Genomic DNA, 229,304 nt, shown 5'->3' on the forward strand with positions numbered 1-229,304 from the left:
TCAACCGGACGCCGCCGAAGACCCAGTCGGCGCTGCTGGAGGTCATGGAGGAGCGGCAGGTGTCGGTCGAGGGCGGTCGCCGGCCGCTGCCCGACCCGTTCATCGTTGCCGCCACCCAGAACCCGGTCGAGTACGAGGGCACCTACCCGCTGCCCGAGGCGCAGCTGGACCGGTTCCTGCTCAAGCTCACCGTGCCGCTGCCCAGCCGGGAGGAGGAGCTGGGGGTGCTCCGCGCGCACCACGCCGGCTTCGACCCGCGCGACCTGGCCGCGGCGGGCGTACGGCCGGTGGCCACGGCCGCCGACCTCGCGGCCGCCCGGAGCGCGGTCGGTCGGGTGCACGTGGCCGACCCGCTGCTCGGCTACCTGGTCGACCTCTGCCGGGCCACCCGCACCACCCCGGCCCTGGAACTGGGCGCCTCGCCGCGTGGCGCGACCGCGCTGCTCAACACCGCGAAGGCGTGGGCCTGGCTGGCGGGGCGGGACCACGTCGTCCCGGACGACGTGAAGGCCGTGGCCCGGCCGACGCTGCGCCACCGGTTGCGGCTGCGGCCGGAGGTCGAGCTGGAGGGCGTGGGCGTCGACGCGGTCCTGGACACGGTGCTCGCCACCGTGCCGACCCCGCGATGACCTGGCGGGCGGCGCTGCTGCTGGCGGTCGGGGCGCTGACCCTGCCGCTCTGGCCGTCGCCGTTCGTCGGTGTGCTGGTCATGACCGGCGCGGTGCTGCTCCTGGTGCTGGTGGACCGGGCTTTGGCGGTCCCCGCCGCGGCGCTCACGGCGGAGCGCGAGGGCGACCGCACGGTCCGGCTCGGCGGCACGGCCACCGTCGTGCTGCGGCTCGGCAACACCTCCGGGCGTACGCTCCGCGCGCAGGTCCGGGACGCGTGGGTGCCCTCGGCCGGGGCGCGGCCGGACGTGCCGCCGCGGCGGGTGGTCACCGTGGCGGCCGGCGACGCGGCGGTGCTGCCCACCCGCCTCACCCCGACCCGGCGCGGCGACCGGCCGGCGGTGGCGTTGACCGTACGCTCGTTCGGGCCGCTGCGGCTCGCGTTCCGGCAGCGGTCCGGCCGGCCCGCCACGCCACCGTGGACACTGCGGGTGCTTCCCCGCTTCGACTCCCGCCGGCACCTGCCCGAGAAGTTGGCCCGGCTGCGGGTGATCGACGGCACCCAGGTCAGCCGGGGACGCGGTCAGGGCACCGAGTTCGACACGCTCCGCGAGTACGTGGTGGGCGACGACGTCCGGTCGATCGACTGGCGGGCCAGCGCCCGGCAGGCCGACGTGCTGGTGCGTACCTGGCGGCCGGAACGCGACCGGCGGCTGGTCTGCGTGCTCGACACCGGCCGCACCTCCGCCGTACGGCTCGGTGACGAGCCCCGGCTGGACACGTCGATCGACGCGGCGTTGCTGCTCACCGCGCTCGCCTCGCGGGCCGGCGACCGCGTCGACCTGCTGGCCGCCGACACGGCGGTCCGGGCCACCGTCACCGGCACCGGCCGTCCGGCGCTGCTCCCGCGGCTCGTGCACGCGCTGGCCCCGCTCCAGCCGGCCCTGGTCGAGACGGACTTCGAGCTGATCGCCGGCGAGATCCTGCGCCGGCAGCGCCAGCGCAGCCTCGTGGTGCTCTTCACCGCCCTGGAGGCGGGTGCGCTGGGCGAGGGCCTGCTGCCCGTACTGCCCCGGCTGGCCGCGCGGCACCGCGTGGTGATCGCGGCGACCCACGACCCGGTGCTCTCGGCGATGACCTCCGGCACGCCCGCCCGGCCCGAGGACGCGTACGCGGCGGCGGCCGGCTGGCGGGCGCTGGCCGAGCGGGACCGCGTCCGCGCCGCGCTCACCCGGTACGGCGTGCTGGTGGTGGACGCCCCCGCCGGCGCGCTGGCCACCAGCCTCGCCGACACCTACCTACGCCTGAAGTCCCAAGGCCAGCTCTGACCCCCGCGCCCGTCGCGCCCCCTCCTCGGCGCGGTGATCATGAAGTTATTGCCCTCCGCCACGGCGTGTCGTGACAACAACTTCATGATCACCGGGGTCAAGGGGTGGGGGTGGGGTCCGGTGGGTGGCGCGGCGGCCGAGGACCACCACGTACGCCAGGAAGGCGAGCCAGACGGCGGCGCCGAGGCCGACGCGCAGCGGGACCGGCACCGGGGCCGGGGTGACGAACGCCTCGACGAACGCGGACACCGCGAACACGCCGACGAGGCCGACCGCCACCAGAACGGCCGACCGGCCGGCCCGGGCCACGGACTGGCCCCGGGTCAGGTCCGGGGGTGGCGCGATCCACGCCCAGGCGACCCGCAGGCCGAGCCCGGCGGCCACGAAGACGCCGGTGAGTTCCAGCAGGCCGTGCGGGGTGATGAGGCCGAAGAAGACGTCCGCCCGGCCGTACGAGACCATGACCCCGCCCACCACGCCGATGTTGAGCGCGTTCTGCCACAGCAGGTAGAACACCGGCACGATCAGCACCCCGGACGCCAGGCACTGGGCGGCGAGCCAGGCGTTGTGCGTCCACAGGTGGAAGGCGAACGTCGGCGCGGAGAACTCGGTGTAGTAGCCGGCGAACCCGGAGTCGACCAGGTCGGTCGCCGCGTCCTCGCCGATGAACGCGGCCGCGGTGTCGGGATTGTTGGCCACGAACCAGATCAGGAAGAAGCTGAGCAGGCTGAAGGCGGTCGCCACCCCGCACCACCAGGGCCACGCCCGGTAGACGGCACCCGGGAAGCCGGACACCAGGAAGCGGGTGACCGCCGCCCAGGACGCTCGGGGCCGGCCGGTGAGCCGGGCCCGGGCCCGCAGCACCAGCTGGGACAGCTGACTGACCAGGGCCGGGTCGGGTGACCGGCTGCGCAGCGCGGAGAGCTGGGTGGCCGTCCGCTGGTAGAGGACGACAAGCTCGTCCACCTCGGCGGCGTCGAGCCGGCGGCGCCGGCACAGCTCGTCGAGCCGCCGCCACTGCCCACCGTGCTCCGCGACGTACGCGTCGAGATCCACGCTCACCCCCGTCCGCGGATCATAGTGTTCACTGTCGGGGTGAGCGCGCAACCATCGTCACCGGCCGCCGCCCGCCCGGCCGCCCGGACCGTGTCGTGGAGCGACGCCGGGCTGGTCAGCGGCGAGGCCGTGGAGTTGGACGTCCGGGTCGCCCGGCTCGGCTCCCGGGTGCTGGCCCTGCTGCTGGACGTCGTGGTCCAGGCCGGCATCGCGGTCGCGCTGGCGGTGCTCGCCGCGCTCGCGTTCTCGGCGCTGCCGTTCGGCTTCGTCGACGCGGCGCTCACCGGCGCGACGGGCACCGTGGCGCTCGTCGGGCTGCTCGTTGGCTACCCGGTGCTGTTCGAGCGGTTCAACAACGGCCGGACGCCGGGCAAGGCCGCGGTCGGCCTGCGGGTGGTGAGCGTGGACGGCGCACCGGTCGGGGTACGGCAGTCGCTGACCCGTGCCCTGGTCGGCGTCGCGGTGGAGTGGCCGGGTCTCGTCCTGCCCCTGCTCAGCTGGGTCGCCGGGGTGACGGTGATGCTGACCGACCGCCGTGGACGCCGCCTCGGCGACCTCGTGGCGGGCACGCTCGTGGTGCACACCCGCGCGGCGGCCGTGTGGCGGCCCGTCCCGACCGCCGTGCCGCCGCTGGTCGGCTGGGCGTACACCCTGGATCTGACCCGGCTCGACGACGACCTGGCGCTCGCCGCGCGGCAGTACCTGGCCCGGGTGCACCAGCTCGTGGAACCCGCCCGCAGCCGGCTCGCCCGCGGTCTCTGGGCCGAGGTGGCCGCCGTGACCACCCCGCCACCGCCGCTGCCGGCCCCGGAGACCGTCTACCTGGCGGCCGTCCTCGGCGAGCGGCACCGCCGGGCCGTGCACCGCCTGCACCGCACCCGGGCCGTGACCGCCGCGCTGTGGCCGGAACTGGCGCCCGTCCCCGCGGCGGAACCCATCCGCCCGGCCGCGCCCGAGCCGCCCCGGCCGGGAACCCGGAGCGCACCCGCGGCCCCGCGTCCGGCCGCGCCGGCCGACACTCCGGTCGCCGTGTCACCGGCCCCCGCCGTACGACCCGCCGCGGCGCCGCCGACGCAGGCCACTGTTCCGCTCGTACGCCCGCCGGTGGACACCGCCGACCGGCCCGGCGCCTGACCACACGGCCCGGCGCTGCCGCGTCAGGCGAAGAGCGCCCGCCCCCAGTGGTCGCCGCCGTCGCGGACGCCGGGCGGGCACGCGAAGAGGGCGCTGGAGACGTGCCGCAGGTACTCGTTCATCACGTCGTGCCGCGCCAGCTGCGTCTGGATCGGCACGAACTGCCGGCGCGGGTCGCGCTGGTACGCGATGAAGAACAGGCCGGCGTCCAGGCGACCCAGCCCGTCCGACCCGTCCACGAAGTTGTAGCCCCGCCGCAGCAGGCGCGCCCCGCCGTTGCGCGTCGGGTGCGCGAGCGTGACGTGTGCGTGCGCGGGGATGCGTGGCTGGCCGTCGTCCCCCGTGGCTGCGAAGTCCGGCTCGTCGAACTCGTCGCGCTGCCCCAGCGGGGCGCCGCTGCCCTTGGCCCGTCCGACGATCTCCTCCTGCTCGGCCAGCGAGGTCCGGTCCCAGGTCTCGACCAGCATGCGGATCTTCCGCGTGACCACGTAGGAGCCGCCGGTCATCCAGTCCGGGCCGTCGCCCGGCTGCACCCAGAGCTGGTCGCGGAGCAGGTCGGCGTCCTCGGCCTTGAGGTTCGCCGTGCCGTCCTTGAAGCCGAACAGGTTGCGCGGGGTGGCCTGGTCGCGGGACGTCGACGAGGTACGGCCGAACCCGAGCTGGGACCAGCGGACGCTCACCACCCCCATGCCGAGCCGGGCCAGGTTGCGGATGGCGTGCACCGCCACCTGCGGGTCGTTCGCGCACGCCTGGACGCAGAGGTCGCCGCCGGAGATCTGCGGCTGCAGCGCGTCGCCGGGGAACCGGGGCAGGTCGGCCAGGGCGGCGGGGCGCCGGTCGGCGATGCCGAACCGGTCCCGGCCCTCGGCGTCGCGGAACAGCGTCGGGCCGAAGCCGATGGTGAGCGTGAGCTGCGACGGGGGCAGGCCGAGCGCCTCGCCGGTGTCGTCCGGCGGCGCTTCCGGCATCCCGCCGACCGCGCCGAGCACGCCGGCGTCCTGACCGGCGGTCATCCGCGCGGCCGCGGCCGTCCACTCCTGGAGCAGGTCGACCAGCCGGGCCCGGTCCTTGGTGATCACGTCGAAGGCCACGAAGTGCAGGCGGTCCTGGGCCGGCGTGACGATGCCGGCCTGGTGCTCGCCGTGGAACGGCACGGCGCCGGCCGCGTGGTCGCTGGCGGCGGCCTGGTCCGGCGCGCCGCGCAGCAGCACACCGGCCCCGGTGGCCACCCCGGCGACGCCGGCCGCGCCGGCGCCGGCGAGCGTGATCGCCCGCCGGCGGCTGAGTCCGCTCCCGCTCATCGGCACCCCCTGTGCGTCACCGCGCGACGACCGCGGCGACCTTGCTGATCGGTTCGGCGAGCGCGTTGATGCCGTCGGAGAGCTCCTTGAGCTCGGCCTTGCTCAACGCGGTGTGCAGCTTCCACCCGTCGCCGTCCCGGTGCTCGCCGAGCAGCCCCTCGACGTTGGCGAACTCGGTGTCGAGCTGCTTGACCAGGTCGGGTGAGCGCTGCTCGAGCGCGGGGCGCAGCGCGGCGATCGCGGCCTTCGACCCCTCCAGGTTGGCGCTGAAGTCCCACAGGTCGGTGTGCGAGTAGCGGTCCTCCTCGCCGGTGATCTTGCCGCTGGCCACCTCGTCGAGCAGTTCCTTCGCGCCGTTGGCCAGCTGGAGCGGGGAGAGCTTCTCGGCGTTGGCCTTGGCCACGATCTCCTTGACGTCGGTCAGCAGCCGGTCGGCGATCGGGCCGTCCTTGCTGATGTCACCCGTGGTCCACAGGTCCTTCTCGATCCGGTGGAAGCCGGTGAACTCCATGCCCTCCTCGATGACCTCCTCGCGGCCATCGATCTTGGGGTCGAGGTCGCCGAAGATCTCCGCGACCGGCTCGATGCACTCCCAGTAGGTCCGCGCGACCGGGTAGAGCGCCTTGGCCTTCGCCACGTCGCCGGCCTTGACCGCGGTCACGAACTCCTCGGTCTTCTCCAGCAGGGCCGCGGTCTGGCTCTTCACGTACCGCTGGTAGCTGTCGGTCGCCCCGGCCAGCGCGGCGTCCTCGGTGAGGGGCGCCGCCGAGCCGCTGACCTTCAGCGCTCCGCGGATGCCCTTGCCGCTCATCCCGGGCTTGCAGGCCGTCTCGTACGTCCCGGCCGGCAGCTCGACGTGCAGCTCGCGGCTCAGCCCGGGGGCGATGTTCTCGACCTCGCCCATCACCCGGTCACCGCTCGCGTAGACATAGAACTCGGTCACCTTGGACCCGGAGTTGGTGACCTTGAAGGTGGCCGTACCGGCCGCCAGGTCGGTGTCGCCGACCTCGCAGGCCGTGTCGTTGGCCTTGACCACGATCGGGCCGCCGGCCGTGGCCGGGTCGTCCTTCTGGCCGGAGCACGCGGTCACGCCGGCCGTGGCCAGCAGGCCGGCCGCGGCCAGCATCAGGTACCGGGTGGTGCGCATCTGAGCAGTTCTCCTCGTGGGTCAGGCACGCTGCGGCGCGGACGGCGCCTCGGCGTCGGCCGGGGTCGTGGCGGTTCCGGCCGATGCGGCCTCGCCCGGGACGGCCGGCTCGACGGCGGCCGGCTTCTCCGGGGCGCCGGCCGTGGCCGCGGCGTCGCCCGTGCGGGGCGCGGCGGCCTTGGGGGCGGCGGGACGGAACAGGAAGAGCGCGAGCACCGGCACGGCGTACGCCACCCAGGCGATCGTCTCGAGCACGGTCGGAGCGGGGGTGACGTTGAACATTCCGGCCAGGAGGGCGGCGTACCACGTGCTCGGGTCGAGCACGGACGTGATGTCGAACGCCAGGTCGTTGAGGCCGGGCAGGACGCCGGCCTCCTGGAAGTCGTGCACGCCGTACTTCAGGATGCCGGCGGCGACCAGGATCAGCAGGGCGCCGGTCCAGGTGAAGAAGCGGGTCAGGTTGATCCTCAGCGCGCTGGCGTAGAGCAGCACGCCGATGACCACGGCGGTGACGACGCCGCCGATCAGCGCGAGCAGCGGCCCGCTGTCACCGGCCGCGCCCTGGGCGGCCGAGTAGAAGATGAGGGCGGTCTCCAGGCCCTCCCGGATCACCGCGAGGAAGGCCATCCCCGCCACCGCGAGGGAGCCGACCGCCAGGGCGTCCGTGAGCTTGCCGCGCAGCTCGCCGGCGATGGTCCGGGCCGCCCGGCGCATCCAGAAGATCATCCAGGTGACGAAGACGACGGCCGCGACCGAGGTGACGGCCTCGAACAGCTCCCGGTCCTCGGAGCGGGACAGCAGGGTGGTCGACGTGTACTCGATCAGCCAGCCGAACAGCACCGACAGCGCCACCGCCAGGCCGACGCCCGCCCACACCTGCGGCAACCGGTCCCGGCGCTGCGACTTCACGAGGAAAGCCACCAGGATGCTGACCACGAGGGTCGCCTCCAGGCCTTCGCGCAGACCGATCAGGTACGTGGCGAACATCTGTGCTCCGGTCTTAGGTACGCCTCAGCTTAGTTAGGGCAGCCATACCTTCCTCTTGTTCAGGAGGCCCGTCAAGTTGATCGGGCCAACACCACTCGTCCGGCTCATGAACTCGGCGTACGCGGGACGTACGCCACCGCCACGCTGTGGCAGGATGCGGCTCGTCCCTACCGCAGACAGGACGACCGTGCCCGACATCGTGTTCGCACCAGCCGGCCCGCCCGCCCCGGCCGGCCCGGTGGTGAGCCGGGCCGCGTCGTCGTCAGCCCGGGGACGGCAGCCGTGAGGGGCTTCGGTCCCTGGCTGGCGGTGCTGGCCGTGGTGTTCCTGCTCAGCATGCTGCGCATGCGGGCGCTCGCCACCGCGGTCTCGCTCGCGTGGCTCGCCTGGTGCGTCTGGACCTGGGTACGCCCCCGCCGCCGCGACTGACGTCAGCGACCCGACTGATGTCGGCGACGCGGCCCCGGACACGCGAACCGGGCCGGTCGCGTGCGCGGCCGGCCCGGTTCGTGGTGGACGATCAGTAGCGGTAGTGGTCGGGCTTGAACGGGCCCTCCACGGGCACGCCGAGGTAGGCGGCCTGCTCCTTGGTGAGCGTGCTGAGCTTGGCGCCGAGCGCGTCCAGGTGCAGCCGGGCGACCTTCTCGTCGAGGTGCTTCGGCAGCACGTAGACGCCCACCGGGTACTCGTCGGTCTTGGTGAAGAGCTCGATCTGGGCGATCGTCTGGTTGGAGAACGAGTTCGACATGACGAAGCTCGGGTGGCCGGTCGCGTTGCCCAGGTTCAGCAGGCGCCCCTCGGAGAGGACGATGATGGCGTGGCCGTCGTCGAAGCGCCACAGGTCGACCTGCGGCTTGATGTTCTCGCGCGTCACGTCGGAGCGCTTCGCCAGGCCGGCCATGTCGATCTCGTTGTCGAAGTGGCCGATGTTGCCGACGATGGCCTGGTGCTTCATCCGGGCCATGTGGTCGTGGGTGATGACGCTGAAGCAGCCGGTGGCGGTCACGAAGATGTCCGCCTGCTCGACCACGTCGTCCAGGGTGGCCACCTGGTAGCCGTCCATGGCGGCCTGGAGCGCGCAGATCGGGTCGACCTCGGTCACCACGACCCGGGCGCCCTGGCCGCGCAGCGACTCGGCGCAGCCCTTGCCCACGTCGCCGTAGCCCATGACGACGGCCATCTTGCCGCCGATCAGCACGTCGGTGGCCCGGTTGATGCCGTCGATGAGCGAGTGGCGGCAGCCGTACTTGTTGTCGAACTTGCTCTTCGTCACCGAGTCGTTGACGTTGATGGCCGGGAACAGCAGGCTGCCCTCGCGCTGCATCTCGTAGAGCCGGTGCACACCGGTGGTGGTCTCCTCGGTGACGCCCTTGATGCCGGAGGCGATCCGCGTCCACCGCTGGCCGTCCTCGGCGAGCGTGCGGTGCAGCAGCGAGAGGATGACCGCGTACTCCTCGGAGTCGGCCGACTCGACCGGCGGCACGGCGCCGGCCTTCTCGAACTCGACGCCCTTGTGCACGAGCAGCGTGGCGTCACCGCCGTCGTCGAGGATCATGTTCGGCCCCTGGCCGTCCGGCCAGGTGAGCACCTGCTCGGTGCACCACCAGTACTCCTCCAGCGTCTCGCCCTTCCAGGCGTACACCGGGACGCCGGCCGGGGCGTCGGGGGTGCCGTCCGGGCCGACCACGATGGCGGCGGCCGCGTGGTCCTGCGTGGAGAAGATGTTGCAGGACGCCCAGCGGACCTGCGCGCCGAGCGCGACCAGCGTCTCGATCAGGACGGCGGTCTGGATGGTCATGTGCAGCGAACCGGTGATCCGGGCGCCGGCCAGCGGCTGTGCGTCGGCGAACTCCCGACGGAGCGCCATCAGACCGGGCATCTCGTGCTCGGCGAGCCGGATCTCCTTACGGCCGAACTCGGCGAGCGACAGATCCGCCACCTTGTAGTCGCCCGCGGCGACGCTGCTCGGCCGGGCCTCGGACGGCGTGCCGCTGGCAGCCGGGAGGGTGCTGGTCATGAAAGCTCCTGTCGGACGATTGTGCTGCGCGACCCTCCACCTTACGCGCGCCGCCCGGCGGGCGCCCCGGCTGGCCGCCGCGGGGGTGCTGTGGACAGCGCACGGGGCGGTCGGTCGTGAACGGACTTTCCGTCCACCAGCCGGCCGCCCCGTGCATCCCCCCGGTTTGGTTCCCCGCACGTTCTCGGACCGTCGTCGCGATAACGCTGCGTACCCATAGAGTCACACTCCGCTAGGAGCGCGTCAAGCCATTCCGGGAAAGTCGGACTTGCGCTTTTGCGGAGGCGTCAGCTCAGGCCGCCGGAGGCGACGTACGCCTCCCCGGCACCGCTGATCCGCAGCGGTCCGCCCGCGGCCGTGCCGATGGCGGCCTGGCCGCGCTGCAGCGTGAGCGCCCCGGACCCGTCGTCCACGGCCACCGAGCCGGCCACGCAGAGCACCACGCGGGGACCGACGGGCGCCAGCTCGGCCGACGGCACGGCGTCGCCCACCGTCACCCGGTGGAGCGCGAAATCCTCCACCGGCACCGGCCAGCAGTCCACCCCGGGCCCCACCGACCGCGCCTGCCGCACCGGCTCGTCCAGCACCTCGAAGCGCAGCACCCGCAGCAGCTCGTCGACGTCCACCCGCTTCGGGGTGAGACCGCCGCGCAGCACGTTGTCGCTGGCCGCCATGATCTCCACGCCGGCGCCGCGCAGGTAGGCGTGCAGGTTGCCGGCCGGCATCCAGATCGCCTCACCGGGCGACAGGCGCACGTGGTGCAACAGCAGCGCGACCAGCACACCCGGGTCGGCCGGGTAACCGGCCGCCAACGCCCGGGCCAGCTCCGCGTCCGGCCCGGCGGCCGGCGCGGCCACCACCGCCGCCACGAGCCCGGCCCGTTCCTCCTGCGGCCAGGTCAGCAACGTACGCACCGCCGTGCGCAGGCCGGACACCCCGGACCGCAGCGCCGTGACCACCGGGTCGAGGGCCGGTACGCCGAACGCGGCGAGCGCCTCGGCCGACTCCGCCGGGTCGCGGAACCCGCAGAGCGCCTCGAACGGGGAGAGCGCGACCAGCAGTTCCGGCTTGTGGTACGGGTCGACGTAGTTGCGCTGCTCCGGCGGACGCGCCGCGTCGGCCGCGTGCCCGGCCCGGGCCTGCTTCGCGTCGGGATGGGCCTGGAGGCTCAGCGGCGCGTCCGCGGCGAGCACCTTGAGCAGGAACGGCAGTCGGGTGCCGAAGCGGTTGACACCCTGCTCGCCGAGCCAGCGTTCCGGCTCGGCCGCCAGCACGTCGAGCAGGCTGATGCGCGCGCCGGCCCGCTCGATGGCGGCCGGCGCGCCCGGGTGCGCACCGAGCCACAGCTCGGCCTCCGGGCCGTCACTCGGCACCGGGCGCCCCTGCAGGGCCGCGATGGCGGAGCGGGACCCCCAGGCGTAGTCCCGGATCGGTCCGTACAGCGGTTCCACCATCAGCTCCCGGACCGCCCGGCCGCCTCGTCGTCCGGCCCCGGTACGGCGGTGTGCGACGCGGACCCGCTGCCCGCGCGCTCGGCCGCGGCGCTGTAGATGTCCGGTTCCAGGTAGATGACCCGGGCGATCGGCACGGCGGCCCGGATCCGCGCCTCGACCGCGTTGATGCCGCGGGCCACCTCCTCGGCGGTCTCGCACGCCGGGACGCCGACCTTGGCGGCCACCATCAGCTCCTCGGGCCCCAGGTAGAGCGTCTTCATGTGGATGATCCGCTCCACCTCCGGGCCGTCCGTCACGGCCCGCTCGATGGCGGCGAGGTCGTGCGTCTCCGCGCCCTCACCGAGCAGCAGGCTCTTCGTCTCGATGGCGAGCACGACCGCGATGGTCACCAGCAGGATGCCGATCATCGCGGTGCCGAACGCGTCCCACTCACCGTTGCCGGTGGCCAGCGTCATGCTCACGCCGAAGAGCGCGAACACCAGACCCACGAGCGCGCCGAAGTCCTCCAGCAGCACCACGGGCAGCTCCGGCGCCTTAGCCCGGCGGATGAACCGCAGCCAGGACTGGTTGCCTCGCGTGTGGTTCGACTCCTTGATGGCCGTACGGAAGGAGAACGACTCCATGACGATCGCGACGAGCAGCACGGTGACCGGCACCCACTGGAACTCGTGGATGCCCTCCTTCTCGTGCCACTTGTGGTACGCCTCGTACAGCGCGAACAGGCCACCGACACTGAACAGCACGATCGACACGATGAACGCGTAGATGTAGCGCTCCCGGCCGTACCCGAACGGGTGCTGCGGCGTGGCCTCCCGCTTGGCCCGCTTGCCGCCGAGCAGCAGCAGACCCTGGTTACCCGAGTCGGCCACCGAGTGGATCGCCTCCGCCAGCATCGACGACGAGCCCGTCAGCGCGAACGCGAGGAACTTCGTGACGGCGATGCCGATGTTCGCCAGCAGGGCGGCGATGATCGCCCTGGTCCCGCCCTCGGCGCTCACGCCACCACTCCCCCGGGCCGCGCCACACCGGCCGGCGCCGATGTCCCGCGCCGCCCACTACGTCCGATCACTGGTTCGACAGCTCCTTCATCTCGGTGATGGCCGGTACCGCCATCGGATCCAGGCCGTGGGCCATGGCGAGGTAGATCGAGGCGAAGTCCGGCACCGCGACGAGCGACGCGAGCCGCTCCAGCGCGGAACCGCCCTCGGCGACCACGACGTCGCAGCGCACGCCGCGACGCTCGGCCAGCGTCTGCACCGCCTCGGCGCGGCGCTCCTCGACCGCGAGCGGCTCGTCGGTGTCGTCCTCGGCGTTCAGCCCGCCGTCTCGCAGCAGCACCAGCCGCAGCCGGGTGCCGTCACCGTCGGCCTCCTCCGGGTCGGCGAAGATGTCCCGCTCCCCCTCGGCCAGGCCGCCGAAGACACCATCGAGCAGGCCCACGCGGCCCCGCCCTGCCTCGCCCAGCGCCCCGGTGACCACCGGGTAGCGGGCGTTGGCCGACAGGGTGTCGCCGAAGCGGCGGGCCGCCACGGTGGCGAGCGGGGACGAGCCCCAGACGATCGGGATCGAACCCGCCAGGCCCAGGGCCAGCGACTTCGCCGGGTTGACGAAGGACTCGGCGGTGGGCCGGCTGCGGTCGGCGTCGGCGTCCAGCCGCGCCGCCGTCTCGGCCAGATCCGCCTCGTTGACCTTCACGAGCCCGAGCGTACGGGCGGCGAGCAGTACCGGCACGGTGAGCGCCCACAGACTGGCGCGGGCGGGCGCGCGCCGCGGCACCGGGATGAACGGCGCGCGGGCGCGCTCGGCGACCGACTGGAGCTGGGAGTCCGGCGCGCCGACGGCGACCAGCCGGGCGCCCCGGCGGTGCGCGGCCTCGGCGGCGCCGAGCGCCTCGGGACTGCGGCCGGAGGCGCTCACCGCGATCACCACGTCGGCGGCGCCCACCCAGCCCGGCACACCGGCGCTGCGGTGCGGGATGACCGGCACGGGGCAGCGGGGGCCCGCGACCGTGGCGAGGACGTCACCGGTGCGACCGGCGGTGCCGATGCCGGCGATGACGACGGCGCGCGGCCGGCCCTCGTCGGCGAGCGCGGAGAGGTTCGCCTCGGCCGTCAACGCGGCCGACTCGCGCACCTGGGCGCCCGCGGACGCGGTGTGCCGCAGCATGCCACCCGGGTCCCGCTCGGCGAGCGCGTCGGGGTCGTCCAGCAGGCTCTCGTCGGCTTCCCGGTGGCCGCTGACCCCGGCCGTACCGTCGATCACGACGACTGCCCCGGGCCGCCGCGCGCCTCGTCGAGCAGCAGTACCGGCACGTCGTCGCGGACCTCGAAGACGCGGCCGCACTCGGTGCAGGTCAGGGTCTGGGCCTGCGCGTCGTAGTCGAGCGGTGCGTGGTGCGTGTCCGGGCAGGCGAGTATCTCGAGCAACTGCGGATCCAGGGCCACGGCGCGGCTCCTTCCACGTGTGCGGCTTCACCGCCGGCGGTGCCGAGCGGCGCAGGCGATCTTATCGGCGAACCCGGTCGAGCACCTCGTCGCGGAGGGAGATCATCCGCGCGCGGGTGGGTGCCTCGACGTTCAGCCTCAGCAACGGCTCGGTGTTGGACGCGCGCAGGTTGAACCAGGCGCCGTCGGGGAAGCGCAGGGTCAGACCGTCCATCTCGTCGGCCTCGACATCCGTGTACGCGTCGCGCACCTCGCGCATCGCCGCGGCCTGGTCGACCACCGTGGAGTTGATCTCGCCGGACGCGACGTACCGCTCGTACTCGCCGGCCAGCACCGACAGCGGCAGCGACTGCTCACCGAGCGCGGCCAGGGTGTGCATGGCCGCGAGCATCCCAGTGTCGGCGAACCAGAAGTCCCGGAAGTAGTAGTGCGCGGAGTGCTCACCGCCGAAGATCGCGTTGGTGCGCGCCATCTCCGCCTTGATGAAGGAGTGCCCCACCCGCGCCACCACCGGCTCCCCGCCGTGTTCGCGGATGATCTCCGGAACCGCGCGGGAGGTGATCAGGCCGTGGATCACCGTCGAACCGGGGTGCTTGGCCAGCTCGCGGGCGGCCACCATCGCGGTGATCGCCGACGGGGAGACCGGCTCGCCCCGCTCGTCCACCACGAAACAGCGGTCGGCGTCGCCGTCGAACGCGAGCCCGATCTCCGCGCCGTGCTCGACGACCGCGCGCTGGAGGTCGACCAGGTTGGCCGGGTCCAGCGGGTTGGCCTCGTGGTTGGGGAAGCTGCCGTCCAGGTCGAAGTAGAGCGGCACGATCTCCAGCGGCAGGGCCGGAAGGCTCGCGTCACCGAGCACGCTCGGCACCGTGTGGCCGGCCATGCCGTTGCCCGCGTCCACCACCACGCGCAGCGGGCGGATGCTCGACAGGTCGACGAGCTTGCGCAGGTACGCCGCGTACTCCGGGAGCAGGTCGCGCCGCTCGGCCGGGCGGGTCGGCTCACCGGCGGGGCGGGCCTCGTCCTTGTCCAGCAGTGCCTGCGCCCGGTCGCGGATCTCGGCGAGGCCGGTGTCCTGACCGATGGGCCGGGCGCCGGAGCGGCACATCTTGATGCCGTTGTAGCGCGCCGGGTTGTGACTGGCCGTGAACATGGCCCCGGGCAGGTCGAGTGAGCCGGAGGCGAAGTAGAGCATGTCGGTCGACGCGAGACCGATCTCGATGACCGAGCGCCCCTCGGCCCGGACGCCGGCGGCGAACGCGGACGCCAGGCCGGGCGAGGTGGCCCGCATGTCGTGACCGATGACGACCGCCTCGCCGGGCTCGTCCGTGGCGTTGAGCAGCTGGGTGAAGGCGGCGCCGATGGCCTCGGCGGCCCGCTCGTCCCACTGGTCCGGCACCGTCCCGCGGACGTCGTACGCCTTCACGATCTGGGACAGATCAGACACCGGTTCCACTCCTTGGCCGCAGGTCGTCACGCACCCTGAGCGTATCGGAGGGCGCGGGCCGCGCTTCGGTCAGCCGGGTAGCCGGGGCATGTACACGGTGTGTTCGCCACCCCCGGCGGCCGGTGGCGGGCCGGCCTGCCCGGGAGCCGACGACGGCCCAGGCGTGGACGGGCCGGCCGTGGACGCGCTGGTCGCCGACGACGGCCCGGGCGTGGGTGGGCCGGACGGCGACGGGCTGTGTGCCGACGACGCGCCCGGGGCGGGCGGTGGGGCGGAACCGGGTCCCGCTGGCATCGCGCCGCCCGGGGAGCCCGCTGGCGTCGCGCCGCCCGGCAGGCCCGCCGGCGGGGCGGGCTCGGGACCCGTGGGCGCGGCGCCGCCCGGGTAGCCCGGCAGCGGCCGGGTCGCGTCGGGCCGGGCTCCGTAGATCCCGCCCGAGGGTCGCGGCGACGGCACCCCGTAGACGCCGCCCGTGGCGGGCGGCTGGCCGTACACCGGACCGGGCTGGACCGGCGCGGCCGGGACACCACCGCCGGCGCGGTAGGTGGTGCCGCCCGGGTTGCCGGGCAGCGGCAGGACCGACTCGCCGGCGGACGCCTTGTCCTGACGGGAGCGGCGGACCAGGAAGACGATCAGCAGCGCCCCCACGGCGACCAGGGCCAGACCCACGAACATCACGGGCGAGAGCCCGGAGGAATCCTCGTCGGTGGTGGCCGGCCCACCGGTCGGCGCGGCGAGCGCCGCCGGGGTCGAATCCGCGTCGGCGGGCGCTTCCGTCGGCTCCGGCGTCGGCGTCGGCGACGGCTTCGTCGACGGGGTCGGGGAGACGAGGGCCCGACCGCCGGTCACCCGCGCCGAGTCCGCGTCGCGGCCCAGATCCCGGCCGGACGCGGTGCCGGCCTCACCGACCACGCTCAGCCGCCCGTTCGGCGCCGTCGCCGCGAACGTGACGCGGTAGCGCACGGTGATGCCCTTGCCCTTGCAGAGCGTCGGCTTCGCGGGCGCGGTCTGCGTGGTGCTGAGCGCACCCGAGCCGCCGCCGAGCGGCACCGGGAACCAGCGCCCGCCGTAGCTGACCTGGACCGTCACCTGATTCGCCTGGAGGCCCGCCAGCCGCAGCCCGAGCGCGGTCCGCAGCATCACGCAGCCGTCGGTGCGCTTGCGGACCTCGACGCTCACCCCCTCGGCGGAGCCGCCGGCGGTGAAGCTGTCGGCCGCGCGCACCCGCACCAAGTCGTCGTCGGCCATCGCCGGCGCCGCACCGATCAGCACCAGGCCGCCCAGCAACGCGCCGACCGTCGCGAGCCGCGCCGCGTGTCGCCGTACCGCCATGATCACCTCGCCGTCCTCCCCGGTCGGGGACCGCCGGTCAGGCTACTACCGCTTCATGTGACCCACCCGTCATAGAGCGCCCCGGATGTGCGCCGCATTACCTCCCACCAGGCCGTCGGGTGGCGGTCCGGGGTTCGGCGGCGGTGCCATGTTCGGTGGCGGCGCCGAGGTCGGCGGCGGCGCGATGTTCGGTGGCGGCGCGATGTTCGGCGGCGGCGCGATGTTCGGCCGCGGCGCGATGTTCGGCCGCGGCGCGATGTTCGGCCGCGGCGCGATGTTCGGCGGCGGCGCCGAGTTCGGCGGCGGTGAGGGCGTCGCGGCATAGCCGGTCGGCGGTCCGGGTGGTCTCCGGCAGCCGGTACCGCGGGGTCGACGCGAGCACCCGGGCGACGGCGTTGTCCAGGCTCATCCGGTGGCCGACGCTCACGAAGACCGGTCGCACGCCGTCGCGGGTCCGCAGCACCCGGCCCACCACCTCGCCGCCGTCACGCAACGCCGACCACGCGCCCCGCTGGACGCCCAGCGGCGTCCACTCGCCGACCAACGGCGTCTTGCCCACACCGATCGACGGCAGGCCGGTCACCACCCCGAGATGACACGCGAGCCCGAATCGGCGCGGATGCGCCAGGCCGTGCCCGTCGCAGACCAGCAGGTCGGGGCGGATCCGCAGCCGATCCAACGCGTCGAGCAGCGCGGGCAGCTCCCGGAACGCGAACAGGCCCGGGACGTACCCGAACGCGGGCCTCCCGACGCTCACCGCACGGTCCACCACCGCGAGCGTCCGGGCGTCGAGCACGGTGACGGCCGCCGCGAGCAGGTCACCGCTCGCCGCGTACGCGACGTCCAGCCCGGCCACCGTCGCGGGCTCGGTCGGACCGGGCCCCACCAGGTCGACCCGCGACCGCAACTCCTCCTGTACGGCCACCGCCTCGGCCACACTGCGCGGCGTCGCCGCCGGATCCGGCACGGGTACGGCTGTCATCGGCTGCGGACTCCGTCCTGCGCAGGCTGCTTCGATCGGCCCGAGTGTCCCGAAGGCGCGCCGTCCCCGGGCCACCTTCCCTGATCCTCCAATGGATCACGCGGGATCGTGGCGGACGTCAGGCTGACACGAGACGGCTCCTCGCCGTCGGCGGGCTCAGTTCCCCGGGTACCGCTGTCCGTCGCGGCCTCGATCCCGCCCCCGGACCCGCGCGGCGGGCGCCTGCTGCCGCCCCCGTCCGCGGTTACTGGCCGATCCGGCCGTCGATCAGCTCGCGGAGCAGGTCGGCGTGGCCGTTGTGCCGGGCGTACTCCTCGATCATGTGCACGAGCAGCTCGCGCAGCGAGATGGACGTGCCGTCGCGCTGGCGTCCCTCGGCGCCGAGGTCCGTCCGGTCCACCAGCTGCTCGGCGAACTCGATTTCGGCCCGCCAGTTCCGCCACGCCTCGGCCACCACGTCCGGGTCCGCGATCGCCTCGTTGAAGTCCGCGTCCCGGTCGGCCTCCGTACGGTAGATCGGCGGCGCCTCCTCCCCGGCCATCACCCGGCGGAACCAGCCGCGCTCCACCTCGGCCATGTGCCGGACGAGGCCGAGCAGCGACATCGTCGACGGAGGTACGGCCCGGCGGGCCAACTGCTCGGCGTCCAGGTCGGCGCACTTCAGTTGCAGGGTGAGGCGCTGATCGCGGAGGTACTCGACGAGGATCGTCCGCTCGTCGTCGAAGTTGCCCTCCGAACGCGGATCCTCGTCCGGGTGGACGAACATGTTCGACCAGGCGAAGCCCTGCGCGGGCGTTCCGGCACCGTGGGAGGCGGGAGAGTCGGGCATACCGCGACCCTCTCCGACGATGGACGGCGCGGCAACCCGTTTGCCCACTCATGACCTTGCCGCCCGTCCTGCTTGATCAACACCACTTCGCCGAAGTAGCGGTATCCCCACCCGCCGGACACCGCTACTTCACCGATCTGGTGTCGATCAAGCAGGGCCTACGCAGCGATACTCGGATCAGCGCCCGGCTGACCCGCGCGCTGAAGCTGCTCCTCGAACATCACGAACGTCCTCCGCCGGATCCCGTGAACCAACGCCCGCTCCTCTGCGGTGGGATAACGCCGCTCATGGGCCTGGGCGTCCGTGATGGCCTTCACCGTCTCGTACAGCGCAAAGACCGGACCCTCGCCCCGGAGGTAGTACGCCCGATCGTGTTCCGTCCGCTGAACGAACTCCTCCCGTGTCAGTTCCTCGATCTCGTCGCCGCCAACGAAGAGGAGCGTGTCGATGAGCTCGTTCGCCGGAGTCCAACCGCCGTTGTCCTTCGAGAGACGCCAGGCGGCGATGCCGCCGTCGGCCGTCGGAACGAGCTTGACAGGCGACTCGTAGTAACTGAAGAAAGCTGGAAGGGTCACACCGTTGGCCCGATCCATCACTGCGACGCCTCATCTCCGCCATAACCCGTCGCGCGCCAAAACGCGTCCTGCTCTCGCGCGAGCAGGCCGTTACGCAGCCCCCTTTCAACCAGCGTCAATGGTCGCCCCTCTGCCGCAGCTAGCGCTTCCAGGTCCCGCCGAATCTCGTAGAGCGCATGATCCCAAACCGCAACTTCCTCGACAGCGTCAAGGTGCAGACGCAGCTCGGCGATATGCCCGTTGGACATTCGAAGCCTGAGCAGCACATCCCGATATCCGCTCGGCTGCGGCCGAAGGAAGCGATCCTTCACTTCCACCACGACAACGTCAGGATCTCCACCGAGATCATGAAGCGTGTCGTACAGATCATCCAGCCGCTCGAACTCCAGCTTCGCGGCTGCGAGATCCTTCAGGCGGGACGCGTCATTGTCGTATTCAACGAGCTTGTCGAGCACTCGCCTGTGAGCCTTCGGCTCACGACGCCAACCTGCCTTTGCGCGGTCGCTGGCAAGCCGCGCGACCAGCTCGTTCAGCTCGCGCTGAGCAACTTCCGCCTTGGCAGACAAGTCTCGGAGATAGGCGGCCCGGTAGTCGTCATCATGACGTCGCGAGCCGTCGAAACCCATTTGCACGCTGTCCTGGCGACGGCCGGCCAGATCGCGGCTCACCTCGATCTGATGAGGAGCGAGGGGGGTGGGCAACGGCGAGGCTGGCACTCTCGTGGCCAACGCCTCGGGGCCGCGCTCTGATATCTCGTCCAGCACCTCACCGAGGACGTCGATGGCCTGTGGGTGACCGGTGAGGTGGTACAGCGTCAGCGGTCGGGCGGTCAGCGACCGGAACAGTTCCGGCGTCGCCAGGGCCATGCGCACGACGTCAGGCTGCTGGACGACTTGCCGGAGCAGTTTCTCGGCGAGCCGCGGCTCCGCCCGAGGTGGCTCCCGTCGCGCCCGGTCCAGCATGTCCCGTACCCGCTGGTCCGCGAAGAACGTGGCCAGGTCCCGCGCGGCGGCATCGTCGAGTTGGGGGACGAGCTGCCGCAACGTCGCGGCGTCCAGTGCCGCGGCCAGTTCGGCCGGCGGTACACCGGCCCGGAGAGCACCGTCGAGATCGGACATGCCCGTCATCCGGGCGTCGACCGGCTCCTCGCCGTCGCGGGCCGGCGAATCACGGACCGCGGAGCCGGGGGTCGCGAGGGTGTGCATCCGGTTGAGGTACGGCTCGCCGTACCCCTCGTCCCTGCTGGCCGGCGGGAATTCCGGCAGGTCCGGAAGGACGCTGAACCGTCCTCGCCGCAGGCCGGCCATCGGCATGGGCCGCGCGTCCGGGCCGAGCACGAGGACGTCGAGGTCGACCACGTTGTACGGGTGGGCGACTCCGCTGTGCCGGTAGAGCGGCCGGGTGCCGATCCGCCCGGTCTGCGGGTCGAGGTAGAGGACGGTGCCGTTCTGGTTGAGGGCGACCCAGAGGTGGGAGCCGCCGCCCTCCCACGTGTTGATCACGAAGGCGTAGCTGCCGTGCCCGCCGAGCAGCAGCTGGTCGTGCAGGTTGCGGTAGCCACGGTCGACGGCGTGCCGCCGCTGCCCGGGATCGGTGACGCCCTCCCGGTCGCACAGCCGCTGGAACCGGCCTCCGGTGACGTCCTCCACCCGCCCCGGCCCGTTCTCCTCGCCGTTCAGCGGCCGGTTGACGTCCCCGGCGGCGTACGCGTCGAAGGTGCGCGGCGCGGCCACCCGGGGGCGGCCGTGCATCCAGGTGTCGAAGAGCGACAGCGTGCAGTCCGCGCAGTTGATGCCCCGGGTCGGGTCGGCGGCGGGGCCGCCGTCGTTCACCAGCCGGAACCAGTCGCCTCGCCGGGGATCGGGCGTACGGACGACCCGCCCGTCGGGGTCGCGGGGCACCCGCCGCTCGACGTCGGTCTGATGCAACGCCAGCGGGGGACGCAGCCCGCCGGGCCGGCCGTAGCGGCGGGAGCGGTCGATCGGCGGCGGATGGTCGTCGTCGGTGAGCGCCGAGCTGTCGCCCGTCTCGACCGCCCCGGTCGCCAGGCCCCCGACGTCGTCGTTGATGCGGACGAAGGCCGACTCGTCGACGTCGGCCACCGGCGGGGCGACGTTTCCGGCCAGGACCGCCTCGGCGAGGTCCCGCTGCTGGTGGCACCAGCGTTCCCGGTCCCGGGCCTCGGCGAAGTGCCGCTCGGCGTCCGCGCGCCGGCCGGCGTCGGCCAGCAGGCGTCCCTGGCCGGTCAGCCAGCGAACCTCGTCCTGCGTACGGTCGGCGGCGCGCCGCAGCTCCGCAGCCCGGTCGTGCCGGCGAAGCTCCTCGTGGTTCGTCCGTTGGTGGGCGAAGTGGGCCCGGTAGCGCCGGCGGTCGAAGGCGTCCCGGTCAGCCGCCCAGGTGGCGGCGTACCACTCGGGTGTGCGCGGGCGCGCCCCCTCCACGTCGGCCGGCGGTGACGGTGTGGTCGCCCCGACCGCCGACCGGTGACTCGCCCCCGGCGGCCAGCGATCCGCACCGCCCGGCGGCCAGCGATCCGCACCGTCCGCTGGCCCGTGACCCGCGGCGCCGTCCGGCAGCTGGCGACCGCCCGGCGGCCGATGGTCGGCGCCCCCGATGGACGGCGGCGGCCCCGGAACCGGCACGGGCAGCGGATTTCCGGCGAGACCCGCGCCCGCGCCACCGGCCGTCGGGGCCGGACCGGCGGCGGACCAGGCGGGCGCCGGCGCACCCGCAACCGTCGGGGCCGGACCAGCGCCGGACCAGGCGGACGTCGACGCACCCGCAACCGTCGGGGCCGGACCAGCGCCGGACCAGGCGGACGTCGACGCACCCGCGCCCGTCGTGGTCGGGCCGGTCGCGGTCGCCGACGCGTCGACGCTGCCGCCGCTCGGCGGTACGGCGACCGGCGCCGCCGCGCTCAGCGTGGGGCTCGCGGCGTCGGCGAGCGGGAGCGACACCGGCGGCGACCCGGAGGGCGGGAGAGGCGCCGCAGACACCGATGGCGGGAGAGGCGCCGCAGACACCGATGGCGGGAGAGGTGCCGCGGACGCGGAGGGCGGGAGAGGTGCCGCCGACGACACCGGCGGCGGAGATGCCGTGGCGTCCGACGGCTGTCGCGGTGTCGGCACGGGAGCCTCGCCCGCCACCGGCACCGACTCGGCCGCCCCGGGAACGCCCGGCACCGGCTCCGCTGCCGCCGGGACAGCCGGCACCGACCCGCCAGCGACCGGCGTGGGTGCCGGGTCACCCGCCGTCACCGGTGGACCGGCCGCGTCCGGCGCACGGACCGCCGCGCCGGACGCCGTCGCGGGCCCGGCCGCGGCGGTCGGCACCGCCTCGGGCACCCCGACGGCGACCGGACCCGCGAGCCCGGCCACCGTCGGGACGGTCACGTCACCCGGCGTACCGGGGTCGGAGGCCGCGAGTACGTCGAGCCGGGACCGGATCGCGGCGTCGGCCTGGGCGGTGGCCGAGCCCACGCCGCCGGAGACGGCCGCTCGGGCGGCGTCCTCCACCGACGTGAGGCCCTGCCCGGTGGCCAGGGCCGCGGCGTTCTCGGCGATCACCTCGCCGGCCGCCTCCCGGCCGAGATACTCGGCGGCGCGCGCGCCGGGCGCGCTGGCGTGCCGGCCGAGCCCGGCCAGCGGTGCGGCCGCGCCACCGGCCAGCCCGCCGAGCGCCGACGCGCCCAGGTCGGTGAGGTCCGGCCCGTCGCGCCGGCCCGTGGAGGTCTGGTACGCCTGCGTGGCGAGGGTGACCCCCGCCTCCTCGCCGGCCTCGGTGAGCGCACCCGTGGCTGCCCGGCGCGCCAGGCCCCGTACGCCGCCCTCGGCCACCTGCTTGGCGGCCCGTTCGCCGGCCTCCTTCAACCCCTGCCGCAGCGAGGCGCGGGACAGTTGCGCGGTGAGCCGCCGGAATATCTGCTGGACGATCAGCCGGCTCGCGGTGATCGCCGCCCCGGCGGCCGGTGAGGCCGCGCCCGCCGTGAGGACGGTCGCGACGGCCAGGGACAGCAGCTCGACGACCAGGATGCCCAGCTCGATCCAGACTTCGAGCTTCGCGGCCTCGATGTCGCAGCCGCACTCCTCGACGAGGCGGCCGAGGTCGGTGCTGACCGCGAGCAGGACGGGAACCGGCGCCTCATCGCCCTCGGCCACCCGGCGCCAGGCCGCGTCGAACGCCTCCCCGACCGTCCCGCCGTAGCCGCCGCGCACCTCGGCGGCCGCGGCGACGGCGTCGGCGCGAGGGCCGGCGAGCGCGGCGGCCACGGCGTACCACTGGTCGGCGAGGTCCCAGACCGCGCGTTCGTTCCCCTCTGGCCACTCGACGCCCACGACCCAGTCGAGCGCCTCGTGGACCCAGCCGGGCAGGTCCCACGGCGAGTAGTCGAGCGGGTGCGGCACAGGGCTCGGCAGCAGGCTCATTCCGTGCCCCGTGGTCAGCGCGGACCGGTGATCCGGCCGAGCCGGCCCGCGGCGGCCGCGTCGGTGTCCAGGGTGGCGTCCACCGAGCGCGTCACGTCGGCGCCGAGCTGGGCCAGGGCACGGCCGATGCCATCCCAGGCCACCAGCACGGTCTCCTCGTAGCCCCGGTAGATCCGCTCGAAGGCCGCGCCGGCGTCGTCGCGGCCCCACGGCCGCTGCCCGCTCGCCGCCGCTATCCCGCCGCCGATGTCGGCGCGCCGGGCGGCCACCGTGGCGGCGGCGGCGCGCAGGTCGGCGCCTCCGCGTCGCGCCCGGTCGGGGTCGAGCCAGAGCTGACCGGCCACCGGGCTCACCTCCCGCCGCCCAGGGCCGCGTCGGCCCGGGCCAGCAGCGTGCCGAAGTCTCCGGTACGCAGGAACTCCGCCGGACCCGCCCCGGCGGGCAGGTAGCCGGCGACCAGGTCCTGCGTGGCGGCCACCGCGCCGGCGGTCGCCCGCCGGACCGTCTCGGTGATGGTCCGGCTTAGCGCGGCGGCGTCCCGTGACTGGTAGATGCCCGGGTCCAGCTCCACGGCGATCAGCTCGCCACGGGCGCCGACGGTCGCGGTCACCCGGCCGTCGGCGGACCGCTCGGTCACCCGCAGCTCGTCCAGTGTGGACCGCAACTCGTCCAGACCAGACCGGAGCCGCTGGTACTGCCCGTACACCTCGTCGAACCGTTGCCGCAGCGCGTGATTGGCGTTCCGGTCCACCGCGTCGCCCACCGCCAGCCCTCCCCGTCACCGTCGGTAGGCCGAACCATACCCGGCGCGACGAATCCGTGGGGGTCCGGTAACTTCGATCGGGTGATCGACCGTCGTCAGGCTGAGCAATTGGCCGCCGTGTGGGCCCGCCGTGACTCGCAACGCCTGGGCTACGAGTGCACGCCGACGGTCGACGAGTTCGATCTCGGCTACGTCATCTCGTCCACGGTGTCCACGCAGGCGCGCACGCTCCCGGGCGACCTTCCGACGATGGTCGTCGACAAGGAGACGGGCGAGGTGACCACCTGGCCCCGGGTCCCGCCCGAGGTGGTCGGGGAGATGTACCGGCGGAACCGGCCGCCCGGGCCGACGGCCCCGCGCACGGTCGACCCGGCGAGCCAGGTCCTCCGGGAGATCCGCCGGTTGCCCACCCCGGGCGCCACCGCACACCTGGGCCTCGACGGCCGGCTGTTCCGGGCGCACGGGGCGAAGGGCGATGTCCCGCTCCGGCACCACCCGCTGGTCCGCCGCTACCTGGACGACCTGCCGCCCGGCCGGCTGGCCCGCGGCGGCGACCGGCACGCCGAGCTGATCGTGGTCTCCGACGTCCTGCACGAGTACGACCACCGGCGCGCCGCCGAGGGCATCGCGCCGATGGGGATGGGCGATGCGGAGGCCCTGCTCGGCGCGGCGCGGTTCGAGGTGTTCCGGGTCCGCGAGCCCGGCGACCCGTACGGCGGCCCGGCGGAACGCCCCTGCGACTCGTGCCTCGCCTTCCTCGTGCGCTTCGGCGTGCTGCCCCGCGCCGAGCTGGCGTTCACGGCCGAGTGGCGGCCCGAGCACCGCCCCGCGCACCACCCCGGGCGCTTCCCGGAGGAGGTGGCGGACGCCCTGGTCGACGGGGGCTGGGAGGACAGCGGGTTCAACGCGGCGCTCGCGGCCGGCGCGATCCAGGAGACCTGCGAGGTCGCCGGCCGCCAGCACCGGCACGAGCCGTTCCCGGCGGCCGTACGGGCGCTGACCGCCTTTCCGGCGGTGCTCAGCCGCCGGCGCGGCCCCGGCGAGCAGGTCTGGATCAGCCGGTTCACCACCAACCCGCTGCGCGGTGCGCACAGCGCCGACACGCTCGCGGACTTCGCCGCCGTGCTGGGCACGCGACTGTTCCCGTTCGGCTCGGAGCACGGCGACAGCATCTTCGCCGTCGACGAGCAGGGCCGGGTCTTCGCGTTGGACCAGGCCGGCGAGTGGTTCCTCGGCGCGGACGTGGACGCCGCACTCACCACCCTGCTGCTGGGCCGCGCCCCGGCCCGCGTACGCGACGACGGCACCTGGTAGACCGGCGGGGCACCGACGCGGCGGCGCGGGCAGCGCCGGGCCGACCGGTCGGGGCACGTCGACCCCCGCCGGCGGGACAGGCCGGCGTCTACAGCGGCACGCCGGTGAGGACGAGCACCCGCGGTTCCGTGTAGTCCTCCATGGCGCTGCGCAGGCCCTCGCGGCCGACGCCGCTGCCCTTCGTCCCGCCGTACGGCATCTGGTCGGCCCGGTACGACGGCACGTCGCCCACGATGACGCCGCCCACCTCCAGCACCCGGGCGGCCCGGAACGCCGTGCGGACGTCGTGGGTGAAGACGCCCGCCTGCAACCCGTACGCCGAGTCGTTGACGGCGGCGAACGCGGCGTCGTCGTCCTGGACCCGGGCGACCACCAGCACCGGGCCGAAGACCTCCTCGGCACTGACCTTGGCGTCGGCGGGCACGCCGGAGAGGACGGTCGGCGGGTACGTGGCGCCCTCGCGCCGCCCGCCGACCTCGATGGTCGCGCCGGCGACCACGGCCTCGTCGACCCACGCCTCGACCCGGCGCGCGGCGTCCTCGGAGATCATCGGCCCGACGTCGGTGCGCTCGTCGGCCGGGTCACCGGTCCGCAGTTCCTCGACGGCAGCCACGAGCCGAGGCAGGAAGCCGTCGTAGATCCACTCGTGCACGTAGACGCGCTGCACCGCGATGCACGACTGCCCGGCCTGGTAGTTCGAGAACGTCGCGATCCGCTGCGCGGCGAACGTCAGGTCCTCGTCGGCGGCCCAGTCGGAACAGATGACCGCGGCCGCGTTGCCGCCCAGCTCCAGGGTGACGTGCTTCTCCGGCGCGGCGCGCCGGATGGCCGCGCCGACCGGCCCGGAGCCGGTGAACGACACGACCGGCAGCCGGGGGTCGGCGACCAGGTCGGCGGCGCGGTCGTTGGGCAGCGGGAGCACCGAGAACATCCCGGCGGGCAGGTCGGTCTCGGCGAGCAGGTCGCCCAGGAGCAGCGCGGAGAGCGGGGTGGCCGGCGCCGGCTTGACCACGATCGGCGCGCCGACCGCGATCGCGGGGGCCACCTTGTGCGCCACGAGGTTGAGCGGGAAGTTGAACGGCGTGATCCCGAGGACGGGGCCGCGGGGCACCCGGCGCACCAGGGCGATCCGGCCGGTGGCGGCCGGGTCGGTGTCGAGGCGTTGCAGCTCGCCGGAGAAGCGGCGGGCCTCCTCGGCGGCCCAGCGGAAGGTGGACGTCGCCCGTCCCGCCTCGGCCCGTGCCCACTTCAGGGGCTTGCCGTTCTCCTCGCTGATGAGTCGGGCGACCTCGTCGGCCCGCTCGGCGAGCCGCCGGGCGACGTGGTCCAGCGCGGCCGCGCGGGCGTGCGCGGGCAGGGCCGCCGCCTCCGCGGCCACCCGCGCGGCTGCCGCGACGGCCGCCTCGACCTGGTCCGGCGTGGCCATGGTGGTACGCCCCACCGCCCGGCAGTCGTAGGGGTGGTGGACGGTCAGTTCGCCCTCGCCGTGGGCGGGGCGACCGGCGACGTAGAAGGCTCTCGGCTCCACGACCGCAGCCTAGACGACCCCACATCCGCACGGAAACAGTCGCCGCAGGGCTTGTATGCCGCGAATTCAGTAGCCAAGATGGCAGTCAGATTGCGATTACCTCCGCTGACCTCATCCCCCGGCCACCCTCGGAGACACCTCATGAGTGACCAGCAGCAGTTGCGCAACTTCGTCAACGGCCAGTACGTCGACCCTGTGGACGGCGGGTACGCCGACCTGGTCGACCCGTGCACCGGTGAGGTCTTCGCGCAGGCGCCGGTCTCCGGCGCCGCCGACGTGGACGCCGCCATGAAGGCCGCCGCCGACGCCTTCGAGGGCTGGCGCGACGCCACCCCGGCCGAGCGGCAGAAGGCGTTGCTCAAGCTCGCCGACGCGGTCGAGTCCCGGGCCGCCGAGCTGGTCGACGCGGAGGTGCGCAACACCGGCAAGCCCCGTCAGCTCACCGCGGAGGAGGAACTGCCGCCCTGCGTCGACCAGTTCCGGTTCTTCGCGGGAGCGGCCCGGCTGCTGGAGGGCCGCTCGGCGGGCGAGTACATGGCCGGGCACACCTCGTACGTGCGGCGCGAGCCGATCGGCGTCTGCGCCCAGGTCACGCCCTGGAACTACCCACTGATGATGGCGGTCTGGAAGATCGCGCCGGCGCTGGCCGCCGGCAACACGGTGGTGCTCAAGCCGTCCGACACCACCCCGGTGTCCACCCTGCTGCTCGCCGAGATGGCCGCCGAGTTCCTGCCGCCGGGCGTGTTCAACGTGGTCTGCGGCGACCGCGACACCGGGCGCGCCCTGGTCTCCCACCCCACCCCTCAGTTCGTGTCGATCACCGGCTCCACCCGGGCCGGCATGGAGGTGGCCGCGGCCGCCGCCCCCGACCTGAAGCGCACCCACCTCGAACTGGGCGGCAAGGCGCCGGTGGTGATCTTCGACGACGCGGATGTCGCGGCGGCGGCCGAGGCGATCGCGGTCGGCGGGTACTTCAACGCCGGGCAGGACTGCACGGCGGCGACGCGGGTGCTGGCCGGCCCCGGCATCCACGACGACTTCGTGGCCGCGCTCGCCGAGCAGGCCCGCAACACCCGGACGGGCGCCCCGGACGACGAGGACGTGCTCTACGGCCCGCTGAACAACGCCAACCAGCTCACCCGGGTACGCGGTTTCGTGGACCGGCTCCCCGACCACGCGACGCTGGAGACCGGGGGCTCACAGGTCGGCGAGCGCGGCTTCTTCTACTCCCCCACGGTGGTGTCCGGGGTCCGGCAGGCCGACGAGATCATCCAGCAGGAGGTCTTCGGCCCGGTCATCACCGTGCAGCGGTTCTCCGACGAGGACGAGGCGGTGCGCTGGGCCAACGGCGTCGAGTACGGCCTGTCGGCCTCGGTCTGGACGAAGGACCACGGGCGGGCCATGCGGATGACCCGGCGGCTCGACTTCGGCTGCGTGTGGGTGAACACCCACATCCCGTTCGTGTCGGAGATGCCGCACGGGGGCTTCAAGCACTCCGGGCACGGCAAGGACCTCTCGGTCTACAGCCTGGAGGACTACACCCGGATCAAGCACGTCATGCACAACATCGAGGGCTGAGCGGCCATGACCTCCTCCGACGAACTGCACAAGCGGCGCGGCGCGGCCGTCGCCCGGGGCGTGGGCAGCGTGATCCCGTCCTACGTGGACCGCGCCTCCGGCGGGACGATCGTCGACGTCGACGGGCGGGAGTGGATCGACTTCGCCGCCGGCATCGCGGTCGCCAACGTGGGCAACTCCGCGCCACGGGTCGTGGCCGCCGTACGGGAGCAGGTCGAGCGCTTCACGCACACCTGCTTCATGGTGGCGCCGTACGAGTCGTACGTGGCGGTGTGCGAGCGGCTCAACGCGCTCACGCCGGGCGGGTTCGAGAAGCGGTCGGCGCTGTTCAACTCGGGCGCGGAGGCGGTCGAGAACGCCGTGAAGATCGCCCGGCACGCCACGGGCCGGCCGGCGGTCGTGGTCTTCGACCACGCGTACCACGGCCGGACCAACCTCACCATGGCTCTGACCGCGAAGAACATGCCGTACAAGCACCGGTTCGGGCCGTTCGCCGGCGAGATCTACCGGGTCCCGATGTCGTACCCGCTGCGCGACGGCGGGCTGGACGGCGCGACCGCCGCGGCCCGGGCGATCGAGATGGTCGAGAAGCAGGTCGGCGCGGAGAACGTGGCCGCGCTGCTGATCGAGCCCATCCAGGGCGAGGGCGGTTTCGTCGTACCGGCCGAGGGGTTCCTGCCGGCGCTGCGCGAGTGGGCGACGGCGGCCGGGGTGGTCTTCGTGGCCGACGAGATCCAGACCGGGTTCTGCCGCACCGGGGACTGGTTCGCGTGCGAGCACGAGGGCGTCGAGCCGGACCTGGTGACGCTCGCCAAGGGGATCGCCGGCGGGCTGCCCCTCGCCGCGGTGACGGGCCGGGCCGAGCTGATGGACGCGGTGCACGTCGGCGGCCTCGGCGGCACGTACGGTGGCAATCCCGTCGCCTGCGCCGCCGCGCTCGCGAGCATCGACACCATGCAGGAGCTGGACCTGGCCGCCGCCGCCCGGCGGATCGGGTCGGTGCTGGGGCCCCGGCTGCACGCGATCGCCGACCGGGACCCGCGGGTCGCCGAGGTACGCGGCCGCGGCGCGATGCTCGCCGTCGAACTGGTGCGGCCGGGCACCCTGACGCCGGACCCGGCCGCGACGGCCGCGGTGTCGGCGGCCTGCCACGCCGCCGGCCTGCTCACGCTCACCTGCGGCACGTACGGCAACGTGATCCGCTTCCTGCCGCCGCTGGTCATCTCCGACGCCGAGCTGGCCCGGGGCCTCGACATCCTCGACGCCGCGTTCGCCTGAGGCGTGGGCAGGGGCGCGGTCGGCGCCCCTGCCCACGACAGGCTGTCAGCGCAGGACCTCGACGGTGTTGCGGCGGACGACGTTCTTGCCCGGCTCGCGGATCTGGTCCATGGCCGCGGTGTTCAGCAGTACGCAACTGCCCGACGGGCCGGTCACCGTCACCGTGGTGGCCCGCCCGTTGTCCAGGTTCGTCACCCGCAACCGGGTGCCCGCCGGGAACCGGTCGCTCGTCGCCGTCGGTGCGCCGCCGTCGGCGAAGAACGTCACCGAGCCCGTGCAGGCCGAGCGGGGCGCCGGCCCCGTCGCACCGGGCGAGGCCGCGCCGGGTCGCACCTCGCCGGCGCCCGGCGGGGCCGGGGCGGGCTGCTGTGCGGCGCCGCCGTCGAGCCGTTCCACCACGTTGCGGCGGACGACGTTCCTGCCTGGCTCGCGGATCTGGTCCATGGCCGCGACGTTCAGCAGCACACAACTGCCCGACGGACCGGTCACCGTCACCGTGGTGGCCCGCCCGTTGTCCAGGTTCGTCACCCGCAACCGGGTGCCCACCGGGAACCGGTCGCTCGTCGCCGCGGGGGCGCCACCCTCCGCGGAGAAGGTGACCGACCCGGAGCAGACGGACTGCCCGGTCGGGGCGGTGTCCGCGAACCCGAGCCCGGTACCCACCGCGAGGGCCGCCGTGGCGGCGACCGCCACACCGGCCGCCAGCATGTGCCTGCGTTGCACCCGCACCCTGTTTCTCCCGTCGTCCGGTGGTGTCGTACGACGCCTGGTACGGACGGGAGCGCCGGACCGTTCAGCGGTGCGGCCGGATCACGACGGACCGTAGTGGGTTGACGCCGCTCTGGTCACCGCCCGTTGTCCGTGCCCGGGTTCGCCGGCCGCTCGGCGTGGCGGGCCACGGCGAGCGCGACCAGCCGGTCGACCACCTCCCGGTAGCTGACTCCGGACTCCGCCCACACCTTCGGGTACATGGAGTGCGCGGTGAACCCGGGCATCGTGTTCAGCTCGTTGACGTACAGGTCGCCGGTCACCTCGTCGTAGAGGAAGTCCACACGGGCGAGACCCCAGCCCCCGATCGCCGTGAACGCCCGTACCGACAGCTCCCGGATCCGCTCGGTGACCTCGTCGGGCAGCGGCGCGGGAACGATCATCGGGTCGGCGTCGCCGAAGTACTTCTGCTCGTAGTCGAACCAACCGCCTTCCACCCGTACCTCACCGACGGCCGAAGCCTCCGGACGCCAGCCGCCGAGCACGCCGCACTCCAGCTCGCGGCCGGTCACGCCCTGCTCGATGAGGACCACGTTGTCGTACCGCAGGGCCTCCTCGACGGCCGCTGCCAGGTCGTCCCCCTCGGCGACCCGGGAGATCCCGATGGAGGAACCCATCCGCGCCGGCTTCACGAACAACGGCCGGCGAAGGCCCAGCACCAGCTTCTCCGGGTCCTCCGCGGCGCGGTAGGTCTGCGCGTCGAACCAGACGTGCGGCGTGGTGGGCACCCCCTCGGCGCGCAGCGCCCGCTTCATCGCCACCTTGTCCATGCCCACCGCGGAGGCGAGGATGCCGCAGCCGACGTACGGGACGCCCAGCGACTCCAGCACCCCCTGCACCACCCCGTCCTCGCCGAACGGGCCGTGCAGCACGGGGAAGACCACGTCCAGCTCGGCGTGCACCGCCCCGGACGCGTTCGGCGCGGCGACGACGGCCGTACCCGGCCGGTTACCGGCACGCAACTCCACCACCGGGCCGGTCACGGGCAGCCGGTCGTCGATGGCGCGGCCGGCTCCCCCACCGGCACGCACCTCGGCCAGCACCGCGTCCGGCACGAGCCGGTACGCGCCGGTGCGGGTGACACCGATGGCCACCACGCGGTGACCGGCCGCGGCCAGGGCCCGGGCCACGCCGAGCGCCGAGGCGCACGAGACCTCGTGCTCCGCCGACGGGCCACCGAACAGGATCCCGATCCGGACAGGCGCGCTCATGCCGCCACTCCCTCCACACTCGTCACGCCGGCGAACTGCCGGGTCGCCAACCGGGCGACCAGGTCCGCCTCCACGTTGCCGCCGGTCAGCACCACGCCGACCGTGCGGTACCTCTCCCGCCGCCCGCCGTCCGGGCCGGCACCGGTGCGCCCGGCCGTCTCGTCGCCGAAACCGGCCGCGAGCCGCAGCGCGCCGGCCAGCCCGGCGGCGCCGGACGGCTCGGCGAGCACCTTCAGCTCCATCAGGAGCAGCCGGAACGCCTCGATGATCTGGTCGTCGTCGACCCGCACGACGTCCCGGACCGCGTCGCGCGCGATGGCGAACGGCAGCTCGCCCACACAGGTGGGCCGCAGCCCGTCGGCGATCGTCGGCGCCGGTGAGACCGGGGTCGGACGGCCGGCGGCCAGGCTGCGGGCCAGCGAGTCGCAACCTACCGGCTCGACGCCGTACACCTCGATCGCGGTTCCGGACGCGGCCAGGCAGGCGCCCGCCACGCCCCCGCCGCCGCCGACCGGCACCACCAGCGCGTCCAGCGGCGTGCCGACGCGCTCCGCCTCCTCGATCAGCTCGAGGCTGGCGCTGCCCTGTCCGGCGATGACGTCCGGGTGGTCGTACGCGTCGATCAGCGGGTGGCCCCGGGTCGCGCTGATCTGCCGGGCGGTGGCGACCCGCTCGTCGAGGGCGGTGCCGGCGAAGACGACCTCGGCGCCCGCCGCACGGGCGAGGGCCACCTTGGTCTGCGTCGCGTCGACGGGCAGGACGACCGTCGCCGTCACACCGTGCCGCCGGGCCGCCAGGGCCACCGCCACCGCGTGGTTGCCCGTGCTCTGCGCGACGACTCCGGTGTGCCCGGTCGCGGCGAGCCGCCCCACCGCCAGCATCGCGCCGCGCATCTTGTACGAGCCGCCGGTCTGCAGGTTCTCCGCCTTCAGGAGGATGCGGGCGCCGGCGAGCCGGTCGATCACCGGCGAGTTCAGCACCGGGGTGCGGATCACCCGGCCGGACAGCCACCCGGCGGCCTCCTGGACGCGCGCCCGGTCCGGCAGGCCACGGGCGGGCAACGGAGTCAGTGTCGGAACCGGCGTCGGTGCCGGCGGTCTGGTGCGGGACATCGTCTCTCCTTCAACCACGTGCCAGACGACACGAGGACGGCTGGCGGCCGCAGCCACGTCGGCCCGCACCTCGCGGGCCGGCCGCCGTCCGCGCGGAGAGCCCGTGCAGGTCGTCACGGCTTCTCTCCTCTCGGCTCCGGCGGACCGGGGCGGGTGCTCCGGGCAGGCCGGAGCGGGGACGCCGCGTACACGGATCCCGGGTGCGATCGGTTCGGAGGGGCAGGCCGGAAGCCCGGTCAACGTGGCGCAGGTAACTGCACGCCGGCGCGCGGTCCGCCGCGCCCAACCGGCCGCATTTGGCGATCAGAGGTGAGCTGCGTCACGATGGGCGCGAGGAGGTCGCCCATGGCCGACCCGTGGCTCGCCCTGGAAATCGGCGTCGATCCGGCGGAGCGGATCGCGCGGGTCGGCGCCGCCCACGAAGCCTTCCTCACCGGCGGCCCGGAGGCCGCCCTGCGGACCGACCGCCACCTGCGGGAGGTCGTGGCCAACTCGTGGCGCCGGTCCGCCGGCGCGCTGCTCGACCCGGAGAGCACACCGCCGGTCGAGCTCACCGACGATGCGCTGGAGAGCTACCGCGCCGGGCATCCTCTCGCCCGGGTGCTGCCCCTCTTCCGGGACCTGCTCGGCGGGATCGCCCAGGACGGCGCGCACCTCATGGCGATCTGCGACGCGCACGGGCAGCTGTTGTGGGTGGAGGGGCATCCGGGTGTGCTCCGGCGCGCCGAGCGGATGAACTTCGTCCCGGGCGCCCGGTGGGACGAGGCGCACGCCGGCACCAACGCCCCCGGAACCGCCGTCGCCGTCGACCACAGCGTGCAGATCTTCGCCACCGAGCACTTCAGCCGGCAGGTCCAGCGGTGGACCTGCGCCGCCGCGCCCATCCACGACCCCGTCACCGGCCGCCTGCTCGGCGCCGTGGACATCACCGGCGGCGACCACCTGGCCACCCCGCAGAGCCTCGCGCTGGTGCGGGCCACCGCCCGGGCCGCCGAGGTGCAGCTCGCCGCCGACCGTCCCCCCGACCCGGGGGTCGTCACCGTCTCCGCGCTGGGCCGCGACGAGGCGGAGCTGCGGGTGGACGGGCGCCGCATCCGGCTCGGCCGCCGGCACAGCGAACTGCTCGTGCTGCTGCTCGACCATCCCGAGGGGCGCACCGGGGAACAGCTCGGCCTCGACCTGTACGGCGACGACCGGCTGCACCCCGTCACCCTGCGCGCCGAACTGTCCCGCCTGCGCCGGGTGCTCGGCCCCGAACTGCTCGACTCCCGCCCGTACCGGCTGCGCGGGACCGTGCGCGCCGACTTCCGTACCGTCGGCGCCCTGCTCGACCGGGGCGATCCGGCGGGCGCGCTCGACGCGTACGCCGGGCCGCTGCTGCCCGCCTCCGACGCGCCGGGAGTTGCGCGACTGCGCCGGCTCATCGACGGCCAGCTCCGCGCGGCCGTGCTCGCCACCGCGGACCCGGCGCTGCTCGGCGCCTGGACCGCGACGCCCGCCGGCGCCGACGACCTGGCCGCCTGGCAGGCGCTGGCCCGGGCCCTGCCGCCGGGCGCGCCGCGCCGGCCGCTCGCGGTCGCCCGCATCCATCAGCTCGCCCGGGAGTACGACCTGCCCCGCGCAACGTGGCTGCAACGTTCCGGAAACTAGCGTCGCCGCCGTCACCGCACCTCGACGGCGGAGGTAACCATGGCACGCTACGACGCGCCCACCCACTGGCAGTCCCGCTACGACCACTACATCGGCGGCGAGTACGTGAAGCCGCACGGCGGGCGGTACTTCGAGAACCCGACCCCCGTGACCGGCCAGACCTTCTGCGAGGTGGCCCGCGGCACCGCCGAGGACGTCGAGAAGGCGCTCGACGCCGCCCACGGCGCCGCCGACGCGTGGGGCCGCACGCCGGTCGCCGAACGGTCGCTGATCCTCAACCGGATCGCGGACCGGATGGAGGAGAACCTGGAGGCCCTGGCGGTCGCCGAGACCTGGGAGAACGGCAAGCCGGTACGCGAGACTCTCGCCGCCGACATCCCCCTGGCCATCGACCACTTCCGGTACTTCGCCGGGGCGATCCGGGCGCAGGAGGGTTCGCTCGGCGAACTGGACGACGACACCGTGGCGTACCACTTCCACGAGCCGCTGGGCGTGGTCGGCCAGATCATCCCGTGGAACTTCCCGCTGCTCATGGCCACCTGGAAGCTCGCCCCGGCCCTCGCCGCCGGCAACGCGGTCGTGCTCAAGCCGGCCGAACAGACGCCCGCGTCGATCCACTACTGGCTGTCGCTGGTGGCCGACCTGCTGCCGCCCGGTGTCGTCAACGTGGTCAACGGATTCGGCGTCGAGGCCGGCAAGCCCCTCGCCTCCTCGGCGCGGGTGGCCAAGGTGGCGTTCACCGGCGAGACCACCACCGGGCGGCTGATCATGCAGTACGCCAGTGAGAACATCAAGCCGGTCACGCTGGAGCTGGGCGGCAAGAGCCCGAACATCTTCTTCGACGACGTGAGCGCCTCCCACGACGACTTCTTCGACAAGGCGCTCGAAGGGTTCACCATGTTCGCCCTCAACCAGGGCGAGGTCTGCACCTGCCCGTCCCGGGCGCTCATCCAGCAGGGCCACTACGCGGACTTCCTGGCCGCGGCGGTCGCCCGGACGCAGGCGGTCAAGCAGGGACACCCGCTGGACACGGACACGATGATCGGCGCGCAGGCGTCGAACGACCAGCTCGAAAAGATCCTGTCCTACCTGGACATCGGCCGGCAGGAGGGCGCCCGCGTCCTCACCGGCGGCGCGCGGGCCGACCTCGGCGGCGACCTCTCCGGCGGGTACTACGTCGAGCCGACGATCTTCGAAGGCGACAACTCGATGCGGATCTTCCAGGAGGAGATCTTCGGGCCGGTGGTCTCGGTGACCTCGTTCGCCGACCTGGACGACGCCGTGAAGATCGCCAACGACACCCTGTACGGGCTGGGCGCGGGCGTCTGGACGCGGGACATCAACACCGCGTACCGGGCCGGGCGCGCCATCCAGGCCGGCCGGGTGTGGACCAACTGCTACCACGCGTACCCGGCCCACGCCGCGTTCGGCGGGTACAAGCAGTCCGGCATCGGCCGGGAGAACCACAAGATGATGCTGGAGCACTACCAGCAGACCAAGAACCTGCTGGTCAGCTACTCCCCCAAGAAGCTCGGCTTCTTCTGATGGGCGCCGCCTCGTCGGGCGCCGCGGTACCCGGTCCGCCGGGCGCCGCGGCGCCGCCCGCGCCGGTGCCGTCCCGCGCGCCTTTGTCGCCGTCCGGCCCGCCTTCGTCGCCTTCCGGCCCGCCTTCGTCGCCTTCCGGGGCGGCTTCGTCGCCTTCCGGGGCAGCGCCGGCCGTGTCGCCTTCTGGGGCGGCGGCGCCGGTGCCGCTTCCGCGGGCGGCGTCGCCGGTGTCGCTTCCGCCGACGACCGATCCGGTGTCGGTGACGCCCGCCGCCGCGGACCTGATCCGGTCACTGCGGGAACAACACGGGCCGCTCATGTTCCACCAGTCGGGCGGCTGCTGCGACGGCAGCGCCCCCATGTGCTACCCGGCGGGCGAGTTCCGCACCGGCGGCTCCGACGTGCTGCTCGCGTCGCTCGCCGTGGACGGCGTGCCGGAGCCGGTGGAGTTCTGGATGTCCCGCTCGCAGTGGGAGCTGTGGAAACACACGAGGCTCACGGTCGACGTGGTGCCGGGCCGGGGCAGCGGCTTCTCCCTGGAAGCCCCCGAAGGAGTCCGCTTCCTGATCCGCTCCCACCTGGCCTGACGGGCCCCGCCGCCGCCGACCCCGTCGATCATGCAGTTGTGGTGCCCGGAGCACCCGCCTTCGCACCTTTTGCGGGGCACCATAACTGCATGATCGACGCGACCTCAGCCTGCGAGCAGGAGCGTTTTCACCGTGGTCACTATGTGGGTGGGGCGGTGGTAGAGGTCTCGGTCGGTGAAGTGACGCATCTGCCAGCCGTTGGCGGCCAGCCAGTTCATCCGGGCACGGTCGCGACGCAGGCGATCACGGTCGAGGTGCGTACGGCCGTCGTACTCGATGCCGACCCGCCGCTCCCGGTACCCGAGGTCCAGGCGGTAGAGCGGAATGCCGTTCCGGTCCGGTACCCACACCTGCGGCTGCGGGGCCGGTAGCCCGCCATCGATCAGGAGCAGCCGCAACTGGCTCTCCTGGCGGCACTCCGCGCGAGGATCGGCGATGCGGATCAACGCCCTCGCCTGACACACGCCGCGCAGCCGAGCGTGTCGTGCCACCTCCGCGAGCAGCTCGTCGGGGCCGCACGCGCCGGCACGCAGACACAGGTCGAGCAGGGGCAGCGCGTCCATCCGACGCAGCGCGCGGGCGAGGTCGACGGCACAGCGAGCGGCCGGCGCGCACGGAACCCCACCGAGCAGGACCGGGTCGCGGACCGGAAGCACAGCCTCGTGTACGACCACGCCCCTGACCCGCGGTACGACCACACCCGCCGGCACGATCACGTGTACGGCACTGGACTCGACGGCACCGAAACCGTGCAGCCGGGCACCGGTGTGAAATCCGATCACGGCGCCCTGCGGGAGCCGACGAAGCAGTGCCGCCAGACGACGGTTCGAAGCGCGCTGCTGACCCGGGGCGGGCGCGCCTCCGCGGCTCGCCGGGCCATCGGCCCGCCCGTACACGCCTCTCGACAGCCGGTCCAGCTCTCCCGCCCCGACCAGTCGCCGCAGCTGTTCCCTGCTGAGGCCGGAGTCGAGCAGTTCCGAGTAGAGGTACGGATCCCACGCCACACCTCGACCCTGCCCAAACCACCAACCCAGCAGGAGCCCCGTCCCCGCCCCCTGTGGACAACAAGACCCCCTGTGGAAAACCCCACCACCGGCCCACCGTCTGCTAGGCGCCCCCACGCCGACCCGCCCCCAGGGTCCGCCTACCCTCGCGCCGATCCGCCCTCACGTCCGCCTGCCCTCGTCGATCATGCAGTTGTGGTGGTGGGCAAAGGATGCGATAACACCAGTAAACAGGCACCACAAGTGCATGATCGACGGGGAGCGGGGCGGGGCCGGGGGGGGGGCGGGCAGAGCCGGGCTAATCGCAGGCGTAGCCGTCTCCGTCGCGGTCCAGGTCGTAGATGTCGCTGCCGATCACGCGCACCGGTCCTGACACGTACGCGGGGCCGTTGCCGCTGCCGCCGGCGCAGTCCACGTCGCTGGCGATGGGGACGCAGCCGCTGTAGTTGGGATCGCAGGTGGACTGCGGCTTGGTACCGACCGCCACGACCTGGGTGACCGGCTGCTTCGTGACCACGGACTTGATCAGCTTCTTGCCGGTCTGCACCCCGTCGGTGATGGTGACCTGGTAGGTCAGGGTCCGTACGCCGTTCACGCCCTTCGTCCGCACGACGCGCTTGCCCTCGGCGAGGTTCGGATCCTCGACGGTCCGCTGGCCGTACTTGATGGTCGCCGTCTCGGTGACCGTACGCTTCTCGACCGTCGGGCTCGACGGCGCGGACGACGAGGGCGCCACGGCCGACGGCGCCACGGCCGAGGGCGCGACGGAGGACACGTCGACCGACGGCGGCGTGCCCGCAGGTTGCCCGACAGCCGTCGCGGGCGTACCGGCGACAGCCGGTTCACGCTCCGCCGAGACCGGACTGGTCGACCCGTTCTGTTCCGGCTCGCCGGCCACAAGGCCGATGACGCCCAGGCCGCCGCAGCAGAAGAGCATGAGGGACAACGCCCCGCCGACGATGAGCCCGGTCCGCTGCCCGGGTGTCAGCCGCCGGAACCAACTCGGACGCGCGCCGGGCGATACGGCGTACCCGGGCCCCGGCGGCGGAGGGAATGGTGATGGTGGATGTGTCACGCGCCGAGTCTCGTCGGCAGATCGACTCGGCAAATCCCCTGACCTGCCGCTTCCCCGGACCCTACCGTTGCCGCGGGCAACGACGCGGGTACCGCCCGGCAGCGGAAAGTAGTTGCCCGTTCAACCAGCGGCCACGAGGACCAACCCGACCGGCCATAGAGGACAGATCACTCGGTCCGGCGCTCTCCACCACCCGTCCCCGCGATCTTGCACTTTGTGCCCCTGAAACGCGGCTTATGCCGGAAAAGCCGGGGCCAAAAGTGCAAGATCGCGAGCGAGGAAGAGGGCGCGGGATCAGGACAGGGCTGCGCGGATCGTGGTCACTATTCGGTACGGGTGGTGGTACAGGTCCTGGTCGGTGAAGTAGCGCATGCGCCACCCGTTGGCGTCGAGCCAGTTCACCCGTTCCCGGTCGTACCGGAGGCGCTCACGGTCCAGATGGGACAGCCCGTCGTACTCGATGCCGATCCGGCGTTCGCGGTAGCCCAGGTCGAGGCGGTAGCGGCGCACACCGTACGGGTCATGGACCCAGATCTGCGGCTCGGGCGCGGGCAGCCGGCCGTCGATCAGGATGAGGCGTAACTGGCTCTCCTGACGGCACTCCGCCCGACCGTCCGCCAGCGGGACGAGGTCGCGTGCCTGCCGGACGCCGCGCAGCGCCCGATGGGCGGGCAGTTCCGCCAGCAGGTCGTCACGGGTGACCGCGCCCGAGCGAAGCGCCGCGTCGAGCACCGGCAGGGCGTCGAGCCGTCGTACGCTCCGGGCGAGGTCGACCGCGCACCGGGCCGCCGGTACACACGGGAGGCCGTCGACGAGGACGGGCCGCACGGGTACGACCGAGTGGTGCACGACCAGGCCGGGCAACCGGGGCCGGGGCACGTCGGCCGGTAGCTGGACGTGGACCTGGTCCTCCCGGAGCACACCGAACCCGTGCCGGCGGGCCGCGCTCTGCCGGGTCAGGGTGGCGCCCTCGGGCAGGCACAGCAGCAGCGCCCGGAGTTCGTCGTCGTCCTCGTAGGGCCGGGCGGCGTAGACGCCCCGACGGACCCGGAGCAGTTCCTCCTTGCGGACCTGGGTCCGGAGCCGCTTCACGGTGAGGCGCCGCAGCAGGTCCTCGACACGCCACAACTGGGTAGCCACAGCGGCACTATCCCGAACCGACGAGCCCGCAAGCGGCCCCCGAACTCCGCCCCTGTGGACAACCCCTCCCCTGTGGACAAACCCCCAGGCCCCGCGCCGTCGTGCTAACCACCCCCGCGATCTTGCACTTTCGGCCCCAGATATGCCTCTTATGCACCAAAGGCCGGGGCACAGAGTGCAAGATCGCGGGGGGAGGGGGCGGGAGGAGCAAACGCTAGCGCGAATCCAGCAGGGGTTTTTCGGGGTTCCACGGGTCGCCGCCGGCGGCGTCGCGGCGGCGGCGGGCGATCGCGGACAGGGCCTCCAGCACCACCCGGTTGCCCAGGTACGCCGTGATGTCGGCGTGGTCGTACGGGGGCGCGACCTCGACCACGTCCACGCCGACCACGGGCAGCTCGTAGCAGCAGCGCCGGACGGCGTCGAGCAGCTGCCGGGAGGTCAGCCCGCCCGGTTCCGGGGTGCCGGTGCCCGGGGCCATACCCGGGTCAACGACGTCCACGTCGACGGAGAGGAACACTCCCTCGCACTCGTCCACCGCGATCCGGAACGCCTCGGTCAGGCAGGTGTCCAGGCCGCGGGCGACCAGCTCGGTCATCTCGTACGAGCGCATCCGCTGCGCCGCCATCCAGGACAGGACGTCGGGACCCGGCCAGTAGCCGCGCAGGCCGATCTGGAGGAACCGGTCGCCGCGTACCGCACCGGACTCGATGAGCCGGCGCATCGGTTGGCCGTGCCCGTGCAGGTTGCCGAACTCGACGTCACCGGTGTCGGCGTGCGCGTCGAAGTGCACGAGCGACACCCGGCCGAGCCCGTGGTGGCGGGCCACGCCGGTCGCGTCGGGCAGGGCGATGGAGTGGTCGCCGCCGAGCACGACCGGGATGGCGCCCGCCGAGGCGACGGTGTGCACCGCGACCTCCAGGGCCGACAGGGACCGCTCGATGTCGCCGGAGAACATCTCGACGTCGCCCGCGTCGTACACCCGCAGGTCCCGCAGCCCGTCGACGCGCAGCGCGAGCGACGGACGCGAGCCGTCGTGCGGCAGGTAGCAGGCCTGGCGCATGGCGGACGGGCCGAACCGGGTGCCCGGCCGGTGGGAGGTGCCGCCGTCGAAGGGCGCGCCGACGATCACCACGTCCGCGTCGGCGAAGGACGCCGCGTCGGCCAGGTCGCACGCCGGCACGCCGAGGAAGGTCAGGTCCGGCCCGTACATGGCTCCGTAGCGGCTCACCGCTCCTCCATTCCCCAGGGCGAGCCGTAGTTGGTCAGCAGGTCGAGGAAGGGCTTCGGCGGCATCGCCTCCGGGCCCAGCACCCCGCTGCCGGCCCAGGCGCCCGTGGCGAGCAGTTCCAGCGCCACCACCGGGTTGAGCGCGGTCTGCCAGACCACGGCCTGGTGGCCGTACTCCCGCATCGACCACTCGTTGTCGACCACGTGGTACAGGTAGACGCGCCGCGGCCGGCCGTCGTGCCCGGTGCCGGTCACGTACGTGCCCGCGCAGGTGCGCCCGCGCATCCGGTCGCCCAGGGTGGCCGGGTCGGGCAGGCAGGCGGCCACCACGTCCCGCGGCGACACCGACGCGCCGCCGACCCGCACCGGCGCCGTCGAGTCCAGGCCGAGCTTGTGCAGGGTCTTGAGTACGCCGATGAACTCGTCGCCGAGGCCGTACTTGAACGTGACCCGCTTCGCGTCCACCCAGCGCGGGATGAGCAGCACCTCCTCGTGCTCCACGTTCACGCACTCGACCGGGCCGATCCCCTCGGGGAACTCGAAGACCTCCGGCTCGGAGAACGGCGCCGTCGTGTACCAGCCCCGGCCCGACTCCCACACCACCGGCGGGTTCAGGCACTCCTCGATCGTGGTCCAGATGGAGAACGACGGGGCGAAGTCGTAGCCGTCGACGGTCAGGTTCGCGCCGTCGCGTACGCCGATCTCGTCGATCTCGGCGAACAGCTCGTCGGCGGCGTACCGGGCGAAGACGTCGGAGAGCCCCGGTTCAACGCCGATGCCGCACAGCGCGAGCCGGCCGGCGGCGGCCCACCGGTCGGCGACCGCGAACTGCTCGTCACCGAGCTTCACCCCGGTCTCGGCGTACGGCCGGGCGGGGTGCGGGCGGGACAGCGACATCGCCATGTCGAGGTAGTCGGCGCCGGCCGCGTACGCGCCCTCGAAGATCGGCAGCACGAAGCGGGGGTCGACGGCGTTGAGCACGTGGGTGATCCGGTGCTCCCGGCAGAGCGCCGCGACCGCCTCGGCCGAGGAGGCGTCCACGGACGCGGCCACGAACCGGGGGCCGTGGTCCGCGACAGCGCGGCTCGCCCGGCCGGCGTCGCGGTCGGCGACCACCACGGTCTCGAAGAAGGCACGACGGGCGGCGATGGCGACGGCGGCCGACCCGACGCCGCCCGCGCCCACCAGCAGGATGCGCATCAGGAATCGAACCCCAAACCGAGACGATCGAGCGTACGGAGCCAGAGGTTGCGCCGGCCGTGGTCCGCGTCGGCGCGGGCCAGGGACCAGCGGGTGAGGTTGATGCCGGCCGCCCGGAACGGTTCCGGCGGGAACGGCAGGGGCGTGGTGCGGACCAGGTCGAGCCGGGTCAGCGGGGTGTCGGCGCCGGCCAGCAGGTCGAGCATCACCCGGGCGCCGAAGCGGGTGGCCCCGACGCCGAGGCCGGTGAAGCCGGCCGCGTACGCGAGCCGCCCGGAGTAGGCGGTGCCGAAGAACGGGCAGAACCGGGTGCAGGTGTCGATCACCCCGCCCCAGCGGTGGCTGAAGCGCAGGCCGTCGAGTTGCGGGAACGTCGTGAAGAAGTGGTCGGCGAGCGTGTGGAAGGTGTGCCAGCGCTGTTCCAGGGCCGGTGCCGTGCGGTTGCCGTAGTGGTAGACGGCGTCGTACCCGCCGAAGAGGATCCGGCCGTCGGAGGTGAGCCGGTAGTAGTGGAACTGGTTGCCGGTGTCCGCGAGGCCCTGCCGGTTGGCCCAGCCGACCGAACGCCGCTCGTCGTCCCCCAACGGCTCGGTCATCAACGCGTAGTCGTAGACCGGCACCAGCCAGGCGCGCAGCCGGCGCAGCAGCGGCGGGAACGCGTTGGTGGCGAGCACCACCTGCCGCGCGTGGACGACACCCGGTTCCCCGTCCCGGCCGCCGGCGGTCGCGGCCCGCAGCGCCGCGCCCTGCTCGCGCAGCCCGGTGACCCGGGTGTGCTCGGCGATCCGCACGCCGAGGCTCAGGCAGGCCCGGCGCAGCCCCCAGGCGAGCTTCGCCGGGTCGAGCAGCGCCACCCGGTCGCGGTCCCACAACCCGCCGAGGTACGTGGGCGAGGCCACCTCGGCGCGTACCTCGTCGCCGTCGAGCAGCCGCACGTCGTGGCCGTACCGGCGGGCCAGCTCGGCGTCGGCGGCGAGGCCGTCGAGCTGGTACGGCTCGACGGCGACGGCCAGCTCCCCGGTGCGCTCGAAGTCGCAGTCGATGCCGTACTCGGCCACGGTGGCGGCGATGGCGTCGAGGTTCTCCCGGCCGAGCCGTTCCAGCTCGTCGATCTCGCCGGGGAACCGCTCGACGCCGTTGGCGAGACCGTGGGTGAGCGAGGCGGCGCAGAAGCCGCCGTTGCGCCCGGACGCCGCCCAGCCGCAGGTGCCGGCGTCGACCAGCAGCACGTCCCGGCCGGGGTCGTCCCGTTTCGCCAGCAGCGCGGTCCACAGCCCGCTGTACCCGCCGCCGATGACGAGCAGGTCGGCGGTGTGCGTGCCGTGCAGCGGCGGGAGCGGGTCGGGGCGTTCCGGGCGGTCCAGCCAGTACGGCACGGGCACCGCGTCGGCCAGCGCCCGGCCGAGGCCCGGGCGGGTCATGACCGACGCCGTGCGGCTCCGCCGACCGCCGGGGCGACCGGCAACGCGGCGCGGCGGGCCCGCCGGCCGCGCAGCGTGCTGGCCAGCACCAGCAGCAGCGCGATCGCGAACATCGCGGTGCCGATGACGTTGACCTGCGGCGGGATGCCCCGCTGGGCGGCGCCCCACACGTACATGGGGAACGTGACGGTGGTGCCCGCGTTGAAGTTCGTGATGATGAAGTCGTCGAAGCTCAGCGAGAAGGCGAGCAGCGCGGCGGCCACGATGCCGGGCAGCACGAGCGGCAGGGTGACGCGCCGGAACGTCTGCCACTCGCTCGCGTAGAGGTCCATGGCGGCCTCCTCCAGCCGGGAGTCCATCCCGGCCAGCCGCGCCTTCACGGTCACCACCACGAACGACACGCAGAACATGACGTGCGCGATCACGATGGTCCAGAAGCCCTGCGGCACCCCGGCGGCGACGAAGAGGGCGAGCAGCGAGGTGCCCATCACCAGTTCCGGGGTGGCCATCGGCAGGAAGATCAGCACGTTGATCCCGGCCCGGCCGCGGAACCGGTGCCGGACCAGGGCGAACGCCATCAGCGTACCGAGGACCGTCGACACCGCGGTGGCCAGGAAGCCGATCTGCACGCTGCGCACCACGGCGTCGCACATGTCGGAGGTCGCGCACGGGTTCCGCCAGTTGTCCAGCGTGAACTCGTGGAAGTCGTACGACAGGCGGCTGGACGGGCGGTTGAACGACAGCCCGGCCACCACGACGATCGGCAGCGACAGGTAGCCCAGGACCAGCAGCGCGACGGCCATCACCCACCGGTCGGCGAGCCAGCGCCAGAACCTCGCGCTCACCGGAGCCACCCTTCGTTCGCGACTGCGGGGCTCCGCTTCGCTGCGCTCCTCGCGCTCACAGGACCTCCTCCGTGCCGGCCCGCCGCAGGTACACGAACACCACCGCGAGCATCGCCGCCATGAGCAGGAACGACAGGGCGGCGCCCTGCGGGTAGTCGAGCCGCACCAGGAACGCCGAGTCGATGACGTTGCCGATCATGTACTCGTTCGGGGTGCCCAGCAGCTCGGCGTTGATGTAGTCGCCGCTGGCCGGGATGAAGAAGAGCAGGGTGCCGGCGACCAGACCGGGCATGGACAGCGGCAGGGTCACCCGGCGGAACGCCCGGACGGGGCTCGCGTACAGGTCGCTGGCCGCCTCCAACAGGCGACGGTCCAGCCGCTCCAGGCTCGCGTACAACGGAAGCACGAGGAACGGCAGGAAGTTGTACGTGAGGCCGAGCACCACCGCGAACGGCGTGGCCAGGAGCCGTCCGTCGGGTGCCAGCAGGTGCACGTCGCGCAGCACGCCCACGAACCAGCCGTTGTCGGAGAGGATCGTCTTCCAGGCCAGCGTGCGCACCAGGAAGCTGGTGAACATCGGTGCGACCACGCAGACCAGCAACAGGTTCTTCCACCGGCCGGCCTTCTGGGCGATCGCGTACGCCAACGGGTAGCCCATCAACAGCGCGAGCACCAGCGCCAGCGCGGCGTAGCCGAACGAGCGGACGAACTGCGGCCAGTACGCCGCCAGCGCGTCCGGATAGTTGCCGAACGCGAAGGTGAGCGCGTACCCGGTGGACAGCGAGCCGCTGGGGTCGTAGAGGCTGGCCGCCGCCAGCTGCACGAGCGGCAGCGCGAAGAACAGCAACAGCCAGGCCGCCCCGGGAAGCAGGAGCAGGTACGGCAGGAACCGGTGCCGCCCGCGCCGCGCGGACGGCGGTGGGGCCGCCGCCGACTGCCCGGTGGGTACGTGGGCCAGGGCGCTCACGACGGCGCACCCACCGGTTCGTCGAGCACCGGCGAGGTGCGGTCGTCCTCGCCGGGCTCGCGGGGCAGCAGGAACGCGTGCCGCGGGTCCCAGTGCGCCACCGCCTCGGCGCCGACCGCGAACCGTTGCGTGGTGCCGCTGTTCGCCGCGAAGACCGACAGCTCGCTGCCCCACGAGGTGCGCAGCAGGTACTGCGTGCTCACGCCGACGTAGGAGGCGTCGCTGACCACCCCGGTGAGGTGCTGGTGGCCGGCGGGCACCTGGTCGGCGGAGCCGACCAGGTGCAGCTTCTCCGGGCGTACGCCCAGGTGGGCCGGCCCCCGGTCGACGCGGGCCCGGTCGGCGGGCACCGAGTAGCGGGCGCCGTGGGCGGTCACCGGCACCTCGCCCCCGGCGGTGCCGGCGGCCTCGGCGGCCAGCAGGTTGGACTGGCCGAGGAAGTTCGCCACGAAAGCGGTGGCCGGGAACTCGTAGATGTCGGCGGGCGCGCCGAGCTGTTCGATGCGGCCGGCGTTCATCACGGCGACCGTGTCGGCCATCGTCATGGCCTCCTCCTGGTCGTGCGTGACGTGCACGAACGTGATGCCGACCTCGGTCTGGATCCGCTTCAGCTCGATCTGCATCTGCCGGCGCAGCTTCAGGTCGAGGGCGCCGAGCGGCTCGTCCAGCAGCAGCACCTGTGGGTGGTTGATGAGGGCGCGGGCCAGGGCGACCCGCTGCTGCTGCCCGCCGGAGAGCTGGGCGGGACGCCGGCGACCGTACCCGTCGAGCTGCACCAGCGACAGCATCCGCGCCACCTGGTCGTCGACCTGCCGGATGCCGCGGCGGCGCAGCCCGAAGGCGACGTTCTCGAAGATGTCCAGGTGCGGGAAGAGGGCGTAGCTCTGGAACACGGTGTTCACCGGCCGCTTGTACGGGCGCAGCCGGGCGATGTCCCGGTCGCCGAGCAGCACCTGCCCGCTGGTGGGCTCCTCCAGGCCGGCGATCATCCGCAGCGTCGTGGTCTTGCCGCAGCCGGACGCGCCGAGGAGGGCGAAGAACGAGCCCTGCGGGATCGTGAGGGTGAGGTCGTCGACCGCCGTGAAGATGCCGAACCGCTTGGTGAGGTTGGCCAGCCGCAGGTCGCCGGCCGGTGTCTCGCGTGCCACTGTCGTCCCGCCCATCTCCTCGTCAGGCCCCGATGACCTGCTGGAACTTGCCTTCGTACTCCCGCTCCTGCTTCTCGTCCAGAGCCATGAAGACCTTGGCCTTCGACAGCATCGCGTCGTCCGGGAAGATCAGCGGGTTGGCGGCGAGATCGGGATCGATCTTCTCCATCTCGGCCTGGGCGCCCTGGACGGGGCAGATGTAGTTCACGTACGCGGCGAGCTGGGCGGCCACCGCCGGCTCGTAGTAGTAGTCGATGAGCTGTTCGGCGTTGCCCTTGTGGGTGGCCTTGTTCGGCACCAGCATGTTGTCCGACCAGAGCATGACGCCGGACTCCGGCACCACGAACTTGATCTTTTCGTCCTCGAAGCCGAGCTGGATGACGTCGCCGGACCAGCCGACGCAGGCGGCGATGTCCCCCTTGGCCAGGTCGGGCGCGTAGTCGTTGCCGGTGAACTTGCGGATCTGGCCCGAGTCGACGGCCTTCTTGAGCTTGTTGAGCGCGTCGTCGAACTGCGCGGCCGTGAAGTTCGACGGGTCGTGACCGTTGGACTGGAGCAGCAGGCCCATGGTGTCGCGCATCTCGGACAGCGCCGTCACCTTGCCCTTGAGGTCGGACCGGGTGAGCAGCTCGTCGACGGTGCGCAGCTCCTTGGCCACGGCGCCGTTGTAGGCGATGCCGGCCAGACCGGACTGCCACGGCACGGCGAGCTGGTTGTCCTTGTCGAACGAGCGCCCGCGCAGCGACGGCAGCAGGTTCGACGCGACGTTGGGCATCTTGGCCGGGTCGAGCTTCTGGATCCAGCCGAGCCGGATCATCCGGGCCGCCATCCAGTCGGTGAGCACCATGATGTCCCGGCCGGTGGCCTGACAACCGGCGAGCTGGTTCTGGACCTTGCCGAAGAACTCGTTGTTGTCGTTGACGTCCTCGGTGTACGTGACCTGGATGCCGCTGCGCGCGATGAACGCGTCGAGCGTGGGACGCTTCGACTCGTCCTTCTCGTCCACGTCCATGTACTGCGGCCAGTTGGAGAACGCGAGCTTCTTCTCGGTGCCGGACAGGTCCTCGCTCACGCAACCCGCTTCGGTCTGCTGCGCGCCTTTGGTGCCGCAGCCGGCCAGGGAGCCACCGGCGGCGAGCAGGGCTGCCGATCCGAGGGTGCCGGTGAGGAGGCCTCGCCGGGAGAGGGGTCGGAAGGGAGTGCGCATGTGACGACTCCTTAGGGGTCAACGTCGGCGGCGGGGACGGGGGTGGCGACGCCGGCGGGAGGGTCAAGTGCGATTGACGACTGATCCTGACATGGGGTGACCTTCCCCACAAGGGATTCCGTTGCGGGATTAGCTCTGCACGACGAAATACGCCACACTGCGCGAGGCACTAGGCTCACAGCGCGGGAACGGACATGGGGAGCGGTCGATGACGAACCGGCAACAGGAACACACCAACGGGGGGCGGCGCGTAGCGGTGCGTGAAGGTGCCAGTCACGCTCTGCTCGACGACGTGGCCAAGCAGATCATCGAGCAGCTCCAGGAGGACGGGCGCCGCCCGTACGCGACCATCGGCAAGGCGGTCGGGCTCTCCGAGGCCGCGGTGCGGCAGCGGGTGCAGCGGCTGCTCGACGCCGGGGTCATGCAGATCGTCGCCGTGACCGACCCGCTCCAGCTCGGTTTCCCCCGCCAGGCCATGATCGGCCTGCGCACCGACGGCGACCTCGAGGCGGTGGCCGACCGGCTGGCCGAGCTGGAGGAGGTCGACTACGTGGTGATCACCGCCGGCTCGTTCGACCTGCTCACCGAGGTCGTGTGCCGCAACGACGACCACCTGCTGGAGATCCTGCAACGGCTGCGGGCCGTCGAGGGCGTGCTCTCCACCGAGGCGTTCGTCTACCTCAAGCTCCGCAAGCAGACCTACACCTGGGGTACGGCCTGACCCTTCCCGGGGGTACGGAATCCGTTGCCACCCTAGCGCCACCTAGCAGAATTCGTTGCCATATCGGCTTAGCGCCACCGATCACACTTGCCAGCCGCGGTCCGGCTGTGCGATAACCGTGGGCAGAGCGGCCGGTACGACCCCCCGACCGGCCCGTGACCGATGGGGCTGACATGGCCAACGTCACCGACCACCTCTGGATGCACTTCACCCGGATGGCGAGCTACGCGAACTCCGAGGTGCCGACCATCGTGCGCGGCGAGGGCGCGTACGTCTGGGACTCCCAGGGACGCCGCTACGTGGACGGGCTCGCCGGCCTGTTCGTCGTCAACGCCGGCCACGGCCGCACCGAGCTGGCCGAGGCGGCCGCCAAGCAGGCGGCCGAGCTGGCGTACTTCCCGCTGTGGTCCTACGCCCACCCCAAGGCGGTCGAGCTGGCCGAGAAGATCTCCGCGCTGACGCCGGGCGACCTGAACCGGGTCTTCTTCACCACCGGCGGCTCCGAGGCGGTCGAGGCGGCGTGGAAGCTCGCCCGCGCGTACTTCAAGCGGACCGGCCAGCCGACCAAGCACAAGGTCGTGAGCCGGTACATCGCCTACCACGGCACCTCGATGGGCGCCCTGTCCATCACCGGCCTCCCCGGCATCAAGAGCGACTTCGAGCCGCTGGTGCCCGGCGGCATCAAGGTGCCGAACACCAACTTCTACCGGGCGCCGGAGCACGGCGACTCGCCGGAGGCGTTCGGCCGGTGGGCCGCCGACGAGATCGCCCGGGCGATCGAGCGGGAAGGGCCGGACACGGTCGCGGCGGTCTTCCTGGAGCCGGTGCAGAACTCCGGCGGCTGCTTCCCGCCGCCGCCCGGTTACTTCGAGCGGGTCCGGGAGATCTGCGACGCGTACGACGTGCTGCTCGTCTCCGACGAGGTCATCTGCTCCTGGGGCCGGCTCGGCGAGTACTTCGGCGCCGTCCGCTACGGCTACCAGCCGGACATCATCACCACGGCGAAGGGCATCACCTCCGGGTACGCCCCGCTCGGCGCGATGATCGCCAGCGACCGGCTCATGGAGCCGTTCCTCACCGAGACCGGCATGTTCGCCCACGGCGTGACCTTCGGCGGCCACCCGGTGTCCTGCGCCGTGGCGCTGGCCAACCTGGAGGTCTTCGCGCGGGAGGACCTGGTGGGGCACGTCCGGGCCAACGAAGCCGCGTTCCGCGCCACGCTGGAGAAGCTCCACGACCTGCCCATCGTCGGCGACGTCCGGGGCGACGGCTACTTCTACGGCATCGAGCTGGTCAAGGACAAGGACACCAAGGCGACGTTCGACGACGCCGAGTCGGAACGGCTGCTGCGCGGCTTCCTCTCGACCGCGCTCTTCCAGGCGGGTCTGTACTGCCGCGCGGACGACCGTGGCGACCCGGTGGTGCAGCTCGCGCCGCCGCTGATCGCCGACCAGCGGCAGTTCGACGAGATCGAACAGATCCTGCGCGCCGTGCTCACCGAGGCGTGGCGACGGCTCTGACCGCCGTGCCCTACCGGGAGCTGTCGTACTGGCTGTCCACCGTGGACGAGCCGCTGGCGGCGCGGCCACCGCTGCCCGGCGACACCGACGCGGACGTGGTGATCGTCGGGGCCGGCTACACCGGGCTGTGGACGGCGTACTACCTGGCCAGAGCCGACCCGGCGCTGCGGATCGTGGTGCTCGAACGGGAGATCGCGGGGTACGGGGCGTCCGGCCGCAACGGCGGCTGGTGCTCCGCCCTGTTCCCCACCTCGCTCACCGGCCTGGCCCGTCGGCACGGCCGGGAGGCGGCGACCGCCGTGCAGCGGGCCATGCAGGCGACCGTACGGGAGGTGGGGCGGGCCGTCGCGGCCGAGGGCATCGACTGCGACTGGGCGTCCGGCGGCACCGTGGTGCTCGCCCGCACGGACGCCCAGCTCGGCCGGGCCCGCGCCGCCGTCGAGGAGGCGCGGGCGTTCGGCTTCGGCCCGGAGGACCTCGCGCTCCTCGACGCCGGCGAGGCCGCCGCCCGCTGCGCCGCCGAGGGTGTACGCGGCGGGACGTACACCCCGCACTGCGCCGCCGTGCACCCGGCGAAGCTGGTGCGGGGCCTCGCGCGGGCGGTGGAACGCCTCGGGGTGACCATCCACGAGCGGACCCCCGTCCACGAGATCCGGCCGGGGGCCGCGGTGACCCCCGCCGGCCGGGTACGCGCACCCGTCGTGGTCCGGGCCACCGAGGGCTACACGCCGCAACTGCCCGGGCAGCGGCGGGCCGTGGTGCCCGTCTACTCGCTGATGGTGGCCACCGAGCCGCTGCCGGCGGAGACCTGGGCGCGGATCGGGCTGGCCGAGCGGGAGACGTTCTCCGACCACCGGCACGTCGTCATCTACGGGCAGCGCACCGCGGACGGCCGGCTCGCCTTCGGCGGGCGCGGCGCGCCGTACCACTTCGGGTCCCGGGTCCGGTCCGGCTACGACCGGGAGCCGGCGGTCTTCGCGGCGCTGCGCCGTACGCTGGGCGAGCTCTTTCCCGTGCTCGGGCCGGACGTGGCGGTGACCCACCAATGGGGCGGGCCGCTCGGGGTGGCCCGGGACTGGTCGGCGTCGGTCGGGCTGGACCGGGCGACCGGGCTCGCCTGGGCGGGTGGGTACGTCGGCGACGGGGTCTCGACCACGAACCTCGCCGGCCGTACGCTCGCCGACCTGATCCTCGGCGCGGAGAGCGACCTCACGGCGCTGCCGTGGGTGGGGCACCGGTCACCGCGCTGGGAGCCGGAACCGCTGCGCTGGCTCGCGGTCAACGCCGGCCTGCGGGTGATGTTCTCGGCCGACGCGGCCGAGGCCCGCACCGGCCGCCCGTCGCGGCGCGCGGCGCTGTTCGGCCGCTTCCTCGGCCACTGACGGCCGGGCGGGTGTGCGGGAACCGGCACCGTGCGGGCGTCCGGCTCCCTAGCCTGGCAGGCAGGAGCAGGTCGAGGCTCGTGACGGAGGCCAACGTGAGCATGGAGGCAGCCCGGGACGCGTTCGCCGGCGAGCGCGAGGTCGAGATCACCGTGACCGGCCGCCGGAGCGGACGGCAGATCTCCCACCCGGTGTGGTTCGTGCAGGAGGAGGAGAGCATGTTCCTCGTGCCGGTCACCGGGTCGGACAGCCAGTGGTACAAGAACGTCCGCCGGACGCCGATGATCCAGGTGGCCGCGAACGGTACGGCGGTGAGCGCGAGCGTCACCCCGATCACCGAGGCGGACCGGGTGGAGCACATCGTGGCGATGTTCCGCGACAAGTACGGCGCGGACCAGGTGGAGAGCTACTACCCGCGGCACGACGTGGCGGTGCAGGTGCCGCTCGGCTGACCCTGGGCGGGTCAGCGGTTCGGCGGGATGACCCGGAGGTGGCCGCGACGGCCGGTCGCGTGCGCCTGCGGGTCGTCGTCCTCCGGCGGGCGTGGCGCCGGGCGGGCGGCCTCGCGGACCGCCTCGGCCAGGGCGACCAGGTCGTCGGTGGTGGGTGGCGGGGGCTCGAACTCGCCCTCGTGGCGTACGACGTCCCAGCCCCGAGGGGCCGTGAGTGTGCGGGCGTGGGGCTCGCAGAGGTCGTACGTGTGCGGTTCCGCGAAGGCCGCCAGGGGGCCGACCACGGCGGTCGACTCGTTGTAGACATAGGTCAATGTGGCGACCGCTTGCCGGGGGCAGCCGTTACGGGAGCAGCGCCGTGGTGACCTCACGGCGGCAGGGTATCTCCATTACCGGGTCCGGCGCACCGGTTCGCGTTACGACACGCCCGTCGTGGTGATCACAATTCGCCCGCCCCGACACGCCGTCGGCGCTCCGGCGCGCCCGACCGCCGGCGCTGCCGCAGGCCAGGCCGGCTCGCGGGCTACCCTGTGCCTCATGACGAGCCCGGAACACCGCCGCCCCGGCTCCGGCCGGCGCGCCCACCGCGACCGCCACGGGCGCGGCCTGCGCGGACGGCTGGTACCGGCCACCGTGCCGTTGGCCCGCACCAAGGCCGAGGTCTTCGACGACCTGGTCCTCGACACCGTCGAGACGCTGGAGCGGCGGTTCGCGAAGGAACTGGCCGGGGTCGAGTTCGCGGTGGAGGACGTGCCGCCCGAGCTGAACGTCTACGACTCCGACGTGCTGGAGGACGGCGAGGTGCCGCTGGCCCGCCTGCTGCCGGGACGGCCGGGCCGCCAGGAGATCCCGCCCCGGATCGTGCTCTACCGCCGGCCGCTCGAATTCCGCGCGATGGACCGCGAGGATCTCGCGGACCTGGTGCACGACGTGATCATCGAGCAGGTCGCGAACCTGCTCGGCGTCGACCCGGACGAACTGGCCTGACGGGTCCCGCCCCCACGGGACCCCGACCGCGTCGATCCGCTGTCCGACACCTGAGCCGGGCGGCCCCCACCGCCCGCGCCCGGCGTCGTGTCAGGCGGCCCGCCGCTTCAGCTTCCGCCGCTCCCGCTCGGAGAGGCCGCCCCAGATCCCGAACCGCTCGTCGTGACCGAGAGCGTATTCGAGGCATTCCGTCTTGACCTCGCAACGCGAGCAGATCCGCTTCGCCTCACGGGTCGAGCCGCCCTTCTCGGGAAAGAACGCTTCCGGATCGGTCTGCGAGCACAGCGCCCGCTCCTGCCACTCCGGCGCGTTTCCGAGCAGGTCGGCCACCTCAAGCTGGCCGTCCATCAATTGCCTCCTTGTCGCGCACCGGCGTCATCGCCGCTGCAACCCCCCACGCGAAAGGCGTGCTTGTCCGTCCGGTCCCCTTTTGATGCGTTCCGTGCGAACAACCCCATTCAAATTACACGCGTGTAATGCGTGCGCCGTCAAGCCGAACTTGATAATGGAGTCGCCCTCCCGACACGCCCCGGACGGCCATCCGGCCACCCGGCCCTCGCAACCTGCCCTATCGATTCAGACCCCGACCGAGTAACGCCCTCTCCGGCGAGTTGCCGGAGATTTCTGCCGTGGCGCTCCCCCTCCGGCCGCTCGGGCGTCGACGGAACGCCGTGGCGGCGACCCCCGACAGCAATGCTGATCTTGGTGGGGCACAGGTTAACGCGAGTCGGGCCGGACCGCCTGTCGAGCGGCCGGCCACGACCGCACCCTGCCCACAATGTGGACAGGGCGCGGTGGCCGGAGCCGGTCCGGGTGTCAGCGCGGGCCCGCACGGGCGCTGGTCGGCCAGACGAACTCCGCCACCGCCCCACCGGTCACCCGGATAGACCCGGCCGGCGTCCGCTCGTCCCACCAAACGGTATAGACGGCGGCGGGAAGGTCCGGGTAGACGGCACTGTGGAAGGTGCGGTCGCGGGCCCGGCGCTCACGGACCGCGGCGTGCGTACGCGGCACGCCGCCCCGGCCGGCGGGGCTGATCTCGATCTCGGTGCCGTGCAGATCCGGTCCGGTGTGGATGATCAGCGCTCCCGTGTCGCCGCCCAGTTCCAGCACGACGCTTCCCGTCCCCGTCGGCCCGTACGCGTGCCGGTGCCCGCCCGGCGCCGTCACGCCGCCGCCGGGCTCGTGACACCGTCGTACGGCACACCCAGATACGGGAACCGGTCGAGGAACGGCGCGGTCACGTCGGCGGCGCTCAGACCCGGGGTGACCGTGGCCGCCGCCGCGTCCGGCCGGAACGCCCGGTCCACCAGCGGCACGGTGAGCCCCGCGATCGCCCGCAGCGCCACGGTGACCACGTCGTCGCCGACCCGGCGGCCGTTGGGGAAACCGGCCAGGTCGCCGCCGAGCACACCGAAGCGGTCCGACCGGGAGCTGGGCGGGATCGCGGTGTTCAGCCGCAGCAGGTCGGCCTGGACCTCACCGGTCGCGTTCGTGAAACCGTCGACCAACCCGGACGGCAGACCGGTGAGCAGCAACGCCACCAGGTCCGCCCGGGCCGTCTTCGCTTTCGTGAGCCGGGCCAGGTTGGGGAAGACGCCCGGGTAGAGCGCCGGCAGCAGCGCCGCCAGCTCCGGCTGCTCGACGAAGCGGGCGAACCGCTTGTCCTCCGACGGTGGCAACGAGTTCCACAGGTCCTTTCTGGACATCGGCACGATGACCTCGTTGAACAACGGGTTGCCCAGCCGGGACACCTGCACGTACGGGCCGGTGGCCACGTCGGTGCCCGCGTCGCCGCCCCGCACCCGGACCTGCCGACGCGAGGCGGTCGTCCACACCCCGATCACCGAGGCCGGGTCCCCCACCCCGTACCGGGCCGCCGGGCGGCGCACCCGGTCGAACGGCACCTGGAGCGCGATGCTGTGCACGTTCATCCGGTCGGTGGCGTTGACCGGCTCCCCCTCGACGCGGAACACCTTCCGGCCGGCCACGTGCAGCTGCTGGAAGGGGCGCAGGGTGCCCAGGTCGAACACCGCACCCAGGTCCACGAAGAAGCCGTCGGCCCGCTGGCCGGCGAAGACCCGCTCCCCGGTCGAGAGGCGGAAGGTGGCCTGGCGGGCCAGCTCGGCGTACGCGGGCGTGGAGAGCGGGCCGACGTTGCAGGGCGGGCACGGCAGCCGGTGCGCGAGCCGGTGCTCCCGCCCGTCGGCCACCCGCGTCAGGCTGTAGAACTGCCGCCGGTTCCAGTTGCCGCTGTCCAGCGACTCGATGGGACCCGTGTTGTAGAGAAAGCTGTTCGGATTGGTGACCTCGGTGGTGAATTCGAAGCGGTAGGTGACGTCGGGCCGCGCGTCGCCGTCGTTGTCGACATGGATCTCGTAGCGCACGTCGTCGCCGAACTCGAAGAAGTTCGGGCCGCCCGACGGACGTTGCAGCGGCACGTAATTGGCGATCAACGTCACGGAGTCGGGGCGGTCGGGGCTCACGAACGCGTACAGGTCGGCGGAATCGGCGACCGGATCCTTGGCTATTTCCGGGGCCTCGCGGTGGGAAGACATGACGGACCAACCTTTGCGGGGACGGGTTCGACGGCCGGTCGGGCGCCGGAAGGGCCGCGACGGGCCGGGAACTGCGACGGGCTCGTGGTCAGCGGCGGGCGGCGCGCCGCAGCCGCTCGGCCAGGCCGCGGTCGCGGACCTCGATGCGGGACGTGCCGACGAAGACGTCCATGGTCCCGTTGGCGGCGTCACGCAGGTGCACGATGATGGGCTCCTCGGCCGCGGTCGCGTCGCGCCCGGTGTTCTGCGCGGCCGACAGGCCGGGCACGGTGAGCGCGGCGGCGCCGAGTGTCGCGCTCGCCGCCGCGGTGAGCGTCTGCCGGCGGGTCAGGCGCGGCCAGCGCCGCGTCCGCTCGTCACTGGTCATGGCAACCTTTCCGGCGGCGCGGGAGAGCCCGCGGGGGCGGACGGGGCCCGCCCCGGACGTCGCCGCCGCCGGCCCCACGTGGAGTGCCGGCGGCGGTTCTCGCCACGCCGCCGCCGGCGTGCGGTGGTACGGCCGGCGGCGCGGAAAGGTTCGATCTCAGCGGGTGGCGTGCCCGTACGCGGTCGTCCGCCGTCGCGCCGGCCGCCCGGCCGCCGCCGCGATGCCCCGCAACTGCTCCTCGGTACGGGCCGACCCGTTGGCCGAGCCGGCCATGCGGGAGATGGTCTCCTCCATGAGCGTGCCGCCCAGGTCGTTGCAGCCGCCCTGGAGCATCGCCACCGTGCCGGCGTCGCCGAGCTTCACCCACGAGCACTGGATGTTGTCGATCCGGCCGTGCAACAGCAGCCGGGCCATGGCGTGCACCACCCGGTTCTCCCGCCACGTCGGGCCGGGACGGGCGATGCCGGCCAGGTAGATCGGCGCGTTGGTGTGCACGAACGGCAGCGCCACGAACTCGGTGAACCCGCCGGTGCGGTCCTGCACCCCGGCCAGCACCCGGAAGTGGGCCAACCACTGCCCCGGGTGGTCGACGTGTCCGTACATCATCGTGGAGCTGGACCGGATGCCCAGCTCATGGGCGGTGCTCACCACGTCGACCCAGGCGGCGGCCGGCAGCTTGCCCTTGGTGAGCACCCACCGGACCTCGTCGTCGAGGATCTCGGCGGCGGTGCCCGGGATGGTGTCCAGCCCCGCCTCGCGCAGCTGGGTCAGCCACTCCCGCACCGGCACCCCCGCCTTCGCGGCGGCGGTCACGATCTCCATGGGCGAGAACGCGTGCACGTGCATCTCCGGCACCCGCGCCTTGATCGCGCGGACGATGTCCGCGTACCCGGTCACCGGCATCTTCGGGTCGATGCCGCCCTGGAGGCACACCTCGGTCGCGCCGGCCGCCCACGCCTCCTCCGCCCGGTCGGCGACCTGGTCGACCGAGAGCCGGTACGCGTCCGCGTCCCGCTCGCGCTGCGCGAACGCACAGAACCGGCAGCCCACGTAACAGACATTGGAGAAGTTGATGTTCCGGTTCACCACGTAGGTCACGTCGTCGCCGACGGTCGCCCGGCGCACGTCGTCGGCGAGGCGGCACAGCTCGTCGAGCGCCGGACCATCCGCGCCGAAGAGAGCCAGCGCGGCGTCGGTGTGCCGCGGGTCCAGCAGGGCGGCCGGGTCGTCGGCGGCCAGCCGCAGCCCGGCCCGCAGGTCGTGGTCGCCGGCGGCGGCCGGCGCGGCCGTCACCTTCGTGGCCACCTCCGCCCAGTCGCCGTAGACGCTGTCGAAGTCACCCCGCCGGTCACCCGTCCGGCCGGTGGTGTCGATGGTGACGTGCAGGTCGGTCCGCCCGCCGAAGACCTCCTCCGGCTCCTGCCACGGCCGGCCCTCGGGGCGGGCGTCCTCGAGGGCCAGCCCGGTCTCCGGGTCGGCCAGCGCGCTCACGTGCGCCAGCAGGCGCGGATCGAGCCACGGGTCGCCGGCCCGCACGTACTCCGGGTAGATGGTGAGCCGCTCGCGCAGCGTGAAGCCGGCCTCCGCCGTACGCCGCGCCAGGTCGTCCAGGTGCGGCCAGGGACGCTCGGGGTTCACGTGGTCGGGGGTGAGCGGCGAGACACCGCCCCAGTCGTCGATGCCCGCGCGCAGCAGCAGGTCGTACTCGCCCTCGATGAGGTTCGGCGGGGCCTGGATGCGCGCCCGGGGGCCGAGCAGCACCCGGGCCACCGCGACCGTGGCCGCCAGGTCGTGCAGCTCCGCGTCCGGCATGCCGCGCATCGCCGTGTCCGGCTTGGCGCGGAAGTTCTGCACGATCACCTCCTGGAGGTGGCCGTACTCCCGGTGCGTCCGACGGATCGCGAAGAGGGAGTCCACCCGCTCGGCGTGGGTCTCGCCGATGCCGATGAGGATCCCGGTGGTGAACGGCACGCCGACCCGGCCGGCGTCGTCGAGCACCCGGAGCCGTACCGCCGGCTCCTTGTCCGGCGAACCGAAGTGCGGGCCGCCCGGCTCGGACCAGAGGCGGGTCGCCGTGGTCTCCAGCATCATCCCCATGCTCGGCGCGACCGGCTTGAGCCGTTGCAGCTCCGACCAGGAGAGCACGCCCGGGTTCAGGTGCGGCAGCAGGCCCGTCTCCTCCAGCATCGCCACCGCGCAGGCGCGGACGTAGTCCAGGGTGGAGTCGTAGCCCCGCTCGTCCAGCCAGCGCCGGGCCGCCGGCCAGCGCTCCTCCGGCCGGTCACCGAGGGTGAACAGCGCCTCCTTGCAGCCCTGCGCCGCGCCCTCCCGGGCGATCGCCAGGACCTCGTCCTTCTCCAGGTAGGCGGCCGGCAGCCGGTGCGGCACCGTGGCGAAGGTGCAGTAGTGGCACCGGTCCCGGCACAGCCGGGTCAGCGGGATGAAGACCTTCTTCGAGTACGTGACGACGCCCGGCCGCCCGGCCTCGCGCAGCCCGGCGTCGCGGATGCCGCCGGCGATGCCGAGCAGTTCGTCGAGGGCGTCGCCGCGCGCGCCCAGCAGCGCGGTGGCCTCGTCGACGTCCAGCGCCCGGCCGGTGGCGGCCCGGCGCAGGGCCCTGCGCACGCTCGCCTCGGTGGGGCCGGAGTTGGTGCGATCAACCATCCGCTCAGCCTAGGACGTGAGCGGCGCGGCGCCGCCGCCTCCGCCCGGACCGTGGGCAACCACACCTGTCACGCCCGCACCACCACGGGCCGTCGGGCGCCCGCCGAGGCGCAGCGCACGGCCGGTCGAGGCGCAGCGCACGGCCGGTCGAGGCGCGGCGCACGCCCGGTCGAGGTTCTTTCATGGAAATAGTGGCCTCCCGCCGCGGGGAAGCCACTATTCCCGTGAAACTGCGTACGCCGGCGCGGGCCGCACGGGCGGTGCCGACGAGTGGGTCAGCGCCGTGCGTCGGGGTCCTCGCCCGGGTTGATGTGCTGCGTGCGGTCGCTCTCGCCATCCGTCGGCCGCGGGATGGCCTGGGTGGGCTCGGCCGGCTGGCGCGGGATGGCCTGCGTCGGGTCGGCCGACGGCGGCTGCCCGAACGGCGGCGCCGAGGGCGGGGCCGTGTTGGCCGGCGGGGCGGACTGCGGCGCGGGGTTGAACGGCGGCGCCGACTGCGGGGCGCCGCCGAACGGCGGGGTCGGCTGGCCGTACGCCCCGGGCTGGCCGGCGTGCGGGGTCACCGGGTAGCCGCCGGGCTGGCTCGGCGCCGCCCAGCCGCCGGGCTGGTTGGGGGCCGGGTACCCCTGGGGCTGCCCGGGAGCCGGGTGGGCACCGGGCTGGCCGGCGCCCGGCCAACCGCCCGGCTGCTGCGGCCAGCCGGGCTGCGGGGAGCCGTAGACGCCCGGCTGCGGCTTGGGCTTCGGCACGTAGTACATCGCCCGCCAGATCGTGTAGACGGCGAAGGCGGCGACCGCGAAGATCGCCAGCCAGGCCAGCCGGGTGAGCAGGCCGAGCAGCGCGTCCAGCACCTCACCGTCGGCCAGCCGGCCGACCATCCAGATGAGGAACGTCAACGCGCCGAACAGCACGCCCACGGCGTACTCCGCCAGCGCCACCTGGGTGATCGTCTTCGCCTGCGACAGCACCGGCGTGATGTGCGTGGCCAGCAGCACCGCCAGCAGCGGCAGCACCGTCGGCTCCAGGCCGACGAAATCGAGGTAGGTGCTGCCCGCGCGGTCGGTGAAGTCTCCGAATCCGGCGGGCGTCAGCAGCCGGATCAGAGCGACGAAGAGCAGCACGGCGTTCGCGCCGAGCAGCACGAAGGCGGCCAGTTCGCGTAGCGGCTTGGTCAGCTGGCGGGCCTTTGTCGCGTCTGCGGACGTGGGCTCGGCGGGGCTGGTCACGAGCTCCCCCTTGGGCGAAAGCGGACAGTTGCCGACGTGAGCCTAGTCTCCCCGGCCACCGGCGGACCGCAGGCGTCGCGTGCGCGAGGATGGTCGTCATGCGCATCGTGGTTCTCGCGGGCGGCATCGGAGGCGCCCGGTTCCTGGTCGGCGTACGCGCGTACGCCCGCGAGGTGGGCGCCGAGGTGACCGCCGTAGTCAACGTCGGCGACGACCTCTGGCTGCACGGCCTCAAGGTCTGCCCCGATCTGGACAGCGTGATGTACACCCTCGGCGGCGGCGCCGACCCGGAGCGGGGCTGGGGCCGCGTCGGCGAGAGCTGGACGGTCAAGTCCGAGCTGGCCGCGTACGGTGCGGAGCCGACCTGGTTCGGCCTCGGCGACAAGGACATCGCCACCCACCTGGTGCGCACCACCATGGTCAACGCCGGTTACCCGCTCTCCGCGCTGACCGAGGCGCTGGCGACCCGCTGGCAGCCCGGCGTACGCCTGCTGCCGGCCACGGACGACCGGCTCGAGACGCACGCGGTGGTCGACCTCGACGGCGGCCAGCGGGCGATCCACTTCCAGGAGTGGTGGGTACGGCACCGGGCCGAGATCCCCACCCACCGGTTCGTGTTCGTGGGCGCGGAGACGGCCAAGCCGGCCCCCGGCGTGCTGGACGCCATCGGTTCGGCGGACGTCGTGCTGGTCGCGCCCAGCAACCCGGTGGTGAGCATCGCGCCGGTGCTGGCCGTGCCGGGCCTGCGCGAGGCGGTGACCGACGGCCCCGCCCCGGTGGTCGGCGTCTCGCCGATCATCGGTGGCGCCCCGGTGCGCGGGATGGCCGACCGCTGCCTGGCCGTGCTCGGCGTCGAGTGCAGCGCGGCCGGGGTGGGCGGCCTCTACGGCGGCCGGTCGGCGGGCGGCCTGCTGGACGGCTGGCTGGTGGCCGAGGAGGACGAGGGCACGCTGGTGCCCGAGGTGACGGTCCGCGCGGTACCGCTGCGGATGACAGACGAGGCGGCGACGGCGACGATGGTCCGGGCCGCGGTGGAGTTGCGGTGAAGCTGGAGATCCTGCCGGTGCTGGGCATCGGCCACGTGTCCGAGGGTGACGACCTGGCGGCGCTGATCGCCACCGCGGCGCCCTGGCTGCGCGACGGCGACGTGCTGGTGGTGACCAGCAAGATCGTCTCGAAGGCGGAGGGGCGGCTCGTGGACGTCCCGGCGGACGGCCCCGAGCGGCAGGCCGCGCGGGACGAGGTGCTGGCCGCGGAGACGGCCCGGGTGGTGGCCAGCCGGGGTACGACCCGGATCGTGCAGACCCACCACGGCTTCGTGATGGCCACCGCCGGCATCGACGCCTCGAACGTCGACAAGACCCGCCTCGTGCTGCTGCCGAAGGATCCGGACGCCTCGGCCCGGGCGCTGCGCACCGCGCTGCGCGAGCGTTTCGACCGGGACGTGGCGGTGATCGTCAGCGACACCATGGGCCGGCCGTGGCGCAACGGGCTCACCGACGTGGCGCTCGGAGTGGCCGGCATGGACGCCATCCGCGACCACCGGGGCGAGTTCGACCCGTACGGCAACGAACTCCAGGTGACCCAGATGGCGGTCGTCGACGAGCTTGCCGCCGCCGGGGAACTGATCAAGGGCAAGATCGACCAGGTGCCGGTGGCCGTGGTCCGCGGCTACCTGACCGCCACCTCCGACGGCGGCGCCGGCGCCTCGGCGCTGGTCCGGGACGCCGCGCAGGACCTCTTCTCCCTCGGTACCGCCGAGGCGCGGGCCGCCGGTCTGGCCGCCGCCGCGACCCTGCCCGACGGTCCGGGCCCGACGCCGGCCGACCCGGCGGCGATCCAGCGGGCCATCGACGCGGTGGCCGACGTGGTCGCGCCCGGCACGGTGTTCACGCTCGTCGCCGACGACGTACGCGCCGGCCTGGTCGCCGCGGTGCCCGGCTGGCCGCAGGAGGCGACCGCGCTGGTGCTCGGTTCCCCGCCGACCCCGGTGGACCCGAGCGACCTGGTCCGCTTCGGGGCGGACCTGCACCGGCTGCGCATCGCCCTGGCCGTCGAGGGGATCCCCTCGGTGCTCCTGCCACCGCCCAGCGCCAGCACGGCGAGCGCCGCCCTGGCGCTGTAACCGGGCACCCCGGCCGGCACCGCGCGGCGCCGGCGCGCCCCGGCTCGCCGGCTCACCCCGGTGATCATGAAGTTATTGCCTCCCGGCACGGCGTGTCGGGGCAATAACTTCATGATCACCGCGGAAAGCAGACCTCCGCCGGTCAGGCGTCCAGCATCGCTCGGCCCAGCGGGGTCAGGGTGTGCAGGACCGTGTTGCGGTCGCGCTGGCTGACCAGGAGCCCGGCGTTGCGCAGCACGGCGGTGTGCTGACTGGCCGCCGCGGCCGAGATGTTCAACCGGCGGGCCACCTCTCCGGTCGTACAGCCGTCGTCGCTGACCTCCAGCACGGCCGCCCGCGTCCGCCCCAGCAGCGCGGCGAGCGCTTCCCGACCGGGCGCGGGCCCACCGCCCTCGCCGGGCGACGGAAGCAGCCCACCGAGCCGGTCCACGGGATAGACGAGGACCGGGGGCAGCGCCGGGTTGAGCAGCGCCACCGGCGTACGCGCGCAGAAGAACGACGGCACCAGCAGCAGACCCCGGCCGTCGAGGTGCAACTCACGGCTGTCCGGGTAGTCGCGCACCTCCAGCACGCCCGAGTCCCACCGCATGGCCGGCCGCAGGCTGGCCAGCAGCCCCTCCACACCGCCGTCGAGCAGGGCCCGCGCCCGCCGCGTCCGGTCGGCCTCCACGGCCGCCTGGATCCGCCCCCAGTACGGGTTGATGGCGACCGTCCGGTACTGCTCCATCGAGTCGGTGAGCTGCCGCAGGACGTCCGCCTCGCCCCGGGCGAGCGCCGACGCGGACGAGGGCAACGCGTTCTCCCCGGCGAGCACGGTCAGGTCGTGGTGCAGCAGCGGTGTGGGGGTGCTCCGGACGGCGTCCAGCCCCGCCTCGAAGCCGCCGAGGCTGGCGTACGGGGTGAGGAAGTCCGGGAAGTAGCCGCGGGGCGGGTTGAGCGCGAACAGGAGGCGGAACTGGTCGGAGGCGTTCTCCTGGCGCAGGCCACGGGCCACGCTGCGACGCCAGGTGGTCATCATCGGATCCCGGCTGCGGCCCTGCAGCAGGTGCAGGCTGAGGATCAGCTCCCAGACCGGGTCGGCGGCCGGGGCGACCCGTGTCCGCAGTACGTCCTCACCCGAAAAGTAAATCTTCAACATGTCGCGCTCCCGCTCGCCCGGCATGGGGGTGCCCGGCGACCGTTTGCACTCTACCGGCCGGCACTTATCTCCATCTTTAAGCGTGAGCTGAAAAACCTCGACGTTCACCGGCCCGGTTGGGCATGCTTCCAGTGCCCACCGGTGTCGGCGCGTCGTCCGCGCACGGCATCCGGGCACCGGGGCCGGGGAGGACCGGCGACCGGGCGGCACCACGAGGGTCTGCGGCCCTATGCACCGCAGGGGTGCCGCCCGGCCGTCCCACCGCCCCGAGGAGCCGGGCGGGCGGCGTGGTCAACCCACCCAGAGCGCCACGCGGTGGTCCTCGTCCGTGACGTAGAAGCAGCTCCCGTCCAGCTCCGCGAGCCCCTCCACGTGGTGGAACGGCGCGAGGTCCGCGACCAGCTCGGCGGTGAGCAGGTGAGCCGCGCGCGCGGACACCTCCGGCGTACCGGGGTCCGGCGCGCGGAAACGGATGTGCCGTGACGTGACGTCCCCGCCCATGGGGTGGTCGTCGAGCAGCACCGACCCCTTGCCGAGCGCGTCGATCGACCCGATCACGGCCGCGTACCCGCCGTCGGGCACCGGGGCGACGGCCCGGAAGCCGGTGAGCGCCCCGGGCGGGGTCACACCGGTGATCGCGTACGCCCCGACGGCCCGCGGCCAGGCCGGCTCGGCGTCGAACATGTCCGGCACACCCGCCAGCTCCACCAGGATCGGTTCGCCGTCCGCGGTGACCGGGAAGCGCAGCCCCAGCAGCACCGTCCCGGTCGGGGTGAACGCGGCCGCCTCGACGTTCAGCGGCAGGTCGTCCTGGGTCAGCCGGCTGACCCAGCTCTTCTGCCGGGCGGTGCCCCGGGCCAGCGTCTCCACGATGAAGCGGGCCCGCACCCGCTCGCCGGGAGGCAGCGGGACGAGCGCCGAGCCGGCGAGCGCGTCGTTGACCGCCCGGTGCAGCCGGAACCGGTTGCGGACCACCCGGACCGGCAGCACGCCGGTCGCCGCGTCCTCCTCCCGGAATCGGGCCACGAACGCCCGCCGGGGCCTCAGCGGGCCCGCCTTCGAGCCGAAGTGCGAGCCGAAGACGTACACCCAGCCGTCGTGGTGGGCCAGCGCCTCGCCGTCCTCCGTCCGGCCGTTCTCGGCCCCGGCGTCGGCGGCCACGTGGTGGGCGATCCACGCGCCGTCCTCGCGCTCCAGCAGCAGGGCCAGGCAACGCTCCACCGGCCCCTCGTCGAGCACCGTCCAGAAGCCGCGACGGGCGCCGTGGGCCCGCAGCAGCGCCGAAGACCGGACCGGAAGCAGGTCGCTGGCCTCGTTGCCGCCGACGACGAACTCGACGAGTCGCAAGGTCACCCGGCCAGGGTAGGCGAGGCCGGCTCGTACAGTGTCGGCATGCCCGACGCCCCACCCGCACCGTCCCGCCCCGCGTCGCCCGCCGCCGGGTCGCCGGCGGCCGACCCCGTCGACACGTACGCGGCGCTGCACGCCGACGCGACCGCGTTGCTGGCCGGTTGGGAGCCGACCAGCCCGGCCGCCGCCGAGGCCCGGGAGCGCACACTCGACCTGCTCACGGCGGGGCCGGTGGCGATGAGCCGGGCGCACCGGCCGGGCCACGTCACCGCGAGCGCGCTCGTGCTGGACGCCACCGGCACCCGCGTGCTGCTCTGCCTGCACGGCAAGCTCCACCGCTGGGTGCAGCTCGGCGGGCACTGCGAGGCCGGCGACCGGACGCTGGCCGGCGCCGCGCTGCGCGAGGCGACCGAGGAGTCCGGCATCGCCGGCCTGCGGATCGACCCGGTGCCGATCGACGTGGACATCCACCCCGTCGCCTGCCAGGGCGGCTCACTGCACTACGACGTCCGGTTCGCCGTCCTGGCACCGGCCGGCGCGGTGGAGCGGGTCAGCGACGAGTCCACCGCGCTCGGCTGGTTCCCGCCGGACCGGTTGCCCGAGCCGCTGGCGAACGGGACCGTCCAGCTCGTCGCGCCGGCCCGGGCGGCGCTCAGACGTAGCCCTCTTCGCCCCGCTCCTTGAGTTCGTCGACGAGGGCCTTCACGTCCTGCGCCCGGTCCCGAGGGCACACCAGCACGGCGTCCGGGGTGTCGACCACCACGAGGTCATGCACCCCGAGCGCGGCCACCAGCCGACCCGAGTGCGGCACGACCACCAGGCCCGTGCTGTCCCGCAGCAGGACGCCCGGCTTCGCGGCGCCCAGCACCACGTTGCCCGTGTGGTCCGACGTCAGCACGTCGCCGAGGGTGTGGAAGTCACCGACGTCGTTCCAGCCGAAGTCGCCGGGCACCGTCGCGACCCGCCCGGCCGTCGCCGCGCCCTCCATCACCGCGTAGTCCACGGAGATCTTCGGCAGCGTGGGCCAGACCGCGCCCAGCACCTCGTCCTGCTCCGGGGTGCCCCAGGCGGCCGCGATCGCGGTGACGCCGGCGTGCAGGGCCGGCTGCTGCCGGGCCAGCTCGGCCAGGAACACGTCCACCCGCCAGACGAACATGCTCGCGTTCCACAGGTGCCGGCCGGACCGCACGTACGCCTCGGCCACCTCGGCGGCCGGCTTCTCCTTGAACTCGGCGACCATGCGCAGCGGGCCACCGTCGATCAGGTCCCCACACTCCAGGTAGCCGTAGCCCGTCTCCGGCCGGGTCGGGGTGATCCCGACCGTCATGAGCAGCCCCTGCTCGGCGCCGCGCATCGCCTCCCGCACGGTGTCCGCCCAGCGCCGTGCGTCACCGATGAGGTGGTCGGCGGCGAACGAACCCATCACCGCGTCCGCGTCCCGCAGCGCGATCACCGCGGCGGCCAGCGCGATCGCGGCGCAGGAGTCCCGCGGCGACGGCTCGACCAGGATGTTCTCCTCCGGCAGGCCGGTGAGCTGCCGGGCCACCGCCGTCACGTGCGCGGCGCCGGTGACCACGAGCGTCCGCTCGGGTGTGGTCAACGGCGCCAGCCGCTCCACAGTCGCCTGCAACAGCGAGGCGGGCGTGCCGGTGAGCGGGTGGAGGAACTTCGGGTGGCCGGCGCGGGACAGCGGCCACAACCGTGTGCCGCTGCCACCCGCCGGGATGACGGCGTAGAGCATCAGCACATCATGCCCGAACCGTGCACGCGCGAAGGCGCGGTTCGACGGACGTCAGGACCGGGCCCGGCTCCACGCCGCGATGTGCACCTCGGCGCTGGATTCCCACGTGAACTCCTTGGCCCGATCGAAGCCCGCCTTCGCCAGCGCCAACCGGCGCGGCTCGTCGTCGAGGAGCGCCGCCAGGTCGGTGGCGATCTGGTCCGGGCTCTCGCTGGTGTACGCGACGGCGTCGCCGCCCACCTCGGGCAGGGAGAGCCGGGGCGTGGTGAGCACCGGCGCGGCGCACGCCATCGCCTCCAGGATCGGCAGGCCGAAACCCTCCCCGTAGGACGGGTAGGCGGCCACCAGCGCGCCGCCGAGGAAGCCGGGCAGGTCCGCGTAACGCAGGTAGCCCGGGCGCAGCAGCCGCAGGTGCGACGGCACCTCGGCGACCGCCCGGTCGATGTCGTCGTCGTGCCCCTGACCGCCGGCCACCACGAGCGCCGGCGGGTTGGGCCGGTCGGCGACCGCCCGGGCCCAGCCGCGGATCAGGTTGGGCACGTTCTTGCGCGGCTCCTTCGCCCCGAGGAACGCGATGTAGCTGCTGGTGCCCAGCCCCAGCCGCGCGCGTACCCGGGCCTTCTCCTCCTCGGTCGGCGCGTGGAAGGCGGCGTGGTCGACCCCGTGGTAGGCGACGTCGATCCGGGTCGGGTCGGCGTCCAGCAGCCGGATCAGCTCGTCGCGGGTGGCCTTGCTCGGCACGATCACCCGGTCGGCGCGGCGCAGCGAGGTCTTGATCGCGCTGCGGAAAAACGTGCGGCGGGACTTGTCGTAGTGCTCCGGTTCGGTGAAGAAGGTCGCGTCGTGCACCGTCACCGTGACCGGGCAACCCGCGCGCAGCGGGCACGTGTAGAAGGGAGAGTGCAGCACCTGCGCGCCGACCTGCTGGGCCAGCATCGGCAGGCCGGTCTGCTCCCAGGCGAGCCGGGCCGGCCGGTGCGCCACGGCGGCCGGGGCGGGGATGATCTCCGCGCCGGGCAGCATCCGGGTGTAGCGCTCGAGGTCGGTGCGGAGGCTGACGACGGCCAGCTCCACGCCCGACCCGCACACCTTGCCGAGGGCGCCGAGGAGGCCATCGACGTATCTACCGACGCCGCCACGGTCGGCGGGGACACTCGTGGCGTCGATGAGTACGCGGGGCGGGCGACCGGCGGTCACGGGGCGACTCCTTGAAGCTGGTGATCTGTGGGGAACAACACTCCGGGCAAGCCTACGCCGGAGCCCGGTCCGGACGCTGACTGCGACCCGACCGTACGCCGACTTGTCGTCGCCATCGGGTACGGCCCGCGGGGGCGTATCGTTCGCGCCGATGGCCGAGAACATTGCCCGGGTCCTCGCCGACGCGGTGGCGTCCGACCCGACCCGACCGTTGCTCACCTGGTACGACGACGCCACCGGCGAGCGGACCGAACTCTCCGGCGCCACCCTGGCCAACTGGGTGGCCAAGACCGGCAACCTGCTCGTCGACGGGATCGCCCTCGGGCCCGACGACAGCGCGGGCGTGCTGCTCCCTCCGCACTGGCAGACCGCCGCGGTGCTGCTCGGCTGCTGGTCGGCAGGGCTCACGGTGGCCGAGGCACCCGGCCCCGTCGACGTGCTCTTCGCGGCCGCCGACCGGGTCGGCGAGGCGGACGCCTGGCCGGCCGGCGAGCGGTACGCGCTCGCCCTCGCCCCGTTCGCGCTGCCGCTGCGGGAGGTGCCGCCCGGCTTCGCCGACTACGTGGTCGAGGTACGCGGCCACGGCGACCACTTCACGCCGTACGGCGGTGGCGGCCCGGTCGAGCAGGACTTGCTCGCCGAGGCGCGCGCCCGCGCCACGGCGGCCGGTCTCGCCTCCGGTGACCGGGTCCTGGTCGACGCCGCCCGGCACCCCGATCCGGTGGACTGGCTGCTCGCGCCGCTCGCGGCCGGGGCGAGCATCGTCCTGTGCGGCAACGTGGACGAGTCCCGCCTCCCCGCCCGCCGCGAGGCCGAGAAGGTGACGCGCGACCTCCCCTGACCCCGCCGATCTTGCAGTTTGTGCCCGCGCTTTGCCCGCACAGGCCCCTTATGTCGGGGCAGCAAGTGCAAGATCGGCGGGGATTTCGGGTCAGGCGGTCGGGGTGGGTTCGTCGTGCGCGGCGCGGCGTTGGGCCAGCTGGGCGAAGGCGCTCAGGGACTCCGGGTTGACGAGGGCGCCCGTGGCCGCCGCGCGATCGACCGGGGTGCCGGTGAGGATCTTCTTGACCGGCACCTCGAGCTTCTTGGACGACAGCGTGCGGGGCACCGCGCGCACCTGGTGGATCTCGTCGGGCACGTGCCGGGGCGAGAGCGCCGTACGCAGCTCGCGGCAGATCTTCCCGCGCAGCGCGTCGTCGAGCTCCAGCCCCTCGGCCAGGACCACGAACAGCAGCAGCTCGCCGGCGCCGCCCTCGTCGTCCTCCAGGTGTACGACCACCGAGTCGACGACCTCATCCAGCCCCTCCACCACGGAGTAGAACTCGGCCGTGCCGAGCCGCACTCCGCCCCGGTTGAGCGTGGCGTCGGAGCGCCCGGTGATGACGCAGCCACCCCGGGAGTTGATGGTGATCCAGTCGCCGTGTCGCCAGACGCCGGGGTAGACGTCGAAGTACGCCTCCCGGTAGCGGGACCCGTCCGGGTCGTTCCAGAAGCCGACCGGCATGCTCGGCATCGGCTCGGTGATCACCAGCTCGCCGAGCTGGTCGACGACCGGGGTGCCGTCGGCGGAGCGGGCCTCCACCTTCGCGCCGAGCGCCCGGCAGGTGATCTCGCCGGCGTGCACCGGCAGCAGCGGCACGCCGCCCACGAACCCGGTGCAGACGTCGGTCCCGCCGGAGAGGGACTGGAGCTGGAGGCGGTCGCCGACGGCCTCGTACACCCAGGTGAAGCCCTCGGCGGGCAGCGGCGCGCCGGTCGAGCCGAGGCCGCGCAGCGCGGACAGGTCGGCGATCTCCCGGGGCACGAGCCCGGCCTTGCGGCAGGCCAGCAGGAACGGCGCCGAGGTGCCGAAGTACGTGGTGCCGGTCTCCTCGGCCAGCCGCCACAGGGCGCCCAGGTCCGGGTGGCCGGGGTTGCCGTCGAAGAGCACGATCGCCGCGCCCACGGCCGGCCCGGAGACGAGGAAGTTCCACATCATCCAGCCGGTGGTGGTGAACCAGAAGAACCGGTCGGCCGGGCCGAGGTCGTGGTGCAGGGCGAGCATCTTCAGGTGTTCGAGCAGGATCCCGCCGTGCCCGTGCACGATCGGCTTGGGCAGCCCCGTGGTGCCCGAGGAGTAGAGCACGTAGAGCGGGTGGTCGAAGGCCACGGGAGCGAAGGTCAGCGGCTCGTCGGTGGGCGCGGCCAGCTCTGCCCAGCCGATCGCGTCCTCGGGCGGGGCGCCGGCCGGGTCGAGGTACGCGATGCCGACGGTGTGCGTCAGCGACGGCAGGGCGGCCCGGATGGCGGCCACCTCGGCGCGCCGGTCGACCGCCTTCGGGCCGTACCGGTAGCCGTCCACGGCCACCAGCACCGTCGGCTCGATCTGCTGCCACCGGTCCGTGACGCTACGGGTGCCGAACTCGGGCGCGCAGGAGGAGAAGATCGCCCCGAGGCTGGCCGTGGCGAGCAGCAGCACGTACGTCTCCGGGATGTTCGGCGCGTACGCCGCCACCCGGTCGCCGGCGCCGACGCCCAGCCGGCGCAGCCCCGCGGCCACCCGCCGCACCTGCTCGCGCAGCTCGGCGGCGGTCAGGGTGACCGGCGGGCGGGTCTGGCCGTGGGCGATGACCACGGGGTCGTCGTCGGCCCGGCCGGGCATGCGCAGGACGTTCTCGGCGTAGTTGAGCGTGGCGCCGGGGAACCAGCGGGCCCCCGGCATGCCCCGGTCGCTCAGCGTGGCCGTCGGCGGTGTGTGCGCCACCACGTCGAAGTGGTCCCAGATCGAGCGCCAGAACGCCTCCAGGTCGGTGACCGACCAGCGCCACAGCGCGTCGTAGTCGGCGAAGTCGAGGCCGCGGTGCTCCCGCAGCCACCGCAGGTAGCCCCCGATGCGGGACCGGTCGCGTACGTCCGCCGGCGGCGTCCACAGCACGTCACCCACTGCTCCACCCTCCCCTGGCCCCGACACGACACTGTGAAATGGGCCGTGGCGCCATCTTGCCCTACCTCAGAGCGCCATTCTGCGCACCGGGTGCCACCGACGACGCGTGCCCGGCCCACACCCCCACCAGCCACCCTGTGTGGGAAGCGGCCGGTCAGGCCGCACGGTGCGCCTGGATCGCGCGGCGGCGGGCGAGGCGGTGGGCGCGCCGGATCTCCGCCTCCCGGTAGCGGCGCTCGTCGTCCGGGGTCTCGGGCAGCACCGGCCGCACCTGGCGGGGCGCACCGCCCACGTCGACGCCCACGAACACGAGGTAGGCGGTGGCCACGTCGATGGGCTCGTCCTCGGCCGAGTCCCACCGCTCCGCCACCACCCGGACGCCGACCTCCATCGAGGTCTGCCCGGTCCAGTTCACCTGCGCGTGCGCGTGCACCAGGTCGCCGACCCGGACCGGCTCGGAGAACACGATCTCGTCGATCGCGGCGGTGACCGCCGTGCCGCCGCTGTGCCGGGCGGCGGCGGCGCCGGCGACGTCGTCGACGAACTTCATGAGGACGCCGCCGTGCACGGTGCCGTACAGGTTGACGTCCACGGCGGTCATGATCTTGCTGAGGGTGACGCGGGAGTACGACGTCGGCTTGCCGGCCGGCGTGGTCGAGGGGTGCTCGGTCATGACGAAAACGGTACGGTGCGCGGATGCGACATCTCTGGAGCTTCCTCGCCGGGTTGGTGGTGGCGCCCGTCACCTGGGTGCTGGTCACGCTCGGGCAGGACGGTTCGAGCCGGACGATCGGCCGTTGGGCGGAGATCGGTACGTTCAACACGGCCAACCTGATCGAGCCGGCCGTCTACCTCGGTGTCGGTGGCGTCCTCCTGGGCCTGCTCGGCACGCTGCGCATCTCGCCACTCGGTCCCCTGGTGGCCGGGCTGCTGCTGGTCATCCCGTACATCGGGATGTTCGCGGCGCCGTTCGCGATGCGCGACCGCATCCCCGACGGCTGGAAGGTGTTCGGTGACCCACTGCCGCTGCAACTGCCGGTGGAGAACGGCACCCTCTTCCTGATCGGCCTGCTGCTGCTCATGGCGACGTTCAGCGTGCAGCGCTGGCGCAGCTGGCCGGCACCCACGACCGAGGCGGCCGCCACCACGACGGAGGAGACCCCGAAGCGGGACTTCACCCTGACCGACTGGCCGCCGCTCGATTCGCCGGACCGGGACACCCCCCCGATCACGCTGGCGTACCCCGACTCGACGCCCACCGAGCCGCTGCCACGGCGCACCGGTGGCGAGTCACCGTGGTCGGCGCCACCGCGCGCCACCAACAAGCCGGAGGACACCACCGGCATCCGCTGAGTCCGCGGGCGGGCCGGCGTCGCCGGCCCGCCCCCGACCCGCGACCGTTCAGTCGCGCAGCAGCTGGCGGGCCATCACGATGCGCTGCACCTGGTTGGTGCCCTCGTAGATCTGGGTGATCTTGGCGTCGCGCATCATCCGCTCGACCGGGTAGTCCCGGGTGTAGCCGTAGCCGCCCAGCAGCTGCACCGCGTCCGTGGTGATCTCCATGGCCGCGTCGGACGCGAAGCACTTGGCGGCCGCGCCGAAGTAGGTCAGGTCGGCGTCGCCGCGCTCCGACTTGCCGGCCGCCGCGTACGTCAACTGCCGGGCCGCCTCCAGCTTCATCCCCATGTCGGCGACCATGAACTGGATGCCCTGGAACTCGGCGACCGCCCTGCCGAACTGCTTGCGCTCGCGCACGTAGCCCCTGGCGTAGTCCAGCGCGCCCTGCGCGATGCCGATCGCCTGGGCGGCGATGGTGACCCGCGTGTGGTCGAGGGTGCGCATGGCGGTGGCGAAACCCGTGCCCTCCGCGCCGATCATCCGGTCCGCCGGGATGCGCACGTTGTCGAGGTAGACCTCGCGGGTGGGCGAGCCCTTGATGCCGAGCTTCTTCTCCGGCGCGCCGAAGCTCACCCCGGCGTCGGACTTCTCCACCACGAAGGCGGAGATGCCCCGGGACCGGGCGGACGGGTCGGTGCTGGCGAAGACCGTGTAGAACTCGGACACACCGGCGTTGGTGATCCACCGCTTCACGCCGTTGAGCACCCAGTGATCCCCGTCACGGACGGCGCGGGTGGTCATCGACGCCGCGTCGCTGCCGGCCTCCGGCTCGGAGAGGCAGTAGGAGAACATCGCGTCACCGGCGGCCACCGGGGTCAGGTAGCGGCGCTTGAGCTCCTCGGAGCCGGCCAGCAGCAGCGGCATGGTGCCGAGCTTGTTCACCGCGGGGATGAGCGAGGACGCGGCGCACGCGCGGGCCACCTCCTCGATCACGATGGCCGTCGCGAGGGCGTCCGCGCCGGCGCCGCCGTACTCGACGGGGATGTGCGGGGCGTGGAAGTCCGCGGCCCGCAGCGCGTCGTAGGACGCCTTGGGGAACTCGCCGGTCTCGTCGGCCTCGGCGGCGTTCGGAGCCACCTTCGCCGCACAGACCTCACGGACCGCCTCCCGGATCGCCTCGTGCTCCTCGGGCAGTCGGTAGACGTCGAACGACTCCTCTGCGGCCATGCCGGCCCCTCCCCTTCACCGCTATCATGCGCAGTCTGTACCGTCTCGTGAACGCTGACGCGCAGACTGAAGGATAGCGACCAAGGTTCAGGTACAAGTTACCGCGGCGTACGCTCGTGCTCGATGAGCACCGGCATGGCCCGGCGAGCATGACAAGACGCCGACAGCACGGCACCAGACAGGCGCCGCAGGGCGACCATAGGAAGAACGAGAACATCCCTCCGGTGCCCGGCCAGGCGCCGCAGCAGTACGCGACGCGACGGTGCGCCGCCCAGTGCGAGCGGAGAAGACAGGCGTGACGATCCCGTACCCCAACAGCCAGCCGGTACCCGCCATCGCCGCGGTGACGCCGCCCTCCGGCGCGCCCCGCCCCCGCGTGACCTTCCTGGGCACCGGCTACCTCGGTGCGACGTACGCCATCTGTTACGCCGAACTGGGCTACGACGTCCTCGGTTTCGACGTCGACGCCGACAAGATCGCGATGCTCAACGCCGGGCAGGTGCCGATCCACGAGCCCGGCCTCGACGAGCTGCTCAAGCGCAACCTGGCCGCCGGGCGGCTGCGGTTCAGCACCGACATCGCCGAGACTGCCGAGTTCGGCGACGTGCACTTCATCTGCGTCGGCACCCCGCAGCGCGCCGACGGCATGGGCGCCGACCTGTCGTACGTCGAGGCGTCGGTCACGAGCCTCGCGCAGCACCTGACCCGCAAGGCGCTGATCGTCGGCAAGTCCACGGTGCCGGTCGGCACCGCCGAGTGGGTCGAGCAGCTGGTCGGCAAGCACACCCCGGCCGACCTCGGCGTCGAGGTGGCCTGGAGCCCCGAGTTCCTCCAGGAGGGCTTCGCCGTCGACGACGTGCTGCGGCCCAACCGGATCGTGGTCGGCGTGAAGAGCGAGTGGGCCAACGGCATGCTCTACGCCGCGCACAAGGGCGTGTTCGACCTCGCCGCCACCGAGGACCGCGAGGTGCCCCTGGTGGTCACCGACTTCGCCACCGCCGAGCTGGTGAAGGTCGCCGCCAACGCGTTCCTGGCCACCAAGATCTCCTTCATCAACGCCATGGCCGAGGTCTGCGAGGCCGCCGGCGGCGACGTCACCCAGCTGGCCCGCGCCATCGGCTACGACCCGCGCATCGGCAACCGCTTCCTCCAGGCCGGTCTCGGCTTCGGCGGCGCCTGCCTGCCCAAGGACATCCGCGCCTTCCAGGCCCGGGCCCAGGAGCTCGGCGCGGGCGAGGCCCTGCGCTTCCTGCACGAGGTCGACCTGATCAACCTCCGCCGTCGCACCCGCGTCCTCCAGCTCGCCGCGGACCTGCTCGGCCGCCGGTCCGGCCCGGCCGGGCCCGACCTGTCCGGCACCCGGATCGCCGTGCTCGGCGCCACGTTCAAGCCCAACACCGACGACGTCCGCGACGCCCCGGCGCTCGCCGTCGCCGGCCTGCTGCACAAGGCCGGCGCCGACGTGCACGTCTACGACCCGCAGGGCACCGAGAACGCCCGCCGGGCCATGCCGGAGCTGACGTACGAGGCGACGATGGCCGACGCGGCGACCGGCGCCGACCTGGTCTGCGTCCTCACCGAGTGGGCCGACTTCCGCAACGCCGACCCGGTCGCCCTCGGCGAGCTGGTCGCCGGCCGGAAGGTGGTCGACGCGCGCAACTGCCTCGACCCGGCACTGTGGACGCAGGCCGGCTGGGAGTACCGGGGCATGGGCCGCCCCTGACCGACGACGCACGACGGCCGGCGGTGGAACACGTTTCCCCGCCGGCCGTTTCCTGTCCGCGCCCGGCTCGTTTGTCCTGGACCCGCCGACAACTGTCGAAAAACGCGCCGGCATTGGGCATGCTGCGACAGTGGGAGTCCACAGTGCGGGTGGAGGGGTGTCGTGGCGAGCTTTCAGTGCTCCTCGTGCGGCCGGGAGATCAAGCCGGCCGTCCGCTGCCCGCACTGCGGCGCCGACCAACCACAGTGGGTCGAGCACCTGGCGGAGATCGAGCGCTCCATCGCGGAGATGAAGGCCCGCGACGCCGCCATCGCGCGCGAGCAGCGGCAGATCGCCGCGAAGATGCAGGCCGCGCTCTTCCAGCGGGACATCCTCGCCCACGCCGGTGAGGAACGGCTGAAGCAGGCCACCCGGCCCCGCCGCGTCCTGCGTCGGCGACCCGGCCGTCGGCCACCGACCGCCACCACCGGCGCGCCGCCGCGCGTCCCCCGGCAGGGCACGCCGCCGGGCCCGGAGGAGCCGCCGCCACCGCCGCCCCCCGCCACCTGGCTCGACGCCGACGATCCCGAGCACCCGCCGGAGGCCTCCTCCCGGGAGGTGCAGAACATCCCCCTCGGTCTGGGCGCGCTGCTGCTCGGCGTGGCCGCCGTGGTGTTCGCCGCCGTGGCGACCAGCTCGATGGACGCCCTGGCCCGGCTCGGCATCCTGCTCGTGGCGACCGTCCTGCTGCTCCTCGCCCCGCCGGTGCTCGCCCGGCGCGGGCTCACGTCCACCGCCGAGACGATCGCCGCGGTCGGCCTGCTGCTGGTGCCGCTCGCCGGGTACGCCCTCTGGGCCGTGGACCGCATCGGCAACGGCGGCGCGTCCGGCGCGGTCTTCGCCGGGGTGATCTTCGCGGTCACCGCCGCGGTCTCGGTCGGCTACGCCGGTTGGACGGGGCTGCGCGCTCCCCGGTTCGCCACCGTACTGGCCGCGCAACCGGTGGCGCCCCTGCTGGCGTACGACCGGATCACCGGCCCGGTGGGCTGGGCCATCGCCCTGACCGTGGTGGCCCTGCTCGACCTCTGGCTGGCCCGTTCCGCGGTGGCCGTCGAGCGGCCGGTCCGGCGCGACCTGCCGGAGCCGCCGCCACCGGCACCGGCCTCCCCGGTCGCGCCCCGGCAGCGCGGCGCCGGGGGTCGGCCGGAGGGCGACCCGGAGGAGGGTGGCGAGGTCCTCGCCCCGGCGCCCGCCGCCGTCGAGGACGCCCCGGCCCGTCCCGTGCCCGGGCTGCGCGAGCTGACCTGGCTGCTGCACGGTGTCGCGGTCGCGCTCGCCCTGGCGTACGCGGTCACCGCCCTGCTCCGCGCCACCACCGTGCCCACCGCCACCGGCACCGGCCTGGTGCTGCTGCTCGCCGCCGGCACCGGGCTGGCCGGCACGCTGGCCCTCCGCCGCCCGCCGCTGCCCGACCTCGGCGCCGCCATCGTCACCCTCGCGGTCATCGGCGCGCTGAGCCGGATCGCCTCGGTGGCGCTGCCCGGCCGGGCCCTGCTGCTGATCTCGGCGGTCATCGCGGTCACCGGGCTGGCCGTCCGCGCCGTGCCCGAGGCCGCCCGGCGGGGCCCCCAACTGGCCTCGGCCGTCGCCCTGACGGTCAGCGGGCTGGTGGTGGCCGGGGGCGCGCTGCGCGCCGGCGTCGCCCCGGTACGCGCCGCGCTGCCCGCCTGGGCCGCCGACCTCGACCGGCACGCCGCCGAGCTGGCCGCCGCCGTCGGGCCCACTGCGTGGCAGCTCGCGGCGAGCGCGTTCCTGCTCACCGTCGCCGCCGTGCTGGCCCTGCCCACCGACATCCGCCGCGAGTTCGCGGTGGCCGGGGCGGCGCTGACCGCGCTGGCCGTACCGGCCTCGTTCGGTCTGGGCTGGGCGGCGGCGCCGTGGCCGATGGTGCTGGCGGCGGTCGTCATCGGCGTGGCCGGCCTGTCCGCCGGCACGACCCGGGCGGCGCTGGCCCACGCGATCGGCGCGGCCGGGGTGGGCCTGTTCGGCGCGGGTGCCGGCCTGGCGCGACCGGCGCTCACCGCCGCCGTCCTGCTGGTGCTCTTCGTGGCCGGCGTCCTGGTGGCCGTGGCGCCCCGGATCCGGATCGCCCCCGCGCCGGCCGACATCGTCTCCGCCTGGGCCGCCGGTGGGGCCGCGTTCGCCCTCCCGGGGGCCGTGGCGGCGTTCGTGGCGGCCACCGTGGCGACCGACCCGACGCCCACGCCGGCGAGCCTGCGCGAGGCGACCGTCCCCGTGCTCGCGGCCGCGTTCCTCGCGGTCTGCGTGACCCTCGGGTACGCGGCGATCGTCCAGGTGTCCCAGCGGGACATCCCGGCGCCGCTGGCGGTCGGCACCGGGCTCGGCGCGCTCGTGGTCACCGCCGCCGCCTTCGGCGCTCCCGGTGCGACCGTCGCCGACGCCTGGGTCGGCGCGCTGCTGCTGGTCTCCGCGGTGCTGCTGTTCCTGGCCCCGTCGATCGACGCGGGCCGCCGCTCCGACCTCACGCTCGACGGATCGGACCTGGCGGCCGCCGCGGTGACCGCCACGCTGATCGCCACGCTGGTCCGGATCACGGCCGTCCTGGCACCGGGTGGGCAGCTCGCGGTGGCGGCCGGGCTCGTGCTGGTGGTGGCCGTGGCGGCCCGGGCGATGCCCGAGGAGTGGCGACGCGGCCCGATCCTCGGCATCGCCGTGGGCGGCCTGCTGATCGGCCTCGTGGCCGGCTGGATCGCCCTGCGCGGCGGGGTGGGTGTGCTGGCCACCCCCGGCCCGATCTGGGCCGGTGACCTGTCCGGCTGGCCCGCCGCGCCCACGGGTGGTTCGACGTGGCAGGCGCCGATCGCCCTGGGGCTGCTCGCGGTCGCGGCCGGCATCCTGCTGCCACCACCGTGGAGGTACGACGTCTCCGGCGTGGCCGTGGTGCTCGCCACGATCGGCGCGCCGGCCGCGTTCGCGCTGCCCTGGTGGTCGCCGGTCCTCGTGGGCGGGATGGTGGCCACCGTCTTCGGGATGGCGTCCGTGGCGTCGGTCGACCCGCGGGCCGCGCAGTCCCGGGCCGTCGTGGCCGGGGTGGTGGCCCTGCACGCGGCGGGCGCCGGTCTGGTCCGCCCGTGGACGACCGCACTGGCGTTGGGCAGCATCGCGCTGATCGGCGTGGTGGTGGCCGCGCTGGCCCGGAACGTGGCCGGCACCCTGGTCGACGACGTCGACGCCGAGGGGATGCCGCCGCACCTGGTGCAGATCGGCGGCGCCGCGGCGGCTGCCGCGCTGCTCGCGCTTCCCGGCGCGCTCGCGGCGCTGGCCGCCGAGTTCGGCTACTCGTCGCAGGTGGTGCTCACCGCGGCCCTGGCCGCGTCCAGCCTCGGGCTGGCGGCGATCGCCGCGACCCGCCGACAGGTCCCGCAGTACCTGCCCTGGGCCAGCATGGCGGTGGCCGGCGGCGCGACGATCAGCGCGCTGGCCGCCTTCCCCAACGACCTCGCGGTCGGGGTGTACGCGGCCGCGGCGGCCCTGCTGGGCGTGCTCGCCGAGCTGATCCGCGCCGCCACCGTCCCGCCGGCCGGCTCCGCGCGGCCGGTGCGGCGTTGGCAGGTGCTGCTCGACGGGGCGCTGCGCCGCCTGCCGGACGACCCGGAGCGTCGCCGCTGGCGGGTCAGCCCGGCCGCCGGGGCGCTGGCCGCCGCCGTACTGCCCACCGCCCTGGCGATCGCGTCGATCGCCCAGGCGCTGGAGGTGGCCCTGGTCGAGCCGCACCGGACGCTCACCCGGATCTGGGACGGCCCGCCACCGGAGCTGCTCACTCCGCCACCCGGCGCCGTGGACCCGACGCACGTGCTGACCGCGCTGCTGCTCACCGCGACCGCCACGCTGGCGGCCACCGGCTTCAGCGGCGGGCGGCGGTCCCGCGCGGTGCCCGTGGTGCTGCCGGGCGCGGCCGTCACGCTGCTCATCACCCCGACCGCGCTGGGCAACGGCTGGCCGGCGAGCGTCCTCGCCGCGCTCGCGGTCTTCACCATCTCGATGCTGGGGCTGGCACTGACCCCGCCGCCCCCGCTCGTCGAGCCGGCCCGGTCGCTGCGGCTGGCCCGGGTGCTGGTCTTCGTGATCGGTCTCGCGGCCGGCGGCGCCGGGCTGGCCGGCAGCCTGGCCACCCGCGAGCTGACCCTGTTCACCCTGGGCGGCGCGGTCGGTGTCGGTACGGTGGCGGCGCTGTTCGGCACCACGCAACGCGCCCGGATCCTCGGGTGGCTCTTCGCCTCGCTGATGGCGCAGCTGTTCGTGCTGACCGCCGGCCTCGTGGCCGGGCTGGCCCCGGTCTGGTCCGCGTTCGGGGTGCTCGCCGTCGGCGCTGCCCTCCAGGTGTTCGCCGCCATGCTGCCCCGGCTGCGCCGGCCGGAGGCCCAGCGCGAAGCGGCCACCGTGGAGTGGAGCGGGCACGCCGCCGCGCTGATCGCGCTGGCGCTGGCGTTCGACTCGCCCCGGCACATCGCGGCGCTGCTGGCGGCGTGGGGGGCCGTGCTCGGCGTGTCGGCGAGCCGGCCCAACCGTCGGCCGGTGGAACGCCGGATCCTGTTCTGGGCGGTGGTGTTCTGCGAGATCGCCGCCTGGTGGATCCTCATGCGGGTCGCCGACGTGGCGCTGCCCGAGGCGTACACGTTGCCGTTCGCCGCCCTGGCGCTGCTCGTCGGGGTGCTGGAGCTGCGGCAGCGGCCGGACATGAGCAGCTGGGTCGCGTACGGCCCGGCCCTGGTCGCCGCGTTCGTGCCCAGCCTCGCCATCGTGCTGGCCACCGGGTCCACCACCCTGCGGCAGGTGCTGCTGCTGCTCGGCGCGGTCGCCGTCCTGGTCTTCGGGTCGTCGAGTCGGCAGCAGGCCCCGGTCATCGTCGGGGCGACGGTAACGGCGATCACCGCGATCCACGCGCTGTTCGCGTTCGGGCCGTGGCTGGCGCTCATCCCCGTCGGCATCCTGCTGCTGGTGCTCGGGGCGAGCAACGAACGCCGCCGCCGCGCCCAGGAACGTCTCCAGACCGCCCTGCGCGGCATGAGATGAGATGAGGCCGGAGGGTCACGGCCGGCGCCGTTGAGGGCGGGCAGAGCGTTGCCGGGCTCGTCGCGGCTTCAGGGCGCTGCGCGCGCTGGTCCTGCCAGCGCGCCCACCCTGACGCTCAGTGACAGGCGCTCCGTCGCCTTGCGTAACCGGGATTTCCAGGGGCCGGCACTCTCCATCGGCCCCTTTGCTCTGCACCCCTCGATGCACCACCACGCTGAGCAGGCAGTGTGTGCTGACCGCCGGACGGGCGCGTCAGCCGCGATGGTGACGCTCCGCGACTGGCGCATCCGTGGGTGCAGAGCAAAGGATCCGTGAGGTGATGTCGGGGGTGGCAGCGAAAGACACGAGGGGTAACCACGACAGCCGCCCCATGCCCACGAGGGCAACTCTCTCCGACCCGCCCGACGGGACCGGAGGGCGACGGAGACGGCAGGGGGACGCCGGTCAGGCGAGGCTGGCGCGTAGGGCGGCGTCTTTCTCGGCGACGAGCTGCTCCAGGCTCTCCTGGTAGCTGGTCATCCGGGCGCGCAGATCCGCGTCGCTCGCCCCGAGGATGCGGACGGCGAGCAGGCCGGCGTTGCGGGCGTTCCCGATCGAGACGGTGGCGACCGGGACACCGGCCGGCATCTGCACGATGGAGAGCAGCGAGTCCATGCCGTCGAGGTGCTTGAGGGGCACCGGTACGCCGATCACCGGCAGCGGCGTGACCGAGGCGACCATGCCGGGCAGCGCGGCGGCACCACCGGCCCCCGCGATGATCACCTTGAGGCCGCGATCGGCGGCGGCCCGGCCGTAGTCGATCATCTTCACCGGCGTGCGGTGGGCCGAGACCACCTCGACCTCGTACGGCACCTCGAAGTCGTCGAGCACCTCGGCGGCGGCCTTCATCGTCGGCCAGTCCGAGTCGCTGCCCATGATCAGCCCGACCGTGCTCACTCGTGCCCCTCCCGCAGCCAGCGGGCGGCCCGCGCGGCCCGCGCCCGTACGTCGTCCAGGTCGTCGCCGAGCACCGTGACGTGCCCGATCTTGCGGCCCGGGCGGACCTGCTTGCCGTAGAGGTGCACCTTGGCGCCCGGCTCGGCGGCGAAGAGGTGGTGCAGCCGCTCGTCGATGGAGATCCCGCCCGGCTCGCCGCCGAGCACGTTCGCCATGACCACGACGGGCGCGGCGAGCGAGGTGTCGCCCATCGGGTAGTCGAGGACCGCCCGCAGGTGCTGCTCGAACTGGGAGGTGCGGGCGCCCTCGATGGTCCAGTGCCCGGAGTTGTGCGGCCGCATCGCCAGCTCGTTGACCATGATGCCCGGCCGGCCGGAGGCGTCGGCCACCTCGAACAGCTCCACCGCGAGCAGACCCACGACCCCGAGCGAGGTGGCCAGGTCGATGGCGAGCTGCTGGGCGGCGAGCGCCAGATCCTCGGGCAGGCCCGGTGCCGGGGCCAGCACCTCGACACAGATCCCGTCGACCTGCACGGTCTCGACCACCGGGTACGCGGCCACCTGCCCGAACGGCGAGCGGGCCACCTGCACGGCCAGCTCCCGGCGCAGCGGCACCCGCTCCTCGACGATCAGCTCGGTGCCTCCCGCGAGCAGCGTGCGGGCCAGCTCGGCGGCGTGCGCCGCGTCCGTCACCATCCAGACGCCACGGCCGTCGTAGCCGCCACGGGCCGCCTTGAGCACGACCGGCCAGCCCACCTCGGTGCCGAACGTCACGAGGTCGTCCGGCTCGCGTACCGGCCGCCAGGCCGGGACGGGAGCGCCCAGCTCGGTGAGCCGCTCACGCATCGCCCGCTTGTCCTGCGCGTAGCGCAGGGCGTCGGCGGGCGGGTAGACCGTCGCGCCCTCGGCGGCGAGCGTGCGGACGTGCTCGTTCGGCACGTGCTCGTGGTCGAAGGTGACCACGTCGCAGCTCTTCGCGAAGGTACGCAGCGCGGCGAGGTCGGTGTGGTCGCCGTACTGGACGTCGGCGGCGACCAGCGCGGCACCGTCGTCGGGGGCCAACGCGAGAACGTGCAGAGACTGGCCGAGGGCGATCGCGGCCTGGTGGGTCATCCGGGCCAGCTGGCCGCCGCCCACCATGCCGACAACGGGCAGACCGGTTCGGGAATCCATAGCGCCGCCAGCCTATCCGGGCCGCCGGGCCCGCCCGTTACCGGCCACCGAGCTGGGCGACCAGGTCATCCGCCGCGGTGACCGGGCGCTCGCAGACGAAACCCCGGCAGGCGTACGCGGTGGGCCGCCCGTCGATCATCGGCCGGTCGGCGAGCAGCGGCACGCCCGGCTGGTCGGCCCGCCCGGCCACGATCACCGCTCCGGGCGGCGCGTGCCGGTACGCCGCGGCGAGCAGCGGCTCGCCGGACGGCTGGTCGGTCACCACGGCGATCTCGTACGGACCGGAGAGCAACGCCTCGCCGACGGTCGCCGCGTACCCGGCGAAGCGCGGGTGCCGGCCGACGATCGGCGCGACGGTGGCCAGGGCCGCCTCGGCGGCCTCCCGGTACCGGGTCTCACCGGTCAGCGCCGCGTACGTCACGAGCGCCGCGATGACCGCCGAGCGGCCCGACGGTGTCGCGTTGTCGGTGGGGTCCGCGGGACGGCTGACGAGCCGTTCGGCGTCGTCGGCGGTGTCGTAGAAGCCGCCCCCGGGTGCGGCGAAGCGCTCCAGCGCCACGTCGAGCAGGCGGCCGGCCAGCTCCAGCCAGCGCCCCTCGCCGGTGAGCTGGTGCATGGCGCAGAACGCCTCCGCCACGCTGCCGTAGTCCTCCAGCACGCCGGCCGGCTCCCCCACCACCCGGTCGCGGGAGACCCGGCGCAGCCGCCCGTCGACCAGGTGCACGGTGGCCAGGTGCTCGGCGGCGTCGCGCATGGCGCCGTCGGTCACGATGAGAACGCCGTCCATGAGGTTCGCGTCCTCGTCGTCGGGGCGTACGTGGACGGCGGCGACCTGCTGGAACTCGGCGATCGCGGTGATCGCCAGCCCGTTCCAGGCGGCCACCACCTTGTCGTCCCGGGCCGGCTGGGGGCGGGTGTCCCGGGCGGCCAGCAGCCGGGCGACGACGCCCTGCCAGCGGGCCCGGACCGCCGGGTCGGCGTCGTCCACGTCGCGGGCCAGCCGCAGCACGCTGGTGCCGTGTTCAAAGGTCCCGGTCCCGGTGACCCCGAAGAGGTCGGCCGCCCACCGGCCGTCCTCCTCGCCGAGCACCTCGGCGAGCTGGGCCGGGGTCCAGACGTACGTGAGGCCCTCGACGCCCTGGGTGTCCGCGTCCAGCGCGGAGGCGAACCCCTCGCCGGCCCGGTGCAGCTCGTCGGCGAGGAACCGGGCCGTGTCCCGGGCCACCCGCCGGGCCAGCGGGTCGCCGGTGAGCCGCCAGAGCTGGGTGTACGCGCGCAGCAGCAACGCGTTGTCGTAGAGCATCTTCTCGAAGTGCGGCACCGTCCAGTGCCCGTCGACGGAGTAGCGGGCGAAGCCGCCGGCGAGCTGGTCGTAGATGCCGCCCCGGGCCATCGCCTCGCAGGTGTGCCGCACGATCTCCAGGCTCCGGGCCGAGCCGGTGCGCTGGTGGTGCCGCAGCAGGAAGAGCAGGTTCATGTGCGGCGGGAACTTCGGTGCGCCACCGAAACCACCGTTCGTCTCGTCGTACTCCCGGGCGAGCTGGTCGGCCGCGGCGTCGAGCAGCGTGGCCTCCAACGGCGCGGTGGGGCCGCCCACGGCCTGAGCCCCGCCGACGGCCTCGACCACGGCGGCCCCCTGCCGCAGCACGTCGTCCCGCTGCTCCCGCCAGGCGGTGGTGACCGACTCGAGCAGCCGCACGAAGTTGGGCTTCGGGAAGTAGGTGCCGCAGAAGAACGGGGTGCCGTCCGGGGCCGCGAAGACGGTCATCGGCCAGCCGCCCTGGCCGGTCATCGCCTGGGTGGCCGTCATGTAGACGGCGTCGACGTCCGGACGCTCCTCCCGGTCCACCTTGATCGAGACGAAGTCGCGGTTCATGAGCGCGGCGACCGACTCGTCCTCGAACGACTCGTGCGCCATGACATGGCACCAGTGGCAGGCGGCGTAGCCGACCGAGATGATGACGGGTACGTCCCGCCTGCGCGCTTCGGCGAACGCCTCCTCACACCACGGCCACCAGTCGACCGGGTTGTCGGCGTGCTGGAGCAGGTACGGGCTCGTGGCGTCCGCGAGTCGGTTCACCCGACGACCATAACCACCCCGCGTCCGGCGCTTGGGAGCTGCCGGTCAGGAGGCGCCGTCGGCGCGCAGGGGAAACACGTTGGGGCGGGCCTCGTCGAGCAGGGTGCCGAGGACCGCGCCGATCTTGTCGGCCGGCATGGGCTTGAAGAAGTGGTAACCCTGGGCGGCCGTGCAGCCCAGCTCGGCCAGGGCGCTGCGCTGCTCGGCGGTCTCCACGCCCTCGGCCACGACCCGCAACCCCAGCTCGTGCGCGAGGCCGACGGTGGTCCGGACGATCGCGGCCGCCTCCGGCGAGTCGGCCATCCGAATCACGAACGAGCGGTCCACCTTGAGCTCGTCGACCGCGATCCGGGTGAGGAACGTCAGCGAGGAGAAACCCGTGCCGAAGTCGTCCACGGCGAGCTGCACGCCCATCGACCGGAGCGTGGCCAGCACCTCGTCGATGACCTCCAGCTCGCTCATCACCACCGTCTCGGTGATCTCCAGCACCAGCCGGTGCGCCGGCACCTGGTGGCGGCGCAGCGCCTCGCCGATCTCGGATGGCAGGCGCGGGTCGAGCAGGCTCCGCGCCGAGAGGTTGACCGAGATCGGGATGTCGAGCCCCTCTCGGGCCCAGTCGGCGGCGACCGCGAGCGCCTTGTCGAGCACGTACCGGGTGAACGTGCCGAGCTGCTCGCTGTTCTCCACCGGACGGATGAAGTCGACCGGGCTGAGCCAGCCGCGCCGCGGGTGCCGCCAGCGGATCAGCGCCTCGACGCCGGTCGGGGCGCCGGTGGCCAGGTCGACGGCCGGCTGCAACGCCAGGACGAGCTGGTCCTCCACCTCCAGCGCCTCACGCAGCTCGGCCAGCAGGGCGAGCTGGTCGGTGCTCGCCGCGTCCCGGGTGCTGTCGTACGCGGCGACGCTGCCGCCACCCTCCTTGGCCTGGTACATCGCGATGTCGGCGCGGCGCAGCAGCTCGGTCAGGTCGGCGGTGCCGGCGTCGGCCACCACCACGCCCACGGAGACCTCGACGGACATCCGCACCCCGGCCACCTCCGTCGGCGCGGCCAGCCGCTCGGCGATCTCGCGGGCCTGGCGCAGCGCGTACGCCGTCGGCGCGGCCCGGTCGCCGACCACCGGGACCGACGTCAGCAGCAACGCGAACTCGTCGCCGCCGAGCCGGCCCAGCAGGTCGCCGGGGCGGGCCAGCGCGGACAGCCGGTTGGCGGCCAGCCGGAGCAGCTGGTCGCCGGCCGCGTGCCCGAGGGTGTCGTTGACCTCTTTGAACTGGTCGATGTCGAGCAGGAGCAGCGCCACCGGGTGGTCGTGCGCGAGCTGCCGCAGGGCCTGGTCGCCCTTGCTGAGCATGGCCGCCCGGTTGGCCAGGCCGGTGAGCGCGTCGTGCACCGCCTCGTACGACGACCGCGCGGTCACCAGTCGCAGCTCGCGGTGGGTCGCCGCGTCGTGCAGCGCCGCGGCCACGGCGTCACCGAACGCGGCCACCGCGTCCCGCTCCCGCCCGTTCGGCGGGGCCGAGCGGGGGAAACGCACCCGCAGGCGGCCCACGGAAGCCGCGCCGACGGTGAGCGGGCGGACGAGTTCGTGCTCGTCGGGCTCCCCCGGTCTGGGCTCGGCAATCTCCCGGTCGACGAGCCCGCCCGACGGGTCGCCGCGGTAGCGCCGCCAGCGTCCGTCGCCCCGGGCCACGTCGACGTCCACGAGTTCCGCCTGGAACAGGGCGAGGGCCCCGCTGACGGCGGCGCTGGCCACTCCCCGCTCGTCCAGCTGGTTGAGCGCGGCCGTGGCCTCGGCGAAGACGCGCCACGTGCGGCGCTCCTGGTCGGCACGGAGCCGCTGCCGGTAGGTCTGCTGGAGCAGCCAGAGCGGCGGCGGGAGAAGCAGCAGCCAGCGCGGGTCGATCTCCATGAGCGTCACCACGACCAGGCCCACCGCGACGTTGCCGACGAACATCAGGAGCTTGCCGCGGAGCGCGGCGAGCACCGGCGGCCCGATCGGCACGCCGCTGCGCACGCCCAGGGTGACCCCGCTGAGCCAGGCGGTGGCGAGCAGGTACGTCACGGACCCGGCGACCACCGCGGCGGCCAGCCCGGGCGTGAGGTCGGCCAGCAGCGGCCGGCCGAGCGCGGTCGTGACGGCCACGGCGAGCGCGGACGCCGCGGCGAGGGACGCCGCGATGCGGACGATCTCCAGCAGCGGCCGGCGGTCACCGCACGCCGACAGCGTGGACCAGGCGAGCCCGGCGCCGAGCAGGGTGGCCGAGGGGAGCCAGCCGGCCGGCACCAGATGGAGGCAGATGATCAGCGCGGCCTCGCCCCAGGTGATGCTGACCATGCCGGCGCCCGCACGGAACCGCAGCCGGGCCAGCTGGGCGACGGCCAGCACGCCGACCGCGATGGCGTACCGGGCCGGAGCGGGGATCGCGTCGTCGGCGGGCAGGCCCGTGGGCAGGGACAGCCCGACGACGGACGCGACGAGCGCCGTCACCGTGACCGCGGCGGTGAGCACGAGCACCCGGAGCGGGGTGCCGCGCAATCCCAGCCGGTCGACCTGCCCGCCACCCCTGCCGGAGGTCACCGACCCGCTCCGTGGGCCGGCCGATCGACCGTACGACGGGCAGCCGCTGATGTGACGGTCATCGGCGCCCCCTCCCGCGCACGGCTCGGGGACTTTTGGTCCCCCCGGCGGAAGGCTAAGCCAAACCCGATGACCGCAACAGGGGTCGAAGGTCGGCTTCGGCGTGAATCACGCCGGCTCTACCCGTTCCGGCGCTGCTCGGACGCGGTGGGAACGTCCGGGGATGAATCCTGGCCTCCGGTCCTGTCTGTCGGATCTGCGACCACGGCGTCCGCACGACCGGCCTCGCCCGGACCGGCCTGGGTGGGGAACCGGTCGGGCAGCCGGCGCAGCCGGGCGTTCATGTTGCGGATCAGCAGAACGGTGGCGGCGCTCAGCACCAGGATGAGGAACAGACCCATCGGGCCCGCCAGGCCACCCGTGCGGGTGTCCCCGAAGTTGTTCTCCGCGAGCACCTGGGCAGCGGTCAGCATGGCATTCCTCCGATATGCGGTTGGTGACCAGCGTAGCGCCGGGCCGGATCAGCGGGCACGGACCGTCTCACGCACACCGGCGAAGAGGTCCGACTCCGGCAACGGGCTGTCCACCAACGAACGCGCCAGGTGGAAGTCCTCGGTCGGCCAGGCGCGCTGCTGGACCTCCATGGGCACCCGGAACCAGAAGCCGTCCGGGTCGACCTGGGTGGCGTGGGCGCGCAGCGCGTCGTCGCGGACCGGGAAGTATTGCGCGCACTCGACCCGGGTGGTGACCTCCGGACGCTGCTCGTCGGGGTTCTCCTCCCAGCGCTTCAGCCAGTCGAGGTACGGCGACTCGAGCCCCGCGGCGAGCATGGCCTCGTGCAGGGCCATGATCTTGCCCTTCGAGAAGCCGACGTCGTAGTAGAGCTTGAGCGGCTGCCAGGGCTCGCCGAGGTCGGTGTGCCGCTCCGGGTCGCCGGCCGCGTCGAACGCCGCGACGGTGATCTTGTGGCACATGATGTGGTCGGGGTGGGGGTAGCCGCCCCGCTCGTCGTACGTGGTGACCACGTGCGGACGGAACTCCCGCATGAGCCGCACCAGCGGGCCCGCGGCGACGTCGACGTCCTGCAGCGCGAAGCACCCCCCGGGCAGCGGGGGCAACGGGTCACCCTCGGGGAGCCCGGAGTCGACGAAGCCGAGCCAGGCCTGCTCGATGCCGAGGATCGCGCGGGCGGCGTCCATCTCGGCGCGGCGGATCTCGGCGATGTTGGCCCACACGTCGGGCCGGTCGAGCTTCGGGTTGAGCACACTGCCGCGCTCTCCTCCGGTGCACGTTACGACGAGGACCTCCACGCCCTCGGCGACGTATTTCGCCATGGTGGCGGCGCCCTTGCTGGACTCGTCGTCCGGGTGGGCGTGGACGGCCATGAGGCGTAGCTGTTCTGCCAACGTCGGCACTCCTCGTGTGGGTCGGCCGGGTCGGCCCGGGAGGGCCGCTGACCTGCCGTAATCCTTCCGCCCGATGACCCGCCGGGCGGTCACCTCCGACGGCGACCTGCCAGAATTGGCGTGGAGCCGGGCTGGGAGGATGGACAGAAGCCATTCTTGCCGATGCCGCCGACAACAACGCCAGGAGATACCCGCCGGTGACCGAGACGCACGCCACAATTCCATCCGGAGCGCCGGTCTTCCCGCCCGGACGGTACGGCCACCGCCGGGAGCCGGGCGGGCGCCGCCCGAAGATGATCGCGGCGGCCGCCCTGGTCGTGCTGCTCGCCGCGCTCAGCCTGATCGCGGTGCGGCTCTACCGCCAGTACGGCGATCCGAACTACGACGCCCAGGTCATCACGTACACGGACATCACCGACACCCAGGTACGTGTCGACTTCCGGGTGACCGTGCCGCCCGGCGGGTCGGCCGTCTGCCTGCTGCGTGCCCGCGACCGGGCGGGCACCGAGGTCGCCCGCGAGCAGGTCACGGTGACCGCGGCCCCCGGGGAACGCCACGTCACCACCCAGCACCGGCTGGCCACCACCGGCCGCGCCTTCCTCGGCGAGGTGTTGCGCTGCCGGGCACCGGCCTGACGCGCGACCGGCCCCCGCCGCAGCCCCGCGACCCCGTGCCGGACCCGGCACTCGTGGTGATCGACGCCACCTCGTGTCGTACCGCACTGGTAATTTGGAAGTTCACCTGTCAGCCAGCCACGCACAACTGAGGAGACCGCCTGTGTCCACTGGCAACGAGGCGCCCGCCACCTGGCTGTCGCAGGACGCTCACGACCGACTCCAGGCCGAGCTGGACGAACTGATCGCCAACCGGCCGGTCATCGCCGCCGAGATCAACGCTCGGCGCGAGGAGGGCGACCTGCGGGAGAACGGCGGCTACCACGCCGCCCGCGAGGAGCAGGGCAAGGCCGAGGGGCGCATCCGCTACCTCCAGGAACTCCTGCGCACCGCCCAGGTGGGCGAGGCGCCGTCCGCCGACGCGGTGGCGCCCGGCATGGTGGTGACGATCTACTTCGACGACGACAAGGACGACACCGAGACGTTCCTGCTCGGCTCCCGGGAGATCGCGTCGACCACCGACATGACCGTCTACAGCCCCGAGTCCGCGCTGGGCAAGGCCATCCTGGGTGGCCGGGCCGGGCAGACCTGCACCTACACGGCGCCGAGCGGCGCCGACATCAAGGTGACCGTGGTCAGCTTCGAGCCGTTCTCCGGCTGAGCCGCGGGCCGGGTCGCACCCGGCCCGCGTCCGTCGTTCCCCGCGCGAGGCGTGACACCGGCCGGTGTCACGCCTCGCCGGCGAAAACCACCTGGTATCCGCTGGCCCGCAGGGCGCTGATGAGCGTGTCCGAGTGCTCGACACCGCGGGTCTCCACCGACAGCGCCACCTCGACCTCGCCCAGGTGCAGGTGCGGGTGGGCCCGCTGGTGCTGCACGTCCACGACGTTCGCCCGGTGCTCGGCGATCTCGCCGAGCAGCGAGGCGAGCTGCCCCGGCCGGTCCGAGCAGCGCACCGTGAAGCGCAGGTAGCGGCCCGCGGCGGCGAGGCCGTGCTCGATCACCCGCAGCATGAGCAGCGGGTCGATGTTGCCACCGGAGAGCACGGCCACCACGGGCGCCTCCACCTCCACGACCCCGGCCAGCAACGCCGCGACGCCGACCGCGCCGGCCGGCTCCACCACCTGCTTGCCGCGTTCCAGCAGCATCAGCAGCGCCCGGGAGATGTCCTCCTCGGAGACCGTCACCACCTCGTCGACCAGCTTCCGGACGTGGGTGAAGGTGAGGTCACCGGGGCGGCCCACGGCGATGCCGTCGGCGATGGTGGTGAACGCCGGCAGCCGCACCGGTTCCCCGGCGAGCAGCGAGGGCGGGTACGCGGCCGCGCCAGCCGCCTGGACGCCGATCACCCGGACGTCGGGGCGCAGCGCCTTGGCGGCCACCGCGATCCCGGAGACGAGCCCGCCGCCGCCCACCCCCGTGATGATCGTCTTCACGTCCGGGCACTGCTCCAGGATCTCCAGCGCCACGGTGCCCTGCCCGGCGATCACGTCACGGTGGTCGAAGGGGTGGATGAGCACCGCCCCGGTCCGCTCGGCGTACGTCTGCGCCGCGACCAGCGACTCGTCGACGGTGTTGCCGACCAGTTCGACCTGCGCGCCGTACCCCTTGGTGGCCGCGACCTTCGGCAGCGGCGCGTTCACCGGCATGAAGACCGTGGCGTGGGTGCCCACCAGCCCGGCGGCGAGCGCCACCCCCTGGGCGTGGTTGCCCGCGCTCGCCGCCACCACGCCCCGGGCCCGCTCCTCCTCCGACAGCCGGGAGATCCGCACGTACGCCCCGCGCACCTTGTACGAGCCGGCGCGCTGCAGGTTCTCGCACTTGAGCCAGGTCGGGCCGCCGAGGGCCGCGCTGAGCGGCCGGGAGGGCTCCAGGGGGGTGGTCCGGGTGACGCCGGCGAGCAGCTCCCGCGCGGCCTGTACGTCGGCGAGACCGACCAGTTCCGTCATGCCCCGATCGTGCCACCCGCCGCCGGAGGACCTGCGGTGACGCCACCGCCGCGTCCCGCGCCGGCGATGGACGGTCAGGCGACGGCCGGCGAACCCGTACCGACGCGCGGGTAGCCCGGCGCGTGCCGGGGCCAGGGGGCGGCCATCTCGAACTGGCCGGCCACACCGAGCAGCAGCAGCTCCGAGCCGGGCGGCCCGACCAGCTGCACGGCGACCGGAAGGCCGTCCGGCCGGCGCCCCACCGGGACCACGATCGACGGCAGGCCCGCGATGTTCCACGGGGCCGCGTACGGGGCGTACCGGATGTTGGCCGCCATGTTGGCCCGCCAGGAGCGGACCGACCAGCCGGCGGCCTCCGGCGGCGGCCCGGCCAGCGCCGGGGTGAGCAGCAGGTCGACCGAGTGGTCGGTGAAGAAGCCGACGGAACGCTCCCGCCAGGCGGCCCGGTCGGCCTCCCGCACGTACCCGCGCCGCTGCGCCCACTCGCCGAGCGCCACGTGCCGGCGGCTGCGCCGTTGCAGGCTGCGCCGGTCGATCTCGGCGGCCTGCACGTCGGCGGCCGCCGCGGCGAACCAGGTGGCGATGCCCTGCAGGCCGAGCCGGGTCGGGTAGACCGGGTCGGCCGGCACGGTGTCGTGCCCGGCCGCGGCCAGCAGCCGGCCCGCGGTGGCGACCGCGTCCCGGTTGGGCGCGTCCGGCGAGACACCGCGCACGGGCGAACGCAGCGAGACGCCCACCCGCAGGCGCTGCGGCGGGACCAGCTTGTCCGGGCGCCGCCCCGCCAGCACCGAGAAGCCGACCGCCGCGTCGGCGACGGTGGTGGTCAGCATGCCGTGCTCGGTGAGACCGAACCAGTCGTCGGCGCCGAGCTGGCACGGGACCACGCCTCGGCCGGGCTTAAGCCCGATCAGCCCGCAGCAGGCGGCCGGGATGCGGATCGAGCCGAGACCGTCGTTCCCGTGGGCGATCGGCACCAGCCCGGCGGCCACCGCGGCCGCCGCGCCACCGGACGAGCCGCCCGGGGTGCGGCCGGTGTTCCACGGGTTGCGGGTCACCGCGGTCTCGTCGTCGGTGAGCGCCCAGAGGCCGAGCTCCGGCATCCGGGTCACCCCCATGATCACCGCGCCGGCGCCGCGCAACCGGCGGACCACCTCGTGGTCGGCCTCGGCCACCGGCGTACGCACGGCCGCGGAGCCGTTCCAGGTGGGCAGCCCGGCGACGGGGGTGTTCTCCTTGACCGCCACCGGCACGCCGGCCAGCGGGAGGTTGGCCAGGTCCTCCTGCTCGTCGACCTTCTCCGCCTCGGTGATCGCCTCCCCGCCGCGTACCGTGCGGAACGCGGCGAGGTCGGCGTCGGCGCGGGCGATGTGGTCGAGGTGGTCCGCGACGACCTGGGTGGCGGAGACGTCGCCCCGGCGTACGCCCCGCGCGATCTGCTTGGCGGTCGCCCCGACCCAGGTCGGCATGATGTCCTGCACGGCCACCCTCCCCAGCCAGCGGTCAGCCCAGCGCCTGCTCCAGATCGGCGAGCAGGTCGTCGACCGTCTCGATGCCGACAGACAGTCGCACGAGATCGGCGGGAACTTCAAGCGGCGAGCCGGCAGCGCTTGCGTGTGTCATCCGGCCCGGGTGCTCGATCAGGGATTCCACACCGCCGAGGGACTCGGCGAGCACGAAGAGCTTGGCCCGGTTGCAGATCTCCACGGCGTGCTCCTCGCCGCCCGCCGCCCGGAAGGAGATCATGCCGCCGAACCGGCGCATCTGCTTCGCGGCGACCTCGTGGCCCGGGTGCGAGGGCAGCCCCGGGTAGATCACCTGGGCCACCTTCGCGTGCCCGTCGAGGTACGCGGCCAGGCGCTCGGCGTTGTCGCAGTGCCGGTCCATCCGTACGCCCAGGGTCTTGATGCCGCGCAGGGTGAGCCAGGCGTCGAACGGGCCGTTGATGGCGCCCATCGCGTTCTGGTGGTAGCGCAACTCCTCGCCGAGGCCCGCGTCGGCGGTGACGAGCGCCCCGCCGACCACGTCGGAGTGGCCGCCGATGTATTTCGTGGTGGAGTGCACCACCACGTCCGCGCCGAGCGCGAGCGGCTGCTGCAGGTACGGCGAGGCGAAGGTGTTGTCCACGACCAGCAGGGCACCCGCGTCGTGCGCGACGGCCGCGAGAGCCGCGATGTCGGCGATGCCGAGCAGCGGGTTCGTGGGCGTCTCCACCCAGACGATCTTCGTGCTGCCGGGACGGATCGCGGCCCGGATCGCGTCCGCGTCGGAGACCTTGGCCGGCGTGAACTCCAGGCCCCAGCGCTCCACGACCCGGGCGAAGAGCCGGTAGGTGCCGCCGTAGGCGTCGTCCGGGATGACCACGTGGTCGCCGGGCTTGCAGACGGTACGCAGCAGGGTGTCCTCGGCCGCGAGCCCGCTTGCGAAGGCGAGCCCGACCGGCCCGCCTTCCAGCGCCGCCAGGCACTCCTGGAGCGCGTCGCGGGTCGGGTTGCCCGAGCGGCTGTACTCGTAGCCGAGCCGGGGCGCGCCGACGGCGTCCTGCGCGTACGTGCTGGTCTGGAAAATGGGTGGGATCACCGCGCCGGTGCGGGCCTCGGGGTCCTGGCCGGCGTGGATGGCGAGCGTCTCGAAGCCGTGACTCATTCCCGTGACGTTAGTCCGCCACCCCGCCGGCCGGGCGCAACCCGGGGCGCGTCACGTCGGCGCATGGCTTGATCGACTCCGTTTCGCCGATATGGCGGTGTCCGGACGCGGCGGTTGCCGCCGGATCGGCGATCTGGTGTGGATCACGCCGCACCGGAGGACGGCTCGTGAGCGCCGGGGCGGCCTGGGGTGGCTCCGCGGGCCCGGCATAGCCTGGGCGCGTGGCGGGGTGCGTGTTCTGCGGGATCGTGGCGGGTGAGGTGCCGGCGTTCCGGGTGGTCGACGAGCCCGACGGGGTGGCGTTCCTGGACACGCGGCCGGTGTTCAAGGGCCACGTGCTGGTGGTGCCGCGTGCGCACCTCGTGACGCTCGCCGACCTGCCCCCGGCGTCCCTGCCCGGCTACTTCGGCCTGGTGCAGCGGCTCGCCGTGGCCGTCGAGTCCGGCCTGGGAGCCGGTGGGACGTTCGTGGCCATGAACAACCGGGTGTCGCAGTCCGTCCCGCACCTGCACACCCACGTCGTCCCGCGGACGAAGGGCGACGGCCTGCGCGGCTTCTTCTGGCCCCGCACCCGCTACTCCGATGACGCCGAGGCGCAGGAGTACGCGGCGCGGATCGCCGCGGCGCTCGCGCCCGCCTGAGCCGCCGGGTGAGCCGGGGCGCAGCGGGTAAGGATCGGTGACCCGGCGGTGTTGCACAGGCTGGGAAAGCCACGAGAGGAGTCCCAAACCGTGTTCCTTCGCCGCATGAAGGCCGAGATGATCTCCCCCGACCGGGCCCTGCCGGGCCGCCTGATCGCCATGCCGGTCGCCGACCGGCACGAGGTTCTGGGTACGCCCCTGAAGGGCCCGTTCCCCGAGGGCAGCCAGGTCGCCGTCTTCGGCATGGGGTGTTTCTGGGGCGCCGAGCGGCTGTTCTGGACCCTGCCCGGCGTGATCACCACCTCCGCCGGTTACGCGGGCGGCTACACGCCGAACCCGACGTACGAGGAGGTCTGCTCGGGGATGACCGGGCACGCCGAGGTGGTCCAGGTGGTCTACGACCCGTCGAAGATCAGCTACGAGGACCTGCTGAAGGTGTTCTGGGAGAACCACGACCCGACCCAGGGCATGCGCCAGGGCAACGACGTGGGCACCCAGTACCGGTCGGCGATCTACGCCACCACCGACGAGCAGCTGGCCACCGCGACCGCCTCCCGCGACGCGTTCGCGCCGATCGTGGCCCGCGCCGGCAAGGGTGAGATCACCACCGAGATCGGCCGGCTCGGCACGTATTTCCTTGCTGAGGACTACCACCAGCAGTACTTGGCGCCGACGAAGAACCCCAACGGGTACTGCAACCACGGCCCGAACGGGCTGAGCTGCCCGGTCGGCGTCGCGCGTACCGCCGGCTGACCCCGCCCCGACCGCTCCGCCGCCCGTGGCCCCGCGCCGCGGGCGGCGGCGCATTCCCGGCCACCGTGTGATCGAAATCCGTTGCCGGCCCCCGTGGCGACTGGATAGCGTGGCGGTACACGGGAAAGGAGGTGGTCCAGACTTGTATAGCAATCGGACTCGTGAGGTGGCTGTCCGCTAGCCGCTGTCCTCGACAGTAGATCCGTCCGCCGCGAGGCGGGCTCAGGCACCATCGTCGAGACCGTGTGGCAGCGGTGCGGCGAATCCACGACAGCCACCCGACCCCCGGGGTGCCGGCCATAGTCCAGCCGGCCCGCGCGCGAGCGCGGACACCCCGGGGGTCGCTTCATAGGTGAGCCGGAGGACGCCGTGTCGATGCGCGAGCTGGTGGTGCTCGGGACGGCCAGCCAGGCGCCGACCCGGCAGCGCAACCACAACGGGTACGTGCTGCGCTGGGACGACGAGGTGATCCTCTTCGACCCGGGCGAGGGCAGCCAGCGGCAACTGCTGCACACCACCGTCACCGCCACCGACCTCACCCGCATCTGCGTGACCCACTTCCACGGCGACCACTGCCTCGGCCTGCCCGGCACCATCCAGCGGCTCTCCCTGGACCGGGTGCCGCACCCGGTGGCGGTCCACTTCCCGGCCGGCGGCGCCGAGTACTTCGCCCGGCTGCGGCACGCCACGAGCTTCCACGAGACCGCCGAGCTGCGCGTCGAGCCGATCGAGGCCGACGGGCAGCGGATCGCGCTGCGCTGCGGCACCCTGGAGGCCCGCCGGCTGCGACACCCCATCGAGACGTACGGCTACCGGCTGATCGAGCCGGACGGCTGCCGGATGCTGCCGGAGAAGCTGGCCGCGTACGGCGTCGCCGGCCCGGCCGTCGGGGAGCTGATCCGCGTCGGCCACCTGGACGTGGACGGCCGCCGCGTCACCCGGGACGAGGTGAGCGTCCCCCGCCCGGGGCAGCGGTTCGCCTTCGTGATGGACACCGGGCTCTGCGACGCGGTGTACGCGCTGGCCGAGCACGCCGACCTGCTGGTCATCGAGTCGACCTTCCTGGAGTCGGAGGCCGCGCTCGCCGCCGAGGTCGGCCACCTCACGGCGGGCCAGGCCGCGCGGGTTGCGGCCGAGTCGGGCGTACGCACGCTGGTGCTCACCCACTTCTCCCAGCGGTACGCCGACGCCCGCCGCTTCCTCGACGAGGCCCGGGCGCACTTCGACGGGGACCTGGTGATCGCCGAGGATCTCACCACCGTCCAGGTCCCACCGCGCCGGGTAGCCTCGACCGGGTGACCGTCACGCTCCGCCGGGCCGCCGCCGACGACCTGATGGCGGTCGGCGCGCTGCACCAGCGCTCCCGCGTCGCCACCTACTCGTCGTTCCTGCCGGCCGAGGCGCTGGCCGAGCCGACGCCCGAGGCGATGGGCCGCTACTGGGTCGAGCGGTGGGGCTGGGAACGCGACGACCACCGGATGACCGTCGCCGAGCGGGCCGGCGAGCTGGTCGGCTTCACCTACGTGGGCCCGGACGACGACGGCGACCCCGAGACCGGGCTGTTGCACGCCATCCACCTCGACCCGGCCGAGCGGGGCCGCGGGACCGGCCGGGAACTGATGATCGACGCCCTGGCCGGCATGCAGGAGCGGGGCTGGCGTCGCGCGGCACTGTGGGTGCTCACGCCCAACGCCTCCGCCCGGCGCTTCTACGAGCGGGGCGGCTGGACGCCGACCGGCATCGAGCGCGAGGAGCTGATCGGCTCGGCGGTGACCAGCCAGCTCCGCTACGCCCGCCCGCTCTAGTCCGGGTGGGCTGGAACGCCCGAAGCCGGTGATGCGGCCGGGGGCGGGCTTTCCCCGGCTTGCCCCGGCTTCATCCGGCTTGCCCCGGGCTTCCCCCGCCAAGATCCGCACAACATCAGGGAACTGGTCGCCTCCCGCGCGCCATGAGGCCACTACTTCCGGGAAATTGCGTCGATCTTGTACTGCCCAGGCCGTCGCACTGGCGGGCCGTCGCACTGGCGGGCCGTCGCACTGGCGGGCCGTCGCACTGGCGGAACCGTCGCATTGGTGGGCGTCGCATTGGCTTGCCGTCACATTGCGGGGCGCGGCAAGCGCCGCCCTTGCGGAGCGCCACCCTTGCGGAACGCCGCCCTTGCGGGGCGCGGCACGGGCGGAGCGCCGCCCTTGCGGAACGCCGCCCTTGCGGAACGCGTGCTCCGGCTGGGCTGGCGAGCCACGGCCCGCGCACAGCACTCCCGCCAAGATCCGCACAACATCAGGGAAATAGTTGCCTCCCGCGCCCCACGAGGCCACTACTTCCGCGAAGTTGCGCGATCTTGCACTGGCGGGCCGTCGCACTGGCACGCCGTCACACTGCGGGGGCTGCGCTGACGGAGCGGCGCACGTGCGGAGCGCCGCGCTGCGGCTGGGCCGGCGACCCGCAGCGCCCCGGGGCGCACTGGACTCCCGCCAAGATCCGCACAAAATCAGGGAAGTAGTCGCCTCCCGCACCCCACGAGGCCACTACTTCCGGGAAATTGCGTCGATCTTGCGCCACCGGGCCACCGGGCCACCGGACCGCCGGACCACCGGACCGCCGGGCCGCCGGGCCGCCGGGCCGCCGAGTCACCGGACCACCGGGCCGACCCGGTCACCGGACCACCCGACCGCCGGGCCACCCGGGCCACCCGGCCACCCAGCCCCGCTTGGGCTCGCGGGCTGGGCGCGCGTGCCCGTCGCGCCGTCGGCTGCCGCTGGCCGGGACAGTTCGGCGTTCGCTCTGAGCGGAGCCCCGCGGGGCATGCCCGTCGATCCGGCCGCGTTGCCAGGGTCATGGACACCGAGCACACCGCGCCGGAGCAGGCCGAGGCCGCCGCTCTGGACGCGTACTCCCAGGTGGTCACGACCGTGGCGGCCCGGGTGCTGCCCCGCGTGGCCGCCCTGTCGGTGCGGACCGCGCGCGGGGCCGGCGCCGGCTCCGCGGTCACCGTGGGCACCGACGGCCTCCTGTTGACGAGCGCGCACGTGGTGCAGGGCGCGCGGGACGGCGTCGCGACGTTCGGGGACGGCACCGAGAGCCGGTTCCAGGTGGTCGGCGCCGACCCGCTGTCGGACCTCGCCGTCCTCCGGGTCGACGAGACCACGGTTCCGCCCGTCGAGCTGGGCGACGCCGACGGGCTGCGGATCGGTCAACTGGTGGTCGCCGTGGGCAACCCGATGGGGCTGGCCGGCTCCGTCACCGCGGGCGTCGTCTCCGGCCTGGGCCGGTCGCTGCCGGCCCGCGACGGCCGGGTGACCCGCCTCATCGAGGACGTCATCCAGACCGACGCGGCACTGAACCCGGGCAACTCCGGCGGGGCGCTGGCCGACTCGACCGGCCGGGTGGTCGGGGTGAACACGGCGGTCGCGGGGTACGGCCTCGGGCTGGCCGTGCCGATCAACAGCACGACCCGGCAGATCATCACCGACCTCACGACCGACGGCCGGGTACGCCGGGCCTGGCTCGGCGTGGCCGGCGCGCCGGTGCCGCTGCCGCCCGAGGTGACCGCGCGCACGGGGCAGCGGCGCGGCCTGCGCGTCGTGGAGGTGGTGCCGGGCAGCCCGGCCGGGACGGCGGGGATCTACCTGGGCGACGTGATCGTCTCCGCCGGCGGGCGGCCCATCGGGGATGGCCAGGGCCTGCAACGGCTCATGCTCGGCTCGGCCATCGGCAGTCGGCTGCCCGTGACGGTGCTGCGCAAGGGCGCGTTCGTGGACGTGGTGGCCGTGCCCACCGAGCTGACCCGCTGACGACGCCGGCGGAGGCTCGGGCCTCCGCCGGCGTTCAGGGGTGCGGTGTCGGGACGCTCAGCGGGCGCCGAGGTGGGCCAGCAGGTCCTGGCGGGTCAGCACGCCCTTCGGCTTGCCGTCGACCAGCACGAGGGCGGCGTCGGACTTCTCCAGCAGCCCGACCGCCTCGCTCACCGGCTGCCCGCCGCCGATCATGGGCAGCGGCGCGGCCATGTGCCGCTCGATCGTGTCGTGCAGGTGCGCCTGACCGGTGAAGAGCGCGTCGAGCAGGTCCCGCTCCGCGATCGAGCCGGCCACCTCGCCGGTGACCACCGGCGGCTCGGCCTTGAGCACCGGCAGCTGTGACACGCCGTACTCGCGCATGTAGTCGATCGCGTCACGGACCGTCTCGGTCGGGTGCACGTGCACCAGCTCGGGCAGCCCGCCCGGCTTGCTGGCCAGCGCGTCGGCGACGGTCGGCTCGGTGCCGGAGTTGTCCAGGAAGCCGTACCGGGCCATCCACTGGTCGTTGAAGATCTTCGAGAGGTAGCCCCGACCGCCGTCGGGCAGCAGCACCACGACCACGTCGTCCGGGCCGGCCTTGCGGGCCACCTCCAGGGCGGCCACCACGGCCATACCGCAGGAGCCGCCGACCAGCAGCCCCTCCTCGCGGGCCAGACGCCGGGTCATCTCGAACGACGCCTTGTCGGAGACCTCGACGATCTCGTCGGCGATCCCCCGGTCGTACGTCTCCGGCCAGAAGTCCTCACCGACGCCCTCGACCAGGTACGGCCGGCCGGTGCCGCCCGAGTAGACCGAGCCCTCCGGGTCGGCGCCCACCACGCGCACCCGCCCCTCGGACGCCTCCTTCAGGTAGCGGCCGATGCCGGAGATGGTGCCGCCGGTGCCCACGCCCGCCACGAAGTGCGTGATCCGGCCCTCGGTCTGCTTCCACAGCTCCGGACCGGTGGTCTCGTAGTGCGAGCGCGGGTTGGCCGGGTTGCTGTACTGGTCGGGCTTCCAGGCGCCGGGAATCTCGCTGGCCAGCCGGTTGGAGACGTTGTAGTAGGAGCGCGGGTCCTCCGGCGCGACCGCCGTCGGGCAGACCACCACCTCGGCGCCGTACGCCCGCAGCACGTCCTGCTTGTCCTGGCTGACCTTGTCGGGGCAGACGAAGACGCACCGGTAGCCCTTGAGCTGGGCCACCAGAGCCAGCCCGACGCCCGTGTTGCCGCTGGTCGGCTCGACGATCGTGCCGCCGGGCTTCAGGATCCCGGCGGCCTCGGCGTCCTCGACCATGCGCAGTGCGATCCGGTCCTTCACCGAGCCGCCCGGGTTCAGGTACTCCACCTTCGCGAGCACCGTGGCCTGGATGCCCTCGGCGACGTTGCGCAGCCGCACGAGCGGGGTGTTACCGATCATGTCGACGACGTTGTCGTAGTACTGCACCTGGTTGTGTCCTTCTCGTCGGCGCCGGCGGTGGCGGCCGGGCGGCTGGGCTCATTCCCAGCGCCCAGCGTACGTGCCGTCAGGGCACCACACTCCCCGGGATCACCTGGCTACGCCGTGCTTCCCACTCCAGGAAGCGCTCGGTCTCGGCGAGCACGCTGCCGGCCAGCCAGGTGACCATGACCGCGTCGTCGGCCAGCCCGAAGATCGCCAGCGGGATCTCCGGCAGCAGGTCGATCGGCGAGACGATGTACGCCGTCGCCGCGGTCATGAGGGCCAGCCGGAGCCCGCCGTCGTACACACCCCGGGCCGTCGCCCGGATCATCCGCGGCAGGGCGGCCAGCCGGATGCCGAGCGACGGACCGCCCCGCGACCCCGCGGCCAGCGCCCGGGCCAGAGCCGTGAACGCCGCGCTCCGCTTCAGTGTCTTCGCCATCTCGCGCTCCTCTCCGGGGGCCAGCGTGGCGTCCCTGCGCAAGCCCGCCGGCCGCCCGGGGAAGCCGGGCGGCCGCGCCGGCCGGCCGGGCCACCGCCATTCCAGTACCCCGAACGGCCGTCCGTCAGGCAACCGTCAGCCGCTACGACGACAGCGGCCTGTCGGGCCGGCGCGATACTGTCGCGGTATGGGGGTGGCTGGTTCCGTCGCACCGGTTGGTCCGCGCTGGCAGCGCGCACGGCAGATCGCCCGCCTTACGGCGATCGGCACGGGCGCCACCGCGGCGGCCGTGGTGGCCACCGCGGGAGTCCTGCTCGGCCAGGCGCGCCAGGCCCGCCGCACCATCCCGTTGGCCGAGGCGCCCCCGCCACGCTGTGACGGTGTCTACGGCGCGAAGTTCCCCGGGCCACCGCTCACCATGGTCGTGCTCGGTGACTCGTCCGCCGCGGGCTACGGGGTCCACCGTCGCCGGGAGACGCCGGGGGCCCTGCTCGCCACCGGTCTGTCCCGCCGCACGCAGCGGCCCGTACGCCTGCACCGCTTCGCCGTGGTGGGTGCCATCTCGGCCGGCCTCCGGCACCAGGTCGACGCGGCGCTGGAGTGCCGGCCCGACATCGCGGTGATCTTCATCGGCGGCAACGACGTCACCAACCGCACCCCGCCCGCGCTGGCCGTGCGCTACCTGGTCGAGGCCGTCCGCGCGCTGCGCGCCGCCGGCTGCGAGGTGGTCGTGGGCACCTGCCCGGACCTGGGGGCGATCCGGCCCATCCAGCCGCCGCTGCGGTGGCTGGCCCGGCGCTGGAGCCGTCAGCTCGCCGCCGCCCAGACGGTGGCCGTGGTCGAGGCCGGCGGCTGGACGGTCTCCCTCGGTGACCTGCTCGGCCCGCGTTTCGCCGCCGAGCCGACCCGGATGTTCGCGTGGGACCGGTTCCACCCCTCGGCCGAGGGCTACGCGGTGGCGGCGGCCGCGATGCTGCCCACCGTGCTGTCCGCGCTGGGCGCCGGGCAGGAACGGCGGGCCGCCGTGACCCTCGCCGGAGGCGTACGGTCGCTGCCGGAGGCGGCGCAGGAGGCGGCCCGGCACGCCGGCACGGAGGTCAGCGGCGCGCAGGTGCGGGGCCGCGACCGCGGGCCGGCCGGCCGCTGGGCGCAGTTGCGGCGGCGGGCGTTCTTCGGCGTCGGCGCGGTACCGCAGTCCGGTCCGGCCACCGACTCACCCACTGTGGAGGGACTGGCATGAGCGAGCATGACATCGCCATGAGGCTCGCCGGCCGGCTCGGCCGCGCGGCGGCGCTCACCCTCGTGGCCGGCACGGTGGGCGGTGCCGCCCTCCTCGCCGGGGAGGCGTTCGTCGCCCGGCACCGGCGTTACGCCGAGCCGGAGCTGGGCCTGGCCCTGCGCGCGACGGTCGGGCGGGCCGGCGCGCCACCGGTGCGGCTGGTCCTGCTCGGCGACTCGTCCGCCCTCGGCGTGGGAGTCGACCGACTCGACGACACGATCGGCGGGCAGCTCGCCAACCTGCTCGCCGAGGGCCCCACCGGGCGGCTCGTGCACCTGTCCAGCGTGGGCGTGTCCGGCTCCCGCTCAACCGACCTCGCCACCCAGGTGGCGCGCGCCCTGCTCGGCGAGCGGCCCGACGTGGCGCTGATCCTCATCGGGGCGAACGACGCCACCGGGCTGCGCCGCCCCGCCGACGCGGCCGCCTACCTCGGCGCGGCCGTGCACCGGCTGCGGGAGGCGGGGGTGGAGGTGGTGGTCGGCACCTGCCCCGACCTCGGGGCCGTACGCGCCATCGCGCCCCCGCTGCGGCAGGTCGTGGGCTGGTCCGGGCGGCGGATCGCCCGCGCGCAGACGGCCGCCGTGCTGGACGCCGGCGGCTCGGTGGTCGACCTGGCGACCGAGACCGGGCCCGTGTTCCGGGCCGACGCCGGCACGCTCTGCCACGACGGCTACCACCCGTCGGCCGACGGTTACCGGGTGTGGGCGCACGCGCTGCTGCCCGCGGTCGCCGCCGCGGCGGCCGTCGCCAGCCGACACTGACCGGCGCCCGCTCTCGGCGAGTGACATTTCCCGTCGCGCCCGCGCCTTCCGCGCCAAGTTACCCACCGGTTAACGTGGATCGCATGTCGACCGAGTCGTCCCGCGACGCCGTCATCGTCGCCACCGCCCGCTCCCCCATCGGTCGGGCCCACAAGGGGTCCCTGCGCGAGGTACGCCCGGACGACCTGGCCGCCACCATCGTCCAGGCCGCCCTCGACAAGGTTCCCCAGCTCGACCCGCGTGAGGTCGAGGACCTCTACCTGGGCTGCGGCCTGCCCGGCGGCGAGCAGGGCTTCAACATGGCCCGCGTGGTGGCCACCCTCCTGGGCCTCGACGGGCTGCCCGGCGCGACCCTCACCCGCTACTGCGCCTCCTCGCTCCAGACCACCCGGATGGCGATGCACGCGATCCGGGCCGGCGAGGGCGACGTCTTCATCTCGGCCGGCGTCGAGACCGTCTCCCGGTACGCCCGGGGCAACTCCGACGGCCTGCCGCCGGAGGCGCAGGCGCTGGTCGGCGGCGGCTGGGAGAACCCGCGCTTCGCGGCGGCGCGGGAGCGGTCGAAGGCCCGCGCCCAGGGCGGCGCCGAGGTCTGGACCGACCCGCGCGAGTCCGGCGACCTGCCCGACATCTACCTGGCCATGGGGCAGACCGCGGAGAACCTGGCCCAGGTGTACGACGTGACCCGCGTCGAGATGGACGAGTTCGGCGTCCGCAGCCAGAATCTCGCCGAGAAGGCGATCGCCGACGGCTTCTGGGCCCGGGAGATCACCCCGGTGACCACCCCGGACGGCACCGTGGTCAGCACCGACGACGGGCCCCGGGCGGGGGTCACCCTGGAGGGTGTGGCCGGGCTGAAGCCGGTGTTCCGGCCGGACGGGCGGATCACGGCCGGCAACTGCTGCCCGCTCAACGACGGCGCCGCGGCCGTGGTGGTGATGAGCGCGCAGCGCGCCCGGGACCTCGGCCTCACCCCGCTGGCCCGGATCGTCTCCACCGGCGTGACGGCGCTCTCCCCCGAGATCATGGGCCTCGGCCCGGTGGAGGCGTCCCGGCAGGCCCTGAAGCGGGCCGGCATGACCATCGACGACGTCGACCTCGTCGAGATCAACGAGGCGTTCGCGGCCCAGGTCATCCCGTCGTACCGGCAGCTGGGCATCCCGCTGGAGAAGCTGAACGTCATGGGCGGGGCGATCGCCGTCGGCCACCCGTTCGGCATGACCGGCGCCCGGATCACCGGCACGCTGCTCAACGCCCTGGAGTGGCACGACAAGACCATCGGGCTGGAGACCATGTGCGTCGGCGGCGGCCAGGGCATGGCCATGGTGCTCGAACGGCTCAGCTGAGCCCTGCCGCCGGCGCTCCGGCGCGACCGCGCGCTCTGGGCGCCCGGCGAAGCCGGATCGGTCAGAGCGCGGACCGGGTCGCCGTCACCTCGGCGGCGGCCCGGGTCAGCACGTCGGGCGCCGCGCCGGCCGCCACGAGGTCCGCGGCGACCACGCGGAGCTGGTCGGGCAGGGCCAGGTCGTTCGCCAGCCGCGGCACGGTCCGGCGGGGCTCGCCCTCCGCGTCGGCGGCCAGGTTCGCGATCTCCTGTACGAGCCGGTGCACCACGTCACCGCGGGCCGCGTTGCCGCCGGTGGCGGTGGCCGCCCACCGCGGCTGCTCCCAGTGCCCGACCTGACGGACCAGGAGCTGCACGGCCCGCTCCAGTTCTGCTGCTGCGCTCATCGTCGCCGAGTCTACGGACCGGCGCCCCGCCGGCGACCGCGATCCGGGCGTCGGGGCCGGCGGGCCGGGTGCCGGGCGCTGGGCGGGCCGGGCGCGGGCCGGAACGGGCGCCGGGCCTGGGCGGGCCGAGCGCACGGCACGGCTCAGCGGCGCAGGTAGCTGAGCAGACGCAGTAGCTGCCAGTAGAGGAACACCAGCCCGGTGAGCAGCCCGAACGCGCAGAGCCACGCGTACCGGCGAGGCCGGCCGGCCCGCACCGAACGCTCGATGAGGTCGAAGTCGAGGATGAAGCTGAACGCGCCCGCGATGATGGCCACGACGGCGATCACGTACGCCCACCCGCCGACCTCACCGGTCAGGCTGTAGACCTCCAGCCCCTGCCGCCCGGTGACCAGGTAGACCACCAGGTTCACCACGGTGATCGCCACGAGCCCGAACAGGGTGCCGATGACCAGGCGGGCCATCCGGGGTGTGGCCCGGACGAGCCGGGCCCGGTAAAGCAGCGCCATGCCGAGGAAGACGCCGAACGTCCCGGCCACCGCCTCCGACACGATCCCGGGATAGACCAGCTCGAACGCGCGGCTCGCCACACCCAGCAGCAGTCCCTCGACGACCGCGTACGCCACGATGGGCACCGGGTTCGTGATCCCGCGCAACGAGATGACCAGGGCCAGCACGATCGCGGCCAGCGCGCTGCCGGCCAGCGCGGCGGGCACCCAGACCTCCTGCGGCACGAGGAACCACGACACCAGACCCGTGACGCCGGTGAGCAGCAGCAACCCGACGGTGCGCACCACCACGTCGTCGACGGTCATCTCGTCCGCGACGCCGACGCCGAGCACCCGGCTCTCGACCCGGGTGGTCTCGTCGAGCCGGTTCAGCACCGGGTTGCTGCTGCGCACCGCCACCCCCTCGCGCCGTACCCCTCGCAGTCACTCTGCACCGGCCGGTCGGCCGGCCGCCGGAAAACGCCGGGCCCGGGGCCGGGCACCCACGCGACGGCGCCCGCCCCCGCGGGTGCGGGAACGGGCGCCGGTCGTCGGGCGGGGCGGGACGGGGTCAGTCGTCGCCCTGGAAGTAGCTCAGCAGGCGCAGGAGCTCGAAGAAGAGCCACACCACGCTGACCAGGATGCCGAACGCGGCCACCCAGGAGTAGCGCTGCGGCAGGCCCATCCGGACGCCGTCCTCGATCTCCTTGAAGCTCAGCACGAAGCTCAGGGCGGCGACCACGATGCAGACCAGGCTGAAGCCGATGGCCAGCTTGCTGCCGTCGCGCAGGTGGGTGTTGACGCCGAACAGCGCGAGCACGAGGTTGATCAGCATGACCGCGAAGAGACCGGCGATCACGGCGACCAGGCCCTTGACGAACGCCGGGGTCGCCCGGATGACCCGCGCCTTGTAGAGGATGGTCATCAGGAAGAAGATGCCGAAGCTGGCCACCGCCGCCTGGAGCACGATGCCGTCGTACGCCGTCTCGAAGGCCTTGCTCACCATGCCGACGAGGACGCCCTCGACGATCGCGTAGACGATGATGAGCGCCGGGTTCGCCATCCGCGAGAACGAGATGATCATGCCGAGGGCGAGGGTGACGACGAGAGCGCCGATCCAGGCCGCTCCCACGAGCGAGTCGGGGACGAGCACCCACGCGGCCGCGGCGGAGACACCGAGGATCGCGAGCAGGGCGACGGTCTTGACCACCACGTCGTCGAACGACATGGGTGCCACGGTCGGCGGCGCCGCCGGGTAGCCGGCCTGGGTCGGGTACTGCTGGGGAATGCCGGGCGCGCCGTACGGCCCGGTCGGGGCGTACCCGGCGGAGCGCTCCCGCTCGGCCGCCTGGCCGAGCCCGGCGAGCACCGGGTTCGTGGTCTTCACTGTCTGGCCTCCCTCAGGGGGTCGTCTGCACGTGAAAGTGCACACACAAGAGTAGACGGCAAAGCCCATCCACGGAGATCACCGGGCTGATGAGGGGTGGGAAACGCGGCGGTGCCCGGGGCGGGGGTCGAACCCGCACGCCTTGCGGCAGCCGCTTTTAAGGCGGCCGTGTCTGCCGTTCCACCACCCGGGCGGGCGGCACCGGCGCGCCGACACGCGGCGGTGCAGTGTCACGGTAACCGGTCGCGCGCGACCCGGCGTACCCCGTTACCGTTGCGGGATTGTGAGCAGCGCAGCCCCCATCGCCCCCGACGTCGCCCCCGAGGGGTCCCTCCGCCTCGCCGGCCGGGCCGCCCGCCGGGCGTGGACGGCCCGCGTCCTGGCCGCCCTCCGCCGGCACCGCGTCGACCTCACGGTCGCCGTGCTCTTCGTCGGGCTGGCCGGATGGCTCACCCACGGCTTCTGGCCGGACCCGACCGGCCGGACGCTGGCGCTGAACCCGGCGGACCAGGCCCTCTACGAGTGGTTCCTCGCGGTCGACGCGCGGGCCCTGTTCGGCGACTTCAGCCTGCTCAGCGACCGGCTCAACGCGCCGGACGGTGTGAACCTGATGGCCAACACCACGGTCATCGCGCTCGGCATCGCGTTCGCCCCGGTCACCCTGACGCTGGGCGCGCCGGTCACCTTCGCGCTGCTCGCGGCGCTCAACCTGGCCGGCACGGCGGTCGCCTGGTACCTGCTCTACACCCGGGTCCTGCGCGCCCGCCGGCTCGCCGCCGGGCTGGGCGCCGGCCTGTGCGGCTTCGGGCCCGGCATGGTGTCGCAGACCAACAGCCACCTGCACATGACCGCCCAGTGGCTGGTCCCCGTGATCGTCTGGCTCGTGGTGCGGCTGCTCCGGGCCGCCGACCCGGAACGGGTGGGGCCCACCGACCCGGCCGACCCGGAGGGCTCGGTCGTCGTGCTCGGCCCGGACCGGCGCCGCCTCGTGAGCTCCGCGCTCGGTCTCACCGCGGCGGTCACCGCCCAGGTCTTCATCGGCGAGGAGGTGCTCTTCCTCGCGGCGGTGGCCCTGCTGGTCATGGCGGTCACCTGCCTGGCCGTGGACCGGGACCTCGCCCGGCGTGCGCTGCCCGGGTTCGCCGGCGGCATGGCGATCGCCGCCGGGCTCGCGCTGCTGGTCCTCGCGTACCCGCTCTGGTTCCAGTTCGCCGGGCCGCAGGGGGTCGCCGACGGGGTCTTCAACCCGTACCACTTCTCCGCCGACCTGCGGAGCTGGTGGACGCTCTCCCCGCTGTCGCTGGCGGGTGACGACGACGCGGCCCGGCTCACGACCGGGCCGGCCGAGTACAACAGCTTCCTCGGCTGGCCCCTGCTGCTGGTCACCGCGGGATGCGCCATCTGGCTCCGGCGGCGGGTGCTGGCCGTCGCCTGCGTGGTCGCCGCGCTGGTGATGGGGGCGCTCTCACTCGGCCCGGCCGTGGTGCTCGACGGCACGCGCACCCGGCTGCCCGGCCCGTACGCGCTGCTCCACGGGCTGCCGGTGGTCGACGGCGCGTTGCCCATGCGGTTCGCCCTCGCGGTGCTGCCGCTGGCCGCGACGCTGCTGGTGCTCGCCGTGGACCGGGCGCTGGCCGGCACCGGTCGCGCCCGGCGACTGGTGCCCGCGGCCGTCGGCATGGCCCTGCTGCCGCTGGTCCCCACCCCGCTGCCGACCGCCGACCGCCCGCCGCTGCCGGAGTTCATCACCGGCGGGCACTGGCGGGAGTGCGTCGCGCCGGGCGGTGTGCTGGTGCCGGTGCCGTTGCCCACGCCCCGGGAGCCGTGGCCCATGCGCTGGGCCGCCGCCGCGGACGCCGCCTTCGGCATGCCCGAGGGCTTCTTCATCGGCCCGTACGGCCGCGACGGCACGGCGGCGTTCGGGACGTACCCCCGACCGACGTCCGCCCTGCTCGCGGACGTGGCCCGGCGCGGCGACCGGCCGGTGATCGGCGACGACCAGCGCCGCCAGGCCGAGCGGGACGCCGACTTCTGGGACGCGTCCTGCGTGGCGCTGGCCGACGGCACGCCGCACGGGGAGAGCCTCCGGATCACCCTGGACCAGCTCTACGGCCCGTCCAGCCGGATCGCCGACGCCTGGATCTGGCGGGTCTGACGCCGGAACGCGACGAGGCCCCTCCCGCCGTGGCGGGAGGGGCCTCGTCGTACGCGTCAGCCCTGGCGGGCGCCGACCGGCTGGGACGCCTCGGCGAACTCCTCGCGCGGGTCGTGCAGCTGACCGAGAGCAACCACCTCGCGCTTCAGGAAGAAGGCCAGGCTCCAGTCGACCACGACCCGGACCTTCCGGTTGAAGGAGGGGATCCGGCTCATGTGGTACGTCCGGTGCATGAACCACGCCGGCCAGCCGGTCATCTTGATGCCGTACACCTGGGCCACGCCCTTGTGCAGGCCCAGGCTGGCCACGCTGCCGGCGTGCTTGTGCCGGTACTCGACCGGCTCCCGGCCCCGGATCACCGCGCGGATGTTGTCCGCCATCCGGGCCGCCTGCCGCACCGCGTGCTGGGCGCTCGGCGAGCAGTACGCCCCGGGCGGGCCGGTCAGGTCCGGCACCGCGGCGCAGTCGCCCGCGCTCCACGCGCCCTCGACGACCTTGTCGCCGTCGACCACCTGCAGGGTCGGCAGGCAGGTGACCCGACGCCGCTCGTCGCGCGGGAAGTCCGTCTTGTCCAGCAGTGGCGACGGCTTGACGCCGGCCGTCCAGACGATGGTGTCGGACTTGAAGCTGTCCCCGTCGGAGAGCTTGACCACCCCGTCGACGCAGGACTCGAGCCGGGTGTCCAGCCGGATGTCCATGTTCCGCTTGAGCAGCTGCTGCACCGTGTAGGCGCCCATGTCCCGGTCGACCTCGGGCAGCACCCGCTGGGTGGCCTCGACCAGCACCCAGCGCATCTCGTCCGGCTTGAGCTCGGGGTAGTACCGCAGGGCGTCCCGGGCCATGTCCTCCATCTCGGCGAGCGCCTCGATGCCGGCGTAGCCACCACCCACGAACACGAAGGTCAGGGCGCTGCGGCGCACCTCCGGGTCGGACGTGGCGGCCGCCACGTCGAGCCGGTCCAGGACGTGGTTGCGCAGGTAGATGGCCTCACCGATGGTCTTGAAGCCGATGCCGTGCTCGTGGAGGCCGGGGATCGGCAGCGTGCGGGACACCGAACCCGGCGCGACGACCACGTGGTCGTACTTGATCTCCCGGGGCGGACCGGCGATCGGCTGGACCGTCGCGACCTTGCGAGCGTGCTCGATCCGCGTGACCGCACCGGCCACCACCGTGCACCGGCGCAACTCCCGCCGCAGCGGCACCACGGAGTGCCGGGGGGAGATGTTGCCGGCCGAGGCCTCCGGCAGGAACGGCTGGTAGGTCATGTGCGGCTGGGGGTCCACCACGACGACCTCAGCCTCACGGGAGCTGAGCTTCTTCGACAGGCGCAGGGCGGCGTACAGACCGACGTGCCCGGCACCCACGACAAGGATCCGCTTCGGATTCACGCCATCTATCTTTCCCCGGGGCGCTCGGCTAATCCCGCTCGCGCCCTCCTTCTGTGACGGAGCACAACCGCTGTGACCTGCGCAACGTTGGCTTCGCCCCAGGTTTCACCGCCGTCTCAGCAGCCCACCGAGCAACGCCGCCACGCCCACGGCGACCAGCAGACCGGCCACCGTCACGAGCTGGTGGCCACCGGCCGGACCGAGCCCGGCGACCTCCATGAGCAGCACCCCGAACACCCCGGCCGCGAGCACCACGGCCCCGGCGCGGAGCAGCCAGCGGGTGATCAGCGTCGGGTCCACCACCGCGTCGTACGGCAGCAGCGCGGCCAGCGCGCACAGGGTGTGCGCGAGGTACAGCAACGCGGCCAGGGCGAGCAGCCGCCAGAGCGCGATCGGCCGGCCGTACCCGTCGGCGGCGAGCAGCCAACCGGCCACCGCCACCAGCGCCGCGAAGGTCGGCCAGACCCGGCGCGGCCCGGCCGCCGGCAGCAGCGCCGCCAGCCCGAGCAGCGCGAGGTTCCGCCCGGTGAGCGCCTCCGCCGGGAAGGCCACCAGGAAGGCGAGCGCCACCGTCAGGAACACACCGGCGCGGACCAGCAGCGGCGTGAGGCTGATGCGACCCAGCGCCAGCCGCAGCGCCCGGACCCGGCCGGTGACCGCCTCGATCACCGGGCACCCACCCGGGGCGCCGTGGCGAGCCGGGCCACGTCACGCAGCACCTGGTCGAGGCTGCCCGCGCCGGCCCAGCCCACCACCGGCACGCCGTGCTCCCGCAGCTGCGCGACCATCGTGTCCCGGTCGAGCCGCCACAGCCGGTACGCCACCTCCGACCAGCCGCGGTCCTTCGGCGGGCCGAGGTCGGCGGGCAGCGTGTCCACCGCCACCACGAACCGGCCGGAGCGGGCCAGGCGGGCCAGCATCTGCGCCGACCGCTCGTCGAGCAACGGGGTCAGCACCACCACGAGCGCGTCCGCGGCGAGCAGCTGCGGGCCGAACACCTGGTCGTACGGCTCGTCCGGACCGGACGCGACGACGCGGACGTCGAGCAGCCACTCGAGCACCGTCAGGTACTGCCGCCGGCCGGTCGCCGGACGCAACCGGCGGGCGGCCGGCCCGTACTCCAGGAGGGACACCCGGTCCCCCCGGTGCAGGTAGTGCTCGGCGATCGCGGCGGCCGCCCGGACCGTCGTGTCGAGCACCGAGGCCGCACCGTTGACACCACCCGAACGGCCCGCCTCGGCCAGCACGTCGAGCAGCACCACCACCTCGGCGTCCCGGTCGGAGAGCGTGGCGGCCACGTGCAGCTGCCGGGCGCGCAACGACACCCGCCAGTCGATCCGGCGCAGCCGGTCACCCGGCGCGAAGATCCGGACGCCGGCCAGCTCGCCGCCCTCCCCCGGCCGGCGGGAGTGGTGCGCGCCGACCAGGCCGGCGGCACGGGGCATCGCCTCGACCGCCTCGAACGGCTCGGTCTTCGGATAGACCGGCAACCGGACGGGCTCGGCGAGCACCGCCCGGGAGACCAGCAGGCCGCCGGCCGTGGCGACCCGGGCGCCGGCGGGGCCGATCGGGTGCCGCCCCCAGCGCAGCGCGGTGCCGGACAGCTCCAGGTCGACCGCGGCGGCGACGGGCACGGACGTCACGAACGGGCGGTCCGCAGCTGACCGCTGCGCCGTCGCGGCGCCACCCGCGAGCCCCGCGCGCTCCACGCGCAGCCACGGCGAGACCCGGGCCCGGACGACCGCGACCTCGTAGTCGACCACGTCCGGGTTGCCCACGACCACGGTGCCCGCCATCTCGCCGCCCTCGACCAGGTGGCCGTCGTCGGTGTCCACCCACACCTGCGGCAGCGACGTGGGCCGGCGGCGCAGCGCGTACGCGGTGCCCAGCGCGAACGGGGCCGCGAGCACCACCAGGTCGATCCGGCCGAGCACCACCCCGGCCACCAGCAGCAGGCCGGCGAGCAGCACGGCACGGCCGAGCGCCCGCGTGGGCACCCAGCCGGTCGCCGCCGGTGGCCGTTCCGGCACGCGCGACCCGCCCATCACTGCCCGGGCCGGCCGGCCGCGTAGCTGGGCAGGGCACCGCTGGCCGGCGCCGGGGTGCCTTCCAGCACCTCACTGACCACGAAGGACGGGTCGACCCGGCGCAGCCACATCTCGGGGCGGAGGGTGATCCGGTGCGCGAGCGCCGGGGCCGCCACCTCCTTGACGTCCTCCGGCACCACGTAGTCCCGGCCGGCGAAGACGGCCCGCACCCGGGCCAGCAGAAGCAGCGCCAACGACCCGCGCGGCGACGCGCCGACCAACACCGACGGGTGCTCGCGGGTCGCCGCGGTGAGCGACACGATGTACCGGCCGATCGAGTCCTCGACCACCACGTCCTCCAGCGCTGCCTGCATGGCGCGCAGGGTGGCGGCGTCCACCACCGGCTTGATCTCGGCCTCCTCGCGGCGGCGGGCCATCCTCCGGCGCAGCACCTCCCACTCCTCCTCGTGCTGCGGGTACCCGAAGGAGACCCGCAGCAGGAATCGGTCGAGCTGCGCCTCGGGCAGCGGGTAGGTGCCCTCGTACTCGATCGGGTTGGCGGTGGCCAGCACGTGGAAGGGCTCGTCGAGCCGGTAGGTGACGCCCTCGACCGAGACCTGCTTCTCCTGCATCGCCTCGAGCAGGGCGGACTGGGTCTTCGGCGGGGTCCGGTTGATCTCGTCGGCGAGCAGCAGGTTGGTGAAGACCGGGCCGGCCCGGAAGGAGAAGTCACCGCTTCGCTGGTCGTACAGGAACGACCCGGTGACGTCGGCCGGGAGCAGGTCCGGGGTGAACTGGAGACGGCGGAAGTCCAGCCCGAGCGCCTGGGCGAACGAGCGCGCGGTGAGCGTCTTGCCGAGCCCCGGCAGGTCCTCCAGCAGGACGTGCCCACCGGCCAGGATGCCGGCGAGCACCAGTTCCAACGCGTCCCGCTTGCCCACCACGACCGAGCCGACCGCGTCGAGCACCGCCCGGGCCAGGTGGCCGACCTCGACGGGGGGCATGCTCCGGTCCACGTCGTTCATCAGATCTTCTCCAGTTCGGCGACGATCGCCACGAGGTCGCGCGGCGAGGGGGTGCGGCGGGGCGGGGTCTCCAGGAACGTCCACAGTCGCTCGCCCAGCAGGGAGCGGGCGCGCAGCGGGTCCGTCTCGCGGGTCACACCGTGCTTCAGGCGCAGCCGCTCGTCGGCCAGTTCGCCGAGGCGGGGCAGGATCACGCCGGTGAAGCGCTCGGGCCGGGTGTCCGACCACTCCAGCGGCCACTCCCAGCCGTTGATGGCGCTGCGCAGCGCGTCCCGGTCGGCCACGTCACCGGTGGCGTCGGCCGTGTCGCCGGGGATCGGGCGGACCGGCGGCGGCAGCGGGCCGGGCGCCAGCGCCGCCACGACCCGGCGCACCGCGAAGAGCGCGAGCACGCCGGCCACCAGGATCAGGAGCGAGACCCGCAGGCCGACCGCGCGCAGGCCGACGATCACCACGACCACCACGGCGGCGGTGCCGCCGAGGATCCGCAGCAGCTCGCCCAGCCGGCCGCCCCGGGGCCCGTCGCCCTGCCGCGGCCGCTCCTCCTCGAAGGTGAGCAGGTCGTCGATGCTGGTGCTGTTCATGCTTCCGCCTCGCCCCCGGCGGTCGTCGCGGTCAGCTCGCCGCGCAGCCGGCGCAGCGCGGCCCGCGCCTGATCGCGGGTGCGTTCGTCGACCGGCCGGGTGGCGTACCGGGCCTCGCGGTAGACGTGGGCGAACTCGGCCAGCACGTCGGCGCTGACGATCGCCGGCACACCGGCCGACGGGTCGCCGCGCAGCAGCCGGGTGACCAGGTCGGTCGGGGTGTCGCCGGGCAGCCGGGGCACGCCGGCCGCGGCGGCGGCCTCCTCCAGGCGTACCCAGCAGGCGATGACGACGACCCGGGGATCGGCGTCCCGGTCGTCCAGCTCGCTCAGACCGGCGTCGACGGCCGCCATCACCTCCTCGGCCGTGCCCGCGGTGGTGCGTCGCGCGCGCCGCTGCTGCGGCAGGGCCCGCGTGGTCCGCCGCAGCGCGCCGCGGATCAACACCCACGCCAGGTAACCGAGCACGGCGAGGACGACCAGGCCGAGCAGAATGAGCGCGACGGTGACGACCCATTCCGGAAGCTCCGGCAGCCGGGCCTGATTGGGTTCGCGGGGCTCGATCGGCGAGGGAGTCGGCGCCGTGTACTCGGGCACCCAGGGCACGTTCTCCGACGGCGGGATCCGGCTCGCGCCGATCGAGGAGTGCGCGGCGGCCACCCCGGCCCCGGCCAGCAGCAGAATCACCGCGGCCACCGGCCACCAGCGACGGACCGGACCGGCGCCGGGCTGCGCGTCCGGGGCGTACGGTGTGGCTCGGCGCGCACCCTCCGTCATCGCCACCGTCCCACGCAGTTTCAGTCCACTCCGGCCAGCCGCTTCGCCCGGGCGAACACTTCGTCCAGCATCTCTGGTGTCAGCCGCCCTGTGAAGGTGTTCTGCTGGCTGACGTGGTAGCAGCCGAGCAGATCGGGTGCGGCCGTGCCGGACCAGTGTGCCCCATGGCCGAAGACCGGTCGCGGGGTGGGCGGACGGACGCCGTACACCTGGCGAAGCGTCGGCCACCACGCCGCCCACGCGAACGCCCCCAGCGCCACCACGACCCGCAGCGTCGGCCTGATCAACGTGACCTCGCGGTGCAACCACGGCGCGCAGGTGTCCCGCTCCCACGGCGTGGGCTTGTTGTCGGGCGGCGCGCACCGGACGGCCGCGAAGATGCGGGTGTCACGCAGGGCCAGCCCGTCGCCGGCCGCCACGCTGGTCGGCTGGTTGGCCAGGCCGGCCCGGTGCAGGGCGGCGAAGAGGACGTCCCCAGAGCGGTCACCCGTGAAGATGCGCCCGGTGCGGTTGCCGCCGTGCGCGGCCGGCGCGAGGCCGAGGATGCCGATCCGCGCGTCCGGCGTGCCGAAGCCGGGCACCGGACGCCCCCAGTACCGCTGGTCCCGGAAGGCCGCCCGGCGGGTCCGGGCGACCTCCTCGCGCCAGGCCACCAGCCGCGGGCAGGCGAAGCAGTCGCTCACCTCCGCGTCGAGGTCGGCCAGGTCGGTCGCGCGCGCCGCGTGGTCGACCACCTCTTCGGGCGTACGCGGCTCAGCCAAGCTTCGCCCGGAACAGTTCGAGGGTGCGAGCCCAGGCGGTGGCCGCGGCACGCTGGTCGAAGTTCTCCGGCCGGTCCTCGTTGAAGAACGCGTGCGCGGTGCCGGGGTAGTCGTAGGTCTGGCAGGTCCCGCCGGCGGTCTCGATGGCCCGGCGTACGGTCTGCACGCCCTCGTCGGCGGAGGTGCCGTCGGCCTCCGAGCAGTGGATGACCGCCGCCTTGCCCGCGTAGTCCGTCCACTCGGCGCGCATCCCCTCCCACGGCAGCCGGGGGTAGAAGGCCGCGGTCGCGACGATGCGCTCGGACCGGGTGGCGGCCCACAGGGCGAGGCTGGCGCCCGCGCAGAAGCCCGCGCACCCGACCTTGCCGGCGACCTCGGGGCGGCCGGCCAGGTAGTCGGCGGCGGCCGCTATGTCGGTGGCCGCCTCGTCCATCTGCACGCTGTTCAGCATCTGCCGCGGCTCACTCGGCTTGCTGGCCGGCCCGCCGTGCCGGAAGTCGGGAGCCAGGGCCACGAAGCCCGCCTCGGCGAACCGGTCCACGACGGCGCGCACGTGGGGCACCAGGCCCCACCAGTCCTGGATGACGATGACCGCCGGGCTGGCCGCACCGCCGGAGGGTATCGCGAGATACCCCTCGCTCGTACCCTGGCTGCGGTACCTCACCATTTCGCCCATCGGCCCGTCCTCCTAGCGGTCAGTCATCGTTGGCTGGTCGCCCAGTGCCGGTAGCCTGCCACGCCACGACCGCCCCGGGAAGACGCCGGAGTAGTGGCATTCACCTCCCGTTCGCCACCCGCTGACCGCGGGTACGCCGAGGGCGGCGTGGAGACTCTCCACGCCGCCCTCGTGCGGGCGCCGGACGCGCGCCCGGCCGCCTCAGGACTTCTTGGTGAGGCAGAGCAGGTAACCGGTCTTGCCCGGCTCGATGCTGTAGAAGAGGTAGCCCTCCTGGTCCTCCTTGATGTACTGCTCGCACGCCGTGCCGGCCTGCGCCTGTGCCTCGGTCTGGTTGTCGACCCGACCGACCACGCTGTACATCGCGTCCGTCGAGGTGCAGTCCACGACCTTGGCGTCGTTGGCCTCCTCCTCTTCGGTGCCCAGGACCTCGGGCAGCTCGGCGATGCAGTCGCCGGCCTTCGCCTCGGCGGTGGCGTCCTTGTCGAAGAAGTTGCCGATCGCGGTGGCGAGCCCGAACTTCAGCCCCGCGACCACCACGAACACGAGGATCGCGCCCACGACGCCGAGCACCTTCCGGCCGCCGGACTTCTTGGCCTCCGGGGCCACCGGCGACACCGGCGCGGCCTGGTCGGGCTGCGCGACCGGGTCGGACTGCGCGGCCTGCTCGGGCTGCGCGGTCGACTGCTGCGGTGCGGCCGGCTGGGGCTCGGGGGTGGCCGGAGGGGGCGGTGCGACCTGCTCTGACACAAAAGTTCCTTCCGAGGGGTTGATGAGCAGACGACACCGTAACGATCATCAACGTCCGCCGCCGCCCCGTCGGACTCATCCGTTCAGCTATTTCCCAGGATGCCCAGGAACCTCACAGGTTTCCCGTACGACCGGGGCCCGGTCGCCGTCGGAGCGGCGACCGGGAGTCCCGGGCGGAGGTGTCAGCGGGTGGGGCTGACCGTGATGGTCGGCACCGGCGTACCGGTCGGCGTCGGCGTACCGGTCGGGTCGGCCGTCTCGCTCGCGCTGGCCGCCGGCGCCGGACTCGCGCTGGCCGTCGGCTCCGGGGTACTGCTCGCGGACGGGCTGGACAGCGGCGGGAGGACCGGCGGGCCGACGGGGGCCCTCGGCGCGAAGGGCGCCTGCTCCGGGCAGTACGGGTAGGGACGCAGCAGCGGATTGCCGTTGGGGTCGCGCTCGTCGGCGCAGTCCGGGTAGCCGAGCCGGATGGGGTCGCCGTTCTGGTCGAAGAGGCGGGCGTTCTCCACGAGCCGCCCCTCGCTGTCGTAGACGAACACGTCCCGGACCCGGTCGTACGGGTTGTTGACGGCGATCGGGTCGTAGCCGTAGTCGGAGTAGCCCGCCCGATCCTCGGCGTTCGCCAGCCCGGCCAGGGCGAACACGACGAGCACCAGGGTGCCGGCGTGCAGCGCCCACCGTGGCCAGCCGCGCAGCCGCTCGGAGCGGCGGCCGAGCCAGATCGAGGCGAGCAGGAGACCGACCAGCATGAGCAGACCGCCGAGGAGTTCGCCGCCGAAGCGGGGAAGGAGCCCGAACGAGCCGCCCGTGCTAACGACGGTGACCAGCATGGCCGCCAGGTAGGCCCGCAGCACCCACCAGGCCGGCCGGAGCAGCCGCAGGAACTCGCTGGCGGCCGCGTAGCCCAGGGGCGGGCCGAGCCGGGCGTCCAGCGCGCGCAGCTGGGCCCGCCCGCGGAGCACGGCGCGGGCGACCCGCTGGTCCAGGTGACGGCCACCGGCGCCCGGAGCGCCGGCCGCGGCGCGCAGCTCGGCGGCGTACGCCTCGGGCGTGCCCAGTCGCTCCACCAGGGAGCCCTCGGCCTCCGCGGCCACCTCGGCGAGGTGTTCCGGCAGATCCTCGGTCAGCTCGTCGCGGACCTCCGACGACAGGTCGGCCAGCGCCGCGCGGACCCGTCCGACGTACTCCGCGATCTCCTGCTCCGTGACGGTCATGCCGCCATCCCCCGTTCGTCGAGCAGTGCGTCCATCGTGGTGGCGAACGAGCGCCAGAGCTTGCCGGAGCGGGTCAGCTGGTCCCGTCCGGCCGCGTTCAGCGAGTAGTACTTGCGGTGCGGGCCCGACTCGCTCGGCACGACGTACGTGGTCAGCAGGCCGGCGGCGAAGAGCCGCCGCAGCGTGCCGTAGACCGACGCGTCGCCGACCTCCTCCAGCCCGGCCTCCCGGAGCCGGCGGAGGATGTCGTAGCCGTAGCCGTCCTCGTGCCGGAGCACGGCCAGCACGGCGAGATCCAGCACGCCCTTCAACAGCTGGGTGGTGTCCACACACCGCACACTACTGCGTTATACGAAGTACCGTCAACGAAACAGTAGCTGCGTGTCCGCGCACGGTGCCGACGGCGGATGTCGGGGGCCAGTCGTAGGGTCGGGACATGTCGTGGAGCAGTTACGGATCGTTCCTGGTGTTCGCCCTGGTGCTGATCCTGATCCCCGGTCCCGACTTCGCGGTGGTCACCCGCAACACGCTGGCCTCGGGCCGGCGGCGCGGCGCGTGGAGCGCCGCCGGGGTGACCGCGTCCAACGCGGTGCAGGGCATCGCGGCCGCTGCCGGTCTCGGCGCGCTCGTCGTCCGCTCGCAGCCGCTGTTCGAGGCGATCCGGTGGGCCGGCGTGGCCTACCTCGCCTATCTGGGCGTGCAGGCGTGGCGCTCGGCGTGGGTCGGCCGCTACGCGCCGCTGGACGGTGGCGCGGCGTCACCCGGTCAGGCGCTCACCGGGTTCCGGCAGGGCTTCCTGTCCAACGTCACCAACCCGAAGGTGCTGGCCTTCTACCTGGCCGTGCTGCCCCAGTTCGTCGGCCGGTCGGCACCGTTGGCGGTGCTCGTCGCGTTCGCGCTGAGCCACGCGGTGCTCTCCCTGGTCTACCTGCTCGTGCTGGTCGGCGCGCTGCACCGCGCCCGGGCGCTGCTCTCCCGCCGCCGGGTCCGCCGCTGGCTGGACGGGCTCACCGGGGTCGCCCTGCTCGGTTTCGGCGTACGCCTCGCCACCGAGCGCGCCTGACCCGCAGCGACGGCGCTAGTCGCCGGTCGCGCTAGTCCCCGGTCGGCGCGAGGCTCCAGGCGATGCCGTCGAGGATGTCGTGCTCCGAGGCCACCACGGACGGCATCCCGGCGCGTTCCATGATCACGCGAAGCACCAGCGCGCCCGCGCCGATCACGTCGGCCCGGCCCGGATGCATCACCGGGATGGCCAGACGCTGCTCGCGCGTCCGGCCGAGGAGGTCGGCGGTCACCTCGGCGACCGCGTCGTAGGACACCCGGGCGTGGTGGATGCGCTCCGGGTCGTACGCATGGAGGCCCTGGGCGATCGCGACCACGGTCGTCACCGACCCGGCGAGCCCGATCAGGGTGGCCGCCTCGCGTCCGGGCACGACGGCGAGCGCGCGGTCGACGGCCACCGCGATGTCGGCCTGCGCGGCGGCGATCTCGTCGAGGCCGGGCGGGTCGCCGTGCAGGTGCCGCTCGGTCATGCGGACGCAGCCGATGTCCATGGACACGGCCGCCCGCACACCGCCCTCGCGGGTGCCGACCACGAACTCCGTCGAGCCGCCGCCGATGTCGACCACCAGGAACGGGGGCTTCGCGTCGGTGGGCAGCCCGCGTACCGCGCCGGTGAAGGAGAGCCGGGCCTCCTCGTCGCCGGTCACCACCTCGGGGGCCACGCCGAGCGTCTGCTCGACCATCGTGCGGAAGTCCTCGCTGTTCGAGGCGTCGCGGGTGGCCGAGGTGGCACACATCCGCACCCGCTCCGCGCCGAACTTCTCGATGTCGGCGGCGTAACCGGCCAGGGCGACCCGGGTGCGCTCGATCGCCTCGGGCGCCAGCCGACCGGTCCGGTCCACGCCCTGCCCGAGCCGGACGATCTCCATCCGCCGGCTCAGGTCGATGAGCGGCACCTCCGGCCCGGCGGCCGGGTCGGGCAGGTCGGCGACCAGGAGCCGGATCGAGTTGGTCCCGCAGTCGATGGCGGCCACGCGCGTCGTCACGCCCGCAACCCTACGGCAGGACGAGCCGCCGCCCCCGCCGCGAACCAAAGCCTGGGGGGAGCGCTCGCGCCGCGATCACCCATCGTTACGCACGGTGAGAACCACGGAGAGTCACGCGCCTGCGGCCAGCGTGTACCTCGCGTCGGCGCTTTGCTCTGCACCCATATGGGCAACACCGCCTCTGAGCAGGGAAATGAGGGAAGCGATGTCTCGGTGAGACCCTACGGACGGTGACTGGTGCATCGGTGGGTGCAGAGCAAAGGATCCGCGGTGGTCTGTCGCAGGAGGCGGCGACGTCACCGCCGGTGATGACCCTCGCCTCAGAGACGCAGCAGCATCCGGGTGTTGCCGAGCGTGTTCGGCTTGACCCGCTCCAGGTCGAGGAACTCCGCGACACCCTCGTCGTACGAGCGCAGCAGCTGCTCGTAGACCGGCTGCGGCACCGGCGCCCCGTCGATCTCCGTGAAACCGAACGAGGCGAAGAAGCGGGTCTCGAAGGTGAGCACGAAGATCCGGGCCACACCCAGCTCCCGGGCCGCGTCGATCAGCTCGCCGACGATCCGGTGCCCGAGCTTGCGCCCCCGGTAGGCCGGGTCGACCGCCACCGTGCGGATCTCGGCCAAGTCCTCCCACATCACGTGCAGCGCGCCGCACCCGACCACCGAGCCGTCGTCGGCGCGCGTCGCGACCCGGAACTCCTGCACGTCCTCGTAGAGCGTGACCGTGGCCTTGCTGAGCAGCCGGCGGTCGTCGGTGTAGGTGTCCACCAGCCGGCGGATTCCGCGCACGTCCCCGGTGCGGGCCCGGCGTACGACGATCTCGTCCGTCACCGTGTCGCTCACTCGTCCGACGGCACGTCCACGCACGGCCCGGCCGTCCACCACGGCTCGACCAGCGCGAGCGTCTCGTCACCGAACGGGTTGACGCCGGGCCCGGCCGCGAGCGCGTGGCCGAGGTGCACGTGCAGACACTTGACCCGCCCCGGCATGCCGCCCGCCGAGATGCCGGCGATCTCCGGCACGTGGCCGATGGCCTCCCGCCGGGCCAGGTAGTCCTCGTGCGCGGCCCGGTAGTGCGCGGCGAGTTCCGGATCCGCCGCCAGCCGGTCGGCCATCTCCTTCATCAACCCGGCCGATTCGAGCCGGCTGCACGCCGCCGTCGCCCGGGGACAGGTCAGGTAGAAGAGCGTGGGGAACGGGGTGCCGTCGGCCAGGCGGGGCGTCGTCTCCACCACGTCCGGCAGGCCGCACGGGCAGCGGTGGGCCACCGCCCGGGTGCCACGGGGCGTACGGCCGAGCTGCGCGGTCACCGCGGCCAGGTCGGCTTCGGTGGCCAGTTCCCGCTTCGGCGGGGACACGGAATCCGCCGCCGGCTCCTGCGGTGGTACGACAGTCACGGTGCCCATCTCTCGTCAGGTGTCCGACCGGTGCTCACTTGGCGGGCTGCTCGCCGTTCGCCGCCCGTACGCTCGACCACAGGGTGTCGTACCACGGGTCGGGCGTGGCAGGCCCGCTGGGCGCGCTCCGGCCCGCGTCGCGGGCCGCGCCCTCCGGGTCGTTGAGCAGGATCACCAGCTTCTCCCCGGGCCGGCCCATGAAGAACCGTTCCCGCGCCTTCGTCTCGATGAAGGCCGGATCCTTCCAGTTCTCCGCCTCGGCCGACAGCCGCTCGATGAGCCGCTCCTGCTCCGCCTGCGCGGCCTCCATCCGCTCGATGTCCGCCTGCTGGTCGAGGTAGACCCGGACCGGATAGGTGTACGCGAGCGCGAGCGCGATGAGCACGGCGAAGAGCACGGTGGCCCGGCCGGTGAAGCGTCGGGGGTGGGGTGCGGACAGCCGCTTCACCGGGCCGCCGGCTCCGGTACGCCGTGCCGCGGCGGGCCGGCTCGCGGAGCGTACGCCCTCGGTGCTGCGGGCGGCACCCGGCGCGCGACCGGCGGTGCCGCGCGGCTCCGCGCGGACGCCGGCCTCCCGGAGCGACGGCCGGGCGGCGCGGGCCCCGCCCGGCCGGCCGGACTGACCGGGCCGGCGGGCGGGACGCTGACCACCCGGTGTGCGCCGCTGCTGCATCGTCACACCCCTCCCCCGAGGCCTCGCGCGTCTCAGGCCGAACGGTAGCGCGGGAACGCGCCCGCCCCGGCGTACCGCGCCGCGTCGGCCAGCTCCTCCTCGATCCGCAGAAGCTGGTTGTACTTGGCGACGCGGTCCGAGCGGGCCGGCGCGCCGGTCTTGATCTGGCCGCAGCCGGTGGCCACCGCGAGGTCGGCGATGGTGGTGTCCTCCGTCTCGCCGGACCGGTGGCTCATCATGCACATGAAGCCGGCACGGTGGGCCAGGTCCACGGCGTCGAGGGTCTCGGTGAGCGAGCCGATCTGGTTCACCTTCACCAGCACGGCGTTGGCCGCCCGCTCGGCGATGCCGCGGGCGATGCGCTGCGGGTTGGTGACGAACAGGTCGTCGCCCACGATCTGGATCCGGTCGCCGACCGCCGCGGTCAGGGTCTGCCAGCCGCTCCAGTCGTCCTCGGACAGCGGGTCCTCGATCGACACGATCGGGTAGTCGCCGATGAGCTTGGTGTAGTAGTTGCTCATCTCCTCGGCCGACTTCTGCGCGCCCTCGAACGTGTAGACGCCGTTCTCGCAGAACTCGGTGGCCGCCACGTCGAGGGCGAAGACGATGTCGGTGCCGAGCCGGTAGCCGGCCTTCTCGACGGCCTCGGCGATCAGGTCCAGCGCGGCGGAGTTGGTCGGCAGGTTCGGGGCGAAGCCACCCTCGTCGCCGAGACCGGTGGACAGGTCCTTCTTCTTCAGCACCGACTTCAGCGCGTGGTAGACCTCGGCGCCGGAGCGCAGCGCCTCCCGGAAGGTGGGGGCGCCGATCGGCGCGATCATGAACTCCTGGATGTCGACGTTGGAGTCCGCGTGCGCACCGCCGTTGAGGATGTTCATCATCGGCACCGGCAGCAGGTGGGCGTTCGGGCCACCCAGGTAGCGGAAGAGGCTCAGCTCGGCACTGCCGGCGGCCGCCTTGGCCACCGCCAGGGAGACGCCCAGGATCGCGTTGGCGCCCAGCTCGGACTTGGTGTCCGTGCCGTCGATGTCGAGCATCTTCTGGTCGATGAGGCGCTGCTCGCTGGCCTCGTAGCCGATGATCTGGTCGACGATGCGGTCCTCGATGTTCGAGACGGCCTTCTCGACGCCCTTGCCCTGGTAGCGGTCGGCGTCACCGTCGCGCAGCTCGAGCGCCTCGAAGGCGCCGGTGGAGGCGCCGGAGGGCACCGCGGCGCGGGCCACCGTGCCGTCGTCCAGACCGACCTCGACCTCGACGGTCGGGTTGCCCCGCGAGTCGAGAATCTCCCGGGCGACGATTCCCTCGATGGTTGCCACTGAGTCGCTCCTCGTATGTGTGATTCGGGTGCGGCCGCGACGGTGCGGCTGAGGAAGGTGTTGAACGCAGCGTAGCGGGCGGCCGTTGAGCGCGGGCCGTCCGGTCACGCACGAGGCAGGTCCGGACGGCCGCGATCGGGCCCGAAATCGACCGTCCGCAGCCGCCTACACGGACATTCCCGGATTCTCCGGCGTCAACCGGCAACCGGTTTGCGTCGCGTGGACCTGATCGATCAGGCTTGGCGGCATGCCCGCCGCCTCGACCACCCTTCGCCTGCTCGCCGTGTCGGTCATCGCGTCGCTCACAGTCACCGGCTGCCAGTCCCTCGACGACGCCGGGCGGACGATCGGGCACGCCGATCTCGTCAACGACCTCGCGTCCCGGCTGGACCGGGCGCTGGAGCTGACGTACTCGGCCGACTACCAGCTGCCCGGCGGGCGGACGGCGTCGATCGCCCAGGCGCAGGACCCGGCCCGGTCCGCGTACAGCTACCCCGGCGGCAAGCTCACCGTCACCGAGGACGCCACGACGGAGTGCGCGGCGACCGGCGGCCGAACGGTCTGCACGCTCGCCCCGCCTCCGGCGCCGGGCAGCAAGCCCACCGTGGCCGTGTTCGCGGAGGCCAAGCGGCGCGGCATGCTCACCCCGCCGCTCGTGGTGAGCATGCTGACGGACGCCGCGTTCGACCCCGACGCGGTGATCGGCCAGAGCGACACGACGGTCGCCGGGCGCCACGCCACCTGCGTGGACGTGGAGCGGGCCGCAGGCGACTTCACCGCCTGCGTGACCACCGAGGGGGTGCTCGGCAGCTTCACCGGGCAGGTGGACGGCCGGCCCATGGAGGTCGCGCTGAGCCGCTACTCCGAGACGGTCGACGGCGCGGCGTTCGAGCTGCCCGCCGGGGCCGGGGTCGTCGACAAGCGCACCACCGGCTCGTGACGGCCGAGCCCCGCTTCACGCCGGGCGCCGGGCATCCGGGGCCGGCGCAACCCGACGAGCTCGCGCTGGTGGTGGCCGGACGCAGGCTCCTGCTCGGCCCGGACGGGCGGTTCCTCCGCGTTGCCGACCTGCCGCCGGACACCGCCTGGCTGCCGCTGGGCACGCTCGACGGCGTGCCGGCCTGGGTCGCCTCCGTCGAGGACGCACTCCCGGCCGGCACGGACGACGCCGGGCAGCGGGACGTCGGCACACCGGGCCGCTGGGTGAGCTGGCGAACGGTCGCCGCCGAGCTGCCCGAGCCGTACGCCGCGCTCGCCGGGCGCGCGCTGCAGGTGGTGACGTGGCGGCACAGCCACCGCTGGTGCGGCGCCTGCCGGGCTGAGCTGACCGACGTGCCGGGTGAGTCGGCCCGCCGCTGCCCCGAGTGCGACCTCTACGTGCCGATGCAGCTGTCCCCCGCGGTGCTGGTCGCGATCACCCGGCCCGGGCCCGCCGGCCGCCCCGACGAGCTGCTGCTGGTCCGGCACTCGTACGGGCCGACGCAGCTGTGGGCGCTGGTCGCCGGGTTCGTGGAGGGAGGCGAGACCCTCGAGGCGGCCGTGCACCGGGAGGTCGGCGAGGAGGTCGGGCTGACCGTGCGTGACCTCGCGTACTTCGGCAGCCAGCCGTGGGCGATGTCCGGCCCGGGAGTGCTGCTCGCCGGCTTCACCGCGGCGGCCGCCGACCCGGCCGCCGAGCCGGTGGTCGACGGCCGGGAGCTGGTGCAGGCGAGGTGGTTTCCCCTCGACGCGCTGCCGGCGGAGCTTCCGCCCGCGTACTCCCTCTCCCGCTGGCTGATCGACGCGAGCGCGGCCCGCGCGCGGCCCTGACCCGCGCGGGCGCGGCGCGGCCGGGCCCGCCCGGTGCCCGCCGTCGGTCAGAGCCCGAGCAGCGTGCGCAGGTGGCGCGGGGGCGGGCAGTCGTGGGCGAGCATCGCGTCGTGCCAGTCCCGCACCGACACACCGTCCGGCCGGGCCGCGGCGATCTCGGCGACCTCGCTGTAGCCCACGAAGTACGTGGAGAGCTGCGTGGAGGTCAGCAGGGCCCGCCGCCACTTGCCGGCCGCCTCGCCCTCCTCCTGGAACCCGCGCCCGGTCATGAGCGCCATCGCCTCGGCCTCGGGCAGGTCCTCGCAATGCACCAGCTGGTCCAGCAGCGCGTTGATGGTCATCCGCAGCTGCATCTTGAGCTGCTGCAACCGCACCGGGAGGCCGCCGAAGCCGCGCCCGACCATCAGCTCCTCGGCGTAGACCGCCCAACCCTCGATGAACGGGCCGGACTCGGCGAGCGCCCGCACCCGGGTCCCCCCGACGTACCGGCGGGCGTGCGCGAGCTGGAGGAAGTGCCCCGGCATCGCCTCGTGCACGGTGAGGTTGCGGATCATGTGGTCGTTGTACTCGCGGTAGAACGACTCCACCCGACTCGCCGGCCAGTCGGCGGGGGTCGGCGCGATGCAGTAGAACGTGGGCACGTCCGCGGTCTCCAGCGGGCCGGGCGCGTCGCAGTAGGCGACCGCCACGCCCCGCGCGAACTCGGGCATCTCCTGGATCACGCACGGGTCGCCCACCAGCGTGACGAGGTCGTGGGCGCGGACGAAGTCCGTCGTCTCGTCGAGGGTGATCGAGGCGAGGTCCACGATCGTGGCGTCGTCGGGGTGCTCGGCGGCGAGCAGGTCCAGCGCCCGCCGTACCGTCTCGTCGTCCGCCGGCCCGCCGACCAGCTCGACCGCCGCCTCGCGGATCTCCGCGGTGACCCGGTCCAGGTTGGCCCAGGCGCGGTCCAGGATCTCCGACGCGCCCAGCTCGGTGTCGAGGGTGTGCCAGAGCCGCGCCTCCCAGCGCCGCCGGCCCAGCCGCGGGTCGCGGCCCGGACCGGCGTCGGCCGCCAACCCGGCGCGCAGCCAGGCGACGAACTCCTCCAGCGCCGCGATGGCCGCGGTGGCGGCCGGCTCCACACGGCCGTGCAGCCCCGGGGCCTCGGCGAGCAGCGCCGGCACCTCGTCGCGGATCAGCGCGGCCGTGCCGGTGAACTGCCCGACCGCCGTCTCCGCGTGGATCCGCGGCATGTCGCGCAGCGTCCCGCGGGCGATCGCCAACACGTCCGGTACGGCCGCCAGCCGCCCGGCGAGCTGCGTCAGCCGTTCCTCCGCCGGGGCGTACGGGCGGGCCACGATGGCGTGCAGCAGCGGGCCGGGGTTGTGCCGCAGCGGGTCCCACTCGTACGCCCGGATCTCGGTCAGCTCGAACAGCTCCCGGTCGACCAGCGCGCTGAGCAGGGCGTGGTCGACCCGCTCCTCGGTCTCCAACGCGTCCGGGTCGATCTCGGAGAGGGCGTTGGCCGCGTCGGTGAGCATCGTGCGGTCGGCGGTACGACCGTCGGGCGAGAGGTCGGGCAGCCGGTCGTCGAAGCGGTGGTCACCGGCGGACGTGGCCAGACCGGGCCGGCTCTCCAGCAGTGCCTCGACGATCCGCTCAGCCAGCGGGGCAAACGATTCCACCCGACGACCCTACCGGCCCGGGCCTGCTCCGGTGATCAAGAGGTTTGCGTCACCGGGCGCGGGTTTCCTGACGCGAACCTCTTGATCAACGCGCGGGGTTCGGCGGTTCGGCCGCGCGGACGGCCTCGGCGTACGCCAGGGCGGCACGACGGAGAGCGGCCTCCGCGTCGAGCCCGGCCTCACGGGCGGCCGCGACCGTGGTCAGCAGGCCGGCACCCAGCCGCGCCTCGGGGTCGACCTGCCCCTCGGCCAGCGGCGGCGGCACCGCCAGCCCGACCCGGTCCGCGCGGTCCAGGATCTTCGCGGCCAGGGCGAGCGCCGGCTGGCTCAGCGCCACACCGTCCAGCACCGAACCGCCCGGCTTCTCGGCCCGCTTGATGCGGTCCCAGTTGGCGGTGATCTCCTCCAGGCTGCCCACCTCGGCACCCGCGAACACGTGCGGGTTGCGCCGAATCATCTTGTCGACGAGCCCGCCGGCCACGTCGTCGACGGTCCACCGCTCGCCCTCGGGCAGCTCCTCGGCCAGCCGGGCGTGCAGCAACACCTGGAGCAGGACGTCCCCCAGCTCCTCGCGCAGCGCGTCGGTGTCGCCCGCGCTTATCGCGTCGTACGCCTCGTAGCACTCCTCGAGCAGGAACCGGGCGAGGCTCTCGTGCGTCTGCGCCCGCTTCCACGGATCGCCGCCCGGGGAGGCCAGCCGGTCCATCACCGCCACCGCGTCCAGCAGGCGGGCTCCGGGCGGATCCCACGACCCGTACATCAGCTCCAGCTCGGCCAGACCCGGCTCCCGGGCCAGCCGCAGCCCCAGCTCGCGGGCGAGCGGCTCGTCACCGGCCGGCCCGGCCAGCCAGACCGCGGTCCCGTGCGCGCCGACCGCGTCCAGCAACGGCTGCGTCGCCGGGCCGTCGACCACGCTGACCCGGCCACCGGCCGCACGGACCGCGACGGTCAGCTCGCTCTCCGCGCCGGTCAGCACCGGTGCCGACCGTACGACGTCCCAGGCGCCCGCCGTCAGCAGCCCGGCCGGAAGCCGGGGCGAGGTGACGAGCAGGACGATCCGGCCAGCCATCTCAGCTTTCCGTACCGTCGACCGCTTCCTCGCTGGCGGTGGCCGCCGGCGGCTCAGGGGTCGAGATGTCGGTGACCGGGCCGCTGCGGTCGATGTACGGCAGCGAGTAGAAGACGAGGCCCTGCGGACCGTTCACGAAGGACGGCACGCCGACCTCACGGAACTGCGGGTTGACGGAGATGTCGGCCCGCTCGGACTCCTCCTCGAGCGCGGCGCTGACCGCCGAGGCCGCACGCACGAACCCGCCGTCGCCGAACGCCTGCCGCACCTGGTCCATCGAGAGCCCGCTGTCGATCGCCCCGGTCTTGGCGATCGCCTGGTAGACGGCCATGATCGCGTCGTCGTTCAGATCGGCCGGCGGAAGCTGCTGGTTGAGCGCCTGGAGGATGTCGACCCACTCACCCCAGAGCCGGGTGTACTCGGCGGTGGCGGGCACCCGCAGGCCCTGCTGCAGCTGCTCGGGGCTGATCTGGTCGGGCACCTGGAGGTTCTTCGCGGCCACGACCCGCTTGCCGAGTTCCATGCTCACCAGCAGGTTCAGCACGTCCTGCCGGGTCACGGTGGAACGCAGCTGCTCGGGCGCCGGGGTCGCACCGGTCTGGCCCGCCTCCTGGCGGACCGCCTCGCCGTACTTCGCCTGCGCGTCGTCGTAGATCTCGTCGACCCGCTCGAGCGACCAGGCGGTGTCGCCCACGTACGCGGCGACGTCCGGCGCGGACTTCCCGCAGGCGGCGAGAGAGAGGAGACCGAGGGCCGCGACGCTGGCGGCGGCGATCAGACGACGTGCACGCATGCCCGCCACTCTCTCATGCCCGACAACCGCCTGTGACGCCCCCCACCCTGCGGGCGGGCGGCCGGCCGCCCGCCCGCGGCCACGACCTGTCGCCCTCCACATCGGCGGGTCGACGCGGTCGCGGCCCGGGTGGCGGACCTCAGCCGGCCGTGGCCCTCGGTCGGCCGCGGACCTCAGCCGGCCGTGGCCCTGAGCCGGCCGTGGGCCTCAGCCGGCGGCGACCAGCGCCGGCTCGCCGAGCACGTCCGAGAGGAGCTGGCCGCACCACTCCAGCAGCGCCTGGTCGCGCAGCGGCTCGCCGCCCACCCGACGCGTGCTCGGCCGGGGCACGCTGACCTGGTCGGTGGCCTGCTTGTAGACCGCGTCCGGGTGGTAGCGCTTCAACCGCATCTGCTTGGAGTCGGGCAGCGGCAGGGGGCTGAACCGGATGTGCTTGCCCTGCATGCTCACGTCGGTGAGGCCGTACCGGCGGGCCAGCAGCCGGAACCGGGCCACCGCGACCAGGTTCTGCACCGGGGCGGGCGGCTCGCCGTAGCGGTCGGTCATCTCGGCGACCACCTCGCGCAGCCGCTCCTCGTCGCGGGCCTCGGCGAGCTTGCGGTACATCTCCAGCCGCAGCCGCTCCACCCCGACGTAGTCGTGCGGCAGGTGCGCGTCGACCGGCAGGTCGATCTTGACATCGACCTCCTCCTCCGGGCGCTCACCCTTGAACGCCTGCACCGCCTCGCCGACCATCCGCACGTACAGGTCGAAACCGACGCCCTCGATGTGGCCCGACTGCTCGCCGCCGAGCAGGTTGCCGGCCCCGCGGATCTCCAGGTCCTTCATGGCCACGTACATGCCGGCGCCCAGCTCGGTGTGCTGGGCGATGGTGGCCAGCCGCTCGTGCGCGTTCTCCGTGAGCGGCTTGTCGGCCGGGTAGAGGAAGTACGCGTACGCGCGCTCCCGGCCCCGGCCCACCCGGCCGCGGATCTGGTGCAGCTGCGCCAGGCCGAGCAGGTCGGCGCGCTCCACGATCAGGGTGTTGGCGTTCGGGATGTCGATGCCGGACTCGACGATCGTGGTGCAGACCAGGACGTCGAACTCCTTCTCCCAGAAGCCCACCATGACCTTCTCGAGCGCCTCCTCGCCCATCTGGCCGTGCGCCACCGCGACCCGGGCCTCGGGTACCAGCTCCCGGATCCGCCGTGCCGCCCGCTCGATCGACTCGACCCGGTTGTGCAGGTAGAAGACCTGCCCGTCGCGGAGCAGCTCGCGGTGGATGGCCGCGGCCACCTGCCGGTCGTCGTACGCCCCGACGGCGGTGAGCACCGGGTGGCGCTCCTCCGGCGGGGTGGCGATGGTGGACATCTCACGGATGCCGGTGATCGCCATCTCCAGCGTCCGCGGGATCGGGGTGGCCGACATGCTCAGCACGTCGACCGAGGCGCGCATCGTCTTCAGGTGCTCCTTGTGCTCGACGCCGAACCGCTGCTCCTCGTCCACGATCACCAGGCCGAGGGACTTGAACCGGGTGGCCGCCTGCAGCAGTCGGTGCGTGCCGATGACGATGTCGGCCGTACCGTCGGCCGCCATGGCGAGCGTCTGCTCGGCCTCCTTCGGCGTCTGGAACCGGGACAGCTGCCGGATGGTCACCGGGAACTGGCTCATCCGCTCGGCGAACGTGTTGTAGTGCTGCTGCACCAGCAGCGTGGTGGGCACCAGCACGGCCACCTGCTTGCCGTCCTGCACCGCCTTGAACGCGGCCCGCACCGCGATCTCGGTCTTGCCGTAGCCGACGTCGCCGCAGATCAGCCGGTCCATGGGGACCGTCTGCTCCATGTCCCGCTTGACCTCCTCGATCGCCGCGAGCTGGTCCGGTGTCTCCTGCCACGGGAAGGCGTCCTCCAGCTCCCGCTGCCACGGCGTGTCCGGGCCGAAGTTGTGCCCCTTGGACGCCTTCCGGGCGGCGTAGAGCTGGATGAGCTGGGCCGCGATCTCGCGGACCGCCTTGCGGGCCCGCGCCTTGGACTTCTGCCAGTCCGAGCCGCCCATCTTGTGCAGCGTGGGCTGCTCGCCTCCGACGTACCGGCTGAGCTGGTCGAGCTGGTCGGTCGGGACGAAGAGCCGGTCACCGGGCTGGCCGCGCTTGCTCGGCGCGTACTCGATGACCAGGTACTCCCTGCTGGCGCCGTTGACGGTGCGCTGCACCAGCTCCACGTACCGGCCGATGCCGTGCTGCTCGTGCACCACGTAGTCGCCGGCCTTCAACTCCAGCGGGTCGATCGTGTTGCGCCGCCGGCTCGGCATCTTGCGCATGTCGCGCGTCGACGCGCCCCGCCCGCCGGTGATGTCGTTGCCCGTGAGGACGGCGAAGCGGGACGCCTCGTCGACGAAGCCCGCGGTCAGCGAGCCGCACGTCACCAGCAGCTCGCCGGCGGCGGGAGCCGCGGGCACGTCCTCGGTGAACCGGGCGCCCAGGCCGCCGTCGCGGAGCACCTCGACCGCCCGCTGCGCGGGGCCGTGGCCCTCGAAGACCAGCGCGATCGACCAGCCCTCGCCGGCCCAGCGCTTCAGGTCGTCGACCACCCGGGCCGTCTCGCCGTGGTAGAGCGGCGCCGGCTGGGCCGCCAGCGTCACCGCGATCGCGTCGTCCGGGGTGACGCTGACCTCCTCCGGCGCGTCCTCCCAGGGCTGGCGCGCCGGAGCGGCCTCCGCCTCGGCCAGGCCGAACGGCGACAGCGTCCACCACGGCTGGCCCAGCCGCGCGGCGGCCGCGCGTACGTCGGCGAGGCTGCGGAAGGCCGCGGCGCCGAGGTCGACCGGGGCCTGGCCGCCGACGGCCGCCGCGGCCCAGCTGGCCTGCAAAAACTCCTCAGAGGTACGCACGAGGTCGTGGGCGCGGGTGCGGATGCGCTCCGGGTCGCAGAGCAGCACGTGGGTGCCGGCCGGCATGACGTCCAGCAGCAGCTCCAGGCTCTCGCTGCCGAGCAGCGCCGGGACCAGCGACTCCATCCCCTCCACCGGGATGCCCTCGGCGAGCTTGTCGAGGATCTCGGCCAGCTCCGGGTGCCGCTCGGCCAGCGCCGCGGCCCGCTTCCGGACGTCCGGGGTGAGCAGCAGCTCCCGGCAGGGCGGCGCCCAGAGGCCGCTGACCTGCTCGATCGTCCGCTGGTCGGCGACGGCGAAGGTGCGGATCTCCTCCACCTCGTCGCCCCAGAACTCGACCCGGGACGGGTGCTCGTCGGTGGGCGGGAAGACGTCCAGGATGCCGCCGCGCACCGCGAACTCGCCGCGCTTGGTGACCAGGTCGACCCGGGCGTACGCCATGTCGGTGAGCCGGCGCGCGACCTCCTCCAGGTCGGCCTCGGCACCGGGGGCGAGTTGCACCGGCTCCAGGTCACCGAGGCCCTTGAGCTGCGGCTGCAGCAGCGAACGCACCGGGGCCACCACCACCCGCAGCGGCCCGGTGCGACCGTGCGCGTCGGCCGCCTCCGGGTGGGCGAGCCGGCGCAGGACGGCGAGCCGCCGCCCGACCGTGTCGGACCGGGGGGACAGCCGCTCGTGCGGCAGCGTCTCCCAGGAGGGATAGACCGCGACCTGCTCGGCCGGGAGCAGACTGCCCAGCGCCGCCGCCAGGTCGTCGGCCTCGCGGGTGGTCGCGGTGACCGCGAGCACCGGCCGCCCCGCGCCGCCCGCGTCTGCCTGGCCCGGCTTGGCCCGGTCGGGCCGGCCCGTGGCCGGGTCGGGCTGGCCCGCGGCCGGGTCGGGCTGGCCCGTGGCCGGCTCGCTCGGGTCGGCGGCGACGGCGGCGACCGCGAACGGGCGCAGCGCCGGCGGCGCCGTGATGTCGAGCCCGTCGACCTGTGCGGCACCGGAGCGCGCCAGGTCACGCGCCCGGGCCAGCCCGGGATCGGCCAGGGCGGCGGAGAACAGTCCGGTGAGCATGCGATCACTTCCAGGGGAGTCGACGCGCGTGGGTGTGCTCGGAGCACACGAGCAGATCCCCCGCGTCCAGCCGGACGGGGGGTGCACGATCACAAGCCTATCTCCGCCGACCGACACCGGCCGCCTTCCGGCCCGCCTGTCACCTGGGCTGCTCGCCGCCCAAGATCCGCACAACATCTCGGATGTAGTGGCCTCAACGCCCGCCGGAGGCCACTACATCCCTGAAGTTGCGCGGATCTTGGCCGGGCGGGCGGATCTTGGTCGGGCGTGCGGATCCTGGTCGGGCGGAGGTCGGCGGGATCTTGACCGTGCCTGGGGTGGCGTGGTCGGGTTTCGGGATGAGCGAGCAGTGGCGGGCACAGTTCGACGCGGAGGTGAGCTTCGCCAACGGCGGCGGGCTGCGTACGGAGGGGTTCCGGCTGGACATTCCAGGCCCGGAGATCAGTGACGAGGACCTGGCCGCGCTGCTCGTCCGGCATCTGGGTCTGCTCATGGTCGCCGAGGTACGCGTCCGCAACAAGACGATCCTCCAGGAGCCGCACAAGGGCGGTCGCGGCGTGGCCGGCGCGCAGCCCGGCGGACCGGGCGCCCGCCGGCTGGTGGAGTTGAGCCACGTGATCAGCGACGGCATGGTCACCCTGCCCGGCTGGCCGGCGCCCCGGATCAGCGACTGGTTGACCCGGGAGGCGTCCCGGGCGAACTACGCGCCGGGGACCGAGTTCCACGTGGCGCAGATCGAGATGATCGCCAACACGGGTACGTACCTCGACACCCCGTCACACCGCTGGGTGGACGGAGTCGACCTCGCCGAACTGCCGCTGGACCGCCTCGCCGATCTGCCCGGGCTGGTCGTACGGGTGCCGGCCGGCACCCGCGCCGTCGACCGGCTGATGCTCGCGCCGTACGACGTGGCCGGCAGGGCGGTGCTGCTGCACACCGGCTGGGACGCGCACTTCGGCACGGAGCGGTACGCCGACCACGCCGCGCCCCACCTGACCCGCGACGGGGCGGAGTGGCTGGTCGAGGCGGGCGCGGCCCTGGTCGGCATCGACTCGATCAACATCGACGACATGAGCCCGGCGGCCCACGGCGAGCGCCCCGCGCACAGCGTGCTGCTGGCCGCCGGCATCCCGATCGTCGAGCACATGACCGGCCTCGACGCGCTGCCGCCGGAGGGCTTCCGGTTCACCGCGGCGCCGCCCCGGGTCGCCGGCATGGGCACCTTCCCGGTACGCGCCTTCGCGATCGTCGACGCCTGAGACGCAACGACCGCGCCGAGGTCAGCCGACGCCTGACCGGGAGGCGACGACCGCGCCGGGGTCAGCCGACGCCTGACCCCGGTGGTCAGTAACGCACCGAGATCCGCCGTTCGACCGCGTCCACCCGGATCTCGCCGCCGTACGGGACGATCAGCTGCGGGTCGGTGTGGCCGAGGTCGACGTCGAAGACCACCACGGCGTCGGGGTTGTACGGGGCGAGCGCCCTCGTGACCGCCTCCCGCTGCGCCTCGCACCAGGCCAGCCGCTGCTCCAGCGTGTGCGGCCGGTCGAACTCCCACGCCTTCGGCCGGCCCACCAGGACCGCCGGGAAGGTGGCCAGCAGGCCGCGCTCGCCCATGTTGCGGACGATGCGGAAGACCTCCTCGGCGGGCGGTAGTTCCTGCGACGTCTCGATGAGCAGGACCGACCCGTCCAGCTCCGCCGGGGACGGCACCCGGTCGGTCGCCATCAGCCAGTGCAGGATCTCCAGGTTGCCGCCCCAGGTCCGCCCGGTCACCAGGCGCTCCGGCCCCTGCCAGCGCCAGCCCTCCCCGGGGAACATCACCGGCTCCTCGGTGAGCGTCGCCGGGTCGCGCCAGTCGCGCGGCTCGTCGCCCCACTCCTTGGCGGGCGTCAACTCGTACCAGCCGGACGTGAACAGCGCGGCGCGCAGCGACTCGAAGGTCAGCGGGTGCGGGGCGCCGGACCGGCCGAGGTGCACGAGCACCGACCCGCCGTGGTACGCCACGATGCCCAGCCGGTACAGGTGGTTGAGCACGTTGGTGTTGTCCGAGTAGCCGAAGTACGGCTTGGGGTTGGCACGCAGCACCGCGTCGTCCAGGTACGGGGTGACGGTGATCAGGTCGTCCCCGCCGACGGTCGCGAGCACGGCCGTGATCGTCGGGTCGGCGAAGGCGGCCGTGAGGTCGCGGGCGCGGTCGCGCGGGTCCGCTCCCATCACCCGAGTCGTCGGGTACTCGACGGGCACCAGGCCGAACTCCTCGCGCAGCCGACGCAGCCCCAGCTCGTACACGTGGGGGAAGATCGCCGGCAGCCCGGCGGAGGGTGAGACGATCGCGACCCGGTCGCCGGGCTTCGGTTTCGGGGGATAGCTCAGCGGCTCCATGATCGAACGCTAACCGGGCGGCCAAGGGGTTTTCACCCGGCAAACACCGACATAAGCCATACGCTGGCGACGTGGCGGAGTCGGCGCGGGTGCGGACGAGGGGCTGGCTGCCGCGCACCGCCGGCCTCCTCCTCGGCACGCTCGCGCTCGCCGTCGCGTTCATCGCCGCCTACGTCGGCGCGCTGCACGACCCCCGGCCGCACGACCTGCCGGTCGGCTTCGCCCTGGGCGACCAGCGCGCCGCGGCGGTCCTGTCCGCGGTACGCGGCCAGACCGACACGGTCAAGCCGGTCGAGTACGACGACCCGGGCGCGGCCGACGACGGCCTGAAGGACCGAGAGGTGTACGGGGTTCTCTCCTCCCGCCCCGACGGCCTGCTGCTCACCGTCGCCAGCGCCTCCGGACCGTCCGCCACCGAGGCGATCACCCAGGTGTTCACGACGGCGGCCCAGCGCAACGGCACACCGCTGACCGTCACCGACGAGGTGCCGGTGGCGCCCCGGGACCCTCGCGGCGTGGTCCCCTTCTACCTGAACGTCGGGTACGTGCTCGGCGGCTACCTCGCCTCCACCGTGCTCGGGATCGGCGTCGGCACGACCCCGCGTACGCTCCGCCGGGCCGGGCTACGGATCGCCGCGCTCGCCGTCTACAGCGTGCTGCTCGGCGTCGCCGGCGCGCTCGTGGTCGGGCCCGGCCTGGACATCTGGAACCACGACGTGCTGTCGATCGCCGCCGTGGGCACGCTGGCCGTCTTCGCCGCCGCGATGATCGCCAGCGCCATCCAGGGCTGGCTCGGCGTGCTCGGCACCGCGCTGGTGATCCTGCTCCTCGTGGTGCTCGGCAATCCCGGCTCCGGCGGGATCTTCGCTCCCGAGTTCCTGCCCGGCGCGTTCCGGGGGATGCACCTGTGGAACGCGCCCGGGCTGGCGAACGACCTGACCAAGTCGGCCGTCTACTTCGACTGGCGGTCGGCCGGCTGGCCGGCGGCGGGGCTCGCGCTCTGGGCCGTGGTCGGCGCGGCCGGGCTCCTCACCGCCGCCCTGGTCCGGGGCCGCCGCGTCACCGGCACCGGACGCTCGGCGCCGTCCGCCGACGGGTGAGGCGGAACGGGCGCGGCGATTTCGTGTGAAGGCGATAACACGGGTCCCCTCCTTACATCGGCACGCGCGCGGATACGATCCAGGGGAGTCGGACAGCGCTGTCCTTCGTACGCACGTAAGGAGCGCCCCGTGACCGACCAGCACGACCACGACGGCCCCGACGCCGCCCTGCGAGCCGACATCCGCCGCCTCGGCACCCTGCTCGGCCAGACACTGGCCCGCCAGGAGGGCCGCCCCCTGCTCGACCTGGTCGAGGAGATCCGCGCGCTGGTGCGCTCCGACGCCCCGACCGCCGCGCAGCGACTGGCCACGCTCGACGTCACGACCGGCACCAAGCTGGCCCGGGCGTTCTCCACCTACTTCCACCTCGCGAACATCACCGAGCAGGTGCACCGCGCCCGCGACCTGCGGCGGCGCCGGGCGGTACACGGTGGCTGGCTGGACCAGGCGGCCAAGATGATCGCCGAGCGCGGGGTGCCGGCCGAGGAGATCGCCTCGGTGGCCCGCCGGCTGGCGGTCCGGCCGGTCTTCACGGCACATCCCACCGAGGCGGCCCGCCGGTCGATCCTGTCGAAGCTGCGCGCGATCGCCGACGAGCTGGACGCCGAGACCGCGAACGCGATCCTCTACGGCGCGAGCGACGAGGGCCCCGCCAACCGCCGGCTCGCCGAGCTGCTGGACCTCATGTGGCAGACCGACGAGCTGCGGCTGGACCGGCCCGACCCCACCGACGAGGCGCGCAACGCCATCTACTACCTCCGCGACCTGTACGCCGAGGCCGCCCCGCAGGTCCTCGACGACCTCGCGGACACGCTCCGCACGCTCGGCGTGGAGACGTCGCCGACCGCCCGCCCGCTGACCTTCGGCACCTGGATCGGCGGCGACCGGGACGGCAACCCGTTCGTCACCCCGACCGTCACCCGGGAGGTGCTGCGGATCCAGCACGAGCACGGCATCCAGGCCACCGAGTCGGCGATGGAGCACCTCATCAACGAGGTGTCCGTGTCCCGCCGGCTGCGCGGGGTGTCGCTGGACCTCTCGGCCAGCCTCGCCGCCGACCTGGACGCTCTGCCCGAGGTGGCGCCCCGGTTCCGCCGGGTCAACGCCGAGGAGCCGTACCGGCTCAAGGCACGTTGCGTGAAGGCCAAGCTCGCCAACACCCGCGAGCGGCTGCGCCAGGGCACCCCGCACGTGCCGGGCCGGGACTACCGCGGCTCCGCCGAGCTGATCGCCGACCTGGAGCTGCTGCGGGCCTCACTCGCCCGCAACTCGGGTCAGCTCACCGCCGTCGGCCGGCTCGCGTCCACCATCCGCACCGTGTCCGCGTTCGGCCTGCACCTGGCGACCATGGACGTCCGGGAGCACGCCGAGGCTCACCACGCCGTGCTGGCCCAGCTCTACGGGGCCGTCGGCGAGGTGTCCGACTACCCGTCGCTGACCCGGCTGGAGCGCACCAAGCTGCTCGCCGACGAGCTGGCCGGTCGCCGGCCGCTCTCCACCCTGGACACCCCACTCACCGAGGCGGCCCGCAAGACGTTCGACGTGTTCGGCACGATCCGCGAGGCGCAGGACCGGTTCGGCGACGAGGTCATCGAGTCGTACATCATCTCGATGACACTCGGCGTGGACGATGTCCTGGCCGCCGTGGTGCTCGCCCGCGAGGCCGGCCTTGTGGACGTGCACAGCGGCCGCGCGCGGGTCGGCTTCGTCCCGCTGCTGGAGACCCCGGCCGAACTCAACGCCGGCGGCGACCTCCTCGACGAGCTGCTGTCGCTGCCCGCGTACCGGGCCCTGGTCGCCGCGCGCGGCGACGTGCAGGAGGTCATGCTCGGCTACTCCGACTCCAACAAGGAGGCGGGGATCACCACCAGCCAGTGGTCGATCCACCGGGCGCAGCGTGCGCTGCGGGACGTGGCGGCCCGGCACGGGGTGCACCTGCGGCTCTTCCACGGCCGCGGTGGCACGGTCGGGCGCGGAGGCGGGCCCACGCACGAGGCGATCCTGGCCCAGCCGTACGGCACCCTGGACGGCGCCATCAAGGTGACCGAGCAGGGCGAGGTGATCTCCGACAAGTACACCCTGCCGTCGCTGGCCCGGGAGAACCTGGAGTTGACCCTGGCCGCGGTGCTGCAGGCCACCCTGCTGCACACCGCGCCCCGGCAGCCCGCCGAGATGCTGGAGCGCTGGGACGCCACCATGGACGTGGTCTCCGAGGCGGCCTTCCGCTCGTACCGCTCGCTCGTGGAGGACCCGGACCTGCCCGCGTACTTCTGGGCGTCCACCCCCACCGAGCTGCTGGGCGCGCTCAACATCGGCTCCCGCCCGGCGAAGCGGCCGAACACGGGCGCCGGCCTGGCGGGGTTGCGGGCCATCCCGTGGGTGTTCGGGTGGACGCAGACGCGGCAGATCGTCCCGGGCTGGTTCGGCGTCGGCTCCGGCCTGGCGGCCGCACGCGAGGCGGGTCTGGCCGACGTCCTGGCCGAGATGCACCGCAACTGGCACTTCTTCCGGACGTTCCTGTCCAACGTGGAGATGATGCTCACCAAGACCGACCTGACCATCGCCCGCCGGTACGTCGAGACCCTGGTGCCGAAGAAGCTCCACCCGATCTTCGCGATGATCGAGGAGGAGTACGAGCGGACCAAGCGCGAGGTGCTGGCCGTGACCGCCTCTCCCGCGCTGCTGGAGAACTCACCGGTCCTCCAGCGCACCCTGGCGGTGCGGGACACCTACCTGGAGCCGCTGCACCACCTCCAGGTGGCGCTGCTGCGGCAGTACCGGGACTCCGGCGCCGCCGGTCGGGCGGTCGCCACGGCGCCGGGCGGCCGCCGCGCGCCGAGCGACGGTACGGCCCTGGAGCGCGCCCTGCTCACGACGGTCAACGGCATCGCCGCCGGCATGCGCAACACGGGCTGAGCCTCTCGCGCCCGAGGCTGTGGCGCGCTTCCCTGGGCGGGCATCACGTCGGTGAGCCTGATGACTGTGCGGCATAGTGATGCCTCTGAGTCATCAGGCTCACGGGGATGTCGGTCTACCGGCCCTCGACGGGCGGTCGGGGACGACCGGCGGCGAGTCAGAAGTCGCCGCCTCCGAAGTCACCGCCACCGAAGTCGCCACCCCCGAAGTCGCCGCCACCGAAACCGCCGTAGTCACCGCCGCCGTAGTCGCCACCGAAGTCCGCGGCCTGTGCCTGGTCCCCGCCGTAGTCGCCGCCCTGGTCGCCGTAGTCGCCCTGGTCACCCTGGTCGGCCCCGTCGGAGAAGCCCTCCTGGTAGCCGGCGTCGTAGCCGTAGCCCGGGTCGGCGAAGGCCGGCGAGAAGAGGGCGTCGGCGATCAGCATGCCGCCGAGCACGCCGGCGCCGGCGCCGAGCGCGGTCTTCCACCACGGCGTCGAGTACCAGCCGGCCGGAACCGGACGCCCCTGGAACCGCCCACCCGGGTAGTAGTAGGGCGTGTCGCGCCCCGGCTGGGGGCCGGCCTTGAACGTCTGCCCCTGCACCTGCACCTGGCGCTCCCGGGTGAGCTGGCCGGTGCCCGCGGCCGCGGCCAGCGGCGGCAGGTCGGGGCCGGGATCGATGCCGAGCGCGACCCGGGCCGCCCGGGTGTAGGTGAGACCCTCCAGCGCGGTCTCCCGGGCCAGCCGGAACTGGTGCACCGTACGGGCCTGTTCGAGCTGGCTGCCGGCGGCGTTGTACCGCTCGCCCGCGTCGACCAGCGCCTGCCGCACGGCCGGCTCGTCGCCGTGCAGGTTCATCACCTGGCCGCCCAGCCGCTCGTACCAGCGCTGGGCCTCCGCCCGCGCGTCCGCGAGCTCACGGGCCGCCCGCGCGGCGCTCTCGCGCCGCCACCAGAGCACCGCGGCGGCCACCAGCGCCACCAGGACGACCACCAGCAGAAGTTTCATGACCACGACGGTACCCACGCCCGCAAAGTCGTACCCGTTTGGCAAGCTTCAGTGATGGACTTCCCGACGCTGGCCGTGGTGGTGGTCTGTCTCGGCGCCGGCGGCGCGGCGGGCTGGCTCGCCGCCCGGTCCCGTTCCGCGGCCGAGATCGCCCGGCTGGACGCGACCCTGCGTGCCACGCGGGAGGGCGAGGGGCGGCTGGAGCAGTCCATGCGGGCTCTCAGCTACGAGGCGACCGCCCAGTCGCAGGAGGCGGTGGCCCGGGCGGTCGCACCGCTGCACGAGACCCTGCGCCGCTACGAGCAGCGGGTGGCCGAGTTGGAACGTGACCGGGTCGACGCGTACGCCGAGCTGCGCGAGCAGGTCCGCTCGATGAGCGTGGTCTCCGGCGAGCTGCGCACCGAGACGAAGCAGCTCGTGGCCGCCCTGCGCGCGCCGCAGGTCCGGGGGCGCTGGGGTGAGCACCAGCTGCGCCGGATCGTCGAGGCGGCCGGCATGCTGGAGCACTGCGACTTCTCCGAGCAGGTCACGGCGGCCACCGACCACCAGGGCGTCCGCCCCGATCTGGTGGTCCGGTTGCACGGCGGCCGGTCGGTGGTGGTCGACGCCAAGGCGCCGTTCGACGCCTACCTGACGGCCATGGAGGCCCGCGACGAGCGCGGCCGCGACACCCACCTCGACGCGCACGCGCGTCACCTGCGCGCCCACGTCGACGCGTTGGCCGCCAAGACCTACTGGGCGGCGTTCGACAGCACGCCCGAGTTCGTGGTGCTGTTCGTCCCGGCCGACCCGTTCCTCGACGTGGCCCTCCAGCGCGACCCGACGCTGCTGGAGCACGCCTTCGCCCGCAACGTCGTCCTGGCCACCCCGGCCACGCTCGTGGCGCTGCTGCGCACCGTCGCCTACTCGTGGCGGCAGGAGGCCCTCGCCCGCAACGCCGCGGCCGTGCACTCGCTGGCCCGCGAGCTGCACGGGCGGCTGGCCACCCTCGGCGACCACGTGGGCAAGCTCGGCTCGGCGCTGGGTGGCGCGGTGACCGCGTACAACCGGGCGGTCGGCTCGCTGGAGGCGCGGGTGCTGGTCAGCGCCCGCAAGCTCGCCGAGCTGGGCGTCTCCGACGAGGAGTTGGCCGCCCCCGCACAGATCGAGCTGGCGCCCCGGCAGCCGCAGGCCCCGGAGCTGGTCGACACGCCCGAGGGCGGCGTGTCGCCACGCTGACCCCTCAAGAGGGCTCAGGCGCGCCGCGCGGTCTCCACGACGAACGGCGTGCCCTGCTGGCAGGTCGTCATCATGCCCGGCTTCGGGCGGCCGCTGACGGTCACCGTCGCGCCCGCGGTGAGGACGTCCCTCGGCCCGCCGATGAGCAGGTAGTCGTCGAGCAGCACGCAGTTGGGCTCGACGCCCGCCACGACCGTGCCGGTCAGCGTGATCGCGCCGACCGGTGGCGGCAGGGTGGGGCCGCCGGGGCTCTTCGGCGGGACGGTCGGCCGCGCCGGCCCGGTCGGTGACGGCGCCGCGGTCGGGGGCGGCGTCGAGGTCGGGCCGGTCGGCGACGGTGTCGAAGGCTGGTCGGTCACCGGGGCTCCCGTCGACGTGGGGGTGGGGGCGGGCGTGCCCGTGCCGTCCGGGTCGCCGCAGGCGCTCAGCGCTGCGGCGGCGACCACGGCGACGGCGACGAGCCGAAGGGTCCTCATACCGGTATCGGACGCGCGGGGGGCGCCGGCCGTTCCGCGCCGGTCAGCCGCGGGCCGCGGCGGCCGCCCGCATGTCCCGCTTGAGCTCCTGCGGCAGCGAGAAGGTCAGCCGCTCGTTGGCGGTCGTGACCTCGTCCACGTCGGTGAACCCCCGCTCGGCGAGGTGCGCGAGCACCTCCTCGACCAGTTCCTCCGGCACGCTCGCCCCGGAGGTCAGGCCGACCGTACGCGCGCCGGCGAGCCAGGCGTCGTCGATCTCGTGCGCGAAGTCGACGAGGTGACCGGCGCGCGAGCCGGCGTCCAGCGCCACCTCGACGAGGCGGACGGAGTTCGACGAGTTGCAGGAGCCCACCACGATCATCACGTCACACTCGGGCGCGATCTGCTTGACCACGTGCTGCCGGTTGGAGGTGGCGTAGCAGATGTCGTCGCTGGGCGGCGACTGGAGCATGGGCAGCCGCTTCCGGAGGCGGGCGACCGTCTCCAGCGTCTCGTCCACCGACAGGGTCGTCTGGGACAGCCAGACCACCTTGTCCGGATCGCGGACGGTGATCGTGTCGGCGGCCTCGGGGCCGTCGACGAGCTGGATGTGCTCGGGGGCCTCGCCGGAGGTGCCGATGACCTCCTCGTGGCCCTCGTGGCCGATCAGGAGGATGTCGTAGTCCTCGGCGGCGAACCGCTTCGCCTCCTGGTGCACCTTCGTGACCAGCGGGCAGGTCGCGTCGATGGCCTTCAGCGAGCGCGTCTTCGCCTGCTCGTAGACCTCGGGGGCCACCCCGTGCGCCGAGAAGATGACGGTGGCGCCCTCCGGCACCTCCTCGTTCTCCTCCACGAAGATCGCGCCCTGCGCCTCCAGCGTCCGCACCACGTGCCTGTTGTGCACGATCTGCTTGCGCACGTAGATCGGGGCGCCGTAGAGCTTGAGCGCCTCCTCCACGGTCTGCACCGCGCGGTCGACGCCCGCGCAGTAGCCGCGGGGCTTGGCCAGGAGGACGCGCTTGCCGGTCCGCGAAGTCGCTTCAGCCTGAGTCACCCGCCCATCGTACGTGCCGGGCGGGAACCCGACATCGGCTGCGACCCTCACCAGGCCCCCACCCCCACCCACCCACCCCCCGGCCCCGCCCTCGGTCGCGTGATCAAGAGGTTTCCGTCAGGACACGCGCCCCCGCTGACGCAAACTTCTTGATCACGGCGACTGTCCGTAGGGTGGGCGGGTGAGCACGGGTGAGGTGGGACGCAGCACGTCCGAGGAGCCGTGGCCGGTCCGGGTGGTCAGCCAGAAGGTCGGCGCCTGGATCGCCCGGCTCGGCTGGGTGTGGGTCGACGGGCAGGTGGCGCAGATCAGCCGCCGTCCCGGGGCCACCACCGTCTTCCTCACCCTGCGCGACCCGTCGGCCGACCTCAGCCTGACCGTCACGACCAACCGGGACGTCCTGGACGCGGGCGCGCCGGAGCTGCGCGAGGGCGCGCGGGTGGTGCTGCACGCCAAGCCCGAGTTCTACGCGGCCCGCGGCACGCTGAGCCTGCGCGCCGACGAGATCCGCCAGGTGGGTCTCGGTGAGCTGCTGGCGCGGCTGGAGAAGCTCAAGAAGCTGCTCGCCGCCGAGGGGCTGTTCGACCGGGCCCGCAAGCGCCGCCCGCCGTTCCTGCCCAATCGCATCGGGCTGATCACGGGCCGGGCCTCGGCGGCCGAGCGGGACGTGCTCACCAACGCCCGCCGCCGCTGGCCGGCCGTGGAGTTCCGCACGGTCAACGTGGCCGTGCAGGGCCCGAGCGCCGTGCCGCAGATCGTCGACGCGCTCAAGGTGCTCGACGCGGACCCCACCATCGACGTCATCGTCATCGCCCGCGGCGGCGGCAGCATCGAGGACCTGCTCCCCTTCTCCGACGAGGCGCTCTGCCGGGCGGTCTTCGCCTGCCGCACCCCGGTGGTCAGCGCGATCGGCCACGAGACCGACGCACCGCTGCTCGACTACGTCGCCGACGTGCGCGCCTCGACGCCCACCGACGCCGCCAAGCGCGTCGTACCCGACCTCACCGAGGAGGTACGCCTCATCGGCCAGGCCCGGCACCGGCTCGAACGCGCGGTGCGCAACCTGGTCGACCGCGAGGCGCACCGGCTCGACGGGCTGCGCTCGCGGCCGGTGCTGGCCCGCCCGCAGGTCATGATCGAGCAGCGGGCCGGCGACCTGACCGCGCTGCGGCAGCGGGCCGGACGTTGCCTGGACCACCGGCTGACCGCCGCCGAGGACGAGCTGCGGCACACGCTGGCGCGGCTGCGGGCGCTCTCGCCGGCGGCCACGCTGGACCGGGGGTACGCGATCGTCCAGCGCGCCGACGGTCACGTGGTGCGGGCCGCGTCCGAGGTGGGCAAGGGCGACCCGCTGCGGGTACGCCTCGCCGACGGAGAGCTGGCCGCGACGGTGGACGGATGACGCCTGTGCTGGGATGGAGCCGATGACTGACGAGACGAAGGCCGCACCTGACGAGCGGCTCAGCTACGAGCAGGCCCGCGCCGAGCTGGCGTCGGTGGTGGAGCGGCTGGAGGCCGGCGGCACGTCGCTGGAGGAGTCGCTGGCGCTCTGGGAGCGCGGCGAGGCCCTCGCGGTGATCTGCCAGCGCTGGCTGGACGGCGCCCGCGCCCGCATCGACGCCGCCCGCCAGGACCAGGGTTCCTAACGACCTGTCGATCATGCAGTTATGGTGGGCGGAAGAGGGCGTTTTACGCCTTCTGTCCCCCACCACAACTGCATGATCGACGGGGAAATGGGGTCAGTTGAACAGGTTGTACAGCTCCGGCGGGGCCTCTACGACCTGGTTTGCCGGCGGCTTCTGCGCGGCCGTGGCGTTGCCGTAGTCGGTGTAGGTGATCCGCACGTCCTGGGCCTTCGCCTGACCGGCCGCCGGGATCTGGAGCACGAGTTCGCTGAGCCGACCCTGCGGGTCCAGCTTCGCGGTGAACGGCACGGACTTCGCCTGCGGCCCGAGCGCCGTGATCACGTTGGCGTCCAGGGAGCCGGCCTCGGCGGCCTTCGACACGTCGATGGTGCCCGCGTACGCGCCGTCGCCGGTCTGCCGTACCTCGGTGATGCCCTGGGTGAGCACCTCGCTGCCGGCCGGGTCGAGCTTGTCGAAGTCGAAGCCGAGGTTGCGGTTGCCCTTGATCCGGGTCTGGTCGAGGTGCTGGTACTTGCCGAGGTTGAGGCCCTGCGTGCCGGGGATGCTGCCGGCCGCCTTGCCACCGAGGTCCACCTTCACCCAGCTGTCCGGACGGAAGTGGATCACGTCGAGGGTCATCGACAGGTCGGAGGAGGCGTCGCCGATCGACACCCGCATCCGGGCGCTCTGGCTCGGCTCGTGCACCTGCCCCTCGGCGGTGCTGCCGGCGCCGCTCATCGTGAACCGGAAGTTCCCGCTGCGGATCGCCTCCGTCGAGGCGAGCAGCGCCTGCTTGGCGTCACCGGCCGCCGGCGAGGCGCTGCCACTGGCCGTGGCCGTGGCTGCCCCAGAGGCGGTGACGGTCGGCGAGGCGGAGCTTCCCGGCGTACCGGACGCGGTGCAGGCGGCCACACCGGGCGTGAACAATGCGGCGGCCACCAGGCCGGCGCTCAGTCGTCGAAGAGTCATCTGTGTCTCCCAGGAGGGTCGGCTCGCCCCTGTCTTGTTCCCTCCCACGGAGTCCGGCAATCACCCTGCTGCCGGTTTCCGGGGGTCTGCCCCGGAAAAGCGGAAACGGGGCGGCCACCGCCGCCCCGTTCCGGTCGTCCCGATCTGCCCTTCTCGATTAGCCGGTGTGGGGGGCGTGGCGCGTCAGCGCAGCGAACCGGCGAGCTGGCGCAGCTCGCTCTCCCGGGCGTCGCCCACCACGATCACCGTCCGGCCCGGCTCCAGAAGCACCAGCGCCTGCTCGTTGGCCCGAGCGGTGTAGCGCTGCCAGTTCCGCCCGGCGAGGTCGGTCTGGCCCTGCGGCTGGGCCTGGTCGGTCAGCTCGGACGGCAGCAGCCGCTCGGCCGGCAGGTTGCTCTGCACCAGTTGGGCGCCCCGGCCCTCCGGCGTCAGGTAGCCGAGCCGCAGGTTCGCACCGCCGTCGACCGTCTGGTAGCGGGCGCTGACCGTACGCCAGTCGTCGCCGAGGCCGGCCGGCTGGCTCACCGGGAAGGCGTTCGCGGCCTGCGCCTGCTCGATGGCGGGAGCCGGGTCGACCGCGTTCGCCTGGTCACCACCGAGGAACCCGCGGTAGAACGCCAGCAGCAGGGCGATGGGGACCAGCAGCACGAGCAGGGAGATCGCCATGTCCTTGGGCGACCGGTCGGACCGGCGCGCCTCAGCCGAGGGCGGCGGCGCCGGCGGGTCGATCTCTCCCGGCTCCCGCGTCACGGCCGGCGACCCGGCCCGCGCGGCGCCCGCGGGCTCGACGAGAGCCGCCTCACCCGTTCCCGGGACGAGAGCCGCGTCACCCGCCGGCCGGCCGGGAGCCGTGCCACCCGTCGGCTCGGCCAGGGCCGGCCCGCCGGCGGCATCGGGGCCGGTCGGAGTGGGGTCGGAGGGTACGCGATCGGCAGGCTGTGCGGGTTCCACCTCTCCATTCTGGCACCGCCCCGACCGGCGGTATCCGGGCCATCACCGCCCCGCCCCGGCGCGCGGTCCGCCATCGTGTGAGGATCAGCGACAAAGCCGGCAGCCGATGGCGCCGGGCCACCCCGCAACGTCGCGAGGAGGAGCCGTCATGACGAACACCAGGACCCGGATCCCGCAGAATCTGGACCGGAACCTCGCCCTCGACCTCGTCCGGGTCACCGAGGCGGCAGCAATGGCCGCCGGCCGGTGGGTCGGTCGCGGCGACAAGGAGGGCGGTGACGGGGCCGCCGTCGACGCGATGCGCAAGCTGATCAACTCGATCCCCATGCGGGGTGTCGTGGTGATCGGCGAGGGCGAGAAGGACAACGCGCCGATGCTCTTCAACGGCGAGGAGGTCGGCGACGGGAGCGGGCCGGAGGTCGACGTCGCGGTCGACCCGATCGACGGCACCACGCTGATGAGCAAGGGGATGCCGAACGCCCTCGCGGTGCTCGCGGTCGCCGAGCGGGGCGCGATGTTCGACCCGAGCGCCGTCTTCTACATGGAGAAGCTCGCCGTCGGCCCGCTCTACGCCGACGTGGTCGACATCAACGCGGGCGTCGCGGACAACCTGCGCCGCATCGCCCGGGTCAAGGGCACGGACGTGTCCGAGGTGACCGTCTGCGTCCTGGACCGGCCCCGGCACAAGGACCTGGTCCACGACATCCGCCGGGCGGGCGCCGGCATCCGGTTCATCTCCGACGGTGACATCGCCGGCGCGATCGCGGCGGCCCGCGGCGAGTCGGACGTCGACGTCCTGATGGGCATCGGCGGCACCCCGGAGGGGATCACCGCGGCCTGCGCCCTGAAGTGCATGGGCGGGATGATGCAGGCGAAGCTCTGGCCCAAGGACGACGAGGAGCGGGAGAAGGCGCTGGCCGCCGGCCACGACCTGGACCGCGTCCTGACCACCGACGACCTGGTAACCGGGGACAACTGCTTCTTCGTGGCCACCGGCATCACCTCCGGCGACCTGCTGCGCGGGGTCCGCTACCGGGCCGGCGGCGCGTACACGCAGTCGATCGTCATGCGCTCCAAGAGCGGCACGATCCGGGTGATCGACTCGTACCACCGGTTGGAGAAGCTCGCGCTCTACTCGGCCGTCGACTTCGACGGCCGACCACTGGCCGAGCAGGAGTGACCGCCGCGACGACCGACCGGCCCGTCCTGCCGGCGACGTACCGGGTCGCGGGGGTGGGCCTGGCGACCGCTTCCGGGGTCGCCGTCGCCGTGCAGTCACGGATCAACGGCGAGTTGGGCGTACGCCTGGGCGACGGCTTCGGCGCCGCGGTGATCTCGTTCGGCATCGGGCTGCTGGTGCTGCTCGTGCTCGTGCCGCTCGTTCCCACCGGGCGGCAGGGTCTCCGCGACCTGCGCGGGGCGCTCACCGCCGGCACACTGCGCCTCTGGCAGTGCCTGGGCGGCATCTGCGGGGCGTTCCTGGTGGCCACCCAGGGCCTCACCATCGGCACGCTGGGCGTGGCGGTGTTCACCGTGGCGGTGGTCGCCGGCCAGTCCGGCAGCAGCCTGGCCGTGGACCGCGCCGGGATCGGCCCCACGGGGGCCCAGCCGGTCACCGCCCCGCGCCTGGCGGGCGCGGCGCTCACCGTGGTGGCGGTGCTCCTGGCGGTCAGCGACCGGCTCGGCCAGCCGGACGCCCTCGTGCTGGCCGTGCTGCCGCTGCTCGCCGGGGTGGCCATCGCCTGGCAGCAGGCGGTCAACGGACGGGTACGAGTGGCCTCCGGCAGCGCCCTGACGGCCACGCTCGTGAACTTCACGGTCGGCACGGCGGCCCTGCTCGTCGCGTTCGCGGTCGACGTGGTCGTACGCGGCTGGCCGGCGGGGAGCCTGCCGGCCGAGCCCTGGCTCTACCTCGGCGGCCCGATCGGCATCGTGTTCATCGCGGTCGCCGCGGCGATCGTGCGGTTCACGGGCGTCCTGCTGCTCGGCCTGGCCACGATCGCGGGCCAGATCGTGGGCGCCGTCCTGCTGGACGTCGCGCTGCCCACGGCGGCGTCGCACCCCGGCCTCACGACGCTGGCCGGCGCCGCCCTCACCCTGGTCGCCGTGCTCGTGGCCGCGCTCGCCCCGCAGCGGTGAAGGGCGCGCTCGCGCCGCAGCGGTGAAGGGCGCGCTCGCGCCGCAGCGGTGAAGGCCGTGCGCCGGGACCCCGGCGCGCGGGCGCCCGACCGTCACCGGCGCAGCGCCGCGAGGGTCTCGGCGAGCACGTCGTCGAACGGGGTGGGCTCGATGCCGAAGGTCGCGGTCGCCGTGCTGGAGTCGAGCACGAACGGCCGCTCGAACTGGTACACCACCTCGCGCATCTCGCGGGCCGTCGGGTCGAACAGGCCGCCCAGCCAGAGCACCGCGTGGGGCATCCGGGACAGCTTCGGCGCCGGCGTGCCGCCGAGGGCAGCGGCCCGGACGGCGAGGGCACGGACAGAGACCGGCGGTGGGCTCGGCACGTGCCAGGGCCGGCCCCAGCCGCGCTCGTCACCCGCCGCCGCGACGAGGGTGCGGGCCACGTCGCCGACGTACGTCCAGCTGTGCGGGGCGTCGAGGTCGGCCGGCACCACGGCCCGCCGTCCGGCCAGCAGGCGGGGCAGGACCAGCATCGTGGGCACGGACTGGGCGCCGGCACCGAGGTAGTCGCTGCCGCGCACCTCGGTGACCCGGACCCGGCCCGCCCGGTGCGCCGCGAGGGCGTCGGCCCACATCCGGGCCCGGACCTGCCCCTTGACGCTGTTCGGTCGCGGCGGGGTCGCCTCGGTCATCGGGCCGTCGACCGGCCCGTAGCCGTAGAGGTTGCCGACCGTGGCGAGCACGGCGCCGGTGCGTTCCGCCGCGCGCAGCAGGGCGTTGGCCAGCGGCGGCCAGTCGGTCGTCCAGCGGTGGTACGCCGGGTTCGCGCAGTTGTAGATCGTTGCCGCTCCCTCGGCGAGTTCGGCCAGCCGGTCGGCGTCGGCGGCGTCGGCGGCCACCGGTTCCACGGCCGGGTGCTCCGGCCCGGTGCCGCGCCGCGTCACCAACCGGACCTGGTCACCGCGCTCGGCGAGCAGCCGGGCGGTGGCGGTGCCGACCGGGCCCGCGCCGACGATCACGTGCGTTGCCATGAGGGCCACCTTTCGAAGCAGGCGTACGTTGCGAGAGCACCGCTCTCTATCGGAACCAGCATGCCGGTCACCGGGAACTCGCGTCAAGAGCAGTGCTCTCGTTTTCGTCACGCGCTCTCGATCTGTGGCAGAGTGTGCGCATGTCCGCACCCTCGATCCGCGCCCGGGTCCGGGCCGAGATGATCGGCGAGATCAAGGCGGTCGCCCGGAGGCACCTGGCCACCGACGGCGCCAACCTCTCGCTGCGCGCGGTCGCCCGTGACATGGGCATGGTCTCGTCCGCGATCTACCGCTACTTCCCGAGCCGCGACGAACTGCTCACCGCGCTGATCCTCGAGGCGTACGACGCGCTGGGCGACGCGGTCGAGGCGGCCGACGCCGCCGCCGACCCGCGCGACCTGCGCGGACGGTGGCACGCGGCGTGCCGGGCGGCGCGCGGCTGGGCACTCGCCCACCCCGCCGAGTACGCCCTCCTCTACGGCACCCCGGTCCCCGGGTACGCCGCCCCGGACGACACCGTGGGCCCCGCCCAGCGACCACCCCTGACCCTGGTCGGCATCCTCCGCGACGGCCTGGCCGCCGGTGCGATCACCCCACCTCCGGCCGAGGAGCTGCCCGCGCCGGTCCGGGCGGACCTGGCCGAACTGGCCGAGGCGTTCTTCCCCGGGCTTCCCGAGGCGCTGCTCGCGCGGGGCATGGCCGGCTGGACCCAGCTCTTCGGGCTGATCAGCTTCGAGCTGTTCGGGCGGATCAACCGGTCGATGGCGCACCGGGACGCGTACTTCGACCACCAGATCCGGCTGATGGCGGACCTGGTCGGCCTGCCGGCCCGACCTCAGGTGCCGTCCGAGGAGTGACCCGGGAAGAGGTGGGCGCTCGGGTCGATCGCCACGGCCGCGTTGTTCACGGCGGTCGCGGCCTCCCCGAAGCCGGTGGCGATGAGCCGGACCTTGCCCGGGTACTCGGTGATGTCGCCGGCCGCGAAGATCCGCGGCAGGTTGGTGGCCATGGTGCTGTCGACCACGATGTGCCGGCGGTCCAGCCGCAGCCCCCAGGTGGCGAGCGGGCCGAGATCGGCCGTGAAGCCGAGCGCCGCGACGACCGTGTCGACCGGCAGCGTCTCCGCCGCGCCGCCCCGCACGGTGATCTCCGCCCCGGTGACGGTCCCGTCGCCGTGCAGCCGGGTCACCTCGGCGTTGACCACCACCCGGACGGGCAGCCCCAGCACCCGCGCGACAGTGGCGGCGTGCGCCCGGAACTTCTCCCGCCGGTGCACGAGCGTCACCGAGCGGGCCAACGGCTGCAGGGTCAGCGCCCAGTCGAAGGCGGAGTCGCCGCCACCCACGATGAGGACGTCCCGGCCGGCCAGGTCGGCCGGCTGCGGTACGAAGTAGATGATCCCCGCGCCCGTGAAGTGCTCGGCGACCGGCAGCGGGCGCGGTGTGAAGCTGCCCAGCCCGCCGGTGACGATCACGGCGCCGCAGCGCAGCTCGGCGCCACCGGCCAGCCCGAGCACCGGCCGCCCGTCGACGTAGGACAACGTCTCGGCGCGGGTGCCCAGCAGGTAGCACGGGTCGAAGGGCGCGGCCTGCGCCACGAGGTTCGCCACCAGGTCCCGACCCTTGATCGACGGGAAGCCCGCCACGTCGAGGATCAGCTTCTCCGGGTACATCGCGGCCACCTGGCCACCCGGCTCGGGCAGCGCGTCGACCACCGCCACCGACAGCCCGCGGAAGCCGGCGTAGTACGCGGCGAACAGACCGGCCGGGCCGGCCCCGATCACGGCGACATCGACCTCGCGCATGGCGTACCGTCGCTTCCCGCTCGCGGATCAACGCGTGCTGATGCCGACGGTAGGGCGGCGACGCGGCCTGGGCAAGCACGTCCCAGTGCCGGCGCGCGGGTCGCGCCGGGCGCCCGGCGTGCGGAGGTTCGCGGCCGGGGCGACCCGGCCGGCTCAGGGCAGGCTGAGCGTGGACTCGGAGCGGTAGGGGTCGTGCCGGCGGCGCCGGAACAGGATGGCGGCGACCACACCGCCGAGCAGCCCGAACAGGTGCCCCTGCCAGGAGATCCGCTCGTCGGTGGGCAGGACACCGACCAGCTGCCACCCGTAGAGGAGGCCGACCAGCAGGAACACGGCGAAGTTCCACCAGCTGCGTTCCACGATGCCCCGGGTGAGCAGGATCCCCAGGTAGCCGAAGATGACGCCGCTCGCGCCGACCACGACCGAGTTCGGCGAGCCCGTGAACCAGACGCCCAGCCCGCTCACCAGCACGATCAGCAGCGTGGACCAGAGGAACCGGCGGGCGCCGGCCGCGAGCACGAAGGTGCCCAGCAGGATCAGCGGGATGCTGTTGCTGTAGAGATGGTCGAAGCCGTGGTGCAGGAAGGGCGAGAAGAAGACGCCGTCGAGCCCGTCGATGCGCTTCGGGATGATGCCGGCGGCCGTGTCCAGGCCGAACGCGAGACCCTGGTCGACGACCTCGATGAGGAAGAGGAACGGCACCACCGCGCACATCGCCACGAAGGCGCGACCGAGCGCGGCGTAGAACGCCTCGGTGCCGAACCGGTGCGGGTCGCCACTTCCGGGCTGCAGGCTCACCCCCCAACAGCTATCAGCAAACAGCGACGACCGCCACTCGCGTTCCGGCCTCCTCACGCCGACGGGGGCGGGTGGATCGTCCACCCGCCCCCGTCGCGCACGCTCCGGATCAGTACCAGCCGCTGCTCTGCGAGTGCGCCCACGCGCCGCAGGGCGTGTCGTAACGCCCCTCGATGTAGCCCAGGCCCCACTTGACCTGGGTGGCGGGGTTGGTTTCCCAGTCGTCGGCGACCGAGCCCATCTTGCTCCCCGGCAGCGCCTGCGGGATGCCGTACGCGCCGGACGAAGCGTTGCGGGCCTTGTGGTTCCAGCCGCTCTCCTTCGTCCAGAGCTTGTCGAGGCAGGGGAACTCCTTGATCGGGAAGCCCGCCTTGATCATCTCCGCGCAACCGATCTTCCGGTTGCCGCTGTACTCCTCGCAGGAGGCGGGGATCGGCCCGGTGTACGGCTTGGGCTCGGCGTTCTCCGCCGCCTCGCGCTCGCGCTTGCGGGACGCCGCCGCCTGCTCGGCCTTGCGGGCCCGCTCGGCGGCCTCCTTGGCGGCCTCGGCGGCCCGCAGCTTGGCCTGGTACTCGGCGGCCCGCTGCCGGGCCGACTGCACCTGGTGGACGGCCTGACGCTCGCGCTGGTACGCGTACTCGGCCTGGTCGACCTCGGCGCCGACCTGCGCGGTGAGGCCCTGTTGCTGGGTCTCCCGGTCTTCGCCCAGATAGAAGCCGCCGGCAACACCCACGGAGAGCAGTGCGACGGCGGCCGTACGGGCACCCAACCGGCTCCACAGCCGACTCACGAAGTGGTCCCTTCGTCGGGGGCAAGGACACGGCGCGCCGAGCCGTCGGGGGCTGGTGCTGCGCCGTGAGCGCCCCGACCGTGACCGGTCGCAGCCGACGTACCGGTGGGTCGTGGCAGGTGTGACTGACGATCCCTGACGATGTCTCCGGTGCGCGGGCGCTCGTGGGACACCATCGCGCACAGTGAGGCCGTTGGGAAACCACGGGACAGAATTGTGATCTGCGCCATACAAAAATTCGGGACAAACCCCTACTTTTCGGTCATCACGTGGGGATGTCCTCCAGCAGGTCCGTCACCATGGCGGCGATCGGCGAACGCTCCGACCGGCTGAGCGTGACGTGGGCAAAGAGCGGATGGCCCTTCAACGCCTCGATCACCGCGGTCACGCCGTCGTGCCGGCCGACGCGGAGATTGTCCCGCTGCGCCACGTCGTGGGTCAGCACCACCCGGGAGCCCTGCCCGATCCGCGACAGCACCGTGAGTAGCACGCCGCGCTCCAGCGACTGCGCCTCGTCGACGATGACGAACGCGTCGTGCAGGCTCCGCCCCCGGATGTGTGTCAGCGGAAGCACCTCCAGCAGGCCCCGCGACGTGACCTCCTCAAGCACGTTCTCGTGCACCACCGCGCCGAGGGTGTCGAAGACCGCCTGCGCCCACGGCGACATCTTCTCCGACTCGGAACCGGGCAGGTAGCCCAGCTCCTGGCCGCCCACCGCGTACAGCGGGCGGAAGACGATGACCTTCTTGTGCCGGCGACGCTCCATGACCGCCTCCAGCCCGGCGCACAGGGCGAGGGCCGACTTGCCGGTGCCGGCCCGGCCGCCCAGCGACACGATGCCGACCGACTCGTCGAGCAGGAGGTCCAGGGCGATGCGCTGCTCGGCCGAGCGACCGTGGACGCCGAACGCCTCCCGGTCGCCGCGCACGAGCCGTACGGTCTTGTCGGGCAGGACGCGGCCGAGCGCCGACCCGCGCGTCGAGTGCAGTACCAGACCGGTGTGGCAGGGCAGCCCCGCCGCCTCGTCCAGGTCGAGCGCGTCCCCGGCGTAGAGCCGGGCGATCTGCTCCTCGCCGAGCTGCAGGTCGGCCATCCCGGTCCAGGTCGGGTCGCTGGCCTGCCCGTGCCGGTACTCGTCAGCCCGCAGGCCTACCGAGGCGGCCTTCACCCGCAACGGCATGTCCTTGCTGACCAGGGTGACCTCCCGCCCTTCGGCGGCGAGGTTGAGCGCCACGGAGAGGATGCGGGCGTCGTTGCTCTCGGTGCGGAAGCCGGGTGGCAGCACACCGTCGTCGGTGTGGTTCAGCTCGACCCGCAGCGTGCCGCCGACGTCGTTGGCGGGCACCGGCCGGTCCAGCCGGCCGTGCCGCACCCGCAGCTCGTCCAGCATGCGCAGCGACTGCCGGGCGAACCAGCCCAGCTCCGGATGGTGCCGCTTGCCCTCCAGCTCCGAGATCACCACGAGTGGCAGCACCACCTCGTGCTCGGCGAAACGATGGAAGGCCGCCGGATCGGAGAGAAGGACCGAGGTGTCCAGGACGTACGCCTGGCCTGCTGGTCGGGGCTCCTTGGTGTCCGCCGTCGCGGCGGCCGCCGTGCGGCGGCTGCGGGTGGCTCGGCGGGTCGTGGCGGTCGCGGCCGGGGTCTGGTCGGCACCGGCGGTGGTACGGCGAGTGGTCACAGGCCTGCTCCGGCGGATGTGCACCCGGCCATCCGCGTTCCGCCTCCTCCGGTGCCCGGGGACACGGGGTCGGATGCGGGCCCCGTGCGCGAGGTCGCAGGTCCGGGCTTGCCGGTTGGCCCGGGAGAACCCCGTGCCATGCCTAGACGCTAGCCGCGTACGGGCACCGCGGCTAGAGGTCGATCGTGACTGTCCGGGGACGGGCGCGTGAACGGCCCCGCGGCAGCCGGCGCGATCGGGCACGCCGGCTGCCGAGCCGGGGGTGCGGCGGAGCCGGCCGGGATGCATGCCCCCTGCGCGCATCCCGGCCGGTGGGACCACCGTCACCGGTCTGACGTGGCCCCGACGGTGCGTGTCCGCCGCGGACGACGCACCGTGTCTCACGGGTTGGCCGGCGGGGCGCCCGGATGGGGCGCCCCGTCGACCGTCTCAGCCGGTCCGTCGCACCAGGGTGCCGGTCGGGTGCCGCCCGGTGACCGGTGCGGCCGGCGCCGAGAACGACGAGCCGGTGTAGGTGGTGCCGGGCCGCGCCACCGTCCCGCTCACCCGGATGGTGCTCGGTGGGGACGCCGCCAGAGCCGACGCGATGGCGGCCTGCGCGTCCCGTCGGCGGCGGTTCCAGGCGCCACGGTCACCGTCGAAGTAGCCCTGCCGGTAGCCGAAGCGGTAGCCGATGCGGTAGCTGAGCTGCCCGTGCAGCCGCCCGGCGGCGTAGCTGGTCGCGCCGAGGACCAGCACGAGGAAGATAGCGAGGAACGGGCTCATCGGGCGTCTCCCGGGTGCGGCTGGTTCCGGGTCATCGCTCCTCCGGCTCGACCGAGGTGGGATCAGCGACGAGCAGTCGGTCCAGGTCGTCGGTGCTGACCTCCTCGACCAGCTCGACACTGATCCGGCAGCCGTCCAGGACGACCTCCGCCACCGACGACCGGCGGATCTCCCCGCCAGCGTCGTACACCCGGACACTGAGTTCGGGGCAACCGAGGTGGGTGCGCCAGGCGTTCCACTCGTCGCGGTCGCCCACACTCAGGGAGAGGTACCGGCAGCCGCGGGCGAGGTAGAGGCGCCAGGGGGCACTCAGCCCGACGGCCACGCCCTCGGCGATCAGGCCGAAGGCCTGGGCACGGGTCGCGAGTTCGGTCACCACACCCCCCTCGCACCGGGAGCGTGACGCATGTGAGCACCAATCGTCTCGGGCACGTGACACACCGTAGGATGTCCCATGCACGTGACAGTATCAGCTTTTCGTCCGTTTACGCCGACACCTACGGGCATCTATTCTGCCCGCGTGATACCCCTCAGAAACACTGCTGGATCGTTTACCGGGAATCCGAAGGCACCGTCACGTTCGCGTGACAACAGCGTGCCGGGGACGGCACCCACGGGCGAGTGGTCGTACCGTCACCGGGTGACCGAGACCGCCAACGCCCGGAAGATCGCGTTCGCCACCTTCGTCCGACGCGCGCTCGACGAGGCGCGGGCCACACGGGCGTGGAGCGGCACGGAGGTCTCCCGGCGCACCGGCGTCTCAAGGCAGACCATCAACCGGTGGGTGCGCGGCGACTGGGCGAGCGACCCGGAGGCCGAGCGCGTGGTCGCCTTCTGCGAAGGGCTCGGGCTGAACCCGGCCACCGCCTTCGCCGCCCTCGGTTGGGACCGCACCGCCACCGCCCCGCGGACGAGCCAGCCGGCCCCGCCCATGGACCCCGACGTGGAGGCGCTGCTGCGCCGACTGGTGGACCCGAACGTGTCCGACGCGGAGAAGTTCCACATTCGCGAAACCATTCGTTACCTCGCTTATCGGCCAACCCTTCCCCTCGATGTCCGAAAGCGCGGTAAAGAAGCCGGCTAGTTCCTCAGATGGCGAAAGAACAGCAGGTCAGACTCATTCGTTTGCCTCCGGGGCCGGAACGGGCACGCTAGCGTCGCTATTCGTACTGCTTGGGCTCGTCGTCGGCGGGGGGACGGGACAAGGCCGAACCCAGCCCTGCGGGACAGAAGGAGGGGTCTGTCCATGACCCTGAAATGGTTGGCAGTCGTGGTGGCCACGGTGTCCGTGACACTGTGCGCCACCGGGAACGCGGTGACCCTCGTGGTCGACGGCGGGCAGCTTCCCGTGCTCGTCAATCTCTTCGCGCTCATCGCGGCCGGCACCGCGGTCGTCCTGGCCGTCCTGGCCGAGCTGCACGAGCGGCTGAACGACCGGGTCAGCGCGCTCACCGAGTTCCTGGTGGCCCGACTGAACGAGATCGAGTCGCGCTCCGGCGACCGCAACACCGGATTCGTGGAGGGCTACCTGCTCAGCCACGGTCAGGACGCGGCGGTCGTGCCGTTCGGGCGCCGGGGACGGGAGGCCGCCGAACGCTGACCGTCCGCCCGAGCCGAGGGGTCCGCTCGGCGACGAATGACCCGCCGGAGCCGGGGTACGCTGACGCGCGTGCCGCCGTTGAACCTGGGCAGTGACCAGCAACCGAGGACCCCGATGGACGCCGACGAGGCATGGCGGACCACCGCCGGCCGGGCCGCGGGGACCGTGCTCTTCTTCGACTTCGACGGCACGCTCGCGCCGGTGGGTGACGACCCGACCGCGGTCCAGCCCGCCCCGAACGTGCTGGCCGCGATCGAGGCGCTCGCGCCGCGCGTACGCCGTATCGCGATCGTCTCGGCGCGGCCGGTGGAGTTCCTCCGCGACCGCCTCGGCGGCCTCGCCGGTGTCGACCTCTACGGTCTCTACGGTCTGGAGCACAGCTATTCGGGCGGGGACACGGTGACCGAGCCGGCCGCGCTGCCCTGGGTGCCGACCATGGCCGAGCTGGCCGACCTGGCCCGCGCCGAGCTGCCCGCCGGCACGCTCGTCGAGTTCAAGCGGCTGTCGGTGGCGCTGCACTGGCGCACGGCGCCGCGGCTCGGCGAGGCGGTGCAGGAGTGGGGTCAGGCCCAGGCCGACCGGCTCGGGCTGCGGGTGCAGGGCGGCCGTATGGTGCTGGAACTCAAGCCCCCCGTCGACCGGGACAAGGGCATGGTGATCGGCGAGCTGATCCGCGACGCCGAGGCGGCGTGGTACTTCGGCGACGACGTGTCCGACATCCGGGCGTTCGCCGCGGTGCGGGCCCGGGCCGCCACGGACCCGGACTTCTTCGGTGTCTGCGTCGCCGTCGCCAACCCGGAGACCGGCCAGGAGGTCGCCGACGCGGCCGACCTCACCATCGACTCACCCGCCGCCCTCGGCGACTTCCTCAGTCAGGCGAGCCACCGCCTCGCCTGACCCTCGCCCGGCCACCTCCGGCCCGGCCCAGCCGCGGCGGCCGCCCGCCGGGGTCAGGCGCCTCCGGGTCAGGCGCCGTAGCGGCGTTGGCGGTTGCCGTACGAGCGCAGTGCCCGCAGGAAGTCGATGTGCCGGAAGTCGGGCCAGTTGAGTTCGCAGAAGTAGAACTCCGAGTGCGCCGACTGCCAGAGCATGAAGCCGGAGAGGCGCTGCTCGCCGCTGGTGCGGATCACCAGGTCCGGGTCCGGCTGACCGCGCGTGTAGAGGTGCTCGGCGATGTGCTCGACGTCCAGCGTCTCGGCCAGCTCCTCGATGGTGCCGCCGCCGGCGGCGTGTTCCAGCAGGAGCGAGCGGACCGCGTCGATGATCTCCCGCCGGCCGCCGTAACCGACCGCGATGTTGACCTCGGCCCCGCCGCTGCGGCCCCGCGTACGCTCCTCGGCCGCCTTGAGCGCGGCGGCGGTCTGCGCGGGGAGCAGGTCGAGCGCGCCGACCATGCGCAGCCGCCACGGATTGCCCTCCTCGGCCAGCTCGACCACCAGGTCCTCGATGATCTGGAGCAGCGGCTCCAGCTCGCTCGCCGGACGGCGCAGGTTGTCGGTGGCCAGCAGGTAGAGCGTGACGTGGGCGATCCCGGCCTGGTCGCACCAGCCCAGGACATGTTTGATCTTCGCCGCGCCGACCCGGTGCCCGTCGTTGGGATCGACGAAGCCCATCTCCTTGGCCCACCTGCGGTTGCCGTCGCACATGACGCCGACGTGCCGGGGCACCGGCTTGCCCACGAGCTTCGCGCGCAGGCGGCGCTCGTACACGGAGTAGACAAGGTTCCGCAGAGACATCACCTAGAAGCGTAGCGACCGGTCGGGCGGATCATCGCCGCGGAGCCTCATCCCGGGCCGCAAGACCGATGCCGATCATCGCGAGGGTGCGCGCGTCGAGCCGTCCGTCGCCCAGCCCGAGCTCCACGACGGCCCGGTAGACCCGGTCGTCGCGGTTCGCGGCACGCACCGCCGCGTCGACCACCCGCCGGCGCCGCGCCAGCCAGGCCGCCACGGAGCTGTGCCGCAGGTGGGTGCCGAGCCGGCGGCGCAGCGTGTCGGCGTACCGGCGGGCGGCCCGCGCCGGCGATCCGGCCGCCGCCGCGCCCGCCAGCGCACCCGAGAGCAGCGCGTAGAAGATCCCTTCGCCGGTGAACGGACTGATCAGCGAGAGCGCGTCGCCGGCCAGCAGGACCCGGCCCCGGCCGGGCGACGGGCGGTGCGTCGACAGCGGCAGGTGGTGCGCCCGCAGCGCCTCGACCGTGGCCGGGTCCGTGCCCGGGAGCAGCGCGGCGAGCCGATCGAGCAGGTACGTCCTGGTCAGTGGCTCACCGCGGAGAACCTCCCCGTACCCGACGTTCGCGCGGCCGTCACCGATGGGGAAGGACCAGGCGTACGCGGGCCAGCGCCCGTGCGAGGTGACGATGAGCTGCTCCGGCGGCCCCGGCAGGGCCGGCGCGTACCCCCGCATGGCCAGCGCGAGATGCCGGTCCGGGTTCACCGGGTTGCCGAGCGCCCGGCGCACCACCGACCCGGCGCCGTCCGCGCCCACCACGGCCCGCGCGACCAGCTCGTCGTCGAGGATCACGCGGTCGGCGTGCTGCTCGACCCGGCGCACCGTGTGCCGGCGCAGCTCCGCGCCGGCCGCCACTGCCGCGGCGACCAGCCGGGCGTCGAAGACGGTCCGGGGCACCGTGTACGCCGGCCGGGGCAGCGTGCGGGCCACCGTCCCGCCACCCGGGCCGACCAGGCGCAGCGCCGGCAGCGGCGGATAGCCGGCGACCGCGTCCGGCACGCCCAGCTCGTCGAGGACGTCGAGCGCGTGCGCCGCGATCCCGTCCCCGCACGCCTTGTCGCGGGGGAAGTCGGACCGGTCGAGCAGGAGCACCCGGGCACCGGCCCGCCGGGCCGTCAGCGCGGCGGCCGCCCCCGCCGGGCCCGCCCCGACCACCGCCACGTCGAACTCGTCGCTCACGCGTCGCCCCCCTCCGCCGGTGGCCCGCCCGGCGCCGGCCGGTGACCAAGCTCACCGCACCATCCTGCCCTCTGGCAACACTCCGTGGCCGGTACCGCACCGGGACGTCGCGCCTGGACGCCCACCGACGACGCGCGCCGGTCGGCCCGTGGGCCGCAACTTCCTGGAAGTTGTCCCTTCCGCGCTGGCGGAGGCGACTATTTCCGGGAACTTGGTGCCTTGGCGGTGCCTAGAGGCGGCAACTTCCCGGAAATAGTTGCCATCCCGGGGCGCCTGGGTGTGGGTGCTACTGCGGGCGGAGGGCGGGATACCGCCGCTCCGCGCACCTACCTGGCGGGTATCCCCGGCCGGCTCACGGCAACGCCTCCGCCCTGCCCAAGCCCGTGTCGAGAACCCCGTGATGCTGGGCGGCGATGCCCGGGTGCGCGGTCCCAGATATGGGGCAGCTCGACAGCGCCCATCGGTCCCGCCCGCGCCGCCGGTCGTGCGCCGCGACGCGGCCCCACGGCGCGCCGCCGCCATGCCCCGGCCCTGAGCGGCCGGTCAGGCGCGTTCGGCGCGCCAGAGGCCGTAGAGCGCCAGCGCGGCCGCGACCACCAGCGGGCCGCCGTCGCGGATCAGCCCGTCCACGCCGAGCAGCCACCGGCACAGCGGCAGGTCGACGGCGAGCACGATCGCCGTGACGGCGACCAGGAGGCCGCGGGCCCAGCGCCGGCCGCGCATGAGGAAGGCGGTGCAGAACAGCACGGCCCAGCTCGCCGCGACCCCGGCGCCGAACCAGACCAGCACGGCCGGCACGGCGACCAGCCGTCCGTCCAGCACCGCGCCCGCGGCGATCAGCGCGGGTACGAGCATCAGCGGGCTGTACGTGAAGGCGGCCACCCGGCTCGTGAGCAGCCAGCCGCTGGCCTCCGGGCGTCGGGGCGGCACCTCCCGAAAGGAAAAGCCGGAGCGGTCGATGACCAGGCGGGGACGGTGCCGCACCAGGTGGCCGGCCAGCGCCGGCGAGCGGTAGAGAAGCCAGACCACGGCCGCGCAGAGCCCCGTGAGCAGGGCGAAGCCGAGTGCGCCGGGCAGCGGTGGCACGCCGGCCTGGGGCACGACGAGCCGCCCCACGGCGAAGACCGTGGTGACCGCGAGGATCAGCCCGAACGGCCGCGCTACCGTCCGACCGCGACGGACGTGCCCGATCAGCACGAGGAAACCGAGCGAGCGCAGCATCGCCCAACCGGTCCGGACCGCGAGCCCGAAGCCCTGCTCCGGGGCGTACCACCAGTTGAGCAGCTCGACCACGACGGTGGCCGCCGCCGTCACCGCGAGCAGCGCGGTCAGCGCGCGAACGGCGGACGGCCGCCGGACCTGGGTCTCGGCGGCCGTCCTCATGGAATCCGATGATGCCCCGGCACGGGGCGCGGTACACCTACCGCTGCGGCTGCTCCGCGTCGAGCCGCGCGCGCAGTGCGTCGAGCTCGGCCCAGAGGACGCCGGGCAGCTTGTCGCCGAACTTCTCGAACCACTCGGTGACCAGCGGCAGCTCCCTGCGCCACTCCTCCGGGTCGACCTTCAGCGCGATCCGGACGTCCTCGGGCGTCATGTCCAGGCCCTCGACGTCCAGCGCGTCCTCCGCCGGGACCATGCCGATCGGGGTCTCCACCGCCTCCGCGCGCCCCTCGATCCGCTCGATGACCCACTTGAGCACCCGGGAGTTCTCCCCGAAGCCCGGCCAGAGGAAGTTGCCCTCCGGGTCCTTGCGGAACCAGTTGACGTAGTAGATGCGGGGCAGCTTGGATTCGTCGCCGTCGGCGCCCTTGCCCATCTCGATCCAGTGCCGGAAGTAGTCGCCGCCGTTGTAGCCGATGAACGGCAGCATCGCCATCGGGTCGCGGCGGACAACGCCGACCGCGCCGGACGCGGCCGCGGTGGTCTCCGAGGAGAGCGTGGCACCCATGTAGACGCCGTGCACCCAGTCACGCGCCTCGGTCACCAGCGGGATGGTGTCCCGACGACGGCCACCGAACAGGATCGCGTCGATCGGCACGCCGTTCGGGTCGTAGTAGTCCTCGGCGAGGATGGGGCACTGCGTGATCGGCGTGCAGAACCGGCTGTTCGCGTGCGAGGAGAGGCTGTCGCTCTCCGGCGTCCAGTCGTTGCCCTTCCAGTCGATCAGGTGTGCGGGCGGGTCACCCATCCCCTCCCACCAGATGTCGCCGTCGTCGGTCAGGGCCACGTTGGTGAAGATGGAGTTGCCCCGGTCGAGCGTCCGCATCGCGTTGGCGTTCGTCTTCCAGTCGGTGCCGGGTGCCACGCCGAACAGCCCGTACTCCGGGTTCACGGCGTAGAGCCGGCCGTCCGGGCCGAACCGCATCCAGGCGATGTCGTCACCGATCGTCTCGACCTTCCAGCCCGGAATGGTCGGCTCCAGCATGGCGAGGTTGGTCTTGCCGCAGGCCGACGGGAACGCGCCGGCGATGTGGTAGACCCCGCCATCCGGAGAGGTGATCTTGAGAATCAGCATGTGCTCGGCGAGCCAGCCCTCGTCGCGGCCCATGACGCTCGCGATCCGCAGCGAGTAGCACTTCTTGCCGAGCAGCGAGTTGCCGCCGTAGCCGGACCCGTACGACCAGATCTCGCGGGTCTCCGGGAAGTGCGAGATGTACTTCGTCTCGTTGCACGGCCAGGCCACGTCCTTCTGGCCCGGGGCGAGCGGCGCGCCGATCGAGTGCAGCGCGTGCACGAAGTCCGCGTCGTTGCCCATCGCGTCGAGGATCTTCTTGCCCATCCGCGTCATGATGCGCATCGAGGCGACCACGTACGGACTGTCGGTGATCTCCACGCCGAACATGGGGCTCTTCGACTCGACCGGGCCCATGACGAACGGGATGATGTACATGGTGCGCCCGCGCATGGAACCCCGGTAAAGGTCCGTCATGACGCGCTTCATCTCGGCCGGCGCCATCCAGTTGTTGGTGGGGCCGGCGTCCGCCTCGTCGACGGAACAGATGAATGTGCGCTCCTCGACCCGGGCGACGTCGGAGGGGTCGGTGCGGGCGTAGAACGAGTTCGGCTTCTTCTCGGGGTTCAGCCGGATCAGGGTGCCGGCCTCCACCAGCTCATCCGTGAGGCGACGCCACTCCTCGTCGGACCCATCCACCCAGACCACCCGGTCGGGTGTGGTCAGTTCCGCGACCTCACGGACCCAGGCGAGCAGTTTCGGGTGGGACGTCGGGGCCTGATCGATACCCCGAACAGTAGCCGGAGCAACCATGACACATCTCCTTGTGGTCGACGCTGACCGATGTATGGGATGCACGAGTCTTGGCGGGCGGGAACCGCTTCGCCTACGTGGAAACCTGGGATTGGGCTCAGCGTAAACCGGCCAGCCTCCCCAGTCAGTGGGACTGGTTGTGAAGAACTGCACAAGGTACGGCCACGCTGCGGCATCACGAGCTGATACCCGTTTTTACGCGCAGTTTCACGCAAATCCTGCGGGGAACCTTCGTCGCGTGGTGGCCGCACGAGGCCCACCGCCCGTCCCGCACCGGTCGTACGGGATCCGCCGTTCCGCTCCGGATCCGTGCTCCCCGCGACTACTCTCGGTGCATGTCCACCGCGGACGCCGGAGACCCCGCCGATGCCGGGCGTCCCCGCTCGCCGTTGTTACCCCTGTGGCGTGTCAGCAGCCGGTAGGCTCGGCGGGTGGCCGCGACGATGACGGAGGAGCAGCCGGGCTCTCCACGGGCCCGCACGGGCCCGCTCCGCGCACTGGTCGACCGCTTCGGTCACCTCGTCCACGAGCTGAGCAAGTTCGCCACCGTGGGCGGGATCGCCTTTCTCCTCGACTTCGCGCTCTTCAACTTCCTGACCGCGGGGCGTGGCTTCGAACAGGTCACCGCGAAGACCATCTCGACCGTGATCGCCGCGACCGTCGCCTTCCTCGGCAACCGGTTCTGGACGTGGCGGCACCGCCAGCGCAGCAACCCGGCCCGCGAGTACGCGCTGTTCTTCTTCTTCAACGGTGTGGGCCTGGGCATCGCCGTGGCCTGCCTCGCCATCAGCCGCTACGGCCTCGGCAGCGTCTGGCCGGAGGTCTTCCGCACCGGTCTGGCCGACAACATCGCCAGCTTCATCGTCGGCACCGGCCTCGGGACGCTGTTCCGGTTCTGGTCCTATCGACGGTTCGTCTTCGTCGAAGCGGGAACCCAGGCCGTTCCGGAAGTGGCGAACGACCGGGATCACGGGGCGTGACCTACCGCCCATCCGTCCGGCCGGAACAGAGCCGGCTCAACCCACTGCCCTAAGGTGTTCCGCATGCGTCTTGTCCGTCTGCTGCCCGAGCGCTGGCAGAAGTTCATCCACGAGGCGCTCAAATTCGGCATCGTCGGTGGCATCAACACCGCAATCAATTACGCCGTGTTCAATGCGCTGGCACTGACCGTTTTCGTCGACGGCCAGCTAAAGGCGACGGTGATCGCGACCGTCGTCGCGACGATCACGTCGTACCTCATGAATCGCCACTGGACGTACCGGGATCGACCGAAGTCGGCACTCCGTCGCGAGTATGTCCTGTTTCTCCTTTTCAACGCGACGGGCCTGCTCATCGAACTGGGCGTCCTCGCGGCGGCCAAGTACGGCCTGGGTGTGACCAGTCTGCTGGCGTTGAACGTGGCGAAGACCGGCGGCGTACTGCTGGCCACCATGTTCCGCTTCTGGTCGTACCGGACCTTCGTGTTCCAGGCCCCCGCGCCGGTGCCCGACGAGAAGGACAACTGGCACCACATCCCGCGGGACGAGTGGGACACGATGGCGGAGATGGACCCGGTCGCCGAGCTGGCCGAGTCGGTCTCCGAACTCGAGGAGACCGAGTCGCCGGTCCGCGAACAACCGGGTCCGAGCGTCCCGACGACCGGCCTGCCCGTCGCACCGGGCGCGCAGCGCAAGGCCCGGCTCGACGCCGGCCTCGCGGACGTCGACCTCGACGCCGAGCTGGCCAAGCTCGAGCCCATCACCCGCCGCTTCCCCCGCCGCTAACCCTTCCCGCCGCCGCCCGCCGGCCCGCCCGGCCGGCCTCCCGGGGGCGGGCGCCTCGCGGGGGCGGGCGCCTCGCGGGGGCGGGCGCCTCGTGTTGATCATGAAGTTATTGCCCCCGCACACGGCGTGTCGGGGCAATAACTTCATGATCAACGAGGAGAGGCGGGGCGCCAGCCGGGCGGGGGCGCGGCGCGGGGCGGGCCGGGGGTGGTCCCGTCAGGTTGTGGTGTCGCGCAGGGGCTTGCCCTCGCGCATGTCGGCGAGGATCTCGCGCATCTCACCGTCGCCGAGCGAGTGCTTGTCGTGCTGGGCCTCGACCAGCTCGTACAGCTTGGTCTGCACCTGGCCCACCCGGGGCACGTCGACGAGGAGGGACTGCCCGCGTTCGCCGGCCGACTCGATGGTGAGCGTGCCGCAGCCGAGCAGCCGCTCGACGAAGCGCTGGCTCATCGAGTGGTCGTTGACCCGGGTCAGCGGGATGTCCCGGCGGTCCCGGGAGAACACGCCGTGCTGAAGCAGCACCCGCTCGTTGGTGAAGAGGTAGTGCGTGGTGCGCCAGACCAGGAACGGCCAGAGCCCGAGCCAGAGCACCGCCACCAGTGCGAGCACACCGATCACGGCCAGCGCGATCGACCCGCCGCCGCCGGAGGGGAGCAGGATCACGCCGGCCACCACCGCGGCGACGGCGAGCACCAGCACCACGACCGGCCGGATCAGCGCCTTCCAGTGCGGGTGCAGGTGCAGAACGACATGCTCGTCCTCGGTGAGCACGTCTTCGGGGAACGCCACGGAAACCTCCTCGCAGGAACGGACGGGCTGACCGTAACCGGTCACCGCCCGTGGGGCCATCAGCCGCGCGGCCGGCCCTCACCATCCCCCGCGATCTTGCACTTCCGGCCCCCCGTTCGCGCCTTTTGACCCCTTTCGCCGGGGCAGAAACTGCAAGATCGCGGGGAAGGGGGACGGGTTCAGCGGAGGTGGAGTACGTCGCCGGCGGCCAGGTGGCGTTCACCCTCCGGGGTTTCCACCACCAGTTGGCCGTCGGTGTCCACGCCCGTGGCCGTGCCCGTCACCTCGCCGCCGCCGGGCAGGAGGACACGTACCGGACGGTCGATCGTCGCGCACGCCGCGAGGTACGCCTCCCGCAGCCCGCTCTCGACGGCGTCCCCTCCGGCGGTACGCCAGCGGTCGTACCAGTCCGCCACGGAACGCAGCAGCGCCCGCAGCAGCGGGTCCCGGTCGGTGGCCGCCGCCCCGGCCAGCTGCAGCGACGTGGCGGGCAGCCCCGTGGGGTTCTCCGGCAGCTCGTCGGCGCGCAGCGTGACGTTCAGACCGATGCCCACCACGACGGCCGGGGGCTGGCCCGGCGACGCCCCGGGCGCGGTCTCGGCGAGCACGCCGGCGCACTTGGCGCCCTCGATCAGCAGGTCGTTCGGCCACTTGAGCACCGCATCCAGCTCGGCGAGGCGGGCCACCGCATCCACGAGCGCGACGCCGGCCAGCAACGGCAGCCAGCCGTACCCCGTGAGCGGCACCGCCGCCCAGCCGCGCTCCGGGACCGCCTCACCCGGCCGGAGCAGGACGCTCGTCGCGATCCCGGCCCGCGGCGGCGACTGCCACACCCGGCCGCGCCGCCCCCGCCCGGCGGTCTGCCGCTCGGCGACCACCACCAGCCCCTCCGGCTCACCGGCCCGCGCGGCCTCCGCCGCGTCGGCGTTGGTCGAGCCCGTCTCGGCGTGCAGCTCCAGGCGGGTCCACGGGCCGTACGGGGCGACCAGCGCACGGCGCAGCCGCGCCGCCGACAGCGGCGGGCGTTCCAGATCGGTGTACGGGGAACCCGGCATCCCGCCAGCCTACGGCCGCCGGACGGCCGGCACTGAGGTGTACTGCACAGCGGCCGCGGCCTGAACCATCGTTATATTCCCTGGGTGACTACCGACACCGGGATCAACATCCACACCACGGCGGGCAAGCTGGCGGACCTCGACCGGCGGGTCGACGAGGCGGTGCACGCCGGGTCGGCGCGGGCGGTCGAGAAGCAGCACGCCCGGGGCAAAAAGACCGCCCGGGAGCGGATCGAGATGCTGCTCGACGAGGGTTCCTTCGTCGAGCTGGACGAGTTGGCCCGGCACCGGTCCACGAACTTCGGGCTGGAGAGGACCCGCCCGTACGGCGACGGCGTGGTCACCGGCTACGGCACGGTGGACGGCCGGCAGGTCTGCGTCTTCGCCCAGGACTTCACGGTGTTCGGTGGCTCCCTCGGCGAGGTCTTCGGCGAGAAGATCGTCAAGGTGATGGACCTCGCCATGAAGATCGGCTGCCCGGTGATCGGCATCAACGACTCCGGCGGCGCCCGGATCCAGGAGGGCGTGGTCAGCCTCGGCCTCTACGGCGAGATCTTCTTCCGCAACGTACGCGCCTCCGGTGTCATCCCGCAGATCTCGCTGGTGATGGGCCCGTGCGCGGGCGGGGCGGTCTACTCCCCCGCGGTCACCGACTTCACGGTGATGGTCGACCAGACGTCGCACATGTTCATCACCGGCCCGGACGTCATCAAGACCGTCACCGGCGAGGACGTCGGGATGGAGGAACTGGGCGGCGCCCGCACCCACAACACCCGCAGCGGCAACGCGCACTACCTCGCGAACGACGAGGAGGACGCGATCGAGTACGTCAAGGCGCTGCTGTCGTACCTCCCGTCGAACAACCTCGACGAGCCGGTCGTCTACGACGCGCCCGCCGACCTGGACGTCACCGACGAAGACCGGGAACTGGACACGCTCATCCCGGACTCGGCCAACCAGCCGTACGACATGCACCAGGTCATCGAGCACGTGCTGGACGACGGGGAGTTCCTCGAGGTCCAGCCGCTGTACGCGCAGAACATCGTGGTGGGCTACGGCCGGGTCGAGGGGCGGCCGGTGGGCGTGGTGGCGAACCAGCCGATGCACTTCGCCGGCACGCTGGACATCGCCGCGTCGGAGAAGGCCGCGCGCTTCGTGCGCACCTGCGACGCGTTCAACATCCCGGTGCTGACCTTCGTGGACGTCCCCGGCTTCCTCCCCGGCACCGGGCAGGAGTGGGACGGCATCATCCGCCGCGGCGCGAAGCTCATCTACGCGTACGCCGAGGCCACCGTGCCGAAGGTCACGGTGATCACGCGCAAGGCGTACGGCGGGGCGTACGACGTGATGGGCTCCAAGCACCTCGGCGCGGACCTGAACTTCGCCTGGCCGACCGCGCAGATCGCCGTGATGGGCGCGCAGGGCGCGGTGAACATCCTGTACCGGGGTGAACTGGCCGCCGCCGAGGACCCGGCCGCGCTGCGCGCCGAGAAGATCGCCGAGTACGAGGACACCCTCGCCAACCCGTACGTCGCGGCCGAGCGCGGGTACGTCGACTCGGTGATCCCGCCGCACGAGACCCGGACCCAGATCGTCCGTGCCCTGCGGGTGCTGCGCACCAAGCGCGAGACCCTGCCCCCCAAGAAGCACGGCAACATCCCGCTCTGAGCCCACCGCTCGGCGGCCCGCTCCGAGTCTCCGCCCCGGCCCGCGCGGGCCGGGCGGCCGCCCCTGCGCGGGCGACCGCCGCGCGCCGCGGCACCCGCCACTGCACCGCGCGACGATCCGTGTCAGCAGCCGGGGTTGGCCGCGGCGCACATCCGGGCGGCCGCGACCACGGAGAGCTGCATCAGCTCCGCCTCGGTCGCCTCGTTCAGGTTGAGCACCGCGATAAGGTCGCCGACCCGCACGACCGCGGTGTCGGTGGGCCGCATCTCGTCGCCGATCGTCTCGCCGGTCTTCAGGTCGCGGGGCCGCGACACGGTGTGGCGCAGGACGACCGCCTCGTCGCCCGCGAAGCCCCGCCGCACCACCTGCCACGAGTGCACCGCTTCCGCCGTGCCGGAGCGCCCCTTCAGCTCGTACGGGCCGACGCTGCGCCACCGGGCGCACGGCGCGACGAGCGCGTCGAGTTCGCTGAAGAAGGCACCCGCATCGTCGGGCGCCAGCCGGTAGAGGCCCTGCGTCGCGACGACGTCGGCGGGCCGCGAGTCGGCGCCCGCCCGCCCCTCCCGCAGCATGGTCTGCGACCGGGAGAGCCGCGACTCCACCCAGCCCACCGGCAGTCCCTGAGTCTCGCGACAGTGGCCCAGCATGCTCGACAGGTCGACCACCTCACCCAACCCCGACTCGTACAGCTCCACGTCGACCGGCTGGGCCAGGTCGGCCGGCTGCAACAGCGCCTCCCGGGCGATCTCGGCCCGCGGGGAGGCGGTCGGGCTGGCCGAGGCGGCCGGCGGCGGCGACGACCCGCCCGGCACGGCGATCGCCGCCGCGGAGATCCCGGCCAGGGCCAGCACGGCGGTCGCCGCGACGATCCTGCGCCGGCTGCGCCGCCGGGCCAGCGCGCGGATCTCCTCCGGCCCGGGCCAGTGCACGTCGCGCAGGTCCCGCTGCACCTGTTCGGCGAACGTCAGGTCGTCACGCATCGGCGGCCTCCCCCAGATCAGAGACGGCGAGCAGCCCGGCGAGCGCGGCGCGCCCGCGGGAGAGGCGGGCCTTGACGGTGCCCACCGGGGCGTCGGTCTCCCGGGCCACCTCGGCGACCGGCATGCCGAGCAGGTAGTACAGGGCGATCGCGGTGCGCTGCTCCTCGGGAAGCCGGCGCAGCGCGGCCACCACCTCGACGGTCTCGGTGCCCGGCGGCGGCACCGTCTCGACGGCGCCGTGCCGCAGGTACGCGCGCGCCCGGCTGCGCAGGCTGCGCCAGCGGCTGACCGCGATGCGGGTGGCCACCACGCGGGTCCACGCCTCCGGATCCTCGTAGCCGCTCACGGTCGACCACCGCTGCCAGGCCCGGATGTACGCCTCCTGGACGGCATCCTGCGCCTCGGCGAGGTTGCCGGTGAGCACGTAGACGAACCCGAGCAGCCGTTGCCGGCTGCCCCGGTAGAACTCGTCGAACCCCTCGACGTCCGGCACCTGGTTACCTCCCCGTGCGGTCGCAGGTGACACGCGCCGGACGGTGCGGGCGGTTGCCTCCTCAGCCGAGCATTTTCGCCAGCTCGGCGTACGGGAACTCGCCGGCCGGGATCCGCTCGCGCACGGCCCGGCGCACCGCCTGTTGCACCGCGGCGTTCGCCGACGTCGGTACGCCGTGCAGCCGGCCCAGCAGCACGATCTCCCCGTTGAGATGGTCGGTCTCGGCCGAGCCGGCGCCCCGGGCCAGGCTCTGCCAGGTGGAGCCGCCGGCCCGCTGCTCGCCGCCGACCGGGCGGTGCCGCACGAGGTCGCCGCGCGCGGCCGCCTCCTCCGCGCGGTCGGTGTGCGCGATGCGCGCCGCGGCGAGCACCGCCTCGCCCTCGGCCCGCACCCGCTCGGCCAGGTCCTCCGGGTACGCGCGCCCGAACAGCGCCTGCACACCGTTGCCGAGATTCCCCAGCAGCTTGCCGTACTTCCAGCGCATCACGTCGTCGCGTACCGGCGCCACGAAACCGGCGGCGGTCAACTCGGCGGCGACCGCGCGGTCGGTGTCGTCCGATCCGGACGGGTAGCGCCCGAGGTGCAGCACACCCGGATGGGGGTGGCCGTTGGCCACCACCACGCCCGGGTCGAGGTGGGTGGCCGGAAGCCAGACGCAGACCCCGTGGACGCGGGCGAAGAGCCGCAGGGCGGCGGCCTCGTTGGCCACACCGTTCTGTGCAGTGAACAGGGGCAGCCGCTCCCCCGCCGTACCGCCGCCGGCCACCGGCGCGTCCACCCAGGTGGCGAGCGCCGCCTCGGTGTCCTGCGACTTCACGGTGAGCACCAGGACGGTGTCGGCGGGCAGGGGCCGCCCGTCCGGCCGGTCGGTGGCGGGGAGCCGAAGGCTCCGCTCCTGCTCCGGCTGCCGGAGGGTCAGGCCACGCTCCCGAATCGCGGCGAGATGCGCGCCCCGCGCCACCAGCGTGACCTCGTACCCGGCGTCCGCGAGCCGCGCCCCGATGGTGCCGCCGACCGCTCCCGCCCCGATGATCAGATAGCGCACGACCCCATTCTGCCCCTGCTCTGCCCGGTCAGAGGGTGAGCCGGCCGTCGCTGAGCAGCGGGTCGGCCAGCAGGGTGGCGCCGACGACCAGCACGGCGAGGTTGACCAGGGCGAACACGGTCACCCAGAAGAACGCGGGGAACGGGGTGAGCCCGGCCAACTGGTCGGCGTCGGAGGCCGGCATCCGTCCCCGCGAGCGCAGGCGTTGCAGCTCGACAACCGGCCGTACGCCGCCGAGCAGCAGGAACCACACCCCGACGTACGCGAACGCGGCCTGGACCTGCGGCGAGGCGTACCAGGAGACGGCGAGCACCACGCCACCGGTGACCAGGAGCGACACCACGCCGAACGCGTTGCGGATCATCACGAGCATCGCGAGCAGCAGCACGACGGCCACCCAGAGCAGCAGGGTGATCCGGTTGCCGCCGAGCAGCCACGCGCCCGCCAGCCCGACCAGCGGCGGGGCCACGTAACCGGCGAGCAGGGTGAGGATCATGCCGGGCCCGCTGGGCCGGCCGGCGGAGAGGGTCAGGCCGGACGTGTCCGAGTGGAGCCGGATGCCGCGCAGCTTGCGGCCCGTCAGCAGGGCGACCAGGGCGTGCCCGCCCTCGTGGGCGATGGTGATCGCGTTGCGGCCGATCCGCCACGGCAGCCGCGTGGACACGACCACCAGCGCGACCGCCGCGGTGACGATGACCAGCAGCGGCGGCGGGTCGGGCTGCGCACCGAACAGCCGGTCCCAGAGGTCGGTCAGCCCGTCGAACGACACCATGGGGCGCGAGCCTACCGGTAAGCCGAGCCGGAGATCACCTTCGTGACGCAGCGTCGCGCACCGGCCACGAGTTGTCCAGATGTCCGGCGTCCATGCGGCCGCCAATGAAAGTTTCTTTAGGCCCCCTTGCGATCTTGGGCAGTTACCTCCAAAGATTTCCATCAATCGATAGGTTCCCCTTGGAGGCTCCCATGTCCCGTACCAGATCTCCCCTGCGTCGGTTCCTCGCGGCCGGCCTCACCGTCCTCGCCACCGCGGCCGCCGCGCTCGTGGCCACCGCCGGCCCGGCCTCCGCGGCCACCGTCGCCGGCATCGACGTGTCGCGCTATCAGGGCAGCATCAACTGGACCAGCGTCCGCAACGCCGGCATCGAGTTCGCCTTCATCAAGGCCACCGAGGGCACGAGCTACAAGGACCCGAACTTCAACGCGAACTACACCAACGCCTACTACGCCGGCGTGATCCGCGGGGCGTACCACTTCGCCCGGCCCAACATCTCATCCGGCGCGGTCCAGGCCAACTACCTCGCCTCCAACGGCGGCGCCTGGTCGGCCGACAGCCGTACGCTCCCCGCGGCGCTGGACCTGGAGGCCAACCCGTACACCGGTGGCTACTGCTACGGCCTCAGCACCACCGGCATGCGCAACTGGGTGCAGGACTTCCTCAACACGTACCGCTCGCGCACCGGCCGCTACGCGGTCATCTACACGACGACCAGCTGGTGGAACCAGTGCACCGGCAGCTGGACCGGGCCGTGGGCCAACCACCCGCTGTGGATCGCCCGCTGGGCCAGCTCTCCCGGCACCCTGCCGGCCGGCGCGCCGTTCTGGAGCTTCTGGCAGTACACCAGCTCCGGCAGTGTCTCCGGCATCAGCGGCGCCGTCGACCGCAACTACTGGAACGGCGACCGGTCCCGGCTGATCGCCCTCGCCAACAACACCTGACCCGCACCGGGCAGGCAGGTGGCGGCAGCGGGATCGGCTCCGACCGTACGGTCGGCAACCGGTCCGGCTGCCGCCCCGGCCGCCCGTCGGGTCAGGCCCGGCGCCGGTTCCCCACCGGCACCGCGACGCGGGCGGGCAGGGCGTCCTCACGGACGAGGGGTGCACGGCGGCTCACCCGCCAGGCGCCCACTCCGGCGACGGTGACGGCCACGACGCTGAGCAGCGCGATGAGCGCCGGGATCCCGATGCTGGCCAGGAGCAGGACGGCGTCGCCGAGCGCGACGAGCATCCACAGTGCCACCCGTGGCCGGGTGTCCCTCCGTCGGTAACCCATGTCGTACCTCCTTCCGTCGTCGGGGTTCAGGTACCCCGGACGGTGGGAGGTCATGCGAACGAGTCTCGCGGCCGCGCCGATCCCGCGGTCAGTCCTTGCGGTCCGGCACGAAACCCTTCGCGATCCGCTCGAAGTCGGGAAGCCGGGCCGCCCAGTCCTTCTCCGCCACTTCCCAGCGCATGGCGTAGCCGCGGTTGTGGGCGGTGACGAAGCCCCGGTTCCGGACGTGGATGCGGGTGTTGTCGCGGGTCTCCAACCACTCCCAGTCGGCGCAGGTCTTCCAGAAGTCGCAGCGCTCGATGCCGATGAGGTCGTAGTTGTTGACGTAGTTCCTGCGAGCCGGCTCCTTCTCCTGCCAGTCCGCGTACGCGTCCGACTTCGGCGTGTCCGTCCACTGGACGAGCAGCTCGCCCACGCCGTCGACCTCGTCGAAGACGACGGTGCTGGAGTCGACCCTCCGGGCCACCCAACCGTCGGGCAACGGCAGGGCGAACCCGGCCCGGTCCCGGTGCATCTTCCAGCCCGCCGGCAGCGCGTTCGGGTCGGCGGACGGGGTCGCGCTCGGCGTGACGCTGGGCGCCGCGCTGGTCGGCGGCGGGGCGGCGGGCGCCGTGGTCGCCGGCGCCGTGCCCGACGCGGACGCGACGCTGCTCGCACCGGCCTGCGGGGTGCCGCCGCCGTCGGGGTCGTCGTCGCTGGTCAGCAGCGGCACGACGATCGCGAGGCCGACCAGGAGCACGGCCACCAGCACGCCGATCAGCAGGTTGCGCCGCTTGCGGTCGGTGGGTTCGCCGGTCGGCGGCGGGATGGGCGCGCGCCCGGCCGGCGGGAACACGGACGTCGGGGTGACCGGCCGACGCGGCTCCGGCGCGACCGCATCGGACCGGTCCGCGCCGGCCGACACCGCCACGGGCGGAACCGCGGCGCCGTCGACCCTGGTGGCATCGGCCTCGCCGCTGTCGGCCGTGGCGATGTCGCTGTCGGCGGCACCGGCCGTGGTGACATCGGTGGCGTCGGCGTCCGACGTGGACGGCGGCAGGTCGACCTTCGTGGTCGGCTCCGCGTCATCGACGGGAGACCGGTCGACCTTCGCGGTCGGGGCCGCGTCCGCGGTGGACGTGAGGCCCGCGCCGTCGCCGGACGGGCGGTCGACCTTCGCGGTCGGAGCGGCGTCCACCCCGGTCGGCACCTTCGCCGTGGGATCGGCCGCGGGCCCGGCCGCTGCCGCCGCGGCGGTCGCCGGGGGCGTGCGCGGCGCGGGCGGGCTGACCGGCCGGTCGGGCGCTTCGGCGGGACGCGGGGCGGGCACCACGGTCGGGCGCGGTAGGCGGGGACCGTTCGGCCCCGGCCGGCGTACGCCGTCGAGCAGGGAGATCCCCCGCCCGCGCTTGCCGCCGGCCCGGCGCAGCAGCCGCTCGGCGACCTCGGCGGTGATCCGCTCGCTCGGGTCCTTGCGGAGCAGCCCCTGGAGCACCGGCTTGAGCGGGCCGGCGTTCTTCGGCGGCGGCAGCGGCTCCGTGGCCAGTGCCGCGAGGGTGGCGATCGCGGACGGCCGCGCGTACGGCGACTTGCCCTCGACCGCGGCGTAGAGGGTGGCGCCCAGCGACCACAGGTCGGCCTCCGGCCCGGCGGTGCCGTCCCGTGCCCGCTCCGGCGCGATGTATGCCGGTGAGCCGAGCACCATGCCGGTGCGGGTGACGTTCGGGTCGCCCGGGATGGTGGCGAGACCGAAATCGGTCAGCACCACCCGGCCGTCGTTGCCGAGCAGCACGTTGCCCGGCTTCACGTCGCGGTGCATCACGCCGGCCTTGTGCGCCGCCTTCAGGGCGCCCAGCACCCCGAGGCCGATCTCGACCGCCCGGGCCGGCGGCACCGGGCCGGACTCGGCGAGCGTGTCCTGCAGCGACTTCGACGCGACGTACTCCATGACGATCCACGGATCGCCGTCCGTGCGCAGCACGTCGAAGATGCGGACGACGTTGATGTGGTTGAGCCGGGCGATGGCGCGCGCCTCGCGGAGCGAGCGCTCCCGCATCTCGCGGCGCTCGTCGTCGGTGAGGCTGGGCGGCGGGACCAGTTCCTTGATCGCCACGTCCCGGTGCAGCACCTCGTCGCGCGCCTTCCACACCCGACCCATGCCACCCTGACCGAGCGGCGAAATCAGCCGGTACCGGTCAGCGACAAGTTGGGGAAGCGCGTTCGACATCGCAGAGACGGTACCCGGCGGCACCGACGGCCACACCGCCGGCACGCCACAGTGCGGTGAAGGTCGACCTCCGGGACGCGTACGCTGGTGCCATGTCTGCCGAAGAGCCGCTGCTCCGGGTCGTCCGCGGGGTCCCCACCGCCGAGGAACTGGCCGCGCTGGTCGGCGCGATCGTCGTACGCTCGCGGCCGGCCGCGGCCCCCGCTCCCGCCGCCCGGTCCACCTGGGCCCGCAGCGGCCGGCCGGCCGGAGTAGCCGCCGGTCCCGGCGCCTGGCGGGCTTCCGGCCTCCCCCGCTGACCCGTCCTCCCCGGCGTCACCTGTCCCCTTCGGCAGCTGCCAGCTTCCGGCGTCACCTGTCCCCCTTCGAAGGCTGCCAGCTTCCGGCGTCACCTGTCCCCTTTGGGGGGCTGCCAGGGTCGCTTGGAGCCGTTAACCTCACTCAGGGAAATGGGGCCGTGACGGTAAGGGAGGATCGATGATCCCTGAGGAGGACCGCCCGCCGGCATGGTTGAGCGGCTACGGCGGCATCGAGGCCGACATCCGGCGGCTGCGGGAGTTCGCCGACCGCCTCGCGGGCGAGGTGGAACGAAACTACGCACCGCAGCTGTCCTACATCGCCGACGACATGACAGCCTCCCTGCCCAACCCGTGCGACGCCTTCGTCGAGCTGGTCCACTTCCTGCGCGCGCACCACGAGACCCAGCAGGCCACCGTCGAGATGGTGTGGGGCGTACGCGGCGCCACCGGCCACCTGGCCGCCGCCGCGGGCAGCGTCGCCGACCGGTACGCCGGCACCGACGCCTTCTCCGCCGCCCGGGTGGTCGACGTCGAGCACGCGCTCGCCGACCCCCGCACGGTCGTGCCCGCCGGCCCCTCGGTGGTCCTGCACGACCCGACCGGCCCCGACGACGGCCCGGTGGTGCTGCCGTGATCGAACGGGGCGGCGGCCGCACGTCCGGCCTCACCGACTGGCACCTCATGGACGTCAACAGCATGTGGGCCTGCCTCCAGGACCACGACACCACCAACCACTGGAAGCAGGTCGCCGGCTGGCGCAAGGTGTGCGACCTGGCGCAGACGCACCTGGCACGGCTCCAGGAGTACCGGCGCGGCCTCGCCGAGGCGTGGCCACCGGCCACCAACGCGGCAGCCCGCACGTACATCGCCGAACTGGACGCGCTCATCGAGAAGGTGCGGCTGACCCACGACGCCGCGGCCACCAACTACACCACGCTTGCCGCCGCCACCCAGGCCATCAGCGGCACCCGCGACGCCATCGAGAAGATCCACGAGGAGTACGCGGCGAAGCTCCAGCAGAAACGCGCGTACGAGGCGACCGCCGCCGACCCGAAGGCCGCCATGGGCAGCCGCGTACCGGACCGACCGGTGACCGACGCCGACCTCGAACAGCTGAACGTCCAAGCGCGCGGCATCATGTACGGCCTCAGCGGCGAACTCCAACAAGCCCAAGTAGCACTTCAGAAACCGCCCGCAACACGTCCGTCGATTCAGACCGATAACCCCGATGTCTATGGCGGAAGCAATCCCGCTGCTCCCGCCATCCCACCGATCATCCCCGTCCCCCTTCACGAAGCGGGGCGAGCGACTTCGGGAGGTCACCGGAATCAGGCTCGACTCTTGCCCGAGCCCATCTCGGCAGGGAAAGGCCCAGTCCTTGGTAGCGCAGGTCCCAGTCTCTTGCCGGCGCCGGCCGCAACCAACCCAACCTCTCCAATCACCGGTTCCTCTAATACGTCAACAAATGGCATGCCTGTACCAGCCCTGCCGAGCAACGTGTCCTCGCGGTCCAGTGGCGCACCCGTCCGCGACCAGCCGGGCACCACTGCCCGCCCTCCGGCGTCCCGTGGTAGTACGCCGGGCAGCACCGCACCTTCGCTGAGGCCAACTCCGCCGGGTGGCGTAATCGGCGGCCCGCCGGGGGTCGGGATAGGGCCGACACCGAACGCTCAACCGAGACGGATCAATCCAGTCGGTGGTGTCATAGGCGGGGGCGGCGCCGGTACCGCGCCGACCGGTGGAGCCGGGTCGCGACCTGGCGGGAGCCGGAGATTTGCTGCCGCACAGGGGACACCTCCATTTCTCACGGGATCAAGCCCAAATGTGACCACTAGTGGAAGCAGATACAATCCCTCGTCGAGGACAGGCGAAGACAGATCCAATGGGTCATCCCGGCACTGGGACCCGGACGATCCATGGCAGATTGACGAAGGTGTCGCACCGGTAGTTCGACCGCCTGATTTCGATAATCCCATCGATCCCGGCCCTGCAATCGGCTTGGACCGGTGAGGTCCTGGTGCCGCTAAGCCGAACGGCGTTGTTGATCCTGGCGATATCGGCTGTAACGGCGGCGCTCGTTCCCGGGCGAGTCGCCGCCGACTCCGGAGCACCGGGTGACGTAGACGTAAGAAAACGAATCCGAGCCGATCAGTGGCACCTTCGGTACTTGAGAATTGACGAGGCCCATCAGATCGCCACGGGAAAAGGCGTTACCGTAGCCATCCCCGACACCGGCGTAGACCCGCACCCCGACCTCAAAGACAACCTTCTTCCAGGTATCGACATCATTCCGGGCGGTGCTGGCGATGGCCGGAATGATGCCGACAGCCATGGAACCTCGATGGCCGGATTAATCGCCGCACACGGTCAGGGTGACCAACTCGGAGCACTCGGTGTAGCACCGATGGCGAAGATCCTGCCAATCTTCAGCTCCCCGGCGAACAGGGAAGGTCAACCCGACGCGCTGGCCGAGGCAATCGAGTATGCGGTTCGGCGCGATGCCGGAGTAATAAGCGTTTCATCCGTCGGTGCGGAAAGTCCGCGATTGCGTAGGGCAATAGGTCTAGCCTTAGCTTCGGACACAATCGTTATCGCGGGCGTCGGCAACGCTCCTAGAGACCAAACCATCGGCTATCCAGCAAACCAAGCTGGCGTCATCGCGGTTGCGGGTGTTGGGCGCGACGGCAATCACGCGGCAGTCTCAGTCAGAGGAACCAAAATCGATCTTGCCGCGCCAGCGGTAGACATCTACAGCACCAGCTATGACGGGAAGTACTCCAAGGGGACCGGGACGTCGAGCGCTACGGCGATCGTGGCGGGGGCGGCGGCGTTGGTGCGGTCGAAGTACCCGTACCTGCCTGCTCGGGAGGTTGTCCACCGGCTCACCGCCACGGCCGTCGACAAGGGACCTCCTGGGCGGGACGACGAGTACGGATACGGCGTGATCGACATCGTTGCGGCGCTGACTGCGGACGTACCACCGCTGGAATTCGAGTCGGCGACGGCGACCGCGCCGGCCGGCGGTAGCGCGGGTACGACCGCCGCGGGTACTCCTCCGGGTGACGGCGGTGGTGACAGGGCGGCCACGGTTCGCGGAATGGTCACGCTCGGCGTAATCGTGGCGGGCGGGGTGATCTGGGCTCTCGTCGTCCGCCGGCGCCGCCGCGGTGACGACCCACCGCCCCGCATCAGCCACTGATCGGCCTCAGGGCTGACCCGTCGCCGGCGCATAGCCCCGTGCGAGCCGCCGACAAGTCGTGCCCGCCCCGGGAGGTCGCGCAACTTCAAGGAAGTTGTCCCCTTCGCAGCGGTGGGAAGCAACTATTTCCTTGAAGTTGCGCGAGCCGCACCGGCCACGACCCCGACGAGCCCCGAACTCAGGCGAGCCTCGCGCACCGACACCGCCACATCGCCGAAGTCGCGGTGACCGCACCACCCCCACACCGCCACATCCCCGAAATCGCGGCAACCCCACCACCCCCACACCGCCACATCCCCGAAATCGCGGCAACCCCACCACCCCCACACCGCCACATCCCCGAAATCGCGGCAACCCCACCACCCCGACACCGCCACATCCCCGAAGTCGCGGTGACCGCACCACCCCCACACCGCCACATCCCCGAAATCGCGGCAACGCCCAGACCGCCGCAACCACCCCGGCCACCCACCCGAGCCGCCCCGACACCGCCCCCGGAACGGCGGCGCCGGGCGTCTCGCGCTGCGGTCAGCCGGTAACGTCGGCGGGGTGCCTGATCAGCTGCCGCTCCGTCTCGTACTCGCATCGGCCAGTCCCGCCCGCCGCAAGCTCCTCCAAGCCGCCGGCATCGAGCCGGACGTCCTGGTCAGTGGCGTGGACGAGTCCCTGGTGGTCGCGGACCGCGCCGAGGAACTCTGCCAGGAACTCGCCCGCCTGAAGGCGCAGGCGGTGCTCACCCGGCTGCGGCCGGGTTCGGACGAGCGCACCCTGGTGATCGGCTGCGACTCGGTGCTGGAGTTCGACGGTGAGATCTTCGGCAAGCCGGCGGACGCGGCTGACGCCACCCGGCGCTGGCGGCGGATGCGCGGTCGCAGCGGGGTCCTGCACAGCGGGCACTCCCTGATCGACGCGACGGCCGGCCGCCGCGCGGAGGGGGTCGCCTCCACGGTGGTGCACTTCGCCGACATCACCGACCAGGAGATCGACGCCTACGTCGCCACGGGCGAGCCGCTGGCGGTGGCGGGCGCCTTCACCATCGACGGGTTGGGCGGCCCGTTCCTGGAGCGGATCGAGGGCGACGCGGGTACGGTCATCGGGCTGTCGTTGCCGCTGCTGCGCCGGCTCCTCGCGGACCTGGACCTGCGCATCACCGACCTGTGGACGAAGGTCGCGCCTGGGGGCCAGTCGATCGAGCCACTCGGTTAGCGTCCACCCATGACCACCAAGTCGATCCCGCTCACCGACGAGCTGCACGCGTACCTCGTCGGGCACGGCTCTCCGCCCGACGAGGTCGTCCGGGACCTCGCCGAGGAGACCCGCTCACTGCTGCCGGCTCAGGCGAGCATGCAGGTCGCCCCCGAACAGGCCGCCTTCCTCACCTTCCTCACCCGGCTGATCGGCGCCCGGCAGGCGGTGGAGGTGGGCACGTTCACCGGGCTCTCCTCGCTGGCAATCGCCCGCGGCCTGCCCGAGGGTGGGCGGCTGACCTGCTTCGACATCTCGGAGGAGTACACGGGGATCGCCCGCCGGTACTGGGCGCGGGCCGGGGTGGACGACCGCATCGAGCTGCGCATCGGCCCGGCCGGGGACACGCTGCGCGAGCTGCCGCACGAGCGGTACCTCGACTTCGCGTTCATCGACGCGGACAAGACGGGTTACCCGATCTACTGGGCGGAGCTGGTGCCCCGGGTGCGCCCCGGCGGCGTGATCGCCGTGGACAACGTGCTGCGCGGCGGGCGGGTGATCGCCCCGCAGAGCGCCGACGACCGGGCGATCGCCGCCTTCAACGACGAGGTGCTCGCCGACGTCCGGGTGGACGCGGTGATGTTGCCGGTCGCGGACGGGTTGACACTGGCCCGCGTGCGCTGACCGCCGCGCCGCCGGCACCACCAGACCAAGCCGGCCGGCCGGGACCACCCCGCCGCGCCGCGCCAGGCCGGGCCGCGCCAAACCGGGCCGCGAGTTTCAGGAAGTCGGGGTGTCGGAACGCGTCCGACACCCCGACAACCGGGAAGGCGTGTGGATCAGGCCCCTCAGCGGACGCTGCGCGCGAACTGCCGGGCCGCCCAGAACACGCCGAGGGCCGCGAGCACCGCGATGATGGTCAGCCCCTGCCAGACCTTGTCGTTGCCGAGGTCGCCGGCGAACAGCGCCCGGGTGCCGTCGACGGCCCAGGCGAACGGGTTCCACTCGGCGACGCCCTGCAACCAGCCGGGGGCGTAGATGAGCGGTAGCAGGATGCCGGACAGGAGCAGTACCGGCTGGGCGACGGTGTTCATCAGCGGCGCCAGCGCGTCCTCGCTCTTGACCTTGAGCGCCACGCCGTAGGAGACGGCCGAGGTCATGAGTGCGATGAGGGCCAGCATCAGGTACGCGAGCAGCAGGTCGCCGATGAACACGCGCAGGTCGAACAGGAGCGCGAGCAGCGTGATGATGACCGCCTGCACGATCAGCGAGACGACGTCGCGCAGCGAGCGGCCCAGCAGCAGTGCGAGCCGGTGCACCGGGGTGACCCGGGACCGTTCGATGACTCCGGCGCGCAGTTCGGCGATCAGGCCGAAGCCCTGGAAAAGGCCGCCGAAGATGGCCAGCAGCACGAGCAGGCCGGGGACGAAGACCTTGTAGGCCTCGGCCTGGGTGGACACCCTCAGCGCCGGCTTGAGCAGCGGCGCGAAGAGCAGCAGGTACATCACCGGCTGGAAGACGCCGACGAAGACCCAGACCGGGTTACGGATGAGCAGCTGGAACTGGCGCTGGAAGATCAGCCAGGTGTCGCGGACGAGCTTCATGATCGTCTCCGGGTGGTCAGGACTCGCGCAGCGAGCGGCCGGTCTTGGTGAGGAACACGTCGTCCAGGCTGGGCCGGTGCAGCTCGATCGAGGAGAGCGCCAGGCCGGCCTGGTCGAGCCGGCGGAGGATCTGCGGGATCGCGGTGGCCCCCTCGTCGACGTAGAGGCGCAGCCCGCCCTCCTCGGCGGTCTCCAGCTTCTTGACGTACGGCTCGCCGTCGAGCGCCTGCGCGGCCTGCGGCGTGGTGGCGGTGTCGAGACCGACCTGGACCACGTCGCCGGAGATCTCCCGCTTGAGGTCGGCCGGCGTGCCCTCGGCGACGACCTCGCCATGGTCCATGATCGCGATCCGGTCGCAGAGCGCGTCGGCCTCGTCGAGGTAGTGCGTGGTGATGAAGACCGTCATCCCGTCGGCGCGCAGCCGGCGGATCTCGTCCCACATGTGGGCGCGGCTCTGCGGGTCGAGGCCGGTGGTCGGCTCGTCCAGGAAGACGATCTTCGGCTCGTGGATGATGCCGAGCGCGATCTCCACCCGGCGGCGCTGGCCTCCGGAGTACGTCTTGCACTTGCGGTCGGCGAACTCGCTGAGCTGGAAGGCGTCCAGCGCCCGTGCCGCCCGCCGGTGCGCCTCGGCCTTGCCGATGTCGTAGAGCCGGGCCTGGAGCACGAGTTCCTCGCGGGCGGTGGACTCGTCCCAGGTGCTGCCGCCCTGGGCCACGTAGCCGATCCGGCGGCGCACCTCGCCTGGCGCCTTGCGCAGGTCGGCGCCCGCGATGGTCGCCTCGCCGCCGTCCGGCTCGATGAGCGTGGCGAGCATCCGCAGGGTGGTGGTCTTGCCGGCGCCGTTGGGGCCGAGGAAGCCGAAGATCTCGCCCTCGGCGACGGAGAGGTCGACGCCGCGGACCGCCTCGACCGTCTTCGTCTCCCGTCCCGCCCTGGAACGGAAGGACTTGCGTAACCCTCTGGTCTCGATCATGCGTGCTCCTGGTCGTCCGGGCCGGTGTGACCGGCCGCCCGTCCGCTGGAAGCACCCCGGACGGCGTGCTCCCCCCGTTGGTTCGCGCAGAGGCTAACGCGATATAGCGTCAATGGTCAACGTTGATTATTTCGCGTCGAACGGCCGGTCGGGAAGGCGCTCCTGCCAGCCCGACCAACCCTCGGCCCGTTCGAGTCCAGCAGGCAGGTACGACACTCCAGCCTCGATGCGTTCCGCGATCCGCTCGCACCAGGCGACCTCCGCCTCGGCCCGGGCCGACCAGAGCTCGAACATCCATCCGACGTGGACGGGCTTCGTCTCCCGCAGCCAGTTCGAGTCCAGTGAGGCCCGCATCCAGTCAACACGCGCCCGCAACTGGATTGCCCGGTTACGAAGGGCGGCGGCCGCCTCCTCGCGGGGCATCGCGGGCAGGAACGAGAAGGCCGCGGCGAACGGGTCGGCCGTGTCCTCCACCTGCCACCAGTGGCCGCGCAGCAGCCCGTCGAACTCGTCCTCGCCCTTCGGGGTGACCTCGTACGTCGTCCGTGCCGGGCGGCCGCCGACCTGCTCGGTCGCCACCGCGCGCAGCAGCCCTTCCTCGGTCAGCTTGCGCAGGGCGTGGTAGATCGAGCCGGGTTGCACGTTGGCCCACTTGTCGGCGTTCCAACTGAGCAGTTCGCGCCGCACGTCGTAGCCGTGCACCGGCTGCATCCACTTCACGAGGCCGAGAATCATCATCCGGGTGGCAGACACCGGACAAGCGTAATAGCCAAGTTTGACTAAACCGCGATGTGACCGTGCCCCATCCCACACTGAGCGATCGTTAGGGGGTCCTCGGGTGGCCGATACACTCCCGGTCAACGACCTCCCGGGAGGAGCCCCCACGGTGCGCAAGGTACTCATCGCCAACCGCGGCGAGATCGCCGTCCGCGTCATCCGCGCCTGCCGCGACGCGGGCCTGGAGAGCGTCGCGGTGTACGCCGACTCCGACCGGGACGCCCTGCACGCCACCCTCGCCGACGAGGCGTACGCCCTGGGCGGTGACACCGCCACCGACAGCTACCTGCGGATCGACAAGCTGATCGACGTCGCCGCCAAGGCCGGCGCCGACGCGGTGCACCCCGGCTACGGCTTCCTCTCGGAGAACGCCGACTTCGCCCAGGCGGTCATCGACGCCGGGCTCACCTGGATCGGGCCGACCCCGCAGGCGATCCGCGACCTCGGCGACAAGGTCACCGCCCGGCACATCGCCCAGCGCGCCGGCGCCCCGCTGGTCCCCGGCACCCCGGACCCGGTCGGGAACGCCGACGAGGTGATCGCCTTCGCGGTCGACCACGGCCTGCCGGTCGCGATCAAGGCGGCCTTCGGTGGCGGCGGTCGTGGCCTCAAGGTGGCCCGCACCATGGAGGAGATCCCCCAGCTGTTCGAGTCGGCCACCCGCGAGGCGGTCGCCGCGTTCGGCCGGGGCGAGTGCTTCGTGGAGCGCTACCTCGACAAGCCGCGCCACGTCGAGGCGCAGGTCCTCGCCGACCAGCACGGCAACGTGATCGTGGTGGGCACGCGCGACTGCTCGCTCCAGCGCCGGCACCAGAAGCTGGTGGAGGAGGCGCCGGCCCCGTTCCTCACCGAGGCGCAGCGGGCGCAGATCCACGACAGCGCCAAGGCGATCTGCCGCGAGGCCGGCTACCACGGCGCCGGCACGGTGGAATACCTGGTCGGCGTCGACGGCACCATCTCCTTCCTCGAGGTCAACACCCGGCTCCAGGTCGAGCACCCGGTCACCGAGGAGACCGCGGGCATCGACCTGGTCCGCGAGCAGTTCCGCATCGCCGACGGCGAGAAGCTCCGCTTCACCGAGGACCCGACCCCGCGCGGGCACGCGATCGAGTTCCGGATCAACGGCGAGGACCCGGGCCGCAACTTCCTGCCCGCCCCCGGCACCGTCAGCGCGCTGCGGCTGCCCAGCGGCCCCGGTGTCCGGGTGGACACCGGCATCTCCGCCGGGGACGTGATCGGCGGGAACTTCGACTCGCTGCTGGCCAAGGTGATCATCGTGGGAGAGACCCGCACCGAGGCGCTGGAGCGGGCCCGCCGGGCGCTGGACGAGATGGTCGTCGACGGCATGGCGACCGCGCTGCCGTTCCACCGCCTCGTGGTGCGCGACCCGGCCTTCACGGCCGAGCCGTTCACCGTGCACACCCGCTGGATCGAGACGGAGTTCGACAACACCGTCCCGCCGTTCACCGCCGTCGCCGGCCCGGCCGCCGAGCCGGCCGAGCGGGAGACCGTCGTGGTCGAGGTGGGCGGCAAGCGGCTGGAGGTCACCCTCCCGGCCGGCCTCGGCGCCGGTACGACCGCGGTCGCACCCGCCGCCCGCAAGCCCGCCCGCCGCGCTGGCGGGGCAAAGGCCGGCGGGACGGTCAGCGGCGACGCGCTCACCTCGCCGATGCAGGGCACCATCGTGAAGATCGCCGTGGCGGACGGGGACACGGTGGCCGAGGGCGACCTCGTCGTGGTGCTGGAGGCGATGAAGATGGAGCAGCCGCTGCACGCGCACAAGGCCGGGACGATCAGCGGCCTGACCGCCGAGGTCGGCGCCGTGATCACCGCGGGCGCCGCCATCTGCACCATCTCCTGACCGGGTGAAGCACCGCGGCCCGCGATCAGCGCAGAGTCTCGGCGGCCACGTCGCGTACGGCCGTGGTGAGGGCGTTCAGCACCTCCGACTCGAGCCGCCAGTGCTGCCAGTACAGCGGAATGTCCACGTGCCGGCCCGGGGCGATGTCGACGCACCGGCCGGTCGCCAGGTCGTCGTCGGCGATCTGCTCCGGCACCAGGCTCCAGCCCACGCCCAGCCGGATGGCCTCGCTGAAGGCGGGGACCGACGGCACATAGTGCACGGGTGGGTCGAGTTCCCGCCCGGTCACCGTACGCAGGAAGCGGTGCTGCGTACGGTCCTTGCGGTCGAAGACGAGCAGCGGCGCCGCGGCCAGCGCCTCCGCGGTGAGCCCGTCGGCGAAGTGGGCGGCGGCCAGGGCCGGTGCGGCCAGGGCGCGGTAGCGCATCGCCCCGAGCCGTCGTACGCGGCAACCCTGGACGGCCTCCCGCTGCGCGGTCACGGCCGCGGTCACCACCCCGTCGCGGAGCAGCTCGGCGGTGTGGTCCTGGTCGTCCTGCCGGAGGTCGAAGGACAGGTCCAGGCTCCGGGGCAGCCGGGCCAGGACGGCGGGGAACCAGGTTGCCAGCGAGTCGGCGTTCACCACCACGGCGAGCCGGGTGCGGGCGCCGCCTCCGGTGAGCGGGCCGCGGGCGTCGGCCAGCGCCTCCCGTTCGAGGAGCACGAGCTGGCCCGCGAGGCGCAGCAGCGGCGCCCCCGCGGCCGTGGCCACGCAGGGCCGGGCCCGGCGGACGAGCACCTGCCCGACGGTCTCCTCGAGCGCCTTCACCCGCTGGCTCACGGCCGAGGGTGTGAGGTGCAACAGGCGCGCGGCCGCCTCGAAGCTGCCCTCCGAGACGACGGCGGCGAGCGTACGCAGCTGCGTGGAGTCGAGCCCTTCCATCAGCTCAGCTTAATCACCTGCAGAATCTTTAGCTCGACTGATGATCACTCGCTGCCTATGGTCGACGGGTGCTCAGCTCCGCCGTCGCCGGTTTCTCGGTCTCCATCGCCCTGATCGTCGCCATCGGGGCGCAGAACGCGTTCGTCCTGCGCCAGGGGCTGCGCCGCGAACACGTCGTACCCGTCGTCCTCACCTGCGCGGCCTCGGACGCGCTGCTCATCGGGGCGGGCATCGCCGGGGTCGGCACGCTGGTGACCGGCCGGCCGGCGCTGCTCACCGCCGTCCGCTGGGGCGGCGCCGTTTTCCTGCTCTGCTACGCGGCGCTCGCCGCGCGCCGCGCCCTGCGCCCCGGCGCCCTGCTGCCGACCGAACGGCCGCCGGCCACGCTGGGCGCCACGGTCCTGGCCTGCCTCGCCTTCACCTACCTGAACCCGCACGTCTACCTCGACACCGTGCTGCTGCTGGGCGGGATCGCGCAGCAGCACCCGCACCGCTGGGTGTTCGGCGCCGGCGCCGCCCTGGCCAGCGCGGTCTGGTTCACCGCGCTGGGCGCCGGGGCGCACCGGCTCGCGCCGCTGCTCGCCCGTACCGTCGCCTGGCGGGTCCTGGACGGCGTGATCGCCGCCGTGATGGCCGCGCTCGCGATCGCCCTGCTGCTCGGCTGACCGCGCGGCCCGCCCCAAGCCCGGCGCCGGCCCGGCCAGCGGCGCAGCACAGCGCCGGACCACCGCCGGCGCCGCCGCACGGACCCGGTGAAGGTGTTTTCCGCTACCAGCGGCGGCAGCTTCGGCGACGGCCAGCCATGATTGCCGGGTGCGGTTCCTTCACGGCGCGGTCCCCGCGCACGACCTGACCTACAACGACGTCTTCATGGCGCCGGCCCGTTCCGACCTGGGCTCCCGCCTCGACGTCGACCTCTCCACCGGCGACGGCACGGGCACGACCATCCCTCTCGTGGTGTCGAACATGACCGCGGTGGCCGGCCGACGCATGGCCGAGACGGTTGCCCGCCGCGGCGCGATCGCGGTCATCCCGCAGGACATCCCGATCGAGGTGGTCGCGAACGTCGTGGCCTGGGTCAAACAGCGCCACCTGGTGTACGACACCCCGATCACGCTCGGCCCCACCGACACCGTGGGCGACGCCATCCACCTGCTGCCGAAGCGGTCACACGGCGCCGTCATCGTGGTGGACGAGGCCGGGCGGCCGCTGGGCGTGGTCACCGAGGCGGACACCGTGGGCGTGGACCGGTTCGCCCAGCTGCGCCACGTGATGTCCACCGAGCTGCACACCGTACCCGCGGACGCGGACCCGCGTACCGGTTTCGACCGGCTCTCGGCGGGCCGCCGCCGGCTCGCGCCGGTGGTCGACGCGGACGGGCGGCTCGTCGGCGTCCTCACCCGGCAGGGTGCGCTGCGGGCCACCCTCTACCGGCCGGCGGTGGACGACCGGGGCCGGCTGCGGATCGCCGCGGCGATCGGCATCAACGGCGACGTCACGGGCAAGGCCGCCGCGCTGCTGGAGGCCGGCGTGGACACCCTGGTCGTGGACACCGCGCACGGCCACCAGGAGCGGATGATCTCCGCGCTGCGGGCGGTCCGGAAGCTCGGGCCGGGGGTGCCGGTGGCGGCCGGCAACGTGGTCACGGCCGAAGGCGTACGCGATCTCGTCGAGGCGGGCGCCGACATCGTGAAGGTCGGCGTCGGGCCCGGCGCGATGTGCACCACGCGGATGATGACCGGCGTGGGCCGCCCGCAGTTCTCCGCCGTCCTCGACTGCGCGGCCGCGGCGCGGGCCCTGGGCCGGCACGTGTGGGCCGACGGTGGCGTCCGGCATCCACGGGACGTGGCGCTGGCGCTCGCGGCCGGCGCGTCCAACGTGATGATCGGCTCCTGGTTCGCGGGCACCTACGAGTCACCCGGCGACCTCTACACCGACCCGGACGGCCGGCGTTACAAGGAGAGCTTCGGCATGGCCTCGGCCCGCGCGGTCAGCGCGCGGACGGCCGACGACAGCCCGTACGACCGCGCCCGCAAGGCGGTCTTCGAGGAGGGCATCTCCTCGGCCCGGATGTACCTCGACCCGACCCGACCCGGCGTGGAGGACCTCATCGACGAGATCATCGCGGGGGTCCGCAGCGCCTTCACGTACGCCGGCGCCCGGAACCTGCCCGAGTTCCACGAACGGGCCGTCGTCGGTGTGCAGAGCACCGCCGGCTACACCGAGGGGATGCCGCTGCCGACGAGCTGGTGAGCCGGGACCGGGCTAGTCGACGAGGCGGCGGATGACCGCCCGGGCCGCCTCCCGAGGGTCGTCGCCCAGCCGGTCGGGCAGTGCTCCGGCCAGCCACAGCGTGGCGAAGCCGTGCACGATCGACCAGGCGGCGAGGGCGTCCCGCCCCGGGTCGCCCGGGCCGCCCCCGCGGGTGGGCAGCCCGGCCACCCGGGCCCGCAGGACGTCGCCGGCCCGGGCGCTGGCCGCCCGCACCTCCGCGGCGTCGGCCCGGTAGAGGTCGGGCCGGAACATCACCTCGAAGTGCGCGCGGTGCCGCACCGCGAAGTCGACGTACGCCACGCCGGCGGCGAGCAGGTCGTCGCCCGCGTCGCGCAGGGTCTGGGCGAGCAGGTCGAACCCCTGGACGGCGAGCGCGGTGAGCAGGCCGGCCTTGTCGCCGAAGTGGTGTGCGGGCGCGGCGTGCGAGACGCCGGCCCGGCGGGCCAGGTCGCGCAGGCTGAGGGCGGCCGGCCCGGACTCGCCGATCACCTCCGCGGCGGCGTCGAGGAGGGCGCGGCGCAGGTCGCCGTGATGGTAGCCACGCGTGGGACTCATGACGCGATCCTATCTTGCCATTGACAAGATGGCACGCGACCCGGCATCTTGTCGGTGACAAGTTTACGAGGAGGATGTCATGGCCCCCCTGATCGCACTGCTCGCCGGCACCGTGCTCGCCCGCCTCGCCGGGCTGGCCGGGTTCGACGCCCTGGACGGCTGGTCACCCGCTCTCCGGGTCGGCCTGGCCGCCATGTTCGCCCTGACCGGCATCGCCCACTTCGCCGAACCACGCCGGTCCGGCCTCGTCGCCATGGTGCCGCCGCGACTGCCCCGCCCCGGGCTGCTGGTCACCGTGACCGGCGTCCTGGAACTGGCCGGCGCGGCGGCACTGCTGATCCCCGCCACGGCCCGCTGGGCGGCGGCGGGGCTCGGCCTGCTGATGCTCGCCATGTTCCCGGCGAACGTCTCGGCGGCCCGGCGCCGGCTCACCCTCGCGGGCCGGCCGGTCACCCCGCTGGCGCCGCGGACCGCGCTCCAGGTCGTGTTCGTGGCCACGGCGGCGGTAATTTCGTTTGGCCCCTGACAATCAGGGGGCTAAGGTACTTCGCGTGGATCTGGTCACCCTTCGCGACGTGCCGATGGGCCGCCTCCTTGCGGTCGCGGGCCACGTGGTCAGCCAGCGGTGGAACCGCTTCCTGGCCGAGAAGTTCAACCTCACCCAGGCCGGCATGGTCACCCTCATGACCCTCGACAAGGCCGGCTCGCTGCCGCACCGCGAGGTGGCCCAGCGTTGCTTCGTCCGGCCGGCCACGCTGACCGGCATCATCGACACGCTGGAACGCGACGGGCTGGTCGAGCGGCAGCGCGACGACAACGACCGGCGCAGCGTACGCCTGGCCATCACCCCTGCCGGCCGCGAACGGGTGGCGGGGATCAGCGCCCTCATCCGCTCCGGGAGGCCGCTCACCTCGGTCGACGCCGACCCCGAGAAGGCGGCCGTGATCCGCGAGTTCCTGTTGGAGGTCATCGGCAGTGGAGAGGAACCGCGCATGACCGAACCCACCGACGAGACGGGAGGTCCGCGGTGCTGATCCGACTGCTCCGCGACCACCTGCGCCCGTACCCGAAACCGCTGGCCGCGGTGGTGCTGCTCCAGTTCGTCGGCACCATGGCCTCGCTCTACCTGCCCAGCCTCAACGCCGACATCATCGACAAGGGCGTGGCCCGTGGCGACACCGACTACATCGTGCGGACCGGCGGCTGGATGCTGCTCGTCAGCCTCGTCCAGATCGTCTGCTCGATCGCGGCGGTCTACCTCGGCGCCCGGACCGCGATGGGCTTCGGCCGCGACGTCCGGGCGGCGATCTTCCAGCACGTCAACCGCTTCTCGGCCCGCGAGGTCGCCCGGTTCGGCGCGCCCTCGCTGATCACCCGCAACACCAACGACGTGCAGCAGGTGCAGATGCTCGTGCTGATGAGCTGCACCATGCTGGTGGCCGCACCGATCATGAGCGTCGGCGGTGTGGTCATGGCGCTGCGCGAGGACGTCGGGCTGTCCTGGCTGATGCTGGTCTGCGTACCGGTGCTCGCCGCCGCGCTGGCGTCGGTCATCCGCCGGATGGTGCCCGGGTTCAGGCTCATGCAGACCCGGATCGACACGGTCAACCGGGTGCTGCGCGAGCAGATCACCGGCATCCGGGTGGTCCGCGCCTTCGTCCGCGAGCCGTACGAGACGCGGCGCTTCGGGGTGGCCAACGCCGACCTCACCGCGACCGCGCTGCGGGTGGGCCGGCTGCTGGCGCTGATCTTCCCGGTCGTGATGCTGGTGCTCAACGTGTCCAGCGTCGCGGTGCTGTGGTTCGGCGCGCAGCGCGTCGACTCCGGTGCCATCCAGATCGGTGCGCTGACCGCCTTCCTCCAGTACCTCATGCAGATCCTGATGGCCGTCATGATGGCCACCTTCATGCTCATGATGGTGCCCCGGGCGGCGGTCTGCGCCGAGCGCATCGGCGAGGTGCTCGACACCGACACGTCGGTGGTGCCGCCCGCCGCCCCGGCCGCCCGGGTCCCGACGACCCGCGCCGAACTCGAGCTTCGTGGGGTGCGGTTCCAGTACCCGGGCGCGGCCGAGCCGGTGCTGCGGGACATCTCGTTCCGGGTCACGCCCGGCACGACCACGGCCGTCATCGGCAGCACGGGCGCGGGCAAGACCACCCTGCTGTCGCTGATCCCGCGGCTGGTCGACGTCACGGCCGGCGCCGTGCTGGTCGACGGCGTGGACGTCCGGGAACTGGCGCCCGACGAGCTGTGGCGCCGGATCGGCCTCGTGCCGCAGCGGCCGTACCTGTTCACCGGCACGGTGGCGAGCAACCTGCGGTACGGCAACCCGGACGCGACCGACGACGAGCTGTGGGCCGCGCTGGAGATCGCCCAGGCCGCCGACTTCGTCGCCCAGATGCCCGAGGGGCTGGAGGCCCCGATCGCGCAGGGCGGCACCAACGTCTCCGGCGGCCAGCGACAGCGGCTCGCCATCGCCCGGGCCCTGGTCCGGAAGCCGGAGATCTACCTGTTCGACGACTCGTTCTCCGCGCTCGACCTGGGCACCGACGCGCGGTTGCGGGCGGCGCTGCGGCCGGTCACCGCGGACGCCGCCGTGGTGATCGTGGCCCAGCGGGTCTCCACGATCGTCGACGCCGACCAGATCATCGTGCTCGAGGACGGGGGAGTCGTCGGAGTGGGACGACACGGAGAACTACTGGAGAGCTGCCCGACGTACGCCGAGATCGTGGCCTCGCAGCAGACCGCGGAGGTGACGGCATGACCGACAGGGCGTCTGCCGTACCCGCGCAGAAACCGTCCGGCGACGGGGCGACCCCGCGGCGCCTGCCCGGCGGCGGGGGTGGGCGCGGCGGTCCGCACTTCGGGGCGGGGATGCCCGCCGAGCGGTCGATGAACTTCGGGCCGTCGGCGCGGCGCCTGCTCGGCCGGCTCCGGCCGCAGCGGCTCCAGCTCGGCGTGGTCGTCGCGCTGGCGCTGGTGAGCGTGGGGCTGAGCGTCACCGGGCCGAAGATCCTCGGTCACGCCACCGACCTGATCTTCACCGGGGTGATCGGTCGGCAGCTGACCGGCGTCACGACCGACCAGGCGATCGCGGCCGCCCGCGCCACCGGCAACGACGCGTACGCGGACATGCTGGCCCGGATGAACCCGGTGCCCGGTGCGGGCATCGACTTCACGGCGCTCGGCCGGGTGCTGTTGCTCGCGCTCGGCCTCTACCTCGCCGCGAGCCTGCTCATGTGGTGGCAGGGCTGGCTGCTCAACGGTGTGGTGCAGCGCACCGTGCTGACGCTGCGCGCCGAGGTCGAGGAGAAGCTCAACCGGTTGCCGTTGCCGTACTTCGACCGGCAGCCCCGCGGTGAGCTGCTCAGCCGGGTCACGAACGACATCGACAACATCTCGCAGAGCCTCCAGCAGACGCTGAGCCAACTGCTCACGTCGCTGCTCACCGTCGTGGGCGTGCTCGGCTTCATGTTCTGGATCTCGCCGCTGCTCGCGGTCGTGGCCCTGGTCGCCGTGCCGCTGTCGGTGCTGGTGACCCAGCGCATCGCCAAACGGTCGCAGAAGCAGTTCATCGCCCAGTGGACGCACACCGGCGAGCTGAACGGCCAGATCGAGGAGGCGTTCACCGGGCACGAGCTGGTCAAGGTCTTCGGACGCCAGCGGGAGGTCGAGGCCGCGTTCACGGAGAAGAACGAGCAGCTGTTCAAGGCGAGCTTCGCCGCGCAGTTCATCTCCGGAATCATCATGCCGTCGATGATGTTCATCGGGAACCTCAGCTACGTGGCCATCGCGGTCGTGGGCGGCCTGCGGGTCGCCTCGGGGTCGATGAGCCTCGGTGACGTGCAGGCGTTCATCCAGTACTCGCGGCAGTTCACGCAGCCGCTCACGCAGGTGGCCTCGATGGCCAACCTGCTTCAGTCCGGGGTGGCGTCGGCGGAACGGGTCTTCGCGGTGCTGGACGCCGACGAGCAGAGCCCCGACCCGGCCGAGCCGGCCCGGGTGGTCGAGCCGCACGGCCGGGTGGAGTTCGAGCACGTCTCGTTCCGGTACGAGCCGGACAAGCCGCTTATCGAGGACCTGTCGCTGGTCGCCGAGCCGGGCCACACCGTGGCGATCGTCGGGCCCACGGGCGCCGGCAAGACCACGCTCGTCAACCTGATCATGCGCTTCTACGAGCTGGACGCCGGCCGGATCACCCTGGACGGCGTGGACGTCACCACCATGCGGCGGGACGACCTGCGCGGCCGGATCGGGATGGTCCTCCAGGACACGTGGCTGTTCGCGGGCACCATCCGCGACAACATCGCGTACGGCCGGCCGGACGCGACCGAGGAGGAGATCCTCGCCGCCGCGCGGGCCACGTTCGTGGACCGGTTCGTGCGCAGCCTGCCCGACGGCTACGACACGCTCATCGACGAGGAGGGCAGCAACGTCAGCGCGGGCGAGAAGCAGCTCATCACGATCGCCCGGGCGTTCCTCGCCGAGCCGTCGCTGCTGATCCTCGACGAGGCGACCAGCTCGGTGGACACCCGTACCGAGGTGCTGCTGCAACGGGCGATGGCCGCGCTGCGCTCGGACCGGACCAGCTTCGTGATCGCGCACCGGCTCTCCACCATCCGGGACGCCGACCTGATCCTGATGATGGAGAACGGCCGGATCGTCGAGCAGGGCACGCACGAGCAGCTGCTCGCCGCACAGGGGGCGTACCACCGGCTGTACCAGTCGCAGTTCACGTCCGCGCTCACCGAGCCCGACGAGCCCACCGACGGCGCCCCCCGCCGGCCGGCACCGGTGCAGGGGGCGCTGTCGGCGTGAGCCGGTCAGCCGGGAAGCAGGTCGGCGGAGCGGGCGGCCACCACACCGGTGACCAGCCCGAGGGCCGCGTCGACGGGCATCGGGTCCAGCCCGCGCCCGTCGCGCAGCCGCAGGGCGACCCGCCCGCCGGCCGCCTCCCGGGCACCGATCACGGCGACGTACGGCACCCGGCGCCGGGCCGCCTCCCGGACCCGGGCGCCCAGCGAGCCGGCGTCGTCGACCTCGACCCGCAACCCGGCGGCCTCGGCGCGGCGGGCCAGGTCGGCCGCTTCGCCGGCCTGCCCGTCGTCCACCGGCAGCACCACCAGCTGGACGGGGGCGTACCAGGCCGGGAAGGCCCCCTCGTGCACCTCGATGAGGTACGCGAACAGGCGCTCCATGCTGCCCACCAGGCTCCGGTGCACCATCACGGGCCGGCGGCGCGACCCGTCCCGGTCGGTGTACGACAGGTCGAACCGTTCCGGCTTGTCGAAGTCGAGCTGCACGGTGGACAGGGTCGACTCCCGGCCGGCGGCGTCCACGATCTGGATGTCGATCTTCGGTCCGTAGAAGGCGGCGTCACCGGGCGCCTCGACGTACGCCATCCCGGTCAGCGCGGCCCGCAGCAGCTCCTCGGCGCGGGCCCACTGCGCGTCGTCGCCCACGTACCGCTGCTCGGGCCCGCGCAGCGACAACCGGTACCCCGCCGGGCGGACGCCGAGCGCCGCGTGGGCCTCGCGGATGAGCCGCAGGATCTCGGCGACCTCCTCCCCGACCTGCTCCAGGGCGCAGAAGTTGTGCGCGTCGTTGAGCGAGATGGCGCGTACCCGGGACAGGCCGCCGAGCACCCCGGAGCGCTCGGAGCGGTACATCCCGCCCAGCTCCGCCACGCGCAACGGCAGCTCCCGATAGGAGCGGCCACGCGCCCGGTACACGAGCGCGTGGTGCGGGCAGAGCGCCGGCCGGAGCACGAACTCGTCGTCGGCGGAGACCCGCATCGGCGGGAACATGTCGTCGGCGAAGTAGCCGAGGTGGCCGGAACGTTCGAAGAGTTCCCGCTTGCCCAGTGGCGGCGAGTAGACGTGCCGGTAGCCGGCCCGGCGCTCCAGCTCCCGGACGTACTCCTCGACCGCGTGCCGGGCCGCGGCGCCGGCTGGCAGCCAGATCGGCAGCCCGGCGCCCGCGAGGGGGTCGGAGACGAACAGCTCCAGCTCCCGGCCGAGCTTGCGGTGGTCGATCATGTCGCTCTCCCTCATGGGGTACGACCCGGAGGCGACCTGCTCCACGAACGCCGCACGGCCCTCGGGGGCGGATCGCCCCGGGGCCTTGTGGACGGAAACGTCAGTGCGGCACGCCGGGGTGTCCCGGCGTCGTGGTCAGGTTCGCACTGCGCATGGCGCGACCGTACGCGCGGCCGGCCGGCGGGCGCACCCGGTTTTCGGGCGGCCGGGCATCGGGGCGTTGCCTGGCTGAGGCCGCCCGCAGCGCTCGGGGGAACCGGCCGCTCGGGGCGCTCGGCCTGCCCGGGGCGTCCGGGCCGCTCGGGGCCGGCTCGGGCGCGGGCGGAGGGGCGGGAGAGGGTGGGCCGCCGGCACGGGACCTGCCGGCGGCCCGGGGCGACCCGGTCGTCAGGAACGGGGGACCCGACGGTCGTGGGGCCGCGCGGCCACAACGGTACGCCGACGGACGCCGATCCGCCGACCGTACCGAGGGCCGTGACCGGGAGCGGTGCCGGCTCGTTGTACCCGGGTGGCCCTGCCGTGTCCATGGTCACCACCGCCCAGGGCTGTCAGCGGTGACGCCGGACACGCCGTCAGGCTCGGTACATCCGATCGGCCGCATCCGGCGAGGTGGCAGGCGTGCCCGAACTACTCACTGACGTCGCGTCGCCGACGTGGGCGTACCTCGCGCTGCTCGGCCTGCTCCTCGCGGACGCCTTCGTCCCGGTGATCCCCACCCAGGCCATCATGATCACCGGCGGCGCCCTCACCGTGTACGGCGGGCTGGACCTGACCCTGACCATCGCCGTGGGCGCGGCCGGGGTTTTCGCCGGGGACCTCGCCTGCTACCTGCTGGGCCGAACCGCCCCGGACCGGCGGGCGCCCCGGCACGCCGAGCCGAGCCGGACCCGCCGGGTCGCCGACCGCGTCACCCAGGGCTTACGAAGACCCGGGCCGCTGGTCATCCTGCTCTGCCGGTTCGTGCCCGGCGGCCGGATGGCGGCCTGCTTCTCGGCCGGCCGCAGCCGCTACCCGTACCGGCTCTTCCTGCTCTACGAGACGACCGCGGCGGTGGGCTGGGCGACGTACGGGGGGCTGGTCGGCCACCTGGGCGGCACCGCGCTGACCGAGTCCACCTGGCGGCTCGCGGTGATCGCCGCCGTGGCGGCGGTCGGCTTCGCGGGCGCCGGCTGGGCCATGACGATGGTCAGCGCCCGCCGCGCCAATCCCGACGTCCCCGTGAAGCTGGGGCGCGACCGCGGCAACACGGACGTCGCGCTGTCCGCCCTACCGGTACACCCCGACATCACGGAACCCGGGCCGGTCACACCCCCCGGTCGCTCCTAGGGGTGGTCCCCGGGAGGGAATTCGGTGGCCCGCCCCGATCCGTTTCGGGTGGTTCCGGCGACAGGCTGAGGCATGCCTGGAACCCGCACAGCCGGCCTGCTCGCCCTGGGCGGCATCGCCCTCGCGGCGCTGCTCGCCGTGATCGGCCACGTCGAGGTGAACGACGACCTGTCACCCTGGTCGCTGACCGTCAGCGACTTCGCCGTCTCCGACCGGGGTGGCGTGATCGACACCGCGATGGTGGTGCTCGCGCTGGCCACCGCCGTACTCCTGCCTCCGCTGCGGCGGCCGGCCGCGGCCCGGCCGACCGGCCGCCCCACGGCCGGGCCGGGGCGCGGCCCGTTCGGTTGGGCCGAGGCGCTCCTCACGACCTGGGTCCTGGGCCTGCTGCTGGCCGCGGTCGTGCCGACGAACGAGCCCGGGCTGCCCATGGACACGGCCGCGTACGTGCACCGGTACGCCTCGGTCGTGGCGTTCCTGGCCCTGCCCGTCGGCGGTTGGCTGCTCGCCGCCCGGCTACCCGCCCCCGCCGGGCGCTGGGTACGCGGGTTCGCGGTCGCCAGCGTGGTGCTCGCGGTGGCCATGGTCTGGTCGGCGTACCCGGGCGACCGGGTGCTCATCGGCCTCGTCGAACGAATGCTCATCCTCACCGAGGTCGCCGCGCTCACGGTCCTGGCCCTGACCGTGGCCCGCCCCATCACCCGCGATCATGCAGTTGTGGTGCCCGACAAAGGCGACGAAGCACCAGCAAACGACCACCACAACTGCATGATCGACGCGAAGGCGCGGCCGGTCACTCCAGCTCGTGCAGCATGAGCTGACGGGCGGCCTCGGTGACCGAGCCGGAGAGGCTCGGGTAGATCGTGATGGTCTGGGCCAGCTCGTTGACGGTGAGGTTGTTCTCGACCGCCATCGTGATCGGCAGGATCAGCTCGCTCGCCTTCGGGGCGACCACCACACCCCCGATCACCTGACCGCTGGCCGGCCGGCAGAACAGCTTCACGAAGCCGTCGGCGAGGTCGTCCATCTTGGCCCGGGCGTTGCCCGACAGCGGCAGCATCACCTGCCGGGCCGGGACCTTGCCGGCGTCCACCTCGTCCTGGGACACGCCCACGCTGGCCAGCTCGGGGTCGGTGAACACGTTCGCGGCGACGGTGCGCAGCCGCAGCGGGCGGACCGCCTCACCGAGCGCGTGCCACATGGCGATCCGGCCCTGCATGGCCGCCACGCTCGCCAGCGCGAGCACACCGGTGCAGTCGCCCGCGGCGTAGATGCCGGGCACGTTGGTCCGGGACACCCGGTCGACGGTCACGTAGCCGCCCGGGGACAGCTCCACCCCGTACTCGGCGAGGCCGAGGTCAGCGGTGTTGGGGATGGAACCGACGGTGATCAGCGCGTGCGAGCCCTGCACCATGCGGCCGTCGGAGAGCTCGACCTCGACGCCGGCCTCGGTGCGCCGCACAGCCGCCGCGCGGGAGTTGTTGAGGATGCTCATCCCCCGGCCACGGAAGACCCGTTCGAGGGCCGCGGCGGCGTCCGCGTCCTCGTGCGGCATCACCCGGTCACGGCTGGAGACCAGCGTGACCTCGATCCCCATGGCGAGGTACGCGCTCGCGAACTCGGCGCCCGTCACGCCGGAACCGACCACGATCAGGTGCTCGGGAAGCTCCGGCAGGTCGTACACCTGACGCCAGGTCAGGATGCGCTCGCCGTCCGGACGCGCGGTGGGGAGCTGGCGCGGCGTGGCGCCCGTGGCGATCAGCACGGTGGACGCGTCGATCGTGTACTCGGCGCCGCCGTCGGCGGGGGTGACGACCACCCGGTGGGTGTGACCCAGCGTGTCCTCGCCGAGCCGCGCGCTGCCGGCCACGAACGTGACCCCGGCCTTGAGGAGCTTGGCGTGGATGTCGGCCGACTGGGCCAGCGCGAGCCGCTTGACCCGCTGGTGCACCGCCTGCGCGTCGACGGTGACCGCCTCGAGCCCGTCGGAGTGCACCCCGAACTCCTCGGTGTCCCGGTAGCCGGTCACCACCTCGGAACTGGCGATAAAGGTCTTCGACGGTACGCAGTCGGACAGCACGCAGGCGCCGCCGGCGCCCTCGGCCTCGACCACGGTGACGTCGGCGTCCAGCTGTGCGGCGACCAGCGCCGCCTCGTAGCCGGCCGGCCCCCCGCCGATGATCACGATCCGGCTCACAGCACTCGCCCTTCGTCGATGCTCACAGTGACTTTCTTCTCCCGAACGCGTCCGACACGCACCGTCGTATTCTCCCCCACCCGTCGGCCGGGCTATCGTCATCGCCGTGCGTCTTCACGCCGCCTACGGCTCAAATCTCGACCCCGGCCGGATGCGCGCCTACTGCCCGCATTCGCCGATGGTGGGCACCGGCTGGCTGGAGGGCTGGCGGCTGACCTTCGCCGGTGAGGACGTCATCGGCTGGGAGGGCGCGGTGAGCACCGTCGTCGAGTCCCCCGGCGACCGGGTCTTCGTGGCGCTCTACGACATCCACCCGTACGACGCCGCCCAGCTCGACGAGATCGAGGGCGTGACCTCCGGCACGTACCGCAAGCTGCACGTCCGGATCTCCACGCTCGACGGGGACGTGACCGCCTGGATCTACGTCTTCGACGGCTACGAGGGCGGCCTGCCGACCTCGTGGTACCTGTCGGAGATCGCGAACGCCGCCGAGAAGGCCGGCGCGCCGGACGACTACGTCACCGAGCTGCGGTCCCGCCCCACCGGCACGGCGTCGGCCTGACCGACCCCGGGGCAGCCCGGAGCACGGCGTCCCCCGGAAGCCGCGCAGCGCGTGTCGCACCCGGCCAGTCTCCTACCGGCGCCCGCGGGGCGGCCCGCCGGCCCCGGCCGGCGTCGTCCATCACACACCCGCGGGCGGCGCCGGCACGGCAGCGGCGGGGACGACCAGCTCGTACATGTCGGTCCAGCGGGTCTCCCGCAGCCCCACCGACCGGTACAGCGACAGCGGAGCGGTCGGGTTGGTGAGGTCCACGCCCAGGCCGGCGGCGGTGCGCCCCTTTTCGGCGTACCGGGCGAAGGCCCGGCGCAGCAGCGCGGCGCCCACCCCGCGCCGTCGGAAGGCGGGCAGCACCGACAGGCTCCGGACGAAACCCTCGTCCTGGTCGAGCGCCTGGTCGGACGACTGGAGCGCGCCGGCCGGCACCCCGTCGACCTCGGCCACGAACCACTCGTCCCAGGTCGTGCCGTGTTGGGTGATCTTCTTGCGCCACTCGGCGTAGCCGAGGGGCTCGTAGTCGGGTGTGTCGCGGAACGCGGTGTCGAAGATCCGGTGGAACTCGCGCAGGTCCCGCTCGTCCTCGGAGCGGACCGGGCGGACCGTGACCCCGGGCGGCGGTGGTGGCTCGACGGGCAGGTCGGCCAGCGTGCGGCGCATCCGCACGTACCGCTTGGCGAGCGTGAAACCGGCGTCGCGCAGGCTGCGGTCCCAGTCCCGCTCCGGCTCGAAGACCGCGCAGCGGACGGTGAGCGCCGGCAGCCCGCGCTCGGCGGCCCGCTCGGCGACGCGGTCGAGCTGGCGGGCGAGCAAGGGCTCCCGCACCTGCCCGCCGCGCTCCGGGTCGACGTAGACCTCGACGAACTCCCGGCCCACGCCGGTGGGGTTGTCGATGCTGGCCCAGCCGACCACCGTGCCGTCCGGGTCCAGGGCCAGCCACGAGTCGCGGGACGGCTCGACGTACGGGGCGGTCAGGGCCGCCTCGACGTCCGAGGCGTCGAAGTCCGGGTAGCCGACGGCGAACGTGTCCGCGGCGTGCACCACGGCGAGGATCGCCGGGACGTCGTCGAGGATGGGCCGGCGCGCGCTCCAGCCAGCGGGGAGGGTCACGCCGCCGATCCTGACAGGACGGCAGCGCCGACGCCTTCGATTTACCGCTCAGACGGCGGGGTGCGACCGCCCCACCGTGCCAAGCCGGGCCCGGGTGGCGGTGAGCAACTCGACGAGGTCGGCGCCGTCGACGGGACCGAGCGCCGCGAACGCCGGCGCGGCCAGCCGGTCGGTTACCGCCTCGGCCCACAGCCGGCGCCGGACCAGCGGCCCGACCGCCGGGTACGGGGGCGGCCAGCCGCACGCCATGGCGCCCGTCTCCCCGTCCGGCCCGGCGAGCACCGCCTCCAGTGGTGTCATCCCGGCCGCCCGGACGGCCAGCAGGTATGCGCCCGTGAAGTGTTCCCGGAGCAGCCGCAGGGCCGCGGCGGCGCGGGCGCCGGCCGACCGCCCGGGGACCGGCATGGCCCGCCAGGCGGCGAAGAGGGGCATCCCGCTCGCGTCGGCCGCGGCGACCGCGCGCTCCAGCAGCACGGCGAGCCGGTCGATGCGGGGTACGCCGTCCAGTTGCTCCGCACCCCACCGGCAGCACTCGGCCAGCGACGCGGCGGCCACCTCGAACGGCCGGACCGTCCGCGCCGCCCCGTCCCAGCCGTCCGCCACCGCGTCCGGCGCGAGGAAGCCGAGCGCGGCGGCGACCGTCTCGGCGCGTACGTCGCCGAGGGCCCCGGCCCGGCCGCTCACGTAGAAGGCCCAACCGGAGATGCCGAGCAGCCGCGCCCGGCGCAGTGTGACCGGGCAGCGGGTGTACGCCTCGCCGAGGTCGAGCACCAGGGGCTTGCTGACGGCGGCTACCTGCTCCGGGGTCATCGGCGCCACCCGTGCCGGCCGGCGCCGGCCCGCACCTCACGTCCGTCCATCGACGTCAGTCTGCCTCGCCACCGCCGGTCCCGGCAGCCCCCTCCTCCTCGGCCTCCAGCGCTTCCATGGCCGCCTCGACCTCTCCGGTGCGCCGGCGCGCCGCCGTGAGGGTCCGCTCCGCGCCGCGACGGGCCAGCTTGGCCCGGCTCAGCTCCTGCTCCGCCACCGCCCGTCGCCGTTCCAGCTCGGCCAGCTCGGTCTCGATGTCGTCGAGCGCGGTCGCGCCGTCCCGCTCGGCCTGCGCGGCGTCCGCCAGCTCCCCCTCGGCCCGCTCCTGGTCGGTACGCGCCTTCGCCAGCTCGCGTTCCAGCGCCCGGCGCTGGCGCGCCCGCTCGGCCCGTGCCGCCCGCTCGGCCCGTTCCGCGGCCCGCTCGGCCGCCCGGTCCCCCGGTGCCCGCTGGGCGGGCGCCCGGCCCGCCTCCTTCCGGGGCCGGCGCTCCTCTTCCTCCTCCTCGCCGCCGGTGACCAGGCGCAGTTGTGGCCGGGGCACCTCGCCGAACCCGGCGTAGCTGGCGGCCCGCAGCAGCCGACCGGCCTGCACCTGCTCGGCCACCTCCGTGTCGGAGAGCGCGGCGTTGAGGGTCGCCTCCACCTCGGCCAGCGGCAGCTTCCCGGCCGACGGGGCGCCGGACTCCTTCGCGGCCAGCTTGCGCACCTCGGCCACGAGGGCGCCGACCGCCGCCCGCCGCTGCGCGGAGAGTTCCCGCAGGCGTGAACCGCGCAGCTCCCGCTGGGCGGACCGTAGCGACTCGGCGAGCTGCACCAGGTCGGCCACGAGGTCGGGCCGGCGGATGGCGAGCAGGTTCACCAGCCACGCGGCCACCGTGGGACGGCGCAGCCGGGCGATCTGCCGGGCGGTCGCCGGATCCCCGGCACGCCGTGCCTCGGCCACGGCCTCGTCGCGGGCTGCCACGAACCGGTCGGGGGGCGTGCTGTAGAGCTGCTGGACCAGCTCGGGTGAGGGGCCGGGCATCGCCTCAGGCGTCCAGCCGCGTACCGGGCTCCAGCCGCCGGTAGTCGGTGCGGGAGAGCGCCGTGTACTGGCGGTCGAGGACCGCGTAGCCGTTGTCGTTGAGCAGCGCGTCGTGCAGCGCGTACGCCCGGCGCGGCGCGACCGCCCGGATGAAGTCGACCACCTCGGAGAACTTGCTCCAGGGAGCATGGATCGGCGCGAAGAGCGTGTCGACCGGCACGTCGGGCACGACGAGCGAGTCCCCCGGGTGGTAGACCACGTCGTTGACCAGGTAACCCACGTTCTCCACCACCGGGATGTCCGGGTGGATCACCGCGTGCCGCCCCCCGTACGCGCGGATCGCCACCCCCGCCGTGGTGAACGAGTCGCCCGGCTGGACCGGTCGCAACACCTCGGCCGCGTCGCCGAGGGCGGCGGAGAGCGAGGCCGGCCCGTGCACGACGAAGGGCCGCCGGTCGAGCTGCCGGGTGACCGCCTCGGCGTTCAGGTGGTCCGGGTGCTCATGGGTGATCAGCACCGCGTCCGCGCCGTCCAGCGCCGCCGGGTCGCTGAACATGCCGGGGTCGATGACCAGCACTCCCCCGTCGTGCTCCACCCGGACGCACGAGTGGGCGTACTTGGTGAGCTGCATCGTGACTCCTCGATTATCGAATCGTGACGTCCTGAGCGCAGTCTGCCGGAACCGGCGTGCTGGCGCGCCGCGTCCGAGGTATCGCCCACCCGGGCGGACGGAGACGGGAGCGGGGATGGACGGACGGACGACCCGGCGTCGCAGTGTGGCGCTGGCGGCGATGGGATTGACGGCGGCGTTGGCCCTGGGCGGCTGCAGCGCGTCCGGCGACAGCGGCAGCGAGGCCACCTCGGCCCGGGGCCCGGCGGCCGACAGCGCGAACGGAGGCGCCGCCGACCGCGACGCGGCGGGTGCCGGCGCGCCGGGCGCCCGCGCACCAGGCACCGGCGCGCCGGGCTCACCCGACCTGCGCGTCGACCAGCGGTCGATCATCTACACCGGAACGATGCTGATCCGGGTGGACGATGTGGACGGCAAGTCGCGGCGCGCGGTCGAGATGGTCACGGCGGCAGGCGGCTTCGTCGGCGCCGACCAGCGCACCAGCGCCGACGCCGACGCGCGGAGCGAGCTGCAACTGCGCGTGCCGGCGGCGCGGTTCACGGCCGTGGTCGACGAGCTGGCGAAGCTGGGTCGGCAGGAACGGCGTGAGGTCCACACCGAGGACGTCACGGAGGAGACCGTCGACCTGGACGCGCGGATTGCCACGCAGCGCGCCCGGGTGGACAGCGCCCGGCGGCTGCTCGCCCGGGCCACCACGATCACCGAGCTGGTGTCGCTGGAGAGCGAGCTCGGCAAGCGGGAGGCGGACCTCGCCTCGCTGGAGGCGAAGAAGCGCCGCCTGGCCGACCTGACCGCCCTGTCCACCATCACGCTGACCCTCGTGGGGGAGGACGTGACCACGGCGGACGAGGAGACCGAGCTGGGCTTCCTCGTCGGGTTGAGCAACGGCTGGCGGGTCTTCCTGGTCTCGATGACCCTGCTGCTGACCGTGCTCGGCGCGGTGCTGCCGTGGCTGGTCGCGTTCGGCGTACCGCTGGCGGTGCTCCTCGTGGCGCTGCGCCGGCGGCGGCGCCGGCGGTCGGAGCCACCGGTCAGCGCGCCGCCTCCAGTGCCCGCAGCGCGGTCTGCACCATGACGCGTACGCCGGCCGGGATGGCCCGTTCGTCCACGTCGAACGAGGCGCGGTGCAGGTCGACGTTGGGCCCGGACCGCCCGACGCCGAGCCGGGCGAGGGCGCCGGGGACGTACTCCAGGTACCAGGAGAAGTCCTCGCCGCCCATGCTCTGCGGCGTCTCCGCGACGCCTTCCGGCCCGAGCGCCGCGGTGGTGGCCGCGGTGAGCACCTGGATCGCCCGGGCGTCGTTGCTGACCGGCGGGCGCCCGCGCAGGTACTCCAGGTCGACGGTGGCGCCGGTCGGGGCGATCACGTCCCGCACGACCTGGCCGACGATCTTCGGGGCGAGTTCCCAGGTGTCGCGGTCCAGCACCCGCAGGGTGCCGGACGCGCACGCCTCGGAGGGGATCACGTTGTAGCGGGTGCCGGCCTGGGCGTGGCCGAACACCAGCAGCAGCCCGCTGTTGGCCGGCACCCGGCGGCTGACCAGCGCGGGCACCTCGGTGACCAGGCGGCCGAGGGCGTCGACCAGGTCGACGGTCAGGTGGGGGCGGGCCGTGTGCCCGCCCGGCCCGGTCAGCCGGACGGTGACGTTGTCGGCGGCCGCGGTGATCGGGCCGACCCGCAGCCCGATCCGGCCGACCGGCAGGTTCGGGTCGCAGTGCAGCGCGAAGATCTGCACGACGTCGTCCAGGCCGCCGGCCCCGATGACCTCCAGCGAGCCGCAGGGCAGGATCTCCTCGGCCGGCTGGAAGATGAGCCGGACGCGGCCGTCCAGCTCGCCGCGCGCGGCGAGGTGGGCCAGGAGCATCCCGACGCCGAGCATGACCGTGGTGTGCACGTCGTGGCCGCAGGCGTGGCAGACCCCGTCGACGGTGGAGCGGTACGGCACGTCCTTGACGTCGGTCAGCGGGAGCGCGTCGATGTCGGCCCTCAGGGCGATCACCGGGCCGTCGGGCCGGCCGTCGATGTCGCAGAGGACACCGTTGCCCTTGGGCAGCATCCGCGGGTTGAGGCCCGCGAGGGCGAGTTCCCGCGCGACCAGGGCGGCGGTGTCGAACTCGTTGCCGGACAGCTCCGGGTGGGCGTGGATGTGACGACGTGTGGCGATGAGCCCGGGTACGCGGAGCGCGAGCAACTGGTCCAGCTCGAACGGCAGCGGTAGGGACCCGGATGGCGTCTCCGGCCAGGGCGACGCCAGCTGGCTGCCGGTCGGCAGCGTCAACGCACTCGTCACGTCGAATTCTCGATCACTAGAGATGGATGGATCATCAGGAACAGCAGACAGCCTAGACCTCCGCCGGTGACGCTGCGCAACCTCGTTCCGGTAGTGATCGGAGCGCACAGCGTCACGAATGCCCTGCTGGGGGCGCTCGGAGATCCGCGGGACAGCAGGTAGATCGCGTTCGGACGCTGCCATCCGCCGGCTCACCTCCTACAACGCGTAACCGATTCGGCGGTCACGAATTCGCGCGCCCCCACGCGGGCCTTCGTTGCGAATTGTCGCATTAGTCAGCTTGATGAACTGACACTCCGCCAATTCGCCGACCACACTCCGCAACGAGCCGGAACAGACGCTCACACGCGCCGGTCCGGCGGAACCGCACACCGTGTCCGTTCCCGTTCACCCGGCCGGGGTACCCGCAAACCTCACGGGCACACGCCGGACGCCGGTCGGGGCCGCGCCGCCCCGGAGCGGGCGACGCCTCGCCGGCCGGGGACCTGCTCCGACTGTAGCTCCCCGAGGAGGCGATGATCGAGCCGCTGACCAGCAGAAACACGACAGCCGCCCGGCGCGTGGCGCCGGGCGGCCGTACGGACGCCGGGGACGGGCCGGCCCGCCTCCGGGCCCCGTCAGAACCGGTCGCTGGGCCGGTACTGGCCCCACACCTCCCGCAGCGTCCCGCAGACCTCGCCCACCGTGGCCCGGGCCCGCAGCGCCTCCTTCATCGGGTAGAGCACGTTCTCGCTCCCGGAGGCCGCGGCCCGCAGCTCGTCGAGCGCACGCTCGACCGCGCCCGCGTCCCGGGTGCGCCGCAGCTCGGCGAGGCGCTGCCCCTGCGTCGCCTCGATCGCCGGGTCGACCCGCAGCGGCTCGTACGGCTCCTCCTCGTCGATCTGGAACCGGTTCAGCCCGACCACCACCCGCTCACCCGAGTCGATCTCCTGGGCGATCCGGTACGCGGACTGCTCGATCTCCCGCTTCTGGAAGCCGGCCTCGATCGCGTCCACCGCCGAACCGTGGTCGAAGACCCGGTCCATCAGCTCGGTGGCCGCCTCCTCCAGCTCGGCGGTCATCGCCTCGACCACGTACGACCCGGCGAACGGGTCGACGGTGGCCGTCAGGTCGGTCTCGTACGCCAGCACCTGCTGCGTACGCAGCGCGAGCCGGGCCGCCTTCTCGGTGGGCAGCGCGATCGCCTCGTCGAAGCTGTTGGTGTGCAGCGACTGCGTGCCTCCGAGCACCGCCGCGAGCCCCTGCACCGCGACCCGGACCAGGTTGACCTCCGGCTGCTGCGCGGTGAGCTGCACGCCCGCGGTCTGCGTGTGGAAGCGCAGCATCATCGACTTCGGGTTCTTCGCGCCGAACTCGTCCCGCATGAGCCGGGCCCAGATCCGCCGGGCCGCGCGGAACTTGGCGACCTCCTCGATCAGGGTGGTGCGGGCCACGAAGAAGAACGACAGCCGAGGCGCGAAATCGTCCACCGCCAGGCCCGCGGCGAGCGCCGCACGGACGTACTCCACGCCGTTGGCCAGGGTGAACGCGACCTCCTGCGCGGGGCTCGCGCCGGCCTCGGCCATGTGGTAGCCGGAGATGGAGATGGTGTTCCACTTCGGCACCTCCTTGCGGCAGTAGCCGAACGTGTCGGCGACCAGCCGCAGCGAGGGCTTCGGCGGGAAGATGTACGTCCCCCGGGCGATGTACTCCTTGAGGATGTCGTTCTGGATGGTCCCGTTCAGCGCCGAGCCGGGTACGCCGTTCTCCTCGGCCACGAGCTGGTAGAGCAGGAGCAGCACCGAGCCGGGCGCGTTGATCGTCATCGAGGTGGAGACCTTGTCCAGCGGGATGCCGTCGAAGAGCAGCCGCATGTCCTCGATGGAGTCGATGGCCACCCCGACCTTGCCGACCTCGCCGTGCGCGATCGGGTCGTCCGAGTCGTAGCCCATCTGGGTCGGCAGGTCGAAGGCGACGGAGAGGCCCATCGTGCCGGCCCGCAGCAGCTGGTGGTAGCGCGCGTTGGACTCGGTGGCGGTGCCGAAGCCCGCGTACTGGCGCATCGTCCACGGGCGGGAGGTGTACATCGTCGGGTAGACCCCGCGGGTGTACGGGAACTCGCCCGGTGCGCCCAGCCGGGAGTCCAGGTTCTCCGGGAGGTCGGCCGCCGTGTAGACGCCCTGGATGGGGAAACCGGACTCGCTTGACCGCCGTTCGCTCATCCCCGGATGGTAGGACGAGCCGCCGCGGCCCCGGGTGAGGGATTCCGCACACTGCGTCGGGGAAGGTCAACGACAGGTGAACGGCTCGGCACGTAACGTCGAGTTCGATAAACGTCCGACGCGTCGGCTTTCGCATCGGGCGTCGGAACCAGCAAGATAGGGGGGTTGTGTCCCAGCCCCCTCGATATCCCCCGGTGGCTTTTCTGTGACTCAGATCCCGACCTGGAGCGGTGGACCTGTCAGTCCCCCCAGTGGACGCGCGGCGCCCGGCACCACCATCGGTGGTCGCTACGAGCTGCGCTCCGCGGTGGGCAACGGCGGCATGGGCACGGTCTGGCGCGCGACAGACACCCTGCTGCGGCGGGATGTGGCGGTCAAGGAGGTCGTCCTCCCGCCGGGGCTGGCCCCCAGCGACCGCGACGCCATGTACGAACGGACCCTCCGCGAAGCCCGCGCCGCCGCGGCGATCCAGCACCCCGCCGTGGTGCAGGTGTACGACGTCGTCACCGAGGCCGGCCGGCCGTGGATCGTGATGGAGCTGCTCGACGCCCGCAGCCTCGCCGACATGGTCATCGAGGACGGGCCGGTCGCGCCGCGCGTGGTCGCCAAGATCGGCATCGCGTTGCTCGGCGCGCTGGAGGTGGCGCACGCAATCGGTGTGCTGCACCGCGACGTCAAGCCGGCCAACGTGCTCATCTGCTCCGACGGGCGCTGCGTGCTGACCGACTTCGGTGTGGCCCGGATGCCGACCGACGTCCAGCTCACCACGCCCGGGATGGTGCTCGGCTCACCGCACTTCATCTCCCCCGAGCGGGCCATGGGCCAGGAGTTCGGCCCGCCCAGCGACCTCTTCTCCCTCGGCGTGACGCTCTACACGGCGGTGGAGGGGCGGCCGCCGTTCGACAAGGGCGACCCCATCGAGACCATGCACGCCGTGGTGGAGGACCCGCCCGCCCCGCCGCAGCGCAGCGGGCCGCTCACCACCGTGCTCATGGGCCTGCTGGAGAAGGACCCGGCCCGCCGGCTGGACGTCCACACCTCCCGGGCCATGCTGCGCGAGCTGCTCGCCGGCGCGTTGAGCAACGCGGCCGCCGCGGTGCACTCGGTGACCGACCCGTACTCGGTGGTGCCGGTGCAGCGGCTGGTCCCGCCCCCGGCGATCGTCCAACCGGAGCCCAAGCCGAGCGGCCAGATCGGCGGCCCGGCCATGCTCGCCCCCGGCGAGTCCCTCACCGACCGGCTCGCCGCGCTGCGCCGGGGCGAGCGGCCGCAGCCGGCCGCCGCGAACGGCGCCGCCCTCGACGAGACCAGCGCCGACGCGCTCGCCGGCCCGCTGCACACGCCCACCGGGGCGATGCCGCCGCCGGGTCGCACCTACGGAGGCGCGGACGCCACCCAGCGGGTGACCGGGGGAGCCCACCCGGACGTCACCCAGCGGGTGAACGGGGGTGCCCACCCGGACGCCACCCAGCCCGTCACCTGGGGCGTGCGTCCGGACGCCACCCAGGCCGTCCCGTACGCGGGCGGGCCGGACGCCACCCAGCGGGTGGGCGGCACCTACGGCGGCGGGCAGTGGTCCGTCCCGGGCACCGGGCAGCCGTGGACCTCCTCCGGCGCGGCGCCGGGCGGATCGATGGGCCGGGCCCGGCGGATGGGCGCGGAACTGGTCCGCACCGTCAAGGGCTGGCCGCGCAACGTCCGGCTCGCCGCGGCGGGCGGTCTCGCCGTGGTGCTGGTCGTCGGGGCGATCGTCCTGTTCAGCGGCGGTGACGACGCGCCGCCCGTGCCGCAGGCCCAGCCGAGCGCCACCGTCCCGGCCGGGCCGGGCGTCGAGATGCAGGAGCACGCGGCGCGCGGCGTGCAGGTGATGGTGCCGAAGGGCTGGAAGAAGACGACCGGCGGCAGCTACACCGACTACATCGACCCGGAGGACAGCGGTCGCAAGGTCCGCATCATCACCGAGAAGTGGACCAGCAGCTCGACCCGGTGGGCGGAGGTCGCCGAGAACGGCCTCAAGACCAGGAGCGCCTCCTGCGTGAAGCCGTACAACCAGGTCAATTCCACGGAGACGGACCTGGCCGGCAAGCCGGCGGCCGAGTTCGAGTACACCTGCGGCGAGGGCGACACCATGCGGCACGGCGTCTGGCGCGGCGTGGCCAGCGGCGGCAAGGCGTACTCGTTCTACCTGACCGCCACCGACTCCCGGTTCGCCGAGAGCAAGCCGATCTTCGACGAGATGGTGCGCACCTTCAAGCTCACCGACGCCAGCTGAGCCTGCCGGCCGGGCGTCGAGCCGGGAGGGAAGTGTCTGCGGTGATCCGCCGGCGTGCTATCAAGAGGCATGCCGGCGGACACCACTGACATCGACGACATCCGCGAGCGCGCCCGGCGCTGGCTCGACGACGACCCGGACCCGGCCACCCGGGCGGAACTGCGGGACGTCCTCGACCGGCTGCCGTCGAGCGCCCCGGACCTGGCCGACCGGTTCGCCGGGCACCTGACCTTCGGCACCGCGGGGCTCCGCGGCCCGCTGCGCGCCGGCCCCAACGGGATGAACCTCGCGGTGGTCACGCAGGCGGCCGCCGGGCTGGTCGGCTGGCTCGCCGCTCAGGGCGGCACCGGGCCGCTGGTGATCGGGTACGACGCGCGGTACGGCTCCCGCGAGTTCGCCGAGCGGACGGCCCAGGTGGCGACCGGGGCCGGACGACCCGCCCTGCTGCTCCCCCGCCCGCTGCCCACACCCGTGCTCGCGTACGCGGTGCGCAGGCTCGGCGCGGTGGCCGGCGTGATGGTCACCGCCAGCCACAACCCGCCGCAGGACAACGGCTACAAGGTCTACCTGGGCGCGGCGTTGGGCGGGGACCTCGGGGCCGGTGCGCAGATCGTGCCGCCCGCCGACGCCGGGATCGAGGCGTCGATCCGCGCCGTCGGCCCGCTGGCCGAGGTGCCGCTCGGGCCGCCCGGGCAGGTGCTCGGCGACGACCTCGTCTCCGCGTACGTCGAACGGGCCGCCGCCGTGATCGCGCCGGACGGGGCCCGGGACCTCTCGGTGGCGTACACCCCGCTGCACGGCGTGGGCGCCGCGGTGCTCACGGCCGCCTTCGCCCGCGCGGGCTTCCCGGTGCCGGGCGTCGTGCCCGAGCAGGCCGAGCCGGACCCGGCCTTCCCCACCGTGTCCTTCCCCAACCCGGAGGAGCCCGGCGCCGTCGACCGGCTGGTCGCGCTCGCCGACGCCACGGGCGCGGACATCGCGATCGCCAACGACCCCGACGCGGACCGCTGCGCGGTGGCCGTACGCGACGGCTCCACCGGCTGGCGGATGCTCCGCGGCGACGAGGTGGGCGTGCTGCTCGCCGATCACCTCATGCGTCGCGGCGTGACCGGCCTCTACGCCACCACCATCGTGTCGTCGTCGCTGTTGCGGGCGATGTGCGCGGCGCGGGGACTGCCGTACGACGAGACGCTCACCGGGTTCAAGTGGATCGTCCGGGCCGGTGGCGGGTCGGCGCCGCTGGTCTTCGGGTACGAGGAGGCCCTCGGCTACTGCGTCGCCCCGGACATGGTGCGCGACAAGGACGGGATCACGGCGGCGCTCACCGTGGCCGAGCTGGCCGCCGGGCTCAAGGCGCAGGGACGTACCCTCACCGACCGGCTGGACGAGCTGGCCGCCGAGTTCGGTGTGCACCACACCGACCAGCTGTCGGTGCGGGTGGACGACCTGCGGGAGATCGCCGACGCGATGGCCCGGATCCGGGCCGCGACGCCCACGACGCTGCTCGGGCACCCGGTCGAGGCCACCGAGGACCTGCTCCCGGAGGCGGACGTCGTGATCCTGCGCAGCCCCTCGGCCCGCGTGGTGATCCGCCCCTCCGGCACCGAGCCGAAGCTGAAGGCGTACCTGGAGGTCGTGGAACCCGTCACGGACGGCGACGTGGCAGAAGCCCGCACCCGAGCCCAGACCGCGGTGAAAACCCTGCGCGCCGAGATCGCAACCGCGCTGGGCCTCTAACCCTTTCGCCGCGATCTTGCGGTTTCGGCCCTTGTTATGCGGCTTTTGGAGCGGTTGCCGGGGCAGAAAGTGCAAGATCGCGGGGAGAGGTCAGGGGCGCGGGCCCAGGGCGGCGTTCACGGCTTGGGCCAGGGCCGCGACTACGAGCCCTACGGAGGGGCGGACCACCGAGTCGTCCAGGGTGACCTCACCGGAGAAGCCCGCCCCGCTGGCGATCTCCGCGAGGCGGCGGCGGGCGGCCTCGGCGGCGTCGCCGCTCACCCCGAGCGCGGACTCCATCCGCAGGACGGCGACCAGGGTGGCCAGCGCGGCCGTCCGCTCGTCCGGGGCCACGCCGCCGGTGAGCGCCTCGGCCAGCCGGCGGCGGGCGTCCGCCTCCACGGTGGTGTCCACCACCGGGTAGCGGTGCACGTGAATGAAGCCCAGCTCGGTCTCGTCCACGTCGCGGACGACGCCCTGGCTGCACAGGTCACCCAGGATCCGGTCGCGCAGGCCGTGCCGCAGCCGCTGCACCCACGAGGACGGGGTGTGCGGGGTGTCGGCGGCGATCCGGGCGAGCACACCGTCCGCCACCGGCTCCCCGGTGGGCGTCGGGTCGACCACCGTGAGGTTCCCGGCGGCGTACGCGATCCGGCCGGCCAGCGCCAGCTCGATCAGCACCGCGGCGGCCATCCCCAGGTCGAGGCTGATCCGGGGCATGGTCGCCTTGCCCGTTTCGTCGTCGTACGCGAGGAGCAGCAGCTCTTCGGCGAGCGCAACACCAGTCATGGCCCGGAACGGTAGCGGCTGGGCGCACTCCCGCACATCGACTCGCCCGACGCCGCCGCGACCCGTTCGGCCAGGTCGCGGTCGGCGGGTCACGGACGGGCGAATCGCGGGCGCGTCGGGCCGCGGACCGGTGCGGTCGCGGACGCCGTCGGCTCAGAAGCGGGGCATGCCGCCGAACTGGCGGTCGCCCGCGTCGCCGAGGCCCGGGACGATGAACATCCGGTCGTTGAGGCCCTCGTCGATCGAGGCGGTGACCAGGCGCAGGGGCAGGCCGGACCGCTCCAGCCGCTCGATGCCGGCCGGTGCGGCGAGCACGCAGAGCACGGTGATGTCGGTGCAACCGCGGTCGGCGAGCAGCCGGCAGCCGTGCTCCAGCGACCCACCGGTCGCGAGCATCGGGTCGAGCACCAGCACGGGCCGGCCGTTCAGGTCCCGGGGCAGCGACTCCATGTAGGCCCGGGGCTCGTACGTCCGCTCGTCGCGGGCCAGGCCCACGAAGCCCATCGAGGACTCCGGCAGCAGGCCCAGGGCGGCGTCGGCCATGCCCAGACCGGCGCGCAGCACGGGCACCAGCAGCGGCGGGTTCGCCAGGCGGGTGCCCTCGGTGCCGGTGACCGGGGTCTGGATCGGGTACCGCTCGACGGGGAAGGAACGCGCCGCCTCGTACACCAGCATGGTGGTCAGTTCGTGCAGCGCCGCCCGGAACGAGGAGGAGTCGGTGCGCTCGTCCCGCATGGCGGTCAGCCGGGACTGGGCCAGCGGGTGGTCAATGACGTGTACGTCCACGATCGCTCAACCTACCGAACCATCCGGCCCCGGCGTGCGGCCGCGGGCCGACGGGGCGACGCCGCTCACCCCGGGACGGCCGGCGGCGGCGCCAGCGGCCCGACGTGACCAAGATCACTTCTCGGTCGGATGCGTAGACTTCCTGCCATGACGGCGACAGCGACGTCGGCCCGGTCGGACCTCTCCGAGCTGGGACGATCCGAGACCGCTCTGCGGACCTTCCTGCACGGCCTACCCGGCGTGGACCAGGTCGGCGCGGAGCAGCGGGCGGCACAGCTCGGCACCCGCTCCATCAAGACCACGGCCAAGGCCGAGGCCATCGACCTGGCCATCCGCATGGTCGACCTGACCACCCTCGAGGGCGCGGACACGCCGGGCAAGGTGCGGGCGCTCGCCACGAAGGCGCTGCGTCCCGACCCGGCGGACCCGTCCTGCCCGCACGTCGGCGCCGTCTGCGTCTACCCGGCCATGGTCCCGTACGTGGCCGAGGTGCTGCGCGGCTCGGCCGTGCACCTGGCCAGCGTGGCCACCGCCTTCCCGTCCGGGCAGGCGCCGCTGGAGGTCAAGCTCGCCGACACCCGGGCCGCCGTCGAGGCGGGCGCCGACGAGATCGACATGGTGATCAACCGGGGCGCGTTCCTGGCCGGGCGCTACTCCGAGGTGTACGACGAGATCGTCGCCACCAAGGAGGCGTGCGGCGACGCGCACCTCAAGGTGATCCTGGAGACCGGCGAGCTGGCCACGTACGACAACGTGCGGCGCGCCTCCTGGCTGGCCATGCTGGCCGGCGGCGACTTCATCAAGACCTCCACCGGCAAGGTCCCGGTGGCCGCCACCCCGCCGGTGACCCTCGTGATGCTGGAGGCCGTCCGTGACTTCCGCGCGGCCACCGGCCGGCAGGTGGGCGTGAAGCCGGCCGGCGGCATCCGCACCACCAAGGACGCGATCAAGTACCTGGTGATGGTCAACGAGACGGTCGGCCCGGACTGGCTGGACCCGGACTGGTTCCGCTTCGGCGCCTCCAGCCTCCTCAACGACCTGCTGATGCAGCGCACCAAGCTGACGACCGGCGTCTACTCCGGTCCCGACTACTTCACCCTGGACTGAGCGCGATGTTCGAATACGCCCCCGCCCCCGAGTCCCGCTCGGTGGTGGACATCAAGCCCGCGTACGGGCTGTTCGTCGACGGCACGTTCGTCGACCCGGTCGACGGCGGCAGCTTCAAGTCGATCAACCCCGCCTCCGAGGAGGTCCTCGCCGAGATCGCCGAGGGCGGCGCCCAGGACGTGGACCGCGCGGTCCGCGCCGCCCGGACGGCGTACGAGAAGGTCTGGGGCCCGATGCCGGGCCGGGACCGGGCCAAGTACCTGTTCCGGATCGCCCGGATCATCCAGGAGCGTTCCCGCGAGCTGGCGGTGCTGGAGTCCCTGGACAACGGCAAGCCGATCAAGGAGTCCCGGGACGTCGACATCCCCCTCGTCGCCGCCCACTTCTTCTACTACGCCGGCTGGGCGGACAAGCTCCCGTACGCGGGCTTCGGCCCCGACCCGAAGCCGCTGGGCGTGGCCGCGCAGGTCATCCCGTGGAACTTCCCGCTGCTGATGCTGGCCTGGAAGATCGCCCCGGCGCTCGCGGCCGGCAACACGGTGGTGCTGAAGCCGGCCGAGACGACCCCCCTCACGGCGCTGCTGTTCGCCGAGATCTGCCAGCAGGCCGACCTACCGGCCGGCGTCGTCAACATCGTGACCGGCGCCGGCGAGACCGGCCGGGCCCTCGTCGAGCACCCGGGCGTGGACAAGGTGGCGTTCACCGGCTCGACCGAGGTCGGGCGGGCGATCGCCCGCGCGGTCGCCGGCACCCGCAAGAAGCTCACCCTGGAGCTGGGCGGCAAGGCCGCCAACATCGTCTTCGACGACGCGCCGATCGACCAGGCGGTCGAGGGCATCGTCAACGGCATCTTCTTCAACCAGGGCCACGTCTGCTGCGCCGGTTCCCGCCTGCTCATCCAGGAGTCGGTGGCCGACCGCGTGCTGGAGTCGCTGAAGCGCCGGATGGCGCAGCTGCGCGTCGGCGATCCGCTGGACAAGAACACCGACATCGGGGCGATCAACTCGGCCGCCCAGCTGGCCCGGATCCGGGAACTCTCGGACGCGGGTTCGGCCGAGGGCGCCGAGCGCTGGTCGCCGCCGTGCGAGCTGCCCGAGCGGGGCTTCTGGTTCGCGCCCACCATCTTCACCGGCGTCACCCAGGCCCACCGCATCGCCCGCGAGGAGATCTTCGGGCCGGTGCTGTCCGTGCTCACGTTCCGCACCCCCGCCGAGGCCGTGGAGAAGGCGAACAACACGCCGTACGGGCTGTCGGCCGGCATCTGGACCGACAAGGGCTCGCGGATCCTCTGGATGGCCGACCGGCTGCGCGCCGGCGTCGTCTGGGCCAACACGTTCAACAAGTTCGACCCCACCTCGCCCTTCGGTGGCTACAAGGAGTCGGGCTACGGTCGCGAGGGCGGCCGGCACGGGCTGGAGGCGTACCTCAATGTCTGAGCGGGTCGCGGTACGCAAGACGTACAAGCTCTTCATCGGCGGGAAGTTCCCGCGCAGCGAGTCGGGACGGTCGTATCTCGTGCAGGACGCGAATGTGTCGTTGGCTTCCCGCAAGGACGCGCGCGACGCCGTGGTCGCCGCCCGCGCCGCCGTGAAGGGCTGGGCCGGCGCGACCGCGTACAACCGGGGTCAGATCCTCTACCGCGCCGCCGAGATGCTGGAGGGCCGCCGCGAGCAGTTCGTGGCGCTCGGCGTGCCGGGCGACGAGGTGGACGCGGCGGTCGACCGCTGGGTCTGGTACGCCGGCTGGTCCGACAAGCTCGCCCAGGTGTACGGCGGCGCGAACCCCGTCGCCGGCCCGTACTTCAACCTCTCCGCGCCCGAGCCCACCGGCGTGGTGGCCGTGGTCGCTCCGGAGCGGCCGGCGCTGCTCGGGCTGGTGAGCGTGATCGCCCCGGCCATCGTCACCGGCAACACGGTGGTGGTGGCCACGTCCCCGACCGAGCCGCTCGCGGCCGTCACGCTGGCCGAGGTGCTGGCCACCTCCGACCTGCCCGGCGGCGTCGTCAACCTGCTCACCGGCCGGATCACCGAGACGGCGCCCACGCTGGCCGCGCACATGGACGTCAACGCCATCGACCTGACCGGCGTGACCGACGCCGAACTGGCCGCCGACCTGGAGGTCAAGGCGGCGGCGAACCTCAAGCGCGTGCTGCGCCCCGCGCCGGCCGACCACGACTGGTTCGCCGACCCGGGTCTGGGTCGGATGACCACGCTGCTGGAGACGAAGACGGTCTGGCATCCGAAGGGTGTTTAGCTCCTGATCTCCGTGGGGTTTCGGGGGGAGCCCCGCCCGCTCCGGGCGGTCAGGCTTGATCCCTCCGCGGGCGGGCCTCCCCCCGAAACCGTCGGTGGTCCAGGTCGCTGCGCGGGTACGGCTTGCGGGCGCTGCCCAGCGTCGGGTTACCGGTCGGCGGGGCGGCGGCGTTCGGCGTTCGGTGGCGACGCTCCGGCTCCCTGCTCGCTCTCGGACTTCGCGGTTGGGTCGAGGTCTCCGCGACTTCCTTGAAGTTGTGGTCTGCGCGCCGCTGGACCCCACTACATCCCTGATGTTGCGGTCTCCTCGGGTGCTCGACCCCACTACATCCCTGATGTTGCGGTCTCCTCGGGTGCTGGACCCCGCTACTTCCGGGATGTTGTGCGGATCTTGGGCGGGACGGGCCGGGCGCTGCGGCCGGGCCGGGCGCGGCGGCCGGGCCGGGCGCGGCGGCCGGGCCGGGCGCGGCGGCCGGGCCGGGGCGGGCGGTCCCGCCGAGGCGGTGTCGGGCACCGTCGTGGCCGGGGGGTCTACTACGGGGGGTAGGATTGACGTGTGACACGGCTGGGCGATCTTGAACGTGCGGTGATGGACGTGCTGTGGGACTCCGTCCCGAGCACGTCCGACGGCGTGACCGTGCGCGAGGTCGCCGACGCGCTGGCCGGCCGGGAGCTGGCCTACACGACGGTGATGACGGTCCTCGACCGGCTCGCCGGCAAGGGCATGGTGCAGCGCCAGCGGGAGGGGCGAGCCTGGCGTTACCGGGCCGCGGCCAGCCGCGAGGCGCACATCGCCCAGCTCATGCTCGACGCGCTCGACCTCGGCGGCAGCCGGGACGCCGCGCTGGTGCGTTTCGCCCGCTCGGTGACCGGCACGGAGGCCGAGGTGCTGCGGGCCGCCCTCTCCGCCGAGGCCGGCGGGATGCCGACCGGCCACGCCGCCAGCCGGACGCCGGGCACACACGACACCGCCAGCCGGGCGCCGGGCACACACGACACCGCCACCGGTGACAACCCGGCCGGGTCCGCGCGGGGCTCGCTGACCGACCGGATCGAGGCGCCGGCGACCGGGCGCGCCGAGCGTCCGGCCTCCGCCGACGAGGCGGCGGACGGGTAGGGCGGCGGCCGTGGCGTACGCCCTGCACTTCGCCGTCACCATCCTGGCCTGCTGGCTGGCCGCCCAGGTCCTCGCCCGGTCGACCTGGCCGTGGCACAGCCCTCGCGTGGCGATCATCTGCTGGCAGGCGGTCGGGTTGGCGCTCGGGCTCTCCGCGATGGGCGTCCCGATCGCGCTCGGCGTGAGCGCGTACGACCGGCCGACCGGCAGCGCTGTCGTGGCCCTCGTCTCGGACCTGCTGCACGGCACGCTCCCCGCGGGGCTGAACGTGCTCCACCTCGCCGGCGTGGGCATCGGGTTCGGCATCGGTGCGGTGCTGCTCGCCACGACCGTACGCAGCATCAACGCCACGGTGCGGGCGCAGCGCCGGCACCGGGACCTGCTCGCCCTCGTGGCCCGGGACGACCCGGCCGCTCCCGGCGCCCTGGTGCTCGACCACCCGAGCGCCGCGGCCTACTGCCTGCCCGGGGTGAAGCCCCGCGTGGTGGTGAGCGCCGGCACGCTGACCCTGCTGGACCGCGCCGAACTGGCCGCGGTGCTCACGCACGAGCGGGCGCACGCCGAGGAGCGGCACGACCTCGTGCTGCTGCCGTTCACCGCGCTGTCCCAGGCGCTGCCGTGGTTCCGGTGGGTGCGGGAGGCGTACGAGCGGGTCGCCCTGCTCGTGGAGATGCGCGCCGACGACAAGGCCCGTGAGTTGCACGCGGACGCCCCGCTCGCCGCCGCGCTGCGCCGGTTCGCCACGGCCGGCCACCGGATCACCCCCGCGGGGGCGCTCGGCCTGGGCGACCGCGACCTGGATGTCCGGGTGCAGCGGCTGCTGGTCGCGGACGAGCCGTCCCGTCTCGTGGTGACCACGGCGTTGGCCTTCGCCACCACCCTGGTAGCCCTTCCCGTCTCGCTCTTCCTGAGCTGACCGCCCGCCTTCCCGCGCCGACCCGCCCACCTTCCCGAGCTGACAACCCGCCCCAGCGGCTACTACGTACTGTCGTAACATTGACTACGACGATACGTAGTAGATATAAGTAGAGAATCTACGTGTAGGCTCGCTACGACAAGCGAGCCAACCGTTGGAGTGCGGCATGGACACCCTCCTCCTCGCCCGACTGCAATTCGCCACCACGGCAGGGATCCACTTCCTCTTCGTGGTGGTGACGCTCGGCCTGGTCACCCTCCTGGTCGGGCTTCAGACGGCCTGGGTGATCACGGGCAAGCAGAAGTACGAGCGGCTGACCCGGTTCTGGGGCCAGCTGTACGTGATCAACTACGTGCTGGGCATCGCCACCGGCATCGTCATGGAGTTCCAGTTCGGGCTGAACTGGAGCGGCGTCTCGCGTTACGTCGGCAACGTCTTCGGCGCGCCCCTCGCGATCGAGACCCTGGTCGCGTTCTTCCTGGAGTCCACGTTCCTCGGCATGTGGATCTTCGGGTGGCACCGGCTGCGGCGCGGCGTGCACCTCGCGCTGCTCTGGGGCGTGGCGCTGACCGCGTACGCCTCGGCGTTCTGGATCCTGGTCGCCAACTCCTGGCTGCAGAACCCGGTCGGTTACGAGGTCCGCGACGGCGTCGCCCACCTCACCGACTTCGGGGCGCTGCTCACCAACCCCACCTTCGGGATGGCCTTCGGCCACGTCGTCGCGGCCTCCCTGCTGGTCGGCGGGATGCTGATGGCCGCGGTCAGCGCGTACCACCTGATCCGGCGGACCCCGGACTACGCGCTGCACCGCACCTCGCTGCGGATCGGGCTGGTCACCTCGGCCCTGGCCATCACGCTGGTGCAGGGCTTCGGCTTCGCCCAGTTCGGCCCCGTCGGCGCCGTACAGCCCACGAAGTTCGGCGCCGGCGACGACGCCCAGGCCACGATCGCCGAGTGGACCGCCCAGTTCGGCCCGGGCGACTACACGCCGCCCGTGCTGGCCAGCGTCGGTCTCGGCTTCATGATCCTCATCGGCCTCACCCTCGGCACCCTCTGGCTGCTGCTGCCACTGCTCTTCCGCGACTGGATCATCCGGCTCCGCGTCCCGCTGTGGCTCATCCTGCTCGCGGTGCCGCTGCCGCTCGTCGCGGTGATCCTCGGGTGGCTCGCCCGCGAGGTCGGCCGCCAGCCGTGGGTCGCGTACGGGCTGCTGCCGGTCGACCAGGCGGTCTCTCCCGTGGGGGCGCCGGTGATGCTCGTCTCGCTGATCGGCTTCAGCCTGCTGCTCGGCACGCTGGCCGTCACCAACTGGGTGCTCATGGCCCGGCACGCCGTCCGGGGAGCGCACGACCCGGCCCTCGGCCGCCCGCCGGGCCCGTCCGCCGACGTCCCCACCGAACCCGCCTTCGTCTGAGGAGCCGATCGTGGAACTCGCCTGGTACGCCCTGCTCGGTCTCTTCTTCGCCAGCTACCTGGTGCTCGCCGGCTACGACTACGGCGTGGGCCTGTCGCTCGCCGGCAACGCCGATCCCGGCCGACGGCGGGCCGCGCTCAACGCGGTCGGCCCGTTCTTCCTCGGCAACGAGGTCTGGCTGGTGGCGGCCGTCGGCATCCTCTTCGGCGCCTTTCCCGTGCTCGAAGGGGAACTGCTCTCCGGCTTCTACCCGATCGTGCTCGGGGCGCTCGCCGGCGTGATCCTCGTGACCGCCGGCGTGCAACTGCGCAGCCGCCCCGCGCACGAGCGGGTCCGGGCCCGCTGGGACCGGGTGGTGGTCGTCGGCAGCACCCTCGCCGCACTCGGCTGGGGCGCCCTGCTGGCCGGGCTGCTCCAGGGCGTGCCGCGGCACGCCGACGGGCACATCGCCGGCCTGACCCACCTGCTCACCCCGTTCGTGGCCGCCGCCGCCCTCGCCACGGTCGCGCTGGTGGCCGTGCACGGTGCGACCTTCCTCACGCTCCGGCTGCCGGCCGCCGACGCCGCCGGGGCCGGCCGGCTGGCCCGCCGGCTCGTCCCGGTGGCAATCGCCGCGGTCGGCGCGGCCACCGTCGTCGGCCTGCTCTCCGCGCGGGTACGCGAGACCGCGCAGCGGCCGGCGCTCGGCGTACTGCTTCCGGTGGCGCTGGTCGCGGCCCTGCTGGTGGCACGCGTGGCGCTCGCCCGGCGGCGGCCGGGGGTGGCCTTCGCCGCCACGGGGGCCGCCCTGGCGCTGCCGGTGGTGCTGGTCGGGGCGACCCTCTGGCCCTACGCGCTGGTCTCCACGGTCGACTCCGGCGCGTCCCTGACGGTCGCCGACGCGGCGGCCAGCGGGCCCACCCTGCGCCTGCTGGGCTGGCTGGCGCTGCCGCTCGTGCCGGCCCTACTAGGCTTTCAGCTGATGTGCTGGTGGGTGTTCCGGGGACGGACCGACGGCAGGGCACCGGTGTACTGGTGAACCGCCGCCCCTTCGACCCGCGTCTGCTGCGTCGGGTCCCTGCGGCCCGCCGCGACCTCGCCCTGCTCGCAATGCTGGGCGTGGTCGCCGCGGCGCTGGTCGTCGCGCAGGCCACGACGCTGGCGGCGCTGCTCGCGACCGCGTTCGACGCCCGGTTGGACCGGCCGGCCCTCGCCGGCTTCGCGGCCACGGTCGCCGCCCGCGCGTTCGTCGTCTGGGCGCAGGGCACCGTGGCCGCCCGCGTGGCCGCCACGGTCAAGGCCGCGCTCCGCGCCGACCTGCTCGGCGCGGTGGGCCGGCACGGGCCGGGCTGGGTCGCCGGGCAGCGGGCCGGGCAGCTCGCCACCCTGGCCGGGCGCGGGTTGGACGCCCTCGACGCCTACTTCACCGGGTACCTGCCGCAGCTGGTGCTCAGCGTCACCGTCCCGCTCGCGGTTCTCGCCCGGATCGGCCTCGCCGACTGGAGCTCGGCGGTGATCATCGCGCTGACCCTGCCGCTGATCCCGGTCTTCGGGGCGCTCCTCGGCTGGCAGGCGCAGGCCGCCACCGAGCGCCAGTGGCGGCGCCTCTCGATGCTCGGCGGGCACTTCCTCGACATGGTCGCCGGCCTGCCCACGCTACGCGCGTTCGGCCGGGCCCGGGCCCAGGTCGACGTAGTACGCCGCATGGCCGACGGCCACCGCGTCGCCACGATGCGGACGCTGCGCATCGCCTTCCTCTCCGCCCTCGTGCTGGAACTGGTCGCCACGCTGTCGGTGGCGCTGGTGGCGGTGCCGGTCGGCATCCGGCTGCTCGGCGGTGGCATCGCCCTGCAGACCGCGCTGCTGGTGCTGCTGCTCACCCCGGAGGCGTACCTGCCGCTGCGGGCCGCCGGCAGCCGGTTCCACGCGAGCATGGAAGGGCTCACGGCGCTCAACGACGCGTTCGAGGTGGAGGCCGGCGCGCCGGCCCCGGCGCGGGACGGTGAGCGGGGCGCCCGCCCGGTGCCCGACGGCCGGGGCGAGATCCGGTTCGAGTCGGTGACCGTCGCGTACGAGCGCACCACGGCGCTGCGGGACGTGACGCTGACCGTACGGCCGGGCGAGCGGATCGCCGTCATCGGTCCCAGCGGCGCCGGCAAGAGCACCCTGCTCGGGCTGCTGCTGGGGTTCGTCACCCCGACCGGCGGTCGCGTGACCGTCGACGGGGTGGACCTGGCCGACGCCGACCTGGACGGCTGGCGACGGCAACTCGCCTGGGTGCCGCAGCGCGCCCACCTCTTCGCGGCCTCGCTGGCCGACAACATCCGGCTCGGCGCCCCGGACACCCCGGCCGACGCGCTCGCCACGGCGGTGCGGGACGCGGCCCTCGACGAGGTCGTGGCCGGGCTACCGGACGGGCTCGACACGGTGCTCGGCGAGCGCGGGCACGGCCTGTCCAGCGGCCAGCGGCAGCGGGTGGCGCTGGCCCGGGCGTTCCTGCGGGACGCACCCGTCGTGCTGCTCGACGAGCCGACCGCACGGCTGGACAGCGCCTCGGAGGCGGTGGTGCTGGACGCCACCCGCCGGCTGGTGGCCGGCCGGACGGCGCTCCTGGTCGCCCACCGTCCCGCGCTGCTCGCCGACGTCGACCGGATCCTGCGGGTGGAGGACGGCCGGGTGATGGAGCTGACCCCCGCACCGACCGGAGGGGCCGCCCGATGAGCGCCGCACGCGATCCCGTACCGGACCCGACCGGCCGTGCCGGAGCCCACCCCGGCGGTCCGGCCGGGCCGGACCCCACGCTGGCGGGCGTCGCCGAGCCGGCTGACTTCGACGTGGCCGGTCCCGCCACGGTCGATCCGCCCGTCCGGACGACCGACGTGAACGGCCCGGCTGGTGCGGGTCCGGCCGGCGCGGCGGAACGCGTCGTCCTGCGGCTGGCCCGGCCCTACCTCGGCCGCCTCGTGGGCGCCGGCCTGCTCGCGGCCGCCACCGAGTTCGCCGGTCTCGCCCTGATGGCGACCGCCACGTGGCTACTGATGAGCGCCGCCGGGCGGCCGCCGCTGGACCGGCTCACCGTCGCCATCGTCGCCGTACGCGCGCTCGCCATCAGCCGGGGCGTGTTCCGCTACACCGAACGGCTCGCCGGGCACGACGCGGTGCTGCGGATCATCACCGACGTCCGGGCACGGGTGTTCGCGGCGCTCGCCGCCCGCCGGTCCGCCCCGGCCCGCTCGGGTGACGCGCTGAGCCGGCTGGTCTCCGACGTGGAGACGGTCCAGGATCTGCTCCTCCGGGTGCTCGTACCGGCCGCCGGCGCGGTCCTCGTGAGCGTGGTGGCGGTGGGCGGGGCCGCGCTGATCTCACCGCCGGCCGCCGGCGTGCTCGCCGTCGGGCTCCTCGTGGCCGGGGTGGCGCTGCCCGTGCTCGCAACCCGGCTGACCCGGCGCAGCGCGGCCGAGCTGGCACCGCTGCGCGGCGCCCTGGCCGCGGACGCCATCGACCTGACCCACGGCGCCGCCGACCTCGCCGCCTTCGGCGCCACGGCCACCGCGCTGCGCGCCGCGACCGACCGCACGCGGCGGCTGGCAAGGCTGGAGCGCCGGCTCGCGGCCGCCGGGTTCGCGGTGGACGCGATCGGCACCCTCCTCGCCGGGCTCACCGCCGGCGCGGTGGTGCTCGTCGCGTTGGCCTCGGGAGTGCCCGGCGTCCTGGTCGGCGTCCTGGCCGTCGGCACCCTGACCGCCGTCGAGGTCGCGTTGGCGCTGGTCGGGGCGGCGCGGCAGCGTACCCAGCTCCGGACCGGCCTGACCCGCGTCGCCGCCCTGCTCGGTGACACCCGCGCCCGGGTGCCGGGCGCCGGGCCGGCGCCCCGGGAGGAGCCGACGCCCGGTGCCGAGCCGATGGCCGGCGCCGAGCTGACCCCCGGGGTCGCATCGGAGGGCGGCACGCACGACGTGCGGCTCGACGACGTGACCGTCCGGTACCGGGCCGGTGCGGCCCCCGCCCTCGACCGGATGAGCCTCGACCTGCCGGCCGGGCGTCGGGTGGCCGTGGTCGGCCCCAGCGGCGCCGGCAAGAGCACGCTGGCGGCCGTCCTGACCGGTGCGGTGCAGCCCGGGAGCGGACGGGTCACGGTGGGCGGGCGGGACCTCTCCACGTACGCCGAGGACGAGCTTCCCCGGGTCGTGGGCGGGCTGCTCGCCGAGGCGTACGTCTTCCATGCCACCGTGCGGGAGAACCTGCTGCTCGGCGGGCCCGGCGCGGGCGAGGAGGAGCTGGCCGCCGCGGCGGCCGCCGCGGGTCTGCTGGACTGGGTACGCGAGCAACCGGCCGGCTGGGACACCGTGGTCGGCGAGGAGGGCTCCCAGCTCTCCGGCGGGCAGCGGCAGCGGCTGGCGCTGGCCCGGGCCCTGCTGGCGGCGCCGCCGGTGCTGGTGCTCGACGAGCCCACCGAGGGGCTCGACCCGGCCGCCGCCGACGCGGTGCTCGCCTCGACGCTGGCCGCCACGCCGGCCGGGCACTCGGTGCTGCTCATCAGCCACCGCCTCACGGGCCTGGCCGGGCTGGACGAGATCGTGGTCCTCGACGCGGGCCGGGTGGTGCAGCGCGGCCGGCACGGCGACCTCGTGGCCACACCGGGGTGGTACCGCGACCAGTGGCTGCTCCAGGAGGCGGCCGAACGGGGCTACCTGGCCCTCGCGCCCTGACCGCTCTCCGGGTCGGGCCAGGGTCTTCCCGGACGCCGGGACGGGCGCGGACGTGGCAGGGTGGGGCCATGCCGCGCTGTGAGGACGTCTTGGTGGAGGACCGCCTGCGTGAGCTCGCCGATCGGCTGCGCGGGCCCGCCCGGCTGAAGGCCGACCTGCTGACCGAGGCCCGGCACGGGCTCCTCGACGCCGTCGAGGCGTACCGGGCGGACGGGCTGACGGCGGCCGAGGCGGAGCGCCGCGCGGTGGCCGAGTTCGGCAGCCCGGCCCAGCTGGTGCCCGGCTGGCAGGCCGAGCTGGCAGTCGGGGCGCTGCGTGGCCTGTCGCTGCGTGTCCTCACGATGGCCTCGGTGCTCGTCGCTGCGGGCGACCTGACCTGGCGCGGGTCGAGCTGGAGCGTGAACGGTCCGCACCCGCCGGCGCGCTACCAGCTCCTCTCCTCGTCGGTGAACGTGATCTGGCTGCTCGCGCTGGCGCTCGCGGCCGCCGGGCTGCTGCTCGTGCCGATGGCCGCCCGGTCGGCCCGTCCCGAGCTGGCGGCGCTCGTCCGGCTGGTCGGCGCCGGCCTCACCGGCTCGCTCCTGCTCGGCGTGCTGTCCGGCGCCGGCCTGTTCGGCTGGTCGGTCCTGCTCTGGGACGCGGCGGTCACCTGGCCGCCGATGATCATCGGGGCGGTGCTGGCGAGCGCCGGTTACCTCTGGGTGGCCGGGGCCGCCCGCAACTGGCTGCTGGCCGTCCGCTGACGCGCGCGCCACCGGCGTACTCCACGCGGCGACGGCCGACCCGGCTCAGGCCGGGGCCGCCGGCGACGTGCCCGGGTCGAGGAAGCGGCCCACGGTCGAACTGAACTCCCGCCAGCCGGCCCGCTCCCCGGCCAGCGCCCGGTGCCCGGCGTCGGTGAGCTGGTACGTCCGGCGCTCCCGCCCGTTGACGGTGCTCCAGGTGCTCACCACGTGCCCGGCCCGCTCCAGCCGGCGCAGCGCGGGATAGATGGTGCCGGTCGGCAGGTCGAGGTTGCCGTCGCTGCGGGCGCGCAGCGCCTCGATGATGGCGTAACCGTGCAGCGCACCGCCCTCCAGCACCGCCAGCAGCAGGGCGTCGAGGTGTCCGTGCAGCGCCTGGGCCTTCATACGTAGCTACGCTACTTGTCCGGCGGCCGGACCGCCACCGCGAGACACGGAACGACCCGGGGTGCGGGCATCGGCGTTCCAGAACGGCCCACTAGGGTATGTGCCCAGAGTCACTCGCCGGCCGGAGACGCCGGCGGGTGGGCAACCCGAAGCACACGGAGGTCAGCGTGGCCCGCCAGTCGCCTCAACGGCCAGACGCCGACGAGCCCGAGCTCGACGACACCGCCGACGCGGTCGAGCCGGAGGACGCCGACACCGACCAGGCCGGCCCGGCTCCCGACCGCTCCCTCTGGGAGGCGGTCGAGATCGACCCGGTGGAGATCGCGCTGCCCGCCGGCACCGGCTTCACCCTGCGGGCGTACCGGCCGGCCCGGGACCTGACCCCGACCGACGTCGCCGAGCGCGACGAGGACGACCCGTTCCTCGCCCGCCGTCAGGTGATCGAGGAGGAGGAGGACGACGAGACCGTCGTGATCCTCGACGAGGAGCTGGCCGAGGAGTTCGCCGAGAGCGACCGCGAGGCCGAGGGCCGCCGCCGCGAGGCCGCCGGTGACGAGGCCGAGTCGGAAGACGAGGAGGAGGCCGCCGACGAGGCGGGCGACGAGGAGGTGCCGGTCTTCCTGAGCCACAAGGGCCGGCTGCTGCTCTTCAAGACGCCGGAATCGTTGGTCAGTTTCATCCGATCCGGCGCGCCCAACGATCTGTCCCAACTGGACAGTTGGCGAGAACTGTCCGAACGGGTGGAACCGGCCGACATCGCTCCCCTGGACGAGGACACCTACGAGCTCGACCTCGTGGTGGAGAACCTCCGCGGCGGGCACGACACGTGGGATCCCACGCTCTTGATCGAGGCCGGCGAGATCGCCCGTGACGTCTCGTACGCCCTGCGGCTACCGGCCGTGCTCGACATGCTCTCCGCCGGCTCCAGCCTCGACGATCTGGACGAGGCGCTGCGGGCCAGTGTCAACGGCGGTATCGGCGGTTTTATGGGCCGACGGCGGCTGAAGAAAATCGGGGCACAAACCGCAAGTCTCGGTTGGCGCACCATTGTCGGCAAGATCTCTGCGGTCGTGGACTGGCGCGACTGACCCTTACCGGGGAGCATCAGTCTCTGGCAGAGGAAACCCCTGTCCCGGGAGGAGGACGACGCCGTGGCGCTCGTGCGCGTGTACTGCGGTCTTGCCTCGGCGGATCCGGCCGACCGACCGGCCTCGGCCGGCTCGACGCTGACGTCCGCTGTGGTCGATGACGCAGGCCGTCTGCTGCATGTCTGCGAGATCGGCGACGAGCCGGCCGGCTACGCCCGGCTGGTCGCGCTGCTCGTGGAGCGGTCGGGCGGGCCGAGCGGTGCGGCAATCGCCGCCGACAGCGACGACCACACGGTCACCTCGCTGCTCAGTGCGGCCGGGCGTCCCCTGGCCATCGCCGACGACGACTCGGTCGACGACTTCGCCGAGCGGTTCGCCGACGACGACTCCCTGGAGGAGATGCAGTCCCCGCCCGCCGAGCGGCGGGCCGTCGGCCTCGCCCGGGCGTTGCAGGCCGGCGCGCTCTCCGCGGTGACCCTTCCCGCCCCCCGGGACCTCGCCGGCTACAAGCAGGTCCTCGCCGCGCATGCCGCCCTGGCCAGCGGCCGGCACTCCGCCGCCGTGGCGCTGCGCGAGGTGCTCCGGGAGCTCTACCCGGCGGCGCTGCGCGCGTACCCGGATCCGGCCGAGCCGATCCCGCTGGCCGTGCTCGACGCGCTTCCGGAGCCCGGCATGCTCGCCGGCACCGTCGCCCGCGGGCGCGAGGTCTCGGTCGCCCCGGACGCGATCGCCGCGCACCTCGCCGCCGACGGCGTGGCCTCCGCCGAGGAGATCGACGAGGCGGTCACGGCCCTGCGGGTCGCCATCTCCGAGACGCCCCGGCGCGCCACGGTCAACCGTGCGCTCACCTCAGCGGTGGCCGAGACCGTCCGGCAGGCCGTGGCGTCGGTCCGGGCCTGCGACGCCGGCTGCGACGCGCTCGTGGGCGCTCTCAACGCGCGGGTCACCACACCGGCTCCCGCGCCCGGCCGACGGGCCGCTGCGCGCCGTGGCGAGCCGGTGGGCGACCTTCCCGGCCTCACCGGCACGACCGGCGGGCTCCGTACGCTCCGTCCCGGCGCCGCCGAGCCGGCGCCCTCGGGCGGCCGGCGCAGCCGCCCCGAGCCCGTTTCCGGCGGCAACCCGCCGGCGCCGCGTCCGCTCGGGCCGCCACCGGTCGCACCCGCACCGGTCACTCCGCCGCCCGTCGCACCCGCACCGATGACGCCGGCCGCGGTGGCCGGGCCTTCGGTCTCCGCGCCGCCCGGGCGCGGCGAGCCCACGCCGAGCCAGATCGACGCGCCGACGAACCGGCCGGTCTCCGCTCCGCCGCCCCCGCCGCCCGGCATCACGCCGATCGCCCCCTCCCAGCGCGGCAAGGTGCCCCCCGCGGAGGCGGGCGAGCCCTTCCGGCCCACGCTCACGACGGCGGCCATCAACAGCGCCCGCGCCGAGCGGCAGCGCACGGTGATCCCGCCGCGGCCGAAGACCAACGGGGCGGCCGAGCAGCCCACCGGTGGCTTCAGCGTCACCGACCTCAGCATTCCCGTACCCACGCCCCGGCCCGACCAGGAGTCGGCGGCGCCCGGCTCCCGCGCCAACTGGCCGCTCGTCAACAACCCGGAAGACCCGGCCGACAGTTCGGCCAACAACCCGGTGGCCTACTCCTACGGTGGGCACGGCGTCGACGCGCCCACCGACCCGGGAACGGGCGAGGGTCGGGTCACCCCGCCGTGGCTCGCCGACGACCTGCCCCAGGAACCGCCGATGCTGCGGCTCGTGGAGCCGCCGCCGCTGGCCGACCGGGCGCTGCGGGAGAACACCGATCCGCAGCTGGAGACGCCGTCGCTGCGACTCGTCGACGGTGCGGAGCCCGGCCGCAACGGCCGCGCCGCGGCCCGCTCGGAGCGTCCGCCCGTGGAACACCGGCCACCGCCGCCGGTCGAGCACCGGCCACCGCCACCCGTCGAGCACCGGCCGCCGCCGGTGGCCGACGAGAGCGGTGACGGCGACCTGCTGATCTTCGCCCAGGCGAAGTCCGCGTGGTTCGTCGGGCACACCGACGAGGTGGACCTGGAGTGGTCGAGCATGGCCGACACCGGCTGGCAGGCCGCCGAGCAGGCGGCACGCCCGGTCGTGGGCTCGGAGACCAAGACCGGTCTCCCCAAGCGCGTGCCGCAGGCCAACCTGGTGCCCGGTTCACCGTTGCGTGAGGAGCGTCCACTGCGGATCGTGCGGGACGCCGCCAGCCTCGCCGAGAACACGACGGGCTACTTCCGCGGCTGGCGACGCGGCCAGGAGATCGGCGGCTTCGCGGTCGGCGGGCGTCCGGGCCGGGAGGCGGCGGGCGGCTGGGACTTCAGCCGCGACCACGGTGACCGCGACGACGACCGCGAGTACGAGTACCGCTCCGCCGGCTACCGTTCCTGATTCCACGCGACGAGCCCCTGCCCGGGGCCCGGCAGGTCATCCCGCCGGACCGGGCAGGGGCTCTTCACGTTCCCCCGCATACCGCCCGACCCGCCGATCCGCCGACCCGCCCGCGCCCGCTGGCGCGAGCAGCGGTGATCAAGAGGTTTGCGTCAGATTCCAGCGAGGAACTGACGCAAACCTCTTGATCACCGGCAGGAGGCGAGGGCGCGCGGGGGTGGGGTGGGGTGGGCAGCGGCGAGCGCCCGGTGCGGCTCCAGCCGCACCGGGCGCATCGACGAGGCCGGTCAGGCCGGGGCGACCGCCCGGGAGCGCCGCATGGTGAGCACGTACTCGACCAGCGAGATGAGCACGTGCTTGGTCGACTCCCGGTTGCGGGCGTCGCAGGCCACGACGGGCACGTCCGGGGAGATGGCGAGCGCCTCCCGGACGTCCTGCGGGTCGTGGTACTGCATCCCGTCGAAGCAGTTGATGGCCACCAGGTACGGCAGCCGCCGGTGCTCGAAGAAGTCGATCGCCGCGAAGCAGTCGGCCAGCCGGCGGGTGTCCACCAGCACGACGGCGCCGATAGCACCACGCACCAGCTCGTCCCACATGAACCAGAACCGCGTCTGACCGGGCGTACCGAACAGGTACAGGATCAGGTCACGGTCGATCGTGATGCGGCCGAAGTCCATGGCAACCGTGGTCGTCGCCTTGCCCGGCACCTGCCGGGTGTCGTCGACGCCCACGCCGGCGGAGGTCATGATCGCCTCCGTGGTCAGCGGCGTGATCTCCGAGACCGAGCCGACCAGCGTCGTCTTGCCGACGCCGAATCCACCGGCGATAACGATCTTCGCCGACGTCACGCGCCCGCTCGGGGTCGGCGGGCGGTGCGACATGTCAGAGCCTGCGAAGTCCACTCAGCACCCTCTCCAGCAGTTCAGTGCCCACCGCGTCGTTCGAGTCGTCCAGGATGGTCGGCTCGTGGACCGCGACCAGGCCGTCCGTCGCCATGTCGGCGATGAGCACCCGGGCCACACCGAGCGGTAGCTGCATCCGCGCCGCGATCTCGGCGAGCGACTGCACGCGTCCGTCACACAGCGCGGCGATGTACTGGTGCTCGCGGCCCTGGCCACTGCTGCCGTTGGCAGCGGCCCGGCCGCGCACCGTCGTCTCGACGAGTGCCTCCAGCGCGATGTCGAGCCGGGGGCGGGTACGACCACGGGTCACGGCGTATGGACGGACCAACGCGCCGGTCGGTTCGTCACGATCGGCCATGTCGCCGCTCACCTCCTTCGCACCCGGCACCGGCTCCACGCGATGGAGCCCGTCTCGTCGTTGCTGCCCCGCCGACCTCCGTCAGCAGGATGTCAGCCCAGCATTCCCGCGGCCGCACGCGGCTGCGGGGTCAGCGCGTCGCCGACCCGGTCGACGAGCAACGCCATCTCGTAACCGACCTGCCCGACGTCGCAGCTGCGGGCGGCGAGGACCGCGAACGACGAGCCGTCCGAGATGGACATCAGGAACAGGAAGCCATTGTCCATCTCCACGACTGTCTGCAACACCGCCCCGCCCTCGAAGCAGCGGGCCGCGCCCTGGGTCAGGCTGACCAGGCCGGACGCGATCGCGGCCAGCTGGTCCGCCCGGTCACGCGGAAGGTCCCGTGACGCCGCGAGGAGCAGGCCGTCCGCCGAGACGGCGACCGCGTGCGCGACCCCCGGCACCCGGTCGGCGAAGTTGGCGAGCAGCCAACCGAGATCCTGCGTACTAGTCATCCTTCTTGCTCCTTCTGCCCGCTCCCGGCCACTGGGCCTGAGTCAGACTGCGAGGATTGCTGCCCTCCCGGAGTCGCC

General features: G+C 73.5%; 207 protein-coding genes, 1 tRNA gene and 1 pseudogene (2 of these 209 only partly in view). 82 read left to right on the plus strand and 127 right to left on the minus strand.

The window, feature by feature from the left end:
• Positions 1 to 629, plus strand: partial view of an AAA family ATPase gene (locus D7193_RS06715; protein ID WP_120779305.1) — the 3' portion only. 328 nt of this gene lie to the left of the window's left edge; the window shows 629 of its 957 coding nt (coding positions 329-957); its start codon lies beyond the left edge, outside the window; its stop codon occupies positions 627 to 629.
• A complete protein-coding gene (locus tag D7193_RS06720) occupies positions 626 to 1,936 on the plus strand; it encodes a DUF58 domain-containing protein (protein ID WP_120778435.1) in 1,311 nt (436 codons plus the stop codon). Before D7193_RS06715 ends, D7193_RS06720 begins: the two co-directional genes overlap by 4 nt.
• 45 nt (positions 1,937 to 1,981) lie before the next feature.
• On the opposite strand, the gene D7193_RS06725 is transcribed toward D7193_RS06720, so the two are convergent.
• Positions 1,982 to 2,998 carry a stage II sporulation protein M gene (locus D7193_RS06725; RefSeq protein ID WP_241562832.1) on the minus strand — a complete coding sequence of 339 codons (1,017 nt, stop codon included), beginning with the start codon at positions 2,996 to 2,998 and terminating at the stop codon, positions 1,982 to 1,984.
• A gap of 33 nt (positions 2,999 to 3,031) precedes the next feature.
• Here D7193_RS06725 and D7193_RS06730 point away from each other — a divergent pair, with 33 nt between their 5' ends.
• Positions 3,032 to 4,126: an RDD family protein gene (locus tag D7193_RS06730; RefSeq protein WP_241562833.1), complete on the plus strand. Its 1,095-nt coding sequence runs from the start codon at positions 3,032 to 3,034 to the stop codon at positions 4,124 to 4,126.
• Between the two features lie 23 nt (positions 4,127 to 4,149).
• On the opposite strand, the gene efeB is transcribed toward D7193_RS06730, so the two are convergent.
• The 3 genes from efeB to efeU are packed head-to-tail and all read right to left on the minus strand — an operon-like array spanning position 4,150 to position 7,561.
• The gene (gene efeB, locus D7193_RS06735; protein WP_120779308.1) at positions 4,150 to 5,427 is read right to left on the minus strand and encodes an iron uptake transporter deferrochelatase/peroxidase subunit; all 1,278 of its coding nucleotides are present in this window, start codon (positions 5,425 to 5,427) and stop codon (positions 4,150 to 4,152) included.
• Between the two features lie 16 nt (positions 5,428 to 5,443).
• On the minus strand, positions 5,444 to 6,574 hold the full coding sequence (efeO, locus tag D7193_RS06740) for an iron uptake system protein EfeO (RefSeq protein WP_120778436.1): 1,131 nt from the start codon (positions 6,572 to 6,574) through the stop codon (positions 5,444 to 5,446).
• Positions 6,575 to 6,595: 21 nt separating this feature from the next.
• The gene (gene efeU, locus D7193_RS06745; RefSeq protein ID WP_120778437.1) at positions 6,596 to 7,561 is read right to left on the minus strand and encodes an iron uptake transporter permease EfeU; all 966 of its coding nucleotides are present in this window, start codon (positions 7,559 to 7,561) and stop codon (positions 6,596 to 6,598) included.
• A gap of 282 nt (positions 7,562 to 7,843) precedes the next feature.
• Between efeU and D7193_RS33650 the strand changes: the two genes are divergently transcribed.
• Complete coding sequence (locus D7193_RS33650; protein WP_174242559.1) at positions 7,844 to 7,990, plus strand: hypothetical protein; 147 nt, start codon at positions 7,844 to 7,846, stop codon at positions 7,988 to 7,990.
• A gap of 91 nt (positions 7,991 to 8,081) precedes the next feature.
• On the opposite strand, the gene ahcY is transcribed toward D7193_RS33650, so the two are convergent.
• From ahcY to D7193_RS06815, 13 genes and pseudogenes are all read right to left on the minus strand, one after another.
• Positions 8,082 to 9,578: an adenosylhomocysteinase gene (ahcY, locus tag D7193_RS06750; RefSeq protein WP_120778438.1), complete on the minus strand. Its 1,497-nt coding sequence runs from the start codon at positions 9,576 to 9,578 to the stop codon at positions 8,082 to 8,084.
• A gap of 287 nt (positions 9,579 to 9,865) precedes the next feature.
• Complete coding sequence (gene manA, locus D7193_RS06755; protein WP_120779309.1) at positions 9,866 to 11,029, minus strand: mannose-6-phosphate isomerase, class I; 1,164 nt, start codon at positions 11,027 to 11,029, stop codon at positions 9,866 to 9,868.
• A 2-nt stretch (positions 11,030 to 11,031) separates the two neighbouring features.
• Positions 11,032 to 12,030 carry a cation diffusion facilitator family transporter gene (locus tag D7193_RS06760; protein WP_120778439.1) on the minus strand — a complete coding sequence of 333 codons (999 nt, stop codon included), beginning with the start codon at positions 12,028 to 12,030 and terminating at the stop codon, positions 11,032 to 11,034.
• A gap of 67 nt (positions 12,031 to 12,097) precedes the next feature.
• On the minus strand, positions 12,098 to 13,294 hold the full coding sequence (locus tag D7193_RS06765; RefSeq protein WP_120778440.1) for an SIS domain-containing protein: 1,197 nt from the start codon (positions 13,292 to 13,294) through the stop codon (positions 12,098 to 12,100).
• Complete coding sequence (locus D7193_RS06770) at positions 13,291 to 13,476, minus strand: Trm112 family protein (RefSeq protein WP_120778441.1); 186 nt, start codon at positions 13,474 to 13,476, stop codon at positions 13,291 to 13,293. The genes D7193_RS06765 and D7193_RS06770 overlap by 4 nt, the downstream gene beginning before the upstream one ends.
• A gap of 61 nt (positions 13,477 to 13,537) precedes the next feature.
• A complete protein-coding gene (locus tag D7193_RS06775; RefSeq protein WP_120779310.1) occupies positions 13,538 to 14,923 on the minus strand; it encodes a phosphomannomutase/phosphoglucomutase in 1,386 nt (461 codons plus the stop codon).
• A 69-nt stretch (positions 14,924 to 14,992) separates the two neighbouring features.
• Positions 14,993 to 16,255 (minus strand): hypothetical protein, encoded by a 1,263-nt coding sequence (locus tag D7193_RS33370; RefSeq protein WP_158674779.1) that lies wholly within the window; start codon positions 16,253 to 16,255, stop codon positions 14,993 to 14,995.
• Between the two features lie 298 nt (positions 16,256 to 16,553).
• Positions 16,554 to 17,237, minus strand: a pseudogene (gene nfi, locus D7193_RS06790) (deoxyribonuclease V); the annotation flags it as partial.
• 244 nt (positions 17,238 to 17,481) lie between these two features.
• On the minus strand, positions 17,482 to 18,066 hold the full coding sequence (locus D7193_RS06795; RefSeq protein WP_241562834.1) for a DinB family protein: 585 nt from the start codon (positions 18,064 to 18,066) through the stop codon (positions 17,482 to 17,484).
• A 158-nt stretch (positions 18,067 to 18,224) separates the two neighbouring features.
• On the minus strand, positions 18,225 to 18,659 hold the full coding sequence (locus D7193_RS06800; protein ID WP_120779311.1) for a hypothetical protein: 435 nt from the start codon (positions 18,657 to 18,659) through the stop codon (positions 18,225 to 18,227).
• Complete coding sequence (locus D7193_RS06805; protein ID WP_120778444.1) at positions 18,659 to 23,065, minus strand: toxin glutamine deamidase domain-containing protein; 4,407 nt, start codon at positions 23,063 to 23,065, stop codon at positions 18,659 to 18,661. The genes D7193_RS06800 and D7193_RS06805 overlap by 1 nt, the downstream gene beginning before the upstream one ends.
• Before the next feature lie 14 nt (positions 23,066 to 23,079).
• Complete coding sequence (locus D7193_RS06810) at positions 23,080 to 23,409, minus strand: hypothetical protein (protein WP_120778445.1); 330 nt, start codon at positions 23,407 to 23,409, stop codon at positions 23,080 to 23,082.
• 5 nt (positions 23,410 to 23,414) lie between these two features.
• The gene (locus D7193_RS06815) at positions 23,415 to 23,828 is read right to left on the minus strand and encodes a YbaB/EbfC family nucleoid-associated protein (RefSeq protein ID WP_120778446.1); all 414 of its coding nucleotides are present in this window, start codon (positions 23,826 to 23,828) and stop codon (positions 23,415 to 23,417) included.
• Positions 23,829 to 23,909: 81 nt separating this feature from the next.
• Between D7193_RS06815 and D7193_RS06820 the strand changes: the two genes are divergently transcribed.
• Complete coding sequence (locus tag D7193_RS06820; RefSeq protein WP_120778447.1) at positions 23,910 to 25,142, plus strand: SUKH-3 domain-containing protein; 1,233 nt, start codon at positions 23,910 to 23,912, stop codon at positions 25,140 to 25,142.
• Positions 25,143 to 25,230: 88 nt separating this feature from the next.
• On the opposite strand, the gene D7193_RS06825 is transcribed toward D7193_RS06820, so the two are convergent.
• A complete protein-coding gene (locus D7193_RS06825) occupies positions 25,231 to 26,670 on the minus strand; it encodes an aldehyde dehydrogenase family protein (protein WP_120778448.1) in 1,440 nt (479 codons plus the stop codon).
• Between the two features lie 141 nt (positions 26,671 to 26,811).
• Between D7193_RS06825 and D7193_RS06830 the strand changes: the two genes are divergently transcribed.
• Together D7193_RS06830 and gabT are read left to right on the plus strand one after the other, a co-directional pair.
• A complete protein-coding gene (locus D7193_RS06830) occupies positions 26,812 to 28,248 on the plus strand; it encodes a gamma-aminobutyraldehyde dehydrogenase (protein WP_120778449.1) in 1,437 nt (478 codons plus the stop codon).
• Positions 28,249 to 28,254: 6 nt separating this feature from the next.
• Positions 28,255 to 29,526, plus strand: coding sequence for a 4-aminobutyrate--2-oxoglutarate transaminase (gene gabT / locus D7193_RS06835; protein WP_120778450.1), 1,272 nt, complete (start codon positions 28,255 to 28,257; stop codon positions 29,524 to 29,526).
• 45 nt (positions 29,527 to 29,571) lie between these two features.
• Here the strand turns inward: gabT and D7193_RS06840 are convergent, their stop codons facing one another.
• From D7193_RS06840 to D7193_RS06850, 3 genes are all read right to left on the minus strand, one after another.
• Positions 29,572 to 30,249 carry an RlpA-like double-psi beta-barrel domain-containing protein gene (locus D7193_RS06840; RefSeq protein ID WP_241562835.1) on the minus strand — a complete coding sequence of 226 codons (678 nt, stop codon included), beginning with the start codon at positions 30,247 to 30,249 and terminating at the stop codon, positions 29,572 to 29,574.
• Between the two features lie 122 nt (positions 30,250 to 30,371).
• Positions 30,372 to 31,505: a D-alanine--D-alanine ligase family protein gene (locus tag D7193_RS06845; RefSeq protein ID WP_120778452.1), complete on the minus strand. Its 1,134-nt coding sequence runs from the start codon at positions 31,503 to 31,505 to the stop codon at positions 30,372 to 30,374.
• Positions 31,502 to 32,617, minus strand: a complete 1,116-nt coding sequence (locus tag D7193_RS06850) for a threonine ammonia-lyase (RefSeq protein WP_120778453.1) — start codon at positions 32,615 to 32,617, stop codon at positions 31,502 to 31,504. Before D7193_RS06850 ends, D7193_RS06845 begins: the two co-directional genes overlap by 4 nt.
• A gap of 345 nt (positions 32,618 to 32,962) precedes the next feature.
• Between D7193_RS06850 and D7193_RS06855 the strand changes: the two genes are divergently transcribed.
• From D7193_RS06855 to D7193_RS06865, 3 genes are all read left to right on the plus strand, one after another.
• The gene (locus D7193_RS06855) at positions 32,963 to 34,267 is read left to right on the plus strand and encodes a GAF domain-containing protein (RefSeq protein ID WP_120778454.1); all 1,305 of its coding nucleotides are present in this window, start codon (positions 32,963 to 32,965) and stop codon (positions 34,265 to 34,267) included.
• A gap of 39 nt (positions 34,268 to 34,306) precedes the next feature.
• Entirely contained in the window at positions 34,307 to 35,812 is a 1,506-nt protein-coding gene (gene adh, locus D7193_RS06860; RefSeq protein ID WP_120778455.1) for an aldehyde dehydrogenase, read from the plus strand.
• Positions 35,813 to 36,039: 227 nt separating this feature from the next.
• Positions 36,040 to 36,399 carry a DUF779 domain-containing protein gene (locus D7193_RS06865; RefSeq protein ID WP_120779312.1) on the plus strand — a complete coding sequence of 120 codons (360 nt, stop codon included), beginning with the start codon at positions 36,040 to 36,042 and terminating at the stop codon, positions 36,397 to 36,399.
• 104 nt (positions 36,400 to 36,503) lie between these two features.
• Here the strand turns inward: D7193_RS06865 and D7193_RS06870 are convergent, their stop codons facing one another.
• From D7193_RS06870 to D7193_RS06915, 10 genes are all read right to left on the minus strand, one after another.
• Positions 36,504 to 37,403, minus strand: a complete 900-nt coding sequence (locus D7193_RS06870) for a type IV toxin-antitoxin system AbiEi family antitoxin domain-containing protein (RefSeq protein WP_120778456.1) — start codon at positions 37,401 to 37,403, stop codon at positions 36,504 to 36,506.
• A gap of 298 nt (positions 37,404 to 37,701) precedes the next feature.
• Entirely contained in the window at positions 37,702 to 38,340 is a 639-nt protein-coding gene (locus D7193_RS06875; RefSeq protein WP_120778457.1) for a G5 domain-containing protein, read from the minus strand.
• Positions 38,341 to 38,772: 432 nt separating this feature from the next.
• Positions 38,773 to 39,618, minus strand: a complete 846-nt coding sequence (locus D7193_RS06880; protein ID WP_241562836.1) for a DUF559 domain-containing protein — start codon at positions 39,616 to 39,618, stop codon at positions 38,773 to 38,775.
• 214 nt (positions 39,619 to 39,832) lie between these two features.
• Entirely contained in the window at positions 39,833 to 40,846 is a 1,014-nt protein-coding gene (gene speB / locus D7193_RS06885; RefSeq protein WP_120778459.1) for an agmatinase, read from the minus strand.
• Positions 40,843 to 42,045 carry a saccharopine dehydrogenase family protein gene (locus tag D7193_RS06890; protein ID WP_120778460.1) on the minus strand — a complete coding sequence of 401 codons (1,203 nt, stop codon included), beginning with the start codon at positions 42,043 to 42,045 and terminating at the stop codon, positions 40,843 to 40,845. The genes speB and D7193_RS06890 overlap by 4 nt, the downstream gene beginning before the upstream one ends.
• A complete protein-coding gene (locus tag D7193_RS06895) occupies positions 42,045 to 43,466 on the minus strand; it encodes an NAD(P)/FAD-dependent oxidoreductase (protein ID WP_120778461.1) in 1,422 nt (473 codons plus the stop codon). Before D7193_RS06895 ends, D7193_RS06890 begins: the two co-directional genes overlap by 1 nt.
• Entirely contained in the window at positions 43,463 to 44,311 is an 849-nt protein-coding gene (locus D7193_RS06900) for an ABC transporter permease (RefSeq protein WP_241562837.1), read from the minus strand. Before D7193_RS06900 ends, D7193_RS06895 begins: the two co-directional genes overlap by 4 nt.
• 55 nt (positions 44,312 to 44,366) lie before the next feature.
• Complete coding sequence (locus tag D7193_RS06905) at positions 44,367 to 45,278, minus strand: ABC transporter permease (protein ID WP_120778462.1); 912 nt, start codon at positions 45,276 to 45,278, stop codon at positions 44,367 to 44,369.
• On the minus strand, positions 45,275 to 46,441 hold the full coding sequence (locus D7193_RS06910) for an ABC transporter ATP-binding protein (protein WP_120778463.1): 1,167 nt from the start codon (positions 46,439 to 46,441) through the stop codon (positions 45,275 to 45,277). The genes D7193_RS06905 and D7193_RS06910 overlap by 4 nt, the downstream gene beginning before the upstream one ends.
• 7 nt (positions 46,442 to 46,448) lie before the next feature.
• Positions 46,449 to 47,633 (minus strand): polyamine ABC transporter substrate-binding protein, encoded by a 1,185-nt coding sequence (locus tag D7193_RS06915; RefSeq protein ID WP_120778464.1) that lies wholly within the window; start codon positions 47,631 to 47,633, stop codon positions 46,449 to 46,451.
• Positions 47,634 to 47,841: 208 nt separating this feature from the next.
• On the opposite strand from D7193_RS06915, the gene D7193_RS06920 reads away from it, so the two are divergent.
• The 4 genes from D7193_RS06920 to D7193_RS06935 all read left to right on the plus strand — a co-directional run bounded on the left by D7193_RS06920 (position 47,842) and on the right by D7193_RS06935 (position 51,708).
• On the plus strand, positions 47,842 to 48,354 hold the full coding sequence (locus tag D7193_RS06920) for an Lrp/AsnC family transcriptional regulator (protein WP_120778465.1): 513 nt from the start codon (positions 47,842 to 47,844) through the stop codon (positions 48,352 to 48,354).
• 173 nt (positions 48,355 to 48,527) lie between these two features.
• Positions 48,528 to 49,874, plus strand: coding sequence for an aspartate aminotransferase family protein (locus D7193_RS06925; protein WP_120778466.1), 1,347 nt, complete (start codon positions 48,528 to 48,530; stop codon positions 49,872 to 49,874).
• 5 nt (positions 49,875 to 49,879) lie between these two features.
• On the plus strand, positions 49,880 to 51,256 hold the full coding sequence (locus D7193_RS06930; protein ID WP_120779314.1) for an NAD(P)/FAD-dependent oxidoreductase: 1,377 nt from the start codon (positions 49,880 to 49,882) through the stop codon (positions 51,254 to 51,256).
• A 101-nt stretch (positions 51,257 to 51,357) separates the two neighbouring features.
• Positions 51,358 to 51,708, plus strand: a complete 351-nt coding sequence (locus D7193_RS06935) for a nitroreductase/quinone reductase family protein (protein WP_120779315.1) — start codon at positions 51,358 to 51,360, stop codon at positions 51,706 to 51,708.
• 11 nt (positions 51,709 to 51,719) lie between these two features.
• Here D7193_RS06935 and D7193_RS06940 read toward each other — a convergent pair whose 3' ends face one another.
• Complete coding sequence (locus D7193_RS06940) at positions 51,720 to 52,079, minus strand: DUF3499 domain-containing protein (RefSeq protein ID WP_120778467.1); 360 nt, start codon at positions 52,077 to 52,079, stop codon at positions 51,720 to 51,722.
• A 166-nt stretch (positions 52,080 to 52,245) separates the two neighbouring features.
• Between D7193_RS06940 and D7193_RS06945 the strand changes: the two genes are divergently transcribed.
• Positions 52,246 to 52,695, plus strand: a complete 450-nt coding sequence (locus tag D7193_RS06945; RefSeq protein ID WP_120327726.1) for a metallopeptidase family protein — start codon at positions 52,246 to 52,248, stop codon at positions 52,693 to 52,695.
• A 90-nt stretch (positions 52,696 to 52,785) separates the two neighbouring features.
• Here D7193_RS06945 and D7193_RS06950 read toward each other — a convergent pair whose 3' ends face one another.
• The 6 genes from D7193_RS06950 to D7193_RS06975 all read right to left on the minus strand — a co-directional run bounded on the left by D7193_RS06950 (position 52,786) and on the right by D7193_RS06975 (position 59,510).
• Entirely contained in the window at positions 52,786 to 53,043 is a 258-nt protein-coding gene (locus tag D7193_RS06950; protein WP_007455784.1) for a WhiB family transcriptional regulator, read from the minus strand.
• Positions 53,044 to 53,511: 468 nt separating this feature from the next.
• A complete protein-coding gene (locus D7193_RS06955) occupies positions 53,512 to 53,865 on the minus strand; it encodes a phospholipase (protein WP_120778468.1) in 354 nt (117 codons plus the stop codon).
• Positions 53,862 to 55,253 carry a DUF4331 domain-containing protein gene (locus D7193_RS06960; RefSeq protein WP_120778469.1) on the minus strand — a complete coding sequence of 464 codons (1,392 nt, stop codon included), beginning with the start codon at positions 55,251 to 55,253 and terminating at the stop codon, positions 53,862 to 53,864. Before D7193_RS06960 ends, D7193_RS06955 begins: the two co-directional genes overlap by 4 nt.
• Positions 55,254 to 55,341: 88 nt before the next feature.
• Entirely contained in the window at positions 55,342 to 55,620 is a 279-nt protein-coding gene (locus D7193_RS06965; protein WP_120778470.1) for a hypothetical protein, read from the minus strand.
• A 156-nt stretch (positions 55,621 to 55,776) separates the two neighbouring features.
• Complete coding sequence (locus D7193_RS06970; RefSeq protein ID WP_120778471.1) at positions 55,777 to 58,284, minus strand: bifunctional FO biosynthesis protein CofGH; 2,508 nt, start codon at positions 58,282 to 58,284, stop codon at positions 55,777 to 55,779.
• A 275-nt stretch (positions 58,285 to 58,559) separates the two neighbouring features.
• Entirely contained in the window at positions 58,560 to 59,510 is a 951-nt protein-coding gene (locus tag D7193_RS06975; RefSeq protein ID WP_120778472.1) for a hypothetical protein, read from the minus strand.
• Positions 59,511 to 59,608: 98 nt separating this feature from the next.
• Between D7193_RS06975 and cofD the strand changes: the two genes are divergently transcribed.
• On the plus strand, positions 59,609 to 60,556 hold the full coding sequence (cofD, locus tag D7193_RS06980; protein WP_120778473.1) for a 2-phospho-L-lactate transferase: 948 nt from the start codon (positions 59,609 to 59,611) through the stop codon (positions 60,554 to 60,556).
• On the plus strand, positions 60,553 to 61,635 hold the full coding sequence (locus D7193_RS06985; protein WP_120778474.1) for a coenzyme F420-0:L-glutamate ligase: 1,083 nt from the start codon (positions 60,553 to 60,555) through the stop codon (positions 61,633 to 61,635). Before cofD ends, D7193_RS06985 begins: the two co-directional genes overlap by 4 nt.
• A 142-nt stretch (positions 61,636 to 61,777) precedes the next feature.
• Here D7193_RS06985 and D7193_RS06990 read toward each other — a convergent pair whose 3' ends face one another.
• Entirely contained in the window at positions 61,778 to 62,773 is a 996-nt protein-coding gene (locus D7193_RS06990; protein WP_120779316.1) for an ArsR/SmtB family transcription factor, read from the minus strand.
• A gap of 291 nt (positions 62,774 to 63,064) precedes the next feature.
• A complete protein-coding gene (locus D7193_RS06995) occupies positions 63,065 to 64,126 on the minus strand; it encodes a hypothetical protein (protein ID WP_120778475.1) in 1,062 nt (353 codons plus the stop codon).
• A 39-nt stretch (positions 64,127 to 64,165) separates the two neighbouring features.
• On the opposite strand from D7193_RS06995, the gene D7193_RS07000 reads away from it, so the two are divergent.
• On the plus strand, positions 64,166 to 64,807 hold the full coding sequence (locus tag D7193_RS07000; RefSeq protein WP_120778476.1) for an NUDIX hydrolase: 642 nt from the start codon (positions 64,166 to 64,168) through the stop codon (positions 64,805 to 64,807).
• On the opposite strand, the gene D7193_RS07005 is transcribed toward D7193_RS07000, so the two are convergent.
• Positions 64,776 to 65,864 carry a mannose-1-phosphate guanylyltransferase gene (locus D7193_RS07005; RefSeq protein WP_120778477.1) on the minus strand — a complete coding sequence of 363 codons (1,089 nt, stop codon included), beginning with the start codon at positions 65,862 to 65,864 and terminating at the stop codon, positions 64,776 to 64,778. The two genes, D7193_RS07000 and D7193_RS07005, sit on opposite strands and share 32 nt — an antisense overlap.
• 51 nt (positions 65,865 to 65,915) lie before the next feature.
• Positions 65,916 to 67,061, minus strand: coding sequence for a glycosyltransferase family 4 protein (locus D7193_RS07010; RefSeq protein ID WP_120778478.1), 1,146 nt, complete (start codon positions 67,059 to 67,061; stop codon positions 65,916 to 65,918).
• Positions 67,062 to 67,212: 151 nt separating this feature from the next.
• Here D7193_RS07010 and D7193_RS07015 point away from each other — a divergent pair, with 151 nt between their 5' ends.
• Complete coding sequence (locus D7193_RS07015) at positions 67,213 to 67,902, plus strand: TIGR03089 family protein (protein WP_120778479.1); 690 nt, start codon at positions 67,213 to 67,215, stop codon at positions 67,900 to 67,902.
• A 90-nt stretch (positions 67,903 to 67,992) separates the two neighbouring features.
• Here D7193_RS07015 and D7193_RS07020 read toward each other — a convergent pair whose 3' ends face one another.
• Both D7193_RS07020 and D7193_RS07025 read right to left on the minus strand, forming a co-directional pair.
• Positions 67,993 to 69,984, minus strand: a complete 1,992-nt coding sequence (locus D7193_RS07020) for an acetoacetate--CoA ligase (protein ID WP_120778480.1) — start codon at positions 69,982 to 69,984, stop codon at positions 67,993 to 67,995.
• Between the two features lie 154 nt (positions 69,985 to 70,138).
• Entirely contained in the window at positions 70,139 to 70,657 is a 519-nt protein-coding gene (locus tag D7193_RS07025) for an acyl-CoA thioesterase (protein WP_120778481.1), read from the minus strand.
• Positions 70,658 to 70,680: 23 nt separating this feature from the next.
• On the opposite strand from D7193_RS07025, the gene D7193_RS07030 reads away from it, so the two are divergent.
• Entirely contained in the window at positions 70,681 to 71,337 is a 657-nt protein-coding gene (locus D7193_RS07030) for a hypothetical protein (protein ID WP_120778482.1), read from the plus strand.
• A gap of 48 nt (positions 71,338 to 71,385) precedes the next feature.
• Here the strand turns inward: D7193_RS07030 and D7193_RS07035 are convergent, their stop codons facing one another.
• A complete protein-coding gene (locus D7193_RS07035) occupies positions 71,386 to 72,549 on the minus strand; it encodes an acyl-CoA dehydrogenase family protein (protein WP_120778483.1) in 1,164 nt (387 codons plus the stop codon).
• 295 nt (positions 72,550 to 72,844) lie between these two features.
• On the opposite strand from D7193_RS07035, the gene D7193_RS07040 reads away from it, so the two are divergent.
• Together D7193_RS07040 and D7193_RS07045 are read left to right on the plus strand one after the other, a co-directional pair.
• Positions 72,845 to 74,272, plus strand: coding sequence for a UDP-glucose dehydrogenase family protein (locus D7193_RS07040; RefSeq protein WP_120778484.1), 1,428 nt, complete (start codon positions 72,845 to 72,847; stop codon positions 74,270 to 74,272).
• Positions 74,273 to 74,434: 162 nt separating this feature from the next.
• Positions 74,435 to 79,345, plus strand: coding sequence for an SCO7613 C-terminal domain-containing membrane protein (locus D7193_RS07045; protein WP_120778485.1), 4,911 nt, complete (start codon positions 74,435 to 74,437; stop codon positions 79,343 to 79,345).
• A 444-nt stretch (positions 79,346 to 79,789) separates the two neighbouring features.
• Here D7193_RS07045 and purE read toward each other — a convergent pair whose 3' ends face one another.
• The 6 genes from purE to mca form a co-directional block, all read right to left on the minus strand.
• Positions 79,790 to 80,281: a 5-(carboxyamino)imidazole ribonucleotide mutase gene (purE, locus tag D7193_RS07050; RefSeq protein WP_120778486.1), complete on the minus strand. Its 492-nt coding sequence runs from the start codon at positions 80,279 to 80,281 to the stop codon at positions 79,790 to 79,792.
• Positions 80,278 to 81,453: a 5-(carboxyamino)imidazole ribonucleotide synthase gene (locus tag D7193_RS07055; protein ID WP_120778487.1), complete on the minus strand. Its 1,176-nt coding sequence runs from the start codon at positions 81,451 to 81,453 to the stop codon at positions 80,278 to 80,280. Before D7193_RS07055 ends, purE begins: the two co-directional genes overlap by 4 nt.
• 37 nt (positions 81,454 to 81,490) lie before the next feature.
• Complete coding sequence (locus tag D7193_RS07060; protein WP_120778488.1) at positions 81,491 to 83,533, minus strand: thioredoxin domain-containing protein; 2,043 nt, start codon at positions 83,531 to 83,533, stop codon at positions 81,491 to 81,493.
• Between the two features lie 45 nt (positions 83,534 to 83,578).
• The gene (locus tag D7193_RS07065; protein WP_120778489.1) at positions 83,579 to 86,110 is read right to left on the minus strand and encodes a putative bifunctional diguanylate cyclase/phosphodiesterase; all 2,532 of its coding nucleotides are present in this window, start codon (positions 86,108 to 86,110) and stop codon (positions 83,579 to 83,581) included.
• A gap of 179 nt (positions 86,111 to 86,289) precedes the next feature.
• The gene (locus D7193_RS07070; RefSeq protein WP_120778490.1) at positions 86,290 to 86,583 is read right to left on the minus strand and encodes a hypothetical protein; all 294 of its coding nucleotides are present in this window, start codon (positions 86,581 to 86,583) and stop codon (positions 86,290 to 86,292) included.
• Positions 86,584 to 86,631: 48 nt separating this feature from the next.
• Positions 86,632 to 87,516, minus strand: a complete 885-nt coding sequence (gene mca, locus D7193_RS07075; RefSeq protein WP_120779317.1) for a mycothiol conjugate amidase Mca — start codon at positions 87,514 to 87,516, stop codon at positions 86,632 to 86,634.
• Between the two features lie 197 nt (positions 87,517 to 87,713).
• Here mca and D7193_RS07080 point away from each other — a divergent pair, with 197 nt between their 5' ends.
• Positions 87,714 to 88,151: a DUF4307 domain-containing protein gene (locus D7193_RS07080; RefSeq protein ID WP_120778491.1), complete on the plus strand. Its 438-nt coding sequence runs from the start codon at positions 87,714 to 87,716 to the stop codon at positions 88,149 to 88,151.
• A gap of 142 nt (positions 88,152 to 88,293) precedes the next feature.
• Positions 88,294 to 88,791 (plus strand): transcription elongation factor GreA, encoded by a 498-nt coding sequence (greA, locus tag D7193_RS07085; RefSeq protein WP_120778492.1) that lies wholly within the window; start codon positions 88,294 to 88,296, stop codon positions 88,789 to 88,791.
• Positions 88,792 to 88,858: 67 nt separating this feature from the next.
• Here greA and ilvA read toward each other — a convergent pair whose 3' ends face one another.
• From ilvA to D7193_RS07100, 3 genes are all read right to left on the minus strand, one after another.
• Positions 88,859 to 90,079, minus strand: coding sequence for a threonine ammonia-lyase (gene ilvA / locus D7193_RS07090; protein WP_120778493.1), 1,221 nt, complete (start codon positions 90,077 to 90,079; stop codon positions 88,859 to 88,861).
• 74 nt (positions 90,080 to 90,153) lie between these two features.
• Positions 90,154 to 91,563 carry an amidase gene (locus D7193_RS07095; RefSeq protein ID WP_120778494.1) on the minus strand — a complete coding sequence of 470 codons (1,410 nt, stop codon included), beginning with the start codon at positions 91,561 to 91,563 and terminating at the stop codon, positions 90,154 to 90,156.
• 16 nt (positions 91,564 to 91,579) lie between these two features.
• The gene (locus D7193_RS07100; protein ID WP_120778495.1) at positions 91,580 to 92,722 is read right to left on the minus strand and encodes a cystathionine gamma-synthase; all 1,143 of its coding nucleotides are present in this window, start codon (positions 92,720 to 92,722) and stop codon (positions 91,580 to 91,582) included.
• A gap of 221 nt (positions 92,723 to 92,943) precedes the next feature.
• Here D7193_RS07100 and D7193_RS07105 point away from each other — a divergent pair, with 221 nt between their 5' ends.
• From D7193_RS07105 to D7193_RS07125, 5 genes are all read left to right on the plus strand, one after another.
• On the plus strand, positions 92,944 to 93,363 hold the full coding sequence (locus D7193_RS07105) for an HIT family protein (protein WP_120778496.1): 420 nt from the start codon (positions 92,944 to 92,946) through the stop codon (positions 93,361 to 93,363).
• A gap of 90 nt (positions 93,364 to 93,453) precedes the next feature.
• A complete protein-coding gene (msrA, locus tag D7193_RS07110) occupies positions 93,454 to 94,116 on the plus strand; it encodes a peptide-methionine (S)-S-oxide reductase MsrA (RefSeq protein WP_120778497.1) in 663 nt (220 codons plus the stop codon).
• A gap of 369 nt (positions 94,117 to 94,485) precedes the next feature.
• Entirely contained in the window at positions 94,486 to 95,415 is a 930-nt protein-coding gene (locus D7193_RS07115) for a ribonuclease Z (protein ID WP_120778498.1), read from the plus strand.
• Positions 95,412 to 95,921, plus strand: a complete 510-nt coding sequence (locus D7193_RS07120) for a GNAT family N-acetyltransferase (protein ID WP_120778499.1) — start codon at positions 95,412 to 95,414, stop codon at positions 95,919 to 95,921. The genes D7193_RS07115 and D7193_RS07120 overlap by 4 nt, the downstream gene beginning before the upstream one ends.
• A gap of 1,032 nt (positions 95,922 to 96,953) precedes the next feature.
• Positions 96,954 to 97,910: a S1C family serine protease gene (locus tag D7193_RS07125; RefSeq protein ID WP_120778500.1), complete on the plus strand. Its 957-nt coding sequence runs from the start codon at positions 96,954 to 96,956 to the stop codon at positions 97,908 to 97,910.
• 57 nt (positions 97,911 to 97,967) lie between these two features.
• Here the strand turns inward: D7193_RS07125 and D7193_RS07130 are convergent, their stop codons facing one another.
• Together D7193_RS07130 and D7193_RS07135 are read right to left on the minus strand one after the other, a co-directional pair.
• Entirely contained in the window at positions 97,968 to 99,338 is a 1,371-nt protein-coding gene (locus D7193_RS07130; protein WP_120778501.1) for a cystathionine beta-synthase, read from the minus strand.
• A gap of 79 nt (positions 99,339 to 99,417) precedes the next feature.
• Entirely contained in the window at positions 99,418 to 99,774 is a 357-nt protein-coding gene (locus tag D7193_RS07135) for a YkvA family protein (protein ID WP_120778502.1), read from the minus strand.
• 187 nt (positions 99,775 to 99,961) lie between these two features.
• Between D7193_RS07135 and D7193_RS07140 the strand changes: the two genes are divergently transcribed.
• The 3 genes from D7193_RS07140 to D7193_RS07150 all read left to right on the plus strand — a co-directional run bounded on the left by D7193_RS07140 (position 99,962) and on the right by D7193_RS07150 (position 103,160).
• On the plus strand, positions 99,962 to 101,014 hold the full coding sequence (locus D7193_RS07140; protein WP_120778503.1) for an SGNH/GDSL hydrolase family protein: 1,053 nt from the start codon (positions 99,962 to 99,964) through the stop codon (positions 101,012 to 101,014).
• Entirely contained in the window at positions 101,011 to 101,814 is an 804-nt protein-coding gene (locus D7193_RS07145) for an SGNH/GDSL hydrolase family protein (RefSeq protein ID WP_377456393.1), read from the plus strand. The genes D7193_RS07140 and D7193_RS07145 overlap by 4 nt, the downstream gene beginning before the upstream one ends.
• Positions 101,815 to 101,897: 83 nt before the next feature.
• On the plus strand, positions 101,898 to 103,160 hold the full coding sequence (locus tag D7193_RS07150) for an acetyl-CoA C-acetyltransferase (RefSeq protein ID WP_120778504.1): 1,263 nt from the start codon (positions 101,898 to 101,900) through the stop codon (positions 103,158 to 103,160).
• 61 nt (positions 103,161 to 103,221) lie between these two features.
• Here the strand turns inward: D7193_RS07150 and D7193_RS07155 are convergent, their stop codons facing one another.
• The 4 genes from D7193_RS07155 to D7193_RS07170 form a co-directional block, all read right to left on the minus strand.
• Positions 103,222 to 103,545 (minus strand): hypothetical protein, encoded by a 324-nt coding sequence (locus D7193_RS07155; RefSeq protein WP_120778505.1) that lies wholly within the window; start codon positions 103,543 to 103,545, stop codon positions 103,222 to 103,224.
• Between the two features lie 143 nt (positions 103,546 to 103,688).
• Positions 103,689 to 104,447, minus strand: coding sequence for a Bax inhibitor-1/YccA family protein (locus tag D7193_RS07160; RefSeq protein WP_120779319.1), 759 nt, complete (start codon positions 104,445 to 104,447; stop codon positions 103,689 to 103,691).
• A gap of 157 nt (positions 104,448 to 104,604) precedes the next feature.
• Complete coding sequence (locus tag D7193_RS07165; protein WP_120778506.1) at positions 104,605 to 105,420, minus strand: Bax inhibitor-1/YccA family protein; 816 nt, start codon at positions 105,418 to 105,420, stop codon at positions 104,605 to 104,607.
• 112 nt (positions 105,421 to 105,532) lie between these two features.
• Positions 105,533 to 105,613 (minus strand) — tRNA-Leu (locus D7193_RS07170).
• 90 nt (positions 105,614 to 105,703) lie between these two features.
• Between D7193_RS07170 and D7193_RS07175 the strand changes: the two genes are divergently transcribed.
• Positions 105,704 to 107,575 (plus strand): hypothetical protein, encoded by a 1,872-nt coding sequence (locus tag D7193_RS07175; RefSeq protein WP_241562838.1) that lies wholly within the window; start codon positions 105,704 to 105,706, stop codon positions 107,573 to 107,575.
• Positions 107,576 to 107,631: 56 nt separating this feature from the next.
• Here D7193_RS07175 and D7193_RS07180 read toward each other — a convergent pair whose 3' ends face one another.
• From D7193_RS07180 to D7193_RS07230, 11 genes are all read right to left on the minus strand, one after another.
• A complete protein-coding gene (locus tag D7193_RS07180; RefSeq protein ID WP_120778507.1) occupies positions 107,632 to 108,963 on the minus strand; it encodes an NAD(P)/FAD-dependent oxidoreductase in 1,332 nt (443 codons plus the stop codon).
• Between the two features lie 105 nt (positions 108,964 to 109,068).
• Positions 109,069 to 109,629, minus strand: a complete 561-nt coding sequence (locus tag D7193_RS07185; protein WP_120779322.1) for a hypothetical protein — start codon at positions 109,627 to 109,629, stop codon at positions 109,069 to 109,071.
• Positions 109,629 to 111,008 carry a DUF58 domain-containing protein gene (locus tag D7193_RS07190; RefSeq protein ID WP_120779321.1) on the minus strand — a complete coding sequence of 460 codons (1,380 nt, stop codon included), beginning with the start codon at positions 111,006 to 111,008 and terminating at the stop codon, positions 109,629 to 109,631. Before D7193_RS07190 ends, D7193_RS07185 begins: the two co-directional genes overlap by 1 nt.
• Positions 111,008 to 112,015, minus strand: a complete 1,008-nt coding sequence (locus D7193_RS07195) for an AAA family ATPase (RefSeq protein WP_120778508.1) — start codon at positions 112,013 to 112,015, stop codon at positions 111,008 to 111,010. The genes D7193_RS07190 and D7193_RS07195 overlap by 1 nt, the downstream gene beginning before the upstream one ends.
• Positions 112,015 to 112,599: a hypothetical protein gene (locus D7193_RS07200; RefSeq protein WP_120778509.1), complete on the minus strand. Its 585-nt coding sequence runs from the start codon at positions 112,597 to 112,599 to the stop codon at positions 112,015 to 112,017. Before D7193_RS07200 ends, D7193_RS07195 begins: the two co-directional genes overlap by 1 nt.
• A complete protein-coding gene (locus tag D7193_RS07205; RefSeq protein ID WP_120779323.1) occupies positions 112,596 to 113,375 on the minus strand; it encodes a DUF4129 domain-containing protein in 780 nt (259 codons plus the stop codon). The genes D7193_RS07200 and D7193_RS07205 overlap by 4 nt, the downstream gene beginning before the upstream one ends.
• Before the next feature lie 20 nt (positions 113,376 to 113,395).
• Positions 113,396 to 114,109, minus strand: coding sequence for a uracil-DNA glycosylase (locus D7193_RS07210; protein WP_120778510.1), 714 nt, complete (start codon positions 114,107 to 114,109; stop codon positions 113,396 to 113,398).
• Positions 114,110 to 114,128: 19 nt separating this feature from the next.
• Positions 114,129 to 114,812 carry a dienelactone hydrolase family protein gene (locus D7193_RS07215; RefSeq protein WP_120778511.1) on the minus strand — a complete coding sequence of 228 codons (684 nt, stop codon included), beginning with the start codon at positions 114,810 to 114,812 and terminating at the stop codon, positions 114,129 to 114,131.
• A gap of 201 nt (positions 114,813 to 115,013) precedes the next feature.
• On the minus strand, positions 115,014 to 115,562 hold the full coding sequence (locus tag D7193_RS07220) for an LppU/SCO3897 family protein (RefSeq protein WP_120778512.1): 549 nt from the start codon (positions 115,560 to 115,562) through the stop codon (positions 115,014 to 115,016).
• 182 nt (positions 115,563 to 115,744) lie between these two features.
• Positions 115,745 to 116,776, minus strand: coding sequence for an HAAS signaling domain-containing protein (locus D7193_RS07225; RefSeq protein ID WP_120778513.1), 1,032 nt, complete (start codon positions 116,774 to 116,776; stop codon positions 115,745 to 115,747).
• Positions 116,773 to 117,105 carry a PadR family transcriptional regulator gene (locus D7193_RS07230; protein ID WP_120778514.1) on the minus strand — a complete coding sequence of 111 codons (333 nt, stop codon included), beginning with the start codon at positions 117,103 to 117,105 and terminating at the stop codon, positions 116,773 to 116,775. Before D7193_RS07230 ends, D7193_RS07225 begins: the two co-directional genes overlap by 4 nt.
• A gap of 107 nt (positions 117,106 to 117,212) precedes the next feature.
• On the opposite strand from D7193_RS07230, the gene D7193_RS07235 reads away from it, so the two are divergent.
• Entirely contained in the window at positions 117,213 to 117,839 is a 627-nt protein-coding gene (locus tag D7193_RS07235; RefSeq protein ID WP_120778515.1) for a LysE family translocator, read from the plus strand.
• Positions 117,840 to 117,870: 31 nt separating this feature from the next.
• Here D7193_RS07235 and D7193_RS07240 read toward each other — a convergent pair whose 3' ends face one another.
• From D7193_RS07240 to eno, 5 genes are all read right to left on the minus strand, one after another.
• Positions 117,871 to 118,812 carry a Ppx/GppA phosphatase family protein gene (locus D7193_RS07240; protein WP_120778516.1) on the minus strand — a complete coding sequence of 314 codons (942 nt, stop codon included), beginning with the start codon at positions 118,810 to 118,812 and terminating at the stop codon, positions 117,871 to 117,873.
• A 332-nt stretch (positions 118,813 to 119,144) separates the two neighbouring features.
• Entirely contained in the window at positions 119,145 to 119,666 is a 522-nt protein-coding gene (locus D7193_RS07245; RefSeq protein WP_241562840.1) for an amino-acid N-acetyltransferase, read from the minus strand.
• Positions 119,663 to 120,220, minus strand: a complete 558-nt coding sequence (locus tag D7193_RS07250) for a DUF501 domain-containing protein (protein WP_120779325.1) — start codon at positions 120,218 to 120,220, stop codon at positions 119,663 to 119,665. Before D7193_RS07250 ends, D7193_RS07245 begins: the two co-directional genes overlap by 4 nt.
• A 34-nt stretch (positions 120,221 to 120,254) precedes the next feature.
• Positions 120,255 to 120,893 (minus strand): FtsB family cell division protein, encoded by a 639-nt coding sequence (locus D7193_RS07255; RefSeq protein ID WP_120779326.1) that lies wholly within the window; start codon positions 120,891 to 120,893, stop codon positions 120,255 to 120,257.
• A gap of 32 nt (positions 120,894 to 120,925) precedes the next feature.
• The gene (eno, locus tag D7193_RS07260; RefSeq protein WP_120778517.1) at positions 120,926 to 122,209 is read right to left on the minus strand and encodes a phosphopyruvate hydratase; all 1,284 of its coding nucleotides are present in this window, start codon (positions 122,207 to 122,209) and stop codon (positions 120,926 to 120,928) included.
• Positions 122,210 to 122,456: 247 nt separating this feature from the next.
• Here eno and D7193_RS07265 point away from each other — a divergent pair, with 247 nt between their 5' ends.
• Together D7193_RS07265 and nudC are read left to right on the plus strand one after the other, a co-directional pair.
• Positions 122,457 to 123,149, plus strand: coding sequence for a hypothetical protein (locus D7193_RS07265; protein ID WP_120778518.1), 693 nt, complete (start codon positions 122,457 to 122,459; stop codon positions 123,147 to 123,149).
• Positions 123,146 to 124,018, plus strand: coding sequence for an NAD(+) diphosphatase (nudC, locus tag D7193_RS07270; RefSeq protein ID WP_120778519.1), 873 nt, complete (start codon positions 123,146 to 123,148; stop codon positions 124,016 to 124,018). The genes D7193_RS07265 and nudC overlap by 4 nt, the downstream gene beginning before the upstream one ends.
• A gap of 47 nt (positions 124,019 to 124,065) precedes the next feature.
• Here nudC and D7193_RS07275 read toward each other — a convergent pair whose 3' ends face one another.
• The 4 genes from D7193_RS07275 to mfd all read right to left on the minus strand — a co-directional run bounded on the left by D7193_RS07275 (position 124,066) and on the right by mfd (position 131,474).
• Positions 124,066 to 125,685, minus strand: coding sequence for a DUF885 domain-containing protein (locus D7193_RS07275; protein WP_120778520.1), 1,620 nt, complete (start codon positions 125,683 to 125,685; stop codon positions 124,066 to 124,068).
• 85 nt (positions 125,686 to 125,770) lie between these two features.
• Positions 125,771 to 126,754: a nucleoside triphosphate pyrophosphohydrolase gene (locus D7193_RS07280; protein ID WP_120778521.1), complete on the minus strand. Its 984-nt coding sequence runs from the start codon at positions 126,752 to 126,754 to the stop codon at positions 125,771 to 125,773.
• Between the two features lies 1 nt (position 126,755).
• The gene (locus D7193_RS07285; protein WP_120778522.1) at positions 126,756 to 127,547 is read right to left on the minus strand and encodes a hypothetical protein; all 792 of its coding nucleotides are present in this window, start codon (positions 127,545 to 127,547) and stop codon (positions 126,756 to 126,758) included.
• Between the two features lie 207 nt (positions 127,548 to 127,754).
• The gene (gene mfd / locus D7193_RS07290) at positions 127,755 to 131,474 is read right to left on the minus strand and encodes a transcription-repair coupling factor (protein ID WP_120778523.1); all 3,720 of its coding nucleotides are present in this window, start codon (positions 131,472 to 131,474) and stop codon (positions 127,755 to 127,757) included.
• A gap of 338 nt (positions 131,475 to 131,812) precedes the next feature.
• Here mfd and D7193_RS07295 point away from each other — a divergent pair, with 338 nt between their 5' ends.
• Positions 131,813 to 132,733 (plus strand): cyclase family protein, encoded by a 921-nt coding sequence (locus tag D7193_RS07295; RefSeq protein ID WP_120779327.1) that lies wholly within the window; start codon positions 131,813 to 131,815, stop codon positions 132,731 to 132,733.
• Positions 132,734 to 132,818: 85 nt separating this feature from the next.
• On the opposite strand, the gene D7193_RS07300 is transcribed toward D7193_RS07295, so the two are convergent.
• Positions 132,819 to 133,859 carry a S66 family peptidase gene (locus tag D7193_RS07300; RefSeq protein ID WP_120778524.1) on the minus strand — a complete coding sequence of 347 codons (1,041 nt, stop codon included), beginning with the start codon at positions 133,857 to 133,859 and terminating at the stop codon, positions 132,819 to 132,821.
• A gap of 71 nt (positions 133,860 to 133,930) precedes the next feature.
• Here D7193_RS07300 and D7193_RS07305 point away from each other — a divergent pair, with 71 nt between their 5' ends.
• Positions 133,931 to 134,959 (plus strand): hypothetical protein, encoded by a 1,029-nt coding sequence (locus D7193_RS07305; RefSeq protein WP_120778525.1) that lies wholly within the window; start codon positions 133,931 to 133,933, stop codon positions 134,957 to 134,959.
• A 129-nt stretch (positions 134,960 to 135,088) separates the two neighbouring features.
• On the plus strand, positions 135,089 to 137,875 hold the full coding sequence (ppc, locus tag D7193_RS07310; protein ID WP_120778526.1) for a phosphoenolpyruvate carboxylase: 2,787 nt from the start codon (positions 135,089 to 135,091) through the stop codon (positions 137,873 to 137,875).
• Between the two features lie 157 nt (positions 137,876 to 138,032).
• On the opposite strand, the gene D7193_RS07315 is transcribed toward ppc, so the two are convergent.
• On the minus strand, positions 138,033 to 138,863 hold the full coding sequence (locus D7193_RS07315) for a hypothetical protein (RefSeq protein ID WP_120779328.1): 831 nt from the start codon (positions 138,861 to 138,863) through the stop codon (positions 138,033 to 138,035).
• Positions 138,864 to 138,917: 54 nt separating this feature from the next.
• Here D7193_RS07315 and D7193_RS07320 point away from each other — a divergent pair, with 54 nt between their 5' ends.
• Complete coding sequence (locus D7193_RS07320; RefSeq protein ID WP_120778527.1) at positions 138,918 to 140,081, plus strand: DNA recombination protein RmuC; 1,164 nt, start codon at positions 138,918 to 138,920, stop codon at positions 140,079 to 140,081.
• Positions 140,082 to 140,095: 14 nt separating this feature from the next.
• Here the strand turns inward: D7193_RS07320 and D7193_RS07325 are convergent, their stop codons facing one another.
• Both D7193_RS07325 and D7193_RS07330 read right to left on the minus strand, forming a co-directional pair.
• Positions 140,096 to 140,557, minus strand: a complete 462-nt coding sequence (locus D7193_RS07325) for a hypothetical protein (RefSeq protein WP_120778528.1) — start codon at positions 140,555 to 140,557, stop codon at positions 140,096 to 140,098.
• Positions 140,558 to 140,600: 43 nt separating this feature from the next.
• Positions 140,601 to 141,590, minus strand: coding sequence for a 4-hydroxy-3-methylbut-2-enyl diphosphate reductase (locus D7193_RS07330; protein ID WP_120778529.1), 990 nt, complete (start codon positions 141,588 to 141,590; stop codon positions 140,601 to 140,603).
• A gap of 235 nt (positions 141,591 to 141,825) precedes the next feature.
• On the opposite strand from D7193_RS07330, the gene xseA reads away from it, so the two are divergent.
• Positions 141,826 to 142,992, plus strand: a complete 1,167-nt coding sequence (gene xseA, locus D7193_RS07335; RefSeq protein ID WP_338324082.1) for an exodeoxyribonuclease VII large subunit — start codon at positions 141,826 to 141,828, stop codon at positions 142,990 to 142,992.
• Between the two features lie 22 nt (positions 142,993 to 143,014).
• The gene (locus tag D7193_RS07340) at positions 143,015 to 143,236 is read left to right on the plus strand and encodes an exodeoxyribonuclease VII small subunit (protein ID WP_120779329.1); all 222 of its coding nucleotides are present in this window, start codon (positions 143,015 to 143,017) and stop codon (positions 143,234 to 143,236) included.
• A 93-nt stretch (positions 143,237 to 143,329) separates the two neighbouring features.
• Here the strand turns inward: D7193_RS07340 and D7193_RS07345 are convergent, their stop codons facing one another.
• Together D7193_RS07345 and D7193_RS07350 are read right to left on the minus strand one after the other, a co-directional pair.
• The gene (locus D7193_RS07345) at positions 143,330 to 144,184 is read right to left on the minus strand and encodes a hypothetical protein (protein WP_120778531.1); all 855 of its coding nucleotides are present in this window, start codon (positions 144,182 to 144,184) and stop codon (positions 143,330 to 143,332) included.
• Between the two features lie 183 nt (positions 144,185 to 144,367).
• Positions 144,368 to 145,135 (minus strand): DUF4245 domain-containing protein, encoded by a 768-nt coding sequence (locus D7193_RS07350; protein WP_120778532.1) that lies wholly within the window; start codon positions 145,133 to 145,135, stop codon positions 144,368 to 144,370.
• 148 nt (positions 145,136 to 145,283) lie between these two features.
• Here D7193_RS07350 and glpX point away from each other — a divergent pair, with 148 nt between their 5' ends.
• Positions 145,284 to 146,315, plus strand: a complete 1,032-nt coding sequence (gene glpX, locus D7193_RS07355; protein WP_120778533.1) for a class II fructose-bisphosphatase — start codon at positions 145,284 to 145,286, stop codon at positions 146,313 to 146,315.
• 26 nt (positions 146,316 to 146,341) lie between these two features.
• Positions 146,342 to 147,274 (plus strand): DMT family transporter, encoded by a 933-nt coding sequence (locus D7193_RS07360; RefSeq protein ID WP_120779330.1) that lies wholly within the window; start codon positions 146,342 to 146,344, stop codon positions 147,272 to 147,274.
• A gap of 92 nt (positions 147,275 to 147,366) precedes the next feature.
• Here the strand turns inward: D7193_RS07360 and D7193_RS07365 are convergent, their stop codons facing one another.
• Positions 147,367 to 148,287: an NAD-dependent epimerase/dehydratase family protein gene (locus tag D7193_RS07365; protein ID WP_120778534.1), complete on the minus strand. Its 921-nt coding sequence runs from the start codon at positions 148,285 to 148,287 to the stop codon at positions 147,367 to 147,369.
• Positions 148,288 to 148,427: 140 nt separating this feature from the next.
• Between D7193_RS07365 and D7193_RS07370 the strand changes: the two genes are divergently transcribed.
• Positions 148,428 to 149,144 (plus strand): TetR/AcrR family transcriptional regulator, encoded by a 717-nt coding sequence (locus D7193_RS07370; protein ID WP_120778535.1) that lies wholly within the window; start codon positions 148,428 to 148,430, stop codon positions 149,142 to 149,144.
• Here D7193_RS07370 and D7193_RS07375 read toward each other — a convergent pair.
• The 6 genes from D7193_RS07375 to D7193_RS07400 form a co-directional block, all read right to left on the minus strand.
• Positions 149,123 to 150,091, minus strand: coding sequence for an NAD(P)/FAD-dependent oxidoreductase (locus tag D7193_RS07375; protein WP_120778536.1), 969 nt, complete (start codon positions 150,089 to 150,091; stop codon positions 149,123 to 149,125). The two genes, D7193_RS07370 and D7193_RS07375, sit on opposite strands and share 22 nt — an antisense overlap.
• A 153-nt stretch (positions 150,092 to 150,244) precedes the next feature.
• Complete coding sequence (locus tag D7193_RS07380; protein WP_120778537.1) at positions 150,245 to 150,889, minus strand: rhomboid family intramembrane serine protease; 645 nt, start codon at positions 150,887 to 150,889, stop codon at positions 150,245 to 150,247.
• Between the two features lie 109 nt (positions 150,890 to 150,998).
• Positions 150,999 to 151,679, minus strand: a complete 681-nt coding sequence (locus tag D7193_RS07385; RefSeq protein WP_120778538.1) for an aggregation-promoting factor C-terminal-like domain-containing protein — start codon at positions 151,677 to 151,679, stop codon at positions 150,999 to 151,001.
• Positions 151,680 to 151,944: 265 nt separating this feature from the next.
• Positions 151,945 to 153,360, minus strand: a complete 1,416-nt coding sequence (locus D7193_RS07390) for a PhoH family protein (protein ID WP_120778539.1) — start codon at positions 153,358 to 153,360, stop codon at positions 151,945 to 151,947.
• Between the two features lie 429 nt (positions 153,361 to 153,789).
• Positions 153,790 to 154,125 (minus strand): hypothetical protein, encoded by a 336-nt coding sequence (locus D7193_RS07395; protein WP_120778540.1) that lies wholly within the window; start codon positions 154,123 to 154,125, stop codon positions 153,790 to 153,792.
• A gap of 31 nt (positions 154,126 to 154,156) precedes the next feature.
• The gene (locus tag D7193_RS07400; protein ID WP_120779331.1) at positions 154,157 to 154,501 is read right to left on the minus strand and encodes a hypothetical protein; all 345 of its coding nucleotides are present in this window, start codon (positions 154,499 to 154,501) and stop codon (positions 154,157 to 154,159) included.
• Positions 154,502 to 154,765: 264 nt separating this feature from the next.
• On the opposite strand from D7193_RS07400, the gene D7193_RS07405 reads away from it, so the two are divergent.
• From D7193_RS07405 to otsB, 3 genes are all read left to right on the plus strand, one after another.
• Positions 154,766 to 155,209 (plus strand): XRE family transcriptional regulator, encoded by a 444-nt coding sequence (locus D7193_RS07405; RefSeq protein WP_120778541.1) that lies wholly within the window; start codon positions 154,766 to 154,768, stop codon positions 155,207 to 155,209.
• 162 nt (positions 155,210 to 155,371) lie between these two features.
• The gene (locus D7193_RS07410) at positions 155,372 to 155,725 is read left to right on the plus strand and encodes a hypothetical protein (protein WP_120778542.1); all 354 of its coding nucleotides are present in this window, start codon (positions 155,372 to 155,374) and stop codon (positions 155,723 to 155,725) included.
• Positions 155,726 to 155,794: 69 nt separating this feature from the next.
• Entirely contained in the window at positions 155,795 to 156,622 is an 828-nt protein-coding gene (otsB, locus tag D7193_RS07415) for a trehalose-phosphatase (protein ID WP_120779332.1), read from the plus strand.
• 68 nt (positions 156,623 to 156,690) lie between these two features.
• Here the strand turns inward: otsB and D7193_RS07420 are convergent, their stop codons facing one another.
• The 4 genes from D7193_RS07420 to D7193_RS07435 all read right to left on the minus strand — a co-directional run bounded on the left by D7193_RS07420 (position 156,691) and on the right by D7193_RS07435 (position 161,900).
• The gene (locus D7193_RS07420) at positions 156,691 to 157,461 is read right to left on the minus strand and encodes an isoprenyl transferase (protein WP_120778543.1); all 771 of its coding nucleotides are present in this window, start codon (positions 157,459 to 157,461) and stop codon (positions 156,691 to 156,693) included.
• A 31-nt stretch (positions 157,462 to 157,492) separates the two neighbouring features.
• A complete protein-coding gene (locus D7193_RS07425; protein WP_120778544.1) occupies positions 157,493 to 158,635 on the minus strand; it encodes a geranylgeranyl reductase family protein in 1,143 nt (380 codons plus the stop codon).
• A gap of 543 nt (positions 158,636 to 159,178) precedes the next feature.
• Positions 159,179 to 160,018, minus strand: coding sequence for a hypothetical protein (locus D7193_RS07430; protein ID WP_120778545.1), 840 nt, complete (start codon positions 160,016 to 160,018; stop codon positions 159,179 to 159,181).
• Between the two features lie 37 nt (positions 160,019 to 160,055).
• Positions 160,056 to 161,900, minus strand: coding sequence for a phosphoenolpyruvate carboxykinase (GTP) (locus D7193_RS07435; RefSeq protein WP_120778546.1), 1,845 nt, complete (start codon positions 161,898 to 161,900; stop codon positions 160,056 to 160,058).
• A 443-nt stretch (positions 161,901 to 162,343) separates the two neighbouring features.
• Here D7193_RS07435 and D7193_RS07440 point away from each other — a divergent pair, with 443 nt between their 5' ends.
• Together D7193_RS07440 and D7193_RS07445 are read left to right on the plus strand one after the other, a co-directional pair.
• Complete coding sequence (locus D7193_RS07440) at positions 162,344 to 162,880, plus strand: GtrA family protein (protein WP_120779333.1); 537 nt, start codon at positions 162,344 to 162,346, stop codon at positions 162,878 to 162,880.
• A 63-nt stretch (positions 162,881 to 162,943) separates the two neighbouring features.
• The gene (locus D7193_RS07445) at positions 162,944 to 163,663 is read left to right on the plus strand and encodes a GtrA family protein (RefSeq protein ID WP_120778547.1); all 720 of its coding nucleotides are present in this window, start codon (positions 162,944 to 162,946) and stop codon (positions 163,661 to 163,663) included.
• 216 nt (positions 163,664 to 163,879) lie between these two features.
• Here D7193_RS07445 and D7193_RS07450 read toward each other — a convergent pair whose 3' ends face one another.
• Together D7193_RS07450 and D7193_RS07455 are read right to left on the minus strand one after the other, a co-directional pair.
• A complete protein-coding gene (locus D7193_RS07450; protein ID WP_120778548.1) occupies positions 163,880 to 164,452 on the minus strand; it encodes a PH domain-containing protein in 573 nt (190 codons plus the stop codon).
• A 179-nt stretch (positions 164,453 to 164,631) separates the two neighbouring features.
• Positions 164,632 to 165,507, minus strand: a complete 876-nt coding sequence (locus D7193_RS07455) for a biotin--[acetyl-CoA-carboxylase] ligase (protein WP_120778549.1) — start codon at positions 165,505 to 165,507, stop codon at positions 164,632 to 164,634.
• An 84-nt stretch (positions 165,508 to 165,591) separates the two neighbouring features.
• Between D7193_RS07455 and D7193_RS07460 the strand changes: the two genes are divergently transcribed.
• On the plus strand, positions 165,592 to 167,175 hold the full coding sequence (locus tag D7193_RS07460; RefSeq protein WP_120778550.1) for an acyl-CoA carboxylase subunit beta: 1,584 nt from the start codon (positions 165,592 to 165,594) through the stop codon (positions 167,173 to 167,175).
• A gap of 122 nt (positions 167,176 to 167,297) precedes the next feature.
• Here the strand turns inward: D7193_RS07460 and D7193_RS07465 are convergent, their stop codons facing one another.
• The 4 genes from D7193_RS07465 to D7193_RS07480 all read right to left on the minus strand — a co-directional run bounded on the left by D7193_RS07465 (position 167,298) and on the right by D7193_RS07480 (position 170,465).
• Entirely contained in the window at positions 167,298 to 168,155 is an 858-nt protein-coding gene (locus tag D7193_RS07465; RefSeq protein ID WP_120778551.1) for a hypothetical protein, read from the minus strand.
• The gene (locus D7193_RS07470) at positions 168,148 to 168,648 is read right to left on the minus strand and encodes a SigE family RNA polymerase sigma factor (RefSeq protein ID WP_120778552.1); all 501 of its coding nucleotides are present in this window, start codon (positions 168,646 to 168,648) and stop codon (positions 168,148 to 168,150) included. Before D7193_RS07470 ends, D7193_RS07465 begins: the two co-directional genes overlap by 8 nt.
• A gap of 61 nt (positions 168,649 to 168,709) precedes the next feature.
• Positions 168,710 to 169,693, minus strand: coding sequence for a ketopantoate reductase family protein (locus tag D7193_RS07475; protein WP_120778553.1), 984 nt, complete (start codon positions 169,691 to 169,693; stop codon positions 168,710 to 168,712).
• A gap of 28 nt (positions 169,694 to 169,721) precedes the next feature.
• Positions 169,722 to 170,465 (minus strand): M50 family metallopeptidase, encoded by a 744-nt coding sequence (locus D7193_RS07480; RefSeq protein ID WP_120778554.1) that lies wholly within the window; start codon positions 170,463 to 170,465, stop codon positions 169,722 to 169,724.
• 191 nt (positions 170,466 to 170,656) lie between these two features.
• Between D7193_RS07480 and D7193_RS07485 the strand changes: the two genes are divergently transcribed.
• Positions 170,657 to 171,409: a GH25 family lysozyme gene (locus D7193_RS07485; protein WP_120778555.1), complete on the plus strand. Its 753-nt coding sequence runs from the start codon at positions 170,657 to 170,659 to the stop codon at positions 171,407 to 171,409.
• 91 nt (positions 171,410 to 171,500) lie between these two features.
• Here D7193_RS07485 and D7193_RS07490 read toward each other — a convergent pair whose 3' ends face one another.
• Both D7193_RS07490 and D7193_RS07495 read right to left on the minus strand, forming a co-directional pair.
• Positions 171,501 to 171,743, minus strand: coding sequence for a hypothetical protein (locus D7193_RS07490; RefSeq protein WP_120778556.1), 243 nt, complete (start codon positions 171,741 to 171,743; stop codon positions 171,501 to 171,503).
• An 88-nt stretch (positions 171,744 to 171,831) separates the two neighbouring features.
• Entirely contained in the window at positions 171,832 to 173,949 is a 2,118-nt protein-coding gene (locus tag D7193_RS07495; RefSeq protein ID WP_120778557.1) for a serine/threonine-protein kinase, read from the minus strand.
• A gap of 92 nt (positions 173,950 to 174,041) precedes the next feature.
• On the opposite strand from D7193_RS07495, the gene D7193_RS07500 reads away from it, so the two are divergent.
• Positions 174,042 to 174,248: an acyl-CoA carboxylase epsilon subunit gene (locus D7193_RS07500; RefSeq protein WP_120779334.1), complete on the plus strand. Its 207-nt coding sequence runs from the start codon at positions 174,042 to 174,044 to the stop codon at positions 174,246 to 174,248.
• Between the two features lie 178 nt (positions 174,249 to 174,426).
• The gene (locus D7193_RS07505) at positions 174,427 to 174,882 is read left to right on the plus strand and encodes a hypothetical protein (protein WP_120778558.1); all 456 of its coding nucleotides are present in this window, start codon (positions 174,427 to 174,429) and stop codon (positions 174,880 to 174,882) included.
• Between the two features lie 292 nt (positions 174,883 to 175,174).
• Here D7193_RS07505 and D7193_RS34700 read toward each other — a convergent pair whose 3' ends face one another.
• Positions 175,175 to 175,312: a hypothetical protein gene (locus D7193_RS34700; protein ID WP_158674780.1), complete on the minus strand. Its 138-nt coding sequence runs from the start codon at positions 175,310 to 175,312 to the stop codon at positions 175,175 to 175,177.
• A 959-nt stretch (positions 175,313 to 176,271) separates the two neighbouring features.
• Positions 176,272 to 176,580: a hypothetical protein gene (locus D7193_RS34075; RefSeq protein WP_241562931.1), complete on the minus strand. Its 309-nt coding sequence runs from the start codon at positions 176,578 to 176,580 to the stop codon at positions 176,272 to 176,274.
• Between D7193_RS34075 and D7193_RS07515 the strand changes: the two genes are divergently transcribed.
• The 3 genes from D7193_RS07515 to D7193_RS07525 all read left to right on the plus strand — a co-directional run bounded on the left by D7193_RS07515 (position 176,470) and on the right by D7193_RS07525 (position 179,316).
• Positions 176,470 to 177,447, plus strand: coding sequence for a S8 family serine peptidase (locus D7193_RS07515; protein WP_241562912.1), 978 nt, complete (start codon positions 176,470 to 176,472; stop codon positions 177,445 to 177,447). The two genes, D7193_RS34075 and D7193_RS07515, sit on opposite strands and share 111 nt — an antisense overlap.
• Before the next feature lie 549 nt (positions 177,448 to 177,996).
• The gene (locus tag D7193_RS07520) at positions 177,997 to 178,653 is read left to right on the plus strand and encodes a nucleoside triphosphate pyrophosphatase (RefSeq protein ID WP_120778559.1); all 657 of its coding nucleotides are present in this window, start codon (positions 177,997 to 177,999) and stop codon (positions 178,651 to 178,653) included.
• A gap of 9 nt (positions 178,654 to 178,662) precedes the next feature.
• A complete protein-coding gene (locus tag D7193_RS07525; protein ID WP_120778560.1) occupies positions 178,663 to 179,316 on the plus strand; it encodes an O-methyltransferase in 654 nt (217 codons plus the stop codon).
• 164 nt (positions 179,317 to 179,480) lie between these two features.
• On the opposite strand, the gene D7193_RS07530 is transcribed toward D7193_RS07525, so the two are convergent.
• The 3 genes from D7193_RS07530 to D7193_RS07540 all read right to left on the minus strand — a co-directional run bounded on the left by D7193_RS07530 (position 179,481) and on the right by D7193_RS07540 (position 181,950).
• On the minus strand, positions 179,481 to 180,236 hold the full coding sequence (locus D7193_RS07530; RefSeq protein WP_120778561.1) for an ABC transporter permease: 756 nt from the start codon (positions 180,234 to 180,236) through the stop codon (positions 179,481 to 179,483).
• A 16-nt stretch (positions 180,237 to 180,252) separates the two neighbouring features.
• Positions 180,253 to 181,212 (minus strand): ATP-binding cassette domain-containing protein, encoded by a 960-nt coding sequence (locus tag D7193_RS07535; RefSeq protein ID WP_120778562.1) that lies wholly within the window; start codon positions 181,210 to 181,212, stop codon positions 180,253 to 180,255.
• Between the two features lie 126 nt (positions 181,213 to 181,338).
• Complete coding sequence (locus D7193_RS07540) at positions 181,339 to 181,950, minus strand: PadR family transcriptional regulator (protein WP_120778563.1); 612 nt, start codon at positions 181,948 to 181,950, stop codon at positions 181,339 to 181,341.
• A gap of 148 nt (positions 181,951 to 182,098) precedes the next feature.
• Here D7193_RS07540 and D7193_RS07545 point away from each other — a divergent pair, with 148 nt between their 5' ends.
• A complete protein-coding gene (locus D7193_RS07545; RefSeq protein WP_120778564.1) occupies positions 182,099 to 183,850 on the plus strand; it encodes an acetyl/propionyl/methylcrotonyl-CoA carboxylase subunit alpha in 1,752 nt (583 codons plus the stop codon).
• A gap of 25 nt (positions 183,851 to 183,875) precedes the next feature.
• On the opposite strand, the gene D7193_RS07550 is transcribed toward D7193_RS07545, so the two are convergent.
• Positions 183,876 to 184,772, minus strand: a complete 897-nt coding sequence (locus D7193_RS07550; protein ID WP_120778565.1) for a LysR family transcriptional regulator ArgP — start codon at positions 184,770 to 184,772, stop codon at positions 183,876 to 183,878.
• A gap of 68 nt (positions 184,773 to 184,840) precedes the next feature.
• Between D7193_RS07550 and D7193_RS07555 the strand changes: the two genes are divergently transcribed.
• Together D7193_RS07555 and D7193_RS07560 are read left to right on the plus strand one after the other, a co-directional pair.
• Positions 184,841 to 185,437: a LysE/ArgO family amino acid transporter gene (locus tag D7193_RS07555; protein WP_120778566.1), complete on the plus strand. Its 597-nt coding sequence runs from the start codon at positions 184,841 to 184,843 to the stop codon at positions 185,435 to 185,437.
• A 148-nt stretch (positions 185,438 to 185,585) separates the two neighbouring features.
• Complete coding sequence (locus D7193_RS07560; RefSeq protein ID WP_120778567.1) at positions 185,586 to 187,025, plus strand: GuaB1 family IMP dehydrogenase-related protein; 1,440 nt, start codon at positions 185,586 to 185,588, stop codon at positions 187,023 to 187,025.
• A 12-nt stretch (positions 187,026 to 187,037) separates the two neighbouring features.
• On the opposite strand, the gene D7193_RS07565 is transcribed toward D7193_RS07560, so the two are convergent.
• On the minus strand, positions 187,038 to 187,601 hold the full coding sequence (locus tag D7193_RS07565) for a TetR/AcrR family transcriptional regulator (protein WP_120778568.1): 564 nt from the start codon (positions 187,599 to 187,601) through the stop codon (positions 187,038 to 187,040).
• A 79-nt stretch (positions 187,602 to 187,680) separates the two neighbouring features.
• Between D7193_RS07565 and D7193_RS07570 the strand changes: the two genes are divergently transcribed.
• The 4 genes from D7193_RS07570 to D7193_RS07585 are packed head-to-tail and all read left to right on the plus strand — an operon-like array spanning position 187,681 to position 192,419.
• Positions 187,681 to 188,127: a DoxX family protein gene (locus D7193_RS07570; protein ID WP_120778569.1), complete on the plus strand. Its 447-nt coding sequence runs from the start codon at positions 187,681 to 187,683 to the stop codon at positions 188,125 to 188,127.
• Between the two features lie 25 nt (positions 188,128 to 188,152).
• A complete protein-coding gene (locus D7193_RS07575) occupies positions 188,153 to 188,635 on the plus strand; it encodes a MarR family winged helix-turn-helix transcriptional regulator (RefSeq protein ID WP_241562842.1) in 483 nt (160 codons plus the stop codon).
• Positions 188,629 to 190,365 (plus strand): ABC transporter ATP-binding protein, encoded by a 1,737-nt coding sequence (locus D7193_RS07580; RefSeq protein WP_120778570.1) that lies wholly within the window; start codon positions 188,629 to 188,631, stop codon positions 190,363 to 190,365. The genes D7193_RS07575 and D7193_RS07580 overlap by 7 nt, the downstream gene beginning before the upstream one ends.
• The gene (locus tag D7193_RS07585) at positions 190,362 to 192,419 is read left to right on the plus strand and encodes an ABC transporter ATP-binding protein (RefSeq protein ID WP_120778571.1); all 2,058 of its coding nucleotides are present in this window, start codon (positions 190,362 to 190,364) and stop codon (positions 192,417 to 192,419) included. Before D7193_RS07580 ends, D7193_RS07585 begins: the two co-directional genes overlap by 4 nt.
• A 5-nt stretch (positions 192,420 to 192,424) precedes the next feature.
• Here the strand turns inward: D7193_RS07585 and thrS are convergent, their stop codons facing one another.
• Positions 192,425 to 193,639 (minus strand): threonine--tRNA ligase, encoded by a 1,215-nt coding sequence (gene thrS, locus D7193_RS07590; protein WP_120778572.1) that lies wholly within the window; start codon positions 193,637 to 193,639, stop codon positions 192,425 to 192,427.
• 618 nt (positions 193,640 to 194,257) lie between these two features.
• On the opposite strand from thrS, the gene D7193_RS07595 reads away from it, so the two are divergent.
• Positions 194,258 to 194,965, plus strand: coding sequence for a DedA family protein (locus tag D7193_RS07595; protein ID WP_120778573.1), 708 nt, complete (start codon positions 194,258 to 194,260; stop codon positions 194,963 to 194,965).
• Positions 194,966 to 195,037: 72 nt separating this feature from the next.
• Complete coding sequence (locus D7193_RS07600; protein WP_120778574.1) at positions 195,038 to 195,781, plus strand: DUF998 domain-containing protein; 744 nt, start codon at positions 195,038 to 195,040, stop codon at positions 195,779 to 195,781.
• On the opposite strand, the gene D7193_RS07605 is transcribed toward D7193_RS07600, so the two are convergent.
• Entirely contained in the window at positions 195,759 to 197,162 is a 1,404-nt protein-coding gene (locus tag D7193_RS07605) for an NAD(P)H-quinone dehydrogenase (protein WP_120778575.1), read from the minus strand. The two genes, D7193_RS07600 and D7193_RS07605, sit on opposite strands and share 23 nt — an antisense overlap.
• Positions 197,163 to 197,268: 106 nt before the next feature.
• Between D7193_RS07605 and D7193_RS07610 the strand changes: the two genes are divergently transcribed.
• Positions 197,269 to 197,724, plus strand: a complete 456-nt coding sequence (locus D7193_RS07610; protein ID WP_120327610.1) for a gamma-glutamylcyclotransferase — start codon at positions 197,269 to 197,271, stop codon at positions 197,722 to 197,724.
• Between the two features lie 120 nt (positions 197,725 to 197,844).
• Here the strand turns inward: D7193_RS07610 and D7193_RS07615 are convergent, their stop codons facing one another.
• The 4 genes from D7193_RS07615 to D7193_RS07630 are packed head-to-tail and all read right to left on the minus strand — an operon-like array spanning position 197,845 to position 201,293.
• Positions 197,845 to 198,828 (minus strand): GNAT family N-acetyltransferase, encoded by a 984-nt coding sequence (locus tag D7193_RS07615; protein ID WP_120778576.1) that lies wholly within the window; start codon positions 198,826 to 198,828, stop codon positions 197,845 to 197,847.
• A 48-nt stretch (positions 198,829 to 198,876) separates the two neighbouring features.
• Positions 198,877 to 199,638: an SCO6745 family protein gene (locus tag D7193_RS07620; RefSeq protein WP_120779338.1), complete on the minus strand. Its 762-nt coding sequence runs from the start codon at positions 199,636 to 199,638 to the stop codon at positions 198,877 to 198,879.
• A 55-nt stretch (positions 199,639 to 199,693) separates the two neighbouring features.
• Positions 199,694 to 200,662 (minus strand): hypothetical protein, encoded by a 969-nt coding sequence (locus D7193_RS07625; protein WP_120778577.1) that lies wholly within the window; start codon positions 200,660 to 200,662, stop codon positions 199,694 to 199,696.
• A 4-nt stretch (positions 200,663 to 200,666) separates the two neighbouring features.
• Positions 200,667 to 201,293, minus strand: a complete 627-nt coding sequence (locus D7193_RS07630; protein WP_120778578.1) for an MBL fold metallo-hydrolase — start codon at positions 201,291 to 201,293, stop codon at positions 200,667 to 200,669.
• A 115-nt stretch (positions 201,294 to 201,408) separates the two neighbouring features.
• Here D7193_RS07630 and D7193_RS07635 point away from each other — a divergent pair, with 115 nt between their 5' ends.
• On the plus strand, positions 201,409 to 202,368 hold the full coding sequence (locus tag D7193_RS07635) for a DUF4349 domain-containing protein (RefSeq protein ID WP_120778579.1): 960 nt from the start codon (positions 201,409 to 201,411) through the stop codon (positions 202,366 to 202,368).
• Here D7193_RS07635 and D7193_RS07640 read toward each other — a convergent pair.
• On the minus strand, positions 202,325 to 203,584 hold the full coding sequence (locus D7193_RS07640) for an amidohydrolase (protein ID WP_120778580.1): 1,260 nt from the start codon (positions 203,582 to 203,584) through the stop codon (positions 202,325 to 202,327). The two genes, D7193_RS07635 and D7193_RS07640, sit on opposite strands and share 44 nt — an antisense overlap.
• Before the next feature lie 617 nt (positions 203,585 to 204,201).
• Positions 204,202 to 205,785 carry an acyl-CoA mutase large subunit family protein gene (locus D7193_RS07645; RefSeq protein WP_120778581.1) on the minus strand — a complete coding sequence of 528 codons (1,584 nt, stop codon included), beginning with the start codon at positions 205,783 to 205,785 and terminating at the stop codon, positions 204,202 to 204,204.
• A 205-nt stretch (positions 205,786 to 205,990) separates the two neighbouring features.
• Here D7193_RS07645 and D7193_RS07650 point away from each other — a divergent pair, with 205 nt between their 5' ends.
• Complete coding sequence (locus D7193_RS07650; RefSeq protein WP_120778582.1) at positions 205,991 to 208,057, plus strand: serine/threonine-protein kinase; 2,067 nt, start codon at positions 205,991 to 205,993, stop codon at positions 208,055 to 208,057.
• A 69-nt stretch (positions 208,058 to 208,126) separates the two neighbouring features.
• Positions 208,127 to 209,794, plus strand: a complete 1,668-nt coding sequence (locus D7193_RS07655; RefSeq protein ID WP_120778583.1) for a phospho-sugar mutase — start codon at positions 208,127 to 208,129, stop codon at positions 209,792 to 209,794.
• A 90-nt stretch (positions 209,795 to 209,884) separates the two neighbouring features.
• Here the strand turns inward: D7193_RS07655 and D7193_RS07660 are convergent, their stop codons facing one another.
• Together D7193_RS07660 and upp are read right to left on the minus strand one after the other, a co-directional pair.
• A complete protein-coding gene (locus D7193_RS07660; protein WP_120778584.1) occupies positions 209,885 to 210,562 on the minus strand; it encodes a GOLPH3/VPS74 family protein in 678 nt (225 codons plus the stop codon).
• Between the two features lie 153 nt (positions 210,563 to 210,715).
• Positions 210,716 to 211,348 (minus strand): uracil phosphoribosyltransferase, encoded by a 633-nt coding sequence (gene upp, locus D7193_RS07665; protein WP_120778585.1) that lies wholly within the window; start codon positions 211,346 to 211,348, stop codon positions 210,716 to 210,718.
• 147 nt (positions 211,349 to 211,495) lie between these two features.
• Here upp and deoC point away from each other — a divergent pair, with 147 nt between their 5' ends.
• The 10 genes from deoC to D7193_RS07720 all read left to right on the plus strand — a co-directional run bounded on the left by deoC (position 211,496) and on the right by D7193_RS07720 (position 223,585).
• On the plus strand, positions 211,496 to 212,455 hold the full coding sequence (deoC, locus tag D7193_RS07670) for a deoxyribose-phosphate aldolase (protein WP_120778586.1): 960 nt from the start codon (positions 211,496 to 211,498) through the stop codon (positions 212,453 to 212,455).
• Between the two features lie 5 nt (positions 212,456 to 212,460).
• Positions 212,461 to 213,891: an aldehyde dehydrogenase family protein gene (locus D7193_RS07675; RefSeq protein WP_120778587.1), complete on the plus strand. Its 1,431-nt coding sequence runs from the start codon at positions 212,461 to 212,463 to the stop codon at positions 213,889 to 213,891.
• Positions 213,884 to 214,708: an aldehyde dehydrogenase family protein gene (locus D7193_RS07680; RefSeq protein WP_120778588.1), complete on the plus strand. Its 825-nt coding sequence runs from the start codon at positions 213,884 to 213,886 to the stop codon at positions 214,706 to 214,708. Before D7193_RS07675 ends, D7193_RS07680 begins: the two co-directional genes overlap by 8 nt.
• A 555-nt stretch (positions 214,709 to 215,263) precedes the next feature.
• Positions 215,264 to 215,824 (plus strand): BlaI/MecI/CopY family transcriptional regulator, encoded by a 561-nt coding sequence (locus D7193_RS34810; protein WP_377456392.1) that lies wholly within the window; start codon positions 215,264 to 215,266, stop codon positions 215,822 to 215,824.
• A 10-nt stretch (positions 215,825 to 215,834) separates the two neighbouring features.
• Entirely contained in the window at positions 215,835 to 216,740 is a 906-nt protein-coding gene (locus D7193_RS07695; protein ID WP_120778589.1) for a M56 family metallopeptidase, read from the plus strand.
• A gap of 166 nt (positions 216,741 to 216,906) precedes the next feature.
• A complete protein-coding gene (locus D7193_RS07700) occupies positions 216,907 to 218,154 on the plus strand; it encodes a cytochrome ubiquinol oxidase subunit I (RefSeq protein WP_120778590.1) in 1,248 nt (415 codons plus the stop codon).
• 10 nt (positions 218,155 to 218,164) lie between these two features.
• Positions 218,165 to 219,172, plus strand: coding sequence for a cytochrome d ubiquinol oxidase subunit II (locus tag D7193_RS07705; protein WP_120778591.1), 1,008 nt, complete (start codon positions 218,165 to 218,167; stop codon positions 219,170 to 219,172).
• Positions 219,169 to 220,854, plus strand: a complete 1,686-nt coding sequence (gene cydD, locus D7193_RS07710; protein ID WP_120779340.1) for a thiol reductant ABC exporter subunit CydD — start codon at positions 219,169 to 219,171, stop codon at positions 220,852 to 220,854. Before D7193_RS07705 ends, cydD begins: the two co-directional genes overlap by 4 nt.
• On the plus strand, positions 220,851 to 222,842 hold the full coding sequence (gene cydC, locus D7193_RS07715) for a thiol reductant ABC exporter subunit CydC (protein WP_338324078.1): 1,992 nt from the start codon (positions 220,851 to 220,853) through the stop codon (positions 222,840 to 222,842). Before cydD ends, cydC begins: the two co-directional genes overlap by 4 nt.
• A 92-nt stretch (positions 222,843 to 222,934) precedes the next feature.
• The gene (locus D7193_RS07720; protein ID WP_241562843.1) at positions 222,935 to 223,585 is read left to right on the plus strand and encodes a permease prefix domain 1-containing protein; all 651 of its coding nucleotides are present in this window, start codon (positions 222,935 to 222,937) and stop codon (positions 223,583 to 223,585) included.
• Positions 223,586 to 223,630: 45 nt separating this feature from the next.
• Here the strand turns inward: D7193_RS07720 and D7193_RS07725 are convergent, their stop codons facing one another.
• Positions 223,631 to 223,972, minus strand: a complete 342-nt coding sequence (locus D7193_RS07725; protein WP_120778593.1) for a PadR family transcriptional regulator — start codon at positions 223,970 to 223,972, stop codon at positions 223,631 to 223,633.
• A gap of 137 nt (positions 223,973 to 224,109) precedes the next feature.
• Between D7193_RS07725 and D7193_RS07730 the strand changes: the two genes are divergently transcribed.
• Together D7193_RS07730 and D7193_RS07735 are read left to right on the plus strand one after the other, a co-directional pair.
• Positions 224,110 to 225,060, plus strand: coding sequence for a DNA primase (locus D7193_RS07730; RefSeq protein WP_120778594.1), 951 nt, complete (start codon positions 224,110 to 224,112; stop codon positions 225,058 to 225,060).
• A gap of 39 nt (positions 225,061 to 225,099) precedes the next feature.
• Positions 225,100 to 227,469, plus strand: a complete 2,370-nt coding sequence (locus D7193_RS07735; RefSeq protein WP_120778595.1) for a serine/threonine-protein kinase — start codon at positions 225,100 to 225,102, stop codon at positions 227,467 to 227,469.
• 287 nt (positions 227,470 to 227,756) lie between these two features.
• Here D7193_RS07735 and D7193_RS07740 read toward each other — a convergent pair whose 3' ends face one another.
• The 4 genes from D7193_RS07740 to D7193_RS07755 form a co-directional block, all read right to left on the minus strand.
• On the minus strand, positions 227,757 to 228,350 hold the full coding sequence (locus D7193_RS07740; RefSeq protein WP_120778596.1) for a GTP-binding protein: 594 nt from the start codon (positions 228,348 to 228,350) through the stop codon (positions 227,757 to 227,759).
• Position 228,351: 1 nt separating this feature from the next.
• A complete protein-coding gene (locus tag D7193_RS07745; protein ID WP_120779341.1) occupies positions 228,352 to 228,729 on the minus strand; it encodes a DUF742 domain-containing protein in 378 nt (125 codons plus the stop codon).
• Between the two features lie 92 nt (positions 228,730 to 228,821).
• Complete coding sequence (locus tag D7193_RS07750) at positions 228,822 to 229,226, minus strand: roadblock/LC7 domain-containing protein (protein ID WP_120778597.1); 405 nt, start codon at positions 229,224 to 229,226, stop codon at positions 228,822 to 228,824.
• Positions 229,223 to 229,304 carry the 3' end of a sensor histidine kinase gene (locus D7193_RS07755; protein ID WP_120778598.1) on the minus strand. The gene runs 3,599 nt beyond the window's last position, so the window shows 82 of its 3,681 coding nt (coding positions 3,600-3,681); the start codon falls outside the window, past its right edge; the stop codon is at positions 229,223 to 229,225. Before D7193_RS07755 ends, D7193_RS07750 begins: the two co-directional genes overlap by 4 nt.

It is taken from the genome of Micromonospora costi (genome assembly GCF_003626655.1).
Classification (GTDB): domain Bacteria; phylum Actinomycetota; class Actinomycetes; order Mycobacteriales; family Micromonosporaceae; genus Micromonospora; species Micromonospora costi.

Bases quoted from the DNA above. Each gene is read 5' to 3' on its own strand.
- D7193_RS07235 (WP_120778515.1), top strand. From the start codon at position 117,213: ATGTCGTGGAGCAGTTACGGATCGTTCCTGGTGTTCGCCCTGGTGCTG.
- D7193_RS06795 (WP_241562834.1), bottom strand. From the start codon at position 18,066: ATGCCCGACTCTCCCGCCTCCCACGGTGCCGGAACGCCCGCGCAGGGC.
- D7193_RS06950 (WP_007455784.1), bottom strand. From the start codon at position 53,043: ATGGACGGCCAGCTTGAGGTGGCCGACCTGCTCGGAAACGCGCCGGAG.
- D7193_RS07700 (WP_120778590.1), top strand. From the start codon at position 216,907: ATGGACACCCTCCTCCTCGCCCGACTGCAATTCGCCACCACGGCAGGG.
- D7193_RS07430 (WP_120778545.1), bottom strand. From the start codon at position 160,018: ATGAGGACGGCCGCCGAGACCCAGGTCCGGCGGCCGTCCGCCGTTCGC.
- D7193_RS07635 (WP_120778579.1), top strand. From the start codon at position 201,409: ATGGACGGACGGACGACCCGGCGTCGCAGTGTGGCGCTGGCGGCGATG.
- gabT (WP_120778450.1), top strand. From the start codon at position 28,255: ATGACCTCCTCCGACGAACTGCACAAGCGGCGCGGCGCGGCCGTCGCC.
- D7193_RS07000 (WP_120778476.1), top strand. From the start codon at position 64,166: ATGCCCGACGCCCCACCCGCACCGTCCCGCCCCGCGTCGCCCGCCGCC.
- D7193_RS06890 (WP_120778460.1), bottom strand. From the start codon at position 42,045: ATGCGCATCCTGCTGGTGGGCGCGGGCGGCGTCGGGTCGGCCGCCGTC.
- D7193_RS07630 (WP_120778578.1), bottom strand. From the start codon at position 201,293: ATGCAGCTCACCAAGTACGCCCACTCGTGCGTCCGGGTGGAGCACGAC.
- D7193_RS07315 (WP_120779328.1), bottom strand. From the start codon at position 138,863: ATGAAACTTCTGCTGGTGGTCGTCCTGGTGGCGCTGGTGGCCGCCGCG.
- D7193_RS34075 (WP_241562931.1), bottom strand. From the start codon at position 176,580: ATGGCTGTCGGCATCATTCCGGCCATCGCCAGCACCGCCCGGAATGAT.
- D7193_RS07750 (WP_120778597.1), bottom strand. From the start codon at position 229,226: ATGACTAGTACGCAGGATCTCGGTTGGCTGCTCGCCAACTTCGCCGAC.
- D7193_RS07055 (WP_120778487.1), bottom strand. From the start codon at position 81,453: ATGGATTCCCGAACCGGTCTGCCCGTTGTCGGCATGGTGGGCGGCGGC.
- D7193_RS07365 (WP_120778534.1), bottom strand. From the start codon at position 148,287: ATGGCAACGCACGTGATCGTCGGCGCGGGCCCGGTCGGCACCGCCACC.
- D7193_RS06970 (WP_120778471.1), bottom strand. From the start codon at position 58,284: ATGGTTGATCGCACCAACTCCGGCCCCACCGAGGCGAGCGTGCGCAGG.
- mfd (WP_120778523.1), bottom strand. From the start codon at position 131,474: ATGCTCACCGGACTGTTCTCCGCCGCCCTGGCCGATCCCGGGCTGGCC.
- D7193_RS06830 (WP_120778449.1), top strand. From the start codon at position 26,812: ATGAGTGACCAGCAGCAGTTGCGCAACTTCGTCAACGGCCAGTACGTC.
- D7193_RS06915 (WP_120778464.1), bottom strand. From the start codon at position 47,633: ATGCGCACTCCCTTCCGACCCCTCTCCCGGCGAGGCCTCCTCACCGGC.
- D7193_RS07645 (WP_120778581.1), bottom strand. From the start codon at position 205,785: ATGAGCGAACGGCGGTCAAGCGAGTCCGGTTTCCCCATCCAGGGCGTC.
- adh (WP_120778455.1), top strand. From the start codon at position 34,307: ATGGCACGCTACGACGCGCCCACCCACTGGCAGTCCCGCTACGACCAC.
- glpX (WP_120778533.1), top strand. From the start codon at position 145,284: ATGACGAACACCAGGACCCGGATCCCGCAGAATCTGGACCGGAACCTC.
- D7193_RS06935 (WP_120779315.1), top strand. From the start codon at position 51,358: ATGGAGGCAGCCCGGGACGCGTTCGCCGGCGAGCGCGAGGTCGAGATC.
- D7193_RS07440 (WP_120779333.1), top strand. From the start codon at position 162,344: ATGACGGAGGAGCAGCCGGGCTCTCCACGGGCCCGCACGGGCCCGCTC.
- D7193_RS07300 (WP_120778524.1), bottom strand. From the start codon at position 133,859: ATGGAGCCGCTGAGCTATCCCCCGAAACCGAAGCCCGGCGACCGGGTC.
- D7193_RS07015 (WP_120778479.1), top strand. From the start codon at position 67,213: ATGGCCGAGAACATTGCCCGGGTCCTCGCCGACGCGGTGGCGTCCGAC.
- D7193_RS06800 (WP_120779311.1), bottom strand. From the start codon at position 18,659: ATGGATCGGGCCAACGGTGTGACCCTTCCAGCTTTCTTCAGTTACTAC.
- D7193_RS07585 (WP_120778571.1), top strand. From the start codon at position 190,362: ATGACCGACAGGGCGTCTGCCGTACCCGCGCAGAAACCGTCCGGCGAC.
- D7193_RS07100 (WP_120778495.1), bottom strand. From the start codon at position 92,722: ATGAGTCACGGCTTCGAGACGCTCGCCATCCACGCCGGCCAGGACCCC.
- D7193_RS07455 (WP_120778549.1), bottom strand. From the start codon at position 165,507: ATGCCGGGTTCCCCGTACACCGATCTGGAACGCCCGCCGCTGTCGGCG.
- D7193_RS07675 (WP_120778587.1), top strand. From the start codon at position 212,461: ATGTTCGAATACGCCCCCGCCCCCGAGTCCCGCTCGGTGGTGGACATC.
- cydC (WP_338324078.1), top strand. From the start codon at position 220,851: ATGAGCGCCGCACGCGATCCCGTACCGGACCCGACCGGCCGTGCCGGA.
- efeO (WP_120778436.1), bottom strand. From the start codon at position 6,574: ATGCGCACCACCCGGTACCTGATGCTGGCCGCGGCCGGCCTGCTGGCC.
- D7193_RS07435 (WP_120778546.1), bottom strand. From the start codon at position 161,900: ATGGTTGCTCCGGCTACTGTTCGGGGTATCGATCAGGCCCCGACGTCC.
- ilvA (WP_120778493.1), bottom strand. From the start codon at position 90,079: ATGACGGAACTGGTCGGTCTCGCCGACGTACAGGCCGCGCGGGAGCTG.
- D7193_RS07370 (WP_120778535.1), top strand. From the start codon at position 148,428: ATGTCCGCACCCTCGATCCGCGCCCGGGTCCGGGCCGAGATGATCGGC.
- D7193_RS06990 (WP_120779316.1), bottom strand. From the start codon at position 62,773: ATGTTGAAGATTTACTTTTCGGGTGAGGACGTACTGCGGACACGGGTC.
- D7193_RS06925 (WP_120778466.1), top strand. From the start codon at position 48,528: ATGGCCAACGTCACCGACCACCTCTGGATGCACTTCACCCGGATGGCG.
- D7193_RS06720 (WP_120778435.1), top strand. From the start codon at position 626: ATGACCTGGCGGGCGGCGCTGCTGCTGGCGGTCGGGGCGCTGACCCTG.
- D7193_RS07190 (WP_120779321.1), bottom strand. From the start codon at position 111,008: ATGGGCGGGTCGCGCGTGCCGGAACGGCCACCGGCGGCGACCGGCTGG.
- D7193_RS07135 (WP_120778502.1), bottom strand. From the start codon at position 99,774: ATGGCGAAGACACTGAAGCGGAGCGCGGCGTTCACGGCTCTGGCCCGG.
- D7193_RS07375 (WP_120778536.1), bottom strand. From the start codon at position 150,091: ATGCGCGAGGTCGATGTCGCCGTGATCGGGGCCGGCCCGGCCGGTCTG.
- D7193_RS07295 (WP_120779327.1), top strand. From the start codon at position 131,813: ATGAGCGAGCAGTGGCGGGCACAGTTCGACGCGGAGGTGAGCTTCGCC.
- D7193_RS07265 (WP_120778518.1), top strand. From the start codon at position 122,457: ATGCCCGCCGCCTCGACCACCCTTCGCCTGCTCGCCGTGTCGGTCATC.
- D7193_RS06875 (WP_120778457.1), bottom strand. From the start codon at position 38,340: ATGCTCTTCTGCTGCGGCGGCCTGGGCGTCATCGGCCTTGTGGCCGGC.
- D7193_RS07565 (WP_120778568.1), bottom strand. From the start codon at position 187,601: ATGAGTCCCACGCGTGGCTACCATCACGGCGACCTGCGCCGCGCCCTC.
- D7193_RS06965 (WP_120778470.1), bottom strand. From the start codon at position 55,620: ATGACCAGTGACGAGCGGACGCGGCGCTGGCCGCGCCTGACCCGCCGG.
- cofD (WP_120778473.1), top strand. From the start codon at position 59,609: ATGCGCATCGTGGTTCTCGCGGGCGGCATCGGAGGCGCCCGGTTCCTG.
- D7193_RS07200 (WP_120778509.1), bottom strand. From the start codon at position 112,599: ATGAACAGCACCAGCATCGACGACCTGCTCACCTTCGAGGAGGAGCGG.
- D7193_RS07500 (WP_120779334.1), top strand. From the start codon at position 174,042: ATGTCTGCCGAAGAGCCGCTGCTCCGGGTCGTCCGCGGGGTCCCCACC.
- D7193_RS07395 (WP_120778540.1), bottom strand. From the start codon at position 154,125: ATGAGCCCGTTCCTCGCTATCTTCCTCGTGCTGGTCCTCGGCGCGACC.
- D7193_RS34700 (WP_158674780.1), bottom strand. From the start codon at position 175,312: ATGGCGGCCTTCGGGTCGGCGGCGGTCGCCTCGTACGCGCGTTTCTGC.
- D7193_RS07540 (WP_120778563.1), bottom strand. From the start codon at position 181,950: ATGATGATTCTCGGCCTCGTGAAGTGGATGCAGCCGGTGCACGGCTAC.
- D7193_RS07140 (WP_120778503.1), top strand. From the start codon at position 99,962: ATGGGGGTGGCTGGTTCCGTCGCACCGGTTGGTCCGCGCTGGCAGCGC.
- D7193_RS07070 (WP_120778490.1), bottom strand. From the start codon at position 86,583: ATGCTGACCGCTGCCCAGGTGCTCGCGGAGAACAACTTCGGGGACACC.
- D7193_RS07255 (WP_120779326.1), bottom strand. From the start codon at position 120,893: ATGCAGCAGCGGCGCACACCGGGTGGTCAGCGTCCCGCCCGCCGGCCC.
- D7193_RS07420 (WP_120778543.1), bottom strand. From the start codon at position 157,461: ATGTCTCTGCGGAACCTTGTCTACTCCGTGTACGAGCGCCGCCTGCGC.
- D7193_RS07280 (WP_120778521.1), bottom strand. From the start codon at position 126,754: ATGGCTGGCCGGATCGTCCTGCTCGTCACCTCGCCCCGGCTTCCGGCC.
- D7193_RS06920 (WP_120778465.1), top strand. From the start codon at position 47,842: ATGACGAACCGGCAACAGGAACACACCAACGGGGGGCGGCGCGTAGCG.
- D7193_RS07625 (WP_120778577.1), bottom strand. From the start codon at position 200,662: ATGCCCGGCCCCTCACCCGAGCTGGTCCAGCAGCTCTACAGCACGCCC.
- D7193_RS07195 (WP_120778508.1), bottom strand. From the start codon at position 112,015: ATGAACGACGTGGACCGGAGCATGCCCCCCGTCGAGGTCGGCCACCTG.
- D7193_RS07025 (WP_120778481.1), bottom strand. From the start codon at position 70,657: ATGACCGAGCACCCCTCGACCACGCCGGCCGGCAAGCCGACGTCGTAC.
- efeB (WP_120779308.1), bottom strand. From the start codon at position 5,427: ATGAGCGGGAGCGGACTCAGCCGCCGGCGGGCGATCACGCTCGCCGGC.
- D7193_RS33370 (WP_158674779.1), bottom strand. From the start codon at position 16,255: ATGGCGGTACGGCGACACGCGGCGCGGCTCGCGACGGTCGGCGCGTTG.
- D7193_RS07480 (WP_120778554.1), bottom strand. From the start codon at position 170,465: ATGGTGTCGTTCGACGGGCTGACCGACCTCTGGGACCGGCTGTTCGGT.
- deoC (WP_120778586.1), top strand. From the start codon at position 211,496: ATGACGGCGACAGCGACGTCGGCCCGGTCGGACCTCTCCGAGCTGGGA.
- D7193_RS07325 (WP_120778528.1), bottom strand. From the start codon at position 140,557: ATGAGGACCCTTCGGCTCGTCGCCGTCGCCGTGGTCGCCGCCGCAGCG.
- D7193_RS07525 (WP_120778560.1), top strand. From the start codon at position 178,663: ATGACCACCAAGTCGATCCCGCTCACCGACGAGCTGCACGCGTACCTC.
- D7193_RS07225 (WP_120778513.1), bottom strand. From the start codon at position 116,776: ATGACCGTCACGGAGCAGGAGATCGCGGAGTACGTCGGACGGGTCCGC.
- D7193_RS07620 (WP_120779338.1), bottom strand. From the start codon at position 199,638: ATGACCCCGGAGCAGGTAGCCGCCGTCAGCAAGCCCCTGGTGCTCGAC.
- D7193_RS07150 (WP_120778504.1), top strand. From the start codon at position 101,898: ATGTCGACCGAGTCGTCCCGCGACGCCGTCATCGTCGCCACCGCCCGC.
- D7193_RS07570 (WP_120778569.1), top strand. From the start codon at position 187,681: ATGGCCCCCCTGATCGCACTGCTCGCCGGCACCGTGCTCGCCCGCCTC.
- D7193_RS07660 (WP_120778584.1), bottom strand. From the start codon at position 210,562: ATGACTGGTGTTGCGCTCGCCGAAGAGCTGCTGCTCCTCGCGTACGAC.
- D7193_RS07740 (WP_120778596.1), bottom strand. From the start codon at position 228,350: ATGTCGCACCGCCCGCCGACCCCGAGCGGGCGCGTGACGTCGGCGAAG.
- D7193_RS07535 (WP_120778562.1), bottom strand. From the start codon at position 181,212: ATGATCGAGACCAGAGGGTTACGCAAGTCCTTCCGTTCCAGGGCGGGA.
- D7193_RS07550 (WP_120778565.1), bottom strand. From the start codon at position 184,772: ATGGAAGGGCTCGACTCCACGCAGCTGCGTACGCTCGCCGCCGTCGTC.
- thrS (WP_120778572.1), bottom strand. From the start codon at position 193,639: ATGATCGACCACCGCAAGCTCGGCCGGGAGCTGGAGCTGTTCGTCTCC.
- D7193_RS07410 (WP_120778542.1), top strand. From the start codon at position 155,372: ATGACCCTGAAATGGTTGGCAGTCGTGGTGGCCACGGTGTCCGTGACA.
- D7193_RS07655 (WP_120778583.1), top strand. From the start codon at position 208,127: ATGCCGGCGGACACCACTGACATCGACGACATCCGCGAGCGCGCCCGG.
- D7193_RS07725 (WP_120778593.1), bottom strand. From the start codon at position 223,972: ATGAAGGCCCAGGCGCTGCACGGACACCTCGACGCCCTGCTGCTGGCG.
- D7193_RS07490 (WP_120778556.1), bottom strand. From the start codon at position 171,743: ATGGGTTACCGACGGAGGGACACCCGGCCACGGGTGGCACTGTGGATG.
- D7193_RS06805 (WP_120778444.1), bottom strand. From the start codon at position 23,065: ATGAGCCTGCTGCCGAGCCCTGTGCCGCACCCGCTCGACTACTCGCCG.
- D7193_RS07345 (WP_120778531.1), bottom strand. From the start codon at position 144,184: ATGACTCTTCGACGACTGAGCGCCGGCCTGGTGGCCGCCGCATTGTTC.
- D7193_RS07155 (WP_120778505.1), bottom strand. From the start codon at position 103,545: ATGAGCGCAGCAGCAGAACTGGAGCGGGCCGTGCAGCTCCTGGTCCGT.
- D7193_RS07145 (WP_377456393.1), top strand. From the start codon at position 101,011: ATGAGCGAGCATGACATCGCCATGAGGCTCGCCGGCCGGCTCGGCCGC.
- D7193_RS07600 (WP_120778574.1), top strand. From the start codon at position 195,038: ATGCCTGGAACCCGCACAGCCGGCCTGCTCGCCCTGGGCGGCATCGCC.
- D7193_RS07340 (WP_120779329.1), top strand. From the start codon at position 143,015: ATGACTGACGAGACGAAGGCCGCACCTGACGAGCGGCTCAGCTACGAG.
- efeU (WP_120778437.1), bottom strand. From the start codon at position 7,561: ATGTTCGCCACGTACCTGATCGGTCTGCGCGAAGGCCTGGAGGCGACC.
- D7193_RS07285 (WP_120778522.1), bottom strand. From the start codon at position 127,547: ATGCGTGCACGTCGTCTGATCGCCGCCGCCAGCGTCGCGGCCCTCGGT.
- D7193_RS07680 (WP_120778588.1), top strand. From the start codon at position 213,884: ATGTCTGAGCGGGTCGCGGTACGCAAGACGTACAAGCTCTTCATCGGC.
- D7193_RS06850 (WP_120778453.1), bottom strand. From the start codon at position 32,617: ATGTCCCGCACCAGACCGCCGGCACCGACGCCGGTTCCGACACTGACT.
- D7193_RS07215 (WP_120778511.1), bottom strand. From the start codon at position 114,812: ATGGGCGAAATGGTGAGGTACCGCAGCCAGGGTACGAGCGAGGGGTAT.
- D7193_RS07465 (WP_120778551.1), bottom strand. From the start codon at position 168,155: ATGCGTGACGACCTGACGTTCGCCGAACAGGTGCAGCGGGACCTGCGC.
- D7193_RS07530 (WP_120778561.1), bottom strand. From the start codon at position 180,236: ATGAAGCTCGTCCGCGACACCTGGCTGATCTTCCAGCGCCAGTTCCAG.
- D7193_RS06945 (WP_120327726.1), top strand. From the start codon at position 52,246: ATGACGAGCCCGGAACACCGCCGCCCCGGCTCCGGCCGGCGCGCCCAC.
- D7193_RS07035 (WP_120778483.1), bottom strand. From the start codon at position 72,549: ATGGCCGCAGAGGAGTCGTTCGACGTCTACCGACTGCCCGAGGAGCAC.
- D7193_RS07495 (WP_120778557.1), bottom strand. From the start codon at position 173,949: ATGTCGAACGCGCTTCCCCAACTTGTCGCTGACCGGTACCGGCTGATT.
- ahcY (WP_120778438.1), bottom strand. From the start codon at position 9,578: ATGACCAGCACCCTCCCGGCTGCCAGCGGCACGCCGTCCGAGGCCCGG.
- D7193_RS07320 (WP_120778527.1), top strand. From the start codon at position 138,918: ATGGACTTCCCGACGCTGGCCGTGGTGGTGGTCTGTCTCGGCGCCGGC.
- D7193_RS06895 (WP_120778461.1), bottom strand. From the start codon at position 43,466: ATGACCCGCCCGGGCCTCGGCCGGGCGCTGGCCGACGCGGTGCCCGTG.
- D7193_RS07030 (WP_120778482.1), top strand. From the start codon at position 70,681: ATGCGACATCTCTGGAGCTTCCTCGCCGGGTTGGTGGTGGCGCCCGTC.
- D7193_RS06960 (WP_120778469.1), bottom strand. From the start codon at position 55,253: ATGTCTTCCCACCGCGAGGCCCCGGAAATAGCCAAGGATCCGGTCGCC.
- D7193_RS06855 (WP_120778454.1), top strand. From the start codon at position 32,963: ATGGCCGACCCGTGGCTCGCCCTGGAAATCGGCGTCGATCCGGCGGAG.
- D7193_RS07485 (WP_120778555.1), top strand. From the start codon at position 170,657: ATGTCCCGTACCAGATCTCCCCTGCGTCGGTTCCTCGCGGCCGGCCTC.
- D7193_RS07445 (WP_120778547.1), top strand. From the start codon at position 162,944: ATGCGTCTTGTCCGTCTGCTGCCCGAGCGCTGGCAGAAGTTCATCCAC.
- D7193_RS06910 (WP_120778463.1), bottom strand. From the start codon at position 46,441: ATGGGCGGGACGACAGTGGCACGCGAGACACCGGCCGGCGACCTGCGG.
- D7193_RS07205 (WP_120779323.1), bottom strand. From the start codon at position 113,375: ATGACGGAGGGTGCGCGCCGAGCCACACCGTACGCCCCGGACGCGCAG.
- D7193_RS06845 (WP_120778452.1), bottom strand. From the start codon at position 31,505: ATGAGCGCGCCTGTCCGGATCGGGATCCTGTTCGGTGGCCCGTCGGCG.
- D7193_RS07005 (WP_120778477.1), bottom strand. From the start codon at position 65,864: ATGCTCTACGCCGTCATCCCGGCGGGTGGCAGCGGCACACGGTTGTGG.
- D7193_RS07125 (WP_120778500.1), top strand. From the start codon at position 96,954: ATGGACACCGAGCACACCGCGCCGGAGCAGGCCGAGGCCGCCGCTCTG.
- D7193_RS07505 (WP_120778558.1), top strand. From the start codon at position 174,427: ATGATCCCTGAGGAGGACCGCCCGCCGGCATGGTTGAGCGGCTACGGC.
- D7193_RS07745 (WP_120779341.1), bottom strand. From the start codon at position 228,729: ATGGCCGATCGTGACGAACCGACCGGCGCGTTGGTCCGTCCATACGCC.